At 31.7% G+C, this 230,686-nt stretch carries 221 protein-coding genes, 15 tRNA genes, 3 rRNA genes and 1 pseudogene (2 of these 240 only partly in view); 115 read left to right on the top strand and 125 right to left on the bottom strand.

All coding sequences use genetic code 11. From position 1 onward, the window contains the following. The 13 genes from H1R17_RS09265 to H1R17_RS09205 all read right to left on the bottom strand — a co-directional run. Window positions 1-1,291, bottom strand: the 5' portion of a protein-coding gene (locus H1R17_RS09265) for an OstA-like protein (protein WP_220458690.1). 371 nt of this gene lie to the left of the window's left edge; 1,291 of the gene's 1,662 nt are visible here — the first part of the coding sequence; it begins with the start codon at window positions 1,289-1,291; the stop codon falls past the left edge of the window. 92 nt (window positions 1,292-1,383) lie between these two features. Further along, complete coding sequence (locus H1R17_RS09260; RefSeq protein ID WP_163433019.1) at window positions 1,384-5,379, bottom strand: AAA domain-containing protein; 3,996 nt, start codon at window positions 5,377-5,379, stop codon at window positions 1,384-1,386. A 104-nt stretch (window positions 5,380-5,483) separates the two neighbouring features. After that, window positions 5,484-6,755, bottom strand: coding sequence for an adenylosuccinate synthase (locus H1R17_RS09255; RefSeq protein ID WP_163433020.1), 1,272 nt, complete (start codon window positions 6,753-6,755; stop codon window positions 5,484-5,486). A 28-nt stretch (window positions 6,756-6,783) separates the two neighbouring features. After that, window positions 6,784-7,236: a Fur family transcriptional regulator gene (locus tag H1R17_RS09250; protein WP_163433021.1), complete on the bottom strand. Its 453-nt coding sequence runs from the start codon at window positions 7,234-7,236 to the stop codon at window positions 6,784-6,786. A gap of 65 nt (window positions 7,237-7,301) precedes the next feature. Next, on the bottom strand, window positions 7,302-9,506 hold the full coding sequence (locus H1R17_RS09245; protein WP_163433022.1) for a bifunctional (p)ppGpp synthetase/guanosine-3',5'-bis(diphosphate) 3'-pyrophosphohydrolase: 2,205 nt from the start codon (window positions 9,504-9,506) through the stop codon (window positions 7,302-7,304). A 112-nt stretch (window positions 9,507-9,618) separates the two neighbouring features. Continuing rightward, the gene (locus H1R17_RS09240) at window positions 9,619-10,257 is read right to left on the bottom strand and encodes an outer membrane beta-barrel protein (RefSeq protein ID WP_163433023.1); all 639 of its coding nucleotides are present in this window, start codon (window positions 10,255-10,257) and stop codon (window positions 9,619-9,621) included. Window positions 10,258-10,307: 50 nt separating this feature from the next. Then, window positions 10,308-11,105, bottom strand: a complete 798-nt coding sequence (locus tag H1R17_RS09235; protein ID WP_163433024.1) for an RNA methyltransferase — start codon at window positions 11,103-11,105, stop codon at window positions 10,308-10,310. Then, window positions 11,106-12,428 carry a DUF58 domain-containing protein gene (locus H1R17_RS09230; RefSeq protein WP_163433025.1) on the bottom strand — a complete coding sequence of 441 codons (1,323 nt, stop codon included), beginning with the start codon at window positions 12,426-12,428 and terminating at the stop codon, window positions 11,106-11,108. It abuts the gene before it with no gap. A 6-nt stretch (window positions 12,429-12,434) separates the two neighbouring features. Further along, on the bottom strand, window positions 12,435-13,427 hold the full coding sequence (locus H1R17_RS09225) for a MoxR family ATPase (protein WP_163433026.1): 993 nt from the start codon (window positions 13,425-13,427) through the stop codon (window positions 12,435-12,437). After that, window positions 13,408-14,604 (bottom strand): DUF4350 domain-containing protein, encoded by a 1,197-nt coding sequence (locus tag H1R17_RS09220; protein WP_163433027.1) that lies wholly within the window; start codon window positions 14,602-14,604, stop codon window positions 13,408-13,410. The genes H1R17_RS09225 and H1R17_RS09220 overlap by 20 nt, the downstream gene beginning before the upstream one ends. Next, on the bottom strand, window positions 14,601-15,398 hold the full coding sequence (locus H1R17_RS09215; protein WP_163433028.1) for a hypothetical protein: 798 nt from the start codon (window positions 15,396-15,398) through the stop codon (window positions 14,601-14,603). Before H1R17_RS09215 ends, H1R17_RS09220 begins: the two co-directional genes overlap by 4 nt. Next, window positions 15,391-16,344 carry a hypothetical protein gene (locus H1R17_RS09210; RefSeq protein WP_163433029.1) on the bottom strand — a complete coding sequence of 318 codons (954 nt, stop codon included), beginning with the start codon at window positions 16,342-16,344 and terminating at the stop codon, window positions 15,391-15,393. Before H1R17_RS09210 ends, H1R17_RS09215 begins: the two co-directional genes overlap by 8 nt. 7 nt (window positions 16,345-16,351) lie before the next feature. After that, a complete protein-coding gene (locus H1R17_RS09205) occupies window positions 16,352-17,317 on the bottom strand; it encodes a stage II sporulation protein M (protein WP_163433030.1) in 966 nt (321 codons plus the stop codon). Window positions 17,318-17,336: 19 nt separating this feature from the next. Here H1R17_RS09205 and H1R17_RS09200 point away from each other — a divergent pair, with 19 nt between their 5' ends. Both H1R17_RS09200 and H1R17_RS09195 read left to right on the top strand, forming a co-directional pair. Then, a complete protein-coding gene (locus tag H1R17_RS09200; RefSeq protein WP_163433031.1) occupies window positions 17,337-18,077 on the top strand; it encodes an RDD family protein in 741 nt (246 codons plus the stop codon). Further along, entirely contained in the window at window positions 18,077-18,682 is a 606-nt protein-coding gene (locus H1R17_RS09195) for a trimeric intracellular cation channel family protein (protein WP_163433032.1), read from the top strand. Before H1R17_RS09200 ends, H1R17_RS09195 begins: the two co-directional genes overlap by 1 nt. Before the next feature lie 49 nt (window positions 18,683-18,731). On the opposite strand, the gene H1R17_RS09190 is transcribed toward H1R17_RS09195, so the two are convergent. The 4 genes from H1R17_RS09190 to secDF form a co-directional block, all read right to left on the bottom strand. After that, window positions 18,732-20,000 (bottom strand): pyridoxal phosphate-dependent aminotransferase family protein, encoded by a 1,269-nt coding sequence (locus H1R17_RS09190; RefSeq protein ID WP_163433033.1) that lies wholly within the window; start codon window positions 19,998-20,000, stop codon window positions 18,732-18,734. A gap of 103 nt (window positions 20,001-20,103) precedes the next feature. Continuing rightward, window positions 20,104-20,901 carry a hypothetical protein gene (locus H1R17_RS09185; protein WP_163433034.1) on the bottom strand — a complete coding sequence of 266 codons (798 nt, stop codon included), beginning with the start codon at window positions 20,899-20,901 and terminating at the stop codon, window positions 20,104-20,106. Between the two features lie 59 nt (window positions 20,902-20,960). Continuing rightward, window positions 20,961-23,366, bottom strand: a complete 2,406-nt coding sequence (locus tag H1R17_RS09180) for a thiamine pyrophosphate-dependent enzyme (RefSeq protein WP_163433035.1) — start codon at window positions 23,364-23,366, stop codon at window positions 20,961-20,963. A 174-nt stretch (window positions 23,367-23,540) separates the two neighbouring features. Continuing rightward, entirely contained in the window at window positions 23,541-26,537 is a 2,997-nt protein-coding gene (gene secDF / locus H1R17_RS09175) for a protein translocase subunit SecDF (protein WP_163433036.1), read from the bottom strand. A 251-nt stretch (window positions 26,538-26,788) separates the two neighbouring features. Here secDF and H1R17_RS09170 point away from each other — a divergent pair, with 251 nt between their 5' ends. Then, window positions 26,789-27,655, top strand: coding sequence for a hypothetical protein (locus tag H1R17_RS09170; RefSeq protein WP_163433037.1), 867 nt, complete (start codon window positions 26,789-26,791; stop codon window positions 27,653-27,655). 60 nt (window positions 27,656-27,715) lie between these two features. Here the strand turns inward: H1R17_RS09170 and gyrB are convergent, their stop codons facing one another. The 4 genes from gyrB to H1R17_RS09150 all read right to left on the bottom strand — a co-directional run bounded on the left by gyrB (window position 27,716) and on the right by H1R17_RS09150 (window position 35,049). Then, entirely contained in the window at window positions 27,716-29,656 is a 1,941-nt protein-coding gene (gyrB, locus tag H1R17_RS09165; protein WP_163433038.1) for a DNA topoisomerase (ATP-hydrolyzing) subunit B, read from the bottom strand. A 116-nt stretch (window positions 29,657-29,772) separates the two neighbouring features. Continuing rightward, window positions 29,773-30,219 carry a hypothetical protein gene (locus tag H1R17_RS09160; RefSeq protein ID WP_163433039.1) on the bottom strand — a complete coding sequence of 149 codons (447 nt, stop codon included), beginning with the start codon at window positions 30,217-30,219 and terminating at the stop codon, window positions 29,773-29,775. A gap of 56 nt (window positions 30,220-30,275) precedes the next feature. Continuing rightward, entirely contained in the window at window positions 30,276-32,033 is a 1,758-nt protein-coding gene (locus tag H1R17_RS09155) for a TonB-dependent receptor (protein ID WP_163433040.1), read from the bottom strand. 7 nt (window positions 32,034-32,040) lie between these two features. Further along, entirely contained in the window at window positions 32,041-35,049 is a 3,009-nt protein-coding gene (locus H1R17_RS09150) for a tetratricopeptide repeat protein (protein ID WP_163433041.1), read from the bottom strand. Between the two features lie 266 nt (window positions 35,050-35,315). Between H1R17_RS09150 and H1R17_RS09145 the strand changes: the two genes are divergently transcribed. The 5 genes and pseudogenes from H1R17_RS09145 (at window position 35,316) to H1R17_RS14260 (ending at window position 39,347) form a co-directional block, all read left to right on the top strand. Next, the gene (locus H1R17_RS09145) at window positions 35,316-36,821 is read left to right on the top strand and encodes a hypothetical protein (protein ID WP_163433042.1); all 1,506 of its coding nucleotides are present in this window, start codon (window positions 35,316-35,318) and stop codon (window positions 36,819-36,821) included. Window positions 36,822-36,865: 44 nt separating this feature from the next. Next, window positions 36,866-38,656: a cytochrome-c peroxidase gene (locus tag H1R17_RS09140; protein WP_220458691.1), complete on the top strand. Its 1,791-nt coding sequence runs from the start codon at window positions 36,866-36,868 to the stop codon at window positions 38,654-38,656. A 160-nt stretch (window positions 38,657-38,816) separates the two neighbouring features. Further along, window positions 38,817-39,032 carry a hypothetical protein gene (locus H1R17_RS14270; RefSeq protein ID WP_317164274.1) on the top strand — a complete coding sequence of 72 codons (216 nt, stop codon included), beginning with the start codon at window positions 38,817-38,819 and terminating at the stop codon, window positions 39,030-39,032. Between the two features lie 33 nt (window positions 39,033-39,065). Then, window positions 39,066-39,200: pseudogene (locus H1R17_RS14265) on the top strand (GNAT family N-acetyltransferase); the annotation flags it as partial. Window positions 39,201-39,215: 15 nt separating this feature from the next. Continuing rightward, entirely contained in the window at window positions 39,216-39,347 is a 132-nt protein-coding gene (locus tag H1R17_RS14260; protein WP_317164275.1) for a hypothetical protein, read from the top strand. 122 nt (window positions 39,348-39,469) lie between these two features. Here the strand turns inward: H1R17_RS14260 and rrf are convergent. The 5 genes from rrf to H1R17_RS09110 form a co-directional block, all read right to left on the bottom strand. Continuing rightward, a 5S ribosomal RNA gene (gene rrf, locus H1R17_RS09130) occupies window positions 39,470-39,581 on the bottom strand. 186 nt (window positions 39,582-39,767) lie between these two features. Next, window positions 39,768-42,648: ribosomal RNA gene (locus H1R17_RS09125) — 23S ribosomal RNA — on the bottom strand. 183 nt (window positions 42,649-42,831) lie between these two features. Beyond that, window positions 42,832-42,905 (bottom strand) — tRNA-Ala (locus H1R17_RS09120). 90 nt (window positions 42,906-42,995) lie between these two features. Continuing rightward, a tRNA-Ile gene (locus tag H1R17_RS09115) sits at window positions 42,996-43,069 on the bottom strand. 69 nt (window positions 43,070-43,138) lie between these two features. Beyond that, window positions 43,139-44,656 (bottom strand): 16S ribosomal RNA (locus tag H1R17_RS09110). The 16S, 23S and 5S rRNA genes sit together here with 2 tRNA genes alongside, the layout of an rRNA operon. Window positions 44,657-45,364: 708 nt before the next feature. Here H1R17_RS09110 and H1R17_RS09105 point away from each other — a divergent pair. Next, window positions 45,365-45,435, top strand: a tRNA-Trp gene (locus H1R17_RS09105). Window positions 45,436-45,471: 36 nt separating this feature from the next. Here the strand turns inward: H1R17_RS09105 and H1R17_RS09100 are convergent. The 6 genes from H1R17_RS09100 to H1R17_RS14210 form a co-directional block, all read right to left on the bottom strand. Further along, a complete protein-coding gene (locus H1R17_RS09100) occupies window positions 45,472-46,449 on the bottom strand; it encodes an outer membrane beta-barrel protein (protein ID WP_163432228.1) in 978 nt (325 codons plus the stop codon). A 114-nt stretch (window positions 46,450-46,563) separates the two neighbouring features. Continuing rightward, window positions 46,564-47,592, bottom strand: coding sequence for a hypothetical protein (locus tag H1R17_RS09095; RefSeq protein ID WP_163432229.1), 1,029 nt, complete (start codon window positions 47,590-47,592; stop codon window positions 46,564-46,566). Between the two features lie 9 nt (window positions 47,593-47,601). Further along, the gene (locus H1R17_RS09090) at window positions 47,602-48,228 is read right to left on the bottom strand and encodes a hypothetical protein (protein ID WP_163432230.1); all 627 of its coding nucleotides are present in this window, start codon (window positions 48,226-48,228) and stop codon (window positions 47,602-47,604) included. Between the two features lies 1 nt (window position 48,229). Beyond that, on the bottom strand, window positions 48,230-48,763 hold the full coding sequence (locus H1R17_RS09085) for an RNA polymerase sigma factor (protein WP_163432231.1): 534 nt from the start codon (window positions 48,761-48,763) through the stop codon (window positions 48,230-48,232). Between the two features lie 117 nt (window positions 48,764-48,880). Next, complete coding sequence (locus H1R17_RS09080) at window positions 48,881-49,783, bottom strand: MBL fold metallo-hydrolase (protein ID WP_163432232.1); 903 nt, start codon at window positions 49,781-49,783, stop codon at window positions 48,881-48,883. A 57-nt stretch (window positions 49,784-49,840) separates the two neighbouring features. After that, entirely contained in the window at window positions 49,841-49,966 is a 126-nt protein-coding gene (locus H1R17_RS14210; RefSeq protein ID WP_255489021.1) for a hypothetical protein, read from the bottom strand. 486 nt (window positions 49,967-50,452) lie between these two features. Between H1R17_RS14210 and H1R17_RS09075 the strand changes: the two genes are divergently transcribed. From H1R17_RS09075 to H1R17_RS09050, 6 genes are all read left to right on the top strand, one after another. After that, window positions 50,453-50,884, top strand: coding sequence for a hypothetical protein (locus H1R17_RS09075; RefSeq protein WP_163432233.1), 432 nt, complete (start codon window positions 50,453-50,455; stop codon window positions 50,882-50,884). 236 nt (window positions 50,885-51,120) lie between these two features. Continuing rightward, window positions 51,121-52,005, top strand: coding sequence for a 23S rRNA (adenine(1618)-N(6))-methyltransferase RlmF (gene rlmF, locus H1R17_RS09070; RefSeq protein ID WP_163432234.1), 885 nt, complete (start codon window positions 51,121-51,123; stop codon window positions 52,003-52,005). 89 nt (window positions 52,006-52,094) lie between these two features. Further along, window positions 52,095-54,014, top strand: coding sequence for a LysM peptidoglycan-binding domain-containing protein (locus H1R17_RS09065; protein ID WP_163432235.1), 1,920 nt, complete (start codon window positions 52,095-52,097; stop codon window positions 54,012-54,014). Between the two features lie 2 nt (window positions 54,015-54,016). Next, complete coding sequence (locus H1R17_RS09060; protein ID WP_163432417.1) at window positions 54,017-54,418, top strand: OsmC family protein; 402 nt, start codon at window positions 54,017-54,019, stop codon at window positions 54,416-54,418. Window positions 54,419-54,428: 10 nt separating this feature from the next. Next, a complete protein-coding gene (locus H1R17_RS09055; RefSeq protein WP_163432236.1) occupies window positions 54,429-54,854 on the top strand; it encodes a hypothetical protein in 426 nt (141 codons plus the stop codon). A 60-nt stretch (window positions 54,855-54,914) separates the two neighbouring features. Then, a complete protein-coding gene (locus H1R17_RS09050; protein ID WP_163432418.1) occupies window positions 54,915-55,145 on the top strand; it encodes a DUF3820 family protein in 231 nt (76 codons plus the stop codon). Here the strand turns inward: H1R17_RS09050 and H1R17_RS09045 are convergent, their stop codons facing one another. Then, on the bottom strand, window positions 55,146-55,565 hold the full coding sequence (locus H1R17_RS09045) for a hypothetical protein (RefSeq protein WP_163432237.1): 420 nt from the start codon (window positions 55,563-55,565) through the stop codon (window positions 55,146-55,148). It lies immediately after the preceding gene. Then, window positions 55,562-55,933 carry a PadR family transcriptional regulator gene (locus H1R17_RS09040; protein WP_163432238.1) on the bottom strand — a complete coding sequence of 124 codons (372 nt, stop codon included), beginning with the start codon at window positions 55,931-55,933 and terminating at the stop codon, window positions 55,562-55,564. Before H1R17_RS09040 ends, H1R17_RS09045 begins: the two co-directional genes overlap by 4 nt. 199 nt (window positions 55,934-56,132) lie before the next feature. Between H1R17_RS09040 and H1R17_RS09035 the strand changes: the two genes are divergently transcribed. From H1R17_RS09035 to mnmA, 4 genes are all read left to right on the top strand, one after another. Beyond that, on the top strand, window positions 56,133-57,749 hold the full coding sequence (locus tag H1R17_RS09035; protein ID WP_163432239.1) for a CTP synthase: 1,617 nt from the start codon (window positions 56,133-56,135) through the stop codon (window positions 57,747-57,749). A gap of 43 nt (window positions 57,750-57,792) precedes the next feature. After that, entirely contained in the window at window positions 57,793-59,673 is a 1,881-nt protein-coding gene (gene yidC, locus H1R17_RS09030) for a membrane protein insertase YidC (protein ID WP_163432240.1), read from the top strand. 93 nt (window positions 59,674-59,766) lie between these two features. Continuing rightward, window positions 59,767-60,399: a toxin-antitoxin system YwqK family antitoxin gene (locus H1R17_RS09025; protein ID WP_163432241.1), complete on the top strand. Its 633-nt coding sequence runs from the start codon at window positions 59,767-59,769 to the stop codon at window positions 60,397-60,399. A gap of 48 nt (window positions 60,400-60,447) precedes the next feature. Continuing rightward, window positions 60,448-61,641, top strand: a complete 1,194-nt coding sequence (gene mnmA, locus H1R17_RS09020; RefSeq protein WP_163432242.1) for a tRNA 2-thiouridine(34) synthase MnmA — start codon at window positions 60,448-60,450, stop codon at window positions 61,639-61,641. Between the two features lie 413 nt (window positions 61,642-62,054). Here the strand turns inward: mnmA and H1R17_RS09015 are convergent, their stop codons facing one another. The 3 genes from H1R17_RS09015 to H1R17_RS09005 are packed head-to-tail and all read right to left on the bottom strand — an operon-like array spanning window position 62,055 to window position 64,375. Then, window positions 62,055-62,477 carry a GNAT family N-acetyltransferase gene (locus H1R17_RS09015; RefSeq protein WP_163432243.1) on the bottom strand — a complete coding sequence of 141 codons (423 nt, stop codon included), beginning with the start codon at window positions 62,475-62,477 and terminating at the stop codon, window positions 62,055-62,057. A 6-nt stretch (window positions 62,478-62,483) separates the two neighbouring features. Then, window positions 62,484-63,128 (bottom strand): CatB-related O-acetyltransferase, encoded by a 645-nt coding sequence (locus H1R17_RS09010; protein ID WP_181729218.1) that lies wholly within the window; start codon window positions 63,126-63,128, stop codon window positions 62,484-62,486. A 35-nt stretch (window positions 63,129-63,163) separates the two neighbouring features. Then, a complete protein-coding gene (locus tag H1R17_RS09005; RefSeq protein WP_163432244.1) occupies window positions 63,164-64,375 on the bottom strand; it encodes an MFS transporter in 1,212 nt (403 codons plus the stop codon). A gap of 73 nt (window positions 64,376-64,448) precedes the next feature. On the opposite strand from H1R17_RS09005, the gene H1R17_RS09000 reads away from it, so the two are divergent. Then, entirely contained in the window at window positions 64,449-65,231 is a 783-nt protein-coding gene (locus H1R17_RS09000) for an AraC family transcriptional regulator (protein ID WP_163432245.1), read from the top strand. A gap of 94 nt (window positions 65,232-65,325) precedes the next feature. Next, window positions 65,326-66,213 carry a hypothetical protein gene (locus tag H1R17_RS08995; protein ID WP_255489020.1) on the top strand — a complete coding sequence of 296 codons (888 nt, stop codon included), beginning with the start codon at window positions 65,326-65,328 and terminating at the stop codon, window positions 66,211-66,213. A gap of 9 nt (window positions 66,214-66,222) precedes the next feature. Here the strand turns inward: H1R17_RS08995 and H1R17_RS08990 are convergent, their stop codons facing one another. Then, the gene (locus H1R17_RS08990; protein ID WP_163432247.1) at window positions 66,223-66,834 is read right to left on the bottom strand and encodes a DUF417 family protein; all 612 of its coding nucleotides are present in this window, start codon (window positions 66,832-66,834) and stop codon (window positions 66,223-66,225) included. A gap of 74 nt (window positions 66,835-66,908) precedes the next feature. Beyond that, complete coding sequence (locus tag H1R17_RS08985; RefSeq protein WP_163432248.1) at window positions 66,909-67,724, bottom strand: AraC family transcriptional regulator; 816 nt, start codon at window positions 67,722-67,724, stop codon at window positions 66,909-66,911. 157 nt (window positions 67,725-67,881) lie between these two features. On the opposite strand from H1R17_RS08985, the gene H1R17_RS08980 reads away from it, so the two are divergent. Both H1R17_RS08980 and H1R17_RS08975 read left to right on the top strand, forming a co-directional pair. Further along, on the top strand, window positions 67,882-68,292 hold the full coding sequence (locus H1R17_RS08980; RefSeq protein ID WP_163432249.1) for a hypothetical protein: 411 nt from the start codon (window positions 67,882-67,884) through the stop codon (window positions 68,290-68,292). 11 nt (window positions 68,293-68,303) lie between these two features. After that, the gene (locus tag H1R17_RS08975; RefSeq protein ID WP_163432250.1) at window positions 68,304-68,756 is read left to right on the top strand and encodes a GNAT family N-acetyltransferase; all 453 of its coding nucleotides are present in this window, start codon (window positions 68,304-68,306) and stop codon (window positions 68,754-68,756) included. A 75-nt stretch (window positions 68,757-68,831) separates the two neighbouring features. Here the strand turns inward: H1R17_RS08975 and H1R17_RS08970 are convergent, their stop codons facing one another. Continuing rightward, window positions 68,832-69,665: a hypothetical protein gene (locus tag H1R17_RS08970; RefSeq protein WP_240453353.1), complete on the bottom strand. Its 834-nt coding sequence runs from the start codon at window positions 69,663-69,665 to the stop codon at window positions 68,832-68,834. Window positions 69,666-69,714: 49 nt separating this feature from the next. Then, complete coding sequence (locus H1R17_RS08965) at window positions 69,715-70,377, bottom strand: DUF6304 family protein (protein ID WP_163432251.1); 663 nt, start codon at window positions 70,375-70,377, stop codon at window positions 69,715-69,717. Window positions 70,378-70,475: 98 nt separating this feature from the next. On the opposite strand from H1R17_RS08965, the gene H1R17_RS08960 reads away from it, so the two are divergent. After that, the gene (locus H1R17_RS08960) at window positions 70,476-71,177 is read left to right on the top strand and encodes a sterol desaturase family protein (protein ID WP_163432252.1); all 702 of its coding nucleotides are present in this window, start codon (window positions 70,476-70,478) and stop codon (window positions 71,175-71,177) included. A gap of 26 nt (window positions 71,178-71,203) precedes the next feature. Here H1R17_RS08960 and H1R17_RS08955 read toward each other — a convergent pair whose 3' ends face one another. The 7 genes from H1R17_RS08955 to H1R17_RS08925 form a co-directional block, all read right to left on the bottom strand. Beyond that, on the bottom strand, window positions 71,204-71,644 hold the full coding sequence (locus H1R17_RS08955; protein WP_163432253.1) for a carboxymuconolactone decarboxylase family protein: 441 nt from the start codon (window positions 71,642-71,644) through the stop codon (window positions 71,204-71,206). 108 nt (window positions 71,645-71,752) lie between these two features. Then, complete coding sequence (locus tag H1R17_RS08950; RefSeq protein WP_163432254.1) at window positions 71,753-74,845, bottom strand: efflux RND transporter permease subunit; 3,093 nt, start codon at window positions 74,843-74,845, stop codon at window positions 71,753-71,755. 3 nt (window positions 74,846-74,848) lie between these two features. Beyond that, entirely contained in the window at window positions 74,849-75,943 is a 1,095-nt protein-coding gene (locus H1R17_RS08945) for an efflux RND transporter periplasmic adaptor subunit (RefSeq protein WP_163432255.1), read from the bottom strand. Between the two features lies 1 nt (window position 75,944). Continuing rightward, window positions 75,945-77,195 carry a TolC family protein gene (locus H1R17_RS08940; protein WP_163432256.1) on the bottom strand — a complete coding sequence of 417 codons (1,251 nt, stop codon included), beginning with the start codon at window positions 77,193-77,195 and terminating at the stop codon, window positions 75,945-75,947. Window positions 77,196-77,267: 72 nt separating this feature from the next. Next, window positions 77,268-78,614: a sensor histidine kinase KdpD gene (locus H1R17_RS08935; protein ID WP_240453354.1), complete on the bottom strand. Its 1,347-nt coding sequence runs from the start codon at window positions 78,612-78,614 to the stop codon at window positions 77,268-77,270. Between the two features lies 1 nt (window position 78,615). Then, window positions 78,616-79,293, bottom strand: coding sequence for a response regulator transcription factor (locus H1R17_RS08930; protein ID WP_163432257.1), 678 nt, complete (start codon window positions 79,291-79,293; stop codon window positions 78,616-78,618). A gap of 233 nt (window positions 79,294-79,526) precedes the next feature. Next, the gene (locus H1R17_RS08925) at window positions 79,527-80,750 is read right to left on the bottom strand and encodes a porin (protein ID WP_163432258.1); all 1,224 of its coding nucleotides are present in this window, start codon (window positions 80,748-80,750) and stop codon (window positions 79,527-79,529) included. Between the two features lie 86 nt (window positions 80,751-80,836). Between H1R17_RS08925 and prmA the strand changes: the two genes are divergently transcribed. Both prmA and H1R17_RS08915 read left to right on the top strand, forming a co-directional pair. Then, window positions 80,837-81,679 carry a 50S ribosomal protein L11 methyltransferase gene (prmA, locus tag H1R17_RS08920; protein WP_163432259.1) on the top strand — a complete coding sequence of 281 codons (843 nt, stop codon included), beginning with the start codon at window positions 80,837-80,839 and terminating at the stop codon, window positions 81,677-81,679. Then, window positions 81,679-81,954 (top strand): ATP-dependent Clp protease adaptor ClpS, encoded by a 276-nt coding sequence (locus H1R17_RS08915; protein ID WP_163432260.1) that lies wholly within the window; start codon window positions 81,679-81,681, stop codon window positions 81,952-81,954. The genes prmA and H1R17_RS08915 overlap by 1 nt, the downstream gene beginning before the upstream one ends. Window positions 81,955-81,972: 18 nt before the next feature. On the opposite strand, the gene H1R17_RS08910 is transcribed toward H1R17_RS08915, so the two are convergent. After that, the gene (locus tag H1R17_RS08910) at window positions 81,973-82,818 is read right to left on the bottom strand and encodes an ATP cone domain-containing protein (protein ID WP_163432261.1); all 846 of its coding nucleotides are present in this window, start codon (window positions 82,816-82,818) and stop codon (window positions 81,973-81,975) included. Window positions 82,819-82,821: 3 nt separating this feature from the next. Continuing rightward, window positions 82,822-83,217 carry an acyl-CoA thioesterase gene (locus H1R17_RS08905; RefSeq protein WP_163432262.1) on the bottom strand — a complete coding sequence of 132 codons (396 nt, stop codon included), beginning with the start codon at window positions 83,215-83,217 and terminating at the stop codon, window positions 82,822-82,824. A 109-nt stretch (window positions 83,218-83,326) separates the two neighbouring features. Between H1R17_RS08905 and H1R17_RS08900 the strand changes: the two genes are divergently transcribed. Genes H1R17_RS08900 through H1R17_RS08890 form a run of 3 tightly spaced genes read left to right on the top strand, consistent with a single transcriptional unit; the run spans window position 83,327 to window position 85,133 of the window. After that, on the top strand, window positions 83,327-83,620 hold the full coding sequence (locus tag H1R17_RS08900) for a hypothetical protein (protein ID WP_163432263.1): 294 nt from the start codon (window positions 83,327-83,329) through the stop codon (window positions 83,618-83,620). Further along, the gene (locus H1R17_RS08895; RefSeq protein WP_163432264.1) at window positions 83,620-83,994 is read left to right on the top strand and encodes a hypothetical protein; all 375 of its coding nucleotides are present in this window, start codon (window positions 83,620-83,622) and stop codon (window positions 83,992-83,994) included. The genes H1R17_RS08900 and H1R17_RS08895 overlap by 1 nt, the downstream gene beginning before the upstream one ends. Beyond that, on the top strand, window positions 83,994-85,133 hold the full coding sequence (locus H1R17_RS08890; protein ID WP_163432265.1) for a glutathionylspermidine synthase family protein: 1,140 nt from the start codon (window positions 83,994-83,996) through the stop codon (window positions 85,131-85,133). Before H1R17_RS08895 ends, H1R17_RS08890 begins: the two co-directional genes overlap by 1 nt. Before the next feature lie 29 nt (window positions 85,134-85,162). On the opposite strand, the gene H1R17_RS08885 is transcribed toward H1R17_RS08890, so the two are convergent. From H1R17_RS08885 to ygiD, 3 genes are read right to left on the bottom strand one after another with little or no spacing between them, the layout of a single operon-like run. Next, window positions 85,163-86,002 carry a 1,4-dihydroxy-2-naphthoyl-CoA synthase gene (locus H1R17_RS08885; protein WP_163432266.1) on the bottom strand — a complete coding sequence of 280 codons (840 nt, stop codon included), beginning with the start codon at window positions 86,000-86,002 and terminating at the stop codon, window positions 85,163-85,165. 9 nt (window positions 86,003-86,011) lie between these two features. After that, window positions 86,012-86,698 carry a prolyl oligopeptidase family serine peptidase gene (locus tag H1R17_RS08880; protein WP_163432267.1) on the bottom strand — a complete coding sequence of 229 codons (687 nt, stop codon included), beginning with the start codon at window positions 86,696-86,698 and terminating at the stop codon, window positions 86,012-86,014. A 28-nt stretch (window positions 86,699-86,726) separates the two neighbouring features. Continuing rightward, window positions 86,727-87,551, bottom strand: a complete 825-nt coding sequence (ygiD, locus tag H1R17_RS08875) for a 4,5-DOPA dioxygenase extradiol (protein WP_163432268.1) — start codon at window positions 87,549-87,551, stop codon at window positions 86,727-86,729. 133 nt (window positions 87,552-87,684) lie between these two features. Between ygiD and H1R17_RS08870 the strand changes: the two genes are divergently transcribed. Continuing rightward, window positions 87,685-88,245 carry a hypothetical protein gene (locus H1R17_RS08870; protein WP_163432269.1) on the top strand — a complete coding sequence of 187 codons (561 nt, stop codon included), beginning with the start codon at window positions 87,685-87,687 and terminating at the stop codon, window positions 88,243-88,245. Between the two features lie 55 nt (window positions 88,246-88,300). Here the strand turns inward: H1R17_RS08870 and H1R17_RS08865 are convergent, their stop codons facing one another. Further along, window positions 88,301-89,311, bottom strand: a complete 1,011-nt coding sequence (locus tag H1R17_RS08865) for a TQO small subunit DoxD (protein ID WP_163432270.1) — start codon at window positions 89,309-89,311, stop codon at window positions 88,301-88,303. A 37-nt stretch (window positions 89,312-89,348) separates the two neighbouring features. Then, window positions 89,349-89,639, bottom strand: coding sequence for a hypothetical protein (locus tag H1R17_RS08860; RefSeq protein WP_163432271.1), 291 nt, complete (start codon window positions 89,637-89,639; stop codon window positions 89,349-89,351). 219 nt (window positions 89,640-89,858) lie between these two features. On the opposite strand from H1R17_RS08860, the gene H1R17_RS08855 reads away from it, so the two are divergent. After that, window positions 89,859-90,725: a pirin family protein gene (locus tag H1R17_RS08855; RefSeq protein ID WP_163432272.1), complete on the top strand. Its 867-nt coding sequence runs from the start codon at window positions 89,859-89,861 to the stop codon at window positions 90,723-90,725. Here the strand turns inward: H1R17_RS08855 and pdxH are convergent, their stop codons facing one another. Genes pdxH through pyrR form a run of 5 tightly spaced genes read right to left on the bottom strand, consistent with a single transcriptional unit; the run spans window position 90,726 to window position 94,160 of the window. Beyond that, on the bottom strand, window positions 90,726-91,370 hold the full coding sequence (gene pdxH / locus H1R17_RS08850; RefSeq protein WP_163432273.1) for a pyridoxamine 5'-phosphate oxidase: 645 nt from the start codon (window positions 91,368-91,370) through the stop codon (window positions 90,726-90,728). It lies immediately after the preceding gene. 6 nt (window positions 91,371-91,376) lie between these two features. Then, complete coding sequence (locus H1R17_RS08845) at window positions 91,377-92,285, bottom strand: ribonuclease Z (protein ID WP_163432274.1); 909 nt, start codon at window positions 92,283-92,285, stop codon at window positions 91,377-91,379. Between the two features lie 25 nt (window positions 92,286-92,310). Continuing rightward, complete coding sequence (locus H1R17_RS08840; protein ID WP_163432275.1) at window positions 92,311-92,637, bottom strand: ribonuclease Z; 327 nt, start codon at window positions 92,635-92,637, stop codon at window positions 92,311-92,313. Window positions 92,638-92,657: 20 nt separating this feature from the next. Continuing rightward, on the bottom strand, window positions 92,658-93,584 hold the full coding sequence (locus H1R17_RS08835; RefSeq protein WP_163432276.1) for an aspartate carbamoyltransferase catalytic subunit: 927 nt from the start codon (window positions 93,582-93,584) through the stop codon (window positions 92,658-92,660). A gap of 27 nt (window positions 93,585-93,611) precedes the next feature. After that, a complete protein-coding gene (gene pyrR / locus H1R17_RS08830; protein WP_163432277.1) occupies window positions 93,612-94,160 on the bottom strand; it encodes a bifunctional pyr operon transcriptional regulator/uracil phosphoribosyltransferase PyrR in 549 nt (182 codons plus the stop codon). A gap of 169 nt (window positions 94,161-94,329) precedes the next feature. Between pyrR and H1R17_RS08825 the strand changes: the two genes are divergently transcribed. Further along, entirely contained in the window at window positions 94,330-95,784 is a 1,455-nt protein-coding gene (locus H1R17_RS08825) for a sodium:alanine symporter family protein (RefSeq protein WP_163432278.1), read from the top strand. A 35-nt stretch (window positions 95,785-95,819) separates the two neighbouring features. On the opposite strand, the gene H1R17_RS08820 is transcribed toward H1R17_RS08825, so the two are convergent. From H1R17_RS08820 to aroB, 4 genes are all read right to left on the bottom strand, one after another. After that, window positions 95,820-96,275: a DNA primase gene (locus tag H1R17_RS08820; protein WP_163432279.1), complete on the bottom strand. Its 456-nt coding sequence runs from the start codon at window positions 96,273-96,275 to the stop codon at window positions 95,820-95,822. Between the two features lie 84 nt (window positions 96,276-96,359). Beyond that, on the bottom strand, window positions 96,360-97,334 hold the full coding sequence (locus tag H1R17_RS08815; protein ID WP_163432422.1) for a deoxyhypusine synthase family protein: 975 nt from the start codon (window positions 97,332-97,334) through the stop codon (window positions 96,360-96,362). A 22-nt stretch (window positions 97,335-97,356) separates the two neighbouring features. Next, on the bottom strand, window positions 97,357-98,763 hold the full coding sequence (locus H1R17_RS08810; RefSeq protein ID WP_163432280.1) for an arginine decarboxylase: 1,407 nt from the start codon (window positions 98,761-98,763) through the stop codon (window positions 97,357-97,359). A gap of 257 nt (window positions 98,764-99,020) precedes the next feature. Continuing rightward, the gene (aroB, locus tag H1R17_RS08805) at window positions 99,021-100,148 is read right to left on the bottom strand and encodes a 3-dehydroquinate synthase (protein WP_255489018.1); all 1,128 of its coding nucleotides are present in this window, start codon (window positions 100,146-100,148) and stop codon (window positions 99,021-99,023) included. Between the two features lie 14 nt (window positions 100,149-100,162). Here aroB and H1R17_RS08800 point away from each other — a divergent pair, with 14 nt between their 5' ends. Beyond that, a complete protein-coding gene (locus H1R17_RS08800) occupies window positions 100,163-101,335 on the top strand; it encodes a proline dehydrogenase family protein (protein ID WP_163432281.1) in 1,173 nt (390 codons plus the stop codon). Window positions 101,336-101,377: 42 nt separating this feature from the next. On the opposite strand, the gene H1R17_RS08795 is transcribed toward H1R17_RS08800, so the two are convergent. Further along, complete coding sequence (locus H1R17_RS08795) at window positions 101,378-101,713, bottom strand: YegP family protein (RefSeq protein ID WP_163432282.1); 336 nt, start codon at window positions 101,711-101,713, stop codon at window positions 101,378-101,380. Window positions 101,714-101,793: 80 nt separating this feature from the next. Continuing rightward, complete coding sequence (locus H1R17_RS08790; RefSeq protein ID WP_163432283.1) at window positions 101,794-104,427, bottom strand: valine--tRNA ligase; 2,634 nt, start codon at window positions 104,425-104,427, stop codon at window positions 101,794-101,796. 188 nt (window positions 104,428-104,615) lie between these two features. On the opposite strand from H1R17_RS08790, the gene H1R17_RS08785 reads away from it, so the two are divergent. Together H1R17_RS08785 and H1R17_RS08780 are read left to right on the top strand one after the other, a co-directional pair. After that, window positions 104,616-105,005 carry a DUF1573 domain-containing protein gene (locus H1R17_RS08785; RefSeq protein WP_163432284.1) on the top strand — a complete coding sequence of 130 codons (390 nt, stop codon included), beginning with the start codon at window positions 104,616-104,618 and terminating at the stop codon, window positions 105,003-105,005. A 249-nt stretch (window positions 105,006-105,254) separates the two neighbouring features. Then, window positions 105,255-107,477, top strand: a complete 2,223-nt coding sequence (locus H1R17_RS08780; RefSeq protein WP_163432424.1) for an NADP-dependent isocitrate dehydrogenase — start codon at window positions 105,255-105,257, stop codon at window positions 107,475-107,477. A gap of 91 nt (window positions 107,478-107,568) precedes the next feature. Here H1R17_RS08780 and H1R17_RS08775 read toward each other — a convergent pair whose 3' ends face one another. Further along, window positions 107,569-108,348: a hypothetical protein gene (locus tag H1R17_RS08775; RefSeq protein WP_163432285.1), complete on the bottom strand. Its 780-nt coding sequence runs from the start codon at window positions 108,346-108,348 to the stop codon at window positions 107,569-107,571. Window positions 108,349-108,454: 106 nt separating this feature from the next. Here H1R17_RS08775 and H1R17_RS08770 point away from each other — a divergent pair, with 106 nt between their 5' ends. From H1R17_RS08770 to H1R17_RS08740, 7 genes are all read left to right on the top strand, one after another. After that, window positions 108,455-109,522 (top strand): endonuclease, encoded by a 1,068-nt coding sequence (locus H1R17_RS08770; protein WP_163432286.1) that lies wholly within the window; start codon window positions 108,455-108,457, stop codon window positions 109,520-109,522. Between the two features lie 290 nt (window positions 109,523-109,812). Further along, the gene (gene metK / locus H1R17_RS08765) at window positions 109,813-111,099 is read left to right on the top strand and encodes a methionine adenosyltransferase (protein WP_163432287.1); all 1,287 of its coding nucleotides are present in this window, start codon (window positions 109,813-109,815) and stop codon (window positions 111,097-111,099) included. A 123-nt stretch (window positions 111,100-111,222) separates the two neighbouring features. Continuing rightward, window positions 111,223-112,596 carry a 30S ribosomal protein S6--L-glutamate ligase gene (rimK, locus tag H1R17_RS08760; RefSeq protein ID WP_163432288.1) on the top strand — a complete coding sequence of 458 codons (1,374 nt, stop codon included), beginning with the start codon at window positions 111,223-111,225 and terminating at the stop codon, window positions 112,594-112,596. A gap of 20 nt (window positions 112,597-112,616) precedes the next feature. Continuing rightward, complete coding sequence (locus H1R17_RS08755; protein ID WP_163432289.1) at window positions 112,617-113,303, top strand: SIMPL domain-containing protein; 687 nt, start codon at window positions 112,617-112,619, stop codon at window positions 113,301-113,303. A gap of 3 nt (window positions 113,304-113,306) precedes the next feature. Continuing rightward, a complete protein-coding gene (locus H1R17_RS08750) occupies window positions 113,307-114,491 on the top strand; it encodes an LETM1-related biofilm-associated protein (RefSeq protein WP_163432290.1) in 1,185 nt (394 codons plus the stop codon). A 53-nt stretch (window positions 114,492-114,544) separates the two neighbouring features. Then, window positions 114,545-116,494: a sensor histidine kinase gene (locus H1R17_RS08745; protein WP_163432291.1), complete on the top strand. Its 1,950-nt coding sequence runs from the start codon at window positions 114,545-114,547 to the stop codon at window positions 116,492-116,494. Between the two features lie 4 nt (window positions 116,495-116,498). Next, the gene (locus H1R17_RS08740) at window positions 116,499-118,319 is read left to right on the top strand and encodes a hypothetical protein (RefSeq protein ID WP_163432292.1); all 1,821 of its coding nucleotides are present in this window, start codon (window positions 116,499-116,501) and stop codon (window positions 118,317-118,319) included. 4 nt (window positions 118,320-118,323) lie between these two features. On the opposite strand, the gene H1R17_RS08735 is transcribed toward H1R17_RS08740, so the two are convergent. The 10 genes from H1R17_RS08735 to H1R17_RS08690 all read right to left on the bottom strand — a co-directional run bounded on the left by H1R17_RS08735 (window position 118,324) and on the right by H1R17_RS08690 (window position 128,970). Further along, complete coding sequence (locus H1R17_RS08735) at window positions 118,324-119,379, bottom strand: o-succinylbenzoate synthase (RefSeq protein WP_163432293.1); 1,056 nt, start codon at window positions 119,377-119,379, stop codon at window positions 118,324-118,326. 43 nt (window positions 119,380-119,422) lie between these two features. Continuing rightward, complete coding sequence (locus H1R17_RS08730) at window positions 119,423-120,100, bottom strand: metal-dependent hydrolase (RefSeq protein WP_163432294.1); 678 nt, start codon at window positions 120,098-120,100, stop codon at window positions 119,423-119,425. Next, the gene (locus H1R17_RS08725; protein WP_163432295.1) at window positions 120,097-121,011 is read right to left on the bottom strand and encodes a 1,4-dihydroxy-2-naphthoate polyprenyltransferase; all 915 of its coding nucleotides are present in this window, start codon (window positions 121,009-121,011) and stop codon (window positions 120,097-120,099) included. Before H1R17_RS08725 ends, H1R17_RS08730 begins: the two co-directional genes overlap by 4 nt. After that, window positions 120,995-121,792 carry an alpha/beta fold hydrolase gene (locus H1R17_RS08720; protein ID WP_163432296.1) on the bottom strand — a complete coding sequence of 266 codons (798 nt, stop codon included), beginning with the start codon at window positions 121,790-121,792 and terminating at the stop codon, window positions 120,995-120,997. Before H1R17_RS08720 ends, H1R17_RS08725 begins: the two co-directional genes overlap by 17 nt. After that, window positions 121,783-123,294 (bottom strand): PH domain-containing protein, encoded by a 1,512-nt coding sequence (locus tag H1R17_RS08715; RefSeq protein WP_163432297.1) that lies wholly within the window; start codon window positions 123,292-123,294, stop codon window positions 121,783-121,785. The genes H1R17_RS08720 and H1R17_RS08715 overlap by 10 nt, the downstream gene beginning before the upstream one ends. Then, complete coding sequence (locus H1R17_RS08710; RefSeq protein WP_163432298.1) at window positions 123,278-123,799, bottom strand: PH domain-containing protein; 522 nt, start codon at window positions 123,797-123,799, stop codon at window positions 123,278-123,280. The genes H1R17_RS08715 and H1R17_RS08710 overlap by 17 nt, the downstream gene beginning before the upstream one ends. 53 nt (window positions 123,800-123,852) lie before the next feature. After that, a complete protein-coding gene (locus tag H1R17_RS08705; protein ID WP_163432299.1) occupies window positions 123,853-124,995 on the bottom strand; it encodes a DEAD/DEAH box helicase in 1,143 nt (380 codons plus the stop codon). A gap of 120 nt (window positions 124,996-125,115) precedes the next feature. Continuing rightward, window positions 125,116-127,023, bottom strand: coding sequence for an acetate--CoA ligase (gene acs / locus H1R17_RS08700; RefSeq protein WP_163432300.1), 1,908 nt, complete (start codon window positions 127,021-127,023; stop codon window positions 125,116-125,118). A 65-nt stretch (window positions 127,024-127,088) separates the two neighbouring features. Beyond that, entirely contained in the window at window positions 127,089-128,027 is a 939-nt protein-coding gene (locus H1R17_RS08695) for a nitronate monooxygenase family protein (RefSeq protein ID WP_163432301.1), read from the bottom strand. 169 nt (window positions 128,028-128,196) lie between these two features. After that, a complete protein-coding gene (locus tag H1R17_RS08690; RefSeq protein WP_163432302.1) occupies window positions 128,197-128,970 on the bottom strand; it encodes a copper resistance protein NlpE N-terminal domain-containing protein in 774 nt (257 codons plus the stop codon). A 141-nt stretch (window positions 128,971-129,111) separates the two neighbouring features. Between H1R17_RS08690 and guaA the strand changes: the two genes are divergently transcribed. Next, complete coding sequence (guaA, locus tag H1R17_RS08685) at window positions 129,112-130,644, top strand: glutamine-hydrolyzing GMP synthase (protein ID WP_163432303.1); 1,533 nt, start codon at window positions 129,112-129,114, stop codon at window positions 130,642-130,644. Window positions 130,645-130,926: 282 nt separating this feature from the next. On the opposite strand, the gene H1R17_RS08680 is transcribed toward guaA, so the two are convergent. From H1R17_RS08680 to H1R17_RS08670, 3 genes are all read right to left on the bottom strand, one after another. After that, window positions 130,927-131,520, bottom strand: a complete 594-nt coding sequence (locus tag H1R17_RS08680; RefSeq protein WP_163432304.1) for a hypothetical protein — start codon at window positions 131,518-131,520, stop codon at window positions 130,927-130,929. 81 nt (window positions 131,521-131,601) lie between these two features. After that, the gene (locus H1R17_RS08675) at window positions 131,602-132,909 is read right to left on the bottom strand and encodes an MFS transporter (RefSeq protein ID WP_163432305.1); all 1,308 of its coding nucleotides are present in this window, start codon (window positions 132,907-132,909) and stop codon (window positions 131,602-131,604) included. Between the two features lie 65 nt (window positions 132,910-132,974). Continuing rightward, entirely contained in the window at window positions 132,975-133,781 is an 807-nt protein-coding gene (locus H1R17_RS08670) for a M48 family metallopeptidase (protein WP_163432306.1), read from the bottom strand. 80 nt (window positions 133,782-133,861) lie between these two features. Here H1R17_RS08670 and H1R17_RS08665 point away from each other — a divergent pair, with 80 nt between their 5' ends. After that, entirely contained in the window at window positions 133,862-134,716 is an 855-nt protein-coding gene (locus H1R17_RS08665) for an alpha/beta fold hydrolase (protein WP_163432307.1), read from the top strand. A 76-nt stretch (window positions 134,717-134,792) separates the two neighbouring features. Next, window positions 134,793-135,173, top strand: a complete 381-nt coding sequence (msrB, locus tag H1R17_RS08660; RefSeq protein WP_220185300.1) for a peptide-methionine (R)-S-oxide reductase MsrB — start codon at window positions 134,793-134,795, stop codon at window positions 135,171-135,173. On the opposite strand, the gene H1R17_RS08655 is transcribed toward msrB, so the two are convergent. Beyond that, window positions 135,170-135,898 (bottom strand): biotin--[acetyl-CoA-carboxylase] ligase, encoded by a 729-nt coding sequence (locus tag H1R17_RS08655; protein WP_163432309.1) that lies wholly within the window; start codon window positions 135,896-135,898, stop codon window positions 135,170-135,172. The two genes, msrB and H1R17_RS08655, sit on opposite strands and share 4 nt — an antisense overlap. Window positions 135,899-135,992: 94 nt before the next feature. Between H1R17_RS08655 and rsfS the strand changes: the two genes are divergently transcribed. The 7 genes from rsfS (at window position 135,993) to H1R17_RS08620 (ending at window position 141,521) form a co-directional block, all read left to right on the top strand. After that, complete coding sequence (gene rsfS / locus H1R17_RS08650) at window positions 135,993-136,373, top strand: ribosome silencing factor (RefSeq protein WP_163432310.1); 381 nt, start codon at window positions 135,993-135,995, stop codon at window positions 136,371-136,373. A gap of 6 nt (window positions 136,374-136,379) precedes the next feature. Further along, on the top strand, window positions 136,380-138,323 hold the full coding sequence (gene ftsH / locus H1R17_RS08645; RefSeq protein WP_163432311.1) for an ATP-dependent zinc metalloprotease FtsH: 1,944 nt from the start codon (window positions 136,380-136,382) through the stop codon (window positions 138,321-138,323). Window positions 138,324-138,432: 109 nt separating this feature from the next. Next, window positions 138,433-139,035 (top strand): LUD domain-containing protein, encoded by a 603-nt coding sequence (locus tag H1R17_RS08640; RefSeq protein ID WP_163432312.1) that lies wholly within the window; start codon window positions 138,433-138,435, stop codon window positions 139,033-139,035. 1 nt (window position 139,036) lies between these two features. After that, a complete protein-coding gene (locus tag H1R17_RS08635) occupies window positions 139,037-139,834 on the top strand; it encodes a phosphatidate cytidylyltransferase (RefSeq protein ID WP_163432313.1) in 798 nt (265 codons plus the stop codon). Continuing rightward, window positions 139,834-140,490, top strand: coding sequence for a phosphatidylserine decarboxylase family protein (locus tag H1R17_RS08630; RefSeq protein ID WP_163432314.1), 657 nt, complete (start codon window positions 139,834-139,836; stop codon window positions 140,488-140,490). Before H1R17_RS08635 ends, H1R17_RS08630 begins: the two co-directional genes overlap by 1 nt. Further along, window positions 140,491-140,751, top strand: a complete 261-nt coding sequence (locus tag H1R17_RS08625) for an acyl-CoA-binding protein (RefSeq protein WP_163432315.1) — start codon at window positions 140,491-140,493, stop codon at window positions 140,749-140,751. Between the two features lie 2 nt (window positions 140,752-140,753). Then, window positions 140,754-141,521 carry a superoxide dismutase gene (locus H1R17_RS08620; protein WP_240453355.1) on the top strand — a complete coding sequence of 256 codons (768 nt, stop codon included), beginning with the start codon at window positions 140,754-140,756 and terminating at the stop codon, window positions 141,519-141,521. Between the two features lie 29 nt (window positions 141,522-141,550). Here the strand turns inward: H1R17_RS08620 and fsa are convergent, their stop codons facing one another. Both fsa and H1R17_RS08610 read right to left on the bottom strand, forming a co-directional pair. Beyond that, window positions 141,551-142,207, bottom strand: coding sequence for a fructose-6-phosphate aldolase (gene fsa, locus H1R17_RS08615; RefSeq protein ID WP_163432316.1), 657 nt, complete (start codon window positions 142,205-142,207; stop codon window positions 141,551-141,553). Window positions 142,208-142,245: 38 nt separating this feature from the next. After that, window positions 142,246-143,052 (bottom strand): SDR family oxidoreductase, encoded by an 807-nt coding sequence (locus H1R17_RS08610; RefSeq protein ID WP_163432317.1) that lies wholly within the window; start codon window positions 143,050-143,052, stop codon window positions 142,246-142,248. 79 nt (window positions 143,053-143,131) lie between these two features. Between H1R17_RS08610 and H1R17_RS08605 the strand changes: the two genes are divergently transcribed. The 10 genes from H1R17_RS08605 to H1R17_RS08560 all read left to right on the top strand — a co-directional run bounded on the left by H1R17_RS08605 (window position 143,132) and on the right by H1R17_RS08560 (window position 153,996). Further along, on the top strand, window positions 143,132-144,148 hold the full coding sequence (locus tag H1R17_RS08605; protein ID WP_163432318.1) for a M28 family metallopeptidase: 1,017 nt from the start codon (window positions 143,132-143,134) through the stop codon (window positions 144,146-144,148). After that, window positions 144,148-144,609: a hypothetical protein gene (locus H1R17_RS08600; protein WP_163432319.1), complete on the top strand. Its 462-nt coding sequence runs from the start codon at window positions 144,148-144,150 to the stop codon at window positions 144,607-144,609. Before H1R17_RS08605 ends, H1R17_RS08600 begins: the two co-directional genes overlap by 1 nt. Before the next feature lie 69 nt (window positions 144,610-144,678). After that, entirely contained in the window at window positions 144,679-146,451 is a 1,773-nt protein-coding gene (locus H1R17_RS08595) for a long-chain fatty acid--CoA ligase (RefSeq protein WP_163432320.1), read from the top strand. Between the two features lie 66 nt (window positions 146,452-146,517). Next, window positions 146,518-147,183 carry a carboxypeptidase-like regulatory domain-containing protein gene (locus H1R17_RS08590; protein ID WP_163432321.1) on the top strand — a complete coding sequence of 222 codons (666 nt, stop codon included), beginning with the start codon at window positions 146,518-146,520 and terminating at the stop codon, window positions 147,181-147,183. 86 nt (window positions 147,184-147,269) lie between these two features. Continuing rightward, window positions 147,270-147,698 carry a MarR family winged helix-turn-helix transcriptional regulator gene (locus H1R17_RS08585; RefSeq protein WP_181729217.1) on the top strand — a complete coding sequence of 143 codons (429 nt, stop codon included), beginning with the start codon at window positions 147,270-147,272 and terminating at the stop codon, window positions 147,696-147,698. Window positions 147,699-147,721: 23 nt separating this feature from the next. Further along, window positions 147,722-150,112 carry a 3-hydroxyacyl-CoA dehydrogenase/enoyl-CoA hydratase family protein gene (locus H1R17_RS08580; RefSeq protein WP_163432323.1) on the top strand — a complete coding sequence of 797 codons (2,391 nt, stop codon included), beginning with the start codon at window positions 147,722-147,724 and terminating at the stop codon, window positions 150,110-150,112. A gap of 46 nt (window positions 150,113-150,158) precedes the next feature. Next, complete coding sequence (locus H1R17_RS08575) at window positions 150,159-150,518, top strand: four helix bundle protein (protein ID WP_163432324.1); 360 nt, start codon at window positions 150,159-150,161, stop codon at window positions 150,516-150,518. Between the two features lie 58 nt (window positions 150,519-150,576). Continuing rightward, complete coding sequence (locus H1R17_RS08570) at window positions 150,577-151,758, top strand: acetyl-CoA C-acyltransferase (protein ID WP_163432325.1); 1,182 nt, start codon at window positions 150,577-150,579, stop codon at window positions 151,756-151,758. 40 nt (window positions 151,759-151,798) lie between these two features. Further along, window positions 151,799-152,161, top strand: coding sequence for a four helix bundle protein (locus H1R17_RS08565; protein WP_181729216.1), 363 nt, complete (start codon window positions 151,799-151,801; stop codon window positions 152,159-152,161). A 38-nt stretch (window positions 152,162-152,199) separates the two neighbouring features. After that, entirely contained in the window at window positions 152,200-153,996 is a 1,797-nt protein-coding gene (locus tag H1R17_RS08560; RefSeq protein WP_163432326.1) for an acyl-CoA dehydrogenase family protein, read from the top strand. 58 nt (window positions 153,997-154,054) lie between these two features. Here the strand turns inward: H1R17_RS08560 and H1R17_RS08555 are convergent, their stop codons facing one another. Together H1R17_RS08555 and H1R17_RS08550 are read right to left on the bottom strand one after the other, a co-directional pair. Next, window positions 154,055-154,735, bottom strand: coding sequence for a hypothetical protein (locus tag H1R17_RS08555; protein WP_163432327.1), 681 nt, complete (start codon window positions 154,733-154,735; stop codon window positions 154,055-154,057). Between the two features lie 11 nt (window positions 154,736-154,746). Next, window positions 154,747-155,448: a hypothetical protein gene (locus H1R17_RS08550; protein WP_163432328.1), complete on the bottom strand. Its 702-nt coding sequence runs from the start codon at window positions 155,446-155,448 to the stop codon at window positions 154,747-154,749. Window positions 155,449-155,551: 103 nt separating this feature from the next. Here H1R17_RS08550 and H1R17_RS08545 point away from each other — a divergent pair, with 103 nt between their 5' ends. The 6 genes from H1R17_RS08545 to rlmH all read left to right on the top strand — a co-directional run bounded on the left by H1R17_RS08545 (window position 155,552) and on the right by rlmH (window position 162,157). Further along, the gene (locus H1R17_RS08545) at window positions 155,552-156,379 is read left to right on the top strand and encodes a hypothetical protein (RefSeq protein WP_163432329.1); all 828 of its coding nucleotides are present in this window, start codon (window positions 155,552-155,554) and stop codon (window positions 156,377-156,379) included. A 146-nt stretch (window positions 156,380-156,525) separates the two neighbouring features. Then, window positions 156,526-159,069 carry an ATP-dependent Clp protease ATP-binding subunit gene (locus H1R17_RS08540; RefSeq protein ID WP_163432330.1) on the top strand — a complete coding sequence of 848 codons (2,544 nt, stop codon included), beginning with the start codon at window positions 156,526-156,528 and terminating at the stop codon, window positions 159,067-159,069. A gap of 75 nt (window positions 159,070-159,144) precedes the next feature. After that, the gene (locus H1R17_RS08535; protein ID WP_163432331.1) at window positions 159,145-160,800 is read left to right on the top strand and encodes an AarF/ABC1/UbiB kinase family protein; all 1,656 of its coding nucleotides are present in this window, start codon (window positions 159,145-159,147) and stop codon (window positions 160,798-160,800) included. Between the two features lie 23 nt (window positions 160,801-160,823). Then, window positions 160,824-161,276 carry an SsrA-binding protein SmpB gene (smpB, locus tag H1R17_RS08530; RefSeq protein WP_163432332.1) on the top strand — a complete coding sequence of 151 codons (453 nt, stop codon included), beginning with the start codon at window positions 160,824-160,826 and terminating at the stop codon, window positions 161,274-161,276. A gap of 34 nt (window positions 161,277-161,310) precedes the next feature. Then, a complete protein-coding gene (locus H1R17_RS08525) occupies window positions 161,311-161,652 on the top strand; it encodes a tRNA-binding protein (RefSeq protein WP_163432333.1) in 342 nt (113 codons plus the stop codon). Window positions 161,653-161,683: 31 nt separating this feature from the next. Next, window positions 161,684-162,157, top strand: coding sequence for a 23S rRNA (pseudouridine(1915)-N(3))-methyltransferase RlmH (gene rlmH, locus H1R17_RS08520; protein ID WP_163432334.1), 474 nt, complete (start codon window positions 161,684-161,686; stop codon window positions 162,155-162,157). Here rlmH and H1R17_RS08515 read toward each other — a convergent pair. Further along, on the bottom strand, window positions 162,151-162,744 hold the full coding sequence (locus H1R17_RS08515; RefSeq protein ID WP_163432335.1) for a hypothetical protein: 594 nt from the start codon (window positions 162,742-162,744) through the stop codon (window positions 162,151-162,153). The genes rlmH and H1R17_RS08515 overlap by 7 nt on opposite strands. Then, window positions 162,734-163,564, bottom strand: coding sequence for a dihydropteroate synthase (gene folP, locus H1R17_RS08510; RefSeq protein ID WP_163432336.1), 831 nt, complete (start codon window positions 163,562-163,564; stop codon window positions 162,734-162,736). Before folP ends, H1R17_RS08515 begins: the two co-directional genes overlap by 11 nt. Before the next feature lie 86 nt (window positions 163,565-163,650). On the opposite strand from folP, the gene H1R17_RS08505 reads away from it, so the two are divergent. The 6 genes from H1R17_RS08505 to H1R17_RS08480 all read left to right on the top strand — a co-directional run bounded on the left by H1R17_RS08505 (window position 163,651) and on the right by H1R17_RS08480 (window position 168,266). Beyond that, complete coding sequence (locus tag H1R17_RS08505) at window positions 163,651-164,193, top strand: DUF1599 domain-containing protein (RefSeq protein WP_163432337.1); 543 nt, start codon at window positions 163,651-163,653, stop codon at window positions 164,191-164,193. 49 nt (window positions 164,194-164,242) lie between these two features. Beyond that, on the top strand, window positions 164,243-165,337 hold the full coding sequence (locus H1R17_RS08500) for a DoxX family protein (RefSeq protein ID WP_163432338.1): 1,095 nt from the start codon (window positions 164,243-164,245) through the stop codon (window positions 165,335-165,337). After that, window positions 165,337-166,413, top strand: coding sequence for an ABC transporter permease (locus H1R17_RS08495; RefSeq protein ID WP_163432339.1), 1,077 nt, complete (start codon window positions 165,337-165,339; stop codon window positions 166,411-166,413). Before H1R17_RS08500 ends, H1R17_RS08495 begins: the two co-directional genes overlap by 1 nt. 2 nt (window positions 166,414-166,415) lie before the next feature. Next, window positions 166,416-166,997, top strand: a complete 582-nt coding sequence (locus tag H1R17_RS08490) for a TlpA disulfide reductase family protein (RefSeq protein WP_163432340.1) — start codon at window positions 166,416-166,418, stop codon at window positions 166,995-166,997. Between the two features lie 2 nt (window positions 166,998-166,999). After that, complete coding sequence (gene tpiA / locus H1R17_RS08485; RefSeq protein WP_163432341.1) at window positions 167,000-167,749, top strand: triose-phosphate isomerase; 750 nt, start codon at window positions 167,000-167,002, stop codon at window positions 167,747-167,749. 73 nt (window positions 167,750-167,822) lie between these two features. Next, window positions 167,823-168,266: a hypothetical protein gene (locus H1R17_RS08480; protein ID WP_163432342.1), complete on the top strand. Its 444-nt coding sequence runs from the start codon at window positions 167,823-167,825 to the stop codon at window positions 168,264-168,266. 2 nt (window positions 168,267-168,268) lie between these two features. Here the strand turns inward: H1R17_RS08480 and H1R17_RS08475 are convergent, their stop codons facing one another. Genes H1R17_RS08475 through H1R17_RS08465 form a run of 3 tightly spaced genes read right to left on the bottom strand, consistent with a single transcriptional unit; the run spans window position 168,269 to window position 170,073 of the window. Next, the gene (locus H1R17_RS08475; protein WP_163432343.1) at window positions 168,269-168,565 is read right to left on the bottom strand and encodes a hypothetical protein; all 297 of its coding nucleotides are present in this window, start codon (window positions 168,563-168,565) and stop codon (window positions 168,269-168,271) included. 7 nt (window positions 168,566-168,572) lie between these two features. After that, window positions 168,573-169,394, bottom strand: coding sequence for a 1-acyl-sn-glycerol-3-phosphate acyltransferase (locus tag H1R17_RS08470; protein ID WP_163432344.1), 822 nt, complete (start codon window positions 169,392-169,394; stop codon window positions 168,573-168,575). A gap of 40 nt (window positions 169,395-169,434) precedes the next feature. After that, entirely contained in the window at window positions 169,435-170,073 is a 639-nt protein-coding gene (locus tag H1R17_RS08465; protein ID WP_163432345.1) for a CoA pyrophosphatase, read from the bottom strand. 33 nt (window positions 170,074-170,106) lie between these two features. Between H1R17_RS08465 and H1R17_RS08460 the strand changes: the two genes are divergently transcribed. From H1R17_RS08460 to H1R17_RS08450, 3 genes are read left to right on the top strand one after another with little or no spacing between them, the layout of a single operon-like run. Next, window positions 170,107-170,553 (top strand): DUF4268 domain-containing protein, encoded by a 447-nt coding sequence (locus H1R17_RS08460; RefSeq protein ID WP_163432346.1) that lies wholly within the window; start codon window positions 170,107-170,109, stop codon window positions 170,551-170,553. Window positions 170,554-170,605: 52 nt separating this feature from the next. Then, window positions 170,606-172,447, top strand: a complete 1,842-nt coding sequence (locus tag H1R17_RS08455) for a hypothetical protein (RefSeq protein WP_163432347.1) — start codon at window positions 170,606-170,608, stop codon at window positions 172,445-172,447. Window positions 172,448-172,459: 12 nt separating this feature from the next. Next, on the top strand, window positions 172,460-172,960 hold the full coding sequence (locus H1R17_RS08450) for a GNAT family N-acetyltransferase (protein WP_163432348.1): 501 nt from the start codon (window positions 172,460-172,462) through the stop codon (window positions 172,958-172,960). A 26-nt stretch (window positions 172,961-172,986) separates the two neighbouring features. Here H1R17_RS08450 and H1R17_RS08445 read toward each other — a convergent pair whose 3' ends face one another. Continuing rightward, window positions 172,987-174,156 (bottom strand): GlmU family protein, encoded by a 1,170-nt coding sequence (locus H1R17_RS08445; RefSeq protein WP_163432349.1) that lies wholly within the window; start codon window positions 174,154-174,156, stop codon window positions 172,987-172,989. A gap of 88 nt (window positions 174,157-174,244) precedes the next feature. On the opposite strand from H1R17_RS08445, the gene H1R17_RS08440 reads away from it, so the two are divergent. After that, window positions 174,245-174,628: a hypothetical protein gene (locus H1R17_RS08440; RefSeq protein ID WP_163432350.1), complete on the top strand. Its 384-nt coding sequence runs from the start codon at window positions 174,245-174,247 to the stop codon at window positions 174,626-174,628. Between the two features lie 50 nt (window positions 174,629-174,678). Here the strand turns inward: H1R17_RS08440 and H1R17_RS08435 are convergent, their stop codons facing one another. Continuing rightward, window positions 174,679-174,930 (bottom strand): type B 50S ribosomal protein L31, encoded by a 252-nt coding sequence (locus H1R17_RS08435; protein WP_163432351.1) that lies wholly within the window; start codon window positions 174,928-174,930, stop codon window positions 174,679-174,681. 234 nt (window positions 174,931-175,164) lie between these two features. On the opposite strand from H1R17_RS08435, the gene H1R17_RS08430 reads away from it, so the two are divergent. The 7 genes from H1R17_RS08430 (at window position 175,165) to H1R17_RS08400 (ending at window position 181,690) form a co-directional block, all read left to right on the top strand. Next, entirely contained in the window at window positions 175,165-175,713 is a 549-nt protein-coding gene (locus H1R17_RS08430) for a DUF4199 domain-containing protein (protein WP_163432352.1), read from the top strand. Continuing rightward, window positions 175,713-176,669 (top strand): glycosyltransferase family 2 protein, encoded by a 957-nt coding sequence (locus H1R17_RS08425; RefSeq protein WP_163432353.1) that lies wholly within the window; start codon window positions 175,713-175,715, stop codon window positions 176,667-176,669. The genes H1R17_RS08430 and H1R17_RS08425 overlap by 1 nt, the downstream gene beginning before the upstream one ends. A gap of 12 nt (window positions 176,670-176,681) precedes the next feature. After that, on the top strand, window positions 176,682-178,412 hold the full coding sequence (locus tag H1R17_RS08420) for a phospho-sugar mutase (RefSeq protein ID WP_163432354.1): 1,731 nt from the start codon (window positions 176,682-176,684) through the stop codon (window positions 178,410-178,412). Next, window positions 178,412-180,247 carry an ABC transporter ATP-binding protein gene (locus tag H1R17_RS08415; protein ID WP_163432355.1) on the top strand — a complete coding sequence of 612 codons (1,836 nt, stop codon included), beginning with the start codon at window positions 178,412-178,414 and terminating at the stop codon, window positions 180,245-180,247. The genes H1R17_RS08420 and H1R17_RS08415 overlap by 1 nt, the downstream gene beginning before the upstream one ends. A 121-nt stretch (window positions 180,248-180,368) precedes the next feature. Continuing rightward, on the top strand, window positions 180,369-180,923 hold the full coding sequence (locus H1R17_RS08410; RefSeq protein ID WP_163432356.1) for a DUF2975 domain-containing protein: 555 nt from the start codon (window positions 180,369-180,371) through the stop codon (window positions 180,921-180,923). 2 nt (window positions 180,924-180,925) lie between these two features. Then, complete coding sequence (locus H1R17_RS08405) at window positions 180,926-181,474, top strand: DUF2975 domain-containing protein (RefSeq protein ID WP_163432357.1); 549 nt, start codon at window positions 180,926-180,928, stop codon at window positions 181,472-181,474. Window positions 181,475-181,477: 3 nt separating this feature from the next. Next, the gene (locus H1R17_RS08400) at window positions 181,478-181,690 is read left to right on the top strand and encodes a helix-turn-helix transcriptional regulator (protein ID WP_163432358.1); all 213 of its coding nucleotides are present in this window, start codon (window positions 181,478-181,480) and stop codon (window positions 181,688-181,690) included. Window positions 181,691-182,074: 384 nt separating this feature from the next. Here H1R17_RS08400 and H1R17_RS08395 read toward each other — a convergent pair. From H1R17_RS08395 to H1R17_RS08370, 6 genes are all read right to left on the bottom strand, one after another. Beyond that, window positions 182,075-182,147, bottom strand: a tRNA-Lys gene (locus H1R17_RS08395). 15 nt (window positions 182,148-182,162) lie between these two features. After that, a tRNA-Leu gene (locus tag H1R17_RS08390) sits at window positions 182,163-182,245 on the bottom strand. 11 nt (window positions 182,246-182,256) lie between these two features. Beyond that, a tRNA-Lys gene (locus H1R17_RS08385) sits at window positions 182,257-182,329 on the bottom strand. Window positions 182,330-182,362: 33 nt separating this feature from the next. Beyond that, window positions 182,363-182,436, bottom strand: a tRNA-Arg gene (locus H1R17_RS08380). Between the two features lie 24 nt (window positions 182,437-182,460). Then, a tRNA-Pro gene (locus tag H1R17_RS08375) sits at window positions 182,461-182,535 on the bottom strand. An 18-nt stretch (window positions 182,536-182,553) separates the two neighbouring features. Next, window positions 182,554-182,637: transfer RNA gene (locus H1R17_RS08370), tRNA-Ser, on the bottom strand. Window positions 182,638-182,889: 252 nt separating this feature from the next. On the opposite strand from H1R17_RS08370, the gene H1R17_RS08365 reads away from it, so the two are divergent. From H1R17_RS08365 to pepT, 5 genes are all read left to right on the top strand, one after another. Beyond that, window positions 182,890-184,068 (top strand): thiolase family protein, encoded by a 1,179-nt coding sequence (locus H1R17_RS08365; protein ID WP_163432359.1) that lies wholly within the window; start codon window positions 182,890-182,892, stop codon window positions 184,066-184,068. Window positions 184,069-184,136: 68 nt separating this feature from the next. After that, window positions 184,137-184,895 (top strand): C40 family peptidase, encoded by a 759-nt coding sequence (locus tag H1R17_RS08360; protein ID WP_163432360.1) that lies wholly within the window; start codon window positions 184,137-184,139, stop codon window positions 184,893-184,895. Between the two features lie 54 nt (window positions 184,896-184,949). Further along, entirely contained in the window at window positions 184,950-186,299 is a 1,350-nt protein-coding gene (locus tag H1R17_RS08355; RefSeq protein WP_163432361.1) for a DEAD/DEAH box helicase, read from the top strand. A 28-nt stretch (window positions 186,300-186,327) separates the two neighbouring features. Further along, window positions 186,328-187,449 carry a DEAD/DEAH box helicase gene (locus H1R17_RS08350; RefSeq protein ID WP_163432362.1) on the top strand — a complete coding sequence of 374 codons (1,122 nt, stop codon included), beginning with the start codon at window positions 186,328-186,330 and terminating at the stop codon, window positions 187,447-187,449. 68 nt (window positions 187,450-187,517) lie between these two features. After that, entirely contained in the window at window positions 187,518-188,771 is a 1,254-nt protein-coding gene (pepT, locus tag H1R17_RS08345; protein ID WP_163432363.1) for a peptidase T, read from the top strand. Between the two features lie 24 nt (window positions 188,772-188,795). On the opposite strand, the gene H1R17_RS08340 is transcribed toward pepT, so the two are convergent. From H1R17_RS08340 to H1R17_RS08330, 3 genes are read right to left on the bottom strand one after another with little or no spacing between them, the layout of a single operon-like run. Continuing rightward, a complete protein-coding gene (locus tag H1R17_RS08340; RefSeq protein ID WP_163432364.1) occupies window positions 188,796-189,452 on the bottom strand; it encodes a DUF2461 domain-containing protein in 657 nt (218 codons plus the stop codon). Between the two features lie 48 nt (window positions 189,453-189,500). Beyond that, window positions 189,501-189,998 (bottom strand): metallophosphoesterase, encoded by a 498-nt coding sequence (locus tag H1R17_RS08335; RefSeq protein ID WP_163432365.1) that lies wholly within the window; start codon window positions 189,996-189,998, stop codon window positions 189,501-189,503. Then, window positions 189,995-191,272 carry a M64 family metallopeptidase gene (locus H1R17_RS08330; protein WP_163432366.1) on the bottom strand — a complete coding sequence of 426 codons (1,278 nt, stop codon included), beginning with the start codon at window positions 191,270-191,272 and terminating at the stop codon, window positions 189,995-189,997. The genes H1R17_RS08335 and H1R17_RS08330 overlap by 4 nt, the downstream gene beginning before the upstream one ends. Before the next feature lie 90 nt (window positions 191,273-191,362). Between H1R17_RS08330 and truA the strand changes: the two genes are divergently transcribed. From truA to H1R17_RS08300, 6 genes are all read left to right on the top strand, one after another. After that, window positions 191,363-192,109, top strand: a complete 747-nt coding sequence (truA, locus tag H1R17_RS08325; protein ID WP_163432367.1) for a tRNA pseudouridine(38-40) synthase TruA — start codon at window positions 191,363-191,365, stop codon at window positions 192,107-192,109. Further along, complete coding sequence (locus H1R17_RS08320; RefSeq protein ID WP_163432368.1) at window positions 192,096-193,850, top strand: ABC transporter ATP-binding protein; 1,755 nt, start codon at window positions 192,096-192,098, stop codon at window positions 193,848-193,850. Before truA ends, H1R17_RS08320 begins: the two co-directional genes overlap by 14 nt. A gap of 139 nt (window positions 193,851-193,989) precedes the next feature. Beyond that, window positions 193,990-195,381, top strand: a complete 1,392-nt coding sequence (gene lpdA / locus H1R17_RS08315; protein ID WP_163432369.1) for a dihydrolipoyl dehydrogenase — start codon at window positions 193,990-193,992, stop codon at window positions 195,379-195,381. An 83-nt stretch (window positions 195,382-195,464) separates the two neighbouring features. Then, entirely contained in the window at window positions 195,465-196,064 is a 600-nt protein-coding gene (locus tag H1R17_RS08310; protein WP_163432370.1) for a hypothetical protein, read from the top strand. A 186-nt stretch (window positions 196,065-196,250) separates the two neighbouring features. Then, window positions 196,251-196,718: a DUF5004 domain-containing protein gene (locus H1R17_RS08305; protein WP_163432371.1), complete on the top strand. Its 468-nt coding sequence runs from the start codon at window positions 196,251-196,253 to the stop codon at window positions 196,716-196,718. A gap of 65 nt (window positions 196,719-196,783) precedes the next feature. Further along, on the top strand, window positions 196,784-197,713 hold the full coding sequence (locus H1R17_RS08300; RefSeq protein WP_163432372.1) for an alpha/beta hydrolase: 930 nt from the start codon (window positions 196,784-196,786) through the stop codon (window positions 197,711-197,713). Here the strand turns inward: H1R17_RS08300 and msrA are convergent. Next, complete coding sequence (msrA, locus tag H1R17_RS08295) at window positions 197,710-198,345, bottom strand: peptide-methionine (S)-S-oxide reductase MsrA (protein ID WP_163432373.1); 636 nt, start codon at window positions 198,343-198,345, stop codon at window positions 197,710-197,712. The two genes, H1R17_RS08300 and msrA, sit on opposite strands and share 4 nt — an antisense overlap. 193 nt (window positions 198,346-198,538) lie before the next feature. Here msrA and H1R17_RS08290 point away from each other — a divergent pair, with 193 nt between their 5' ends. After that, a complete protein-coding gene (locus tag H1R17_RS08290; RefSeq protein ID WP_163432374.1) occupies window positions 198,539-199,306 on the top strand; it encodes a superoxide dismutase in 768 nt (255 codons plus the stop codon). A 12-nt stretch (window positions 199,307-199,318) separates the two neighbouring features. Here H1R17_RS08290 and H1R17_RS08285 read toward each other — a convergent pair whose 3' ends face one another. The 5 genes from H1R17_RS08285 to H1R17_RS08265 all read right to left on the bottom strand — a co-directional run bounded on the left by H1R17_RS08285 (window position 199,319) and on the right by H1R17_RS08265 (window position 203,775). Beyond that, window positions 199,319-199,786, bottom strand: a complete 468-nt coding sequence (locus H1R17_RS08285) for a DUF2238 domain-containing protein (protein WP_255489063.1) — start codon at window positions 199,784-199,786, stop codon at window positions 199,319-199,321. A gap of 201 nt (window positions 199,787-199,987) precedes the next feature. Continuing rightward, entirely contained in the window at window positions 199,988-200,665 is a 678-nt protein-coding gene (locus H1R17_RS08280; RefSeq protein ID WP_163432375.1) for a DUF2490 domain-containing protein, read from the bottom strand. A gap of 74 nt (window positions 200,666-200,739) precedes the next feature. After that, window positions 200,740-201,762 carry a heme A synthase gene (locus tag H1R17_RS08275; RefSeq protein WP_163432376.1) on the bottom strand — a complete coding sequence of 341 codons (1,023 nt, stop codon included), beginning with the start codon at window positions 201,760-201,762 and terminating at the stop codon, window positions 200,740-200,742. A 10-nt stretch (window positions 201,763-201,772) separates the two neighbouring features. Further along, the gene (locus tag H1R17_RS08270) at window positions 201,773-203,206 is read right to left on the bottom strand and encodes a CCA tRNA nucleotidyltransferase (RefSeq protein WP_163432377.1); all 1,434 of its coding nucleotides are present in this window, start codon (window positions 203,204-203,206) and stop codon (window positions 201,773-201,775) included. Next, window positions 203,206-203,775, bottom strand: coding sequence for an L-threonylcarbamoyladenylate synthase (locus tag H1R17_RS08265; RefSeq protein WP_163432378.1), 570 nt, complete (start codon window positions 203,773-203,775; stop codon window positions 203,206-203,208). Before H1R17_RS08265 ends, H1R17_RS08270 begins: the two co-directional genes overlap by 1 nt. 128 nt (window positions 203,776-203,903) lie before the next feature. Between H1R17_RS08265 and H1R17_RS08260 the strand changes: the two genes are divergently transcribed. From H1R17_RS08260 to H1R17_RS08240, 5 genes are all read left to right on the top strand, one after another. Beyond that, on the top strand, window positions 203,904-204,320 hold the full coding sequence (locus tag H1R17_RS08260) for a PaaI family thioesterase (protein WP_163432379.1): 417 nt from the start codon (window positions 203,904-203,906) through the stop codon (window positions 204,318-204,320). Continuing rightward, entirely contained in the window at window positions 204,317-205,375 is a 1,059-nt protein-coding gene (locus tag H1R17_RS08255) for a chorismate-binding protein (protein ID WP_163432380.1), read from the top strand. The genes H1R17_RS08260 and H1R17_RS08255 overlap by 4 nt, the downstream gene beginning before the upstream one ends. Beyond that, window positions 205,372-206,088: a bacillithiol biosynthesis deacetylase BshB1 gene (gene bshB1 / locus H1R17_RS08250; protein WP_163432381.1), complete on the top strand. Its 717-nt coding sequence runs from the start codon at window positions 205,372-205,374 to the stop codon at window positions 206,086-206,088. The genes H1R17_RS08255 and bshB1 overlap by 4 nt, the downstream gene beginning before the upstream one ends. 65 nt (window positions 206,089-206,153) lie before the next feature. Next, a tRNA-His gene (locus tag H1R17_RS08245) sits at window positions 206,154-206,229 on the top strand. 39 nt (window positions 206,230-206,268) lie between these two features. Further along, a tRNA-His gene (locus H1R17_RS08240) sits at window positions 206,269-206,344 on the top strand. 161 nt (window positions 206,345-206,505) lie between these two features. On the opposite strand, the gene typA is transcribed toward H1R17_RS08240, so the two are convergent. The 9 genes from typA to H1R17_RS08195 form a co-directional block, all read right to left on the bottom strand. After that, window positions 206,506-208,305 (bottom strand): translational GTPase TypA, encoded by a 1,800-nt coding sequence (gene typA, locus H1R17_RS08235; RefSeq protein WP_163432382.1) that lies wholly within the window; start codon window positions 208,303-208,305, stop codon window positions 206,506-206,508. Between the two features lie 96 nt (window positions 208,306-208,401). Continuing rightward, window positions 208,402-208,653 (bottom strand): 30S ribosomal protein S20, encoded by a 252-nt coding sequence (gene rpsT / locus H1R17_RS08230; protein WP_163432383.1) that lies wholly within the window; start codon window positions 208,651-208,653, stop codon window positions 208,402-208,404. Between the two features lie 151 nt (window positions 208,654-208,804). Next, window positions 208,805-208,876: transfer RNA gene (locus tag H1R17_RS08225), tRNA-Glu, on the bottom strand. A gap of 29 nt (window positions 208,877-208,905) precedes the next feature. Further along, window positions 208,906-208,977, bottom strand: a tRNA-Glu gene (locus H1R17_RS08220). 29 nt (window positions 208,978-209,006) lie between these two features. After that, window positions 209,007-209,078, bottom strand: a tRNA-Glu gene (locus tag H1R17_RS08215). 29 nt (window positions 209,079-209,107) lie between these two features. After that, a tRNA-Glu gene (locus H1R17_RS08210) sits at window positions 209,108-209,179 on the bottom strand. 242 nt (window positions 209,180-209,421) lie between these two features. Next, complete coding sequence (gene murA / locus H1R17_RS08205) at window positions 209,422-210,738, bottom strand: UDP-N-acetylglucosamine 1-carboxyvinyltransferase (RefSeq protein ID WP_163432384.1); 1,317 nt, start codon at window positions 210,736-210,738, stop codon at window positions 209,422-209,424. Beyond that, a complete protein-coding gene (locus H1R17_RS08200) occupies window positions 210,738-211,577 on the bottom strand; it encodes a DUF4290 domain-containing protein (RefSeq protein WP_163432385.1) in 840 nt (279 codons plus the stop codon). Before H1R17_RS08200 ends, murA begins: the two co-directional genes overlap by 1 nt. A gap of 12 nt (window positions 211,578-211,589) precedes the next feature. After that, a complete protein-coding gene (locus H1R17_RS08195; protein WP_163432386.1) occupies window positions 211,590-211,877 on the bottom strand; it encodes a DUF493 family protein in 288 nt (95 codons plus the stop codon). Between the two features lie 117 nt (window positions 211,878-211,994). Between H1R17_RS08195 and H1R17_RS08190 the strand changes: the two genes are divergently transcribed. The 5 genes from H1R17_RS08190 (at window position 211,995) to H1R17_RS08170 (ending at window position 216,459) form a co-directional block, all read left to right on the top strand. After that, the gene (locus H1R17_RS08190; protein ID WP_163432387.1) at window positions 211,995-212,528 is read left to right on the top strand and encodes an AAA family ATPase; all 534 of its coding nucleotides are present in this window, start codon (window positions 211,995-211,997) and stop codon (window positions 212,526-212,528) included. A 32-nt stretch (window positions 212,529-212,560) separates the two neighbouring features. Further along, window positions 212,561-214,453, top strand: coding sequence for an ATP-dependent DNA helicase RecQ (locus tag H1R17_RS08185; RefSeq protein ID WP_163432388.1), 1,893 nt, complete (start codon window positions 212,561-212,563; stop codon window positions 214,451-214,453). After that, window positions 214,453-215,397, top strand: a complete 945-nt coding sequence (gene fmt / locus H1R17_RS08180; protein ID WP_163432389.1) for a methionyl-tRNA formyltransferase — start codon at window positions 214,453-214,455, stop codon at window positions 215,395-215,397. The genes H1R17_RS08185 and fmt overlap by 1 nt, the downstream gene beginning before the upstream one ends. Window positions 215,398-215,513: 116 nt before the next feature. Next, the gene (locus tag H1R17_RS08175) at window positions 215,514-215,819 is read left to right on the top strand and encodes an HU family DNA-binding protein (protein WP_163432390.1); all 306 of its coding nucleotides are present in this window, start codon (window positions 215,514-215,516) and stop codon (window positions 215,817-215,819) included. Between the two features lie 79 nt (window positions 215,820-215,898). Continuing rightward, window positions 215,899-216,459, top strand: a complete 561-nt coding sequence (locus tag H1R17_RS08170) for a YqgE/AlgH family protein (protein ID WP_163432391.1) — start codon at window positions 215,899-215,901, stop codon at window positions 216,457-216,459. Here H1R17_RS08170 and H1R17_RS08165 read toward each other — a convergent pair. The 3 genes from H1R17_RS08165 to H1R17_RS08155 all read right to left on the bottom strand — a co-directional run bounded on the left by H1R17_RS08165 (window position 216,449) and on the right by H1R17_RS08155 (window position 218,335). Next, the gene (locus tag H1R17_RS08165) at window positions 216,449-217,285 is read right to left on the bottom strand and encodes an aminotransferase class IV (RefSeq protein WP_163432392.1); all 837 of its coding nucleotides are present in this window, start codon (window positions 217,283-217,285) and stop codon (window positions 216,449-216,451) included. The genes H1R17_RS08170 and H1R17_RS08165 overlap by 11 nt on opposite strands. A gap of 47 nt (window positions 217,286-217,332) precedes the next feature. Next, entirely contained in the window at window positions 217,333-217,719 is a 387-nt protein-coding gene (locus H1R17_RS08160) for an START-like domain-containing protein (RefSeq protein ID WP_163432393.1), read from the bottom strand. Window positions 217,720-217,840: 121 nt separating this feature from the next. Next, window positions 217,841-218,335 (bottom strand): hypothetical protein, encoded by a 495-nt coding sequence (locus tag H1R17_RS08155; RefSeq protein ID WP_163432394.1) that lies wholly within the window; start codon window positions 218,333-218,335, stop codon window positions 217,841-217,843. A gap of 144 nt (window positions 218,336-218,479) precedes the next feature. Here H1R17_RS08155 and H1R17_RS08150 point away from each other — a divergent pair, with 144 nt between their 5' ends. After that, the gene (locus H1R17_RS08150) at window positions 218,480-219,787 is read left to right on the top strand and encodes a DNA recombination protein RmuC (protein WP_163432395.1); all 1,308 of its coding nucleotides are present in this window, start codon (window positions 218,480-218,482) and stop codon (window positions 219,785-219,787) included. Between the two features lie 64 nt (window positions 219,788-219,851). Here H1R17_RS08150 and H1R17_RS08145 read toward each other — a convergent pair whose 3' ends face one another. Next, window positions 219,852-220,133 (bottom strand): GNAT family N-acetyltransferase, encoded by a 282-nt coding sequence (locus H1R17_RS08145; protein WP_163432396.1) that lies wholly within the window; start codon window positions 220,131-220,133, stop codon window positions 219,852-219,854. Between the two features lie 184 nt (window positions 220,134-220,317). On the opposite strand from H1R17_RS08145, the gene H1R17_RS08140 reads away from it, so the two are divergent. From H1R17_RS08140 to H1R17_RS08125, 4 genes are all read left to right on the top strand, one after another. Further along, window positions 220,318-220,971, top strand: a complete 654-nt coding sequence (locus tag H1R17_RS08140) for an alpha/beta hydrolase (RefSeq protein WP_163432397.1) — start codon at window positions 220,318-220,320, stop codon at window positions 220,969-220,971. Window positions 220,972-220,973: 2 nt separating this feature from the next. Further along, entirely contained in the window at window positions 220,974-221,876 is a 903-nt protein-coding gene (locus H1R17_RS08135) for a lytic transglycosylase domain-containing protein (RefSeq protein ID WP_163432398.1), read from the top strand. Between the two features lie 73 nt (window positions 221,877-221,949). Beyond that, window positions 221,950-222,465: a hypothetical protein gene (locus tag H1R17_RS08130; protein WP_163432399.1), complete on the top strand. Its 516-nt coding sequence runs from the start codon at window positions 221,950-221,952 to the stop codon at window positions 222,463-222,465. A gap of 99 nt (window positions 222,466-222,564) precedes the next feature. Beyond that, window positions 222,565-224,754, top strand: a complete 2,190-nt coding sequence (locus H1R17_RS08125) for a glutamine synthetase III (protein ID WP_163432400.1) — start codon at window positions 222,565-222,567, stop codon at window positions 224,752-224,754. A gap of 45 nt (window positions 224,755-224,799) precedes the next feature. Here the strand turns inward: H1R17_RS08125 and H1R17_RS08120 are convergent, their stop codons facing one another. Genes H1R17_RS08120 through H1R17_RS08110 form a run of 3 tightly spaced genes read right to left on the bottom strand, consistent with a single transcriptional unit; the run spans window position 224,800 to window position 226,264 of the window. Further along, the gene (locus H1R17_RS08120; protein WP_163432401.1) at window positions 224,800-225,297 is read right to left on the bottom strand and encodes a phosphoribosyltransferase domain-containing protein; all 498 of its coding nucleotides are present in this window, start codon (window positions 225,295-225,297) and stop codon (window positions 224,800-224,802) included. Window positions 225,298-225,300: 3 nt separating this feature from the next. Then, window positions 225,301-225,879 (bottom strand): methyltransferase domain-containing protein, encoded by a 579-nt coding sequence (locus H1R17_RS08115; protein WP_163432402.1) that lies wholly within the window; start codon window positions 225,877-225,879, stop codon window positions 225,301-225,303. Continuing rightward, window positions 225,866-226,264 (bottom strand): RNA-binding S4 domain-containing protein, encoded by a 399-nt coding sequence (locus H1R17_RS08110; RefSeq protein ID WP_163432403.1) that lies wholly within the window; start codon window positions 226,262-226,264, stop codon window positions 225,866-225,868. Before H1R17_RS08110 ends, H1R17_RS08115 begins: the two co-directional genes overlap by 14 nt. A gap of 77 nt (window positions 226,265-226,341) precedes the next feature. On the opposite strand from H1R17_RS08110, the gene H1R17_RS08105 reads away from it, so the two are divergent. The 3 genes from H1R17_RS08105 to H1R17_RS08095 are packed head-to-tail and all read left to right on the top strand — an operon-like array spanning window position 226,342 to window position 228,323. Continuing rightward, window positions 226,342-227,307, top strand: a complete 966-nt coding sequence (locus H1R17_RS08105) for an FKBP-type peptidyl-prolyl cis-trans isomerase (RefSeq protein ID WP_163432404.1) — start codon at window positions 226,342-226,344, stop codon at window positions 227,305-227,307. 43 nt (window positions 227,308-227,350) lie between these two features. Further along, the gene (locus H1R17_RS08100; protein ID WP_163432405.1) at window positions 227,351-227,701 is read left to right on the top strand and encodes a hypothetical protein; all 351 of its coding nucleotides are present in this window, start codon (window positions 227,351-227,353) and stop codon (window positions 227,699-227,701) included. 4 nt (window positions 227,702-227,705) lie between these two features. Beyond that, window positions 227,706-228,323, top strand: coding sequence for a GNAT family N-acetyltransferase (locus H1R17_RS08095; protein WP_163432406.1), 618 nt, complete (start codon window positions 227,706-227,708; stop codon window positions 228,321-228,323). A gap of 3 nt (window positions 228,324-228,326) precedes the next feature. On the opposite strand, the gene H1R17_RS08090 is transcribed toward H1R17_RS08095, so the two are convergent. Further along, entirely contained in the window at window positions 228,327-228,992 is a 666-nt protein-coding gene (locus H1R17_RS08090; protein WP_163432407.1) for an MgtC/SapB family protein, read from the bottom strand. Between the two features lie 70 nt (window positions 228,993-229,062). After that, window positions 229,063-230,686 carry the 3' portion of a M4 family metallopeptidase gene (locus H1R17_RS08085; RefSeq protein ID WP_163432408.1) on the bottom strand. It continues 383 nt past the right edge of the window, so the window shows 1,624 of its 2,007 coding nt (coding positions 384-2,007); the start codon falls outside the window, past its right edge; its stop codon occupies window positions 229,063-229,065.

Below are 230,686 nucleotides of genomic sequence, written 5' to 3'. Positions count from 1 at the left end.
AAACCATTTCAGCGTTTTGAACCAAATCAATTTGCTTTATTTTATCATCAACAAATTTTCCATATAAATTGATTCCTTTTGCCTGATTATACCCTGTACCCAAGGTATCGCGCTCTACCACAAAGGCATTGTTGAGGACTTTTAAGGAATCTAATTTTTCTGTTGTAACATTATTTATTAGGTGAATGATATCTCCAGTTAATTGACTTTCGCCTTTAAAAACAACAGGTGTTCCAATCAATTGCATTAAACCTGTTTTTTGATCGTAATGCAACGAATCGCCTTTGGCACTCATATCAGGTGTGCGCAATAAACGTGCATTTGGATATCCATAAATAACTCGCTGTTTATCTGGCCCTACAATATGAAGGTTTTTAGCATGATAATACGAAGTATCTTTTGGAGTATGGTATTCAATTAAAGGCTTTTTGGTCATGTAAATTGAATCGTTTCCTCTAAAAACCTCTGCAAAATGACTTGTAGCAATCATGTTGTTTATGGTATCGGTAACTTTTACATTGTTAATTCCTTTTGCATAGCCTTTCTTTTCATCATAATACATTTCATCGGCTTCAATACGCTTGTTATCATACAAAATAAACGATTTATCAATCATTTTTCCTTCGTTTAAACGCGTATCATAAAAACCGTTTTCAGTATAAATATGATTTCCTTTATTATCAATAGTTGACGGACCAAAGAGATATGCATGCCCTGAATCTTCGTAATAATCTAAATGGTTTGATTTGATGACCGTTTCAGGATTTGTAATAACTACTTGCGTTCTAAACTCGTATTTTAATTCATGCGAATAATATTTGCCCGCTTTAGATTTTAACGTATTTTGTTTGTTGGTAATAGTAGCGAAATTATCATAATAAGCAATTCCGGTATTTCTATCGTAATACACTTTTTCTGATTTTAAAGAAGAATCAGGCGATGTCATTACAACATTTCCAGAAGCATATGCAATTTTATCAACTCCATTGTATTCTGCATATTTACTAACCATTTGTAGCGTATCATCTTGAATTAACTTTACGTTTCCAAAAAGTTTTACATAATTTTCTTTTTCAAAAAAATAGGCTTTGTTACAATAAATATACATGCTGTCATGCTGCATTTGTACATTACCCGTTAAAATTTTTGCTCCCGGAACTTCAAATTCATTTATATCTGTAAACTCAGAAGCTAATAATTTAATTATTTTGCCCGATGGTTCTGGTGTTTGCGAACTTACTCCTGTTATGCAGAATAATATGAAAAATAGGTATAAAAATGTGGTTTTCAATCGAAAAATATTTTTTACAAAATTACGTAAATATACTGATAAGTTAACTAAACTTTTGTTAATCAAATTGTACCCTTTTTAAAGGTTTTACACTATTTTAAAATAGTGTTTTTGCTCAATATTTTATCTATTTCGCTGCTGAAATTTTTATTTTCTTGCCAAGAAAGATGACTCCAAATACGAATGTATTCATAACCTGCATTTTGTAATATTTTTGCTTTATGAAGATCTTCTAAATAGGCTAAATTTCCTTGATATTGCTTCTTAGTTAAACATTCAATTGCTATTGGCTTTTGATTTTTTGATTGAATTAAAATATCCAAAGTATATCCGCCAAAACTGTAATTTAAAGTAATGGTTTCTAAAGGATATTTTGCTTTTAAAAATTGATATACTTCTTTTCTAAAAGTATCGTTTTCTTGTTCAAGTGTTTCATTTTTCTTAGAGCCATAAAGATCTAATTCGTTTAAAATTTCTTGTCTGGTTTGCTCATTTTCATCGCTTACAGCTTTACAATAAGCTAAATAAGCATAAAATACAGCTCTACGATTATTGGCACCTTCTTGAGCTAAAGCTGTTTTATAAGAATTGTAATATTCTGAAGGAATAGAATTGCAAATGTAAATTTTCTCTTTGGCTCTGGTAATGATTACGTTTAACAATTTGTATCCTTTGGTATGATTAATGGGACCAAAACTTTGCAAGAATTTACCGTCTTTCTTTTTACCGTAAGTGGTTGATATAATGATGATATCACGTTCATCTCCTTGAATATTTTCTAAATTCTTCACAAACAAGCCCGCGTTTTCTAAAGCCGTAAGTTTTTCTTTAAAAGCGCTATTACCTTCTTCGCTTTGTTTTTGAATGATTTTTCTACGGATGTAATTGCGTTGTGTAATATTAAAGGTAGCAATACCAACCGATGGATACGTTCCATCTGATTTTGCTTCTATTTTTTCTAAAATTTCTACAACTTTATCGGCTTCTTCTTTATTAATATGCTCATCAAAAGTTCCGTTAACTTCATAAAATTCAATCGGTTTTTCATTGTTATTACTTGGTAACGGTTTTAAACGAGCATTGTAAAAGGCATGATTTGAAAAATCAATTAAATATGGATGTTTTGAACGATAATGAAAATCTAAGTGATTTTTATCAAATTGATATTCTAAAGCATAATCTAATAAAGATTCAATATTTAAAATAGCGTTTTTAAAGGTGATGATTTCCTCATCTTCTAAATCGTCTTCATCTTCAATATTTCCATCAAAAACTTTACTAAAATAATTTGAAGGCGGCATTTGATGCTCATCTCCCGCAATAATAATATTTTTACCTTTTAGCAAAGCGGGCAAATTATCTTCTAGTTTTAATTGCGAAGCCTCATCAAACACAACATTGTCAAAATAGTAGTTTTTACCTTCAAATAAATTACTGCAAACATCGGGAGTTGTTAAAATAATAGGGAAAAAAGTAGTAAACAAATCTGTATCCATCATTGCAATTTGTCTTAATGGCAATCTGTTATGTTGAGGACTTTTTCGTTTGTTGTACAAATTTGCAACTGTTATATCCTTATTATTTTGCTCAAATATTTTAACAGAGGTTTGTTGTGATACATCCCAATAATTTTGAATGAAGTTTTTTTGTAATACGCCAAAATCTTTCGTTTTTAGTTGTAATTCATTATAAGTAGCTTCATTGAAATTTGGAACATTTGCTGCTTTTTCTACTAATAATTCATAAAAATAAGCATACAAAAAAGTTGTTTGCCACTGATTATGTGAATACAATTTTGCAACACATTTCTTTTGGAATGATGAAAGTTTTTCATAAAAAGCATACCAATTGTAGCCTAAAAGCAAAGAATCATTACTTTGATTGGTTTCATGTTGTTGAAAAATATTTGAGAGGTAATTTTTAAAATCGTTTAAAGAATTACCAAAAGCACTGTCTTTTAAATAAGCATCTTGTTTTATTTGATTTTGTAAATTTCGAATATCGGCAACAATAGCATTTGATGTTTCATTAGTAATGTTTTTATCAAAGAAGTTTAAAAAATCAATTTGAGTAAAATCTGTTTTTATGTTTTCTTCAAAACTATTTTTTGTTGTTGCTATTTTTTCTTTATAAGCAATAATTTCCGTTTTGTTTTGCCATAAATTGTTTGAGATATTTAAGGTTTCAAAATGATTGTTAAGACTTATTTCTTTTAATTGTTGACCAATTTCTTTTAATCTTTTTTGATTTTGTAACGATTTTTTCTTGGAACCAGAAAATAAAGCCATCAATTTATAGAAAAATCCACTTGTTTTCTCTTCGTTAAACTCATCTGCGTTAGCACCAATTGTAGCTGTAATAACTTCGGTTTCGTTTATTAATTTAGTAGCTAAATCAAATTGTTGCGCAAATAATTCTCTCTTCTTGGTATAATAGTAGGTTTCATACAAACCAACATTTTTGTTGATATGCAACCATTTATCATGATAAACTGCAAAAACATCATTTACATGTTGTTGCAGCAATAAAGGATTGTCAGCTATTATTTGATCATTGTTGTAAATAAAATTGTTTTCAAAAGGTTGAAAGGTTTTATATAAATTCTCAGCTTGATTGAAAACATCTTTTATTTGCGAAAATTCTTCGTTTGTAAATTCAAAATGCAAGTCAGTTACATCTACTTTTTGGCTTGTTGTTCTAAAATGCAATACTTTTGCAACAACATCTGTATACAATAAATCATCAATAACTTTCGCGTTTAAAGCATTGTGGATACCATTTATCAATTCTTTTGAAACTTCTATTGAATCAATTGCTTGTTTTAAAATCTGTACATCAAATAAAGCATTTGTTTTCTTAAAATCGGTACTATCAATGGTATTTCTAACAGCATCAACAACCAACCGTCTGTCTAAAGAACTATCTTTAATAAGCATGCAATATTTACCCAAGCCCAATTTGTTTAAGGCATTGTAAAGCACTTCTAACGCCGTTTGTTTTTCACAAACTACTATGGTTTTTTGCTTGTTTTCTAACGCATTTAATAAAACGGCGGTTAAAGTTTGACTTTTTCCCGTTCCTGGCGGACCTTGAATAAGTATTTTTGACTGCGTTTTTAAGGTTTCTAAAACATTTTGCTGTGATGGATCTGTTTCTACAGATGTAATATTTTGAAAAGATTCATTTACAAAATCCTCATTTGTAAACGATTTTTTTAATGATTCATAATCGTTTATAATGTTTTGCTTTTGAACTTCGAACAAGGAAAAAAGTCCACATTTTTCAATAAAAGCATCACCACGATTTTCTAACTGAGTATTATAAGTTGCCTTGGTTTTTATAGGCAAAATGCGTTCGTAATTATTTAACAAGAAGTCAATGTTTTGATTTACTTTAAGTTGTGTTAAAATGTCAGTACAAATAGTATGTAATTCAGGTTTGTCGATTTTATCATCTTCTAACATTTCAGCTGAAATTGGCTTTAAAACAACACCAGAATCACTTTGTAAATGATTGATTAAAACCTCGTTTAAATAAATGGGATCATCTTCGGTTCTGGAAATTTCCCACGTGTTCATTTCGTTGGATTGTTTGATGTTTACTGACCAAATAAGGATAGGCGAGGCTGTAATTTGTCCATCATTCATATCTTTTCGAACTAAAATAGGAAAACCAAAGCCCAAAGTATTTACCCCTTTTTCAGATTTGATCACATCATTTTGAAAAATCAAATTATCAAAGCTTAAAGCAAGTTGTTGCAATTGTTTTTCTCTGTCTGAAAGAGTTTCACTACTTATAGTTGAAGTTGTGATCGACTCATTTTCGGTTATTTCAAAGTTTTCTTCATCATTTTTTACACTTGTAGATGAAGCGGTGTCATGAACAGAAAATTTAAAATTGAGTGTACGTTGCGTTAGTAAATCAAGTATAAAACGTTCGGGTAAACTTTGAAAAATAGTGGCTAATCGAGCAACATCAAATTTATAACGAGAACTACCCGGAATAGCGTTTAAATGCACGCCACGGCGGTTGCCAACTTTTAATTTATTTTGAAACGCTTCAAAAACTTCAGCATTAAAACTATTCATAACTTTTTTGTTAGATACGGGGTAAAAGTAACAGTTTAAATTAAAATAAAAAATCCTATAATCTTTCAATTACAGGATTTTTTATTGTTGCAAGAAGTAAAAAATTACTTCATTATTGTTTGCTTACGATCTGGACCAACAGAAACAACTTTAATTGGCACACCCACGTATTCTTCAATAAATGTAATGTATTCTTTTAATTCGGCAGGTAATGCATCATAAGATGTTAAACCCGTTAAATCTTGTTTCCAACCTTTTTTCTCAACAAAAACAGGTTGTACATTTTCTTCTTCAATATTGTAAGGTAAATGATCAATTTCTTGTCCTTTATAAGTATATGCAGTACATACTTTTAAAGTATCAAAACCTGATAAAACATCACCTTTCATCATGTAAAGTGCTGTAACACCGTTTACTTCAACAGCATATTTTAAAGCAACTAAATCTAACCAGCCACAACGACGTGCACGCCCCGTAACCGATCCAAATTCATTACCCACTTTTGCCATTGTTTGTCCTACTTCATCAAATAATTCGGTAGGGAATGGACCCGATCCAACACGTGTAGTATATGCTTTGAAAATACCAAAAACATCTTTTACTTTATTAGGCGCAACACCTAAACCTGTACAAGCACCTGCAGCAGTTGTGTTTGAAGATGTTACAAAAGGATACGTACCAAAATCGATATCTAATAATGAACCTTGAGCACCTTCTGCCAAAATTGATTTTCCTTCTTTTAAAGCATTGTTTAAATAGAATTCAGAATCAATAAAAGTTAATTTTTTTAATTCTTCAACAGCAGCAAAGAATTCAGCTTCCATTTCAGCTAAATCATATTGTAAATCTACATTGTAGAATTTAATCATATCAATATGTTTTTCAGCTAATGTATTGTAACGCTCTTTAAAATCGGCTAATTCAATATCACCCACACGCAAACCATTTCTACCAGTTTTATCCATATAAGTAGGACCAATACCTTTTAATGTAGAACCAATTTTTGCTTTACCTTTTGATGCTTCTGAAGCAGCATCTAGTAAACGGTGCGTTGGTAAAATTAAATGTGCTTTTCTTGAAATTAATAAACGTGATTGTACATCAATATCAAATTGTTGTAAACCTTCAATTTCTTTTTGAAAAACAACTGGATCTATAACAACCCCGTTACCAATAATGTTGATTGATTTTTTGTGGAAAATTCCTGAAGGAATAGTTCTTAAAACGTGTTTAATTCCATCAAATTCTAAAGTGTGTCCTGCGTTTGGACCACCTTGAAAACGCGCAATAATGTCGTATTTTGAAGTAAGAACATCTACAATTTTCCCTTTTCCTTCATCTCCCCATTGAAGACCAAGTAGCAAATCTACTGTCATAATGCTGTGTATGTTAGTCTGTTTTTAATTATTTAGTTGTGTCTTTGTTTTCTTTAGTACCGTAAAAATATAAAGAGTGATTGTTGATTTTAACACCAAAAATTTCTTCAATTGTTTGTTTTATGGTTTGAATTCTAGGATCGCAAAATTCAATTACTTCGCCAGTATCCGTTAAAATGATGTGATCGTGTTGTTTATCAAAATACGACTTTTCGTAATGCGATTGGTTTTGACCGAATTGATGACGACGTACCAAACCACATTCCAATAACAACTCAATCGTATTATAAAGCGTTGCTCTACTTACACGATAGTTCTTGTTTTTCATTTTAATGTAAAGCGATTCTATATCAAAATGCTCTTCGCTATCATATATTTCTTGAAGAATAGCGTAGCGCTCAGGTGTTTTTCTATGACCTTTTTCTTCTAAATATTTGATAAAAACATTTTTTACAATCTCTTGATTTTTATCTTCTTTCATGGTATTTTTTAACGACACAAATATAAATCTTTATTATTGATACTGAAAATTAAAAAGCATCTAAATTATGCAGCTCCAAAAACTCGGGTTATTTTTTCAACACCGTCTATAGATTGTATATTCTCAATTAATTTATTTAACACTTGATTATTGGGCACTATAACTGTAATTTGACCATTAAATATACCTGCGTTTGAACTTAAAGAAATACTTTGGATATTTACGGTCATTTGATTGGAAATCACTCTTGTAAGCTCGTTTGTTAAACCTAAACCATCAATTCCTTTAATAAGTAAAGTAGCATTGAATTCTTGTATTGAAGAGTCAATCCATTTTGCTGGTAAAATACGATAAGCGTAGTTTGATTGTAAACTAATTGCATTTGGACAATCAATTTTATGTACTTTAATGCCTTCATTAATGGTTACAAAACCAAAAACATTATCGCCTGGAATAGGGTTACAACATGATGCTAATTTATAATCTAGCTTTTCATCATCTTTACCAAAAACAAGTAAATCTAATTTGGTTTCTTGTTTTTGTTCAGGTGCATCTTTACGAATGGTTTTCTTAAAGAAATTTAAGAAAGCGTTGCTGTTTTTGTGGCTTGCAAAATCTTTTAATTGTTGATTTTCGATTTTTCCTGAACCTACACGATAAAATAATTCTTGACTTGTTTTTAGTTTAAAGAAATTTACTAGTTCATTAACTGTTTTTTCATCAAGTGTAATTTTTAAATGTTTTAGTTTACGCGTTAAAACTTCTTTTCCTTCGTCAGAAATTCGTTTAGTATCTTCATTTAAAACATTCTTAATTTTATTTTTAGCACGTGCAGTAGTTACATATTCTAACCAATGCGAGCTTGGTTTTTGATTTGCTGATGTAATAATTTCAACCTGATCGCCAGAATTTAATTCATAATTTAACGGAACCAACTTACCGTTTACTTTTGTACCACGCGTTTTTAAACCAATATCGGTATGAATACTAAAAGCAAAATCTAAAGCTGTTGCGCCTTTTGGCAACGATTTAATTTCACCTTTTGGGGTGAAAATATAAATTTCCTTAGCGTATAAATTCAGTTTAAAATCCTCAACAAAATCAACTGCATTAGATTCTTGACTTTCTAAAGTTTCTTTTAGTAAATTCAACCATTTATCCAAACTGTTTTCTTCGGTAACGCCTTGTTTGTATTTGTAATGGGCAGCGTATCCTTTCTCAGCAATTTCGTCCATACGTTCGCTTCGAATTTGTACTTCAACCCAACGACCTTTTGGTCCCATAACCGTTATGTGTAAAGCTTCATAACCTGTAGATTTTGGTGATGAAATCCAATCACGCAATCTACTTGGCGATGGACGGTAATGATCAGTTACTACAGAATAAATCTTCCAAGCCACAAATTTTTCATCATGAGTATCAGAATTGTAAATAATTCTAATAGCAAACTTGTCGTAAACTTGATCAAAAGTTACGCCTTGCGCTTTCATTTTTCTTACAATAGAATAAATTGATTTTGGTCGACCTTTTATTGCAAAATCAATATTTTCTTTATCAAGCGCTTCTTTTAAAACCGATGTAATGCTTTCAATATAAGCCGTTTGTTCTTCTTTACTTTCTTTTGTTTTGCTTAAAATATCATTATAAACATCTGGTTCAGTGTATTTTAAACCTAAATCTTCTAGTTTTGTTTTAATGTTGAACAAACCCAATCTATGTGCTAAAGGAGCATAAATGTATAAGGTTTCAGAGGCGATTTTTGCCTGTTTATACGGCGCCATGCTTTCCATAGTTTGCATATTATGCAATCTATCGGCAATTTTTATCAGAATTACACGCACATCATCATTCAACGTAAGTAACATTTTACGATAATTTTCAGCTTGTAGTGAGATATCTGGATCGGGTTCCATTCTAGAAATCTTTGTTAATCCTTCAACAATTTTAGCAATTTTAGGATTAAACATGCGCTCAATATCTTCAACTGTAATTTCAGTATCTTCTACAACATCATGCATTAAAGCAGCAGCAATAGAAGTTGGACCCAAACCAATTTCAGAAGCCACAATTTTAGCCACCGCAATAGGATGGAAAATATAAGCTTCGCCCGATTTTCTTCGTTGGTCTTTATGTGCTTCAACCGCCACATCAAAGGCTTTGCGTATTAATTTTTTATCTTCATCAGATAAAGTTTGGTAACTAATACTTAAAAGCTCTTTATATTCACGTGCTATTTCTTTGTTTTCTTTTTCTATTTCTTCTTGTGTCATATAATTGCCCTTGATTTTCTATCTAAATATAGTGAAAATCTTTATTTGTTAAGTGTTTTTCATAAAAAAAAGGAGCATTATTGCTCCTTTAAAATTATATGTTTAAAATATGTTAGAACATATAGAAAATACCTGCAGAATATTGTGCATGAGAACCAGGTCCGTTGGTTGAAATATTAGATCTTCCCATAGCTTCTACATTGATACCTAAACGACGGTAGATTTTATCATGATGATAACGAGAGCTTTTTGTAGCAGGAATATCGGCAATCCAAAAATTGATACCACCACCAGCACTTGCCATAGTTAAATCAACCTCGTTTAAACGTAAATGGCCAATACCTGCTTTAATGTAAGGATCTACAACTGGTAAGTTAAACAAACCGCCTAAACTATAAGCTAATGAACCGTTAAATGAAATAATAGTAATGTCTTCAGAAACAATATCGCCATTCATTACATCATCTTTCATCATTTCGTTCATTGAAAAATCAGCCTCAACCGATAAGTTTTTTGCAAACTCATAACCCAACATTACTTTTGCAGGAATACCACCAGAAATCATACTAGCGCTTGTTCCTTCAGGTAAATCAGAATGGTTAAAGTTAAAATCCATCATGTTATAACTAGCGCCTACTTTCCATTTGTAATCTTTAACATAACGCTCATATTTATGAATTACTTGCGATTGTGCTTGAACACCAACCAATAAGGCCAATCCTAAGAAAGCTTTTAATATAGTTTTTTTCATAAAGTCTTAAATTTTTTATAAATATAATTAAAATTTTTAATAAATAAACGTTAGCTCATTCTTTGTCGCTTTGCTTCAAAAATTAAAACCGCAGCGGCAACAGAAACATTCATTGAATCAATTTGCCCTTCCATGGGAATAATGATGTTGTTTTGAGACGATGTTCTCCAAATATTGGATAAACCTGTCGCTTCGGTACCCATAACAATTGCAGATCCTTGCGAAAAATCAACAGAAAAATACGGAACCGCTTCTTGCAAAATAGCACTGTATATTGCAATGTTGTTGGTTTTTAAATAGTTAATAATCTCTTGCGATGATGCCACAGCAACCTGATTGGTAAAAAGAGCCCCAACGCTAGAGCGCACAATATTAGGATTATACAAATCGGTTTTGGGATCGGCAATAAACAACGCATCAATTTTAGCAGCATCGGCAGTTCTTAAAATAGCGCCAATATTACCTGGTTTTTCTAACGATTCTAAAACAACAATTAACGGATTTTTAGGTAATTGGATGCTTTCTAAACTGTGATCTTTTGTTTGCGATATGGCAATTATACCTTCGGTACTTTCACGATAAGCAATTTTTTGATAAACTTCTTTCGAGATTTCTATCTTTTCCGTTGTATTTGGCGTATTCTCTAATAATGTTTTAATACGAAGATTGGTTAGAAAATCTGAACAAACCAAAAGTTGCTCTATTTTATAATCATTTTTTAAAGCAAATTCAATTTCTCGCACACCTTCAATCACAAATTGCTGCTCTTTTTTTCGAGCTTTGCTTTTTTCTTGTAATTGAACAATACTTTTAATAAATGGATTTTGTATGCTGGTAATTTGCTTCATTTAAATTATTTCTTGTTGTTTTATTTCTAAGTATTTGTTTAACAGATTAACAGATAAATCGGCAGGTTTTGTATACACCGTTTTAATTCCGTGTAATTGTAATTCTTGCAGAATTAGCTGTTTTTCATGCACAAATTTAGATGCAATTGTTTGAATATAGATATCTTTTGTTGACTTTATTTTTCTAGAATAAATATTATCTAACAAAGTATTTTCAAAAATAATGGTTAAGACCACATGCTTTTTTGCCAAAGCTCTTAAATAAGGTAACTGACGTTTTAAGGCATCTACGGTTTCAAAATTGGTGAAAAGAATTAACAAACTACGTTTTTGAATTTTCTTTAAACTGTTTGATAAAATATATTCATAGTTTGATTCTTTATAATCGGTACTACAATTGTAAAGTGCATCAATAATTCTACGTACTTGTAAAGGTTTGTTATCCGCTTTTATAAAAACATCGGTTTTCTTTTCAAAAATCCAAATACCAGCTTTGTCTTGCTTTTTTACGGAAATATTTGCCAACATAAGTGCCGCATTTATAGCATAATCTAATAAAGACATACCGTTGAAAGGCATTTTCATGGTTCTGCCTTTATCAATTAGTAAATACACATTTTGCGCTTTTTCTTCTTGATAATGATTTACCATTATATGTTGCTTTTTGGCTGTTGCTTTCCAATTAACATGTCGCAAATCATCGCCTAAAACATAGTCTTTAATTTGTTCAAATTCTGCAGATTGACCAATTTTTCGGGTTCGTTTTACGCCATTAGGCAATAAAGCAGTCTTAGAAGCTAACAATTCATACTTACGTAAATTTAAAAAACTAGGATACACCGCAACATTTTGATTAACAGTAAATTTGTATCGTTTATTTATAAATTTTGTGAAAATACTTACGTAAACATTTGCAGCACCAAATTCATAAACACCTCGTTGTTTTGGAGTTACATTATACAAAATTTGCTTTTTTGAATAACGATCAATAGTATCTTTTATAGCAAAAGATCTTTCTTGAAACTGAAAAGGCAACTCATCAATAATATTTAAATGACAAGAAAAAGCATAATGATTTTGTATGGTTAAAACAACTTCATTTGCATCGCCATTAGAAAATCGTTCGGGAAGTATTCGTTCTACATCAATCCCTTTTTTTAAATGAAAAAGCATGAAAAGTTCTGTGCCTACTAAGCCTACAAATACAAGTAACAATAGTAGCGCTACGTAATAAAAAAAAGGTACAAAAAAGCCCACAATAAAAGCTAACATTACCACAAGTAATGCCAAATAAAAACGTGTATTTAAATACAAAAGTTTCATTATAATTTATCGAGGAATTTCTACAGTATCTACAATTTGTTTAACAACATCTTTAATGGTGATACCTTCCATTTCACGTTCAGGTGCCAAAATTAAACGGTGATTTAAAACATAATAAGCCACATATTTAATATCATCTGGTGTAACAAAATCACGACCATTTATTAAAGCAAACGATTTACTTGCGTTTAAAATAGCAATGGAAGCACGTGGCGAAGCACCTAAATACAAGAAATTATGATTTCTGGTATTATTTACAATTTGCGCAATAAACTGAATTAAATTAGGTTCAACCATTACTTTTAATGCTAGTTGTTGAAATTCAATTAATTGAGATGCTGTAATTGCAGGGTTAATTAAACTAGTTTTTACAACATTTTCATTTGCTTGTTCTAAATTTAATAACTGAATTTCCTGCTCTAAAGTAGGATAATCAATGGTTATTTTCATTAAAAAACGATCTAATTGCGCTTCTGGTAAAGAGTAAGTTCCTTCTTGTTCAATAGGATTTTGAGTAGCCAAAACAATAAATGGTTTTTCCATTTGATAGGTGTTACCATCAATAGTAATTTGGCGCTCTTCCATCACTTCAAATAAAGCCGATTGCGTTTTAGCAGGCGCTCTATTAATTTCATCAATCAATACAAAATTTGAAAAAACAGGTCCTGATTTAAACTCAAATGCATTGGTTTGATTATTAAAAATAGAAGTTCCTAAAATATCCGAAGGCATTAAATCTGGAGTAAATTGGATGCGAGAAAACTGCGTTTGAATTGTTTTTGCAAGCAATTTTGCGGTTAATGTTTTTGCCAAACCAGGAACTCCTTCAATTAAAACATGTCCGTTTGAAAGTAACGAAACCAATAAAAGATCAATTAGTTCTTCCTGACCAACAATTACTTTTTGAAGCTCTGTTTTTATGCTTTGTATTTGCTCTTTTAAATCGTTTAAAGGAATACGACTGTTAAAAGATATTTCGTTATTTTCTAAATTTTCCATAGTTAATATTTAATTTTTCCATTAATTGGTTAAACTGTATTAATTGCTGTTGCGTATACGTTTGGTTGTTATTAAACGATTTTACAAAGTGTACAAATTCATCAATTTCATTAGTTAAAGCAACTGTTTTTTGTTGTAATCGTTCTTTAAAATCGTTATCTAAGTTTTGAGTTGGGATTTTCCAATCGTTTCGAATAAAATACAAGGCGTATTGAATTTGCTTGTTTAAAAGCTGTGTTATATCATTTTCTTGATAATACAAGTTACCAACCGTTTCAACATATTCAACTGTTGTGTTTTTAACAGGTTCAATAATTGGAACAATGCGTTGTTTGCGTTTTCCGTAAAAAATGATAAACAATAAAAGTCCAAAAATTAAAGTATACCACGCAAAACGCAAAGTTTGATGTTTAAAAAGTACTCTAAAAATAGATTGATCGTTATCACGCTCATTTGATTGGTAATGAGGATCAAACCAAATAACGTTTTTCTTTTGAATGATTGATGCAAAACCTTCTGTAAAACTACTTGATTGCTCTTTTTTATTCAACAAATAATAGTTGGTAAGCAAAATAGGAGTTGTATTTAAATAAATGGTTCCTTTTCCAAATTTAGTTGCCACAAAAGCTAATTCGTGATTCATTTTTGCTATTGCCAAATGATTTTCAGGTTTTTTAACCAAAAAAATGTTGCTGTAATTATCTTTAATAGTTAATGTATCTTGTGCTAAATTGTTGTTTACAAAATGAATTTTACTTTGAAGAACATTGTAAATTTTTAGTTGTAAAGTATCTAATACCAAACCATTTCCACTGTTAAAATATTCGTTTGATATAACAAGATCGGCACCGTTTTTTACTTTTTCAAGTACTTTTTTAGCTGACATTGGGTCAAAATAACGAGCGTTTTCAATTAATAGAAAAGTGGTTTGAGCATCGTTTATTTTTTTTCCATCTTCAAAAAACTCGTACGGACTTAAAGCCGTTTTTGTAATTTCTTGATTTTGTAATAATTGCGGCAATTCTTTATTAAAAACATACAAACCATAAGGATCTTTGTTTTGGGTATCAAAATTTTTGTCCCAATTAATAGGATTAGGAAAATATAATTGAACAAGCATTACAAATAATGCAGCCAATATAAAGTAAATGCCGTATTTTATATATTCGCTTTTCATGATTTTTTTTGAATTAGTTCAAGAAACTGCTGTTCAATTTTTAAAAAATCGCTAGCTGATATATCGTGATAGCCATACCAAACATTATCATATATGTAAGAAATGTATTGAAAAGATGTTTTATTGCTGGTATTGGTTAGCTCACTTACATATTTTTTTGTTGTTTTATTAGGTTCGTAATTAATTAAATTGTTTTGGGACCAATTTTTAAGCATCCACAAATAATAATAACGAATTGCTTTACGTAAATTGTTTTCTTCTTTTGCTGTTTGCGTTAAAGCTTCAAAATCAATTTTTTCAATATTTTCTTCGATGTATTTTTCATTAATTACAACTTCGGATTTTTTTGAAAACAACTTGATAAATCCTTTTTTGTTTAAATAATACAATAAAAATCCAAAGGCAATAATACCCAAGATAACCAAAACAATGTTTACAATTTCATCAATTACAAGGTTAGAATTAGATGTTTCAATGCTAAACCAATCAACAATTGCACGCCACCATTTACGAATAAGCGATAATAAACCACTTTCTTTTTTAACATCGTATTGAAATTCGGCATCCGAGTATTTTTGTTGAAAGTCTTTAGGAAGCGTTTTAAGAGTTATATTTTCAGAATGCAAGGGTACCAATGTACTGTTGATAGAATCTTGCACTACTTTTTCTTCTGTAAGTACATCGTCTTCAATAACCGTTTTAACAACTGGCTGCAAAGAATCTGTTGACGCATTATTTTGAGCCAACAAATTGATACTTAGAAAAGTAAAAAAAATGAAAATAAATTTATTCATGTTTACCAATTTCGTCAATTGATTGACGCATCGTGTTTTGTTCTAATTTTTCGCGTTCAGAATAGTAAACCAAACCAGTTTGAATTAACAATAAGTGATTAAGCAACATGCTAACTAATATTGAAAAGCAATACACAATAACCATTACAACTAAGAATATTGAAATATTTGAACTGTTCATACTTTGCGATGATTCAATTCCTTCCATACCTAAAACCATGGTAATCATCATAATCATATAAGGTATCATGGTTACCGCCATACTTAACACATAAACAATAATAAGCATGCATAAATTGGCACCAATAATGTTCCAAAAATTATTGGTAATGGTATAAAAAGCATATTTTAAAGCATCAAAAAAAGATTGATTTTTATTTAAATAATAATACAAGGTAAGTGAATACCAAGTGATAAAGGTTGGCATTAATAATATAAATATAAAAATACCAATGATAACAAAACTTAAAATAGCCGCTATTGAAAAAGCAACAATACCAATAATTGAAAAAACAATAACGCTTAACAAGCCAAATAGAAGTAAACGACCAAAATCATTCTTAACCAATGTTTTAATTGATTGTAGTTCAGGCATTTTGTTAGGGTTTTCACCAACCAATCGTAAATAGTATACAGGGTATGAGTAGTTTAATAAAGCTAAATACAAGGAAATAATTACTATGGCAATCATTCCTACAATAAGCAATACAACATTCTCTGTTACAAAAGCATTATCGTATGTTTCGGTTCCTGTAAAACCAACTGTGGTTATTAATACACGATAGTAAAAAGTACCTATTAAAGCCATTGAAACCATTAATAGTAGTAAAGCTACAAAGGCATGCTTTAAGTAGTTTTTAAAATAGTTTTTACCGTAATTTTTTAAAAATTGAAAAGTATCTGAAATAAATTCTCCAAAACCACGAATTTGAAATAACTGAAACATAAATAATTTATTTTTTAAGTGTTTTTTTATGCACCATTAAAGGATAAATAAAATAATAAAAGGTAATTAAACTTAAGGTACCAAAAATAATAATATAGTTTAAAACATTAGGCATTTCTTTAGCATAACGTGTTACATAACCTTCAATTAACCCAGCAAAAATGGTAAAAGGCATAGTACTAATAAATAATTTAAAGCTTTTTTTAAACCCTATTTTTAAAGATTGTAATCTAGTATATGTACCTGGAAACAAAATACTTGCTCCTAGAATAAATCCTGCACATACCTCAATTACAATAGCCATAATTTCCATAGATCCATGTAACCAAATGCCTCTTATACTTTCATTAAAAACACCTTTATCATAGAAAAAGTACTGAAAGCTTCCTAACATAATAGCATTTTGAAACATGATATAAAAAGTACCTAAACCTCCAAATATTCCATAAATATAACATCGTATTCCTACATACAAGTTGTTTAGTGTAATGCCAATAGCGCTTCCCCAGTTTGAACTTCCTTTATAAACTGCCATAGGATCTCCTTTAGCAATATTATCTAAAGTAGCATTTACATAGGCATCGCCTAAAATTAAACGGACAAAGCGGTCGTCATTTGCTGCTGAAATCACTCCAATACTTACAAAAACTAAAAAAAGAACTAAAGAAAAATACAGTACTTTTCTATATTCATAGGCTATATGGGGCACTTCGTAAAAAAAGAATTTACTAAGTACGTTTTTTTCATATTTATAATTGGTATAAACCTTTTGATGAACGGTACTTGCAAGGTTATTTAAATAAGTAGTAACATCACTTTTAGGGTAGTAGGTTTGTGAAAAAGCCAAATCATTACTTAGTTGAATATACATTTGCGACCAATCATCAGCAGAAATTTTATTTTTTACTGATAATTGTTGCTCAATATTTAACCATTTTTCTTTATTTTGTTTTATAAAGGCAATTTCTCTCATAAATGCTAAAATAAAAATAATGACCGAAATAACGATAGACACTGCGCAAAATGTTGCAATAAATTTTACAGCTGCTTCTTTAGGCGAAAGAATTCTTGCTTTTGCAATTGATATGGCTATAAAAATAGCCTATGTAATAGCAATATACTATTTTGTTTTTGATCTTTTAAATTTTGCTTCGTTTGCAGATTCTCTTGATTCTTGGGAAGGTGGTGTTGTAATGTTTTTGCTTTTTTCACCCATCATTTTCTATTCTCTTGTATTTGAAAGTTGGACAAACGGACAAACACCTGGAAAAAAAGTAATGAAAATTAGAGTTGTGAAATTAGAAGGATATCAAGCACGGTTTTCAGATTATTTTAGCAGATGGGTTTGCAGATTAATTGATATTAACATTTCTATGGGATTACCCGCTATGTTGTGTATTATTTTTTCGGATAAAGGGCAACGATTAGGAGATATTGTTACCGATGCAACAGTGATATCATTAAAATCAAAAGTAACTTTAAATCATCGTTTTTTAAACGATTTATCAAATGAATACATTGTTACATTTCCTACAGTTGTACGTTTATCTGATAATGATATGAATATTATTAAGAAAGCTTATAACACAGCTATTATGGAAAATGATCAAAGTATGATTAACCGTCTTGTTTTAAAAATTGAAGAGGTTACTACCATTAAAAATCAAGAACAAACGGCGCATCAATTTATTCAAACAATCATCAACGATTTTAATCATTTAACTAGTAAATAATGATTTTTTCTATATTAGGAATTTTAGGAACAGTTGCATTTGCCATTTCAGGAGCATTGGCAGGAATTGAAAAAAGATTGGATTTTTTTGGCGTTTTTATTATTGCTTTGGTTACATCAATAGGAGGAGGTACCTTACGCGATTTATTAATAGGAAATACACCCGTAGCGTGGCTTCAAAATTTAGAAACCTTTTATATTGTTATTTTAAGCACCATTGTTGCTATTGTTTTTAGACAAAAATTGGGTGTTTTTAGAACCTCTTTATTTTTGTTTGATACCATTGGTATCGGTATTTTTACTATAATTGGTATAGAAAAAGGACTATCTATTCATTTAAGTCCTATTGTTTGTATTATTCTGGGTACAACAGCGGCTTGTTTTGGTGGTGTAACTCGTGATATTTTATGTAACGAAATTCCTGTTATTTTTAGAAAAGAAATTTATGCAACCGCATGTTTAATAGGTGGAGTCATGTTTTTTATTTTAAAGTACTTTCATTTAAACGATGATTTTATTTACATTATTACTGCAGGCACCATTATAGCCATTCGTATTTTGGCTGTACGTTTTCATTGGTCTTTTCCTCCAATTGAAATGAAATAAAAAAGCACTCTTTTAAAGAGTGCTTTTTTTATATTTAAACTAGATTATTTTATTGTTGCGCTTCCATGTCAACTACATTAGCTTCGGCTACTTTTTTGTAAGTACCATCCACTAATTTTGTACGAATAGCCTCAAAAGAAGATAATGTTTGATCGATATCTTCAAAAGTATGAGATGCTGTAGGAATAACACGTAATAAAATGATTCCTTTAGGAATAACAGGATATACTACAATTGATAAAAAGATTCCGTAATTTTCACGTAAATCATTCACCATAATCATAGCTTCTGGAATAGATCCTTCTAAATATACCGGAGTTACACATGTGTTTGTATCACCAATATTGAAACCTCTATCTTTTAAACCATTTTGTAAACGATTTACATTTTCCCATAATTTATCTTTTAAACCTGGGTTATTACGTAACAACTCTAAACGTTTTAAAGCTCCTTTTACTAAAATCATTGGTAATGCTTTAGCAAACATTTGCGAACGTAAGTTGTATTTTAAGTAATCAATAATGTCTTTATCTGCAGCAATAAAAGCACCAATTGAAGCCATTGATTTAGCAAAAGTAGAAAAGTACACATCAATACCATCTTGAATGCCTTGCTCCTCACCTGCTCCTGCTCCTGTTTTACCTAAAGTACCAAAGCCATGTGCATCATCAACCAACAAGCGGAAATTGTATTTTTCTTTTAAAGCAACAATTTCTTTTAATTTTCCTTGTTGACCACGCATACCAAAAACACCTTCGGTAATAACTAAGATACCACCGTTTTGTTCTTCGGCCATTTTAGTAGCACGCTGTAAGTTTTTCTCTAAAGATTCAACATCGTTATGTTTGTAAGTAAAACGTTTTCCCATGTGTAAACGCACACCATCAATAATACAAGCGTGAGAATCTACATCGTAAACAATAACATCATTTTTAGTTACCAATGCATCAATTGTTGATACCATACCTTGGTAACCAAAGTTTAATAAGTATGCAGCCTCTTTATGTACAAAAGCAGCTAATTCATTTTGTAATTGTTCATGCCAATCTGTATGACCAGACATCATACGTGCACCCATTGGGTAAGCAGCACCAAACTCAGCAGCAGCGTCAGCATCAGCTTTCATTACTTCTGGGTGTGTAGCTAAACCTAAATAGTCGTTAATTGACCAGTTTAAAACTTCTTTTCCTTGAAATTGCATACGTGGTCCTAACTTTCCTTCTAATTTAGGAAATACGAAATAACCTTCTGCTTGTGAAGCCCATTTTCCTAACGGACCTTTATTATCATGAATTCTTTCAAATAAATCTTTAACCATTTTATTTGTCTTTTAAAAACCTTGCAAAGGTACTAATTTTTTACTAAAAATAATTTTATTTTACTGCAATTAAAAAAGGGATAATCTTTTAATTATTAATGAATTAAAATCTTAAATAATGTACTACCAATAATACATTCAATACTAAAGTAAGTAAAAAAAGACTAATGTATATAATACCTCCAAAACGTTTGTACTCATTGGCATCTTTTAAATTACCCATAATTGTTTTAAATCTAAAAACAAGGTTTAAAAAGGTAAAAACAAACAAGCCAAACAATAAATACAAAGCAAAATGAAACCATCTTGAATGTCTTAAAGCAAAAACATCGCTTCCGTAAAACGTTTTAATAGTATGATTTCTAGGATTTTCAAACAAATGAATTTCTTTCTTTTTCACCATATTATCTAATGATCTATTATGAATAAAAAGAAGTTCGTCTTTAAGAGTTTGTTCGTATCCTAAAGAAAAAGGGATGTACAAGCTATAATGACTTAGCGAGTCTTGAATCGTTTTTTGTGTTTGCTTACTATCTTTATAAGTAACTACAATTGGTGATGTAATGCTTGATATTTGCTGATCAATTTGTTTAACATGAAATGGTTGTGCTTGCACTGATACAATTTCTAAATCTTTCCATTTAGGATGCGAAATTTTAAACTCCCAATACCTAAAAACAGGCGAGAATGTATAAAAAAGAGACAATGCAAAAGTAATTACCACAAACAAATTGTAAAACTGATAATCGCTTTTTTTACGTTTATTAAAGAAAGCTCTATCTAAAATTACAATCATAAAACTTATGATAAAACCATATAAAAACAAGCGTACACTGTTTAACGCTATAATTATAATTAACAACACCAACAATGCTACTCGATATGGCGTGAGTTTCTTCATAACTAAAATTTAGCTAAAGATAAAGAAAAAGCATCTTATAAAGATGCTTTTCATTGATTTTAGTATAAACTAGGATATTTTGTTGGATTGGCTTCATGCATAATAGCATAAACCTTTTCATAAATATCTTCTGCTGATGGTTTTGAGAAATAATCACCATCTGTTCCATAAGCCGGACGGTGTGCTTTAGAAGCTAATGTTTCTGGTTTGCTATCTAAAAACTTGTATCCTTCTTGAACATCAACAATTTGCTGTAAAATATATGCCGATGCACCACCTGGCACATCCTCATCTACTACTAATAAACGATTTGTTTTTTGAAGTGATTTTACACAATCGTGATTTTTATCAAAAGGTAATAATGATTGTGCATCAATAATTTCAACATCAATACCTGTTTCCAATAAATCCTTAGCAGCTTGCTCTACAACACGTAAAGTAGAACCATATGATACAATGGTAATATCGTTACCTTGTTTTACTGTTTCTACAACGCCAATAGGTGTTTTAAATTCACCTAAATTAGTAGGCATTTTTTCTTTTAAACGATATCCATTCAAACATTCAATCACCAAAGCAGGCTCATCACCTTCTAACAATGTATTATAGAAACCTGCCGCTTTTGTCATGCTTCTAGGAACCAAAACATGCATACCGCGTACTGCGTTAATAATCATACCCATTGGCGATCCCGAATGCCAAATACCTTCTAAACGGTGTCCGCGTGTACGCACAATAAGCGGTGCTTTTTGTTTACCAACCGTACGGTATTGTAAGGTTGCTAAATCATCGCTCATAATTTGTATAGCGTACAATAAATAATCTAAATATTGAATTTCAGCAATAGGACGTAATCCGCGCATTGCCATACCAATACCTTGACCTAAAATGGTTGCCTCACGAATACCTGCATCAGAAATACGTGTTTCACCATATTTTTCCTGTAAACCTTCTAATCCTTGGTTAACATCACCAATATTACCAGAATCTTCTCCAAAAATTAATGCTTCAGGATATTTTTCAAAAATTTTATCAAAATTATCACGGATAACCAAACGAGCGTCTACTTCGGCAGCTACTTCATCGTAAACAGGAAGAACTTCTTGAATTCCATCTGCTTTGCTTGATGATTGCGACATTAAGTTAGAGCTGAATTTTGGTTGCACATCATTCGTGTAATTTTGAATCCATGATGCTAAAGTTGCCTGACCCGCTTCGCCCACAACCATACGTAATACTTTACGTGCTGTTATTAAACTATCTTTGCGAATAGGCTCTTTAATTGATTGTAAATCAGCAATCATTTTTTCAATAAATACTTTATTTGCTGATGAAGCAGCAACCGTATTTAACACAGCTATTAAAGATGCTCTTTCTTCCTTAATTGGGTTTAAGTAAGCCTCCCAAGCTGCTTTTTTACCTTCAAGTACTTGTTTTTTCAAGTCAGCATCTAATTGATCTAACTCTTCTGCAGTAGCAAAATTATTTTCTAAAACCCAAGTACGTAATTTAGTAAGACAGTCAAATTCACTTTCCCACTGTAAACGTTCTGCAGATTTATAACGCTCATGAGAACCAGAAGTTGAGTGACCTTGTGGTTGTGTTAATTCTTTAACGTGAATTAAAACCGGAACATGTTGCGTACGCGCAATAGATGCAGCTTTAGCATATGTATCAATTAACGAAGGATAATCCCATCCTTTTACTGTTAATATTTCATAACCGTTGGTATCTTCTTCTTTTTGAAAACCTTTTAAGATTTCAGAAATACTTTCTTTTGTTGTTTGATGACGTGCATGAACCGAAATTCCATACATATCATCCCAAACACTCATAACCATTGGCACTTGTAAAACACCTGCTGCATTAATGGTTTCAAAAAACAAACCTTCAGAAGTTGATGCATTACCAATAGTTCCCCAAGCTACTTCGTTTCCGCTTACAGAAAACTTACCTTCTTTATCTGCATTTGGAAATTCGCGATAAATCTTAGAAGCTTGTGCCAAACCTAATAAACGAGGCATTTGCCCTGCTGTAGGAGAAATATCTGAGCTTGAATTTTTTTGTTGGGTTAAGTTTTTCCAATGACCATTTTCATCTAAACTGTGCGTTGCAAAGTGCCCGCCCATTTGTCTTCCGCCTGACATTGGATCTTGATTAATATCTGCATGACCGTACAAACCAGCAAAAAACTGTTGAATATTTAATGCGCCAATTGCCATCATAAACGTTTGATCGCGGTAATAACCTGAACGAAAATCACCATTTTTAAAAGCTTTAGCCATTGCTAATTGCGGCACTTCTTTTCCATCGCCAAAAATACCGAATTTAGCTTTTCCTGTTAAAACTTCTCTACGACCTAACAAACTACATTCACGAGAAATGCGAGCTGTTATATAATCATTTAAAACTTCTTTTTTAAAATCTTCAAAAGTTAAAGCTTCCTTTGTAGCTGCTTGATTCATAATATATTGTAACTGTTTGAATTTTGTTGAATAATTTACGAATTTAAGCAATTAATAGATAAAAAACTAATTTATTTAAAAAACAAAACTAGAAAATCGTCTTTTTATTAGCGTATATGTAAAACACAAAAGTCACCCAAATGGGTGACTTTTGTAGTGTTTATATCAGAAATATTAAACTGTTTCGCTTGTATTTTCTGCTTCTTGACGTGCTTTTAAAGCTTCATCACGTTCACGTTGAGCTGAACCTTTAATTGTATCAACCAAAATTGGCGTTGAAATAAATAATGATGAGTAAGTACCTACACCAATACCTAATAACATTGCAAATACAAATCCACGGATTGATTCACCACCAAAGATAAACATGATTAACAATACAACAATAACGGTTGCCGATGTATTAAAAGTACGTGATAATGTAGTATTAATAGATTTATTTACTACTTCTTCAAACGATCCTTCTGTATCACCTTTAATGTAATCGCGTACGCGGTCAAATACAATTACGGTATCGTTTAACGAATATCCAATTACAGTTAACAAAGCAGCTACCAATGATTGATCAACTTCCATGTTGAAAGGCGCAAATGCGTAGAAGAATGAATAAACTCCTAATACAAAAATCACATCGTGTGCAACAGCTGCAACAGCCCCTAATGAATATTGCCATTTACGGAACGAAATTGCTAAGTAAACAAACACAATTAACAACGAACCACCAACTGCCCAATACGCATCTGTTTTAACATCTTTTGCTACTGTTGGTCCTACTTTTGATGCTTGAACAATACCAAAGCCATTAGCATCTGGATGTGTAAACTGCTCATAAGTTAAGTTTGTTTTAAAGAAAGGTTTTAAGTTTTTGTAAAGAATTTCATTTACTTCTTGGTCTACTTTTACACCTTCTTCTTCTACACGATATTTAGTTGTGATTTTTAATTTATCATCTTTACCAAATACTTTTGCTTCTACATTACTATCAAATTCTTGCGATAATTTATTAGATACTTCAGAAGCATCAACAACATTATCAAATTGAACTTGGAATGTTCTACCTCCTGTAAAATCGGTACCATAATTTAAGCCTTTTATTGATAAAGTTGCAAAACAAGCAATCATTACAATAGTAGTAAAAATGTATGCAATTTTCTTTTTACCTAAGAAATCAAAGTTCATGTTTGTAAACCAATTCTTAGTTAATTTAGTACTGAAAGATAATTTTGAATCTCTAGATTCTGCCATATCTACTAAAATTCTTGTAATTACAATTGAAGTAAATAATGATGTTGCAATACCAATTAATAATGTAGTTGCAAAACCTTTAATTGGTCCTGTACCAAAAATAAGTAATACAATACCTGTTAAAGCTGTTGTAACGTTAGCATCGGTAATAGCAGACATAGCACCATTCCATGAAAACGCATGTTTAATAGCTTCTTTAGAAGAGTGCCCTTCTCTAAGCGATTCCTTCGCTCGTTCATAAATAAGAATGTTGGAATCTACTGCTGTACCAATTGTTAAAACAATACCTGCAATACCCGCTAAAGTTAATACAGCACCAATACTTGCTAAAATACCAAACATAAACAACAAGTTTACAAGTAAAGCAATATTAGCAAACCAACCTGCTTTTCCGTAGAAGAAAACCATCCATCCTGCAATGATTAAAATACCAACTACAAAAGACATCATACCAGCATCAATTGCTGCTTGTCCTAATGATGGCCCTACTACTTCTGAAGAAACAATATCTGCAGACGCTGGTAATTTACCTGCTTTTAAGATATTAGCTAAATCTTTTGTTTCTTGTACTGTAAAATCACCAGAGATACTTGAACTACCGCCTGAAATTGGACCTGTAGTAACACCCGGAGCAGAGTATACAATATTATCTAAAACAATAGCAATATTTGATTGCTGATTGTATGCTTTCCCTGTTAAGGTTTCCCAATCTTTTGCTCCTTTAGCATTCATTTGCATAGAAACAACTGGTTTACCTGTAGTTTGATCGTAATCATCACGTGCTTCAGTAACAACAGCACCTGAAAGTGGAGCTACATTTTGAGCGTTACCTTTTAATGCATATAATTCTACAATGTTAGCACCTTTTTTAGCTTTACCCCAAGCAAATTTAACATGACGTAATTCACCACTTAATAAACTACGAACATGCGGATCTTTTAAGTAACCATTTATTTTAGCAGTATCTTTTGTAGCAAAAAAGCCTAAAATAGGAGAACCTTGAAAACCTTGCCCTTGCATTAAAGCAACAATAGGACCAACATCTTGCTTGGTTGCTTTTGCTGTAGAATCTTTAGCAACACCTGTTAATAATTTATCAACATCTGTTTTAGATTCTGCTTTAGCAACTGTATCTTTTTTAACCTCAGCAACAGGTTCATTCTTTTGATTCTTTAAAGCTTCGTTAGCTGCATATAAAAAGTTACCAACTTCTTCAAACTTATATGTTTCCCAGAACTCTAATTGCGCTGTAGATTGTAATAAGTTTTTAATACGATCGATATCTTTTGCTCCTGGTAATTCAACTAAAATTCTACCAGACTCACCTACCATTTGAATTGTTGGAGATACAACACCAAATTGGTCAATACGCTCACCAATAACTTTGTAAGCACTTTCAACAGATTCTTTTACCTTTTTGTTTAAAACATTCTTAACCTGATCATTGGTCATAGAAGCATTTACTTCTTGTAAATTTCTATTTGCAAAAATTTCAGATGAAGCCAATTTTACTTTACCAGCAGATAAACGATCAAATGATTCATAAAACGATTCTAAATACGTTTGATTACCATCGCGCTTTGTTTCAGCCTCAGCTAATGCCTGATTAAAAACTGCATTTCTAGAGTTATTAGACAATCCTTTTAAAATATCTTTTACAGATATCTGAAGCATTACGTTAACACCTCCTTCTAGATCTAAACCTTTTTGAACTTGTTTCGAACGAACTTCAGCAAAAGTTTGACCTAAATAAACCTTTTCGTTTGCAATTGAATCTAAATAACGAGCTTCTTTGGTTAAATCACCTTTAGCAAATTCCTTTGCTTTATTCTCGTAATGATTTGTTACAAACGTAAAGGACAATTGGTAAATACTTACCAACGCAAAAATAATCGCAATAAACTTAACGAGTCCTTTATTCTGCATTTTGAAAAAAATTAATAGTTTTTAAATGATGTTGTTTACTCATTTTTAAGATACTAATGAAGTTAAAAATTTATAAAACGGACAAATATATAACTTCACAAAAGATTTAACAATAAAAAAATCTTTTTCTTTTAACAGAGTTATCTACATAAATTTTGAATGAACACAGAACTCTATTTAAGTAAATGACTAAATTATCAGTATTTTTGACTATTATTTTAAGATTTATATTTCGCTTACAAATAGATATTATGAATATAGTGTATTTGGTTTTTGGAGATAATTTAGATAATTATCAACAAGTATATTTTTCTATATATACAGCATTTTTACATAAAACAAATGATGATAAAATTATAGTTATTGCAGAAAACACTTCATTATTCGATTTTTTTGGAGATAAAATAGAAGTAATATCAATAAATAGAGCTATAATTAAAGAATGGGAAGGAAAATATCAGTTTTTTTGGCGTGTAAAAATTAAAGCGTTAGAATTAATTGCTCAAAAATATCCATCCGATTCTATTTTGTATTTAGATGGTGATACTTTCTTTTATAACAGTATTGAAATATTAAAAAAAGGTTTGCTGCAAGGTGAAAATTATATGCATGTAAATGAAGGTAAATTATCTAAATTAACCACAAAGACAGAAAAATTGATGTGGAATCAAATGAAGAAAAAAACATATTCAGGTATTAAAATAGATGAAAATACTTGTATGTGGAATGCTGGTTTAATAGGTATTTCAAATAAACATTTGCAATGTTTAAAACTAACTTTGGATGTAAATGACGAATTATGTGCCAATAACGTAACCAGACGACTTATAGAACAATTTGCTTTTTCAATTTCTTTAAATAATTTTTCTAAGCTATTACCTTCAACAAATGTAGTGGGACATTATTGGGGAAATAAAGCAGAGTGGAATATATTAATCAGCAATTTTTTAAAAGAATGTTTTATGAAACAATACTCTTTTGAACAAATTATCTCTAAAGTTAAACAAATGGATTTAAAGCAATATCCTGTTTGGGTTAGAAGATCAAATACACAGAAAAGGTTAAAAAAAATTATAGATAATTGTTATAAAGATCTAAAGCCAAAATACATTGAATAATTACTTTCATGTTTAGTTAAAATAAAAACGTCCAAATATGTATTTGGACGTTTTTTATAATTAAGCATCGATTTTTGCGTAAACGGCATTTTTCTCAATGAATTCTCTTCGTGGTGGCACTTCATCACCCATTAACATAGAGAAAACTCTATCTGCTTCTGGCAAGCTATCAATGGTAATTTGACGTAATGTTCTATGCTCAGGATTCATGGTTGTTTCCCATAATTGTTCTGCATTCATTTCTCCTAAACCTTTATAACGTTGTACCGAAGCTCCTTGTCCCATTTGTTCCATTAATGACAAACGTTCTTCATCGTTCCAAGCATATTGTTTTTTAGTACCTTTTTTCACCATATATAAAGGTGGTGTGGCAATATAAACATATCCATTTTCAATTAAAGCACGCATATAACGGAACAAGAATGTAAGAATTAAAGTGGCAATGTGGCTACCATCAACATCGGCATCACACATAATAACTACTTTATGATAACGTAATTTAGTTAAATTTAATGCTTTACTATCTTCCTCTGTACCAACGGTTACTCCTAAAGCTGTGAAGATATTTCTAATTTCTTCGTTTTCAAAAACTTTGTGTCCCATTGCTTTTTCAACGTTCAAAATCTTTCCACGTAAAGGCATAATGGCTTGAAAGTTACGATCGCGACCTTGTTTAGCAGTTCCACCCGCCGAGTCTCCCTCGACAAAGAAAATCTCACATTTTTCAGGATCTTGTTCAGAACAATCTGACAATTTACCTGGCAAACCACCACCACTCATTACCGTTTTACGTTGCACCATTTCACGAGCCTTTTTAGCAGCATGACGCGCCTGAGCAGCTAAAATTACCTTTTGAATGATGATTTTAGCATCGTTTGGATTTTCTTCCAAATACGCCTCTAGCATATCTGCAACAGCTTGCGATACTGGAGAAACTACCTCACGGTTACCTAATTTGGTTTTGGTTTGTCCTTCAAACTGAGGTTCCATCACTTTAACTGAAACAATAGCGGTTAAACCTTCGCGGAAATCATCCCCAGCAATTTCAAATTTTAATTTATCTAACAATCCTGAAGCGTCGGCATATTTTTTCAACGTACGTGTTAACCCCATACGGAAACCTTGTAAATGCGTTCCTCCTTCGTGTGTGTTGATGTTATTTACGTACGAAAAAATATTCTCAGAATAACTATCGTTGTAAATTAAAGCTACTTCAACAGGAATTTCTCCTTTTTCATTTTCCATGCTGATAACGTGGCTAATAATAGGCACACGGTTACCATCTAAGAAACGGATGTATTCTTTTAAACCTTCTGTTGAATGGAAAACTTCATTCTTTGCTTGACCATTTTCATCTACAACACGTAAATCAGTCAAAGTAATGGTAATTCCTTTATTTAAGAACGATAATTCACGTAAACGAGACGCTAACGTATCATAAGAATACTCTAAAGTTTGTGTAAAAATACTAGCATCAGGTCTAAAAGTTACTTTGGTACCACTAATATTTGTTTCGCCAATTGGGCGTGCAGGATAAACTGGTTTACCACGCTCATATTCTTGTTCCCAAATTTTACCATCGCGGTGAACTTCTGCACGTAAATGATCTGATAATGCATTTACACACGATACACCTACCCCGTGTAAACCACCAGATACTTTGTAAGAATCTTTATCAAATTTACCACCTGCACCAATTTTAGTCATTACTACCTCTAACGCAGAAACACCTTCTTTTTTGTGCATATCTACAGGAATACCACGACCATTATCTTGTACAGAAATAGAATTATCTTGATTGATGATTACTTGAATAGAATCACAGTAACCAGCCAATGCCTCATCAATAGAGTTATCTACAACTTCGTATACCAAATGGTGTAAACCACGTACACCAACATCGCCAATATACATTGAAGGACGCATGCGCACATGCTCCATCCCTTCTAATGCCTGAATACTATCGGCAGAATACGAACTTTTCTTTACTTCTTCACTCATAATAATAATTAACCTAAATATTATCTTAAACTACAAATATACGAATTTTAACCGAAATTAGCTAGTTTAAACCGCTTTATTCCGTTTTAAGTTATTAACACTTTAGCGTTGAAAAACTAGAAAATTTGCTGAATTTGATAGGAAATTTTATTAAACACTATTTCATCTCCTTGTTTGCCATTTTGTAAAACTTGCATTAAAGGTGCTACAGGAGAAATGCAAATAACTGTTTGATTTTGAACTTTTAAAGCAGGAATTGCAACACTTACATAAAAAATTGCTTTGTCTGTTTTTATAACGGATCCTAGTGTTACTTTATCCATTTGTTTTACTTCGGGCAGTTTTTGTGCTTGTTGTAACATGTTAATCAATTCAGACAGCTTCACGTTTAATTTTTCCTGCTCTAAATGCATCATTGCCAAACCTGTTTCGTGCTTATCACCAGCAGAACTTTTAGCATCGTTTTGAGCATCAGTGGCTAAATCAGTAATATGTTTTTGAGTGATTTGTATTTGATTGGTTAAATAATCTACTGCCTTTTGTTTTACTTCTTTTCTGTTCATGAAATTAAAAAAAGCTCTAATTAAAGAGCTTTTATAAAATAGTTATTTATTTAAAACTAAAAATCGAACTTATACATTGCACCACCTAATACTTGAATGCCTTGTACTTGGTATTGGTTAAAGCGGTAATAGTTTTTATTTAACAAGTTGTTACCTTTTAAGAAAACAGTCCATTGAGCTGTTGGTCTAAAACCTACTGTTGCATTTAAATCAGTATAATCACCAATTTCTTTATCATCAAAAACGGTTGTAACTCCGTTTACAACTTTATCAGCAACATACTCAAAACGCTGTCCTACGTAAGCTACATTAACGTCTGCAAACCATTGCTTGTTAATATTGTATAAAATATTAGCACTTAATTTCCCTTGCGGTAAATGGTAGGCATTTTTATAAATTTCGCCACTGTAATTATTGTATTCTCCTGATAAACCAAGTTTAACTGTTTCACCAAAATCAAAACGTAGCTCACCAAAGAAATTTAAAGTATTTACTTTATCATACAACAAACCAAACGAGTTTCCGTATTGATATCCTTGTTTATTTTCTAAACTGATGTCATACGGATTGATGGTAAACATAGCCTTATCATCTTGCGTTTTATAACTTGCACGAATGTTGTAAGACATATTATGATACAATTTACCTTTTAATCCGGCATACAAATCAAACAACGTTTTGGTTGGTCTTAATTCTAATGTTGGTGCAATAAACGGATTTTCTTCGGCTAAATCAGCATATGAGTTTTGCGTTACACCACCAACTGCACCCGCATACGCTTGCACAATACCTGGAACTAAATCTACATTACCTTTTACTTGCGGATAAATAAACACCGAGTTATCTTCTACTCCTTTGTCTTTACCCATAATGTATGTTAAACCAGCACCAAGTTCTAATGAGTAATTGCTATCAAAAAATTTAATACTTGGGTTAACTGATAAATTTAAATAACTGTATTTATCTTGCACATTATCAATACCATTATTTGCAAACTGAGTGTTTAAATAATCGGCTTCAAAATTTACATGAACTGTTTGATTTGGCAATTCGATATTAAACTTTGGCGCAAATATGAATCGACTTTCTTTTGAACTGTAATCATCCCAGAAATTTTTGTAAGATATATCTACCTTTTCTAAAGCTCCAATATAACTTTCATAACCTGCTGATACATGAACATCGTTGTATTTTTGAAGCGGATCTACCAAATCAAAATTAAAATTAGACACGTAAAAATCTTCTGGTGTACCGTACCAGTTGTATTTAGATGTCATAGCACCAAACTGAGCATTCCATTGATTGTTTTCATTACGCTGACCAAAAGTAAAATCTAAATTTGATTTGCTGTAAGCATCATCTAATTTTACATCGCTAATTCCTCCACCAGAAGAAATGTGTTTCAACAAACCGCCAACGTACATGTTATTAGACCCAATTTGCTCTACGATACCCAACTCACCACGAATGGTATTGTAATTACCGTACCCAAACAAGGCGTAATTGCGGTAAAAATTAGCCAATGAATCATTATCTACTTTAGCAGCCTCTCCTTTTGCAGGAGCAAATGTAGATGCCACAGGAACTGAAAAAATAGTGTATTTAACTGCTTTTTTCTGATTGGTTTCTTCATCATCAACCAAAGGATTATCATTTATTTTAAAAGCATCATTTAAAGTAGCTTGATAATCTGATGTTACATTTACAACCTCGGTTCCTACCGTATCTTTCTTTTTATTCTTGTCTTCTTGTGCATTTGTTTGTTGCGCAAATAAAGCTGCAACTATTGTGATACTATATAAGTACTTTTTCATAACCAATTTATTTTACAGATGAATTACGTTTTGCCTCTTCTGATTTTATTTTTGCTAATTCGGCTTTAGCTTCTGTTACAACATCTGAAAAATCGGTTGCATTAGAAATTACGTTTTCTAAAACATAGGTAGCCTGATAACTATCTTTTAATTGATAGAAGTTTTTAGCCAATAAAACCAAACTTTTGGCATTGTAATATTTGTAGGCAGAATAGTCTTTTACTACTTTTTCGACTATTTTATTAGAAGCATCGTACTTTTTATCAACATGTTTAAAATAAGCATCGTAGTACAAAGCTTCGGCTTTTAATTCACCTGTTGCTAAGGTATTTAATTGTTCGTATAATTTACGTGCATTGGCAGTATCGCCATTTTTTATAGCAACGCGTGCGCTAATTGCAGTAGCATCTGCTTTAATGCGTTTATCAACTTTTGCATTTCCGTTTAAAGCGTTAGCATATTTAGCTGCTGTTGTAATATCATTAGCATCATAAGCTATTTTCATTAAATTGGCTTGTGCAAACAATTTATTAGCATCGTTACTAGCTTCGCCTTCTAACTGCGCTAAAACACGTTTTGCATTAGTTTGATCTTTCTCAGCTAAATACATATTAGACAAACGCATTAACGATTGTTCTGTATATTCAGACTTGCCTCGTTTTAATACATTTTCATAATTAGCTTTGGCTTCAGCAGTATTGTCTTTTGAAAAATAAATTTCAGCCAAATTAAAGTACGATTTTGTTGCATGCAAACCATTAGGATAATTGCTTACATATTCTTTTAATCCTTTAATAGCACTATCGTTATTATTTTGTGCCATTTGATTTTCTGCTGATGTATACACATCATTCTCTAATTCGGCAGTAGAAATATCAACAAAATCTAAGTTTTTAACCCATGCAACAAACTCAGCCGATTTACCTATTTCAATATAAGCTGCGCGTGCGTTTTGAACCGCTTCTATAGCATCTTGAGAACCAGGATAATCAGTTACAACCTTTTTAAAACGCTCAATACCTTTTTCTTCCTGATTATCATTTACATACACCAAACCTTGTCTTAAAATAGCTTTTGAAATTAAGTTTGATTGCGGATAATTGTTGATTAATTTATTGAATGATTCTAAAGCTTTACCCGATTGTTTTTCATTAGCATAAGTACTTCCTAATTCATAATATGCATCATCAACTAAATTTGACGATGGATATGCACTGATGAATTTTTGTAATTCGTCTACTTTTGTCGTGTTTTTATCAACAAAACCGTATGCTATTGCTTTTTGATAAGCCGCATAATCTTTATAAGCCGAATTAGATTTAAGTATAGAATTATACATTTCCATTGCTGGCCAGTATTGCTTGGTTACAAAATAACCATCGGCTAAACGTAAAGTAGCATCGGTTTTCTTTGCATCATCTTTAACAACGGTTAAAAAACTTTTGAAATGGGTATTGGCATTGCTGTAATTTTTTAATTTATAAGCAGCATATCCTAAATTGTATTCTACGTTTTTAAACTCGGGTGTATTTTGTGCCTGAGGTAATTGTTTAAAGGTTGTAAAAGTTTGATATGCGTCATTAAACTTATTCAAAGCATATTCACTTTCACCACGCCAATAAGTAGCTCTTGCCACAAATTTATTGTCTTGTCTTTCAGCAATTGATTTGTTAAACATACCGTTTGCTAAACTGTATTTGCCATCGTTAAAATATTCTAAACCGCGGTAAAATGTTACTTTTTGGTACGCTGGTTTGTTCAACGTTGTTTTGTTAGACTCTAAAACATCTAAAGCTGCTTGATAGTTTTTTGTAGAAATATAAGAATCAATCAACAAATCATTAAGCTCTTGTTTGTAAGGTGTTTCTGGATATTTCTCTAAGAAATCAGTAATAACGGCAGGTGTGCTTTTGTACGGATTTCCAATCTCATAACTAAGTTTAGCATAATTAGCAAAGGCATCTTCTTGAATCTTAGCAGAAAAATTCATTTCAGAAGCATTTTTAAACGCGTTTAATGCCTGCGTTTTTTGATTTAAATTCAAATAACTTTCTCCTAAATGATAATACGCGTTTTGTGCAACGGCATCTTTACCACCTATAATTTTATTGAATTCTGATACTGCTTTATCATATTGTTTTTGTTGGTAGTAAGAATATCCTAATTGATAAAAATCGGTATTACTCCATTTTCCCTCTTTTCCTTGATAAGCTAATAAATATGGTAAAGCTTTATCATATTGCTTTAAGTTAAAGTAACTTTCGCCAATAATTTTAGATAATTCTGATTTTTCTGCTTCAGACGATTTTGGCATTTGCGCTAAACCTTCTTCAATCGCTTTTTCAAAATTACCTCCTTTAAACTGCATATCGGCTTTGTAGTAGCCCATACGTTCTTGGTATTTATCAACCGATTCTACCTCAGAAAAGTATTCATTTGCTTGTTCGTAATCGTTATTTTCATACGATAAATATCCTAAATAATATTTTGCTTGATTACCATATGTTCCCTCTAAATCTACTTTTTGCAAGAACGTATTGGCTTTAGCAATATCCTTTTTAGAAAAATAAGCATATCCTTTTTGGAAATTATATCGGTCTTTATTTGCCGGACTTAAAATTTCTTCATTAATTTTTTCAGCATAAACTAATGATTGCTCATAATCGCCTTGTAAAAAGTAAAAATTACTAACATCTACGTATGCTTGCGATTGTTTTGCACTTGTAGGATAATCATAAATAAACTGATTGATTTTTTGTTCAGCACCCGCTTGCCCTAAACGTATAGCGCAATTAGCACTGTAATAAGCACTTTCTGCCTGAATTTCATCATGTGTATTTTTGATTTTTACTTTATCAAACAAAATTTGTGCAACTGCATATTGTTGTTCATTGTAAAGATTAACGGCATCGTAAAAATCTTTATTCTCTTGTGTATATATATGAGATTGTTGCGCTTGTACAGATAAAGATCCTAACAAAAACGATAAATATAGAAAATGATTGGATTTTCGCATTTCAACTATTTTTTTTGTGTACCAAATATATTAAATAATATACATTTTTATAACGCTTAATTTTATTAATAATTGTTATATAAAATATCTTTTTGCAAAAATAGCTTTTTTTAAAGCTTGTCTTTAACTAAAACTGCTTTTTACCGTAGTTTTAAATTAACGTAGTTAACTTTATGTTAAACAAAAAGTAGGCTTAACATAATATTTGCATAAACATTAGTATACAAGGTTGGTTTTATGTTTGTACCATACAAAATAAGCCAACAATGAAAAAAAATGTAACAACCAAAATTGCTTTATTTGCATTAACTGCGGCATTAATGACTTCTTGTCAGGATGATATTAATGAGCCAAAAGTAGATGATCAAACACCAACACCAGAAACACCACAACCTGCTATTGAATTAAAAAACCACTCAAACATTCCTGCCTTAGTGTATGGTATGCCTGGTTTTGATAAGTTAGAAATTTTCACGTTAATTTCATCATCAGATAAATTAGAACAATCTCCAAACTTTGTATTTGGTGCACAACCAGATGGTAGTGGTATTATGCGCAACCCTAATGGTGATGGTTACATTATGATTACCAACCATGAAATTTTACAATCGGTTTCACGTGTATATTTAGACAAAAACTTTAAACCAATTAAAGGAGAATATATTGTTGATGGAATTGGAGGTATGACGCGTTTATGCTCTGCAACATTAGTAGAACCAAAAGTACACGGTTTTGGTCCAGTATTTTTAACAGCAGGTGAATCGGGTGAAGAAAGTATGGTACACGCTATTGATCCAATGGGATTTGTTAACGATAGATCTCGTACAGACCGAGTTAAACCTGCATTAGGAAAAGCAAGTATGGAAAATGCTGTGCCACTACCTGCTGATGTATCTGGAAACGGAACCTATATTTTAATTGGTGAAGATCAAGGATATAGTACAAGTCACCAAAGTGCTGGGCAGTTAATTATGTACTACTCTCCTAATCGTGGCGATTTAGAAAATGGTAAATTATATGCTTTAAAACGCAAAGACAATACCCTTACAGAAGGTAGCATGACAAAAAACAACACTTACGATGTAGAATTTGTTGAAATACCTAATGCTAAAAACTTAACAGGTGCCGAAATTAATGCAGCCAACATTGCAAACAAAGCTTTACGCTTTTCTCGTGTTGAAGACGTTGATTACAGAAAAGGAAAAGGTAACGGAAACGAAATCTATTTTACAGCAACTGGTCAAGCTAGTGGTGGTGCACCTGTAGATGGCTATACTATGTGGGGACGCGTTTACAAATTAGCTTTAGATAAAAACAATATGTTTACTGGTAAATTAGAAATAATTGCTGAAGGAGATAGTAACCCAGGAAATGATTTAATTAACCCTGATAACTTATGTGTAACCGAAAACTATGTTTACATACAAGAAGATGGCGATTCTTACTACGCAGGTGCTAATCACGATTCATACATTTGGCAATATAGTATGGCTACTAAAAGCTACAAACCTTGGTTAAACATGAAACATAACCGTGGAAATACAGAATGGTCTCAAATGTTTGATCAATCAGGTAACTTAAACAAGTTTGGTTCTTGGGAGTATGGCGCAATGGTTGACGTATCTGACTTAGTTGGAATACCAGGAACTTTTGCTGTAAACATACATCCGCACACTTGGCAAAAACCTGAATTTGCAAACGCCGATGGGTCTGGAACCCAAACTAATAAAGAAGGCGGCCAAATTGTTTTAATTAAAAATGTACAACGTTAATAGCAAAACACTGGTTTTTACCAGTGTTTTCTTTATTTTATAAAATGAAATACTTTTCTTTCTTATTTATACTTTCCGTATTATTTACACAGTGTAAAGAAAACACCCAATATCAAAACAACACCACAGCAAAAGTCAAAGAGCATATTGTTTTAAATCTTCAAGATTTATCTAAAGAATTAAACCAATTTGAAGTTTTAATCAACAAAGGAAGTACGCCTAAACAATTACAAGATCAGTTTTTAAAATGCAGATTATTGTTTAAAAACACCGAATGGGCAACAGAATATTATCTACCAAAATCATCAAAATCATTAAATGGTCCGCCTTTAGATCAGTTAGATTTAGACGAAAATAAGTTTTTAGATGCTGAGGGATTTCAGGTACTTGAAGAATATTTATATCCTGAAGTAGCGATTAATGAAAAACAGGAAATGATCAAACAAATTCGTATCATTGATAATTTAATTCGCGCAGGAATAACCAATATAGAAGTATCAACTTTAACCGATTCTCAAATTTTTGATGCCTTACGTTTAGGTATGTATAAAATTACAACTTTAGGTATTACAGGTTTCGATACCCCTGTGAGCAATTTGCTTTTTCCAGAATCAAAAGAAGCCTTAAAAGGAATTCAAGATGTTTTAAATTTGTATAAATCATCATTTCAAGAACAAAAATCATTTATCAAAACCACCGATTTACTAAGCAAAGCGCAATTAAAGTTAGCTCAGAATCCTCAAAAAAACACGTTTGATTATTTAAGTTTCATAACAACTTATTTAGATCCTATTTCGGTTACCTTACACAGTTTACAAGTTGAAGCCAACATTCCTTTTGTAAAACGCATTAGTATGCTAAAACCCGAAGCAGCGTCGATTTTCGCGAAAGACGCTTTTGATTTAGACGCAGTAGCTCCAGATGTTAAATACCAATCGTCAACTGATAAAATTGCCTTAGGGAAAAAACTTTTTTACGATACCCAACTTTCTAAAAACAATGATAGAAGCTGTGCAAGTTGCCACAATCCTGAAAAAGCATTTACCGATGGTTTAAAAGTTGCTACAGATTTGGTAGGTAGTCCGTTATTACGCAACACGCCATCTTTAAACTATGCAGGTTTTTATCACGGTCAGTTTTGGGATATGCGTCAAATGGATATTGAATCATTAACCACCAGTGTCATTGAAAACAAAGACGAAATGCACGGCGATATGAAAACCATTATTGCTCTGGTTCAGAATGATGCTGCTTACTCAAAAAGCTTTAAATCGATATATGATACTAAAAAAGTAGAAGGTTGGCAGGTTCAAAATGCGTTAGCAAGCTATGTACGATCGTTAAGTACTTTTTCGTCAAAATTTGATGCGTACATGCAAGGTAACAAAAATGCATTAACAGCTGAAGAAAAGCAAGGGTTTAATGTTTTTGTAGGAAAAGGAAAATGTGCTACATGTCATTTCATCCCTTTATTTAATGGTACGGTTCCTCCCCGATTTTCATCATCAGAACAAGAAGTTTTAGGAATACCAAGCAATGCTGCCGTTACAAAATTAGACACCGATTTAGGGAGACAAATTTTTAATATGGATTTGCATCAACTTAAAAACTCGTTTAAAACAGTTACTGTTCGCAACATTGAAAAAACAGCTCCGTATATGCACAATGGTGTTTTTGCAACATTAGAAGAAGTAGTGACATTTTATAACAAAGGCGGTGGGGCCGGTTTTGGTTTAAAAGTAGATAACCAAACTTTACCCACTGATGCTTTAGACTTAACAGAAGCAGAACAAAAAGCACTCATTGCATTTATGAAAGCTTTAAATGATATTTAGTAGAAGTATATTATTAAAAAGTCTATCAAATATGATAGACTTTTTAATTGTATTTGCTATAATTACAACCAATATATGATGTGCTGATTTTTTACGCTAAATATTTACATTTATTTCTTAATTTTAGATGTAATAAAATTATCATATTATAATTCCATCTATGTACATAAGACAAGAAGAAGCAAAAGACCATCAAGAGGTATTCCAACTCATAGAAGATGCTTTTAAAGATGTAGAATACAGTGATCATAAAGAACAATTTCTAGTAGAAAGATTGCGTAAATCGGCTTCCTTTATTCCAGAATTGTCTTTAGTAGCTGTTATCAGTGATATTATTGTAGGATACATTTTGCTAACAAAAATAAAAATTGTGTAAAAAAAAGGTCAAGAAACACCATCATTAGCATTAGCTCCTGTTGCAGTTGCTCCAATACATCAAGGAAAAGGCATTGGCGAACTACTCATCCTAAAAGCGCATGAAATAGCGCGTTCATTACACTACAGATCGATTATTTTATTAGGTCATGAGAATTACTATCCTAGATTTGGATACAAAACAATGGAAAAATACAGAATAAATTTGCCTTTTGAGGCTCCAGCAGGCAACTGCATGCTTATTGAATTAACAACTAATTCTTTAAAAGATATTCAAGGAACAGTTGTCTATCCTGATGTCTTTTTTAATGACTGAATAAAGAATTAAATAGATGAGTATACAACTAGATCATTCAAAATCATCAATTCAACAGCAAAAAAACACCATTTAATTATCCAAAACAAAAAATCCCCATCATTACTGATGAGGATTCTAAAAAAAGGCGGTGACATACTCTCCCACATTAATATGCAGTACCATCTGCGCAATTGGGCTTAACTTCTCTGTTCGAGATGGGAAGAGGTGAGCCCCAACGCTATAACCACCCTAAGTTTTTGTTTAAGGTTTCACGTTTTTTTTTGTTTAAGGTTTGCAACCTTTAACTTTAAACTTGGAACTTTAAACGCAGCTTTGCTGCAATATTGTTAACATATTTTTGATACTATTCTGTAGCTATTTTAGTCTTAATACTTAATTCTAAAATCTTAATACTATAATTTATAAAGCAATCCCTAGAGCACATAAGCTTACGGGCTATTAGTATTACTTGACTATGACATTACTGCCTTTACATCTGTAACCTATCAACGTAGTCATCTTCTACGACCCTTTAAAGAAATCTCATCTTGTGGTGGGTTTCGCGCTTATATGCTTTCAGCGCTTATCCCTTCCCAACGTAGCTACTCAGCGATGCACCTGGCGGCACAACTGATACACCAGAGGTTAGTCCAATTCGGTCCTCTCGTACTAGAATCAGATCCACTCAAATTTCTAACGCCCACAGTAGATAGAGACCGAACTGTCTCACGACGTTCTGAACCCAGCTCGCGTGCCACTTTAATGGGCGAACAGCCCAACCCTTGGGACCTTCTCCAGCCCCAGGATGTGACGAGCCGACATCGAGGTGCCAAACCCCCCCGTCGATATGAGCTCTTGGGGGAGATCAGCCTGTTATCCCCGGCGTACCTTTTATCCTTTGAGCGATGGCCCTTCCATGCGGAACCACCGGATCACTATGCTCTACTTTCGTACCTGATCGACTTGTTGGTCTCTCAGTCAAGCTCCCTTTTGCCATTGCACTCTACGCACGGTTACCAAGCGTGCTGAGGGAACCTTTAGAAGCCTCCGTTACTCTTTTGGAGGCGACCACCCCAGTCAAACTACCCACCAAGCAATGTCCTCAACGTCGTCGAGTTAGATCTCAGATAAGCAAAGGGTGGTATTTCAACAATGACTAACCTACGCCTGGCGACGCAGGATCGAAGTCTCCCACCTATCCTACACATCACTTATCCAAGAACAATACTAAGCTATAGTAAAGGTGCACAGGGTCTTTTCGTCCCACTGCGGGTAATCGGCATCTTCACCGATACTACAATTTCACCGAGCTCATGGCTGAGACAGTGTCCAGATCGTTACACCATTCGTGCAGGTCGGAACTTACCCGACAAGGAATTTCGCTACCTTAGGACCGTTATAGTTACGGCCGCCGTTTACTGGGGCTTCAATTCAATGCTTCTCCGAAGATAACATCTCCTCTTAACCTTCCAGCACCGGGCAGGTGTCAGGCCCTATACTTCATCTTACGATTTGGCAGAGCCCTGTGTTTTTGATAAACAGTCGCCTGGACCTTTTCACTGCGGCCAGCATTGCTGCTGGCGACCTTTCTCCCGAAGTTACAGGTCTATTTTGCCTAATTCCTTAGCCATGAATCTCTCGAGCACCTGAGGATACTCTCCTCGACCACCTGTGTCGGTTTGCGGTACGGGTTGTAATAATCTAAGTTTAGAAGCTTTTCTTGACAGCCTTTAGGTACACTATCACTTTGCCCGAAGGCTCCGTGTACTATCGCATTTCTCCAAATCCTACGCATTTTACTATAAGATCTATAGGTACGTGCTTTAACGAACTATTCCGTCAGTTCGCGGTACTTTCACCACTGTGTCACTCCATCACAACTATTACAAGTACGGGAATATTAACCCGTTGGCCATCGACGTCCCCCTTCGGGTGTGCCTTAGGTCCCGACTAACCCACAGCTGATTAGCATAGCTGTGGAAACCTTGGTCTTACGGTGTGCGGGTTTCTCGCCCGCATTATCGTTACTTATGCCTACATTTTCTTTTCTAAACAGTCCAGCAATTCTCACAAATCACCTTCTACCCAGTTTAGAATGCTCCCCTACCACTTGTATATAATACAAATCCATAGCTTCGGTAGTATACTTATGCCCGATTATTATCCATGCTCGATCGCTCGACTAGTGAGCTGTTACGCACTCTTTAAATGAATGGCTGCTTCCAAGCCAACATCCTAGCTGTCGGGGCAATCAAACCGCGTTTGTTCAACTTAGCATACATTTGGGGACCTTAGCTGATGGTCTGGGTTCTTTCCCTCTCGGACATGGACCTTAGCACCCATGCCCTCACTACTAGTAATCATTTATTAGCATTCGGAGTTTGTCAGGAATTGGTAGGCGGTGAAGCCCCCGCATCCAATCAGTAGCTCTACCTCTAATAAACTATAATAGCGCTGCACCTAAATGCATTTCGGGGAGTACGAGCTATTTCCGAGTTTGATTGGCCTTTCACCCCTACCCACAGATCATCCCAAGACTTTTCAACGTCAACGGGTTCGGTCCTCCATTTGGTGTTACCCAAACTTCAACCTGTCCATGGGTAGATCACACGGTTTCGCGTCTACCATTACTGACTAATGCGCCCTATTCAGACTCGCTTTCGCTTCGGCTGCGTACCTGAAGTACTTAACCTTGCCAGCAACGGTAACTCGTAGGCTCATTATGCAAAAGGCACGCCGTCACCCAACGAATGGGCTCCGACCGCTTGTAGGCGTATGGTTTCAGGATCTTTTTCACTCCGTTATTCACGGTTCTTTTCACCTTTCCCTCACGGTACTGGTTCACTATCGGTCTCTCAGGAGTATTTAGCCTTAGCGGATGGTCCCGCCAGTTTCAATCAAGGTTTCACGTGCCCCGACCTACTCAGGATACCACTATGCATTACATTGCTTACCAATACGGGACTATCACCCTCTGCGGTTCATCTTTCCAGATGATTCTTATTCGCTTTGCATACAATGTCGTGGTCCTACAACCCCAAAATTGCCGTAACAACTTTGGTTTGGGCTATTCCGCGTTCGCTCGCCACTACTTACGGAATCACTTTTGTTTTCTTCTCCTCCGCCTACTTAGATGTTTCAGTTCAGCGGGTTTGCTCATCTATCGATGTGACATGTCTTCAACATGCCGGGTTGCCCCATTCGGATATCTACGGATCAATTCGTGTGTGCCAATCCCCGTAGCTTTTCGCAGCTTATCACGTCCTTCTTCGCCTCTGAGAGCCTAGGCATTCCCCATACGCCCTTATTTTGCTTATTGTGCTCTACTTTTTAATCTCAAAAGATTAAAAATGTGCTTTATATTATTTTACTATAATATTTTTCTACTTTTTAAATGTATCTCAATATGTCAATGAACTTTTCCTTTAGATAATAGAGTATAGATGATAGATAACAGACTAAGTCTATTTTCTCTTTTCTATTCTCTATCTTCTTAAGATAGTGGAGAATATCGGAGTCGAACCGATGACCTCCTGCGTGCAAGGCAGGCGCTCTAGCCAGCTGAGCTAATCCCCCGTGTTTTTAGCTTGCAGTTATCAGCCGTTAGCTTTCAGCGGATTGTTGATAACTCAACTTCTAAAATTTCCTTTTAAATAACTTAAATAGTAGTCCCGGGCAGACTCGAACTGCCGACCCCTACATTATCAGTGTAGTACTCTAACCAGCTGAGCTACGAGACTCTGTATTTTAATTATTCTTGTTTTTTGAACCAACAGTTAAAGAGTAAAAGATGCTTGAACCATCTCTAGAAAGGAGGTGTTCCAGCCGCACCTTCCGGTACGGCTACCTTGTTACGACTTAGCCCTAGTTACTAGTTTTACCCTAGGCAGCTCCTTGCGGTCACCGACTTCAGGTACCCCCAGCTTCCATGGCTTGACGGGCGGTGTGTACAAGGCCCGGGAACGTATTCACCGGATCATGGCTGATATCCGATTACTAGCGATTCCAGCTTCACGGAGTCGAGTTGCAGACTCCGATCCGAACTGTGACCGGCTTTATAGATTCGCTCCTTATCGCTAAGTGGCTGCTCTCTGTACCGGCCATTGTAGCACGTGTGTGGCCCAGGACGTAAGGGCCGTGATGATTTGACGTCATCCCCACCTTCCTCACAGTTTACACTGGCAGTCTTGCTAGAGTTCCCACCATTACGTGCTGGCAACTAACAACAGGGGTTGCGCTCGTTATAGGACTTAACCTGACACCTCACGGCACGAGCTGACGACAACCATGCAGCACCTTGTAATTTGTCCGAAGAAAAATCTGTTTCCAAATCTGTCAAACTACATTTAAGCCCTGGTAAGGTTCCTCGCGTATCATCGAATTAAACCACATGCTCCACCGCTTGTGCGGGCCCCCGTCAATTCCTTTGAGTTTCAGTCTTGCGACCGTACTCCCCAGGTGGGATACTTATCACTTTCGCTTAGCCACTCAAACCGAAGTCCAAACAGCTAGTATCCATCGTTTACGGCGTGGACTACCAGGGTATCTAATCCTGTTCGCTACCCACGCTTTCGTCCATCAGCGTCAATAAATTGTTAGTAACCTGCCTTCGCAATTGGTATTCCATGTAATATCTAAGCATTTCACCGCTACACTACATATTCTAGTTACTTCACAATCATTCAAGAATACCAGTATCAACGGCAATTTTTCAGTTAAGCTGAAAACTTTCACCGCTGACTTAATACCCCGCCTACGGACCCTTTAAACCCAATGATTCCGGATAACGCTTGGATCCTCCGTATTACCGCGGCTGCTGGCACGGAGTTAGCCGATCCTTATTCTTACAGTACCGTCAATAAGCTACACGTAACTCTTTTTCTTCCTGTACAAAAGCAGTTTACAATCCATAGGACCGTCATCCTGCACGCGGCATGGCTGGTTCAGAGTTGCCTCCATTGACCAATATTCCTCACTGCTGCCTCCCGTAGGAGTCTGGTCCGTGTCTCAGTACCAGTGTGGGGGATCTCCCTCTCAGGACCCCTACCCATCATCGTCTTGGTAAGCCGTTACCTTACCAACTAACTAATGGGACGCATGCTCATCTTATACCAATAAATCTTTATAATAAAATCGATGCCAATTCTATTAACCATAAGGTATTAATCCAAATTTCTCTGGGCTATCCCTTAGTATAAGGTAGATTGCATACGCGTTACGCACCCGTGCGCCGGTCTCAAAGCAGCAAGCTGCCTCTACCCCTCGACTTGCATGTGTTAGGCCTGCCGCTAGCGTTCATCCTGAGCCAGGATCAAACTCTTCATCGTATATTTTTTATATTTTTGATGTGTTGTTCAAGACCTCTTAGTTACCTAAAAGCTCTTACTCTTTATTCTCTGTTAATCCAATATGTCTATGAACGTATCTTCTTATTCTCTCGCCTTGTTTCTTAAAGCGGTTGCAAAAGTAGTAACTCTTTTTTAATCTCGCAAATTTTTTTTGAAAAAATTTTTAAACGATTTTTTTAACCTTAAAAAATTATGAACTTTTACAAAACTCCTTTCGGAATCGGATTGCAAAGCTACAACCTTTTTTATTTACAATCCAAATTTATTTTCTAAATTTTTATTGTGTTACCAAATCTTTAAATGAACGTTATTTCTGTAATGCGAGTGCAAAGATACCCCCTTTTATTTCCTTTTTCCTAATATTTTTTATCTTTTTTTTATCTTTTTTTTAAATAGCTTTTGCGCAAGGAGTTAGCGAGTGGGGTATCTAAATAATTATACTTTGAAATATAGAGTTGGAGGGAATATCTTTTTATTATGGTTTATTCGCCTTAAAGTTGAAAATTCAATTATTCATATAATAAGGTACTTTAGAACAAGTACTATATATATTACATAGTAAAAACAGAATATTTGATTAAATAATACTGAAAATCAAATTGTTAAAAATATATTACTTGAATTTCTTAAAAAAATTAGGATTTACGTGGGATTTGAAAGTATATTTGCAACCGAACAAAACAGCCTACGGGTGTAGTTCAAGGGTAGAATAGCGGTCTCCAAAACCGTTGATGGGGGTTCGAATCCCTCCACCCGTGCATAAAAAAACCAGCTTTAAAAGCTGGTTTTTTTATTTATAAGCCTAATTGTAAGCCTATACTCCAATAATTTTGATCTATTGCATTGTTTTTAAAGACTGGATTTAAATCGTACTTTATCACAATTTTAGCATGATCCTTACCAAAATAAGCCATTAAACCATATTGAAAATCGTTTACACCCCAATCTCCTTTTTGTTGTTCATAAATTTTATCATCTCCCACATCATATCGTAAGTGTTGTTTAGAATTAATATTGTATCCTAAATATCCACCTACCCCAAAATTATATCCTTCTGTTGTAACAAAACGTCGGTTAGCTTCATTGTATTTCTTTTCTGATGTTGAAAAATCAAACGAAACAGGAACGGTAATATATGTATTTCTTAAATAAGCATAATTTTTACGCAAATTTAAAGGAGCAGGTCTTGTAACAGTTCCATTTCCACTCATAGCAAAAAGTCTGTTCTGAGTTGTAGCCAAGCCATTGTATTTAAAACCTAAACCGTAACGAATACCCCATTTATTATTTGTTTTACTAAAAGGCGTACGCACTGCCACCCCCCACTCTACATAATTAGAACGTAAATATCCAAATTCTGAATTTGCAAAAGCACCATTGGTAGCAACATTACCAACACCTACTGCTAAATAAGGTGTGATTTTAGAATCGTATCGAACCACAGTATCCAATTGAACGCCCATTGCGTAATCAAAAGCATTCTCTTCTTTGCCCCAATTGTAATCGTAATTTACTGGCGACTCTTCTACTACTTCTACAACATTTTCTTGATCAGAGAATTTTGCAATAACCTTATATGCCTCTTTTTCTGAAACATTTCCTTCTTCAACTTGCTGATTTACTACTTCAATCTTATCTTTTAATGATAAGGTTTCACTTTCGTAAGCCGTTTTTAGAACCTGGTTATTACTAATAATAGATGTTGCATCAATTTCTTGAGCATTTACTGTAAAGCTCATTGCAACAAGTGCAAAGCAAAGTAATTTTTTCATAAATTGTTTTGTTTTTAATTGTCTAATAAGTACAACAAACGCAGCGTTTGTTACAAGCTATAAACAAACGCTGTGCCATTTTAACATTGTTTTGTGATATACATACCTAACAATCTACATTAAATTAAATACCAAACTTACATTTAATGTATTTTGATTAGCAAATGACTTTTTAAACACTTGATTTAAATTATAACTTACTTCAATATTTACAAATTTATATCCTAAATACCCACCAATACCGTAAGTGAAGTTATTTACATTGTATTTTGCTTGTGTATTTTCTCTGTATAGCTCACCATTTTTTTCATATTGTAAAGCTTTTGTCATTCCTGTGTATCCGATAAAACCACCAGCACCAACAAAGAATGATTGACGCGATTTTACGATAGTATTTCCAAATTCATCGGCTTTTCTTTTTGAAAAATCATATTCAATATAGTTTCCTAAACGAAATTCGCCCATTACTAGATTTGATTTTTTTGCAGGAAAACCAATATCTACCAAATTTGTGGTACCATTTACACTTTCTATGGTTTTATTATTATTTAACTTATATGTTTGATAATACATCTCTAAAGTAGAATTCCAATACACACGTGATAAATCTTTACCTAATCTTGTTTTTAAACCAAAGCCAGCGCCAAAACCTGTAACCGCACCATCTTTTTTGTAATAATCTTGGTCATTTTCTACCAACATAATATTTTTACTAAGGGCATATTTCACATAAAACAAAGATTTATTTTCAATTAACTGTTTTTGATACGCACTCATATCGCTACTAAAGTTAATATTGTATTCTATTTTATTATTAATCAGTGTTTTTATTTTATCTTCTTGCAGTTTGGTTGCATTTTCAATTTCCTTGGCATAAAATTCGGCTTTTTCTTTACGTAACACATCTGCTTCTGCACTAGTTAAGGTATTTGCCTCTACTTTTTTGTCAATTTCATTTAGTTCTTCCTTTAATAAGTCTTTATTTTTTTTAATGACAACATCAATATCGTATGATATATCATTCACTTTTCTGGTAAACTCATTTGCCGATTGCACCGGACGTTTATCAGTGAAAAATTCTTGAGCTTGCACGTTCATCATACAAAACATACAAAAAGCGGTGTTTAAAAATAGTTTTTTCATAAGGGTTATTTATTTATAATTTTCTACAACGGTATTTACTTCTTTTACTTTGCGCCAAAAGTTTTGACCTCCGGTGGCTGTGTTATCAATTTGACGCTCCATTTCGGCAACACGCAATAATTTATTAGGGTTTACATAAATTTCAACCTTGTTTTTTTCAACAACAGCTATGCTTTCTCTAGGTTTACTTTCAACTGCTTCCTTTATAGTAGGCACTGTTGTTTTTTCAACATATGTTTCTTGCGGTTCTTCATCTAAAACAATAGTACTTTTTTTCAACGGTTCTTTTTTATTGCTAGTAACAAGCGCTTCATTTACTTTTTTAGGCACCACATTTGTTTTATTGTTAGTTGCTGGTTGTTTTACCAAATTGTCAACCTTATCTACTTTTACATACTTTTCAACAGGTTGTTTATCTATAACAGTAGTATCCTTTGTATTAAAAAACGCCCAAACACCTATTAACAAAGCAACCGATGCCGCTATAGGCAACCAATAAACGGTTCGTTTTTGTTTTTTAGAAACTGGTTTTTCTTCATTTAAAAGATGTTCCATTCGTTCCCAAGCATTTTCAGAGGGTTTTATTTCACGCTCTTGAAAATAATCTTTTATATTTTTCTCAAAATCCTCCATCATTCTATCTTATTAATTCAATTTGTTGTTTAAGTAACTTTTTTGCGTAAGCCAACTGCGATTTTGATGTACCTACTGATATTTCTAACAATTCTGCTATTTCTTGGTGCTTATATCCTTCTATTACGCTTAAAACAAAAACATATTTACAGCCTTTTGGCAATGCATCTATTAATTTTTGATAATCATAACTGGCATCTTGCTTTACAGAATAGTCGGCTAAATCTTTTTGATGTGTATCTTCAATAAAAATCAACTGTTTTTTGGCTCTTAAGAACGATAAACATTCGCGAATCATGATTTTACGTATCCATCCTTCAAAACTTCCTTCGTTTTTATATTGATTGATGTTCTGAAAAACTTTCATAAACGCATGCAGCATCATATCTTCGGCATCGTGTACATCTTTAATGTACTGCCTGCAAATGCTTAACATTTTGGGCGAAAATTTTTCGAACAGTTGCTTTTGAGCCAATCTATCTTGGCTTACAACTTGTTCGATTAACTTTCGCTCGGAAAAATTGATAACTAAATTCAAATTTGAGTGCTTTATTATATAGACGCAAAAGAAGTTGAAAAGGTTGGAAAGAGAAATTATTTTTTTAAAAAAAATTACATTCAATAAAAAAAGCAACGAAGTTTCGTTGCTTTACCTTTAAATTCTTCCTTGTTCTTTAAGTTTCCAATAACGTAGTAAACCGTTTACCGACATCCAACTTGGATTGGCGTATTCATAGGTTTGAATTTCTTCAGTTGATAATCCTTTTAACTTAAAAGCATCGGCTGTATATTTCATGAATTTTGGAATAATTTCTGACACTGGTGTATGTGCATCATAAAAAGGTTTTATAAAATTTGCCCAATTATCTAATGCTTCTTCTAACTCATTAAGTAGTTCCGTAGGATTTTCATGTTTGGCAAAATGTGTTAAATACAAAGCCTTGGCATTGGTGTTGCGTAGTTTTTGCAACGATTGTTTCCACAACTCAATATTAATATCAGGCGGCGGACACGGAGGTACAACCGGACCATTCTCTATTTTACACCCCGCGACATCGCCCGTAAAAACCACATCGTTTAACTGATACGCGTTATGATGCACTGCATGCCCTGGCGTGTATATTACTTTAAACTGTACATCGCCAAAATCAATCACATCGCCATCGTTTGCCGCAATTAATAAGGTCTCATCAATAGGTTCCATAGTGCCCCAAAGCCTGTCCATATCATCGCCGTAAATTTGTGCAGCCGAATTCCATAATTTCTCAGGATTTGCCAAATGAGGTAATCCCATTTCATGTACATAAACCTTGGTTCCGTTTTTTGCAAACATCCAAGCCGCCCCCGCATGATCAAAATGTATGTGGGTAAGCAGCACCGCGTAAATATCAGTTACCTTATAACCTGCCTGAATAATACCTTTTTCTAATTGATGAAAGGTAGACGCTGGACCCGATTCAATTAATACAGGACCTTTTGCAGTTTTGATTAAAAAAGACCCTATGGATTCTTTTGTATTTTGAAAATTTAAATCGATTACTTGTATTTGGGCACTCATTATTATAGTTGATTTTTATTTTGGTTAAGTTACAAAAAAAGAGGTTTTCATGAAAGTTTACTCATAAACATTTGAAGTGATATCACTATCATGTCCTAAAAAAGGATATAAATTGATTTGTAATGTATGTTTATTTGTTAACGATGCTTTTAAAAAACCATTGTTACAAACAAAAAAAATCATTTTTCTACATTTATTTTTAATTATCGATACTTAAAAAGAATCATTTGCATATGCAAATCCTAAAAATGAACATTGAGAAATACAAAACCAACATTGGGAATTATAAAATGGATATCCAAAACTAAGATCTGAACATTGGAAATTACAAAATGGAATTCCAAATCTTAAAAATGAATGTCCAAAATTAAAAACTGGACATCGGAAAATAAAAAAACAATATTGGAAATTCTAAAATGGAATTCCAAAATCAAAAACTGAACATCGAGAAATAAAAAACCAACATTGAAAAAGACAAAACCAACATTGGAAATTACAAAAAAGGATATCCAAAACCTAGAAATGGACATAAATCAACAAAAGAACCACCTACTGTGTTCACTTTCTTAAATTCATCCTGAAGATTTTATATTGGTAAATCAAAAAATGAGTATCTTTCTTAAAAAAAGGATGTTGTTGTTTTAAACAGTAAACACAAGTTACAAAACTATGAGAATCAAAATTACCTTTTTCACTATTTTATGCAACTTACTTATAGGCAATGGTATTTTTTACATAGCCAACAGTGATTTTTATTTATTAATGATATGCATGTCAATATCATGCATTGTTATTTATAGTTTGTTTTTTCGTTTTTTCCGTTTTGAAAACTATAGTACCATTAAACTATTGGGTGTTTCTATTTTAAACTGTATGTGTATCCTTTTACTAGGTGTTTTACTAGCTGTGATTGGCACCATAATACAAGAAGGTTTTGCCGAAACACCTGGTACTAATGATATAAGTCAATTACTAGCAGCCAGCACTTTTATGGGATTAATGGGAAGTATTATTTTCTTTCCCGTAAACATTGTTTTAGGTGTATTTAATTTTGTTTTACTATTAATAGTACAAAAAATGCAAATATTAAAACATAACTAAACAAGAGTTTGTACGTTTTATAATTAGGAAAGATGTAGAAACAAAAAATCCTGCAGCAAAAGTACAGGATGTATTATTTATGATTTATTAGCTAATTGTCCGCAGGCGGCATCAATATCTTTTCAATTTACTTAATAATAATATTGACATATTCCGTTTTAATAATTTATTGATAAAAAGTTCTTATCTCAAATAACCGAATTTAGTAATTTTGTCAATCGAATGTTGAAAACTGAATGAAAGATTCAAAAAACAAATTACATCCTAAAAGTCACCACAATTCATTATACAATTTTAATGAGCTGATTATAGATGTTCCGGAATTGAAAAAGTTTATAATCAAAAATCCAGACGGAATTGATACAGTTAACTTTTCAAATCCTGAAGTAGTTTATTTATTGAATAAAGCACTTTTGTTACATTATTACGATTTGTCTTTTTGGGATATTCCTAAGGAAAATCTAATTCCTCCTGTTCCGGGTAGAGCTGATTATATTCATTATATAGCTGATTTACTTCGTGATACTTCAACTAATATCGAATCAAAAAAAATATTAGACATAGGTACAGGTGCCAGTTTAATTTATCCTATTATTGGTAGTGCGGTTTATAATTGGCATTTTATTGCTACTGATATCGAACCAAAATCTTTAGAAAATGCTGCGCTTATTATAGCTAATAATGACCGATTAAAGGAAAAAGTGACTTTAAGATTACAATTAAACAAAAAAAACATTTTAAAAGAAATTATTACAGAAACCGATTATTTTGATGCGATAATCTGTAATCCTCCTTTTTTTAAATCTGAAAAAGAAGCTGCCTTTCAAACACAACGAAAGATAAAAGGGTTAACAAAAAATAAAGCCCCAAAGGTTGTTCCTAATTTTTCGGGTTTGTATAATGAGCTATGGTGCAACGGAGGTGAATTATCGTTTTTATTAAATTACATACAAGAAAGTCAATTATTTAAAAATCAAGTAGGTTGGTTTACAAGTTTGGTTTCTAATGAAGATAACTTAAAAGTATGCTTTAAAGAATTAAAACGTTTAAAAGCGGTTTTTAGAACTATTGAGATGTCTCAAGGCAATAAAAAAAGCCGCATTTTGGTTTGGAAATTTTAACTAATTCCTCTTTTATAAATGTGTTTAGAAATAAAATATATTAAACTGTCGTTGTAAATACGACAGTTTTTGTTTTTATATTTGTTACTATGAAGAAAATAATTTTTACAATATCAGCTTTAATTTGTGCAGGATATTCATTTGCGCAAACAGCTACCAAAACACACGTGGTAGCTAAAGGTGAAAACATTACTCAAATTGCAAAAAAGTATAATACTACCAATAACATTCTGTTTTTGTTAAACCCTGAAGCTGTTGATGGTGTTAGTGAAAACCAAGTACTAAAAATTCCTACAACTTCAGAAATTCAACACCAGGTTATTGCAAAAGAAACTGTTTATGGTATTGCCAAGCAATATAATATTGCCATTGAAAAATTATATGATTTAAATCCAGGTTTAAAAGAAAATGGCTTAAAAGTTGGGCAATATTTAAATTTAACCAACACTTCTGTAAATAATACAAACGCTACAACTTCTAATACTACAAATAAAAATGCTTTAACAACCATGATTGTTGAAAAAGGCGAAACTATTTATGGTATTGCTGTTAAAAACAACACAACTGTTTCTACACTTTACGAGTTAAACCCTGGTTTGTTAGAAAATGGTTTAAAAGTGGGGCAACCTTTAAATGTACCTGTAAGTAAACAACAAGTTGTAGCTGTTGAGGAAGAAAAACCGCTTCCGCCAAGCAGTGTACAGTTTCAAAAAACAGCCAAAACAATTACAGTACAGCCTAAAGCAACTATTTATAGTATTGCCAAAGCAAATAATGTTACACAAGAACAATTATTGCAATGGAATACCGATTTAAAGAATGGTTTGAAAGAAGGAAGTGTGTTAATTGTTGGGTACGGAAATGATATAAATTCAGCAGTTGATACAACAACAAAACCTAGCGCTCCTAAATTAGAAGAAGTTAAAAAAGGAATTCATTTATCATTAGTTAATGATGGTTCTGCTAAAGATTTAGTTATGTTGTTGCCTTTTAATATTTCTAAGAATAATTTTCAAAACCCGTCCATCAATCAAACCATAAAAGAAGATGTTTTTTTAAACATGACATTGGATTTTTATTCGGGTGCTAAGTTGGCTATTGATGATTTAAAAAGTAAAAATTACAATTTAAATATAAAGTTTGTTGATTCTAAAGAAACCAATCGATCTTTAGATGTGAGTACTTTGAAAAACGACTTTAATTTTGATTCAACGGATGTAATTATTGGTCCGTTTTTTCAAAAAAATGTAGATGCCGTTTCAGAATCGTTCAAAAATCAGCAAACCATTATTGTTTCGCCATTGTCTACAGATAAAGGTAAACCATATCCACGCCAAGTTCACACCATGCCCAATAGCGATATTGTGAAAAAGGAAATGATGGAGTATTTGGTTTCTAAACAACAACGCATCGTTGCAATTACCGATGGTAAAAAAACGTCAGCTAGCTATTTTTCAACCAATTACCCAAATGTTAGTACCATAGCTATTGCAAATGATGAAAAAGTGAGTCCAACCATTTTAAAGAATTTGCTAGATGCAGATTTGGTTAACTATATTGTATTTGATGCCACTTCACTAACATCAAGTGTTGAACTGATTAATTTATTAAAAACATTAAAGAAAGATTATAAAATACAATTAGTATCGCTTGAAAAATTAGATGTTTTAGAATCGTCAGATGTTGATATCAATGATTTAATAACTTTAAAATACACATTTCCATCTGTAACCAACGATACTGATTCTAATAAAAAGCAGCAGTTTTCTAAAGATTACAAAAAAATATACGGCAAAAATCCAAGCAGATTTGCAACACGTGGTTATGATGTAACTTATGATGTAATTACGCGTATGTTTGAATCTGATGAAAATTCAAATATATTTGATTACGGTTCACAGCAAGTTGAAAATAAATTTGCCTATATAAATGAGAATGGAGGCGTTTACAACAATGCCGTTTACATTTTGTATTATGATAAAGATTTAACCATTAAAGAAGCAAAGTAATGATTACAAGTAAAGTTATATATAAAGGCGATTTAAGAACAGAATCAACTCATTTACAGTCAGGTAGCGTTATTGTAACCGATGCGCCAAAGGATAATCATGGTAAAGGTGAAGCTTTTTCGCCTACAGATATGGTAGCCAATTCATTAGCAACGTGCATGTTTAGTATTATGGGCATTAAAGCCAAACAAATGGATCTTGATATTTCAGAATCAACTGCTGATGTGACTAAAATTATGCAAGCTGAACCAAGAAAAATAAGCGAAATTATTGTTGCTATTGAAATGGTTGGCGTTGCTGATGATAAATCAAGAACAATTTTAGAACGTGCTGCCATGACATGCCCTGTGTTTTTAAGCTTGCATCCTGATATTAAAAAAACAGTGACTTTTAATTGGAAGTAATTTAAAAACGATGAAAAAAGGATTTGTACTATTTATTTTAATTTTAATAAGTAGTTTATCATTTGCTCAAGATAAAAAATTAGTAGGCACCTGGAAAGGAAATGATTCTCAGGGAACAGAAATTAAATTTATTTTTGATACCGAAGGATATATTACCATGTCATCAGATGGTCTTGAAGTTGGAGGAAAAAATTTTGATGTTAATGGTATTACTGTATCAATGAAGTACGAAACAGATTTATCCCAAACGCCTCATAAGCTAACTTACATTTTAACGGATTTGTCTGGTGCTTACCCAACTGTTACTATGAGTGGCGTTTATCAATACATTAATGCTAATAGTATAAAATTTAGAATAAATCCTAATTTAGGAGAAAGCTACGATAGCTTTGTAGATGAAGTAGATGAGGATACCTTTATTTTAAAAAGAGAATAATTATACTAAATATTTAAAGTAGTATTTTAAAATTTAAAAGGTGCATTTATGGCACAAAATATGGAAGATCAAAACAAACAATTATTAGAACTAGCATATACAAAAATGCCCTACGGAAAATTCCAAGGGCGTTTTTTAGTTGATATACCAGAGCCTTATTATGTTTGGTATAAAAATAAAGGCTTTCCTGCGGGTAAATTAGGCCAACAATTGGCTATGATGTACGAAATAAAGTTAAATGGATTAGAAGTTTTAATTCGAAATATTAAAAACAAATACCCAAAACCTTAGTTATTCAAATAAATCATCTTTATTTAAGCCGTTAATTGATTTTTTTTGTGCTTTTAGATAAAAATATAGGTGAAATAATAAAATAGGTATCCAGATTAAAATAGTTAAATAAACAACATTTATCTTTTCGTATTTTGATTCAAATCCAAAGGCAAACCAAAGTAATGATATTATATTATGTACTAAAAAAGTTGTAAAATGGAAGCGAAATCCTACATCGTAAATAGGTAAGTATTCACCATCTTTTTTGCCTAAATACCACCCAAAACTAAACATTAAGCCACCATATAGTATAGATGATGTTAGTATAATGATATAGTTTTGGTTTTCAATTCCGTATGATAAACAAAACCTGAAAATTATTGTAAGTAAGATTGCTGCTACAGCAAACTTAACTAATTGTGGGGTGATTGATTTCATAATGATGTGTTTAAAAGTTCTTTAATTTCTTCTCTATAAAATAAATTAATATTTCTTTGTACAAATTCATCAAAAAGCTGAAAACCTAAAAGGGTTAACTTATAATATTTACGTTCTGGACCTTTGTTTCCTTTTCTTGCCTCAAATTCTAAAACACCTATATGTTCAAATTTTCGTAGAATTCTATACAAACTTTGTTCTTCACAGCTCATTGTTCCATTAGATTTTTCAACAATAAACTGACGTATCTCGTCTACATACTTTGAACTTTCTTTTAATGAAAGGAAAATCCAAAGCGTTAATTGTCCTTTTTTGTATGTTTCTTCCCAAGAAAGTAGCAATTCATTAAGTACATCTTCATTTTTCATTATTAATTCTTTAGTATTAAACAATTAGTATAATACTAAATTAATACTTTTTTTTAAGTTGCAAAATATTTTACAGATTTTATTTTTAAAAATACTTTAGAGTGATTACTCAAAATGTATTTTTCTACTTTCAAAACCCAAATTATAATTGTAATTTTGCTCGGTTTAAAATACAACAACGCAACACAACAATATCATCATGAAACAATGTAAATATATTTTCGTAACAGGTGGTGTAACTTCATCACTTGGAAAAGGAATTATAGCAGCTTCTTTAGCAAAATTGCTACAAGCAAGAGGATACAGAACAACCATTCAAAAGTTTGATCCGTATATTAATGTGGATCCAGGAACGTTAAATCCGTATGAGCACGGAGAATGTTTTGTAACAAATGATGGTGCTGAAACCGATTTAGATTTAGGTCATTACGAGCGTTTTTTAAACGTTCCTACATCGCAAGCAAATAATGTAACAACAGGGCGCGTTTATTTATCGGTTATCGAAAAAGAACGTCGTGGTGAGTTTTTAGGAAAAACCGTTCAGGTAGTTCCTCATATCACCAATGAAATTAAAGAACGTATGCAGTTGTTGGGCAAATCGGGTGATTATGATATCGTAATTACAGAGATTGGTGGAACTGTAGGTGATATTGAATCGTTACCTTATATTGAGTCGGTTCGTCAGTTAGTTTGGGATTTAGGCGAAAACAATTCAGTAGTAGTTCATTTAACCTTAGTACCTTATTTAGCTGCTGCTGGTGAGCTAAAAACAAAGCCTACACAACACTCTGTTAAAACATTAATGGAAAGCGGTATTAAGGCTGATATTTTGGTTTGTAGAACAGAGCATGAATTATCTTCAGACATTCGCAGAAAATTAGCTGCATTTTGTAATGTTTCGCAAGAGTCTGTTATTCAGTCTATTGACGCTTCAACAATTTATGAAGTTCCAAATAATATGTTGGAAGAAGGTTTGGATATTGTTACCTTGAAAAAGTTAGATTTACCTGAAAAAGGGTTACCAGATTTAACAAAATGGAACGATTTCTTACACCGTTTAAAAAATCCAAAACATACAATAAATATTGGTTTAATTGGTAAGTATGTAGAATTGCAAGATTCGTACAAATCAATTTTAGAAGCTTTTGTTCACGCAGGTGCTTCAAACTATGCTAAAGTTAACGTGGTAAGTATTCATTCTGAATATTTAACTACTAAAAATGTAGCTGATAAAATGAAAACACTTGACGGTGTTTTGGTTGCTCCAGGATTTGGATCTCGTGGTATTGAAGGAAAAATTGATGCAATTCGTTATGCTCGTGAAAACAACATTCCGTTTATGGGGATTTGTTTGGGTATGCAAATGGCTGTTATTGAGTATGCTAGAAACGTTTTAAGATACGAAAATGCCAATTCAACAGAAATGAACGATAGTACACCACATCCGGTTATTACGTTTATGGAAGAGCAAAAAACAATTACCGATAAAGGTGGAACAATGCGTTTAGGCGGATGGGATTGCGAAATTAAAGAAGGTACCAAAGCTTATGATATTTACGAAAGTACTTTGATTAACGAGCGTCACCGTCACCGTTATGAGTTTAATAATTATTATACAGAGGCTTTTGAAAAATCAGGAATGGTGTTATCTGGTGTAAACCCAGAAACCAAGTTGGTTGAAATTATTGAATTACCAAATCATCCGTTTTTCGTAGCTGCACAGTACCACCCAGAGTACAAAAGTACTGTAGCAAACCCACATCCGTTATTTAAAGCTTTTGTTAAAGCTGCAGTAGATAAAAAGCTTAATGCGTAATAGTTATAGAGTTACGTTTTTTAAGAAGTTATAAATTTTCAAGATGGAAGAAAAAAAATTAGACAAGAGTAGCCTAATTGGAATGGCTTTAATTACAGGTTTATTAATCTGGATGATGTCTGGAAATATGTTTTCAGATAAAAAAGATGAAAAATCTGCCGAAAAACCAAAAACCGAAGTTGCTGCTTCTAATAATATTGAAAAATTAGCTGCTAATGCTGCTAATGATACAGTTGTAAATGAACAACTTAAAGCTGCTTTAGGTCCTTTTGCTTATGGTGCTGCTTTGCCAAGTGTTGCAAACGCTAAAGATATTGAAGTTTCTAATGGTGTTTTAACATTAGTTTTTTCAAATAAAGGTGGTTTTATTAAAGAAGCAACAGTTAATAATCAAAAACGTATTTCAAGCAAAAATGAAGATTTAGTTAAGATTATTAAAGATAATAACTCTAAACTTAATTTACAGTTTGTAACCAAAGATCGTAGAACTTTTGATACAAAAGATTTGTTGTTTGAACCAACTGTGTCAAAAGAAGGTGAAAATACGGTTGTTTCTATGAAGTTAAAAACTTCTGAAGCAGCTTACTTAGAATATCGTTATGTGTTAAAACCAAACGATTATATGTTAGACTTAAGTGTAAAAACGGTTGGTTTAAGCAATGTAATTGATGGTTCTAAACCAGCTGTTTTAGATTGGCAATTAAAAGCTACACGTAATGAGAAATCAATCACTTATGAGAATCGTTATGCTGAAGTTGTTTTTGAGTATGAAGATGGTAAAGATGATTATTTAAATCCTGCTAAAACTACTTCAGACGAGGTGAAGGATTTAACTTACGTAGCTTTTAAACAGCATTTATTTACATCGGTTTTATTAACTGATACAGCTATTAAAAGTGCAACGGTTTCTCAAGAAAATTTAGTGAAGGATGAAGATGATAATGCTGGTTTCTTAAAAGATTTTGAAGCTAAATTACCATTAGAATATAAAGGTGGTGAGTTAACGTATAATATGAATTTATACATGGGACCATCTGATTACAACATCTTAAAAAAATATGACAAAAATTTAGATGAAATTGTACCATTAGGTTGGGGTATTTTTGGTTGGTTAAACCGTATTGCCATTATTCCTTTGTTTACATTATTAACGCATTTAATTCCACACGGAATTGCAATTGTATTGTTTACAGTGGTAATTCGTTTAATAATGTCGCCAATTCAGTACAAATCGTACGTTTCTCAAGCAAAAATGAAAGTAATTCGTCCAGAAGTGAATGAATTAAACGAAAAGTATGCTAAAGATCCAATGAAAAAGCAACAAGAAACCATGAAGTTGTACAACAAAGCGGGGGTAAATCCAATGGCTGGTTGTATACCAATGTTAATTCAGTTGCCTGTTTTCTATGCGTTGTTTAGCTTTTTTCCATCAGCTTTCGATTTAAGACAAAAAGCATTCCTTTGGGCTGATGATTTATCATCATACGATAGCGTTTTTACGTTACCTTTCAAAATTCCTTTTTATGGAAATCACGTAGCTTTGTTCCCAATTTTGGCAGCTTTAGCAACTTTTGTTTATATGAAAATGACAACAGGCGATCAAGCAGCAATGACTCCGCAACAAGAAGGTATGCCTGATATGAGCAAAATTATGAAGGTAATGATTTACATTTCGCCACTTATGATGTTGTTCTTCTTTAATAATTACGCTTCTGGTTTATCATTGTATTACTTTATTTCGAATTTAATTACCATTGGTATTATGTATGTAATTAAGAACAAAATTGTTACAGAAGATAAGGTAAAAGCAATTATTGAAACCAATAAATCAAAAGACAAGCCTAAATCTAAATTCCAACAAAAAATGGATCAAATGATGGAGCAGGCTCAGCAACAACAAAAAATGAATCAAAACAAAAAGTAATTCATTTTAAATATTTACATTTAGCATCCTTTTAGAAGGATGCTTTTTTTTGGTCAAGTTTTTGATTACAGAATACTATTAATATTAATAATTATGAAAAAATATATCGTTACAGCATTTTTGTTTTTAACAACTATAACGGCAACTTTTGCACAAGATGTAAACAAAACAAACGCACAAGGCAATAAAGAAGGTAGTTGGATTGGGTATTATCCTAATTCTAAAATGGTAAAGTATGAAGGTACTTTTAAGAACGGAAAAGAAGTTGGTACTTTTAAATTTTATGCCGATGAACCTAACAAAAAGCTAATTGCTTCAAAAGAGTTTAAAGCGGATGGATCTGTTTATACTATTTATTATAACGGCAAAAAGAAAATGTCCGAAGGTATTTACATCAATAAATTAAAAGAAGGTGTTTGGAAAACCTATCATTTTGATGGTGTTCAGGTTATGGCAGATGAACCTTATAAGAATGATAAATTGAACGGAATTAAAAAGGTTTATTATCCTTCAGGAAAACTTTCTGAGGAAATTGAATACAAAAACGGAATTGCAGATGGAATTGCGTATCAATATGCTGAAAACGGAGTGAAAATTAAAGAAACCCAGAACAAAAATGGCATTTTAGACGGTAAAATCATTATTCGTGATGATACTGGAAAAATTACCGACGAAGCAAAATATGTTAACGGAAACTTAATTCTACCTAAAAAAGCTACTAAGTAAAAAACAACTCAAGCAATTGTTGTAAATTTGCATTTCAGATTTTACATCATGAAAAAAAGAGTAGTAGTAGGTCTTTCTGGAGGAGTTGATTCTAGCGTTGCTGCACAATTATTATTAGATCAAGGTTACGAAGTAATTGGGTTATTTATGAAAAATTGGCACGACGATTCTGTAACCATTTCCGATGAATGCCCTTGGCTAGAAGACAGTAACGATGCGTTACTTGTTGCCGAAAAATTAGGAATTCCATTTCAAACAGTCGATTTAAGCGAGCAATACAAAGAGCGTATTGTAGATTATATGTTTAAGGAGTATGAAAACGGTCGTACACCTAATCCTGACGTCTTGTGTAATCGCGAAATTAAATTCGATGTTTTTATGAAAATTGCATTAGAATTGGGTGCCGATTTTGTTGCTACAGGTCATTATTGTAGAAAAGCAGAAGAACAAATTGATGGAAAAACGGTTTATAAATTGTTAGCAGGTAAAGATCCTAACAAAGACCAATCGTATTTTTTATGTCAGCTATCACAAGAACAATTAGCAAAAGCATTATTTCCAATTGGCGAATATCTTAAGCCTGAAGTGCGAGAAATTGCAGCTAAACACAATTTAGTTACGGCAGAAAAAAAGGATTCACAAGGTTTATGTTTTATTGGTAAAGTTCGTTTGCCTGAGTTTTTACAACAGCAATTAAAGCCTAAAAAGGGTTTAGTGTATGAAATTGAAAATGACCATATTATTTTTCAACCAAAACCAGAAAAGGAAAACTTTTTAGAGCAGTTAATAAGTGAAAGTACAGCAATTCATTTTACACCAGAAATGGGTAAAAAAGTAGGTGAGCATAATGGAGCACATTATTTTACTATTGGTCAGCGTAAAGGTTTAAATATTGGGGGTACACAAGAACCATTGTTTATTATTGGTACCAATGTAAAAGAAAATACCATTTATACAGGGCAAGGAAGTCATCATTTAGGATTATTTGCCAAAACGTTATGGGTAAAACCAGAGGAAATACATTGGATAAGAGAAGATTTAAAACTACAAAACGGACAAGAAATGGAAGTTATGGCGCGTATTCGTTACCGTCAACCATTAGAAAAAGCTACTTTGTATAAAACAGAATTAGGTCTTTTTGTACGATTTGAAAATCCGCAGTCAGGTATAACCGAAGGTCAATTTGTATCGTGGCATCAAAACGAAGAGCTTTTAGGTTCTGGTGTTATATCAAAAATGTAAAAAATATTATAAAAGTTAACCAAGCACAATATGCTTGGTTTTTCTATTTTTGTATAAATCATAAAAGCTTCTAAAAAATAAGGTGTTTCTCCTCCATCTTTTGTTTAACAAGTTTTTTTGAGCTACCAACACCGACTTAGACAAAATGAATTTATTTCTTTAAGTGCATATCTTTGTAATTTATGAATAGAAAAGACATACGTTACATTATATAATTTAAAATTAAAGTTGTAGACTTAAGTAAAGCTAGAAAGAGAATTACAAATAATAAAAATGAGATTATTGGTTGGGTTAGTGACAACCCTTCCAAATATTGCTTTACTTGATGGAGAAGAAAAAGGTTTAAAAATATTAGGTAAAAGAATTGCTTAATTTATATAAGTTGCTAATAATAAAGTATGAGCTTGTAAAATTTACAAACTCATATGCAAAATAGGATATTCTTTTCCTTGTCCGTCAAGTTCAGAGCGGTTTAATACTCGAAAACCCATATGTTCATAAAAACCGACAGCTTGGCTATTTTGTTCGTTAACATCTACCTTTGTAACTTTACAATTAGCAATGCTGTATTCTAATAATTGTTTGCCGATTCCTTTTCCACGCACATCATTATGAATAAATAACATTTCAAGGCTTTCATTTGCAATCCCCATAAAACCAACTAATTTCCCATTTTCTTCAAAGCCAAATAAATCGACGTGCTCAAAATATAAGGGCATTTGTTCTTTATAAAATTCGAAATCTTCTTTTTTCAAAAAATCGTGAGTATTTAAGACTGCACTTTCCCAAATTGGTATTAAATCTTGATAATCTTTCGGTTCAATTTTTCTAATCATAAATCGTTAAGTATTTTTAATTTCGTACAACTGACTTTGTAGCACTAAGTTGTCAATGTTATCAGAACAAATGTAATCTTTCAGCTCATTAAACTTGACAACATCCCAATCGTATATTTTCAGTTTCAATAAGGTCTCAATCGATACTGTATCAAATCGTTTTTTAATTTCTTTAGCAGGATTTCCAGCAACCATAGTGTAAGGAGGAACATCTTTTGTTACAACAGCACCCGATGCAATAATAGCACCTTCACCAATTTTAATTCCAGGCATTATCATTGCTCGCATTCCAATCCAAACGCCATCGCTAATAATAGTATCGCTCTTACCTTGATAAGCTTCTGTAATTTTATCTTCAAAAGGATAAAGACTAAACCAATCGGTACGATGTGTGTTGTTGCCACCCATTAATATAACAGCTTCAGCTGCAATACAAACATAAGATCCGATGTATAATTGATCGATTTTCCAAGCTGGCTCCCAATTCTCCAAACTAAAAGCATCACCATACAAATAGCGGACAACACTTTCCTCAAATGTACCACTCCAAGCATTGCTGTAATAACTTGTTGTGCCTTTAATATGAATATTGGGATTGGTTACCGTTTGATGCAAATATTCTACAATAGACCAATGTTTTTGCTGTTTCATTATCTCAAAAATAAAATACAAAAGTACTCAAATATCTACTTATCTTCTATAAATCTGTCTTGAGAAGCTTTCCAACCAAAGAAAAACATAATAATGATGAGCAAGGCAATAAAGTAAAACGAAGTTTGCCAAGAGATATCCCAATCGTGTAATTTGCCAAAAATAGGAGGGCCAAAAGCTGCAATTAAGTACCCTATAGATTGAGCCATTCCAGAAATCTTAATGGCGTTAACGCTGGATTTTGTACGCAAGGAGAAAAATAAAATTGATAAACTAAAAGATAATCCGTTTGACAAACCCAATAAAATGGCTGTAGCATAAATGTAATCGGTTTTTAGCCAAGCAAACATCAACATACTCACAAACATCATAACACAAATAAAAAGCATCATCGGTTTTTGATTTTTCATTCGGTTAGCAATAATTGGACCTACAAATGTAATAGGAATCATTGCGATTTGAATGGTGAATAAAATCCATCCGGGTTGATTTCCAATCATTCCATAATCTCTTAAAACAGCTGGCAACCAAGAGATCAAACTATAATAAACAGCAGATTGCAAGCCCATAAAAACACTGATATTCCAAGCTTGTGCCGATTTAAAAATATTAAAATTACTTTTTTCAGCTTTTACCAAACTGTCACTTTTAGTAGAGTTTTTTTTGTTGAAAATCAATTCAATCAGCAAAACAAACAATCCTAAAATTGCAATAATCAACCAAATACCCAATGATCCTCGCCAGCCAAAGCCTGTCCATTCACCAATACTTACGCTATAACCCGACGCTAATGCAGCAGTAAGATTCATTGCAACAGCAAATATGCCTGTCATCAATCCTATATGTTTGGGGAAATTGGTTTTTATAAATCCTGGTGTAATCACATTACCAACGCAAATGCCCAATCCTATGAAAATTGATCCAACAAATAGTGTTTCTATGTTTCCAAAAACGCGAAGAAATAATCCAAAACTTAGAATAATCAACGCATACAAAAGCAATTGATTCATACTGAATTTTGTTGAAAAACGACTCACCAACACAGAACAACTAGCAAACATCAATAAGGGAATGGATGTTAAAAGACTGCCTTGTAAATGATCTAGTTGAAGCGAATTGCTGATTTCACTAAGTACGGGACCTACCGATGTAATTGGTGAACGAAGCGTACTTGATATCAAAATAACTATAAGAACATTAAGCGTTGCTAATAAATATACAGATGTATTATTTGTTTCAGTTTTCATGTAATAAATATTTGAAAACAAAATTACTAAGGGTATTTAATTTATATTTGTCATATTGTTAATCTAAAACGACATGTGTGTTATTGAAAATTCTACGTTAGTTGACGAAATTGAAAAACCTTATTTTGTTTGGTTTGAAGATAATTGGACGCACGAAGATGAATTACATTATCATAAAAAAGCGCAATTGGTTTATGTAGAAAGCGGTTTTCAATACCTTACGGTTAATGAAAAAATTTATTTATTGCCTCAAAATCACGCCGCTTGGATTCCATCAAATGCCATTCACAAAACGAATTCACATTCTGAAAAGATAAAATTGATGATTATATTCTTTGATGCACCTGAAGCTGAAGATTTTTATCATCAAGTACATATTTTCTCGGTTCCTCCCTTACTAAAAGAGATGATAAAATATGCAGAAAAGTGGTCGCAAAACAAAGAAGAGAATGAAGATGAACGTGTTTTTTTACATGCTTTATTAAATGAATTGCCTCAGCTAGTTGCTAATTCTTTGCAAATTTGTATGAGTCTGCCAAAAGATTTGCGACTAAAAAAAGCGGTAGATTATCTGAATTTGCATTATGCCGAAGATATGAAGATGGAAGAATTAAGTTATTCAGCCACTTTATCTTTACGTAGTTTAGAACGAATTTTTAAAAAAGAAACAGGTTTAACATTGAGTAGATACCAACAAATGCTGCGTATTATTAAAAGTTTAGAATTATTGAGTTCCAAAGAATGGACGATTTCTGAAATAGCTTTTAAAGTTGGTTATAAAAGTGTACAGGCATTTACCAATAGCTTTATGAATGTAATGCAATACAGGCCAAGTGATTTTTTGAGAAATAAATAGATTTAGGTCTAATTTCAAACCGTATTTTTTGAACAAATCAAAAACAGTTGATTATTTGTAGTGTAAAATCAATAGCTTAGCAGAAAATTTTTTTATGAAAAAATACACATCCAACCATAGCCTAAATAGTCATGTAAAAACATTTTGCTTCTTGATACTTAGTTTTTTCATTTCTAATTTAAGCAACGCGCAAGAAATCATTCCGTTTAAATTAACCAAATACAATTCAATTATTTTAGATGGTTTTGTGAATGAAAAGGATTCAGTTAAATTGATGTTTCAAATTGCGATGAAAGATGGAGCTCTATCCCCACAAAGAGTTAACAAAGCAGAAAGTGTTGTATTTAAAGATGATGTTAGCAACCAAAATGCTTTAAAAATTGGCAACCTCAATTGGGAGAATATAAAATTTTACGATAATGAACTTGCGGGACATGGAACTGATGGAAAAATAGGAACCGTACTTTTTAAAGGGAAAAGTTTTAAAATTGATTACGATTTAAATCAATTCGAAATTTACGATAATTTACCCGCTATTAACGATTATACAAAATTGCCGTTTACCCAAAATGAATACGGACAAATATTTATTACTTGTAAAAGTACGATAGGAAATGAAACCTATAGCGCCGATTTTTTATTGCAATCAGGATATTCAGGAGGATTGCTTTACAGTAACGCATTTACAGATAACAACAACTTAGATGCAAAGCTAAAAACTACAGGAGAAAGAACCTTAAAAAATGCTGCTAACCAAAGTATTACAACTAAGCAAGGTGTTTTACCCATTTTAGAAATTGGTTCAATTACTCTTAAAGATGTATCGGCAGGTTTTTTTATTGGATCTATTAAAAACCAAACCTTTAATTACCTTGGTGCAGATGTTTTGAAAAGATTTAATTGGATTTTTGATATGGAAAACCAAGTGGTGTACATAAAACCAAATAAGCATATTGAAGATCCTTATTTTGAAATCATGTAGTAAAAAATGTTATTTCTGTTTCTTTTTTAAATAAGTTGAAGCCGCATTTGACGCGATAATTAATCCACCAGCCATCATGATGATATCTTTAATTACTAATCGTCCAGCTACTGCTAAATAAGGGAAACCGTAGTTTGGCGTAGGATAATCGCCTCCTAAATTCGGTACAAATGTTTCAGGTGTAGTAATTAGAAACGAAAGTGTAACTATTGACATACAAAAGGTTAGCAATCCACCTAAAACTCCTATTTTTGGAAACCAAATGCCCAATAAAACCAAAATTCCTATTAAAACAATTACAATTCCCAATCCATAAGAAAACAAATAAGTTCCGTTTTCTTTATGCCAATCAATATGCTTTTGTACAACTTTGCCTTCTGGATTTTTATATAAAGTGTAAGCCACAACTTTCTTTCCTTCTTCGTTAACTTCTGTCTGGTTGGAGTGCTTGTAGAAAAAACTCATAAGTGGACTATTGCTTACAAAAGGAACAATACCATCGGCCTCATATTGAAACGCTTTAAGCCCTCCTATCCAAACCATTACTATAAAAATGGCAATATTTAAGAAATAAATAAACTTTTGCTGTGCTTTTGAAAGCAATCTAAATATTTGAATCATCCTGTTGTTTTTAAACATCAAATATCACAATTCAATTTCTATTGCAAAATGGCTTTTTTTGTTTGAAACATGTACTATTTTGCTACTATTGAAATTCCTACTTGTTCTCTATATTTTTTTGGCGATACCCCTACTTCTTTTTTAAAATATTTACTAAAATAAAATTCATCATCAAACCCTAATTCAAAAGCTATTTCGTTTATGTTTTTATATGTTAAATGCAATTGTTTTTTAGCTTCCAAAACCCATCGCTCTCGTATTAAAACAGTTGGAGGTTTGCCATAAAGTGCTTTTACTTTTTTACTCAAAGCTTCGTTGGAAACACTATAATGATTCGCATAAAAGGCAATTGATTTCTCTATTAAAAAGTGTTTTTCAATTAACTCTCTAAAAGAACTAAATTCATTGTATTGTTGCGAATTCGTTTGATGCAAGGTCAATTGTTTTTCTTTACTGCAAATAGCTAATATTACCTGAAGATACGCCTTCATTAATGCAATTTCATACGATTCTGTTTGGTTTTGTAGCTCTTTTATTTTGTAAAAAAGTCGCGCTATTTCATCAAACTGCTCCTCATTAAGAAGTATATATGGAGTATCGTAAATATTATTAAACAAAATACCGTTGCACGCCACCTCTTTTTTATGATATTCAATACAATAAAAATCGCCATGAAAAGAAAGAATTTGAACACTTTGTTCTGAATTATTTTTCATTTGAAAATATTGATAAGGGCTTAAAAAGACACAACTTTTTTGATCAATTTCATAATCGATCATATCAATAGAAAACTGCGCTTTGCTTTCAATTAATAAAACATAATAAAAAGGATTATTCAGTTCAAAAAGATTGTTGATGCAAAAGCTGTTGATTAAACTTTTTGTTTTCATGTAGATTGATGTAAAAAATCGGTTCTCTAAAATACAAAACATACTCTTTTCTGTTCAGAATAAATTCCTTTTTTATGTGCATATTTAATTAATTGATTTTATAGATAGATTGTTTAAATTTGAAGAAAGTTAGTTACATAATTAAGAACTGAGGCTGATGGCAAAAAATGAATTTAACAAGATTGTTGATAAAATGGTAGATAATGATTTGTTGGACAAATCGCTTAATCTAACCAATAACGAACTTGATTTTTTGCAGAAAAATCCAAGACTTCTTGCAAAACTTTCAGATACCAGTTTTATTAAGAAAAAATATATTTTTCGCTTGGCTGCTGTTAGTGTTTTTATGGTGGTAATTGCAAAAATTGCTGAATACACTGAAATGCTTTCTCATTACACCGTTTTGAATGATTTGCTTACCAATGTATTATTTTCTGTTGCAATGGAAATGCTTGGAGCTAGTATTATTGCTTATTTCTTAGAAATTACTTTAGAAAAGCGTGTACAGCAAAATCAAAAGATTGTTGAAAAAATTATGGAACGCATAAACCTAGAAAAAACTGTTTAAACTTATTTACCATGTTAAAAATAATTTCTGTTAGAAATACACCCGAATACAAAGAAAAAGCAATACAATATTTACAAGAAAGTTGGTCTGAAGTATTACCTATTATTTATGAAGATTGCATAACAAATTGTATAACTGCTAAGCAAGAATTGCCTCAATGGTATTTATTAGAAAAAAACGATGTGCTTATTGGTTGCGCTGGATTAATAACAAACGATTTTATTAGTAGAATGGATTTATATCCGTGGCTTTGCGCCCTTTTTATTGATGAAAAACACAGAGGCAACCATTACAGTAGCTTATTAATTGAAAAGGCAAAAGAAGACAGTAAACATTTTGGTTTCAAACATTTAAATCTTTGCACGGAACTTGTTGGTTTCTATGAAAAATATGGTTTTGAATATATTGGAAATGGTTATCATCCTTGGGAAGAAGAATCTAGAATTTATCAAATAAAGCTTTAAAGCAAACAAAAAACGCGCTTCTGTTTACAAATCTTTTGGAATTTCCTTTGAATAAAAATAAATTAAAATAGCTTATTACCAACCTGTTACCAGTAAGTTCTTTGCCGCTTTTATAGAACATTTTTGATACTTAGAATAAGCAGTAGCAGCTCGAGTTTGAATGGATGTGTTTGATTCTTTATCCAGATATCCGCTTAAAGCATCGTGCAGAATATAAGCTTCAGGCGCCATTAAGTTACTTGTCCATACCAATGGGTTAACTTTTGCATCTTCCAGATGTGGTCCAAAAAAGCGCTTGCTATAACAAGCTAATACAATAATATCGCGCTGTTTTTCATCAGTGTTTTTGAAATCATCTGTTAATTGAAAATCCATCAAACCATCATGACCTATGTAACTTAATAACTTTGCATTTCCTTTAATACCAATGGTTTTACCTTTAATTTGAATTGTATCCTTTTGTTGTCCGGAACTACTGTAAAGAAAATCAGAGGTCGCTTTTTTGATTTCTTTGCCATCATAAGCATCTGCAATTAAGTAGAAATTTTGGGTTTTGTGTTTAAAAACCAATCGTTCTAATACAAAATCATTTTGTTTGGAAGATTTCACTAATTTCCAATCTTTACTATTTTTAAAGTAGGTTTTTATACCATACATTGCCCCCCAATACAAATTGTTTGCAGGATCTTGACCATTACCTATTTTACTAGGCACAGGAACAATACCTTGATATTTATTATCGCAAAGTGCTACAAAAATATGAGCCGTTTGAATAGAAGTGTCGTAAACCAAAGTATCCTTTGAGGTATTTTGGTTGCTGTTTTCTTTTGATAATGCAGTTTCTGTTTTTGACTGACAATTGCAAAATATAAAAAGAAGTACAAAGCTGTATAAAATTGATTTTATCATTGTTGGTGTTTAATGAGTTAATTTATTAACGTTTTAGCTCAAGACATAATTACAAAACAGTTCCTCTATATCCAACTGATTTATCTCTGATTTCGTATTCAACACAACAATAAATCTCTTGCTGTTGCGAATCGTGTAGCTCTAAATTCATCATGTATTCATTTTTATTATGGACTTGTAAGTAAGCTTCTTTTTGGTTCTTAAAACATAAAACAGAGCTCATAAAACCTTGACCATAAACGGAATAATCAGCATAGAGACAGCCATAACAATTTTTAAAGCGATATTTACCGTTGAATTGACGTTGTATTTCATCAAAAATCAACTCCATGAAATCATGCTTTCCTTCATAATGCTCATCATCTATCTGAAATGAAACCGTTGCTTGTTCAAAATTATCTTTCAGCTCTAATTGTACATCCATAGTTACTTTAATTTCCTTTTTAGAAGACATATCAATCAAAATTTGAGGGATTTTTAAAGAAAGCTGATAATTTTTTAGTTCATTATAATTTTGACGATGGATAACAACACCAAAATCAATTAATTCCTGTTCTGTGAACTCATTTATGTTTTCTAATTCAAAGGAATCTAAGTCAGAACCACTGAATTTGAAAGCTCCAATTTGCATGTGAAACTCATCAAAATCATTGATAACTTCAACGTTATAACTTCCTGTTTTATTGGTGAATATTCCGAGGTATGTTGGCATAGCAAAAATTATAAAATTAATTAAGAAAACAATATTTTAACCTCTTGTTGTTCACTCTTTTTACACTTTGTTTCATTTGAAATGTGTACTTTTAATAAATGAATTGGATGTATTATTTAGAAAAAATATCTTGGTTAGAATCGCTATTATTGAGTTTGATCAGTAATGTGTTTTTATATCTTTTCTCGATTGGATTATACCTTTTCATTGATAAAACTTGTTCTAAAGATAAAATTCAAGAGAAAGATCACCCCTTTAGCAAATCTGATTTGTATTTAAGCTTTATAACCGTTTTTATAAATGCACTTGTAATGCTTATTGGTGTTTTTTTATGGAAATTTCAATTAATTCAACTAAACAATAATAAATCTATTATAACAATCATATTAGAAATAGTTATCATTACACTTGTAATGGATTTACTTATGTATTTTTTTCATTATCTGGCTCATATTCCTCTGATTTACAAAATAATTCATCAAAAACATCATGAACATATTAGTACAAACCAACTTAGCCTATTTGTATTACACCCTTTTGAAACTTTTGGTTTTGGGACACTCATGTTATTGGTTTTTATAACATATCCTTTCTCAATGATTTCGATTATTACCTATTTAATTTTAAACCTTATTTGGGGAACAATTGGACATTTAAATAGGGAATTCTTTCCAAATTGGGCTCAGAAAATATATATTGGCACATCTAAATTTCATAATCAACATCACCTAAATAATCAAAAAAACTTTGGCTTTTATACATCTATTTGGGATAGAATATTGGGTACGTACAAAAAGTAATTTTTAAACATACCCAATAACATATATTACTTCTCATGAAACATTTGTGTTGAAACAGCAATTCTGTTCCAAGCATTTATGGTAACAATTTGCATGATGATTTGAGCAATTTCATTATCATTAAAGTGTTTTTTAGCCTTTTCAAATGTTTCATCTGTCAACCCATGATTGGCAATTAAAGTAACCTCATCTGTCATTTTCAGGATTACTTTTTCTAAATCATCAAAAAGCGGCGATTCCCACCAAGCACTAATAGCAAAAATGCGTCTGTTTGTTTCTCCATTTTTCATTGCTTCTTCTGTATGCATGTCAATACAATAAGCGCAACCATTAATTTGAGAAGCCCTAATTTTGATTAACTCTTTCTGTTTTATAGTCAATATGGATGTTGAAAGGTATTTTTCTAAAGCAAACATTGCTTTGTAAGCATCGGGTTCTAAGTTTTGAATGTTTATTCTATTTTTCATTTTTTAAGGATAAAGTTTTTAATGAAGTTACTGATTTTTATTAAATCAAAATAAAAAAATCGAGATCAATTGACCTCGATTTTAGAACTAACACTTAACAAACAAAAATTATTTTTCTTCCTTTTTATATGCCCAATAAAAAACAGTGGGCAAAACGGTAAAAGAAAGTATCAAACAAATAATCAATCCACCTACAATCATAATGGCTAAAGGTCGTTGAATTTCTGATCCCATACCTGTTGAAAGGGCTGCAGGTAACAATCCCATAGATCCCATTAAAGCAATCATAACAACTGGGCGTATCCTTGTTTTTACACCATTGATGATAGCTTCTTTCAATTTCATCTTATGTTTTAAATTATCACTAATCACTCCAATTAATACAATTCCATCAATAGTAGCTACACCAAAAAGAATGATAAAACCAATACCGGCAGATATTCCAAAAATAGTTCCCGTTGCCCAAAGTGAGATAAATCCTCCAATAAAAGCAAAAGGTAAGGTTAATGCTGCAATGGCTGTGTCTTTAATGTTTCCAAAATTGGTGTACAGCAATAGTAAAATAAGCACTAATGAAACAGGTACCACTAACATTAATTGATTTGCTGCGCGTTCTTTGCTTTCAAACTCACCTGCCCATTCCATAAAATTCTCTTTTGGTAACTTAACATCCTGCGCAACCACTTTTTTAGCTTCTTGAATTGTGCTACCTAAATCACGACCTTCAATACTAAAACCAACCCCAATATATCGGCTGTTACCTTCACGATAAATAAATGCGGGACCTGTTTGGTACCCAATCTTAGCAATTTCTTGCAAAGGAACGTTTTGACCGTTACTGGTAGGTATCAAAATGTTTCCAATTTTATCAGGTGTATCACGATATGCTTCCTGAAAACGAAGAATAACATCAAATTGTCTATCGTTTTCATAAAACTTAGTAGCCGCTTGTCCTCCAATTGTCATCTCAATAACAGCCTGTACATCAGCAGTACTAATGCCGTATTTAGCCATCTTTGTATCGCTTAATTCAATCCTAAGCTCTGGTAATCCAATATTTTTGTAAACATTGATATCGGTTATACCGTTTACTTTTTCAATTGAGGTAGCTACTTTATTGGCGTATTTTTCTAAATCGTACAAATCATCACCAAAAATTTTGATCACCAAAGAACTCTTCACTCCTGCTACATATTCTTCTACATTGTCTTGTATGGGCTGAGAGAATCCAAAATTAATACCTGGGTATTTGCCTAATTTTTCTCTCATTTCTTGAATGATTTCATCTTTAGAAACACTTCTCTTCCACTCTGCCTCATCTTTCAATTGGATGTTAAATTCGATATTAAAAAATCCGGTTGGATCTGTTCCATCATTTGGTCGACCCGTTTGTGTTAAAATGAAATCGATTTCTTCGCAATCTTTTTGCAATAATTGCTTCATTTCTTTGGTTAATTTGGTTGATTCTTCCAAATTAATACTGTTGGGTAAGGTGGCGCGCACATAAATAGCGCCCTCGTTCAATTTTGGAAGGAATTCTGATCCGTAGTGCGAGAATTTAAACAAACAAAGAGCTAAAATGCCTAAAAAGATTCCTATTGTAGCTTTTTTATAACGAAACGCCGTTTCATACAATCCAAAAATAGTTTTTTGAAAAAAGCGTGTAACAAAGTTTTCTTTCTCTTCCATGTTTTTCTTAAACAGCAATTTACACATAGCAGGCACATAAGTTAAACTTAATATTAAAGAACCTAACAAGGCATAGCCTAATGTAAATGCTAAAGGCGAAAACATTTTACCCTCGACCTTTTGAAATGAAAAAATTGGTAATAACGCTACAATTAGAATGATTAAAGCAAAGAAAATATAAGAAGCTACACTGCCTGCACTTTTCTTAATAACGCCCATTTTGCTCATCTTAGCAAAGCGCTCTGCTCCTACTTTGTGCTGCATGGAGGCTAAGGCAACAAAGACGGTTTCTACAATAACTAAGGTTCCTTCTAACAACAGTCCAAAATCCAATGAGCCCATGGATATTAAATTGGCGGGCAAGCCTTGAATTTTGAGCATGATAATAGCAAATAAAAACGAAAGCGGAATAACAGATGCTACAATAAAGGTTGATTTCCAATTATATAAAAATATAAAAACGATTAAGGAAACCAGTAAAATACCTTCTACAATATTTTTAGAAACGGTATGTACAGTGTTATCAACCAATTTGGTACGATCAACAACAGTTTCAATTTTTACATGATCAGGTAAAGTTCTACTATTTAGCTCTTCAATTTTTACTTTAAGGTTTTCTATTACTTCTGATGGATTTTCGCCACGTAACATAATAACAATACCTTGAACCATATCATCATTTTCGTTATAACCAACTTGTCCTAATCTAGGTTTGTTTGAAATAACAACATCTGCTACATTTTTGATAAGGATTGGTGTAGAACCATTTAATTTAACGGTGATGTTACCGATATCTTCTATTTTATCTAGCAAACCTACTCCTCTTACAACATACGCTTGATCGCCTTGCTGAATAACATCTCCACCAACATTAATGTTTGATTTAGAAACTGCTTCATAAACATCCAAAGGCGATAAATCATAATTTTTTAATTCTGTTGGATTGATTTTAATTTCATACGTTTTTTCTTCTCCTCCAAAACTAACCACATCAGCTACTCCAGATACAGAAAGTAATTCGCGTTCTATCACCCAATCTTGAATTGCGGTTACTTCCTTAATAGGTAAATCGCTTTTTATAACGTAACGAAAAATTTCACCTGTAGCACCAGATGGCGGTTCAATATCGGCATCAGCGCCTTCTGGTAAATTAACGCCACTTAACTTATTAGATACGTATTGCTGTGCGTAAAAATCATCTACACCATCTTCAAACTGAACAGTTACAACCGATAATCCGAAAAGAGAAATGGAACGAATATTAGATTTATGCGGAATACTATTCATTACTTTAGAAACTGGTAATGTTACTAGTTTTTCCATTTCTTCGGCACTTCTTCCTGACCATTGCGTTATAATGCGGGCTCTTGTATTCGTTACATCAGGAAATGCTTCAATTGGCGTGTGTTTCAATGCATACAAACCTGCAAAAAGCAGTGCAAATGTTGCAAAAATTATAAATACGGTGTTTCGTAACGAAAAAGTCACGACTGTTTGTACTAACTTTTTCATTTGTTATTTATTTAGTTCGGCATATAAAAGCAAGGCATTAGAGGCAATTACTTTTTCGTTTTTCGTGAATTTTTCTTTCACAAATGTATTTTCTGTGTTTGCTGCAATTGGTGTTATTTTGCGCACCTCCATTGAACAATCGTCTTTATAAACCACGATGTATTCTTTATTATTCTCAAATATTTTTGCATTATTAGGAATAGCAAAAGCATTACCAATTACATTTTGTTTGTCTATAATAATATCGGCACTTAAACCTGGCATTAAATTAAGGTCTTGATTTTCTAACACAACTCTAGCTTTTATAACATGCTCATTATCATCAAAAACATTGTATATTTTATCAATTTTACCAGCATAAAGTCTGTCTGGAAAAGCAACCGTTTTCACTTTAACCGCATCACCTACTTTTACATGTTGTAAATTGTTCGCGTAAATATTGACCATAACCCACACCTGCTTTAAATTAGAAACAGAAAACAAAGCATCTTCCATATCACTAGAAACAGATTGCCCTGTACTGATATTTTTTTGAACGATGTAGCCATTTTTAGGTGCCAAAATTTGAAATGCGCCATTGCCAATTGCCTTGTACATAGACAAAGTAGCGTTTACTTTATCGACTTCTATTTGATTTGATTGCAACTGATGCTCTAATTCTGAAACTTCGGGTAAAGATGCCATACCATCTTGTAACAATTCTTTCTTAGCCTTTATTTGTTTTCGTAGTAAATCGATTTGATTTTGGTAGTTTCTTTTTTCTTGTACCAATCCTTGAACTTCGGTAGAATTTACAACGGCCAAGACTTGTCCTTGCTTTACATAATCGCCTAATTCAAAATGTACCTTGCTCACCACACCTTGCAACAAACTTTTAAAAGCAACCAAATCATTTTCATTGTATTCAACCTTTCCAGAAAGCGTTAATTGCTCATAAATAGGTTGTTCTTTCACTTCTGATATCAACGTTGTTTTCTTTAATTGCTCATTCAAACAAAAGCGTTTTTCTGTTGCTGCTTCTGTTTGATTTTCGTTTTTTGATTGACAACTAACTGCTAAAATTCCTATTGCAGTTAAAAAATATATTGTTTTTCTCATTCTATAAATCTTTACCTACGGTGTATTGTAGCTCTTCTAATGTTGTATTGTATGTTTCTTGCAGTTGAAAAAATGCTTGATTTGCCTGACGATATGCTTGTGTAAAATCGATAAACTCTAACAAAGTGATTTGTTTATTTTGTAAATGCTTTTTATAGTTTTCTAAGATTTGAAGCTGACCTTCAGTATCTTTTGACGGCCAATTATTTAAAGTTGTACTTAAACGATTTAACTGTTCATGCAAATTGACAACTGTTTGTTTCACCGAATGTTCCATAGAAAACAAAGTAGATTGTTGCTGTTTTACCATGGCATCAGAAGCTTTGATATTGCCTTTGTTGTTGTTAAAAATGGGCAAATCAACACTTACACCAAAACCAATAAAATCGCGCATAATGTTGCCGCCTCTATCATAATTCATTTGTAAAGTTAAATTGGGTGCGCGCTCTGCTTTTTCTAAAAGCAATTGACTTTCAGCTATTTTAATTTCATTTGCTTGACGTTTCACGCCTATATTTTGCAGACCAACATCGTTAAGAACATCTAAGGGTAATGAATGCTTCTGAATTTGATTCGTAGAAAACGCAATTTCATTAAGCTGTAAATTTGGCAAGTGTGTTAAGATGCGTAAACTATTTAAAGCTTCCCATTTTTCGTTTTCTAAAATAACTTGCTCTTTTTGTAAATCAACCAACTCAGTTTGCACTCTATAAAAATCAGCAGTAGCAATATTTTGCGCCTTGGCTTGTTTTTCATACTTTTCATTTAACTGCGAAAAAAGCGACAATGAATTTAATAACTGTACTTCTTCTTGCTTGATTCTGTTTAAACGATGGTAAGACAAACGCAACTCTTTTTTAAGCTCTCGCATTAACTCTTCGTATTCTAAAACAGCACTTTGCTTCTCTAAACGTTTAAGTGCTACTCTTTTTTTTCGCTTGCCTGCCGTTTCAATAACCTGCTCTAACTCAACAGATATTTGTTGATTTTTACCATAAGTACCAAATAAATAAGGTTGTTCTTCAACACGATATGTTTTCCAAAGATTGACTTCGGAAACAGACAAAGTAGGATTTTGCCATAATTTTTCTTGAACTATAAGCGCATCAGCCCTATCAATAGCATATTTAGATGCTATTAATTGGCTATTATTTACTAAAAAATGTGCTTCTAATTCTTGTAAATTAACGGTTTGCGCTTGTACCGATGCGCAAATACTGAGCACTAAAATGGGAATAAAAAAAGATTTCACTTCTAAAAATTTTACAATGTCAAAATTAGAAGTGTAAGATTAAGGTGGGTTTTAAAGTAGATTAGAATTAGATTAGAAATGCTTAAACTTTAGTTTAACAAGCGTTCCAACAGGTTTATTTGGAACAATTTGCAAATCGATCTGATGTAGTTTAAAAATGATATGCGCCATAGAAAGTCCAATTCCTTTGCCTTGATACTGTTTTGTATTTTGTCCTCGAAAGAAGTTCTGTTTAATATGTTCTAAATCATCTTCTAAAATGCCAATTCCTTGATCGGCAATATGTAACTGTAGCTTTCCATCTTCTTCAAACAAAGTAATCTTAACTAGCTTATTATCAGAATATTTAATAGCATTAAATAAAATATTGTTCAACGCCAATTCTAATAACTTTTCGTTACCCTGATAATTAAAAGTATGGATGTTTTGCACCTGAAAATCGACATCAATTTTTGCCTGATGGTACAATGTGGCATTTTCAATAACTTTCCAAACAATTTCATCAATCCGAATCATAGTTAGTTCAAAGCTTGTTTTTGCGCCCGAAAGTAACATCATTTGATCTAACGATTCTTGTAAATCATTTGTATATTGGTTTAACGCCAACAAGGTTTGTTCATACTCTTGGCTAGTGCGTTGTTTGTTTTTGGTAACTTCTAAAGTACCTATTAAAGCAGTAATGGGTGTACGAAGTTCGTGCGAAACATAATCAATAAAATTCTTTTGTATCGAAAAAGTCTGCGCAATTTGATCGATAAACTGATTGTAGGTTTTTATTAAATCATCCACCTCAGCATACGATTTTTTTAATTGCAAAGGTTCTTGAAAATTAGTAGTATTTCTCTTCTTTATTTGATTGATAATGTTGTTGATAGGTTGATAGGCAATGTATCCCAAAAACTGACTAAAAAAATAAATCAAAACCAAACTTGCAATAGAAACGATTGTTAGAATTTGTAACAACGAATTGAGTTGATCATTAAATTCTGTCTTTGATTCTCTGGTAACTACAACAAAATCACCTTGATTGTCTTTGTAAAAAATACCGTTATAAAAAAAGTCATTTGTAGCAAAACTACTAATCTTCTTTTGCTGTACATCGCTTAAAAAAACTGAAGAAATATTAATATCATGAGTCAACTTTCCGTTTACTTGTTTTCCATCAACACTATAAACAGCAATATTTTTTCTTGAGATATTTTTAGCCAATTGCGCTCTGATATCTTCATGCTCCATACTTGACAATTCGTCTTGATCTAAGTAAAAGATAGCTGCCAAAACCGATTTACTTTCTAACGATTTTAACTCTTTTCGTTCCATTGTATTGTAAAACGAAAAGTAGATAATAGCCGATATAACAACAATTACAACACTAAAAATGATTAAAGAATAAAGCGATAAACGATGTTTTAATTTCATATTACTCGTATTTAAACATATAGCCCACCCCTTTAATTGTGTAGATAAACTTAGAATTCAACTCGATTTTATTACGCAAATACGAAATATACACATCTACCACATTGGTATGATTATCAAATGTAATGCCCCAAACTGCATTTAAAATTTGAATTCGCGTTACTCCTTTTTCTTTATTTTCAACCAAATAAGAAAGTAATTTGAATTCGCGAGGAGAAAGTTCTATAGGTTCCTGAGCAATAAACACTTTATGCTGATCATAATCAATACGTAATGTTCCAAATTCAACAGCATTTTCAGGTTGTTCACGTTGTGAATAATTGTTTCTTCGAGTTAGCGCATTGATACGCGAAAGCAATTCATCAAAATGAAACGGTTTGGTAATGTAATCATCCGCACCAAAATCTAAAGCCGCCACTTTATCTTGTACCGCGCTTAAGGCACTCAACATTAAAATAGGTGCAAATACCTTTTTAAAACGCAGGGTTTGTACCAGTTGCATGCCGTCCATTTGAGGTAACATAATATCGCAAATAATAATATCCCAATGAATGGTGGTATAATGTTGAATTACATCTTCGGCAGATTTACACAATGTAACCAAATGATTGTTTTCTTCTAATCCTTTAATTAGAAAATCGCTTATTCTTTTATCGTCTTCAACAACTAATATTTGCATACCTAAAATGAAAACACAAAATTAAACATTTTAAATTACTGCTTATAAGTACTTTAAAATTCTAATGTGTTTTTAATATTTAAAAGAATACAATTGATAAAATTAATTTAATTATCTCTATTTTCAACATAACTTAAAACGCCTTTATTTTGTAATCTCAACTCATCTAAAAAATTAAAAAAGGATTAAAAAAATTTCTAATCCTTTTTTACTATGTTTAAAATACAAAAAATTTAAATTCCAATTTCTATTTGAAAACGTACATACCAATTATTTTTTTGCTTGCCTGAGTAATATTTTAAATCGTCATAAGTAACTTCGGCTTGTACTTTAAAAGCATGTTCCCAAATGTATTTAGTAACACCAAAACTATATTGTTTTTGATTAGGTACATTTAATCTATAAATAGCATCGTTTACATTTTGAGTAGAAAATCGACCTATTAATTCGTAATGAGACATAGGAAAAGTATAACTTACCTGATAATCCATACCTTCACCTGCAAATACATAACGTGTTTCTGGTAAACCTTCGCTATTTTTGCCTATTGTTAATGGGTTGTTGGTTGTACGATTCATGTAAGAAACCATACCTGCCCAACCGTTATATTTAGCAATTGCATCAATAAAAACCGATTGTAAATTACGCGTTTCATACAATTCATCACCTTGCTGACCACGAGCTGCATTGGCATCAAAATTTTTATGAAACACCCCAGAAACCATTAATTTAGGTTTTTCTTCACGCTGAATATCTCCTTCAAAATAATCACCTCCTTTTTTAAAAGTACCGAAAGGTAACACTTCTAATTTTCCGGTAAGCGCAACATTATTGTCTTTTCCACTCCAATTTCTACCATTTCCAGATGACACAGCTGTTTTTACGTTGTAAGAAAATTGGTCTTTATTTTGCTCGTAATAATTGGCTTGAAATCCAAAATCACGGTCAATATTAAATTGCGCATTATTTATAGAACGATCGGTTAATTGTAAAGACCCCGATGAATTTACACGCTGACGGTTTCCTGGTAATTTGGTTTGTCCAAATAAGAAACTCCAATGTTTGTTAGGATTATAACTTACCGCCGCATCGCGAATAATATTTAAATTTTTACCTTCTTCAATTTCACCCACATCACCTGGTGCAAATGATAATTGCAAAGCATATTGAAATTTTGGATTTCCTACATAACCATCAAAACGAAGGCGTAATCTACGAATTTGAGCATCGTAATTAGACTCTTTGTCTTCATAATCATAGTAAGTAACTCTGTTTTGCATTCTAAATCGAATGTTCAATTGAAACAAACTATCTGCCGATGTCATTCCTAATCCTTTACCATAACTATAATAAGGTAAAGCAGAAATTTTAAACTCTTCGATTTCTTTTTTATGATCTACTTGTGCAAAAGCAACCACATTCATTAAAACAGTTAACAAAAAAATAACCTTTTTCATACGTCAATTTAAAGATTTCTGCAAAAGTATGAGTAATTTTGTAGCGAATAGAAATGTAATATTAAATAAACGTTAAGGAATTGTAAATGGAATCTAAATACATAGCCTATCATTTTAGTGTAGCACCTAAAGAGCCAGGAACCGAAATACTATTAGCAGAATTAGGAGAGTTGGCTTTTGACAGTTTTGTTGAAACCGAAGAAGGATTATCAGCTTATATTCAAGAACATGAGCACACAGATGATATTTTAAACGATATCTATATTTTGCAAAATGATGAATTTACCATTTCTTACAAAATAGAAGAAATTGAGCAAATAAATTGGAACGAAGAATGGGAAAAAAACTTTGACCCTATTGATGTTGATGGAATTTGTTATGTGCGCGCTCCTTTCCACGAAAGTAAAAATGCAGAATACGAAATTGTTATAGAACCTAAAATGAGTTTTGGTACAGGTCACCATGAAACTACTTTTATGATGATGAAACATATTTTAAATATGGATGTTACTAATAAAGAAGTTTTAGATATGGGCTGTGGAACTGCTATTTTGGCTATTTTAGCTTTAATGAAAGGCGCAAAACATGCTGATGCTATTGACATTGACAATTGGTGTTATTTAAATTCTATTGAAAATGCAGAACGCAACAACATTATCAATATTTCGGTTTTTGAAGGAGATGCGGCTCTTTTAAACAATAAAATAGATACTTATGATCTTGTTATAGCTAACATTAACCGTAATATTTTGTTAAATGATATGGAAGCTTATGCCAAAACATTAAAACAAAACGGTACTATTTTATTTAGTGGTTTTTATACTGAAGATATTGCTGCAATAGAGCAAGAAGCTAATAAAAATCAATTATTTTTGGTAGATACATTAACCAGAAATAATTGGGCATCATTAAAATTTATAAAAAAGTAATGAGTACAAAAGAAAAAGTTTTAAAAGAAGTAAAAATTGAAGAATTACTTGGTAATGAAAATGTAATTGTTCTATTTAATGATGATGTAAATACTTTTGATCATGTTATAGATACTTTGGTTGCTGTTTGTAAACATGAACCTTTACAGGCAGAACAATGTGCTATGTTGGTACATTATAAAGGTAAATGTGATGTTAAAACAGGAGCATTAAAAGAACTAGTACCTATGTGCTCTGCATTATTAGATGCTGGTTTAAGTGCTGAGATTCAATAAAAAAATTGGGAAGAACAATTACAAGTTTTTCCCAATAATTTCTAAAGCTTCTTTTATAATTTCTTTTTTATGATTTTGGTCAAGATTTAAAGCGTTTAATACTGTAGGATTTTGAGCAAGTTGAGAAACCAAAATACACTCCTTGTCTAGTATTTCTTTTATATTTTCTTCGGGTAAACAAGTTAAACAAGTAATAGGATACAGAGCGTAATCATCAGTAATTTTCTTTAGACTATTATTCTCAGGATAATTCCAACTAATTAAATTAATATGATAGTAATTAGAAAAATTAATACTATCGCTAGTAAAAAAAGCATTAGTTATTAAGAAACCTTTTGTAGCAACAAAGTTATCATTGAAAAAGGAGAACTTTTTATCTTTTAAATCTTCAAAACGAGCTAAAAAGTACATGGGTGTAGTAACACTTATTTTAGCATCAATATCATTTCTAAATTTGCATTCACATATTAAAAAGTCTTTTTTATTAGTTGCTACAACATCTACTTCATGCGTAACTGTTGATTTTCCTTCTAAAGTTTGACCTGTTATTGCTTGATAACCTTGAGTTTCAAAAATTTTAGCTACCCATTTTTCAAAATAAAAACCGTCTGGACCAAGTTTTTGTAATGCTCTCTTTAAGCTATATTTCGCTGCAATTGATGATTTTATATTCTTTAAAGTAGCAAACGCTTTTTCATATAAATCTTTAGTTGGTATGCCATTATATAGACTTTTTTCTATTATGTTATACACCTTTTCAGCATCATCTTTATTAGCGCCTGAGTTTAATAATGATTTAATTAATCTTTCTTTTGAAAAGGAAGCAAAATCACCAGATTGTTTTTTTACTTGAAGATGCTCCATGTTTTATTTATTTTTTGATAATTTATCATGTACATATTCTACTTGAGTTTTTCCATGTGGTTTTGGAGTGCCTTCCGCATCTAAATTTACCATGGTAATTTTATCTACTGTAATAATTGTTTCATGAGTCATTTTATTGCGTACTTCACATTTCAATACCAATGAAGAATTACCAAATTTTACAACCTCTAAGCCAATCTCAATGATATCACCTTCTTTAGAAGCAGACATAAAGTTAATTTCAGACATAAATTTGGTAACTACATGAGGATTTTCTAATTGAACAATGCTATACAAAGCTGCTTCTTCATCAATCCAAGCTAATAGTTTACCTCCAAATAATGTTTTATTTGGATTTAAATCTTCAGGCTTTACCCATTTTCGTGTATGGAATTTCATAAAAATACTTTTTATTTTTAAAATTAGTAAAATATTATGAATAATTACTTTTTTGTTAAAGATGCAAAATGATAAAAAATTACCATCTTTGTAAATCAATGCATAAACAATGAAAAAGACATTTTTTTTCTTAGGTCTTATTATGTTATCAAGTTGTGGTAATACAAATAATGATCAAGCTTTAGAAAATTTAGATAAAAAATCATCTAGAGAAGTAACATTAACTACTGTAACCGAAGGTGATACCGTATACCATTTAACCAAGCAAACTATTTGGATCAATGGAGAAAAAATTGCTGATAAAGTTGACACACTAACTACTAAGTTGCAAGAAAACAGTTGGGGAGCTGATACTACTTCAATGAAATTAAATCAAATTCCAATTTACGTAACGGTTCAATAATGAAAAAACGATCATCTAAAGCAATACAATTATTTCTTATTTCATCTGTTTTGGCATCATGTAATAAACCAGTTGCTAAGCAAGAGAATCAGCCGCAACAAAAAGTATTTATGCGTGCCGATTCTACTGCACAATACACCAATGTAACGCAACAATACCATCAATCAAGTCATACAGGTGGTATGGGCAATACTTTGTTATGGTACATGGCATTTCGTCATTTAGGTGGTGGTATGGGCTATGCTAGTTCAGGCTTAAACCCAAATTCTGTTGTTGGTAAAAATACTGCAAAAGCAAATGCTTATTCAAAAACTACAACTCGTGGTGGTTTTGGCAAATCAGCATATAACTCTAATTCAAGAGTTTCTTCATAATGAAAATAAAACATCTTACTAAAGATCCAAATTGGATTAAGCGTGTTGAAGAAATTGGTTATGGATATCATACTGATGGAGAAAACCCGTATTGGGTAGATCATTATTATTATGCTATTTCAGAACAATTTGCAGATAAAATTTATCATGCTACTGAAGAACTTTGGGACATGTGTTTACAAGCGGTGGAACATGTAATTACGCATAAAAAATACGATTTGTTTCACATTCCAAATTTTATTCAACATCATATCGAAAAAAGTTGGGAAAATGATGTTCCAAGTATTTATGGTCGATTTGATTTTGCTTATGATTCAATAAAAGATCAGTTAAAAATGCTAGAATTCAATGCAGATACACCAACATCTTTATTTGAATGCGGCGTTGTGCAATGGTTCTGGAAAGAACATTTTTTTAAAAAGAGTAAAGATCAATTCAACAATGTTCATGATCAGTTAATTCAATCATGGAAAGATTTAAAACCTTATTTAAAAGGATCAATTCTTCATTTTACTTGCGTTAGAGAAAGTTTAGAGGATTTAACCAATGTTGAGTATTTACGCGATACTGCCATACAAGCTGGCATTAACACTAAGTTGTTATATATTGATGAAATTGGTTGGAACGGACAATGTTTTACAGATTTAGAAGAACAAGAAATTACATCTATTTTTAAGTTATATCCTTGGGAATGGATGGTGAACGAAGAATTTGGTTTTCATATAGTAAACGATGTTTTAGAAGCACAATGGGTTGAGCCTTCTTGGAAGATGATTTTATCTAACAAAGCTATTTTACCTATACTTTGGGAGTTGTATCCCAACCATCCGCTGTTATTAGAAAGCTATTTTAACAATCCTAAAAGCATGATTTCCTATGTTAAAAAGCCTTTATTATCAAGAGAAGGTGCAAACATTAGCATGGTTTATAATGATAGAACCATTTTTGAAACAGAAGGAGAATATGGTGCCGAAGGTTTTATATATCAAGAATTAGCACAATTGCATAAAGAAAGTTCAGGTTACAGTATTATAGGTAGTTGGATTATTGGTCAGCAACCTAGTGGAATTACTTTTAGAGAAAGTGATTATCCAATCACCACAGATAAAAGTAGGTTTATACCTCATATACTTGAATAAAAAATCGACCAATTGGTCGATTTTTTATTTTAAGGAATATACTTCTTTTCGAAATTTGGTTTGCGTTTTTCTAAAAAGGCATTTCTACCTTCAATAGCTTCATCACTCATATAAGCCAAACGAGTTGCTTCACCAGCGAAAACTTGCTGTCCTACCATTCCATCATCTGTTAAATTCATAGCAAATTTCAACATTTTGATAGAAATAGGCGACTTTTCTAATATTTCTTGTGCCCAATTATAAGCTGTTTCTTCTAATTCATCATGAGGAATAACGGCATTTACCATTCCCATTTCGTAGGCATCTTGCGCGGAATAATTTCTACCTAGAAAGAAAATCTCTCTCGCTTTTTTCTGACCTACCATTTTTGCTAAATAAGCAGAGCCATAACCGGCATCAAAGCTAGTAACATCTGCATCGGTTTGCTTAAAAATTGCATGCTCTTTACTTGCTAAAGTTAAATCGCAAACAACATGTAAAGAATGTCCGCCACCTACAGCCCAACCATTTACAACTGCAATAACAACCTTAGGTGTAAAACGAATTAAACGTTGTACTTCTAAAATATTCAATCGATGGTAACCATCATCACCTACATAACCTTGATATCCTCTTGCTCTTTGATCTCCTCCACTACAAAATGAATAAACGCCATCTTTAGGAGAAGGTCCTTCAGAGGATAATAAAATTACACCGATAGAAGTGTCTTCATGTGCATCTTGAAAAGCTCTTAATAATTCTGAAGTAGTTTTAGGTCTGAAAGCATTTCTTACTTCTGGTCTATTAAAAGCTATACGTGCAACGCCATTATACTTTTTGTACGTGATATCTTCAAAGTCAATGACTTTTTCCCATTTAATATTGCTCATTTTTAATCTTTATAATGAATTATTATTACTTTTTGTATGTTTTAACAGCCAATCGTATAGCTCTTGGTGGCGGTATAAATCCTCCACACTACCGTGATTTCCACCTTTAACAACTTCTAGTTCAATAGGTGCTTTTTTATTGCACTTTTTTACTGCTGATACTATCTTTTGTGATTCAGTTAGTGGAACTATAAAATCTTTATCGCCATGAATTACTTTAATAGGAACTTGTGCTAAATTACACGCATCACTTACATCTCCTCCTCCACAAATAGATATGGCAGCTGCAACTCTGTTAGGGTACTCACCTACATATTTCATTGTGCCGTACGATCCCAAACTCATTCCTGTAACATAAATTCTATCTTCATCAATCTTGTAAGTTTTAATCATATAAGCTACAATTTCATCTACTTTATCAGAATTCCAAGGTCCTGATGGTAATTGAGGCGCAACTAAATAAGCAGGAATATCTAATCCTTTTTCAACTCCTTTTAAAGCACCGTATCTTTTTACACGATCGATATTAGTACCTGATAAACTTTTTCCGTGCAAAAAAACAATGAGCGGCATTTTTTCTTTAATCTCTTTAGGTTCATTTAACCAAAATTGATAAGTTGTTTTATTAAGTACAGCTTTAGGCTGAGCCAAAGCATTCATTGAAATTAAAACTAAAATTACTTTAAAAAACCGCATTTTTTCTTTTTAAGCAAATATAATGTATTTATCCTAAACGGAAAGAAGTCATAGATAAGGATCCACCTACATATTCATCGTTAAAAATAGCAATATCGTCATTATTACTCATTAAAGCCAAGGCGTATAACATTGGATAATAATGATCTGGTGTAGGAATAGCTAGTTTTGCTGCCTCTCCAAAGTTTTCATAATAAATTAAATCTTTATGATCTTTAGAAAGGATTTTCTTTTTAAAATTTTCATTGAGTGACTTTGCCCAATCGTATCCAAATCCATAATTATCTAACTGTTTCCAATCAACCATTCGTAAATTATGAATCATATTTCCGCTGCCAATAATCAAAACTCCTCTTTTACGCAAACCAAATAACTCTTTTGCTAAATTGTAATGGTACTGTGCTGGTTGGTTATAATCGATACTTAACTGTAAAACGGGCACATTAGCTTCTGGAAACATATGACGCACTACCGACCATGTACCGTGATCTAAACCCCAATCATGATCTAAACCTACATTTGTTGATGTAATTAGTTTGGCTGTTTCTTCTGCTAAAAACGGACTACCCGGAGCTGGATATTGCACATTGAAAAGTTCTTGTGGAAACCCTCCAAAATCGTGAATTGTTTTAGGTTCAGACATAGCTGTAACATGGGTACCTTTTGTTAACCAATGAGCAGAAATAACTAAAACAGCACAGGGTAAATCAATCCTTTTTCCAATTTCTTGCCATTTAGTAGAGAAAATATTTTGCTCAATTCCGTTCATAGGTGATCCATGTCCCATAAAAAAAACAGGTTGCAGCTTTTCACGAATTTTAAAAGAATCGGTATAATTTTTTAAATCTTGCATTGCTTCAATTTTATTTCAAATTTCGTTACTTTTTTACTAAAAATACTTAATATAGATTAAATATCAACTATTATTAATTCACGCTTTTTTATACATTTGTGCAAGAACCTTTTTTAAGAATACATTTAATTAAATGACAAAAAACTTCTTTATTTTCATTGTACTATTTTTGTATTGCAAAGCAAATGCGCAACAATTTCTAAACAAAATTAATTTTGTTCAAGAAGATGTTCAACACTCTATAACTACTGAAAACACTTCGTTAGCGTTAAAGAAACTTCCTTTTTCTGTAATGTTTGAAAACACGTTTTACAACACTAAAAAAGAGTTGTTAAATGCTTTACAAGTTGCTGTTATTGATAATGTAAATGATTTACAAAATATTGAAGAAGAAATGCCTATTCACTTAATTCCTTATTTTGAAAACGGTAGTGGTTTTTCTGCAGATGAAAATGGATTATACTCTTCTGTTATTGTAAATAGTTATGGACATCATTATTTATTATATGAAAATGAAAATAACAAATCGATAGAATTTGTATCAAAAAAAGGAACTATTGGAACATTTAAATGGAATGTAAATCGTTTTTATATAAATGAAAAAGATTATCCAATTGAAAGAATACAAAATCAAACATTGTACTTTGTTTTTTTAACAGACTTTAATAGCAACAATATAATTGATACTGATTAATTACGTATTGTAAAAGTTAGTTTTAAGTAAAAAAGAGGTCTAAACGACCTCTTTTTTATTCCACTTTACTTTGCCATGAGGCACCACTAATATCAATTAAATTAATTGAAAGATTACTTTCTTTAGAAATAGATACATTGTCAACGTTTAAATGTATCTTTGCTTTAGCTCCCAAAGGTAAAATAAGACTATGCTTACCAGGTTTAATTTTAGCAACGTAGTAATTATCAATTTTGTTGGTATCAAAATTCGCTAAATGTTCTTGATTCCATGTTTTAACTACTTTTCCGTTTTCTAACAACTGAATAGCAATTAAAAATGATCCATAAACATCAGCACCTTCTATCCTCATTACATCAAATTCTATTTCTTTATTAAAACGTGCATTTGTAATTTCGAGTTTAGGTTTTACTGATTTATTATGTAATTTCCCATAAACACCACCATGAAAAAACTGGTTGGTAAATAAAGTCAATCCAAAAATAGCTAAGCCAATTAGCATTATATATTTTCTGTAATGCTCTAAGTTTAAGCTTCCAGAACCTAGCCATAAAAACCATTTTTTAGAGGTAAAGTTTTTGTTTTTTGAAATAAAATAATGGTCAAGTGAGAAATAACCACTACCCGATAAAAATAAAACAAATCCGCCTGCTACACCTAAAACACCTATTTGCCATTCATCTAAACAGGTAGTTCCTAACCAGCCCGATCCTAATAAGATACCAAGAGCCAGCTGAACAACGCCAATACTCACTAAACGTGTAAAAACGCCTAACATTAAAAGTAACCCCACAATTCCTTCTACAATTGTGAAAATAACCATAGCCCACCAAAGACTCTCTAGGTTGCTTACTAAATATTCAATTAAAGGTTTTATTCCTAAAGCATTGGGTAAAAAATGGTTGAATTTTTCACCAATATAACCTGCTTCGTTTTCAATAAGTTTATTTTCTAAAATTAATCGACGCCAAAATGCCGAAAAATAAGTCCACCCAACTACAATTCGTAAGGCAAAAGTTATCAAACCAAACACTTTATAGTTTGATTTTTCTGTATGTTGATTCATGATTTTTTGTTAAAAGTTATTAATTGTTTTGCATCACTTAGGATAATAAAACATCAACTTTTAATCGATTGTAAAGAATATAAAAAGGAGGTGCATTTGATTGATATACAACTACTTCTCGTTTTTCAATTAAATTAGACAAATAAGTATAATCTATTTTACTAGACAACCATTTTATTGAAAATAAGTCTTCTTTTTTCTGAGAACTTATATGCTCCTTACTTTGCGAAAATGTATAAAAACAACTACTTGATGCAGGTACAACTTTAGTTGCATTTAAAGATTTAGAAAACAAACTTCCTCCATCCTGAAAATACATATTTTTCACAGAACACGGCATTAGTGCAAAAACTATTAAAAGTAATTGGCACCAATTCTTAATCATGGAGCGTTTAAATATGTATTTCAAAATCATTTTTTAAAGATACCAATTAGAATTCAATTTTAAAAATAGAATAAGCCAATTAGTCATTAAATTACTTATTAATTTAGGTTAAGTAATACTCACTCAAAGTGTTGTAAATTTGCTATACAAAAATGTAAAATCATGAAAACTAAAAGTATAGAAACAATTTTTAACCCTGCTCCTGCTCATTTTGTTGGAGATGGTTTTAGAGTTCACAATTTTATTCCAGGCAAAATGTCTATGCAACGTATGGATCCATTTATTATGCTTGACTATAATTCAAAATTCACTTTTCCGCCAAGTAATACGCCTAAAGGAGTTGGCGTACACCCTCATAAAGGTTTTGAAACAGTTACAATTGCTTACAAAGGGCGAGTTGAACATGGTGACAGTAGTGGCGGTGGCGGCGTTATTGGCGAAGGTGATGTACAGTGGATGACAGCTGCTTCTGGAATTTTACACAAAGAGTTTCACGAAACGGAATGGAGTAAAACGGGTGGCGAATTTCAAATGGTGCAACTTTGGGTTAATTTACCAGCTAAAGATAAATTAAGCAATCCAAAATATCAGGCTATTACAAAAAATGATATCACTATTGTACCTTTAGAAAACAATGCGGGTACTGTGGAAGTTATTGCCGGAACGTATCAAAATGTTCAAGGTCCAGCTAGCACATTTACGCCTGTTCATATGATGAATGCTAAATTAAACAAAGATGGAGAAGCTAGTTTTGAATTTCCTTCAAACTATAATACATTACTTTTAATAGTTGAAGGATCAGTTAAAGTAAACAACGAAAAAGCTACTACAAATCAATTAGTTTTATTTAAAAATGAAGGCGAAGAGTTTAAAATAAAAGCAACTGAAGATGCTCTTGTTTTAGTATTAAGTGGCCAACCAATAAATGAACCAATTGCAGCTTATGGTCCATTTGTGATGAACACAGAACAAGAACTTATAGAAGCTTTTAATGATTTTAATGCGGGTAAATTTGGTGATTTAGCTTAATTAAGGCGCTAATCGTTCTATTTTCCAATCACCTGAAGGCAATAAAGTATAGCGCAACCTATCGTGCAAACGATTAGGTCTGCCTTGCCAAAACTCAATAGAAACAGGTTTTACTAAAATTCCTCCCCAATTTTCTGGGCGAGGAATTTCTTTTCCTTCCCATTCTTGTTCTAAATTTTGTAATGAATCTTCTAAAAACTGTCGATTTGGAATTACCTCACTTTGCGGAGAAACAATAGCACCTAATTGACTTCCTGTTGGACGCGAATGAAAATAACCTTCCGAGTAAGCACTTGATTGTTTTTCTGCCATTCCCTTTATTATTACTTGTCGTTCAATAGATGGCCAAAAAAAAGACAAACACACCTTTGGATTTTGTAAAAGTGCTTTTCCTTTTTCAGAATCGTAATTTGTTACAAATGTAAATCCGTTTTCATCGTATTTTTTTAATAGAACAATACGCGATTTTGGAAATCCATCTAAACCAATGGTTGAAACGGTCATGGCATTTACTTCATCCACTCCACCAAATTCCTCGGTTTCGTAAAACCATTTTTGAAATTGCATCATTGGATTTTCATCAATCATACTTTCTAACAATTCACTTTTGTTGTATGATTTCCTATAATTTCCTAAATCGTTCATAATTATCTAATTAAAATTAAATACTTTACCATCGTCCGCTAAAAAAACAGATGGAAAAATAGTTTGCGCCTCTTCTTTAAAAAGTTCAATATTAGCGTATCGTGTTGAATAATGACCTAAAATTAGTTTTTTTACATTTGCTTTTAAAGCAATAGTTGCGGCTTGTTTGGCAGATGAATGCCCAGTTGGAATGCACTTTTCAACATCTTGTTCTAAAAAAGTACTTTCGTGGTACAACACATCTACATTTTTAATAATGGAGATAATATCTTCGTTATACAAAGTATCCGAACAAAACGCATACGATTGCGTGGGTAGTGGATCAAAAGTAACGGTTTCATTCTTTATAATAGATCCATCTTCTGCTTTTAAATCACTTCCTTGTTTCAATTTATTAAAATAACAAACTTCAATTCCTTTTTCTTCGGCTGCGTTGATATCAATTCTACGTAAACCAGGTTTTTCCTGAAATAAGTAACCATTGGTATACACTCTGTGTTTTAAAGGAATGGTTGTAACCGATACTTTATCATCTTCAAAAATAACTTCTGATTCTTTTGATTCTAATTCGTGAAAATACAGTTCGTAGCTTGTGTACGATTTACTTAACTTAATTTGAAGTAAAATAATATCTTTTATACCTTTTGGACCGTAAATATGTAAATCGTTTTGACGATTAAGTAGTGAAAATGTAGAGATTAAACCAATTAATCCGAAAAAATGATCGCCGTGTAAATGAGAAATAAAAACGTGGTTTATTCTTGAAAACTTAATTTTGTGTTTGCGTAATTGCACTTGTGTACCCTCGCCGCAATCAATTAAAAACATTTGATTATTAAGTTCTAAAACTTGCGATGTTGGATTGGTAATGGTGCGTGGCGTAGCAGAGTAACAGCCTAAAATGTGTAATTTCATATTTAAATAATAAAAAAGAGATTTGTTAAAAACCCAAATCTCTTTCTATTTCTTCCATTTCTATAATGTCAAAACCTTCTTGCAAGGTTGGTACTACTATGATTTCTTCAGAAACTTCGTCAAAATCGATATCAGCAACAATTACAAAAGATTTTTTTTGTTTTTTTTGTAGAACAGCTAATGGTTCAAAAGAAATAATTTGTGAAGGTCGCAACGCTATTTCTTCCAAATCAATCAAAATGTTCTTATTTTTAAATAGGTTTGGTTGCTCAATAATTTTCTCTATAAATTCAGAAAAATCATCACTACTTTTTTTAAAAACAACCGTGTTATTTTTTTCTTTAACCTTCATTTTTTCTTTTAAATATAAAACTATTTTATTTTAGATGCAAGTAAATAAATAACAGCCATACGTACGGCAACACCGTTTTCAACCTGATCTAAAATGACTGATTGCTGAGAATCAGCTACATCTGATGTTATTTCTACACCGCGATTAATTGGTCCGGGGTGCATAATAATAATTTCTTTATTTAAAGAATCTAATAACGCTTTATCAACACCATATTGTTGTGCGTATTCACGTGTTGAAGGAAAATAATTTACATCTAAACGCTCATTTTGCACACGCAACATATTGGCAACATCGCACCACTCAAGGGCTTTACGCAAATTAGGTTCGTATTTTACACCTAAATCTGTAATGTATCTTGGTATTAACGTTTTTGGTCCGCAAACCATAACCTCAGCACCTTGCATTTGTAAAGCAAAAATGTTTGATAATGCCACGCGCGAGTGTAAAACATCGCCTACAATAACCACTTTTTTACCTGCAACTTCTCCTAAACGCTCACGTATTGAAAAACTATCTAAAAGCGCTTGTGTTGGATGCTCATGAGCGCCATCTCCTGCATTTACAATACTTGCCTTTACGTTTCTTGATAGAAAATGTGCTGCACCTGGGTTGCTATGACGCATAACAACCATATCAACTTTCATTGATAAAATGTTGTTTACAGTATCAATTAAAGTTTCGCCTTTTTTTACGGATGATTGAGCAGCTGAAAAGCTAATTACGTCTGCAGATAAACGTTTTTGAGCTAATTCAAACGATAATTTGGTACGAGTACTGTTTTCGAAAAATATATTAGCTATGGTTATATCACGTAACGAAGGAACTTTCTTTATTGGGCGGTTAATTACTTCTTTAAAATGATCAGCGGTTTCAAAAATTAAATCAATATCATTTTTGTTGATGTATTTTATTCCTAATAAATGGTTAACGCTTAATTCTTTCATTTTGAATTGGCTGTGTTATTATATAATTTAAGAAGGATTTGATATTAAATACACCTCGTCTTCGGTTGCATCAACATCTTTCCAGTGAACTTTTACTTTTTCATCGTTAAAGGCATCTACTTGTCTGCCACGATAATCGGGTTGTATAGGCAAATGACGACTAAATCTACGGTCAATCAAGACCAATAACTCTATTTCTTTAGGGCGACCAAATGATTGAACTGCCGTTAAAGCCGAACGAATACTACGACCTGTATACAAAACATCGTCTATAAAAACCACGTTTTTATCTTCCACTAAGAAGTCGATTTGTGTTTTATTAGCCTCTAAAGGTTTATCATTTCTTCTAAAATCGTCTCTAAAAAAAGTAATATCCAAGAAACCTAAATCAATATGTGGTATATTGTAATCGTTTGTTAAAATAGAAGAAATTCGCTCTGCTAAGAATTTACCTCTAGGCTGAATTCCTATTAGAACCGTATTAGAAAAATCGTTGTGCTTTTCAATTAACTGACACGCTAAACGATGTAAGATGATATTAACCTCTTTAGAAGTTAATAATATTTTTGAACTCATAGCGAAGTGTTGTTTGGTTGTAAAATTACAATATTATGACAAGTTATTATATAAAAAAGATACTTTTTTATTACAATACCGCTTTGGATAACTTTATTCTAAAATGACTTTATTTTTCAACATTTTAGTTTACTTTTAAAAAATAGTATTTCAAATTGTTAAAATATTTATGGATAAAACTTTAGAGTTTATCAACAGCATTGTTTGGTCTAATGCTTTGATTATATTATGCGCCATTACAGGTATTTATTTTACTATTAGAACAGGTTTTGTTCAGTTTAGATACATTAAACTAATGGTTCAACTTTTATTTACGGGTGAAAAATCAGAAAAAGGAATTTCTCCTTTTCAAGCGTTTTCTCTTGCTATTTCTGGTAGAGTTGGAACGGGAAATATTGTTGGTGTAGCTACAGCAATTGCTATGGGAGGTCCTGGAGCGGTATTTTGGATGTGGTTTATTGCTATTTTAGGAGCAGCATCGGCGTTTATAGAATCTACATTAGGACAAATTTACAAACAAGAAATTGATGGCGAATATCGTGGTGGACCTGCTTATTACATTGAAAAAGGTTTAGGAATAAAATGGTATGCCCTATTGTTTGCTTTTATTACCATTATAAGCTGTGGTTTGTTGTTGCCAGGTGTACAAAGTAACAGTATTGCATCTGCTATGAGTAATGCTTTTAATGTACCTATTAGTTATTTGGGTTCCATTCCTATTAACTATATGGGACTTATTGTTGTTTTTTTATTAGGATTAATCATTTTTGGCGGTGTTAAACGTTTAGGAAAAGCTTCTGAAATTATTGTGCCTTTTATGGCTGGAATATACATTTTAATGGCTTTAATAATTATTGGAATGAATTTTAAACAAATTCCAGCTGTTTTGGAATTGATTTTAACTTCTGCTTTTAATATGAATGCTACTTTTGGTGGTATTATGGGTAGTGCTATTGCTTGGGGAATTAAACGAGGCATTTATTCAAATGAAGCTGGTCAGGGTACAGCGCCACATGCTGCAGCTGCATCAGAAGTGAAACATCCAGCAGAACAAGGTTTGGTACAAGCTTTTTCAGTTTATATTGATACGCTTTTTGTATGTACTGCTACTGCTTTTATGATTTTGTTTACCAATCAATACAATGTTCTTGATGAAAAAAATGGAAGTTTAATTGTAGAACATATTAAAGGAGTTGATTATACTGGTTTTACACAAGCAGCGGTTGCACATCATTTTCCTTCTATTGGAAATGAATTTGTAGCAATAGCCTTATTTTTCTTTGCTTTCACTACCATTATGGCTTATTATTACTATGCAGAAACAAACATTGCTTATATTATTAGAGATAAAAATAAACGCATTGTTTATGTTTGGGCATTACGTGTTTTATTTTTATTTGCAACTTATTTTGGTACGATTAAAGAAGCCAAAACAGCTTGGGCAATTGGCGATTTAGGAGTTGGTTTAATGGCTTGGGTAAACATTATTGCCATTTTACTTTTAAGTAATGTTGCACTAAAAGTTTGGAATGATTACAAGAACAAACGCAAGGCAGGTATAAAAGATATTACTTTTAACGCGGATGAAGTAGGAATTAAAAACGCAGAATTCTGGAAAAAGTAAAAAAAAAAATCTCAAGCTATAGCTTGAGATTTTTTTTATCTATCATCGTCCTCGTCGTCTTCATCTTCATCATCATAGTCAGAATCGTCGTCTTCGTCCTCATCGTCATAGTCAGAATCATCGTCGTCATCCTCTTCTTCACTATCTTCCTCGTCATCAGATTTGGTAACCTTTTTCTTTTTTGAAGATTTCTTAGGCTTATCATCCTCTTGGTCTTCATCCATGTCTAAATCTTTAACGTTAATTGAATCTACTGATGTGATGTCTTCTTCATCTTCATCGTAATTTTCAATTCTGTCTTGTAATTTAGTACTTACCTTAACTAAGTAAATAGTATCGGTTGTTCTTACCTCTACAGCCTCAATTAACTCTCCTTTGGCATTAGTGAACTGAATGATGTCTGTATCATCATATCCATCAGGAAACTTTTCAACTAATAGAGTTAAAATTTCGTTTGTTAATTTCGCGTAATCAACAATTATTCTCTTCATTATTATTATGCTTGTATGATGTTTCAAAAATACTATAGCTAGTACGTATTTTGCAAATTAATCGAAACTTTTTTTTAGTTTTTTTTAATTACCTAAAATATAAGCAAATACTAATGGTGCAACTATAGTAGCATCACTTTCTATAATGAAAGAAGGTGTATCTACATCTAATTTACCCCATGTAATTTTCTCATTTGGCACCGCACCAGAGTAAGAACCATAAGATGTTGTTGAATCTGAAATTTGACAGAAATATGCCCAGAAAGGAACATCTGTCCACTCTAAATCTTGATACATCATTGGTACAACACAAATTGGGAAATCTCCAGAAATACCACCTGCAATTTGGAAGAAACCTACACCTCTACCGCCTGAATTTGCACGATACCATTCTGTTAAGTAAATCATATACTCAATTCCTGATTTTACTGTTGACGCTTTTAAATTTCCTTTAATTACGTTTGAAGCAAAGATGTTTCCTGTTGTAGAATCTTCCCATCCTGGACAAACAATTGGTAAATTTTTCTGAGCTGCTGCAACAATCCAAGAATCTTTAGGATCAATTTCATAGTATTGCTCTAAAACACCTGAATTTACTACTTGATATAAAAATTCGTGTGGTAAATAACGCTCGCCTTTAGCTTCAGCAGCATGCCAAACATCTTCTAAATGTTGTTGTAAACGGCGGAATGCTTCTTCTTCAGGAATACAAGTATCGGTTACACGGTTGTAATGCTGATCTAATAATTCACGCTCTTGTTCTGGAGTTAAATCTCTCCAATTTGGAATTCTTTTGTAGTGAGAATGTGCAACTAAATTCATTACATCTTCTTCTAAATTAGCTCCTGTACAAGAAATGAAATGTACTTTATCTTGACGAATCATTTCTGCTAAAGAAACACCTAATTCTGCAGTAGACATAGCACCTCCCATAGAAATTAACATTTTACCGCCTTCTAATAAATGCTTTTCATACCCTTTAGCTGCATCTACTAAAGCTGCTGCATTAAAATGTCTATAATTGTGCTCAATAAATTGAGAAATTGGTCCTTTCATAATTCTATTTCTTACTGTTATATTATTATTTTTTATCTTTTGAATATCCTAAAATCTTAAGTACATCATCCGAAGTTTGTTGTTCAGAGAACACTTCTGTTGCTAAAATTCCGTTTTCATCTCTATCAATTAAAATATGTTTTGGCTGCGGAATTAAACAGTGATGAATACCTCCCTGACCACTTATTTGCTCTTGATACGCCCCTGTGTTAAAGAAACCAATATACAACGGTTTTTCTTTATTGAATTTAGGCAAATAAATAGCGTTTAAGTTTTGCTCTGAATTGTAATAGTCATCAGAATCACACGTTAAACCTCCTAAAAATACTCGTTCATATGAATCGTTCCAACGATTTACCGCTAACATAACAAAACGTTTGTTAATTGCCCAAGTATCTGGCAACGTTGTAATGAAAGATGAATCAATCATGTTCCATTTTTCACGATCATTTTGTTGTTTTTGATACAATACTTTGTAAATAGCACCACCCGATTCACCCACTGTAAACGATCCAAATTCAGTAAAAATATTAGGCACATCAACATCTGCCTCTTCACAAGCCATTTTTATTTGATTGATGATTTCATCAACCATATATGCATAATCATAATCAAATGCTAACGAATTTTTAATAGGAAATCCACCACCGATATTTAAACTATCTAATGAAGGACATTCCTTTTTAAGGCTGGTGTACACTTTTAAACATTTGCTTAACTCATTCCAATAATACGAAGTATCACGGATACCTGTATTAATAAAGAAATGAAGCATTTTAACCTCTACATTTGTGTTTTCGGCTAAATTTTTTCTGTAAAAAGGAACAATATTTTTATATCCAATTCCTAAACGAGAAGTATAAAACTCAAATTTTGGTTCTTCCTCAGAAGCAATCCTAATTCCAATCTGGAATTTGCCCTTAATATTATTTTGAAGCAATTCTAATTCTTCATAATTATCAAGAACAGGAATTGTTTTTTTATGTCCGTTATTAATTAAACGTGCAATGTTTTCAATGTATTGATCGCGTTTAAATCCATTACAAACAACAAAGGTATTTTTATTGATTTTTCCTTTTGCCAATAAATGCTCAACAATGTTAATATCAAACGCAGAAGAAGTTTCAATGTGAATATCGTTTTTAAAAGCTTCATTCATAACATATTCAAAATGAGAGCTTTTTGTACAGTAACAGTAGTAATATTTACCCTCGTACTTATGTTTTTCTATTGCTTTATTAAACCAAGTTTTTGCTTTGTTAATGTTATTAGAAATTTGTGGAAGATAGGTAAACTTTAAAGGTGTGCCATATTGTTCTACCAATTTCATTAAATCGATATTATGGAACATTAGGTTGTCTTTATTTAAAGAAAACTCTTCTTGAGGAAAATAAAAAGTTTGATTTATTAGATCGAAATATTTAGTATTCATATAAATTGCTTAAAAATTAAAAAATGTTTTACAACGAATTATAAATTATTTTCAAACTCTAATATTTGCAAAAGCAATGGATAATTTATCACTGTAAATATTTGTAAACAAAACTACCCTGTACAATTGTCTTAAATGCAAAGGTAAGTTTAGTTTAACTATACGTTTGATTTTCAATACCAAAGGTAAATGTACCTTATTTATATTAGTAGTGCCTTTTTTGTTCACTTACAAACCTAATAATTGTTAATAGATATTTAACTTAAATATTCTTGAAAGGCTTTTTCAATTATTTCATTATCAACTAATTGATTAAATACACCTTCACCAATTTCGTTTAACAAAGTAAATTGAATAACTCCTTGTTCATTTTTCTTATCGTGTACTAATAACGATGTGCAAATTTCAATATCATTTTTGGTTAAAACAATACCTTCAAACATCAAATTTAAAGTTTCTTTTATTTCTAAGTATGAATTTTTTGTTAACAAACCTTTTTGGTATGAAATAAATGCTTCTAAAACCATTCCAACTGCAACAGCTTCACCATGTAAAAGAGGTTGCATAGTATTGCTTACCATGCTTTGAGTTTCTAAAACGTGCCCCAAAGTATGACCAAAATTTAATAATTTACGGACATTTTCTTCATGAGGATCTTGTAAAACAATTTCGTTTTTAATGGATACCGAATGATATATCAGTAATTCTAAATCTTCTACTGTCAATTCACTCATGTTTTTTAACTGATTCCAATAGCTTACATCAGCAATTAAACCATGCTTAAACATTTCTGCCAAACCAGAACGCATGTGATTTGACGGCAAAGTTTCTAAGAAATTCACATCAATAAGTACCATTTTTGGTTCGTAAAAACTACCAATCATGTTTTTTAAACCACCAAAATTAATAGCTGTTTTATTGCCTACCGATGCATCTACCATTGCCAACAAAGTTGTAGGAATATTTACAAAATCAATTCCGCGCTTATATGTTGCAGCAATAAATCCACCTAAATCGCACACAACTCCGCCTCCAACATTTAATAACAAAGCTTTTCTGTCAATTTGTAAATCAATTAAACTTTGCCAAATTTCGTTACAAGAATGAATTGTTTTGCTTTCTTCGCCGTGCTCAATTTCAATTATTTCAAAATCAACCGATATAGCAAGCCATTGTAAAACGATATTTAAGCAAAATTTTGAGGTATTATCGTCTACCAAAACAATAATTTTAGAGTACTTTTTTTCATTAATAAGCTGTGATAAAGCCTCATAAGAAGTATTGCCAAATAAAACCGGGTAGCTAGTAGATTGAATTTGCATTATATTGAAAAAATTTGATGTAAAAATAATGCATTTTTTATAACTATTGTATCTTTGCATCATTACTTTAAAGCCAAATGGAAAAAATATTTGACAATACAGCAGTTGCTTTTGCCCTTAAAAACAACACTGAATTAAACAAAGCTTATTATTTGTTTAAATTAATAAGCAGCAATACAATGGTTAAAGTGGGTACTTCATTAACAAATTTTGCCATTAATAGTAAATTACCAGTAAAGGGATTAATCAAATCAACTGTATTTGATCATTTTTGTGGTGGCGTAACTGAAGAAGATTGCTTACAAGTGGTAGATAAAATGTATACCAAAGGCGTTTCATCGGTATTGGATTATTCTGTTGAAGGAAAAGAAACCCAAGAACAGTTTGATCATGCTTTAGAAATGACGTTAAAAACAATTGAGTTTGCTAAAGAGCGTATTGCAATTCCGTTTGCTGTTTTTAAACCAACAGGTGTTGGTAGATTTTTCTTATTTGAAAAAAAAGGAGATAATTTACCTTTTACCGATGCTGAACAAACCGAATGGAACCGTATTGTAGAACGTTTTGACATTATTTGCAGAACAGCTTACGAAAAAGATGTTTTACTTTTGGTTGATGCTGAAGAAAGTTGGATGCAAGATGCAGCCGATGATTTGGTTTTGGAAATGATGCGCAAATACAATAAAGAAAAATGTATTGTTTTTAATACCGCTCAAACCTATCGTTGGGATCGTTTTGATTTTGTAAAAAATACACATGCAATTGGTCTAAGAGAAGGTTTTCATGTAGGATTTAAAGTTGTACGCGGTGCTTATATGGAAAAAGAACGTGCACGTGCAGAAGAAAAAGGATACCCATCGCCTATTTGCGCTACAAAAGCTCAAACCGATGCTACCTTTAATAAAACAGTAACTTACATGGTTGAAAATATTGACAATAAAATGGCTTTGTTTGCAGGAACTCACAATGAAGAAAGCAGCTATATGTTAATGGAATTGTTATCAAAAAACAATTTAGCTCATAATGATGTTCGTATTTGGTTTGGACAATTATACGGCATGAGTGATAATATTAGCTATAATCTAGCCCATCAAAATTACAATGTGGCAAAATATTTACCTTTTGGACCAGTTTACGATGTAGTGCCTTATTTAATACGTAGAGCAAATGAAAACACATCAGTTGCTGGACAAACCAATAGAGAATTAGACTTACTTAGTAAAGAATTAAAACGTAGAAGATCAAATTAAAAAAAAGCCTTCCAAATTTGGAGGGCTTTTTTATTGAGAATATTAACTTAAAGTTTCATCTACAATTTCAGCTTCAGGAGCATTTTTCATAACAGATTCAATTCCGTTTTGACACCCAGCAGCAGATTCGTACATTTGGCTAGTACCAATTATTTGTCCGTTTGTTGCTTTTAAGTTAAAATAAAACTTTCCGTTTTTAGCTTCTAAGCTTTCAAATCTTTTTTCTTCTTGACTATTTTTCTTAACAGACTCAATACCATTTGAGCATGCAGCTTTTGTTGTATAACCTTCGCTTGAAAGAATTACTTGACCATTTGATGCTTTCAAATTGAATTGAAATTCATCATTTTTTCTTGTAGAAATAATAAATTTTCCCATTGTTTTTTGTTTTAAATATACAAATTGTTTTTAAAACAAAAAAAGTCTTTTCAAATGAAAAGACTTTTTTTGTTAGTAATTTATTTCAAACCAGCTAATGATTGCTCAATAGTTGCTATTTTCGATAAAGCATCCGCTTCCTTTTTTCGCTCGTTTGCAATTACTTGCTCGGGCGCTCCGTTCACAAACTTCTCATTTGAAAGTTTTCCTTGAACCGATCGTAAGAAGCCTTGCAAGTATTTTAATTCTTCTTCTAGTTTCTGAATCTCCTCTTCCACATTCACAGAACCCGAAATTGGGATGAAATATTCGTTAGAATTTACGCGGTATGATAATGCTCCCGAAACTTGCTCAGAAACATATTCTAAACTCTCAATATTTCCAAGTTTCATAATTACCGAATCAAAAGTAATTGCCGCATTTTCTTTGTTCAACACTTTTAAATCGATGGTTTCTTTAAACGAAATATTTTTGTCTTTACGAATGGTACGAATACCCGAAATAACTTCAGAAGCAAAATCAAAATCGGTAATTAGTTGCTCATTATACGATTTTATTTCTGGCCAAACCGAAACGATCAAAGCATCTTCCGCAGAACGCTCTGCTATATGTTGCCAAATTTCTTCCGTTAAAAACGGCATATAAGGATGCAATAGTTTTAAGTTTGCCTCTAACATTTCGATAGCCGCTTTAAACGTAACGGCATCAATAGGTTGTTGATAACCAGGCTTGATCATTTCCAAAAACCAAGAACAGAAATCGTCCCAAACTAATTTATAAATAGCCATTAAAGCATCTGAAATTCTGTATTTTTCAAAATGATCTTCAATTTCAACTAATGTTTTTTGCAACTTCGCTTCATACCAAGCCACGGCAACTTTAGATGCTTCGGGCTGAGGAATAGCATCCGAAACTTCCCAACCTTTAATCAATCGGAAAGCATTCCAAATTTTGTTGGTAAATGACTTACCTTGGTTGCATAATTCTTCATCAAACAAAATATCATTACCTGCCGCAGCCGATAACAACAAACCGCAACGAACACCATCTGCTCCAAATTTTTCAATTAAATCTAACGGATCTGGTGAATTTCCTAACGATTTAGACATTTTTCTACGCTGTGCATCACGAACAATACCCGTTAAATACACATTGGTAAATGGTTTTTTATCAGCAAATTCGTATCCAGACATAATCATACGTGCCACCCAGAAAAATAAAATATCGGGTCCGGTAACCAAATCGTTGGTAGGATAGTAATATTTAAATTCTTCGTTTTCAGGGTTTACAACTCCATCAAAAACCGCCATTGGCCATAACCAAGACGAGAACCAAGTGTCCAACGCGTCTTTATCTTGCGTTAAATCTGCAACGGTTAAATTCGTATTTCCTGTTTTTGTTTTGGCTAATTCAACTGCTTTTTCAATCGTTTCAGCAACTACAAAATCTTCTTTTCCACTACCATAATAATAAGCAGGAATTTGATGCCCCCACCATAACTGACGCGAAATGTTCCAATCGCGAATGTTCTCCATCCAATGACGGTATGTATTGTTAAATCGGTTTGGATATAACTTAATTTCATCCGACTCTAAAACTGCTTTTATTGCAGGTTTTGCCAATTCTTCCATTTTAAGGAACCATTGATCGGATAATCGTGGTTCAATAACGGCTTTGGTACGTTCAGAAGTTCCTACATTATTTAAATGATTTTCTACTTTTTCTAAAGCACCAATTGTTTTTAATTCTTCTGTGATTTCATCACGAACTACAAATCTGTCTTTTCCTTTATAATGTAAACCTAAATCGTTTAAAGTAGCATCTTCATTAAAAATATCAATGATTTCTAAATTGTGACGCTCTCCTAAATCTTTATCATTTACATCGTGTGCAGGTGTAACTTTCAAACAACCTGTACCAAATTCCATATCCACATATTCGTCGAAAATAATCGGAATAACTCTGTTTGCAATAGGTACAATGGCGTTTTTACCACGCAAATGTGTGTAACGTTCGTCGTTTGGATTGATACAAATTGCGGTATCTCCTAAAATAGTTTCCGGACGCGTTGTTGCAATGGTCAGAAAATCATTTGTACCTTCAATTTGATATTTTAAATGATACAATTTTCCTTGACGCTCTTCGTAAATAACCTCTTCATCAGATAAAGTAGTTTTTGCTTCTGGATCCCAGTTTACCATTCGGTACCCACGATAAATCATTCCTTTATTGTATAAATCAACAAAAGATTTAATTACAGCCGCGTACATATCAGGATCTAACGTAAATTTGGTGCGTTCCCAATCACAAGAAGCACCTAATTTTTTAAGCTGATCTAGAATAGTTCCGCCGTATTTATCAGTCCATTCCCAAGCGTGTTTCAAAAATTCTTCACGCGTTAAATCTTCTTTATTAATTCCTTCAGCTTTTAATTTAGCTACAACTTTAGCTTCGGTTGCAATAGAAGCATGATCGGTTCCAGGCACCCAACAAGCGTTTAAACCTTTTAAACGTGCACGACGAATTAAGACATCCTGAATGGTATTATTCAACATATGCCCCATATGTAAGACACCTGTGACGTTTGGTGGTGGAATTACAATTGTATAAGGGGTTCTGTGATCAGGTGTTGAACGAAAATAATTATTTTTCATCCAGTAATCGTACCATTTAGCTTCAGCTTGTTTTGCATCAAATTGTGCTGGAATTATCATATATCTAGTAAATTAAATCTTAAAAATAGTCACAAAAATACAATAATCTTTACATCTATAAAAAGTTATAAAATAATAAATTTGGCACGAGTTTTGAAATCATCATAACAAAATGTAAAAAAAAACATAAATGTTTGGATTTCATTATAAACTAATTAAATTTACATAATTAAATAATTTAAAAAACAATGAAAAAAATTTTAGGAATAGTAGCGATGACATTGGTTGGAGCTGCTTCATACGCACAAACTGGTCCAAAAATTGAGTTTAAAGCTGAGAATAATACCATTGATTATGGTACAGTTGTTAAAGGAAAAGATAGTGGTGTAAGAACTTTTGAATTTACTAATACTGGTGATGAGCCTTTAGTAATTACAAATGTGCGTTCATCTTGTGGATGTACAGTACCTTCAAAACCAGAAGCTCCTATTTTACCAGGTAAATCGGATAAAATTGAAGTTAAGTACAACATGAATCCTGGAACCATTTCTAAGACTATTACAGTTGAATCTAATGCAAAAAACATTGATGGAGGAACTGTAGCGTTATACATTAAAGGAAAAGTAGTTGAAGAATAGTTAACTACATAATAAAACTAAAAACCACTTATTAACATAAGTGGTTTTTTTATATCCTTTTTTAATAATTTAGTTCAAAAATTATCATTTTAGCTGTTTTTTAGCTGTTTTATTTAAGTTTCGTTGTTTGTAGGTTTTGGTATTATTAAATTGGTAAATCTTTAAACTATAAACTTGTTATCCTTAAATATTTAGTCGCTATTTAGTATATTTGTATCAATAAATTAATGATCAAAATAAATCTTAATCATAATGTCAAAATCTAAGATTATCTACACATTAACAGATGAGGCGCCAATGTTGGCTACTTATTCTTTTTTACCAATTGTTAAAGCTTTTACTGCGCCAGCAGGTATTGAAATGGAAACTCGTGATATTTCATTAGCAGGAAGAATTTTAGCAAACTTTCCAGAATTTTTAAAGGAAGATCAAAAAATAGGTGATGCTTTAGCAGAATTAGGTCAGTTAGCAAACACACCTGAAGCAAACATCATTAAATTACCAAACATTTCAGCTTCTATTCCTCAATTAACAGAGGCTATTGCTGAATTACAAGCACATGGTTTTGCTGTACCAAACTATCCAGCAGATGCAGCTACAGAAGAAGATAAATCAATTAAAGCTAAATATGCTAAAATTTTAGGTTCTGCTGTAAATCCAGTATTACGTGAAGGAAACTCTGACCGTCGTGCTCCAAAAGCTGTTAAGAATTATGCTAAAAAACATCCACATTCAATGGGTGCTTGGTCTGCAGATTCTAAAACAAAAGTAGCTCATATGGAATCTGGTGATTTCTACGGAACTGAAAAATCGGTTACTATTGCTAATGATACTCAATACAAAATTGAATTCGTTGGAAATGACGGATCGGTTAAAGAATTAAAAGGATTAGCTCCTTTAAAAGCAGGCGAAGTTATTGATACATCGGTTATGAACTTAGCTGCTTTAAAAGCATTTGTTTCTCAAGTTAAAGAAGAAGCTAAAGCTGCAGGTGTTTTATTATCTGCACACTTAAAAGCTACCATGATGAAGGTTTCTGACCCTATTATTTTTGGTGCTATTGTTTCGGTTTACTTTGAAGATGTTTTTACAAAATTCACTACTTTATTTGCTGAATTAGGTATTAACCCTAACAACGGTTTAGGTGAATTATATGCTAAAATTGCAGGTAATGCTCAAGAAGCTGAAGTAAAAGCGGCTATTGATGCTGCTATTGCAAACGGACCAGCTTTGGCAATGGTAAATTCTGATAAAGGAATTACTAACTTACATGTTCCTTCAGACGTTATTGTTGATGCTTCTATGCCAGCAATGATTCGTACTTCAGGACAAATGTGGAACAAAGAAGGAAAACAACAAGATACTTTTGCTTTAATTCCAGACCGTAACTATGCAGGAATTTATACTGCTGTAATTGATGATTGTAAAGCAAATGGAGCTTACGATCCTACTACAATGGGTTCTGTACCAAACGTTGGTTTAATGGCTCAAAAGGCTGAAGAATATGGTTCTCACGATAAAACATTCCAAGCAGATGCAGCAGGTACCATTCGTGTAGTTGACGCTAACGGAACGGTTTATATGGAACAAGTTGTTGAAACGGGTGATATTTTCCGTATGTGTCAAACAAAAGATGCTCCTATTAAAGACTGGGTTAAATTAGCTGTTAACAGATCTCGCTTATCTTCTACTCCAGCCGTATTTTGGTTAGATGAAAACCGTGCGCACGATAGAGAAATTATTGCTAAAGTAAACAAATACTTACAAGAATTTGACACTACAGGTTTAGACATTCGTATTTTGGCTCCAATTGATGCTTGTAAATTTACCATTGAAAGAATTCGTAAAGGTGAAGATACTATTTCGGTTACAGGAAACGTTTTACGTGATTATTTAACCGATTTATTCCCTATTTTAGAAGTAGGTACATCTGCAAAAATGTTATCTATTGTTCCGTTAATGAATGGTGGCGGTTTATTTGAAACTGGTGCTGGTGGATCTGCTCCAAAACACATTGAACAATTTAAAGAAGAAGGATACTTACGTTGGGATTCTTTAGGTGAATTTTTAGCGTTACAAGCTTCTTTAGAACATGTGGCTCAAACTCAAGGAAACACAAAAGCTCAAGTGTTAGCAGACACTTTAGATGAAGCAAATGATAAATTTTTGGATACTGACAAATCACCTGGTAGAAAATTAGGAACAATTGACAACCGTGGTTCTCACTTTTATTTAGCTATGTACTGGGCTGAAGCTTTGGCAGCACAAACAAAAGATGCTGAATTAGCCGCAAAATTTGCTCCTATTGCAGAAGCAATGAAAGCTAACGAAGCTAAAATTAACGAAGAATTAATTGCTTCTCAAGGAAAGGCTCAAGAAATTAAAGGTTATTATCAACCAGATGCTACTTTAACTTCTGCAGCTATGCGCCCATCAGAGACATTAAATAATATTGTTGCTCAATTAGCATAATAACTTAATTAAAAAAATGCTCCTTAATATTAAGGAGCATTTTTTTTAAGAATTAATAATATTAACTTTAAATATCAAAAAGAATCTACATTTAATAATTAAGTACTTCAAAAATTTGAGTTAATACTAAATTTCTTCTTTTATCGTAATCTACTAACGTAGGACTTTCTAATGATTTTGTTGTTCTTAATGAAAAATAGATAGGTTTAGATTGCTTAAAATAAACCCCTACTGTCCAATCTATTTTTTGACCTAAATAACTTGTTGTACTAGTATGAATGGCTAAGTTTGAATCAATTTTTAATTGTTGCATTAGATATTGTTGATTTTTCTTTTCAAAAGGCAATTTACCTTCGCATAAATCTTTTAAAAATAAAATCATTGTATTTGGATTTGTATATCCTGTAAAATTCCAAAAAAAGTCTATTTCACTATTTTTAACATCCTTAAGAATTGAGCTACTTTTTATATTATTAGTATACAAATTATCTGGCAACCTGTATTTTAATTGATCAAAATACCAATCGTTTTGAAACTGCAAGGCTTCTGCCAAATTCATATCTTTATTCCACTCAGGCTTTCTTTTTTCAAAAAAAGAACGTTTTACACCATCCCACTGAATTTTTTCGTTACTATTTATACTGAAAACTTTTTCTTGTAATCCCGTTAATGCTTGCCATAAATGAAAATGAGAGGCAATTGGCGTGTTTAAAAATGGTTCAGATTCAGTACTAAAAATCCATTCATCTTTATTTTCGTTATAAATTACTATAGCTCCATCAATACTATTCGCTTTAAAATAATAATCTAAATAGCTTTGAGATTGTACCGAAAAAACATTTACAAATAGAAAAAGTAATATGTATTTCATTTTTCTTTTTTTTTTCAAAAATATAAAATCTAATTCTAACAATAAGTAAAGTTTATTTAAAACATTCAAACAGAAAGTATTTTGTAATTTTGCATTTTATTTTCACATGAAATTAGCTTACAAATTATTTTTCTTATTAACAGTTAGCATTGCAAATAGTCAGGTACCTAATTATTATCAATCGATTAACTTAAATGTACAAGGAGAAAGTTTAAAAAACCAACTTTCTAACCTTATTACTAGTACACATTCTACAGAACTTACTTATACACCAGATGTTTGGAATGTTTTAAAACAAGCCGATGTTGATCCTAACAATAATGATAAAGTTTTATTGCTTTATGGTTGGAATGATACGGATGCAACTAAAAACAACGACAAATCAAGAGATAAAAATGCAAGTTGCCATACATCAAATTGTGACAATAAATGGGTACGTGAACATGTTTTTCCTAGATCTAAAGGAACACCTAACTTAGAATTTGAAGGTCCTGGTTCAGATGCGCATCATTTACATGCTATTGATTATGATCGAAATTCTTTGAGAAGTAATTTTAAGTTTATTGCAAATCCAACTAGTTATATCACCTACTCTAGAATCATTCAACAAAACGGAACTGACTATTTTTACCCAGGAGATGAATGGAAAGGTGATGTTGCACGCATGATTATGTATATGTATGTAAGATATAATCTACGTTGTCAACCAATAAATGTTGGATATGGTTCTACCTCTTACTCTGTAAATGGAGATATGCCAAACATTTTTTTGCAGTGGAATGCTGAAGATCCTGTATCAACTCATGAAATAAACAGGAATGAGAAAATTTTTCAAGCGCAAGGAAACAGAAACCCTTTTATTGACAATCCTTATTTAGCTACATTAATTTGGAATGGTCCTGCTGCGGAAAATAAGTGGCAAAGTTTAAATACAGAGTCTCCTTACTTTGAAAACATTGCTGTTTATCCTACACAAACAGAAAGCCATCTTAACATTGCTGGTATTACTTTAGATACTCAGGCTACTTTTACTATTATTGATTTAACTGGTAGAATAATTCAACAAGGCATTTACAAAGAAAAAATTGATGTTAGCACCTTATCAAAAGGTATGTATTTTCTTGAGTTAAATATTCATGATACTCACAAAAGTTTTAAGTTTATAAAAAAATAATTTTTAAACATTTTATATTTTTTACTACAAGAACAACCTTAAAATCATTTACAAACTAAACATAACATCATTTTTGTTAGAAATAAACAAAATACAATATCGTTATAAATTAAAATTATCAAAATATAGTTTAATAATTGTAAGATAGTTGTACATTTGCATATCTAAAATCTGAGGAAAAATTTGACTGATTGCAACCTCATTAAAAAAATGCTAAAGCAGAAACTACTTTAGTATTATTACGTTGTTTGCAATTTGGTTTTCTTTTTTTTCTTAATATAAACTAAATTATGGCGTATTTTTTCACATCAGAATCGGTTAGTGAAGGACATCCTGATAAAATTGCAGATCAAATATCTGATGCATTAATAGATAATTTCATGGCTTTTGATGAAGATTCAAAGGTTGCATGTGAAACTTTGGTAACTACTGGGCAAGTAATTTTGGCAGGCGAAGTAAAATCTAAAACGTATTTAGATGTTCAACAAATTGCAAGAGATGTAATTAAAAAAATTGGATATACTAAAAGCGAGTATATGTTTGATGCTAATTCATGTGGTATTTTATCTGCCATTCATGAACAATCGGCAGATATTAATCAAGGAGTAGATAAATCAAACAAAGAAGAGCAAGGTGCCGGAGATCAAGGTATTATGTTTGGGTATGCAACTACTGAAACAGAAGATTACATGCCTTTAGCATTAGATTTATCGCATAAATTATTACAAGAATTAGCTGAATTACGTAGAGAAAACAACGAAATAACTTATTTACGTCCTGATGCAAAATCTCAAGTCACTTTAGAGTATGATGATAACAACAAGCCTACCCGTGTGGTTACCATTGTATTATCAACGCAACATGATGATTTTGTAAAGAACGAAAATGCATCACTTGAAGCTAAAAAAACGGCTGAAAAGCAAATGCAAGAACAAATTAAAAAGGATATTATTTCTATTTTAATTCCACGTTTATTACGTAAATATCCGCAATATCAGCCGTATTTTAATAATGACATTACCTACCACATAAACCCTACGGGTGTTTTTATTATTGGTGGTCCTCATGGAGATACAGGTTTAACTGGTAGAAAGATTATTGTTGATACTTATGGTGGTAAAGGCGCGCATGGTGGTGGTGCTTTTTCTGGTAAAGACCCAAGTAAAGTAGATCGTTCTGCTGCTTATGCAGCTCGTCATATTGCTAAAAATTTGGTTGCGGCAGGTGTTGCTGATGAGTTACTAGTACAAGTTTCATATGCAATTGGTATTGCAGAGCCTATGGGTGTTTTTGTAAAAACTTATGGAACCTCTAAAGTTTCAATGAGCGATGGCGAAATAGCTACTAAAATTCAAGAATTATTTGATTTAAGACCTTATTTTATTGAACAATCTTTAAAATTACGTCAGCCTATTTATAGTGAAACCGCTGCGTATGGACACATGGGACGTAAAAATGAAATTGTTACCAAAACTTTTAAAACACCAAATGGTGAAGAAAAAACCATGGATGTTGAATTATTTACTTGGGAAAAATTAAATCAGGTAGAAAAAATCAAAAAAGCTTTTCATATTTAAGAGTTTGTAAATATCACTATTTTAAGCTACTGTTAATTTTTTTAATAGTAGCTTTTATTTTTTTCAAAAGATACAAATTTGTCATTTTTTGTCTATATTAGTTTTAGGAAAAAGTATTCATTTATGACTGAAAAAGTTATTGTTGGTAGTGAAGAATGGTGTTCATTACCAGACCTTAAAGTTCCGGCTATTAAAGTACGTGTTGATTCAGGTGCAAAAACATCTGCTTTACATGCTGAGCAAATTATCACTTTTGAGAAAAATGGTGAGCAATGGGTAAAATTTATCATCCACCCTATTCAACGTAATACCAAAAGTAGTATTGCTTGTGAATCTAAAGTTATTGATAAACGAATTGTAAAAAGTTCAAGCGGTACTAGAGAAAGTAGATATGTTATTAATACAGAAATTTCTTTAGGCGAGCAATCTTGGAATATTGAGTTAACTTTAACCAATAGAGATTCTATGGGTTTTAGAATGTTGTTGGGTAGAGAAGCAATGATTGGTAAAATTATTGTTGATCCTGATGAGCATTTTAACTTAGGTATTGTTACTCCGGAAAAGTTAAAAGAATATTATTCCGAAGGGCACAGCGAGAAAAAAGGATTACGTATTGGTTTATTAGCAAGCAATCCTGATTTATATTCAAATAAACGAATTATTGAAGCAGGTGAGTTATTAGGTCATGAAATGCATTTTTTAAACATTAAGCATTGTTACATGAAGCTTGATGCACATCAACCTGAAATTCATTATAGAGGCGGACGCATTTTAAATGATTTTGATGCAATCATCCCTAGAATTAGACCAAGTATGACCTATTATGGTTGTTCTCTAATTCGTCATTTTGAATCGTTAAAAGTATTTAGTTTAAACAACGCAGCATCAATAACCCAGTCAAGAGATAAATTGTTCTCTTTACAAATGTTATTAAGTCATGGTGTAGATATTCCTACAACAGGTTTTGCTAATTCGCCTTTAGATACCAACGATTTAATAAATATGGTTGGTGGTTCTCCATTAATTGTAAAGTTATTAGAAGGTACACAAGGAAAAGGAGTGGTTTTAGCCGAAACTAAAAAAGCAGCAGAATCAGTTATTAATGCTTTCAAAAGTGTTGGTGCCAATATCTTGGTTCAAGAATTCATAAAAGAAGCAAACGGAAAAGATTTACGTTTATTTGTTGTTGACGGAAAAGTAGTTGCCGCTATGCAACGTGAAGCTTTGCCAGGAGAATTTAGAGCAAATATTCACTTAGGTGGTAAGGCATCTATTGTAAAAATTACTGCCGAAGAGAAAAAAATTGCAATAAAAGCAGCAAAAGCAATGAATTTAAAAGTTGCTGGTGTTGACATAATACGCTCATCTAAAGGACCTTTGCTTTTAGAAGTAAATTCTTCTCCTGGATTAGAAGGAATTGAAGGTGCAACTGGCAAGGATATTGCAGGGGAAATGATAAAAGCTATTGAAAAGAATTTTAAATGGCTTAACAAATAACAATTCTAATAAGAAAAAACATGAAAAAAATTTTTTATTTATTTACTGTCGTATTTTTATCATTTACAGCTATGGCACAAAACAACAACACAATTACACCTCAAGTTAATGTTAGCGGAGAAGGTTCAGTAAAAATCAAACCAGATTTTGCAATCATTACCATTGGTTCAGAAATTAAAGATGCGGATTCTGCCAAAGCAAAAAAACAAAATGATGCCATTATCTCAAAAATGATTCAAGTAATCAAAAAAAGTAATGTTGCTGAGAAAGATTATCAAACACAACGTGTAAATCTTTACAAAACAAGAGAATATCAAGAAAAAAAAGATTATTTTGTAGCAAATCAAACCATTACAGTTACACTTCGTAATTTAGATCAGTACGAAAAGTTAATGAGTGATTTGTTAGATGCGGGTGCAAATACTATAAACGGCGTTGAATTTAAATCTACGCAAACAGAAAAGTATGCAACTGAAATTAGAGGAAAAGCTGTTTTAGATGCTAAGAAAAAAGCGCAAGATTATGCAGGCGCTTTAAATCAAACTATTGGTAAAGCATTAATAATCAGCGATCAATCTGTAGTTAACAATCCTAGAGTTTACATGATGAAAACAGCTGAAGCTGATGCAAATGGAATGGGACAAACATTAGCTGCAGGCGAAATTGAAATATCAACAAACGTAAATGTTGTTTTTGAACTAAAATAATTTATGAACCCATCTAAAGAGTTATGGATTACTAAATTTTTTAAATTAAGTAATCCATCTTTTTTTATACATCAAACTGAAGAAACTTTTTACGAAAACATTCGTAATACAGGCTTTGTATACGGTTATATTACCAAAACAATGCAACCTAATTTTAATTCGTTTGATTTAACTTCAGAAGAATTAAGTAAAATTGTTTTACTTGAAGCGCTTTATGGCACGTTTATTTTAACCACGCAACAAACCGATATTCAACTATTTACAAAAACAGCTGAAGATTATTATAAAAAAATGAGTACGGCAAAAACCGATTCATATTTTTCGTTCATAAAATTTGATTCTAAGAAAGATTTTGCTTCTTTAGAGAAAATAATATCAGAAAGAACCAATCGTTCTTCCAATTATATCGATCGAACTTTTTCGCATCATTTATCAAATTTTTTGATATTTACAGATGTTTTGTGTTTTAAACGTTTTCTTTTAAAAGAAAATGAAATCATCAATTATTACAAATATTTAGAAGAAACACTTTCGCACTTAGTAATGATTAGTTTTCATCAAAAACAAAATGTTTCAAAGTATGATATTAAGCTACAAGAAGTTTTACAAAGGTCACTACAACATACCTCTTTAAAAGATTTTTCTACTCAATTAAAAGACCTAGATTTATCAAATATTAAAACTTTTTACGGTAAAGCATACTTGTATGATATTGCTTTAATGGTTTTATGGAACGATGAAAAAATTGATGCAAAGGAGTTTAAATACATCTTAAAATTACAATCTCTTTTAGGATTATCGAAAGATTACACAAAAAAATCATTACAAAACATGGTTGGTTTTATTCAAGTAAATCGAAAAGATATTCCTTATTTTCAATTTTCGCATCCTATTAAGAAATTATACAAAGGCACCCATCAATCTGTAGCCTTACTTATAAAAAGAAACAAAAAAAGCATAGTTAAAGAACTAGAAAACAACAAAATATTAATGCAATTAATTGCAAAATCAACCTTCAGTTCTTTATCAAGCAAAGAAAAAAAGCAATTAAAAAATCAGTTTATTGAATTAGGTAAAACGGTTCCTGCATTTGCTATTTTTTTAATTCCTGGTGGTAGTTTATTATTGCCGATTTTAATAAAATTATTACCCGAAATAATTCCAAATTCTTTTAACGAAAATAAATAAAACCTTTATTTTTTAACAACTTATTCCTAATTTAGCGCTTTAATTATCTAATTGTGTTTAAAAAATTAGTTTTTTTTTTAGCTCTTATATCATTGCTTTTTTACTCTTGTAAAAGAAATGATAATGTATACGCATTAATAAAAGAAAATAAGGAAAAAACAGCCCAAACAGATTTTACAAAATGGTCGTTAGATGAGCTTTATTTTGATTTACTAAATCAAATTTCGTTTGCCGAACCCGATTCACTTCTTTCCAAGAAACTAGATTTCTACGAAAAATCAGCAAAAAACCAAAAAGACACGTTACACATTTACAGATCAAATTATTTATTTATAACTTCAGATCCAACAATTGATCTTAGTGATAATCGATTTTCTCTGGTTTTAAAGTCGATTGAATATTTTAATGATAATAATTTAAAATACGATGCCTTTTATACCAATTACATAACAGCCGAGTATTATTTGGGGTTACAATACTACAAATTAGCTGAAAATTACATTTTCAACACTTTAGAAAACTTAGAATACAATGATCATGAATATGCTTACGAAAAATCGTTGGCTTCTATGACTGCATCAAATATTCTGTTTAAGCAGAAAAAAATTATAGAGTGTTATGATATGGTTATTACTTATGAAAGATATAATAAGCATTTTGATGAACAATTGTTTTCGCAAGAACGTATAAAACTTTTAAAAAGTTTGTATTACAACAATATGGCTGTAATTGGAAATTTGGTTGGAAAAATCGATTCAAAACAAGGGATTGATTATTTCCACAAATCTTTTAAACTACTTGAAAATCAAGACAATTACATACACAAAAGCAACACCGCTTTTAATATTTTTAAATATAAAGTTAAAAATAACGACGCTGATAGTATTGAGTTTTATTTAAATGAATTTGAAAAAATTAAAACCAATATTAACACAAGTCCTCAAATACAATTAAAATTTGCTGAAGTACCAACATATTATTTAAAAGTAAAAAAAGATACACTTGCAGCCAAAAAAATTCAAAAAGATCTATTAAAAGAGAATCAAACGATATACAAAAACATTTACTTAGAAAAGAAAATTTACGAACAATTAATAACAGAAACCGATTCGTTTTCAAACAATTTGTACCGCAACTACTTAAATGTTTTAGATTCAATTGAAAAAGAAAGTGATGACAAGTTTAAAACAAATCAAAAAATAGCCTTTAAAAGTAGAGAATTGATCTATGAAAACAACAAACTTAAACAAGAAACCTACTTAGTAGTAGGCTTAATCATAGGTATTTCAATCATTATTTTCTTTACAATTTTAAACATTATTCAAAAAAGTAATTTAAAAAAACTACAACTAAGAAACGATTATTTAGAGCAAGATGCTAAAGCTTTTGAAATAACATTAGATTATAAAAACAATATTGAAGAAAAATTAAGTAACAACAAAAAGCAAATGTTTATGGAGTTACACGATAATATTGTAAATAAGCTTTTTGGTGTACGTTTCTTGGTTCATAAGGATTTTATCAAGTCTGATAGTTTACAAAAGGCGCAAACAGCAATAGAAGAAGTTAAAAAAAGTCTTATTGAGATTTGTGATAATTATGACAACATCAATAATTTATTTGAGAAAGAATCGTTTGAAAAAATGCTTTCTGAACTTATTGTAAGCCAGCCAAATCATTTAATTTCTTTTACTTATAACTTTGACAAAACTATTGATTGGTCTAAATTAAACCCTAGAATTCGCTTTAATCTTTATCGTATCATTCAAGAATTATTGCAAAACATTCACAAACACTCTTTAGCCACAAAGGCAGATGTTACAATTATTAAAAAAGCATCCATCATAAAATTAGTTATTTCAGATAATGGAAAAGGGTATACTAAAAATACAAAAAATGGTATTGGCTTAACAAATATTAATGAGCGAATTAATGAAATTAAAGCTCATTTAGAAGTTCATTCAACCAAAGGTACCCAAGTAATTATTAGTCTTCATGTTTAGCAAAATGCAGATACAAAGAAACATAGCGCTTACTTTAATTTTGTTATCTGCTTTAGGATGCACAAAAGACAAAAAGCTCCAAAATACTCATTTTAAAGAAGATAGCATTGCTATGCGTAAAGAATATGATAGCATGTATTTTTTAAACAGTAGTAATTTAAAAAGTGTTTACAAACATTACGAAACATCAAAAGATAGCATAATAATTGGTTTAAATAATCAATTATATAGTGATTATTTGGTGCGTAATACAAAATATGATAGTGCTTATTATTATTTGAAATTAGCCGATGGTTTCTTTAAAAATGATACAACAAAACTGTTTTTAAATAGTTTTAAAAAGATATATCTTACAAATAGAATTGGTCTTTTAACACAAAGTGAAATTGAATTTGAAAAGAACATCAAGTTAAATATTAAAGATCAAAAACTTAAAAAACTATATCAATTAATTTTTTCATTACCTATACAAGAAGAAAAAGATTCAGCTTTATATAAAAAAAGTATAAATACTGTATTAAATTTTGATCAAAACACTCACAATAAATTAAAGAAATATCGTTTTCTAGAAAATTACGCTACCAATCAAACAAACAAATATTTACAAGAAAACAAAGAATTTACAAAGATATTAGAGCGTTCTTCAAAACGTTTAAAAGAATTGCAACAAGAAAACAAAACAAAAGAAGACCGTTTCTTTACTAATTTGTATTATGTTATTGTAGCCAAAACCTATTTAAATGATAACACTATACAGGATGATTTTAAACTGTTTGAAAAACATATAAAAGATGTATTTACCAAAGAAACTGAAGCTTTGTTTTATGTTCAAAAAGCAAGATATTTTGAAACCAAAAAAAATACAGACTCTGCCAATGTATACTATCTAAAAGCATTGGATATTAGTAAAAAAACGGGCAATTTTATATATGAACGTGATATTTTAAAGTCGTTATTGATTTCACAGAAAAAAGAATCAAAGGAAAACATGGCTAGTTTTATTAAAATAAACGATTCTTTACTTACCTATAAAAGTTATATAGATGATTTTATTTTCTCTACTAATTCAAAGTTTTTTGAGTTAAAATCAGAACAAAAAGCAATTAAAAAGAACAATTTTATAGCATTGTTTTTAGTTTTTGTTGTGTTTTTTTCAATTATTCTTTACTTTTTTATTATCAGAAACAAACAAAAGAACAAACTGGCAAAAAAACATCAAGAGTATTTAGATGAAAAAGCCAAAATGTATCGCTATCTTATTGATATTAAAGAACGTATGGATATTAACATACTAAAAGAAAACACCAATATTAAAACTTTAATATACACCAATACCATTGCAAAAATTGATGTAATTCTAGATCAGTTTTCTCAATCTGAAATTGATATTGAACAATTACAACAAAATATTAAAGAAGTTGAAGACGAATCGCGCAAAATATCGCACATTATTTCTTCAAGCGAATACAAAGCTGTTGATATTGAATACTTTTTAAACGATATTAAGAAACAATACATTGCATATTTAAATATTGAAGTGTTTATTGATGCCTCTATTGTTTTGAATGATTTAGGCTTTAAATCGTTACTAAGAATTCTACTTTTTTCACATAAACTGCTTAATAAAATTAAATACAAAGAAAACATCAACTGTTTTATATCTATTTACAAAAAAGATCAACTTAATTATTATAAAATATATTTAAATAAAGAAATTGAATTAGGATATGATTTAGTCACTTTTTTAAAAGATAGATCGTTAAATTATTCAATTGAAAAACAAACAGAAACAGGAATTATAATTGAAATTATATTTAATAAATAAACATTTATAAATGAATGTTTAACAACTGATTTTCATCCCATAAATCAGAATTCACATTACACCATAAATGTCCGTTTTTAACAACTAAAGGACAATTAAAATTATTAGTAAACAAACCACCCGTTCCCAAACCTTGAGGCATATTACTTTCTAAAGTAAAAGTCCATTGAGCAATTGCATTTAATCCAATATTACTTTCTAATGCAGATGTAATCCACCAACCGATGCCAAATTTATTGGCAATTTCAATCCATTCTGCTGAACCTTTAAATCCGCCTACCAAACTAGGCTTTAAAATGATGTATTGTGGTTTGATTTTTTGCAATAGATTTTCTTTATCACTGTAATTTACAACTCCAATTAATTCTTCATCTAAAGCAATGGGCAATGGCGCTTTTAAACACAAATCTGCCATACTGTCAGTTTGATTTTGTTTAATCGGTTGTTCAATACTATGTAATTTATATTCAGCAAGTTGTAACATTCTATCTAAAGCGTTAGTTTTATCGAAACCACCATTAGCATCCACCCTAATTTCGATAACTTCTTCAGGAAAATGTGCACGAATATGAGCCAGTAAAGCCAATTCTTGATCAAAATCTATAGCCCCAATTTTTAATTTTATACAGTTAAAACCTTGCGCTATTTTATCATCAATTTGTTGTTTCATAAATTCCGGATTACCCATCCAAACCAAACCGTTTATGGATATTGCTTTTTGACCATCAGTAAATCTGCTAGGAAACAAAATAAAAGGATCTGAACTTTCAACAGATAAAAACGCTTGTTCTATTCCAAATTGAATAGAAGGCCAATCGCGAAGCATTTCCCAAAGTACATCTTTTCCTAAATTAATATTATCACAAACCCATTGTAATTTGTCTGAATAATCCAATTTATCATCATGCGATAATCCTCTAAACAATCCGCACTCTCCTATTCCTTTCTTACCGTTATGTTCAATAATTAAAAAGTAGGTCTCTTTTTCTGTCATCATTCCTCTTGAAGTTCCAGACGGATTTTTAAACTGTAGAATATATTTTTTAAAATATGCTTTCATTACTGTAATTAATAAAAAAACTCTGACAAAGCAGAGTTTAGAATTATAGTTCTATTGAAGATCCAATCTCTAAAAGAATTAGTTCTTTATTTTTACTTTCAAATTTTTGTTTTGCCACTTCATGGTCAATTTTAATATACCCAAACGTATCAAAATGATACCCTAAAACCGTTTTTACGTTTAAAAATTCTGCGGCAATTGTTGCATCATCAACATCCATTGTAAAATTACTTCCTATAGGCAAAATAGCTAAATCTAAAGGGTTACGCATAGGAATTAACTTCATATCGTATGTTAAAGCGGTATCGCCAGCAATGTAAACATTCTTGTTTTCCGCTTCAATTACAAAACCACCTGGTTGCCCGCCGTTACTTCCATCGGGAAAACTGCTTGAATGTATAGCATTTACGTATTTTACTTTACCAAAATCAAATTCCCAAGTTCCACCATGGTTCATTGGATGTGTTTTAAAACCTTTAGCTTCGTAATACCCTGCAATTTCAGCGTTTGATACAATAATTGCTCCTGTATTTTTTGCTATGGTTTCTACATCTAAAATATGGTCGCCGTGTGCATGTGTAATTAAAATATAATCGGCTTTTAACGAATTTACATCAATATGTTTTGCTAATTCATTTGCACTAATAAACGGATCTACAATAAGTATTTTTCCGTTAACTTCAATTGCTAAAGAAGCGTGACCAAGGTATGTTATTTTCATAAATATGCGTTTAAAATTAATGCTATTGAGACTAATAAAGATAGGAAAAATGTACTTAACGACAAGCGTTTTAATTCTGGATCTAACAACCTGGGATTTGTTGTTTTTGTAACTACAGTCAGGTTTTTAAGCAAGGGAATAAATGTTATTACATAAATGTATTGATACCATTTTGAGAATGAATTCATTGCAAAAGTATTGATAAAGATTACAGCTATTAGAATTAAGAAAAAGTGATAATTCTTCGCTTTTTGAAATCCCATTTTTACTACCAATGTATTTTTTCCTACTGCAGTATCATTCTCTACATCGCGCATGTTGTTCATATTTAAAACCGCCATGCTTAACAAACCTATTGTAATTGCTGGAAAAATAACTTTATAATCCATTGTATGTCCGAACAAATAGTATGTTCCCAATGTGCTAACCAAACCAAAGAATATAAAGACAAAAACATCTCCGAACCCTTTATAACCATACGCTGAATTACCAACTGTATACTTAATTGCGGCACCTACACACGCAATTGCTAATACAAAATAAAGAATGGCTTGAAGAAAATTTTGGCTACCAAACGACAAATAAATAACGCCAATTGAAGAAATTAAAGACAAAACAGAAGTTATAATAATTGCCTTTTTCATTTGTTGAGCCGTAATTTCACCACTTTGTACTGCACGTTTGGGTCCTACTCTATTTTCATTATCGGTTCCTTTTACGGCATCACCATAATCGTTGGCATAATTTGACAAAACCTGAAAAAAAAGCGTTGTTAATACACACAAAACAATAATGCAATAGTAATTTTCTTGGGTATGATATTGTTGATAAGCTACTGCGCTTCCTACTAATATTCCCGATACAGATAAGGGCAATGTACGTAATCGTGCAGCTTTAATCCATTTTTTCATTTTCTACTATTTGATTTGCAAAAATAACAACTTTATCAAAAACCAAAGGTTTATTTTCTTTGTGTGCTGTATGACCTGCTTGTGGAACCAGTAATTTTTGAACCGATCCTTTGGCAACATCAAACGCATCTACTTGCTTCATTGTTCCAAACTCATCAAACTCACCTTGAATAACTAAAATAGGGACTTCAATTTTGGTAATAAAATGCTCAATATTCCAACTTTGATGTTGTTCTGAAAGCCACGTTTTTGTCCAAGCATAATACAAATCAAACACTTTATTTCCGTGGTATTTCTCTAAAACTCTTGCTATTTGAGTAGTTTCTAATGTTGTTTGGGCATCACGAACACCTTGTAACGTTTCTTTTTCAATTAAAACGTGAACTCCTTCTACAATTAATCCGCTAATTTTTTTTGGAAACATTCCTGCATAAATAGTTGCAACCGAAGCGCCATCGCTAAAGCCAAATAAAATAGGTTTGCTTATTTGCCAATGATTCATTAATTGATCTAAAATTTCAGCTTCTTGCTCTAAATAATTAATTGGTCGTTTTACCGTATAATTATCCGATTTACCGTAACCTCTTCTATCATAACTAATAACATTACATTGCAATGCTTTGGCTAAATCTTCAGGCCATTCACGCCATAAAACAGTACATCCTAAAGAATCGTGAAGCAAAACTAAGGTACTTTTAGGATTATTAACCATCCATTTTTTATAATAAATGGCTGTAGTGTTAATAATTATGTTATCTTCTATTGTCTGAATTACATCCACTTGTATTTATTTTTTTCGATTTGATACAGCCATTCGTTGGCTAATTTTTGAAGTGTTGGATAATGATAATAATTTAATGAAATGCTGCCACCAGCTGTAGACAACGTTACAGAGCCAAGCTGTCTTTTCTTTTGAAAAACACTTTGCGAAACCATAATTTGTTGCACTTTACTAACATCTAAATACGTTGTTGTTACATCCCAAATACCTTGTTTCAGAACAATAAAATCATTTTCTATATATAATTTCTTATTCTTATAACCAACAAACAAAAGCACAGCAATTGCTAAATACACCAACACAGGTGTTAGCAAATAATTGTATTGTTTTTGTATAAATAAGGCAATAAAAAACAACGAAAAAACAAAAGCCCAAGCAACTAACTTTAGATATAACGACCTAATATGAGGCTTTATAAACGTTTTATTTATATCTAAATCTTTACTATAAATAACCTTAAATAACTCATTTAATTCAAACCAATTAGCTCCAGGAACAATTAATCCTTTTTTCTTTTTATTGTTTTCATTACTTTCAACTTGCTTGATTTTTACCTCAAACAAATTCATTACTTTTTGAAAGTAATTTTGTTGAAATTGAAACAATTGTACTTTGTTTGATGGTACTGAAATAATATGAGAATCTGTTAAACCAAACGATACTAATAATTGATTGTTCTTTAATTGAATATGGTAATTGTAATACATTAATAAGGTTCTTACCAGATTGAACAAAACAACCACCACAATAATTACTAAAATTAAAACAATCCATAACAATCCTACATAATATTCTGAGGCTTTACTATAGATATCATCATAAATTGATTCTTCATTTTTATAGAAAATACTTTGTAATTGATCTGCAATTTGATATCCAAAGGCAATTAACAATCCAAAAGTTTGCAGATAATTTCTAGTTAAACCAATTTTTATTAAGCTTGATAAACCAATTTTTATGGTTTTGGTTTCAATTTCTTCTTCAGTAGCATGTAAAGGGGTTTCATTAACATCGTTTTCAAAAACAACACTTCTTTTCTGTGTTAATACATCTTTTAAAGTCAATGCTTTTTGAAAACTAATACCATTAATTTCAATTTCTGTAGTTGCGCTTCCAGCTGTATCAATGCTTACGTTATACAAACCTAAAATTTTATGCAAAAACTTTTGATTTAAATTAACCTCGTGAATTTTATCAAACTTTACAACTGTTTGTTCTTTATTTAACCAGCCTGTTTTAAGAATTAACTCGTCATTTTCGACTTGAAATTTAAAAAAACGATACTTGATAAATGCGCTAAACACACTAATTAATATTAAAAAAACGGGTAATAAGTAAACCCACCAATTTTTGCTACTAAAATCGCGGTTAATACCTAAAACAATTAAAATAGGGAAAAAACTTTTGCCAACAGTCCACATAGATTTAGCAACCGAAAGCCAAAATGCTTTAGGGTTTAATGAATTAGGTTGAGAAAAATCGAAATTATCCTTCTGATTCATTATCTAAAATTTCCATTCTATTTAAAACATAAACTTTCCATCGTTCAGCATCCTCCAAAGTAAGTCCGGGAATACTTACATCAACATTATCATTAGCTGCAGTATGTAATTTTAAGGTAGCTAAATTTAATTTCTTAGCAAACCAACCTTGCTTAACAATGATGTGTTGTATGCGAATATAAGGTATGATATGCACTGTTTTACTTATTAAACCTTTTTGAAACATAACATCGTGTTGCCTAAAAGCATACTTTTTGTTTTTATAAGCCAACAAAGAATAAACTACTATTAATGAAGTTATTACAAAAGGAATATAAAAAAATGTGTACACACCATCTTCGGCATCAAAAAGGAAAAATAATCCTATAGATAATGCCAAGCCAATGACAAAAACAATGGCGCTGTTTAAAAAAACTATTTTCTTATAATTAGCATGAAGCGTTTGTAACGCAACCTCTGCATATTTAGGAATATCATTAATTGAAACCGTTTGATTTTCAAACATAAACACTCTTTTATTGAAATTATTTAACTCTATAAAACTAATCAAAAATAATTTTAATATCCATGTAAATTGATATCTTCAACTCTTGTAAGTTCTATTTTTTTACCCATTTTCTTTTGAATGACTCTAAAATGTTGTAAATCGTCCTGCGTTAAAATGGTAATAGCTGTTCCCTTTTCATTGGCTCTACCCGTTCTACCAATTCTGTGAACAAAATCTAATGGAGATCTTGGCAATTCGTAATTAATGACAAAATCTAAATGATCAATATGAATACCTCGTCCAATTAAATCAGTCGCAACTAAAATGTCTACCTCGTTATCTTTAAAATCACGTAAATTTCCTGTTCTGGCTCCTTGCGATTTTTTACCGTGAATAGCAGTTGCCAAAATTTTATTTTTGGTTAATTTTTCAACTAAATTATCAACATTTCTGGTTGAAGAAGCAAAAATAAGCACTTTACTCATTTTTTGTTCTTTAATTAAATACCTTAAAAAAGGACCTTTTGAAGAAGCATCAACCAAATAAGCTATTTGTGTAATATTTTCTAGATTGACTTCTTCTTTTTGAATTTCAACTAAAGTAGGATTGATGGTTAATCGCTTCTTTATTTCTTCGACTTTTTCATTTAAGGTTGCCGAAAAAAGTAATGTTTGCTTATTTGCTGGTAACATTTTAAAAATTTGATTCATTTCATCATCAAATCCTAATTGAAACATTTTATCAGCTTCATCAACAACCAAATATTTAACTTTAGAAACGCTTAAAGCATTTTGATTAATTAAATCTAAAAGTCTTCCTGGTGTAGCAATAACTACTTCTGCACCATACAACGCCTTCATTTGCGGATTGATTGAAACACCACCATAAACAGCCATTGCTTTGATATCACGCTTTAAATTCTCGGTAAACACTTTAAAAACTTCTTCAATTTGAACAGCTAATTCACGTGTTGGCACCAAAACTAAGACTTGAACATTTCGATCTTTCTTAACTTCTTCGTTTTGTAATTTCTCTAAAATTGGCATTACAAAACTTGCAGTTTTTCCTGATCCTGTTTGAGCAATTCCCATTAAATCTTTTCCTGATAAAACAACAGGAATTGATTGTTCTTGAATAGGAAATGGTTTTAAAAAACCTAGTTTATTGACCGATTTTATGATATTGCGTGATAATCCAAGTGATTCAAAAGACATGTTCTATTTTTTTGTAAAGGTACGCTAATAAAAAATTTAACTTGATACTTTTATGCAATTAGAAACCCGATTGAATTTAATCAATCGGGTTTTTATACTAAAACTTTTATTATTCTTTATTTACAATCGATTTTCGATGATTTGTTGCACAACTTCTGGATTAATCATGGTAGAAGTATCGCCAAAATTATCTAACTGATTGGCAGCTATTGAACGAAGCAATCTTCTTAAAATTTTACCAGAGCGCGTTTTAGGTAAATCATCAACAAACTGAATTTTATCTAACTTACCTATTGGTCCGTAATGATCGGTAATTAATTGATTGATTTCTTTCTTTAAATTCTCTCGATCACGAGATACTCCCTCTTTTTTCAACGAAATATAAGCATAAAGCGCATTTCCTTTGATATTATGTGGAAAACCTACAACCGCCGACTCTGCTACTGCAGGATGCTGGTTTATAGCATCTTCTATAGGCGCCGTTCCTAAATTATGTCCTGATACAATTACAACATCATCTGCACGACCTGTAATTCTGTAATAACCAACTTCGTCTCGTAACGCATTATCGCCTGTAAAATACGTTCCAGGAAAATCAGTAAAATAAGTATCTACAAATCGTTTGTGATCGCCCCAAATGGTTCTAGCAATTGATGGCCAAGGAAACTTAACGCACAAACTACCCATTACTTGGTTGCCTGTAATTTCGTTGTTTTTTTCGTCCATTAAAACCGTTTGTATACCTGGCAATGGCAATGTTGCATACGTTGGTTTTGTAGGTGTTATGCAAGCCAATGGTGATATCATGATAGAACCCGTTTCTGTTTGCCACCAAGTATCAACAATTGGGCAACGTTTTTTACCTACAAAATCGTTAAACCAATGCCAAGCTTCTTCATTAATAGGCTCGCCTACCGATCCTAAGATACGCAATGACGATAAATCGTGACTGGTTACATACGAATAATCAAATGTCATTAAAGAACGAATAGCTGTTGGAGCGGTATAAAACTGCGTAACTTTGTATTTATCGATAATATCCCAAAAACGAGAAGGGTTTGGATACGTTGGTACACCTTCAAACATAACGGTTGTGGCACCATTTAATAAAGAACCATACAATATGTAAGAATGTCCTGTAATCCAACCTAAATCGGCAGTACACCAAAAAATATCATCGTCTTTATAATCAAAAACATTTTGAAAAGTATAGGCTGTTTGTATCATATAACCAGCCGTTGTATGTACCATTCCTTTAGGCTTACCTGTAGAACCCGATGTATACAAAATAAACAAAGGATCTTCAGAATCCATTATCTCTGCAATATTTGTTGCTTCGGCTTGTTCGTATAATTCATGATACCAAACATCTTTCTCTGTATTAAAAGCTACAGCTTCATTGGTACGTTTTACTACTAAAACCTTTTGAACAGTAGTATTGCCTTGCAAAGCTTTGTCTACAACTTCTTTAATTTTGATGCTTTTTTCGCCACGGAAACCTCCATCAGATGTTACAACAACTTTAGCTCCACAATCTTCTACTCTACTACGTACAGCTGCATCAGAAAATCCAGCAAAAATAACCGAGTGTATGGCACCAATACGGGCACAAGCCAACATAGTTACAGCTAATTCTGGTATCATGGGTAAATAAATACACACGCGATCACCTTTTTGTACTCCTAACGATTTAAGCATATTAGCGGTTTTTGCAACGCGCGTATACAAATCATTATACGTTATAATTTGAGCTTCTTCCTGCGGATTATTTGGTTCAAAAATAATAGCTGTTTTAGTACCACGTTTTGATAAATGACGATCGATACAATTTTTTGTAATGTTTAATTTGCCATCAACAAACCATTTAATATCTCCTTTAGACATATCAAATTCAAACACTTTATCCCAAGCTTGGTACCAAACAAAATTTTCTTCGGCTATTTTGCTCCAAAATTTTCTAGGCTCGCGTACTGCTTTTTTATAATGTTTGAAATATTGTTCTAAATCTGCAATTTTATAGTAGCTCATAAATTTAATTTTACTAAACGTTTTTAAATTTACTTAAATATCCTTTAACGATTGTAAAAAAATACTTAAAAATCAAAAGTTGTTTTAAGTGATTGATTGAAATCATTCATAATTTCGGTAACCACTTCATCAACAGATTGTATTTGATCAATTAAACCTACAATTTGACCAATTTCTAATTCGCCTTCAACTAAATCGCCTTCAAACATTCCCTTTTTTGCTCGTGCACGCCCTAATAATGTTATTAAATCTTCTTTAGTAGCACATTTTTCATAAGCACTTTGTACTTGATTAAAAAAGTCGTTTTTAATTAAACGTACAGGTGCCAACTCTTTCAATGTTAAATATGTATCGCCTTCTTGTGAAGCGACTAAAGTATCTTTAAAAGCTTGATGAGCAGAACTTTCAAACGTCATAGCAAAACGAGTTCCCATTTGTACACCATCGGCACCTAAAATCATAGCTGCATGCATAGCCTTACCTGTTGCAATACCACCTGCAGCAATTAATGGAATTTGAATTTGCTTTTTAACCATTGGTATTAAAGTTAAAGTGGTAGTTTCTTCACGACCGTTGTGTCCGCCTGCTTCAAAACCCTCTGCAACCACTGCATCTACCCCAGCCTCTTGCGCTTTTAAAGCAAATTTTGAAGAACTAACTACATGTACAACTGTAATACCACGTTCTTTTAACCAATTGGTCCACGTTTTAGGATTTCCTGCTGATGTAAAGACAATCTTAACACCTTCATCAACAATAATGTTCATAATTTCTTCCACGTTTGGATACAACATAGGAACATTCACGCCAAAAGGCTTATTGGTTGCTTTTTTACATTTCTGAATGTGTTCTCTTAAAACTTCTGGATACATAGAACCTGCGCCTATTAAACCTAAACCGCCTGCATTACTTACTGCCGATGCTAATTTATAACCACTGTTCCATATCATTCCGCCTTGAATAATTGGATATTTTATGTTGAATAAAAAAGTAATCCTGTTCATTTATATTTTTTTATGATTTATACAAAAATAGAAAAACCAAGTATATTGTGCTTGGTTAACTTTTATAAATAATATTTTTTTTACTTTCTACAAAAAAAAGTAGCCGAAGCTAATGTGGTTGTCATGGAAGCACAACAATAATCTAGTTTAAATATAAAAAAGCACTCTTTTAAAGAGTGCTTTTTAATTTTCTATAAGATCCTTCTAAAGGTAAAAATCGTAAACTATCATTACAATTAAACTTTATAGAGTCTTTACTAATATTTTCAAATAAAACATGTGCTTCTTTTTTGGTGAAAATAATGCGTAAATTACCTTTTTCCTTGTTTAAAGGAATATTTAAATGATGTCCTTTATCTAATACGGCATCCAATTTAGTAGTACAATTTGTTAAAGAATCTAATTTGTTATAATGGGTAAATTGTACATTAAAATGATCTTTCTTAGAATGGGTAATTTTTATTTTATTGTATAAATTTAAAGTATCTCCAGCAACATATTCACATTCAATGTTTTTAGATTTAAAAAGGGTTGATTTATGTAAAACATAATCTTTAGCTAATTCACCAGTTACTTCTTTTAAATCACTTCCAACACGTAAAATTTTATCAGTCCCTTTTATTTTGTAAAATAATTTTTCTCTATCAAAAGTTGCCTGAAATACAGAATCTTTTAATTTCCAAGTTCCAACTTTAGTAACCGGAAGTTCATTTTTGTCTTGATAGTAAATCGTTCTAGAAATAGTACTATCATTATAAATACGAATGCTAGTTTCAATACCAGGACAATCTGGGCACGGAATGATGCCTTCATATGTACTACTATAAATAGTGTCTAAAAGTGCTTGTTGTATTACAATTGGTGCATCATTTTTGTCTTTTTTAGAACAGCCAATAAACCCAACAATAGCAGTAGCCACAAGTAAATTATGAATACTTTTCATAGCAAAGAATGTTTATCTAAATATTAAAGTGTTTAACAAAAATAGTTCCATTTTTTAGGAAAGCAAAAAAAACATTAAAAAAAACGTTGCTATTTTTAAAAATGCTATATTTAATTTACTTTTGCATAAACAAACAGCACAATGACAAACGGAATTATCATTTTGGATTTTGGTTCGCAATACAATCAATTAATTGCGCGTAGAATTCGAGAATTTGGAGTTTACACAGAAATTATCCCTTACAATACTTCTATTGAAGCTATTAAAAAACATCAACCAAAAGGAATTATTTTATCAGGCGGTCCATCGTCTGTTTTTGGTAGTGAAGCTGCTTTAGTTGAAAAAGAATTGTTTGAATTAGGAATTCCTGTTTTAGGAATTTGTTACGGAATGCAATTAATTTCACATTTATTAGGTGGCGAAGTTAAAAAAGGTGAGAAAGGTGAATACGGCAAATCAGAGTTAACTATCTTATCTCAAAATAGTTTATTAGCAGGTATTCCTGAAAAATCTATTGTTTGGATGAGTCACTTTGATGAAGTAATGACGGCTCCAAAAGGATTTACAATTGCAGGAAAATCAAACATCGATATTGCTGCCATTTCTAATGAAAATGATAAGATATTTGCAGTTCAATTTCATCCAGAAGTTACCCATACAGAATTTGGTTCGCAAATATTAAACAACTTTGTTTTTAATATTTGTCAAGCCGAAAAGAACTGGGTTTTAAAAGATTTTATCGAAACAGAAATTGCTCGAATCAAAGAAGTAGTTGGTACTAAAAAAGTTATTTTAGGACTTTCAGGCGGTGTTGATTCTTCTGTTGCTGCTGTGTTAATTCACCGTGCAATTGGCGATCAGTTAACATGTATTTTTGTTGATACAGGTTTGCTACGTAAAGACGAAGGTAAAAAAGTAATGGAAAATTACGGCAAGCATTTTAATATGAACATTAAAATGGTTGATGCCTCTGAACGTTTCTTAACTAGTTTAAAAGGTATTGATGAGCCAGAAGCTAAACGTAAAGCAATTGGTCGTGATTTTGTGGCTGTTTTTGATGAAGAGTCTAAAAAGTTTGGCGATGCCTCTTTCTTAGCGCAAGGAACTATTTATCCTGATGTAATTGAATCGCAATCAGTAAAAGGACCTTCTGCAACAATCAAATCACATCACAATGTAGGTGGATTACCAGAAGATATGAAACTTCAATTATTAGAACCGTTACGTGAGTTGTTTAAAGACGAAGTACGTAAAGTTGGAGTTGAATTAGGAATTCCTCGTGAATTAGTTTACCGTCATCCATTTCCAGGACCAGGTTTAGGTATTCGTGTTTTAGGTGAAGTTGACGAAGAAAAAGTACGTATTTTACAAGAAGCCGATCAAATTTTTATTGACGAGCTTTATGCACACAATTTATACGACGAAGTTTCACAAGCTTTTGTGGTTTTATTACCAGTAAAATCGGTTGGTGTAATGGGCGACGAGCGTACGTATGAATATACAGCTGTTGTACGTTCTGCAAATACAATTGATTTTATGACAGCAACTTGGTCTAAATTACCTTATGAATTTTTAGAATTAGTTTCTAACCGAATCATTAATGAGGTAAAAGGTATTAATCGTGTTGCTTACGATATTAGCTCTAAACCACCAGCAACTATTGAGTGGGAATAATATATTAAAAGCCTTAATTTATTTTAAGGCTTTTTTAATTTTACAACGTAAACGAATGTTGAAAACTGAATGAAAGATTCAAAAAACAAATTACATCCTAAAAGTTACCATAATTCATTATACAATTTTAATGAGCTGATTAAGATGTTCTGGAATTGAAAAAACATATAACAAAAATGCGTATGTAAACCTTCAATCACGATCTTAATACATTCCTCTTTTTTCAAAAATAAACCCAAAAAAATATATTTTTTTGGGTTTATTTTTATGTTTTTATTAAAACTAATATTTTACATAATTAAAATTACCTTTTGTGGCTCTCTGAGGTTTTAATTCAGAATCAGGATCAGGAAATAAAATATATTCAAAATTACCATCAAAATATTTAGCTTTGTCATTTATAACCGAAATATTTGTATATCCAGCATTTTGATTTTCTTCCGCATTATCAGTAGAATAATACGTCCAAACTTTTTGTAAAACACCATCATCATCAGGAACCATTTCCATAATTGCTAAATCAGCCGAACTTAAGTTATTGCTTGGATTTTCTAAACTTAACCCTGTTGGAAAATTACCTAACGCTAAAGTACTACAGCTTATATGTAAATAACCAGGCTTATAACGTGTTTCAGGATTTGTTGTATCATCAACATTTAAAATTGACAAACGTGATTCAATAACAAATTGACCACTATCCCATAAAACTTTAACACTGTCTGCTACTATTGTTTGCTTATCATTCAATTCAAAACGCAAAATAGGTTTAGCTGTTAAAGTATCATCTTTTAACTTTTCATCAACAGCTTCTGTTTCACATGATGCAAATCCCATTGCTAAAACAACAGTTGCTACAATATATTTTAATCTTTTCATACGATTTTCAAAATGTTAAATTTATCCAAATATAAAATTATTTTTTTTACAGAGAAAATATTTACTAAAATATTCGTGATTTTAACTATTAACTTGCTTTTTCCTAGCTTTTATAAGAAGTACAATACCTATTACAAAGAATACAACTAAAAATAAAATTGAGTTTTGCATTTTACCTGTTACCTGCGCAATAACGCCATAAATTAACATTCCGATAACGATACCAATTTTCTCTGTAACATCATAAAAACTAAAAAACGATGTCGTATCTTTTGTTTCAGGTAATAATTTTGAATAAGTTGATCTTGATAATGACTGAATTCCGCCCATTACCAAACCTACCATTGCAGCTACTACATAAAACTCTACTGGTTTTACCACAAAATACGCACAGATACATATTAAAACCCAAGCAGCGTTTATACCTATTAAAGCTTTAAGATTCCCTATTTTTTTTGATAATTTAGATGTTAAAATAGCTCCTACAACAGCAATAATCTGAATTAATAAAATACTAACTATGAGTCCCATTTGGCGTTGATCATCGTCAACCCATTGCACTTCTTTTTCGCCAAAATAAGCAGCAATAATCATTACAGTTTGTACAGCCATACTGTAAACAAAAAATGCAGATAAGTAAGCCTTTAAAACGGGATACTGCTTAAGTTCTTGAAAAATTCTTTTTAATTCTCTAAATCCAGAGAAAAACAATGAACTTGTAATTTTGTTATCGTTTCTAAAATTAGGCAATCTTCTGTATGCAATTTGACTAAATCCTAACCACCAAATACCCACTAAAACAAATGAACATTTCATGGCTTCTAAAGGACTACTAAAACCAAACCATTCGCTTTTCATAATCATGGCTAAATTAATCAGTAATAAAACAACCGATCCTATATATCCTAAAGAATAGCCTTTTGCCGAAATACCGTCTTGCTGTTCTGGCAATGCAATATCTGGTAAATATGAATTATAAAACACTAAACTTCCCCAAAAACCAATAAGAGCCATCATATAAAATAACAAGCCTAGGTATAGATTATTTAAATCGAAAAAATAAAGCATCATACAAGAAACCGACCCAATAAAGCAAAAAAGTTTTAAAAAGAATTTCTTGTTTCCTAAATAATCGGCAATTCCTGAAAGTAAAGGCGATATGAAAGCAATAATTAAAAACCCTATAGCTGTTACATAACTTATAATGGATTCACTAGGCGTATCAATACCTAAAAAAGAGGTTGATGTTTTATTTTCTAATCGAAAAAGAGCTCCGTAGAACAAAGGAAAAATAGATGACGAAATAACCAGCGCGTAAACCGAGTTAGCCCAATCATAAAACGCCCAAGCATTCAGTACTTTTTTATCTCCTTTTACAAATGTTTTCATAATTTACTGCATAAAAAAAGTAGTCCCATAATAAGTAAAGGACTACCTTTTGTGTTTAAGTTATATTAGAATTTTTTTCCGAATTTTGCTGCCTCAGCTTTGGCTTCGGGAATTAATTTTTGAATATCGGCAATACGTGTTTTATCACTTGGGTGCGTACTTAACAATTCTGGCGTTTTACCACCACCTTGTGCAGACATACGTTCCCAAAAATTGATAGCAGTATCTGGGTTATATCCGGCAATTGCCATTAAAATCAAACCTAAACGATCGGCTTCTGATTCATCGCCTCTGCTATAAGATAACATAGCCAAATTAGATCCTACACCATAAGCTAAACCTAAAGCTTTTTGTAAATTTCCTGAACTACCCGATGTTAATTGTCCTAAACCTTCACCAACACCTGCTTGTATTAAAGCTTTATCCATACGTTTACGACTATGACTTAGCAAAGCATGTGCAACCTCGTGCCCCATTACAGTTGCTAAACCAGCTTCATCTTTTGTTACAGGCATAATTCCAGAATAAACAGCAATTTTTCCACCTGGCATACACCAAGCATTTATCTCTTTACTGTCGACCAATTTATACTCCCACTTATAATTAGCAATTTGGCTTCCAAATCCTCTCGATGTCATCCATTGCTCCGCAGCAGCTTTAATTTTAGCTCCTACTGTTTGCACTTTCTGGGCATCTGCTGTTCCAGAAATCACTTTATTTTCTTTTAAAAAAGTTGAATATTGTTGATAAGCAGCAGGTATAAGCTGTTCATTTTCATTGGTAAGTGCAATACCTTTCTTACCAGTTAACGGATTCGTTGCACATGCTATGGCTAATGCAGCGATACTACATAGAACAAATACTTTTTTCATAGATTTCTTTTCTTAATTTTTTATAAAAGTATAAAATATTCAATGAATACCTTTTAAATTTGTGTACAAAATTATAAAACATGGCACAAAAACAATCAAAAGTTTTAGAAGTTCCTAGTTACATTAGAAACACATCAAAAGTTTTATCAGCACTAAACAAAAAAATGGCTGCAGCATTTGCCTTAAAACTATTTGAAACACCTATAAAATATACATTACCAAAGCGCGAGCAGAAAATGTTTGAGGTTTCGCATAAATCAAAAATTACATTACCTATATGTAAAAAGGAAATTATTGTTTACGAAAACAATTTTGGACCTAAAAAAGTGCTTTTGGTACACGGATGGAATGGTAGGGGAACTCAGTTGGTCTCTATTGCCAAAATGTTTAAAGAATTAAACTACAATATTATTAGTTTTGATGCGCCTGGTCATGGAAGAAGCCCCAAAGCAACTACCAACATGAAAGATTTTATCGAGGCTATTTTTGAGTTAGATAAAAAATACAATGGTTTTGATGTTATTGTAGGGCATTCATTAGGTGGTATGAGTATTATTAATAGTTTGGGTAGAGGTTTAAAAACAACCAAGACTGTAACCATTGGCGCTGGTAATAAAACCAAAGATATTACCGACGATTTTTTACTAACCATTGGCATGAATGTTAAAATTAGTCCGTTATTAATTCAGCTTTTTGAACAAAAATACCAAGACAAAATGAGTAATTATGACGTAGACCAACAAGCCAAGAAAACGGAAACGCCTGTACTAGTTATTCATGATCAAAACGATAAGGATGTACCTTATACTGCAGCAATTGGAATTACAGATAATTTAAAAAACCATCAATTGTTTTTAACTAAAGGATTAGGACATAGAAAAATTTTAGGCGATGCAAAAGTTATCGAAACCATTAAAGAATTTATTCTTAATTAAACTATTTTGGATATTTTTGAGTTTACAATTATTAAGTTGTAAAGAGCAAACCGCTAACGCGCAAAACAATAAAGTTATGACTGATAAAGATTGGAAAGAAAAATTAAGCGACGAAGAATATTATATTTTAAGAGAAAAAGGAACCGAACGACCTTTTACAGGCAAATACAACGATTTTTTTGAAAAAGGATATTATGTTTGTGCCGCATGTGGTAATAAGTTATTTGAATCAACAACCAAATACAATTCTTCTTGTGGATGGCCTTCTTTTGATGAAGCTATAGAAGGTTCTGTAAAATACACCAAAGACACATCTCATGGAATGGTTCGTGTTGAAGTAACTTGCGCCAAATGTGACGGCCATTTAGGTCATGTTTTTGAAGATGGTCCTAAAGACACCACAGGCAATCGTTATTGTATGAATTCAATTTCTTTAAAATTTATACCCGAAAACTAATACAACAATTTTATTTCTTTCAAATTAAAACTTTTTAAATCGTCATTTTCTAATTGTACAACCAATTGACCTTGACGATTTACTTCTTTTATAATACCTACTATTTTAGTACCATTAGGTAATTCAAGTGTACTTACTACATCTTTTCTAAAAAGATGGTGATGATACTGATCCCACTCCAAATCAACAATGTTTGAAAAATCACTTAATGATGCCTTTATATTTTTTACAATTTCAGTAATTACATCTTCATGATTTAATTCTATATTATATTGATTAAAAACAGATGACGCATTTGGAAAACCATCAAAATTTGTTTGCATAGTATTTAAGCCAATTCCAACAATAGATTGTATAGAACCGTCAGTTTTTACATTATTTTCAATTAAAACACCTGCTATTTTTTTGTTGTATGACAAAATGTCGTTTGGCCATTTTACATAAATATTCGTTAAATTAAAATGTTGTAAAGCCTTAACTATACTATTTGCAATCATTACATTCAGCCCAAATAAAGTATTAATTTGTATAGCATCGTCTTTTAAAAAAATGCTAAATGTAAGATTTTTAGATGTTTCGGTTACCCAACTTGCCCCCATCTGTCCACGTCCTTGTGTTTGCTCTTTAGCCCATACTACAGTAAAAGGTGCTAATTCTTGAGAAACTGACAGTTGTTTTAGAAAATCGTTTGTTGAAGATGTGGCACTGAGTTTGATTAAATGCATTATATATATTATCTTTAAGAACTTTAGAACAAAAATAACACTTAACAAATTACAATTTAATAAATTTGCAATAATATAAGTACAAAATACATACATGAACGAAAACAAAAAAAAAAATGAAGCTTTATTAGCTTTAATTATCGAAGGAATAGAAAACGTAAAAGGAGAAAACATTACTATATTAGATTTAAGAGATATTGACAATACAGCTTGTGATTATTTTATCATTTGTGATGGAAACTCAAACACACAAGTAAACGCCATTGCAGGTTCTATACAAAGAACTGTATCTAAAGAAATGCATGACAAACCATGGCATGTAGAAGGTACAGAACAGGCAAATTGGGTTTTAATGGATTATATTAACATTGTTGTTCATGTTTTCCAAAAAGAAACTCGCGAATACTATAACATAGAAGATCTTTGGGGTGATGCTAAAATTACTCAAGTAACTTCTAACCAACCAATTCAGTAAAAAAACATGGCAAATCCAATTAATAGTAAGCCAAAATACAATTCTTGGCTGCTTTATGCAGGTATTATTTTTATCATTTTTGCAATATCGTTAACAACAGGTGGCGGTAGTTTTGGAGATGGAAAAACAATTGGCCTGTCTAAATTTTATGAATATCTTGAAAAAGGTGAAATAAGCAAAGTTGTTTTTAATAATTCTACAGCAAAAGTATATTTAACAGAAGATGCTTTAAAAACGGCTGAGCATCAAAAAAACAACAAACCTACTTTGTTAAGTTCTATGTCTAATACACCAGAATATACGGTAGATGTAGCTAATAAAGATTTGTTTGAAACAAAACTTAACCAAGCACGTGAGGCTGGTCAATTAAAAGAATTCGATTCTGAAAAAGAAAGCAACTGGGGTGGTATATTATTTTCATTATTACCAATTATCTTAATTCCGGTTGTTTGGATTTTCATGATGAGAAAAATGAGTGGCGGCGCTGGTGGCGGTGGCGGTGGTCAAATTTTTTCTATCGGAAAATCAAAAGCGCGTTTATTCGATGAAAAAAATGATACTCGTGTTACATTTAACGATGTTGCAGGTTTAGAAGGAGCTAAAGAAGAAATTCAAGAAATTGTAGAATTCTTAAAAAACCCAGAAAAATATACTTCCATTGGTGGTAAAATTCCGAAAGGAGCCTTGTTAGTTGGCCCTCCAGGAACAGGTAAAACATTACTTGCTAAAGCAGTTGCTGGTGAGGCACAAGTACCTTTCTTTTCTTTATCAGGATCTGATTTTGTTGAAATGTTTGTAGGTGTGGGTGCATCACGTGTACGTGATCTATTTAAACAAGCAAAAGAAAAATCGCCTGCTATTATCTTCATCGATGAAATTGATGCAATTGGTAGAGCACGTGGAAAATCAAACTTTTCTGGATCAAATGATGAACGTGAAAATACATTAAATCAATTATTAACAGAAATGGATGGTTTTGGTACCAATACAAACGTAATTGTATTAGCTGCTACCAACCGAGCTGAAATTTTAGATAAAGCTTTAATGCGTGCCGGACGTTTTGACAGACAAATTTATGTTGATTTGCCAGACGTTAATGAACGTAAAGCTATTTTCCAAGTTCATTTAAAGAAAATCAAAAAAGTAGATAATTTAGACATTGAATTCTTAGCAAAGCAAACACCAGGTTTTTCAGGTGCTGATATTGCAAATGTTTGTAACGAAGCAGCTTTAACTGCCGCACGTAAAAACAAGAAAGAAGTTGATAAGCAAGATTTCTTAGATGCTGTAGATCGTATTGTAGGTGGTTTAGAGAAGAAAAATAAAATTATAACACCAGAAGAAAAATATGCAATTGCTATTCATGAGGCTGGTCATGCAACCGTTTCTTGGTTAACAGAACACGCTGCACCTTTGGTTAAAGTAACTATTGTACCACGTGGTATGAGTTTGGGTGCTGCTTGGTATTTACCAGAAGAACGCCAAATTGTACGCACAGAACAAATGTTAGATGAAATGTGTGCTACTATGGGTGGTAGAGCTGCTGAGAAAGTAATTTTTGATAAAATATCAACAGGTGCTTTAAGCGATCTTGAAAAAGTGAACAAACAGGCACGTGCTATGGTTACTATCTATGGTTTAAACGATTCGTTAGGAAACATTACCTATTATGATTCATCGGGTCAAAGCGAATATAATTTCTCTAAGCCTTATTCTGAAGAAACAGCAAAATTAATTGACAAGGAAATATCAGAATTAATTGAAGGACAATACCAACGTGCTATTCAGTTATTAACCGATAATAAAGATAAATTAGTTCAACTAGCTGATTTACTTTGTGAAAAAGAAGTAATCTTTAGAGAAGATTTAGAAGATATCTTTGGTAAACGTCCGTTTGAAAAAGTACTTGAAATAGATGTTACAGCAGAAAATCAGACTGAAGCTATTTAGTATTAAATAGTTAGCTTTAAAATACAAAAACTTGATTTAACCTACAGTTAAATCAAGTTTTTTTTTATCTTTGAAATTAGAAAGCCCCTTATCTAGTTTTAAATAGAAAATGAATATATTTAAAAAAATTTTAAGCAGTTTTACTTCTTCTAGACAAAATAATGATCAAGAAGAAAGTAAATATCTGCCTGAAAAAGAAATACCTGTAGATGAGCAGTTCACTCATAACTTTAAAGTAAATGGGGGTAAATTTTTGTATTGCGAAAATGAAGAAGAGTTAGAAGAAAACTTTATAAGTATTCTTCAAGAAAATGATTGGTTTGAAGTAGAAGCTTTAACTTTTGAAAAAGACTTACAACATTATCTTATAGAAAATAAATTATCGTTTAAAAACCCATCAAATCCTATGTTTTTATTAACTAATTGCGAAGGATTAATTGCCCAAGATGGTTCCATATTATTTTCATCAAAACAATTATTACATTACAAAGCAAACGATTTACCTAAGAATATTGTTGTGATTGCCAAAGCAAGTCAAATTACCCGTTCTAAAAGCGATGGTTTACGTAATATTAAAATGAGGTATGCCAATGAAATACCTACCAATATTACCACTATGCAACATTTTAAGGATAGTTCTACAACAGACGATTTTTTACAATACGGCATACAAACAAAGAACTTTTATTTGATGCTTTTAGAAGATTTTTAAAATGAACGAAGTAGTTAAAAGAACCCTTTCTGGTATCATATATATTGCACTTTTAATTAGTGCAATTTTGTTTTCTAATACCACTTTTTTAATACTTTTTAGCTTTTTCTTGGTAATTGCTGTATACGAGTTTTGTAAACTGTTTAAAATTAATTTTACAGTAGGATACTTACTTGCTGCCATTGTTAGTTTAAGTTTTTATTTTTTAAACAATACTGCTTTAAATTACCTTTATTTAATTGTACTTCCGTTTAGTATTTATTTAATTATTGATTTATTTCAGAACAAACCCGTAAAGCAACAAACCACCCTTATTTCTAAAATAATTCATTTAGTTGGTTATGTAGTTTTGCCTTTCTTAATAATATCTCAGTTGCCTTTTAACAATTACATTTATACACCAGCTTTATTGGTAAGTATTTTTGTAATGATATGGTGTAACGACACTTTTGCTTATATTTGCGGTAAATTACTAGGAAAGCATAAATTATACGAAAAAATTTCTCCTAAAAAAACAATCGAAGGTTTCATAGGAGGTTTAGTATTTACACAAATTGCTGCAATTGTTATTTACAAGTTTACAACCATTCAATCATCGTTATTGTTTTGGATTTGTATTGCTTTTGCAATAAGTGTTTTAGGTACAATTGGCGACTTAGTAGAATCAAAATATAAAAGACAAGCAAATATAAAAGACAGCGGTGCCATTATGCCTGGTCATGGTGGAATTTTAGATCGATTAGATAGTATTTTATTTGCTGCACCATTTTTATTTTTAATTTATAAAATTGTAATGTAATGTTTCATAAAGAAGGCGCTAAAATAATTTTAATTTCAGTAATCATTGCTGTTTTGGTAATCATTGGAATTGAGTATGTGGGTATTCCCTACCCTTGGCTTATAAAAGTAATTCAATTACTAGCTTTGGTATTCTTAATTATTGTTTTACAATTTTTTAGAAATCCAAACAGATCTCTTGATAATATTGCAGATCATTTAATATTAGCTCCTGTTGATGGAAAAGTGGTTGTAATTGAAGAGGTTTATGAACCAGAATACTTTAAAGATAAACGTTTAATGGTGTCAATCTTCATGTCGCCTATTAATGTTCATGTAACGCGTTATGCTTTAAACGGAGTTGTTAATTACAGCAAATACCATCCTGGAAAATACCTAGTAGCTTGGCACCCTAAAGCAAGTGAAGAAAATGAAAGAACAACTGTTGTGATTGACAATCCTATTTACGGAGAAGTAATGTATCGTCAAATAGCAGGTGCATTAGCAAAACGTATTGTAAACTACGCTAAAGTTGGTCATCGTGTAAATCAAGGAGATGATGCTGGCTTTATTAAATTTGGTTCTCGTGTAGATTTGTACCTTCCGCTAGGTACCAATGTAAACGTTACTTTAAATCAAAAAGCAAAAGGAAACAAAACCGTAATTGCCAACAAGTAAATGACATCTTCTTTAGATCAATTATTTAATGAAGCCTATTTAAAAGCTTCAACAACCAAGCAAAAACTTCCGCCAGATGTTATGTTACGCATTTATGCTTATTACAAACAAGCAACTTTTGATGCAACGCATTACTTTGAATTTCAAGAGATTGATTTAGTTCGTGCCTTTAAATTTAATGCATGGAAACAAGTTAATCACTTAACACAAGACCAAGCCAAACAACTTTATATTGATCTTATCAATTCATTAAATTTATAGTTATGAAAAAAAGCATTGTATTAGCAACCTGTATTGCTTCATTAATGGCAATGTCATGTAAAGATAAAAATGAACAAATTGAAGTTCAAATTCCTAATGCAAGTTTCACAGATTCAATTCCTGCAAAAGGAGATCCTAAATCTGTGGTAGCTAATCAAGGTGCTTTTCAAATGAAAGGCTTAAGCTATGGTTATAATGATTTAGAGCCTTATATGGATGGTTTAACAATAGAAACGCATTATGGAAAACATCATGTGGGCTATTGTAATAAACTAAACGATGCTATTAAAGGTACACCTATGGAAACCATGTCTATAGAAGAAATTTTACGTGGTTTAGATGTTAAAAATTTTCCTTTAAGAAATAATGCCGGAGGTTATTATAATCACAATATTTTTTGGGAAATCTTAGGACCAAAAGCAGGTGGACGCCCTAAAGGAATTATAGCAGAATTAATTGATGCAAATTTTGGAAGCTTTGATGCTTTTAAAACACAGTTTTCTGATGTTGGTAAAAACTTATTTGGTTCAGGCTGGGTTTGGTTGGTATATATGAATGATGGAACTTTAAAAATTTCAACAACCATTAATCAAGACAATCCATTAATGCCAAATGCCGAAGTTAAAGGATACCCTTTACTAAATTTAGATGTTTGGGAACATGCTTATTATTTAAAATATAAAAACGAACGTGCTAAATATGTTGAAAACTACTGGCAAATTGTAGATTGGAGTAAAGTAGACTATCGTTTATCATTGATTAAAAAATAATAAAAAAAGGAACAAAATTGTTCCTTTTTTTACTTATTCCCCTTTGCGTAATCAGCTAAAAATTGTTCTAAACCTAAATCGGTTAACGGATGTTTTAACAATCCTAAAATTGAGCTTAACGGACCTGTCATTACATCGGCACCTATTTTAGCACAATTAACAATATGCATAGTATTACGAACCGAAGCTGCTAAAATTTGGGTTTCAAAAGCATAATTATCGTAAATCATTCTAATTTCATCAATTAAATTCAAACCGTCTGTTGAAATATCATCCAATCTACCAATAAAGGGCGATACATAGGTTGCACCTGCCTTTGCAGCCAATAAAGCTTGTCCGGCAGAAAAAACCAAGGTTACATTTGTTTTAATTCCTTTATCAGAGAAATACTTACAAGCCATAATTCCTTCTTTAGTCATCGGAATTTTAACTACTATTTGCTCGTTTAATTCAGCTAACTCTTCACCTTCTCTAATCATTCCTTCATAATCGGTAGCAATTACTTCAGCACTTACATCACCTTCAACAAGTTTACAAATATTTACATAATGTTTTAAAATATTGTCTTTTCCTGTAATGCCTTCTTTCGCCATTAGCGATGGGTTGGTTGTTACGCCGTCTAAAACGCCTAAAGCCTGCGCCTCTTTAATTTGATCAAGATTTGCTGTGTCTATAAAAAATTTCATATTTGTTTTTGTATTAAGTTCTTAAAGTTAGTAAGATATTACTTTATTTTATAATGATTCATCAACATTTTCTCATACATAGTATCAGGCAATATCTTTTTTAGAAAGATAGAAAATTTTTGCATAAACGCACCTACTTTGTAATGAACCTTTGGTTGATTGCTTTGAATAATTTTATCAATTGCTTTAGCCATTTCTATAGGATCGCCACCATCATTTACATGTTCATTTATAGTAGCTAATTGTTCACTGTATGTATTTTTATAAGGCGAATTCTCTATAACAGGTGCGTGAAAACGTCGAGCAGCTATATCAGTAGCAAAATCGCCTGGTGCTACATTGGTTACCTTAATATTAAAAGGCTTAACTTCCATTCTAATTGCTTCGGTAATCAATTCTAAAGCTCCTTTTGATGCCGAGTAAATACCTCTATAAGGCAAGCCCATATACCCCGCAATAGAAGTAATGTTAATAATAAGACCCGATTTTTGTGCACGCATTGCAGGTAAAACTGCCTTCATGGTTTCTATTGGTCCAAAAACATTGATGTGAAAATTGTTTTGAATTTCTTCTAACGGAATTTCTTCAATGGGTCCTGTAATACCAACACCTGCATTGTTAATCAATACATCAATTTTACCTTCTTTTGTAATGATCTCATTTACAGCAGTTTTAATTATTGTTGAATTTCGAACATCAATAGCAACTAAAGGAAAAGGTGTGTTTTTAATACTTTCCGGATTTCTGCTACTGCCGTAAACAATGTATCCTTTTTTCTGTAAATAAATTCCAACTGTTTTTCCTATGCCCGATGATCCTCCGGTTATCAACACAACTTTACTCATTACTAAATATTTTAAGCAAATATACAATAGCTATTTGTAAAAGTAGTATTTTTAAGGTGCTACAATCAAATTCAAAAAAATGAAACTAAGAAAGCAACTATATCTATTTTCCTTTTTATTATGTTTAGGAAGCATATCTGCGTCTGCACAAAAAAGTAAAGATCGTGTAAAAGAAATGATAGAAAATTTATCTAAAGATGAATTGATAAAGCATTTAACCATTATTGCAGGTGATGAAATGGAAGGTAGAAAAACAGGCGAAGCTGGACAAAAAATGGCAGCAAATTACCTTCGTAACTTTTATAAAAAGCTAGAAATTGAAGCCTTACCAGGTACAGACAACTATTTTCAGAAAGTACCCTCAGAAGCTATGAAGCGTATGTTTAGCCCGAAGTTAAACGATAGCGAAAATGTGGTGGCTTATATTAAAGGAAGTGAAAAACCTGATGAATACATTGTTATTTCGGCTCATTACGATCATGTGGGTGTTACTAACGGCGAAATATACAACGGCGCCGATGATAATGGCACGGGTACAACCGCCTTATTAGAAATGGCACGTATGTTGCAAATAGCTTATAAGAATGGTAACAAACCAAAACGATCAATTGTTTTTTTACACTGTACTGGTGAAGAGTATGGTTTACATGGTTCGCGTTATTTTGTAAATTCTAAAATAATTCCGTTAGAAAATATTGTTGCCGATTTAAACGTTGATATGATAGGAAGACGAGATTTTGTGTACGAAAAAAATAAAAAGGATTATATTTATTTAGTTGGTAGTGATAAACTAAGTACTGAATTGCACGATATTTCGGAAGCTATGAATAAGAAATACACCAATTTAACACTAGATTATACTTATAATGCAGAAAAACACCCCGAAATGATTTATTACAGATCAGATCATTACAACTTTGCAAAATTTAATATTCCTGTAATTTTTTATTATAGTGGTGAGCACGCAGATTATCATAAACCAACAGATACAGTTGATAAAATTGATTTTGACCAAATGCTAAAACGCACCCAGTTAATTTTTGTAACAGCTTGGGAATTAGCTAATAGAAACGAACGAATTAAATTAAAACAATAATGAAAAAAAATCTTTTTTCTTTTATATGTTTAGTATTTGTAACTCTTAGTTTTGCACAAACTAATGATACTGAAATTAAGCAAATACAAAACTATATTCAAACTACCTCACAAAGCGAATGGTTTGATCCAATTAACAATAGTGGTACTTTAGAAAATGGTATTTTATACGATTTAGCCTATTATATATTACCTAACAACGAAACTTTTTCTATAATTTACACTGTTTTTGATAAAACCACTTTACGCAAAGTATTTTATTTTAAAGAAAATAAAATCATAGCGTGCATTATTGAAGAAACCGATGCTAACAACGCTAATAAATTGCTGCGTTACGCCGATTATTTTTACAAAGACGGAACATTGATGAATCCTGAAGCTGAGAATAAAGATTTTCCATCAGTAGCAATTCATCAAGAAGGTTTAGATAAAAATAAACAAGCTCCTCAACTAAACAATTAAACAAATAGTTTGCATTTTTGTTAAAAAAACAATATTTTGCAATACCTTATCCCTTAAAACAACAAACCTATGTCTCAAATTGGTAGATTATTTGATATTCCTTATTACCAGCTTCAAAATTATCCTTTACAAAAGGCTTTTACAACAAAGTATCATGGTAATTGGCAATCAACAAGTACACAAGAATATATAGATCAGGCAAATTTTGTCTCAAAAGCCTTATTGGCTATGGGCATAAAAAAAGGCGATAAAATTGCATTGATTACATCTACCAATAGAACCGAATGGAACATTATGGATATTGGTATTTTGCAAACAGGTGCCGTTACAGTACCAATATATCCAACCATTTCAGAACACGATTACGAATACATTATTAAACATTCTGAAAGCTTGTATGTATTTGTATCAGACAATGAAGTGTTGAAAAAATTAGATGCTGTAAAATTTAATATTCCTAAATTAAGAGGTATTTATTCTTTTGATGAAATTCCAGGTTGTGCAAATTGGCAACAAGTGGTAACAGCGGGGAAAGAAGCTTTAAACCATCAAGAATTAGAAACAGCAAAAGCAAATGTACATCCTAACGATTTAGCTTCTATTATTTACACTTCAGGTACAACAGGTACGCCAAAAGGTGTTTTGTTAACACATGAAAACATCATTAGTAATGTTTTGGGGTCTGAAAATAGAGTTCCGTTTGAAAAAGGAAAATACACCGCTTTAAGTTTTTTACCATGTTGTCATATTTTTGAACGCATGATTTTATACCTATACCAATATTTAGGTGTATCTATTTATTTTGCCGAATCAATCGATAAAATTTCTGATAATTTACAAGAAGTCAAACCACAAGTTATGACGGTTGTACCTAGAGTATTAGAAAAAGTTTTCGATAAAATTTATGCAAAAGGATCTGAGCTTTCGGGTATTAAAAAAGGATTGTTCTTTTGGGCATTGCGCTTGGCAGAAAACTTTAAACCGTATAAAGCCAACGGAGCCTTTTATGAGTTTAAATTGAACATAGCACGCAAACTTATTTTCTCTAAATGGCAAGCCGCTTTGGGAGGTAATTTAGAATTATTGGTATCGGGTTCTGCCCCACTTTCACCTCGTTTAGCGCGTATTTTTGGTGGTGCTGATATTGCCGTTATGGAAGGTTATGGTTTAACCGAAACTTCTCCTGTAATTGCTGTAAACGATGCGCGAAATTTTGGCTGGAAAATTGGTTCGGTTGGAAGAGTATTGGATAATGTAACCGTGAAAATTGCCGAAGATGGTGAAATTCTTTGTCAAGGACCTTCTATTTCGCAAGGATATTTTAAAGACGATGAAAAAACCAAAGAAGCTTTTATCGATGGTTGGTTTCATACAGGCGATATTGGAATGGTTGATACAGATGGTTTTCTATTTATTACCGATCGTAAAAAGGAAATGTTTAAAACAAGTGGCGGTAAGTATGTAGCACCCCAAATGATTGAAAACGCTATGAAACAATCACGTTTTATAGAACAAATTATGGTAGTTGGTGAAGGACAAAAAATGCCTGCTGCTATTATTCAACCAAGCTTCGATTTTATTAAAGAATGGGCAAACCGCAACAAAGTAAATGTCGGTTTTACTTTAGAAGAAGTGGTAAATAACGAATTGGTTAAAGAGCGTATTCAAAAAGAAATTGAAACCATTAATCCGCAATTTGGTAAGTGGGAACAAATTAAAAAGTTTGCTTTAACCCCAAGCGTTTGGAGTATCGATTCGGGCGAGTTAACCCCAACCTTAAAACTAAAACGAAAAATTATTTTAGAAAAGTACAAAGAGTTGTATGATAAAATGTATTCATAGTTATTTGTGTTGAAAACAAGTTATCAATTAAATATTCAAGAACCTTGCAGTGAAAATTGGAATGCAATGCAACCTCAACATAGAGGTAAATTTTGTATGCAATGTTCTAAAGAAGTGATTGATTTTACAAAACGCAGTAATAAAGAAATTGTTGAGATTATTGAAAGTTCTAAAGGTAGTTTCTGTGGTAGATTGTCTACACATCAGCTAAATAAACCAATAGAAATTCCTTCTAAAAAAAATAACTTTAAAATAGTTAAAACATTAGCAGCTGTTTTTTTATTAGGATCAACGGGTAGTCTTTTCGCAATTCCTTTATCAGAAAAAACAAAAAGTGTTAGCGTTTCTAAAAGCAATACAAATTTCAAAAGACTCGATTTAAAACAAATCAAAACTGATACTTTAAAAAATACTATAACAGGGCAAGTTTTAACTGATTTTGAGGATTCTATTCCAGGTGTTGAAGTTTTTATTAAAGAGTTAAACTTAAAAACAAAAACTGATTCAGATGGAAATTTTTCCTTTACACTTTCTGAAGATATTTCAGAAGATTATATTACAATTTTAGTAGAGTATCTTGGTTTTGAAAAGTTGAGTGTTCGTGCTTACAAAATTGATTGGCATATTAAAAAAAATTTATACCTTAAAGAAGACGAACAATTAGCTTTTACAGGCGAAGTAGCAATTGAATATGTAAAAAAAAGATGGTGGCAATTCTGGAAAAGATTCTAAAAAATATTTTAACAAAAAAATAAATCTAAAATAGTATGCATGCATACTATTTTTTTATTATATTTGGTATAATAACTTATTTTGAGATGAAAAGCATCACAACCGATTCGGTTATAAAAGCAACTTGGCAAGCTATTGCACGTATGTATAATGAAGAAGCTTCAAAATATGGCGCAACTATGGCTTTGGGTTATGCTTTGTTAAATATTGATAAAGAAGGTACGCCTTCAACTGCTTTGGCACCACGCTTAGGTATGGAAGCTACTAGCCTAACGCGTACCCTTAAAACAATGGAAGAAAAAGGATTGATCTATAAAAAGAAAAATCCTACAGATGGCAGAGGCGTAAATATTTATCTAACGCCTTTAGGTGTAGAAAAAAGAGCCCTTTCTAAAGAAACGGTATTAAAGTTTAATGATAAACTTTTAGAAACCTTTTCGCAACAAGAAATAGCTACTTTTATAGGTATGTCAGAGAAAATTCAAGAGCTAATAGCTGCCAAAGAAATATATTAAGAACCATCAAACTTCATATAATAATGAAAAGAAGAATTAAAAAAGTAGTCGTTATCGGATCTGGTATTATGGGATCTGGTATTGCCTGCCATTTTGCCAATATTGGTGTAGAAGTATTGCTTTTGGATATTGTTCCAAATCAATTAAATGAAATCGAAGAGAAAAAAGGATTAACATTAGAAAGTAAAGCGGTGCGCAATCGTATTGTAAACGAAAATTTAGCGGCTGCTTTAAAATCGAGTCCCTCTCCTATCTACGATAAGAAATTTGCCGAAAGAATTACAACAGGTAACACAACCGATGATCTTTCTAAAATAAAAGATTACGATTGGATTATTGAAGTTGTTGTAGAGCGTTTGGATATTAAAAAAGCAGTGTATGAGCAAATTGAAAAATACCGCAAGCCAGGTACTTTAATTACGTCTAATACCTCTGGAATTCCAATTCACTTTATGAGCGAAGGCAGAAGCGAAGATTTTCAAGAGCATTTCTGCGGAACGCACTTCTTTAACCCAGTGCGTTATTTAAAATTGTTTGAAATCATTCCTGGTCCAAAAACAAAACCAGAAGTTTTAGACTTTTTAAACAATTACGGCGAACAGTTTTTGGGAAAAACTTCGGTTATAGCCAAAGATACACCTGCCTTTATTGGTAACCGCATTGGTATTTATGGTATTATGAGTATTTTTCATTTGGTAAAAGATTTAGATTTAACCATTGAAGAAGTTGATAAACTAACCGGGCCAGTAATTGGTCGTCCTAAATCGGCAACTTTCCGTACAGTTGATGTCGTTGGTTTAGATACCTTAGTGCACGTTGCCAATGGTTTGTATGAAAATTGTCCAAACGATGAAGCACATAATTTGTTTAAATTACCCGATTTCATTAATACCATGATGGAAAACAAATGGTTGGGTAGTAAAACAAAACAAGGTTTTTATAAAAAAGTAGATAAAGATATTTTATCACTCGATTTAAATACTTTAGAATACCGCGAAGCTAAAAAAGCATCTTTTCAAACCTTAGAGCTAACCAAAACCATTGAGAAAGTAATCGATCGTTTTAAAGTATTGGTTAAAGGTAAAGACAAAGCAGGCGATTTTTACCGTAAATCGTTTGCTGGTTTGTTTGCGTATGTATCAAACAGAATTCCAGAAATTACAGACGATTTGTATAAAATTGATGATGCCATGAAAGCAGGTTTTGGTTGGGAATTTGGTCCTTTCCAAATTTGGGATGCTATTGGTGTACAAGCTGGTTTAGATATGATCAATCAAGAAGGTGAAAAAGCTGCTGCTTGGGTTACCGATATGTTAGCATCGGGCAACAATTCTTTTTATACTGTAAAAGAAGGTACCACGTTTTATTACGACATTCCTTCAAAACAACAAAAGAAAATTCCAGGACAAGACGCCTTTATTATTTTAGACAATATACGCGCTAATAAAAAAGTTTGGGGCAATAGCGACAGTACTTTATTTGATTTAGGCGATGGCATCTTAAACTTAGAATTTCATTCAAAAATGAATTCATTAGGCGGCGGTGTTATCAATGGTATTAACAAATCAATAGAATTAGCCGAAAAAGAATTCAACGGTTTGGTTATTGGTAATCAAGGAGCTAATTTTTCAGTTGGTGCCAATTTAGGAATGATTTTTATGATGGCAGTTGAACAGGAATACGACGAGTTAAATTTTGCCATAAAATCGTTTCAAGATACCATGATGCGTTTACGTTATTCGGCAATTCCTGTTATTGCAGCTTCTCACGGTATGACCTTAGGTGGTGGTTGCGAATTAACCATGCACGCCGATAAAGCTGTTGTAGCTGCAGAAAGTTATATTGGTTTGGTAGAGTTTGGTGTTGGGGTTATTCCTGGTGGCGGTGGCTCTAAAGAAATGGCATTACGTGCTTCTGATTTATACAAGAAAAACGATGTAAAACTAAACATCTTGCAAGAATATTTCTTAAATGTAGGAACTGCAAAAGTATCTACATCGGCATACGAAGCTTATGATTTAGGTTACTTATTAAAAGGTAGAGATACCATTGTAGTAAACAAAGACCGCCAAATAGCCGAAGCTAAAAAACAAGCCCTTTTATTAGCCGAAGCAGGTTATACACAACCTGTACGCAGAAAAGATGTTTTAGCTTTAGGTAAGCAAGCCTTAGGTGCATTCTTAGTAGGAACTGATGGTATGATGGCAGGACATTACATCTCAGAACACGACCGTAAAATTGCTAATAAATTAGCGTATGTTATGGCAGGTGGCGACTTGTCTGAACCAACATTAGTTACAGAACAATACCTTTTAGATTTAGAACGTGAAGCCTTTCTTTCGTTGACAACCGAACGTAAAACATTAGAGCGTATTCAGTTTATGTTAACTAAAGGAAAACCATTGAGAAATTAGTATTAAGACGTTAGTATTAAGTACTAAGACAAAAATAGAACCGAATATGCACAATTTTGAGAAACTAAAAATTTGGCAAAAAGCAATGGATATTGCAATTAAAGTTTATGAGATTTCATTGATTTTACCAAATGATGAAAAGTTCAATTTAATTCATCAAATAAAAAAATGTGCAGTTTCTATACCTTCTAATATAACTGAAGGTGCAGGTAGAAATCACAATAAAGAGTTTATTCAGTTTTTAGGAATAGCAAATGGTTCTACTTTTGAATTAATAACACAGTTAATACTTGCAAAAAGATTAAAATTAATTGATGAAGAAACTATTCAGCCAATAATAAATCAATTAGTCGAGATCTCAAATATGAATTTTTCTTTTCAGAAAACCTTAAATACTAACCAATAATAATATCGATTGGAAAAAAGTCTTAATACTTAATACTCCAATCTTAATACTTTAACAAATGAAAACAGCATATATAGTAAAAGCATACAGAACAGCCGTTGGGAAAGCCCCTAAAGGTTTGTTTCGATTTAAAAGACCTGATGAGCTAGCTGCAGAAACCATTGAGTGGATGATGAATGAAGTACCGCAGTTAGACAAAACACGTATTGATGACGTAATGGTTGGTAACGCTATGCCCGAAGCTGAACAAGGTTTAAATATGGGTCGATTAATTTCTTTAATGGGCTTAAAAATTACCGATGTTCCTGGGGTTACCGTTAATCGTTATTGCGCATCGGGTATTGAAACCATTGGTATGGCAACAGCAAAAATTCAAAGCGGTATGGCCGATTGTATTATTGCAGGTGGCGCAGAATCAATGAGTTACATTCCTATGGGTGGTTTTAAACCTACACCCGACTATAAAGTAGCCAAAGAAGGTCACGAAGATTATTATTGGGGAATGGGCTTAACAGCAGAAGCAGTAGCTAAACAATTTAATGTTTCGCGTGAAGATCAAGACAAGTTTGCTTATGAGTCTCATCAAAAAGCAATTAAAGCACAAGCTGAAGGTAAATTCGATTCGCAAATTGTTCCTATTACCGTTGAAGAAACGTTTGTAAACGCTAATGGTAAAAAAGAAACCAAAAGTTATACAGTAACAAAAGACGAAGGTCCTAGAGCAGATACTTCTATTGAAGCATTAGCAAAATTACGACCTGTATTTGCTGCTGATGGTTCTGTAACTGCAGGAAATTCATCTCAAATGTCAGACGGTGCCGCTTTTGTTTTGGTGATGTCTGAAGAAATGGTCAAAGAATTAAATTTAGAGCCTATTGCCCGTTTAGTATCCTTTGCATCGGCAGGAGTTGAACCTCGTATTATGGGTATTGGTCCTGTAAAAGCTATTCCAAAAGCATTAAAACAAGCAGGTTTACAGCAAAAAGATATCGATTTAATTGAGTTAAACGAAGCATTTTCATCTCAATCATTAGCTGTAGTGCGTGAATTAGGACTAAATCCTGATATTGTAAACGTAAACGGAGGTGCCATTGCTTTAGGACATCCATTAGGTTGTACTGGGGCAAAATTAACCGTACAGTTATTAAACGAAATGAAGTTACGTGGTAATAAATACGGTATGGTTACCATGTGCGTTGGTACCGGACAAGGTTCTGCTGGAATATATGAATTACTTTAATTAAGAGGTATAGATAATAGAGGACAGAAAATAGATTGTTATGAGTATTGGGAAACGACATAATTATAAGAATTTAAAGATTTGGCAATTAGCATTAGAGATAGCTAATAATATTTCTGATATCTTATTAAATTTTCCTATGCACGAAAAATACAGCCTTAATTCACAAATTAGCCGTTGTTCTATTTCTATCCCATCGAATATTGCAGAAGGTTCTGCAAGAACAGATAAATCGTTTAGTCATTTTTTAGATGTTTCTTTAGGATCATCTTTTGAATTACTTACTCAATTACATATTACACAACATAGAAATTATATAAATCAAGAACTTTTTAATCAACTTGAAAATAAAATAGAAGAATTTCAACGCATGACAATGGCTTTTCAAAACAATTTGAAATAGTCTATCATCTATTTTCTTTTCTCTAAAAAACATAAACAATGGAAGATATCACTAGAGGCGGGCAATTTTTAGTTAAAGAAACTTTAGCTCAAAATATATTTACACCTGAAGATTTTAGCGAGGAGCAAAAAATGATGCGCGATTCTGTTAAAGAATTTGTCGACAGAGAATTATGGCCTAATAAAGAACGTTTTGAGAAAAAAGATTATGCCTTTACAGAAGAAACAATGCGTAAAGCGGGTGAGTTAGGCTTTTTAGGAGTAGCTGTTCCTGAGGCTTACGGAGGTTTAGGTATGGGCTTTGTTTCAACATTATTAACGTGCGATTATATTTCAGGGGCATCAGGTTCTTTTTCAACAGCTTTTGGGGCACATACTGGTATTGGTACTATGCCTATTACGTTGTATGGTAATGAAGAGCAAAAATTAAAATACGTTCCTAAATTGGCTTCTGGTGAATGGTTTGGATCGTATTGTTTAACAGAACCAGGTGCAGGATCTGATGCTAATTCAGGAAAAACCAAAGCCGAATTAACTGCTGATGGTACGCATTACAAAATTAATGGACAAAAAATGTGGATATCAAACGCAGGTTTTTGTCACGTAATGATTGTTTTTGCACGTATAGAAGACGATAAAAATATTACAGGATTTATTATTGATTATGATCCTGCAAACCCTAACGGAATTACGTTAGGCGAAGAAGAGCACAAATTAGGTATTAGAGCAAGCTCTACGCGTCAGGTATTTTTTAACGACACGTTAGTGCCTGTAGAAAATATGTTGGCGGGTCGTGGCGAAGGCTTTAAAATTGCTATGAATGCTTTAAACGTGGGGCGTATTAAATTAGCTGCTGCATGTTTAGATTCACAACGTCGCATTATTTCAAAAGCAGTAGAATATGCTAATGAACGTATTCAGTTTAAAACACCTATTGCAAATTTTGGAGCTATTCGTAAAAAAATTGCTGAAATGACAACAAGCATGTACGCAGGCGAATCGGCTAGTTACAGAGCTGCAGGCGATATTGAAAAACGTGTAAATGCTCGTTTGGCAGAAGGTAATTCGCACCAAGAAGCAGAATTAAAAGGTGTAGAAGAATTTGCTATTGAATGTTCTGTTTTAAAAGTGGCGGTTTCTGAAGATGCGCAAAGTTGTGCTGATGAAGGAATTCAAATTTTTGGTGGAATGGGCTTTTCTGAAGATACACCAATGGAAAGTGCTTGGAGAGATGCACGCATCACCCGTATTTATGAAGGTACCAACGAAATTAACCGTATGTTATCTGTGGGTATGTTGATTAAAAAGGCAATGAAAGGTCATGTTGATTTACTAGGTCCAGCAATGAAAGTGGGTGAAGAATTAATGGGTATTCCTGATTTTGATATGCCTGATTACTCAACATTATTTGCTGAAGAAAAAGCATTGATTGCAAAATTGAAAAAAGCCTTTTTAATGGTTGCAGGTTCTGCTGTACAAAAATATGGAACAGAGTTAGAAGAAAACCAGCAATTGTTAATGTGTGCATCGGATATGTTGATTGAAATTTACATGGCAGAATCTACTATTTTACGTACCGAAAAATTAGCGGCTACACAAGGCGAAACAAATGTAAAAGAGCAAATTGCAATGGCTAAATTGTATTTGTACAACGCCGTAGATATTATTTACACTAAAGGTAAAGAAGGTATTGTTTCGTACGCGCAAGAAGATGAACAACGTATGATGTTAATGGGCTTACGTAGATTTACAAAATACGATAACCAACCTAATGTTATTGAATTAAGAGAAACTATTGCTGCAAAGGTAATAGCCGAAAACAAATATTGTTTTTAATAGTTAGTTACGTTTATTTGTTAAAAAATCCGTTTCAGTTTTGAAACGGATTTTTTTATTAAAATTTAAAGAAGAATCGAACTTGAAAATTTACATTGGGTAAAACATCAGAGCCCTCTCTCTCATATCGATTACCAAAATTAAAAATATCCCAACCATTATTAGAGTTTTCACGTAAATTAACTGCTTCAGTAAATTCAACATCAACAATTTTAACCCCCAAACCAATTTTAGGTGCAACCCCTACACTCTTGTTTTCATTAAAATACACAAAAACACCATAATTAATATTAAACGTATTTTTTAGTCTAGCGTAGTTTACCCTATCATAATCATAATAAACTTCTCCACCATTCTGATTTTTATTTTCACCTTCAAAATAACCATCGTATAAAGTTTCTGTATGATTGATGTGCTGAAAATCTAACGACATAAAATGATGCACCCTCCAAGTTGGAGATAAAATATAGCCTACTTCAAAACGATATTGTATTTGTTCATAACCTTCAGACTTTTCATTCATCCTACCTAAGCCATCAAATAACGAATATCCTATTTCACCACCTAAAAAAATACGATCGTTTATATTTCGCATATAACCAAATGTAACCCTTGAAGGTTTTACAATCAATGGAGCTATATCAAAATAAATCATGTTTTTATTTTCTATTTGTTGCTCTTGTGCTTGTGCTTGAAAAAGAGACAAACACAATAAACTGGTAATCAATATTTTTTTCATGTTTTTTGGTTTTAGAAATGATAATATATTTTTACACTTAAATCTAAATTGGGTACTTTTCGGGTACTTTGCTCATAAACCGGACGGTAAAGTCCAAAATTATACGCTCCTGTTTTAAATTCGTCTTGAATTTCTTGTGAAGCTTCTTTCACTTTTACAACACCAACAGCATTTGTTAATTTTGTGTTTCTAAATTTGTAACCTACACTAAATTTGGGTATAATACCCCAACGCTCTTTAGCACCAAAAGGTATTAAAACACCATAACCTAAATTAAAAGTGTTTTGCATACGTTTGTAATTACCTTTCTCGTAAAACCAGGTGTCATAATTATTTATCAAGTTAATTTTACCTGTAAATTTACCATGGTATAATGTTTCTTTATGATAAATATATTGATATTCTAATGACAAAAAATGTTTTCCTTTAGAATTTGGTGTTAAGATTAGTTTTGTTTCAAACTTATATTCTCTAAAATAAAAATGAGTATTTTGTTCATCTCTTCCATCTCTATCAGTTTCATTAAATCCAAAGCCAGCACCCAAAATTAAATGCTTATTTAATTGTCTTTCATATCCAAAAGTATATCTTGTAATAGGAAGGGCACTAACTATATCAAACGTTACATAATTTTTTTTAAAAGGTAATTCTTGCGAAATTGCATTAGAATTAACAAATATTACAAAAAATATTTTTGTAAAGTCTCTTATCATATAACTCTTAAATTTATTTTTACTAAAATATTGATTTTTATTTAATATTATAAAAAAACATACCACCTTATGTATAACTTTTTTACATTTGAAAAAAAAATCTATGGAAAATCAAGAACAAAAAGATAGCACAGTTCAAAAAGACCCAAATCTTTCACAACCAGAAGCTTCAATAACACAGCCATACAACCAACAACCAAAGAAATCTAAAACTTGGTTGTACATATTAGTAGTATTTTTAGGAATTATCTTATTATGTGTAGGTGCCTATTTCTTTTTTGATTACAAAATTAAAGAGAAAAATTTACAAGAAAATGAGCAATATAGTGAAGAGCGTGCCAATGCTATTAACAATGTATTTTCGGTTGCACAGTATGATAATATTCCACAAAATTACCGTGAGTTTATCTACAATTTCTTAGAATACAATAACTTTTTAGATGGAACTTACTTCTTAACTAAAATTTCAGACAGAGCAAAATCGGTTTACGCATTTGGCGATTTTACAAGTGATGATAACGATGAAGATGATTTAGCAGTGTTATTTGAAAACAATGATTACAAAAGCAGCAAATTGGTTATTTTTAACCACAAAGGCGAAGGTTTGTATATTAATGATTATAACAATGAATTACCTGTTATTAATGCTTTTAAAGTAGGTTCTAAAATTTATATGAACGATACAAAGCTTGTACCTGCGCCATGTGGTGGTATAATTGTAAAGACCGATTATAATAAGTATGCTTTGGTTTACGATAAAAAGGCTAAAAAATTCAACTCATATTATCAATATTCAGACGAGGAAATCAAATCAATGAATGAAGAAGGTAGCTACTATGAAGAAGAAGGCGATCCAGGAGCAGAACCAATTGATGACACACCAGAAGAAGGTCGTTCCATCATTAACTCAATAAATGAAGATAGCAATTAAGCTATCTTTTTTTATACCTAAAATTTTTGTAGGATATTTAAAATTACTTTTCTACTTTAGATGTAGCACCTATCAAAACTGTCACACTTATTTTTGAGGTATGAATTTTGATATTGTTATTACAAATCCCTAAATATTTAATCAAAATGGACGACAATTTTTCACCAAGAGTAAAGGAAGTAATTACCTTTAGTAGAGATGAAGCTTTACGTTTAGGGCACGACTATATTGGTACAGAACACATAATGCTTGGCATTCTACGTGAAAGTCAAGGAGAAGCGATCACCATATTGCAAAACTTATCTATTGATTTAGATTTCTTGCGCAATCGATTTGAAGCATTGATTCCAGAAAATCCAAACAAGATGATAAATGCCGAAAAAAAGAACATTCATCTTACAAAACAAGCAGAAAACGCATTAAAACGTGCTTTTCTAGAAAAAAAATTATATAAAACCGAAGTTATTAACACAGGTCATATCCTTATGTCTATACTAAGAAATTCAGAAGATCCTTCTACTATTTTACTAAATCGTTGTAAAGTAGATTATGATAGTGCAAAAGAAGAATTTGTTAGTTTATTGTCTAATTCAGAATCGTTAAGTGAGCAACCACGTAACAGTTCTTTTGATGATGAAGACAGAGGTGACAATATGTCAGATAGTTTTAATAATCCATCAGCTCAAAACAAAGCAGGCAAAAAATCTAAAACACCCGTTTTGGATAATTTTGGTCGTGATTTAACTGAAATGGCTGAACAAGGAAAATTAGATCCTGTTGTAGGGCGTGAAAAAGAAATAGAACGTGTTTCACAAATTCTTTCGCGTCGTAAGAAAAACAATCCGTTGTTAATTGGTGAACCAGGTGTTGGTAAATCGGCAATTGCAGAAGGTTTGGCTTTAAGAATTATTCAGAAAAAAGTATCTAGAATTTTGTTTAACAAACGTGTAGTAACGTTAGATTTAGCAAGTTTAGTAGCAGGTACCAAATACCGTGGGCAATTTGAAGAACGCATGAAAGCGGTAATGAATGAATTAGAGAAAAACGATGATATCATTTTATTTATTGATGAAATTCATACCATTGTAGGTGCTGGTGGCGCAACAGGTTCTTTAGATGCCTCTAACATGTTTAAACCAGCATTGGCACGTGGTGAAATTCAATGTGTTGGTGCAACAACCTTAGATGAATACCGTCAGTACATCGAAAAAGATGGTGCGTTAGAACGTCGTTTTCAAAAAGTTATTGTAGAACCTACTTCGGTAGACGAAACTTTAATTATTCTAAACAACATCAAACCTAAATACGAAGATCATCATAATGTAATTTATACGCCAGAAGCTATAGAAGCTTGTGTAAAATTAACCAATCGTTATATGACCGATCGTTTTTTACCAGACAAGGCGATTGATGCGTTAGACGAGGCAGGTTCACGTGTACACATTACCAATATTGAAGTTCCCGAAGATATTTTAAAACTTGAAAAAGAATTAGAAGAAGTTCGTGAAAAGAAAAGTGATTCTGTTAAACGTCAGAAATACGAAGAAGCGGCAGCTTTACGTGATGATGAAAAGCGTATTGAAAAAGATTTAGCAGTTGCACAAGAACGTTGGGAAGAAGAATCTAAAAACAACAAAATTACAGTAACCGAAGAACATGTTGCTGATGTTGTTTCTATGATGACCGGTATTCCTGTTAATAAAATTGCGCAAGCAGAAAGCAAAAAATTAGCCAAATTACCAGATGCTATCAAAGGCAAAGTAATTGGTCAAGATGAGGCTGTTGCCAAAATTGCAAAATCAATTCAACGTAACCGTGCTGGGTTAAAAGATCCTAATAAACCTATTGGTTCGTTTATATTTTTAGGTCAAACAGGTGTTGGTAAAACACAATTAGCAAAAGTTATTGCTAAAGAAATTTTTGATTCTGAGGATGCTTTGATTCGAATTGATATGAGCGAATACATGGAGAAATTTGCTATTTCGCGTTTAGTAGGTGCACCTCCAGGATATGTTGGTTATGAAGAAGGTGGTCAATTAACCGAGAAAGTTCGTAGAAAACCGTATTCTGTTATTTTGTTAGATGAGGTTGAAAAAGCACATCCTGATGTCTTTAATATGCTATTACAAGTTTTAGATGATGGGCATTTAACGGATAGTTTAGGTAGAAAAATCGACTTTAGAAATACCATCATCATTATGACATCTAACGTAGGTGCACGTCAATTAAAAGATTTTGGTACAGGCGTTGGTTTTGGAACAAAATCAAAACAAGATCAGCAAGACGATTTAACAAAATCGGTTATTGAAAATGCTTTAAAGAAAGCCTTTGCACCAGAATTTTTGAATAGAATTGATGATGTTATTGTGTTTAACACGCTTGAAAAAGAAGACATTCACAAAATTATTCATATTGAAATTGAAAAATTATATCAACGCGTAAAAGCTTTAGGTTACAATTTAGAGTTAACATCAAAAGCACTTGATTTTATTGCTGATAAAGGTTTTGATAAACAATATGGTGCGCGTCCGTTAAAACGTGCTATTCAAAAATATGTGGAAGATTTATTAGCCGAAGAAATTATTAATGGTAATATTCATGAAAACGATGTTTTAGTTATGGATAAAGCCAAAGATAAAGATGAGTTAAAAGTAACCACTAAAAAAACAAATACTTCGATTAAAGAATAATTTAAAGTAAGTTTAAGAAAGTAGTAAGATAAATCTTGCTACTTTTTTTATATCTTTTAATCAAGCTAAGAAGTTATGAATCAAATCAAGAAAATAAAGCGTATTGGTAACGTACTCAGTATTTTATCTAAATACGGTTTTGATGATATTATTGCCCGCACAAGTGCAGAAAAGTTTTTACCCAAAGGTTTCGTTCGATCTAAACGAGGCGAAGAAATTTTTAAGTTAGGTGTTTACAAACGCGTACGCTTGGCTTTAGAAGAATTAGGACCTACATACGTAAAATTGGGTCAAATGTTTAGTAATCGTGAAGACATTTTACCTCCTGAAATGATTGCTGAATTAGCAGAATTACAAGACAATGTTCCACCAGAACCTTTAGATATCTATCAAAAAATTGCCGATGAGCTTTTAATTGATCCTAAAGAATATTTTGAATACATCAATCCAGAACCTATTGCCTCTGCCTCTATTTCGCAAGTATATGTGGGACGATTGATCAATGGTGAAAAAGTAGTTGTTAAAGTTAAAAGAGCAACTATTGATGAAATTATTCGATCAGATATTATGATCATGAAGGATTTAGCAAAAATTCTCGAAAAAAATTACGATACAGCGAGAAAAATGAGCCTTAATCAATTGATTAATTCTTTTGAAAACAATATGTATCGAGAATTATCGCTTACCAACGAATTTCATAATATTGAAAAGTTTCGAAAAAACTTTGAAAAGCGCAATCAGGTTTACGTACCAACCACTTACAAAGAACTATCTAACAACGCCATTTTAACTATGGAATTTATCGATGGTTTTAAAGTGAACAACAAAGAAAAAATCATCGAAATTGGTATGAAACCGCCAGAAGTTGCTCAATTAGGCATTGTTTTATTTATGAAAATGGTGTTAGAAGATGGTTTTTTTCATGCCGATCCTCATCCGGGTAATGTTTTCATTATGAACAACCAAAAGGTTTGCTTTATTGATTTTGGCTCTATGGGTCAAATAATGAAAAGCGATATGGAACTTTTAGAAGGCATTATAGAGAACTTCTTGTTACAAGATGCCAAGAAAATCATTCGCTTAATCAAACGTTTGGCAATAGAATATCATATAGAAGATGAGAAAAAGCTAGAACGTGATATTTACGATATTTTTCATATGCTAGAGCATACTGCTTTAAATGAAATCAACGTAAATGATATTGTAATGAAAGTGAAATCAATCATGGCAAGTAATCATGTTTTAATGCCCGAGTTTATTTATTTACTGATGCGTGGAATATCGATTATTGAAGGAATTGGTAAACAATTAGACCCCGAATTAAACGTAATGGAAAGCATGCGTCCGTATGCCAATGAGCTTGCTTTAAAAAAATACGGACCCAAACAAATTGCTCAAAAATCATTAAAGCATATAAAAATATTAGCTTCAAACTTGCAAAATTTACCAGATGATTTAACCGTTTTATTAGAAAAAATAAAGGATGATAAATTAAAAGTCAATTTTGAAGTAGAAGGTTTAGAAGATGTAAGGAAAACGCTACAAAATGCATCCAATCGTTTAACTTATGCTATCATTATTGCAGCATTATCTATAGGATCTTCCATCTTAATGATGGCAAAAATACCTCCTTTATTTTTTGGAAATTCTTTTTTAGGCTTATTAGGCTTTTTAATTTCAGGCATTTTGGGCATTGCCATTATATATTCTATTTGGAAAAAAGATAAATAACATAAGTTTTACTACATTTGTATATGCAAAAAAATGTAAACATATTAAACAAACGAGCTAAATTCGAATTTGAATTTATTGATAAATATACTGCTGGAATTGTATTAGCAGGAACCGAAATTAAATCGATTCGTTTAGGAAAAGCTTCAATAGCAGACAGTTTTTGTGAATTTCAAAATGGAGAATTATTCATGATTAATTCTCATGTTGAAGAATATTCGTTTGGTACTCATTACAATCACAAAGCTAAAAGTGAGCGTAAATTATTACTGAATAAAAAAGAATTAAAATCACTTCTAAAAGAAGTCCAAAATAAAGGTTTAACCATAGTACCGTTACGCCTATTTACCAATGAAAAAGGTTTAGCAAAAGTTGAAATTGCTTTAGCAAAAGGTAAAAAACTATACGATAAACGTGAAACAATCAAAGACCGCGATAATAAAATCAACTTAGATAGATTGAAAAAAGCGTATTAAATTTTTATATTATCTAATATACATAATTAACACTATGAAACCTGAAATTACTTGGAACGACTTTGAAAAAATAGATATTCGTGTAGGAACTATTATTGAAGCACAAATATTTGAAAAAGCTAAAAATCCTGCTTATAAACTTTGGATTGATTTTGGCGAAGAAATTGGTATTAAAAAAACATCAGCACAAATTACCATTTTATATGATTTAAACGAGTTGGTTGGAAAACAAGTTATTGCTATTGTAAATTTTCCTCCAAAACAAATTGCTGATTTCATGAGCGAATGTCTTGTAATGGGTGCTGTTGGCGAAAACAAAGAAGTTACTTTATTAACTACAAATAAAGCTGCTAAAAATGGTTTGCCTATTGGTTAAAACCAAAGTATTTTTGTAAAAACAAATTTCTATGAACATCAAACTTTTAGCAATTGGTAAAACCGATAATAAAAACTTACAAGCATTAATTGATGAATATACCAAGCGTTTAGGTTTTTATATTAAGTTTGATTTAGAAATTATTGCGGATATTAAAAACGTAAAAAACTTATCTGAGGCACAGCAAAAACAAAAAGAAGGCGAATTAATTCTGAGTAAACTTTCTGCAACTGATCATTTAGTTTTATTGGATGAAAACGGAAAAACATTTAGCAGTGTTGCCTTTGCCGATGAACTTCAAAAGAAAATGAATGCGGGTATTAAAACACTTGTTTTTGTAATTGGCGGACCGTATGGTTTTTCTGATGATGTTTATAAAAAAGCAAACGGAAAGATTTCTCTTTCCGCTATGACTTTTTCGCATCAAATGGTACGTTTATTTGTGATTGAGCAAATTTATAGAGGCTTTACTATTTTAAAGAATGAACCGTATCATCATCAATAAACATAAACCTCTCCATTAATATTTTTAGCAATTTGCTTTTTTTCTAATTCAATTAAAATATTAGCAAAAGTAGCTGTACTCATTTTTTTATCTAAGCTAAGTAAATACGTATGTACTGCATTTGAATTTGAAACACTTTTAGCTTCATCTATAGTACTTAAATGCAAACTTTGAACTCCTGCAGCTAATTCATACACAGGTGGTTCATCTGTAGCAATGCTTGTAAAAGGTATTTTTACATAGGCATTTTGTTTATGAACAGTATCACTGTAAACTAAATAAATATCTTTAGTGTCTTCATGCATACCACCGACTTTAAACTTTTTTTCGGTCAATTTTTGTAAAGATGGTGCAATATCTTCCAAAGTTAAATTTCTCTCAACCGAAAGTACCCAATGCGTATTGCCAATTAAACTGTTTTTTTTAAGTTCAACTTTGCCCTCATCGTTTTTTAAAATATAAGCAGGACTTACATCATTCAATTCGGCTACTACAGAATAATCAGATTGACTAATTTTCATTTCTTTTTGTTCGCAAGATGAAAATAGCAAAACGCTTAAAGCTGCTATAAAAAAATTAGTTTTCATAGGTTTTCATATATAGTTTTACACATTCTACCGCTTCTTTAACATCGTGCACACGCAATAAATGAGCTCCTTTTATTAAAGAAATGGTATTTAATACAGTGGTTCCGTTTAGGGCTTCTTGTGGTGTTGTTTGAAAATATTTATAAATCATTGATTTTCTTGAAAGTGCAGAAAGTACAGGAACATCTAAATTTTGCAGTAATTCTAACTTATGAAGCACTTCGTAATTTTGATCTAATGTTTTAGAAAAACCAAATCCAGGATCTATAATTACATCAACAATTCCATAGCTTTTTGCCTTTGCAATACGTTCCGAAAAATAATAAATCATATCGTGTATAACATCATCATAATCGGTAAATTGCTGCATATTTTGCGGCGTACCTTTCATATGCATCATAATATAAGGCACTTTAAATGCGCCAACAACTTGCATCATTTTGTCATCTAAAAAACCTGCTGATACATCGTTTATCATAGCAGCACCATTTTCTAACGCTTGCTTGGCAACTTCGGATCTAAAAGTATCAATCGATAAAATAATATCAGGAAAACGCGCAACCAAATGCTTAACAACCGGAATCATGCGCTCTAATTCTTCTTCCTCACTAACAAAAGGAGCATTAGGCTGGGTTGAATAGGCGCCTAAATCAATTATAGCAGCACCTTCTTGCAACATTTTTTCAACTTGTTCTTCCAGCTTATCAACAGCATTGTATTTTCCACCATCAAAAAAAGAATTGGGAGTAACATTTAAAATTCCCATTAGTTTTGGGCTAGAAAAATCAATCAGTTTTCCTTTACAATTAATAGATTTCATGATTTATTGGAATAAATGCGTGCTTTTATTTTTATTCTGCAAACAGATTGTTATTTTTGATAAAATTTATACAAAGATACTTGAATATGCTGACTACATCGGAACAATACGATAAAATTATTGCTATTTGCCGTCAATTATATAGTAACAAATTACAAGATTATGGCTGTGCGTGGCGTATTTTACGTTTACCATCGCTAACCGATCAAATTTATATTAAAGCGTGTCGCATTCGTTCGTTACAGGAAAATGAAGTGCGTAAAATTGATGAAGATGAGAGTTCTGAATTTATTGGTATTATCAATTACAGCATTATGGCTTTGATTCAGTTGGATAAAGGTATTGCAAGTCAGCCCGATTTATCAAACCAAGAAGCTGTTGATCTTTATGATAAACACATAGCGATTACTAAAGAATTGATGATGAATAAGAACCACGATTATGGCGAGGCTTGGCGTGATATGCGCATTTCATCGCATACTGATATTATTCTTCAAAAATTATTACGTGTAAAACAAATTGAAGATAATCAAGGAAAAACCATCGTTTCAGAAGGTTTAGATGCTAATTATCAAGATATGATTAACTATGCCGTTTTTGCATTAATTTTAATGGGTTTTGCTCAATAAATCCTTACAAAATAAATTATTAACCCTATTTTTAGAAACAATTTAAAAAATGGAAAACTTAAAAAAATATTTACCGTGGACAATCAGAATCATTATTTCGGTTTTATTCTTGATTTCTGCTGTTGCTAAATTATACCCAAGTCCATATTTCGCCATTTCTACTTTTGAAGTAAAACAATTATATCCGATGGGATTCTCAGAAGATGCAGCTGTATTTTTCTCAAGAATTTTGATAGGAATTGAATTAGCTTTGGGTATTTTATTACTTCAAAATAATTTTTTAAGACGCATTGTCATTCCTGCAACTATGTTAATGTTGGTTGTTTTTACGGTTCATTTAACAATAGATACCATTCAAACAGGAGGGAATTCTGGTAATTGTGGATGTTTTGGTAGCCTTTTACCAATGACACCTATTGAAGCAATTATTAAAAACGTATTTGCTATCATATTACTAATCATTTATTTATACATTGCTCCAAAAACTATTGATGAGAAAAGTAACTTTTGGGTATTAACAACCATTACTTTTGCTTCAATATTAGCATTGTTTATGATGGCGCCTATTCAACCGAAAGCAACAGAAGTGGTTGATGAAGAAATAGAAACGCCACTTGAAGTGAATGAAACTATAGAAACACCTGCTACAGAACCAATTACGGTTGCTCCTACAGAAACAACAGTTACTAATGAAACACCTGCTACAGAAGTAGCAAAAGAAGTAATTGATGAGCCAGCTCAGGTAAAATCGGGCTATGCGCAGTATTTTTCAAATATTGATCAAGGTAAAAAGATATTCGCTTTATTTGTACCGGGTTGCGAGCATTGTAGAGATGTAGCTAAGGAATTGACACAAATGAAGGCAAAGAATAAAAATTTCCCTCAAGTACAAGTAGTTTTCATGAACGAAGAACCTGAGAAAATTCCTGATTTCTTCTCTTTTGCAGGCGCAAATTATCCTTATAAAATTATTGAAGTAATTCCTTTCTGGAAATTGTTAGGAAACAATAAAGATACACCTGGAATCATTTATTTTTGGAATGGAAACAAAATGAAAGAATGGGACGGAATTAATGATAAAAAATTCGTTGGTTCTGAATTACAATCTATTTTAAAGAAAAAATACTCTGAAATTAAAAAATAGTGCTTTCGTATTTTTTAAATAAATTAGGCTATTCGTTTTTTACACTTTTTGGTGTAATCACTATTGTATTCATTTTATTCAACATTTTACCTGGCGATCCTGCTAGAATGATGTTAGATCAAAACGAAAACTCAGAACAATTGGCTTTAATCAAAAAAAAGTACGGCTTTGATCAACCTATTTTTAACCAGTATTTGTATTATTTAAACGATTTATCACCTATATCAATCCATCAAAACAACGAAAGTCATTATACTTTTTACACCAAAGAAAAATACGGTGGAACAGAACTTTTTAAAACCACAAACAATACCGTTGTTTTAAAAACACCTTATTTACGTGAAAGTTTTCAGAAAAATGGTAAAAAAGTAACCGATATTATTATGCACACATTGCCAAGTACGGTTTTGTTAGCTGTTGTATCTATCATTATTGCAGTAGTTATTGGCGTATTTTTAGGAATTTTATCGGCTTTATATGCCAATAGTTTTTTTGATCGATTTATTGCGTTTGTAAGTACCTTGGGTATGAGTGTACCATCGTTTTTTAGTGCCATATTGTTTGCTTGGATATTTGGGTATCTGCTACACAATTACACGCATTTAAACATGACTGGTAGTATGTACGAAGTTGATGATTTTGGCGAAGGAACTTATTTATCATTAAAAAATGCCATTTTACCTGCCATTGTTTTAGGAATACGTCCGTTGGGTGTGGTAATTCAATTAATGCGTAATTCTCTATTAGAAGTATTAAACCAAGAATACATACGTACAGCAAAGGCAAAAGGTTTATCAACCTATAAAATCATTACCAAGCACGCGTTAAAAAATGCGTTGAATCCTGTGGTAACAGCTATATCGGGTTGGTTTGCTTCTATGTTGGCTGGTGCGGTTTTTGTTGAATATATTTTTGGATGGAACGGTTTAGGTAAAGAAATAGTTGATGCTTTGAACAATTTAGATTTACCTGTAATTATGGGGTCGGTTATTGTTATTGCAACCACTTTTGTAATTATCACCATTTTAGTAGATATCATCTACGCCTATTTAGATCCACGAATAAAATTGAAATAGCTATGAAAAAAATTTTTGTTACCCTTTTTGCTTTGGGGTTTATTACCATAAGTTGCGATACTAAAAAAGTAGATGAAAAAATATCATCAGAAATTAAAGAATTAAAAGATACTTTAGATCTTAAAAAAGACACCGTTTATGTTCATAATGAACAATTTGCCGATGTTACCTTAAACAAACAGTTTGAAGATTTACAAGGAAATAAAATTACCTTTAAGGATTTAATTGCCAAACATAAAGGTACGCCTGTTCTTATTGATGTTTGGGCATCGTGGTGCCCTGATTGTATTAAAGGGTTTCCTGAATTAAAGAAAGTACAAGAAAAATATCCAAAAACATCGTTTGTATTTTTATCGTTAGATAAAACAACTGATAAATGGAAGGAATCTATTAAAAAATATGATTTAAAAGGAAATCATTACTATTTAAATGAAAAAATGAAGGATGAATTTGGTAAATCAATTGAATTAGATTGGATACCTCGTTATATTCTAGTAGACGCAGAAGGTAACATCGCCCTTAAAAAAGCAATTGTAGCAAACGATACCCTTTTATTAAAAACTTTAGACAAATTACAACCTTAATTATGAGACATAAAATAGTAGCTGGTAACTGGAAAATGCATAAAAATGCTCCTGAAACCACAACCTTTTTAAACGATTTGGTAAACAACATGCCAACAGGAAAAGAAGTTGAAGTAATGGTGGCTCCATCATTCACCAACTTAATGTTAGCATCTCAAATTTTAGAAGATATTAATATAACAGTAGCTGCGCAAACAATGCATCAAGCAGAAGGAGGTGCATTTACAGGAGAAATTTCTGCTGATATGTTAACAAGTATTGGTGTACAAACGGTTATTTTAGGACATTCTGAGCGCAGACTTTATTTTAAAGAAACACCTGCGGTTTTGGCAGATAAAGTTAACACAGCTTTACGTCATAAAATGCGTGTTATTTTTTGTGTAGGCGAAGAATTAAAAGATCGTCAAAGCAAGCAATTTCAGAATGTGGTGTATTATCAATTAAAAGATTCGTTGTTCCATCTTCCAAAAGAAGCTTGGGAAAATATCGTTATTGCTTATGAGCCTGTTTGGGCAATTGGTACGGGTGAAACTGCAACGCCAGAGCAAGCACAAGAAATGCATCAATTCATTCGTGAGCAAATTGCACATCAGTATGGTAATTTAGCAAACAACGTAACTATTTTATACGGTGGTAGTGTAAAACCAGACAATGCGCAAACTATTTTTGCACAACCCGATGTTGACGGAGGTTTAATTGGTGGCGCTGCCTTAAATGTTGCCGATTTTACAGCTATTATAAACGCTATTTAAAAAAAGTGTCTTGGTTTAAATAAAACCAAGACACTTTTTTCTAAACCAAATATTATTTTATCAAAAAATAAAGATGAAAAAGATAATTATAGTCGCTATTTTATTATTAGGTTTTAATGCTAATGCTCAAGACTTTTTAGTTGGTCCAACCATATCGTATCAATCGCAAGCAGGAAATCTTTTAAAAGTTGGTGGTTACTATTTACAACCAATGGCAGGAGATTCTTTTGGATTAAAACTAGAAGCTAATGCACAATTTGCCTATTTTAGAGATGCTTTTAGAGTGATCCCCGAAGGAAGTGTTACATTTTACCCTACTTTTGATAATTTAATTTTACCCTTTGTAGAAGGCGAATTAACACCCTATACGGTAACACCTAAAGTAGGTTTGACTTTTGCTACTATTATGGATATTGCGGTAGGTTATGGTTTTGATACTAAAATAAAAGAAGGCTTAAAACCTATTAAAGGATTTACTTTTTCGTTAGGATTTAATATTCCGTTAAATGCTTTTTAATACTACTTTTCAATATATCTTCCTATATTGTTACTTTGTAGATCTTTAATATGTAAAACTATATCACCAATTAAATAACGTTGCTCTATTTTAATTAATAAAGCGACAGGCTTTTGGTTTTGATAAATCGTGTCATTTTGCAAATAATAATCGTTAACACTAAAAGTAATAACATCATTCAAATGAAAACCTTCTGAATATTTAAAGGAACTATCATCATCTAAATAAATTATTTTATCATTACAAGAAATCATTGTAAATAAAATAATAGTTAATAAGTAAATAATCTTTTTATTCATTACTTTTTTAATAATCAAACGGAAAACGACGGTCTTTGTTTAATTTTTTATCGTTTTCAATAATTTCAGTAGGAATTACCTTTAAAAATGATGGATGTTGTTCTATAGCAAATTCTATTTTCTCAACAATTTCATCAATGGTTTCATTATCGTAATCAATTTGTAAAGGTTCTTTTATGGTAAACGTTTGTAAAATTCCTTTCTTTTTTAGCCACAACCCTTTTTTATCAAACGATCTACGAAATCCATCAATCACAATAGGCACCACAATAGGTTTGTGTTCTTTAATAATATGTGCCGTACCTTTACGTACAGGTTTAAACGATTTTGTAGTTCCTTGCGGAAACGTAATTACCCAACCATCTTGTAAGGCGCGTTTAATATTTTCGGTGTCATTTGGGTTTACAGCCTTTTTTTCAGCTTCAGAAACATCTTTTCCCTTTTGTCTCCAAGTACGCTCAACAGTAATGGCGCCTGTATAGCCCATAATTCTTGGTAAAATACCTGCCTCCATTGTTTCTTTGGCGCTTACATAATATAAATTCAACTTAGGATTCCAAATGTAAAATACATTATTTATGTTGTCAATTCTACCTTTTAAACTAGCATTAAATACATGAAACATAGCCACTACATCGGCAAAATATGTTTGATGGTTTGATATGAAAAGTACATTTGTATCTGGTAAGCCTTTAATGATTTCAGAACCATCAATTAACAACTCATTAAAACCATGGTAACGACGGTGGGTAATGAAGCCAAAAAGCCTAATTAACCATTTTTTAATAAAAATTATATGTCCAAAAGGATCTTTTTTAAACAACCCCATAGTTTTACTTTACTTAATTGACAAAAGTACAAATGAATTTCTAAAATACACTTTTCAATGTTTCTTTTATTTCACTTAAAATCATGGCCGTTGCGCCCCATACAATATGATCCTCAATAACAAAAGCGGGTACCATAATATCTTGCGCGTAAGAAGTAGTCATGCGTACATTTTGAACCAAATTATCGTTTAATAATTCAGTTATGGGTAATTCAATTATTGAATTAACTTCATCGGGTTGCAATACAAATTCGGGCGTTTTATTTGTAATTCCCATAAAAGAAGAAACAATAAAATTACTTGGCGGAATGTAAATATCGCTCCATTGTTTTATAACTGTAACTTTATTGGGGTTTACGCCAACTTCTTCGTGCGTTTCACGCAGCGCCGTTTCTTGCAAATCAATATCGGTAAGCTCTTGTTTACCACCAGGAAAAGCAATTTGCGAAGAATGCACACCCGGATAAGAAGAGCGAACAATTAATAAAACATGCGCTTTTTCATCTTTTGGATAGAACAAACTTAAAACAGCCGACGCTTTAGGATTATGTAAAGAATAATCGTAATTTTGAAGATATTGAACACGTTCTAAAGGTGCCATTTTTAAATGGGCATCTAAAGCAAACAAGGGCTGTGTAGAAATGGCATCTAGCTTATTTAAAAAATGTTCAAACTGCATAAAATAGTTGTAAAATACATATAAAGATACTTAATGTTTAGTAAAGAAGAAGCGCTTAAATTAAAAAAAGATTTTTGGATTGGCTTTGCAGATGCTTATCCTAGAAAATGGTTATTGCATAATACTAAAATTAAAGATGTTACTTTTAAATTCTTTGTTGATAATAAAACAGCACAAGTGGCTTTAGAAATTGAGCCAAAAGATGAAGAAAAACGTAAAATATATTTTGAAAAAGTAGAATCTTTAAAAACCATATTGCAAGAAGAGTTTTTACCTGATGCTATTTTTGAACGAAACTTTTTTTTACCAAACGGCAAATGCATCAGCAGAATTTGGATTGATATTGACCAAAAAGTAAGTGTAAATAATACAAATAGTTGGAATACTATTTATGATTTTTTTGCTGATAAAATGACTCAATTTGAGCTGTTTTTCTATGAATACGAAGATTATATAAGAGATTTAGAAATTAACACCTAAAGGCTTTACTTTTTAAAAAGTTTTAGTAATTTACCACAAAATTAGCTATAACTTGAAAAATTGCATTGTAGTTGTTATTCTTTTATTTTTTAGTTGTTGTATAAATACGTTTGCACAAGAAACAGACAGTATTTCTACAACACAACAACAAATGCAAAAAATTGAAGATTTTTCAAAAAAAGGAAAATTTACCAAACAAGTACATAAACTACTCTTTAGAAAAAAAGCATCTAATGTAAACACCAATGTACAGGCTATTAAACAGCCCGATTTGGTGTATAACTTTGAAAAATTTCAAGGAAAAATTATTCGGCATATTAAAATTGAAACCTATGATCCGTTTGGGTTTTCTATCTACGATTCTACTCGTGTTCCTAAAAAAAAGCTAGAAGTTATAGGTAACAAAATGCATTTAAAAACCAAGCAATTTACAGTACGTAGCTTGTTGCTTTTTAAAAAAAACCAACCTTTAGATTCTCTTAAATTAAAAGAAACCGAGCGTTTATTACGTACACAACGCTTTATAAGAAGAGTTTCTGTTAAACCAATTGCAGTTGAAAGCTCAACAGATTCTGTTGATGTGCAGATTAAAGTTTTAGATGCTTGGAGCTGGTATCCATCAGGCTCTATATCAACTTCTGGCGGTCGTTTAAATTTAACCAATCGCAATTTTGCAGGATTAGGTCATTACTTTTCCAATCAATATCGCACCCGATTTAAAGAAGGAAGAAATGCTTACCGCATGCAATATCAAATAAATAATATCATGCAAAGTTATGTAAATGCGGGTGTTTATTATAATATAGATTTAGCAGAGAATTACGTCAAACAAGCCTATGTAAATCGTACTTTTTATTCGCCTTTAACACGTTGGGCAGGTGGTGTAACTTTATACCAAACATCAACAAGAGATTCTGTTCCTAATAATGAAAACATTCGAAAACTACAAAGTTTTAAATCAAACGATTTTGATACTTGGTTAGGACATTCAACTCCTGTTTATTATCGATACAATAATTTACACAAAGTACAAACCAATTTAATTACATCGGCTCGATATTATTCAAGAAATTATGTAGAAAATCCAACAGGTGAATACGATCCTTACTTATTATACACTGATCAAAAAATGTATTTAGCAACTGTGGGGTTAGCATCTGTAAATTATGTGCAAGACAAATATATTTTTTACTATGACATGATTGAGGATATAGCCGTGGGAAAAACTTTTATGCTTACTGCAGGAACGCAACATAAAAACGGAATCAACAGAACGTATGTTGGCGCCCAATTTGCACTTGGAAAATATACTTCATCGGGCTATTTTGGTGGCGAAATTCAATGGGGTTCTTACATAAATAACAAACGTTTTGAAGAAGGCGTTTTTAGAGCAGAAGGATTGTATTTTTCTAAATTATATCATTTAGGAAGCTGGAAGTTCAGACACTTTTTTAACCCAGAAATTGTTATTGGACTGAACCGATGGGATTATGCTATGGATAAAATAACTTTAAATGGCGCTTACGGAATTGATGGTTTTGATAGTTATGAATTACGTGGAACCAAAAAGGTATTGTTTAATTTTCAATTACAATCTTATGCACCTAATGAGTTTTTAGGCTTTCGTTTTAGTCCATTTTTTAATGCTTCTATTGGTTTTATGGGCGATAATCACAATACTTTTGTAACCAAAGAAATGTACAGTAAAATAGGTTTAGGTGTAGTAATAAGTAACGATTATTTGGTTTTTAGTAAATTTCAATTATCACTTGCTTTTTATCCAAATATCCCAGGAAACGGTCGTAATATTTTTAAAACCAACAACTTAAGAAATACTAATTTTAATTTACAACAGTTTGATTATGGCAAACCAGAAGTTGTTCCTTATCAATAAATTTGTTTACTTATGAAATGTATTTTAGAAACCAATCGACTTATATTAAGGGAATTAAACATTACTGATGCTTCATCGTTTTATCAGTTGAATCTAAATCCAAAAAATATTCAATATACAGGCGATAAACCATTTGATTCTATTGAAGATGCAAAAATATTTCTTGAAAATTACAAAGATTATGTAGATAATGGTTACGGAAGATGGGCTTGCATTACAAAAGATACTAACACATTTATAGGTTGGTGTGGTTTAAAATATGATAAAAATCAAAACGAAACGGATATTGGCTTTCGCTTCTTTGAAGAATATTGGAATAAAGGCTTTGCAACTGAAAGCGCTACTGCTTGTTTAAATTATGGCTTTAACAAATTAGCTTTGAGTAGAATTGTTGGTAAAGCAATGGTAGAAAACAAAGCTTCAATTAAAGTCTTAGAAAAGATTGGACTTTCTTTTGAAAAAAACATTCTGATGGATGAAAAAGCAGCCGTTTTATATGCAATTAATAAATAAAAGCAATGTTTTCACATTGCTTTTATTTATTGCCATTCTTTTGTTTCATTAAAAACGTGCGTTAAAATATCTTCATCTAACTCAGAAAATTCAATATTTCTACGACTCATTACAATTTTTGCAGTTTCAAACGCTTTTTTAGGTAAATAGGCTTGTGTGCCTTGTGCACCACCCCAAGTAAAATTTGCAATGTAATTACGTGGAAAACCTGCTCCAAAAATATTAGCCGAAACTCCAACAACTGTACCTGTATTAAACATGGTATTAATTCCACATTTACTATGATCGCCCATCATTAACCCGCAAAATTGTAAACCAGTATTTACAAATCGTTCTGTTTCATAATCCCACAATTTAACTGCTTCGTAATTATTTTTCAAGTTAGAATTGTTAGAATCGGCTCCAATATTACACCATTCACCTAAAACTGCATTTCCTAAAAAACCATCATGTCCTTTGTTAGAATAAGCAAACAAAACAGAATTATTTATTTCGCCACCCACTCTACAATGAGGTCCAACTGTTGTAGCTCCGTAAATTTTTGTTGCCAATTTTACTTGCGCATGATCACACAAAGCAAAAGGACCTCTAATTACAGAACCTTCCATAATTTCACTATCTTTTCCTATATAAATAGGACCTGTAGTTGCATTTAAGGTACAAAAATTCAATACAGCACCTTCTTCAATAAAAATATTTTCTGCTCCAAGTACTTGAACTGTATTAGGAATAGACTGCGATCTACGATCTTGAGTAAGTAATTCAAAATCTTCTCGAATAGCCTGATCATTTTTTTGAAAAATATCCCAAGAATATTGTATTTGTAAGCAATCTTCATCAATCGCAATCAATTCATAATCATCAAAATCAATCTCATCTTGATCATCTGTTGCAAAAAAAGCAATAATTTCATCGTTTTTAACAATAGCTTGTTTAGGTTGTAAAAAACTAATCATTTCAACCAACACTTCATTAGGACAAAATGATGCATTAATCATTACGTTTTCCTCCATTTCAACCATAGGATACTTTTCAGACAAATATTCCTCTGTTACAGTAGTGGTGGTAACTCCTAAATACTTTTCCCATTTCTCACGTATTGTTAAAATTCCAACACGAATATCAGCAACAGGTCGTGTAAATGTAAATGGTAACAAAGCATTACGAACAGTACCATCGTATAAAATATAATTCATTTTGTAGTTTATGTTAAAGATTTAAAGGTACAAAGTTTGATTGAAAATTGTATTCTTAATTTAAAAAATAATATCTTTAAAAGAAAAAATGAAAAAGTTAGTATTTCTTTTTAGTGTAATTACCACATTTATATTGGTAGGTTGCAGTGGTTCTGATATGTATTTAGGTACGTGGAAAGCTACAGATAATCAAGGTAATAAATTTGACATAACCTTTGATAAGAATAAGTTTGATGTTAAAGATACCGCAGGTAAATTAACAACGTATAATTATTCTCAGAATGCTGTAAAAATTTCAAACGGAGTTAAATCTTACGGTATTAAGTTAGATGATGGTAGAACGTATCAAATTTTGTTTCCGGTTGTAGATAATACCAAAGTGGCTATTATTTCTTTAGAATCTGGTGAGCCTTTGTACACTATTTCTAGAGACAATTATATTACATACGATGAAATTTACAAATTACAATAAAAAAAGCCTCACAAATTGTGAGGCTTTTTTCTATTTTAAAACTCCAAAAACTATTTTTTGAATTTAGCGTATTTAGTTTTGAATTTATCGATACGTCCTGCAGTATCAATTAATTTAGATTTACCTGTATAGAATGGGTGAGATGTACGAGAAATCTCCATTTTATAAACTGGGTACTCTACTCCATCAACTTCAATTGTTTCTTTTGTTTCAACTGTTGATTTTGTGATGAATACGTCTTCGTTAGACATATCTTTAAACGCTACTAATCTGTAATTTTCTGGGTGAATACCTTTTTTCATGATAAATCTGTTTTAAATTAAATGGCTATTTTTTGCTCTGATGCTTTTATATTTCTAAAAGGTATAAACAAACCAATAGCTTTTTGTTTGTAAAAATTGTTTATTTTCAGATTGCAAATTTACTACATATTTTTAAATATCAAACATATCTTTCGTTTTTTTAAAAGCTAATATCAAATTTTTCTAAAAGCTAATTTTGTATATTTGTAAGATTTTATCAAAATACTAATTTATATGAACCCTATAAGTAAAAAAACAGGAATATCTTTTGGTCTTATTCTAGCCTTTTACTATTTACTTGCAAACGTTATTGTTTTTTTTGCTGATTATACCCTTTTTGCTAAACCTTATTTTGGTATTGTAAACATGATTGTTGTTTTAGTATTGGCTATTTCTTGTGTATGGATTACTAAAAAACGATTAGGCAATTTTATAACTTTTAAAGAAGGTTTTTCTGCTTTTTTCATCATGATAATTATTGGTTTTGTTACCAATATGCTGTTGCAATTTGTATTGTTTAATTTTGTTGATCCTGCTGCTAAAGAAGCTAACAATAAAATTATGATTGAAATGGCTCAAAACATAGCAAAAGAATTAAGCTTACCAAAGGAAGAATTAGAAAAACAAATGGAATTTATTCGCAATAATCCAGATGATAACTTTTCTTTTAGTTCATTAATTTTCTCATTGGCTCAAAGTTTATTAGGCGCATCAATTGCTGGCTTATTAATATCTTTAACTTTTAGAAATAAATCAGAATTTTCAACTCCAAAAACAACCTAATGAATCTATCGATTTTAATTCCTTTATTAAACGAGGCTGAATCATTACCTGAGTTACACACTTGGATTGAAAAAGTAATGCGTGAAAATAATTTTACGTATGAAGTTATTTTTATTGATGATGGAAGTACGGATGAATCGTGGAATGAAATTTTAAAATTACAAGTTGCTGATGTCAATGTAAAAGGGATTCGTTTTCAGAAAAATTACGGAAAATCGCAAGCTTTACACGCTGGTTTTGATATGGCGCAAGGTGATGTTGTTATTACCATGGATGCTGATTTACAAGACAGTCCTGATGAAATTCCTGAATTATATCAAATGATTACATCACAAAAGTTTGATTTAGTTTCGGGTTGGAAAAAGAAACGTTACGATGCCGTTTTTGCCAAAAATTTACCCTCAAAATTATTCAATTGGGCTGCGCGAAGAACATCGGGCGTTCAACTAAACGATTTTAATTGTGGCTTAAAAGCGTACAATAATAAAGTAGTAAAAAACATTGATGTTTATGGCGAAATGCATCGTTATATACCTGTTTTAGCAAAAAACGCTGGATTTTCTAAAATTGGCGAAAAAGTAGTACAACACCAAGCACGCAAATACGGAACTTCAAAATTTGGCATGAGTCGTTTTATTAATGGCTTTCTAGATTTAATAACCATTTGGTTTTTATCAAAATTTGGCAAACGTCCTATGCATTTATTTGGTGCTATGGGCGCTTTTATGTTTGTTATTGGATTTTGCAGCGCTTTGTTTATAGGCGTTTACAAAATATACAAATTATCGGTTGGCGAACCTGCTTTATTAGTCACTAAAAATCCTTGGTTTTACATTGCTTTAACAGCCATGATTTTAGGTACGCAACTATTTTTAGCTGGTTTCTTGGGCGAAATCATCCTGAGAACCAAAAACAACGAAGCTCGATACAAAATTGCTTCAAAACTTAACTCTTAATTAAAAAATATCATGGATATTCCTAAAAATATATTAGAAAAAGCAAATGCTTGGACACAAGCTCCTTTTGATACAGAAACGCAAGAAAAAGTTACCGATTTAGTATCCTCATCTCCTAAAGAATTAGAAGATGCTTTTTACAAAAATCTAGAATTTGGTACAGGCGGTATGCGTGGTATTATGGGCGTTGGTACTAACCGCATTAATAAATACACGTTAGGTAAAAACACACAAGGTTTATCGCAATACTTAAAAAAATCGTTTCCTAACGAAGAAATTAAAGTAGCTATTGCGTACGATTGCCGTCACAACAGTGATACGTTGGCAAAAGTAGTTGCCGATGTATTTTCTGCTAATGGAATTAAAGTGTTTTTGTTTGAAGAATTACGTCCTACACCAGAATTATCGTTTGCGGTACGTTATTTAAAATGTCATGCAGGAATTGTTTTAACGGCATCTCACAATCCACCAGAATACAACGGATACAAAGTATATTGGCAAGATGGCGGACAATTAGTACCACCACAAGACAAAGAAATCATTCAAGTAATTGACAGTTTGGATTATTCGGACATTTTGTTCGATTCTAATCCATCATTAATTGAGTACATCGGTGCGGAAATTGACGAAGTTTTTGTACAATCGGCTGTAGAAAATGCGAGTTTTAATATTCCGCAAGAAGCTAAAAATCAATTAAAAATTGTATACACTTCTTTACACGGAACATCTATTAAATCCATTCCGCAGGTTTTAGCAAAAGCAGGATATACCGATGTAAATATTGTAAAAGAGCAAGCTGAGCCTAATGGCGATTTTCCAACCGTAAAATCACCCAACCCAGAAGAACCGGCTGCTTTACAAATGGCTTTAGATTTAGCTAACGAAATTAATGCAGATATTGTTATTGGTACCGATCCCGATTCTGATCGTTTAGGTGTTGCGGTTCGTAACAAAGAAGGCGAAATGATTTTATTAAACGGAAATCAATCCATGATTGTCATGACAGCGTTTTTGTTAGAACAATGGAAACGTGCAGGAAAAATTAAAGATCGCAAACAATTTATTGGTTCAACCATTGTATCAACTCCTATGATGTTGGCTTTGGCAGAAGCGTATGATGTTGATTGTAAAGTAGGTTTAACAGGTTTTAAATGGATTGCGAAGTTTATTAAAGATTTCCCTGAACAAGAATTTATTGGCGGTGGCGAAGAAAGTTTTGGATTTATGGTAGGCGATGCCGTGCGTGATAAAGATGCTGTGGCTTCTACCCTATTGGTTTGCGAAATTGCGGCTATAGCAAAAGCTGCGGGTTCATCACTATACCAAGAATTATTGAATTTATATGTTGATTACGGCTATTACAAAGAACATTTAATTTCGATTACCAAAAAAGGGAAAGATGGTGCTGAGGAAATTGCAAACATGATGACCGAATTACGTAACAATCCGCTGAAAGAAATTGCTGGTGAACGCGTTGTTTTCATTGAAGATTATCAAAGTGCTGTGGCAACGAATTTATTTTCAAATGAAACAGAACCTTTGTATTTACCAAAATCAAATGTGTTGATTTACTATTTAGAAGATGGATCTAAAATCTGCGCGCGTCCAAGTGGTACCGAGCCAAAGATTAAATTCTATTTTAGTACCAATACCATGATAGAATCGGTTGATGAACTTAAAGATGCAGACGATTATTTACAGCAAAAAATCGACCAAATCATTAATGATATGAAATTAAACTAATGGACAATAATATAAAAAAAATACTGCCTTACGCTTTATTTTACAAGAAAAACATTGTCTGGAATGTTATTTTTAATGTACTATATGCGCTTTTTAGCACATTGGGTATGGTTATGATTATTCCTGTAATGAATGTATTATTTGGAGAAAAAGAAAAAGTTATCAAACTACCTACTTTTACAAATATTTGGGAACTTAAAGATTTTCTAAGTGATACTTTATACTATCATATTAATCATCTTACCGAGGTTAAAGGTGCTCAATATGCTTTATACCTCATTATTAGTATTATCATTATTATTTTCTTACTAAAGAACCTCTTTGGATTTTTAGGATTACAGCATTTAATGAAACTAAAAACGGGTGTTTTACGTGATTTTAGAGAAAAAATGTATGCAAAAATTGTTGATTTACCTGTATCATTTTATTCCGAAAAACGTAAAGGCGATGTTATGGCGCGCATGTTAGGTGATGTAAGCGAAGTACAAAATTCGTTTTTTGCTGTTTTAGAACTTATTGTAAAAGAACCTCTTACCATTATTTTAACACTTATTGCTATGTTTTCGATAAGTTGGGAACTTACTTTGTTTGTGTTTATTTTCATACCTATTTCAGGGTTGATTATTTCGCAAATTGGTAAATCGTTAAAATCTCAATCTACTCGTGCACAGCAAGAAAACGGTTATATGATTTCGGTTGTAGAAGAAACGTTATCAGGTTTAAAAGTAGTAAAAGGTTACAACGCAGAAGGTTATTTCAAAAGGATTTTTAATGAATCGGTTAATCGTTTATACATTCTTACAAATAAAATTGGTAAAAAAAACAACTTAGCATCGCCTATGTCTGAGTTCTTAGGTATTGCTACCATTGCCGTTTTATTAATTTACGGAGGAACATTAGTTCTTCAAGATGGTTCGTTAACAGGTGGCGCATTTATTGGTTATATTGGTATGGCATATAATATTTTAACACCTGCAAAGGCTATTTCTAAAGCATCTTATCAAGTTAAGAACGGATCTGCTGCTGCTGAACGTGTTTTTGAAATTCTAGAAACGCCAAACGTAATTCGTGATACAGATGAATCTCTTAAAATCACCTCTTTCAATGATAAAATTTCTTTAAAAGATATTACCTTTTCTTATGATGGAGAGCGAAATGTTTTAAAGAATTTTAACTTAGACATTCCTAAAGGAAAAACCGTTGCATTGGTTGGTCAGTCAGGTTCTGGTAAAAGTACTATTGCCAATTTATTAATGCGTTTTTACGATGTAGAAAATGGCACCATTGCAATTGATAGCACTAATATTAAAGACATTCAATTATTTTCTTTACGCAATCAATTAGGTTTGGTTACCCAAGATAGCATTATGTTTAATGGAAGTATTGCTGATAATGTTAGAATTGGAAAATTAAACGCAACCGATGATGAAGTTGTAGATGCTTTAAAAATTGCCAATGCTTACGAGTTTGTTCAAAATTTACCCGAAGGAATCAACACGAATATTGGTGATGCTGGAGGAAAATTATCAGGCGGACAAAAACAACGTATTTCTATTGCGCGTGCTGTATTAAAGAATCCGCCTATTATGGTTTTAGACGAAGCAACATCTGCCTTAGATACCGAAAGCGAACGTTTGGTACAAGACGCCCTTGAAAAAATGATGGCTAACCGTACATCGGTTGTTATTGCGCACCGTTTATCTACCATACAAAAAGCTGATGTTATTGTTGTAATGCATCGTGGTGAAATTGCCGAACAAGGTACACACGACGAACTAATTGCTAAAAACGGAACATACGCTAAATTAGTTTCTTTACAATCTTTTGAAAGTTAAGCAATTACACATATAATTTAAAAATCACTCATTATCGAGTGATTTTTTTTACATATTTAATTATTGTTTTTCGATAATTTATATATCTTTGTCGATATAAAATAATCAAATAACGATCTTTATGAGAACAATAACCTTTTTAAACATTGTCATACGTATCATCTTTGGCTTTTTAGTTCTACTTACAAGTTTTATAACTATTTCCTTTTTGCTGTATGCTTTTAATATTAATTTAGGATTTAATTTCCTTACTAGGTTTAGCTCCAATATAAATACACCTTTAAGTAATTTCTTAATCATCGTTATAGGAATTATGGTGCTTATTTATGCTGTAAGTTATATTTATGCTCTTTATCTTTTTAGAAAATGTTTGGATTTATTTATGGAAATGAAATTCTTTGAAAATACCATCATTAAAAACTTTAAAACAATTGGTTATATTTTTTTGATAGGATTTGTAGTTAATTGTTTATTTAAATATTTTGAAATCATCGAAAAAGCAAATCTGCAAAAATCAGTTCCTATTAACTTTAGTTTTACCAATTTATTTTTAAACCCTTTTAATGGTTTAATCATCAGCTTATTCTTTATTGTCTTAAGCAAAGTATTTCAATTGGCTAAACAACAGAAAGAAGAAAACATTACATTAAAACAAGAAAACGATTTAACCATTTAATTATGAAAACACTAAACATTCTAAGCTTCATTCTTTACATAATATTGCTTGCTTTTATCATTATGGTACCTGTACTCATTTGGATTGTAGGATATACAATAGCAAATATTGAAACAGAAATACCGAGTTATTTACTATTTAAACAAGAAGTTTTAACCACCAACAATCCATACCCCTTATTCATATCGCTTTTAATTTATGTTATTGTTTTTATTGCAAATGCTTACGCACTTTTACTTTTTTATAAAGTAATAAAACAGTTTAAGAAAAGTAAAATATTTGATGAAAAGGTTGTTATTTATCTAAAACAAATGGGGTACATCTTTGCTATTGGATATTTATTAATATATAGTTTAAAGCCAATTATAGATATGAAAAGTTTTACTTTTTTTAAAAATTCTTCCAATGGATTCGATACTTTTTTAGAATACCCAATAAATGGTTTTATTATAGGTTTATTTTTTTTAATTCTAAGTAAAGCATTTCAAATTGCGAAACAACAAAAAGAAGAAAACGTAGAACTAAAACAAGAAAACGATTTAACCATTTAGCGTATGCCCATAATAGTAAACCTTGATGTAATGTTAGCAAAACGCAAAATGCAATCGCAAGAGTTAGCCGATAAAATTGGCATTACCACCGTTAACCTTTCTATATTAAAAACAGGTAAAGCCAAAGCCATACGGTTCTCTACATTAGAAGCTATTTGTAAAGAGCTTAATTGCCAGCCAGGCGATATTTTAGAATTTATACCTGATAACGATTAACAAAACCTACCAAATGGTAGGTTTTGTTTTAAAAAAAAAATAAATAGATCTTTTCCTTTATAAACCAGTTGAGAAAAAGCTTGGACTTATTATTACAAGATTTAAGAACCTTCACATCAAATAAGATGATTTAATAAATTCATTAAAGTTTGTTTATTTTTAAAATCAATTAAATTAATAAGAATTACATTTATTCTCCTTCATTATAATAAAGATATTGTATTTCTCTACTAAATTTAAAAAGATATAGTATGAGATTTTAAAGTCTACACTTATATTAATTATGGTTGATTGAACACCAGTATCGCTTATCTTCCTAAAAAAACGAATTGAAAGTAAATAAAAAAGGGACAAATCTATCTTTTTTAGATTTGTCCCTAGAAGTGACCCGACTGGGGCTCGAACCCAGGACCCCAACATTAAAAGTGTTGTGCTCTACCAACTGAGCTATCGAGTCAATATTTTTTTAGTGTGACCGTGATCAGATTCGAACTGACACGTCTTATGGACACCACCCCCTCAAGATGGCGAGTCTACCAATTCCTCCACACGGCCATTAGCCTTTGTGACCCGACTGGGGCTCGAACCCAGGACCCCAACATTAAAAGTGTTGTGCTCTACCAACTGAGCTATCGAGTCTTAAACTTTTAAAAAGTTTATATTGGTAATTTGTGACCCAATCAGGATTCGAACCTGAGACCTACTGCTTAGAAGGCAGTTGCTCTATCCAGCTGAGCTATTGGGCCTAACCTAACATTTAAGTTATTTTGTCGGGGTGGCAGGATTCGAACCTGCGGCCTCCTGCTCCCAAAGCAGGCGCGATAACCGGGCTACGCTACACCCCGAAGGTTATCTTTTTTTTGCGGAGAGACAGGGACTCGAACCCTGGCGACAGTCACCCGTCGACAGATTAGCAATCTGCTCCGTTACCACTCCGGCACCTCTCCAGCAAAACCATATTTTCCTATGGTTAAGCGGTTGCAAATGTATAACGAGATTTATTAGTTTGCAAATATTTCTTGTCTTTTTTTGAAAAAAAATGCCCATAAATAAGCATTTCGCTAAAAATCAATAACATAAAACATACTTTAAATTTATATTTTCTTAACAATATTGAGGGAATATTTTCAATTCTAAAATTAAGTTGGAAAAAATAGATTCTTTTAGTAAATTCGCAGTATAACAAAACGATATCTTTTATGAATAAAAAAGTGGTTATTGTATCTGCAGCAAGAACTCCAATTGGTAGTTTTATGGGAGCGTTATCAACTGTTCCAGCTCCTAAATTAGGTGCAGCGGCAATTAAAGGTGCTTTAGAGAAAATCAATTTAGATCCAAATAAAGTTGAAGAAGTTTTAATGGGTAATGTAGTGCAAGCTGGTACAGGTCAGGCTCCTGCACGTCAAGCAGCATTACTTGCAGGTTTATCTAATGAAGTACCATGTACTACAGTTAATAAAGTATGTGCATCTGGAATGAAAGCTATTATGCAAGGTGCGCAAGCAATTGCAAATGGCGATGCTGATATTATTGTTGCTGGTGGTATGGAAAACATGAGTATGATTCCTCATTATGCTAACTTAAGAACAGGTGTTAAATTTGGTGGTACTGCTTTTGTTGATGGTATGCAAAGAGATGGTTTATCTGACGCATATGAAAACCAAGCAATGGGAGTTTACGCTGATGCTACTGCAACTGAATACAATATTTCTAGAGAACAACAAGACGAGTTTGCTATTAATTCATACAAAAAATCGGCTGCTGCATGGGACGCTGGTAAATTTGATAGTGAAATAGTTCCTGTTGCTGTTCCTCAACGTAAAGGTGATCCTATTATGGTTACCAAAGATGAGGAATATTCTAATGTAAAATTAGACAAAATTCCAGCTTTAAATCCAGCTTTTACTAAAGAAGGAACTGTTACTGCTGCTAATGCTTCAACTATTAATGATGGTGCTGCTGCTGTAGTTTTAATGAGCGAAGAAAAAGCAAACGAATTAGGTTTAAAACCGTTAGCTTATATTAAAGGTTTTGCTGATGCTGCACAAGAGCCAAAATGGTTTACAACTGCACCTGCAAAAGCGTTACCTAAAGCATTAAATAAAGCAGGTGTTTCTATTGCCGATGTTGATTTCTTTGAATTTAACGAAGCTTTCTCTGTGGTAGGTATTGCAAACACAAATATTTTAAATATTGATCCTGCAAAAGTAAACGTTAATGGTGGTGCTGTATCATTAGGTCATCCTCTAGGATGTTCTGGTGCACGTATTGTAGTAACATTATTAAATGTATTAGATCAAAACAATGCTAAAGTTGGTGCTGCTGCTATTTGTAATGGTGGTGGTGGTGCATCTGCTATTGTAATTGAAAAAATATAACAAAATAAATTACTTTTTATAAATGAGAAGGTATAAAACACCTTCTCATTTACTTTTAATACCTGAATATGTTTGCAATTTGTCATTTAGCTATTGTACCCTTACGTTTTGAACCTTCAGACAGAAGTGAAATGGTTTCGCAAGTTCTTTTTGGAGAAACTTTTACTATTTTAGAAAAGCGTGAAAAATGGTCAAAAATACAGTTAACAGCCGATGAATACGAGGGTTGGATAGACAACAAACAGTATACAGAAATTTCAGTAGATCAATTCAATCAAATAAAACAAAATCCAAAGTTTTATTGTGCCGATTTAATTGATTATGTAACTGGAACCAATACACTTTTACCAATATCATTAGGAAGCAATTTATCTTTTTTATCGCTTTCTGAAATCAACAAAGATCAACTAGTTTTTGAAGGAAAAGCCATTACAGGTACCCAACCCAAAACAAATTTATTGCAAACTGCTTTTTTGTATTTAAATGCTCCTTATTTGTGGGGTGGTAAAACGCCTTTTGGTATAGACTGCTCTGGTTTTACTCAAATGGTGTATCGTTTAAATGGTTATAGTATTCCTAGAGATGCATCGCAACAAGCAAGAATTGGTGAAGCCTTAAGTTTTATAGAAGAAAGTGAAGTAGGCGATTTGGCTTTTTTTGATAACGATGAAGGCAACATTGTACATGTAGGCATTATTATGGAAAACAACTACATCATACATGCTCATGGCAAGGTTAGAATTGATCGTTTGGATCATTTAGGTATTTTAAATATCGATTCTGGTCGTCATACACATAAATTACGTGTGATTAAAAAAATCATTTAACAGCAACTCTTCATTTGCTTACAGAATGCTTATCTTTGCCTAAAATATTTTTTTATGGCAACATTTGAGCAATTCAATCTACCTAAATCTTTACAAAAAGCAATAGACGAATTAGGTTTTGTACAACCAACTCCTATACAAGAAAAATCGTTTAACGTAATTCTTTCAGGTAAAGATATTATGGGAATTGCCCAAACAGGTACCGGAAAAACATTTGCCTATTTACTTCCTATTTTAAAACAATGGAAATTTCAAGAAACCGATGCGCCTAGAGTTGTTATTTTAGTACCAACGCGTGAATTAGTGGTTCAGGTTGTTGAAGAAGTTGAAAAACTAACCAAATACATGTCAATTCGTGTTTTAGGAATTTATGGTGGAGTTAATATCAATACCCAAAAAAAGTCGGTTTACGATGGCGTTGATATTGTAGTAGCAACACCTGGTAGGTTAATGGATTTGGCTTTAGACAATGTTTTAAGATTTGATAATTTACAAAAGTTGGTAATTGATGAATTTGACGAAATTTTAAATTTAGGATTTCGCATTCAACTAACTGCCATTCTTTCCATGATGAAAGAAAGAAAGCAAAATATTTTATTTTCGGCAACCATGACAGAGGAAGTGGATGAAATTCTTGAAGATTATTTTAATTTTCCCAAAGAAATTTCATTAGCTCCATCAGGTACTCCTCTTGAAAAAATAGAACAAAGTGCTTACGCAGTCCCAAATTTCTTAACTAAGTTAAACATCTTAAAAGAAATTTTAAATACCGATGAAACTGCAACACGAGTTTTACTTTTTGTAAACAACAAACGTTTAGCTGATTATGTGTTAGAACATTTAGAAGAAGAATTTCCTAACGAGTTTGGTGTAATTCATTCTAATAAAACCCAAAATTACCGTTTAAATACCATGGAATTGTTTCAAAATGGTGAATTGCGTGGTTTGGTAACTACAGATGTTATGGCTCGCGGGTTAGATATTACAGATATTACACACGTCTTTAACATGCAATTACCTGAAATTCCGGAGCAATATATTCATAGAATTGGTAGAACGGGTAGAGCTGATAAAGATGGAAAAGCAATTAGTTTTATTTCTCCTAAAGAAGAAGAAGAAGCACAATTAGAGATTGAAGAATTGATGAATTATGAAATTCCAATGCTTGCTATTCCTGAAACCGTTAAAATTGAAGAACAAAAGCTTGAGTTTGAGAAAGATCGTGTAAAATTAGCGACTAATAAACGTAAGATTGATGCAGAACGTGGCGAAGCTTTTCATGAGAAAAAAGAGAAGAATAAAAAGGTAAACTTGGGTGGTCCAGGAAAAAGAACACCTAGAAAATCAGCCCCAAGAAACCGTGCCGTAGAACGTAAACGCAACGAAAAACGTAAGAAAAAATAGTTTTTATTTCACCAAACAAGCATACATTTTGACTTTCAAAGATTTACAATTAATAGATCCGCTATTAAAAGCTATTGAAAAAGCTAATTACAAAGTTCCAACTTCCATCCAACAGCAAACTATTCCTTTAATCTTAAAAGGAAATGATGTTATGGGGTGTGCGCAAACTGGTACAGGTAAAACGGCTGCGTTTATATTACCAATTCTTCAAAATTTAAGTATTCGTAAAAAGCAATCTAAAAAACCTAGAGCCTTAGTTTTAACTCCAACAAGAGAATTAGCTTTGCAGATTAGCGATAATTTAAAAACGTACAGTATTTTTTTAAATAGCTCTTACGCTACTATTTTTGGTGGTGTTTCTGCAGTTCCTCAAATTGATAAATTAAAGAAAGGATGTGAAATTTTAGTAGCAACTCCTGGTAGATTAATAGATTTAACAAATCAAAAAATAATTGATCTTAGAGAAATTGAAATTTTGGTTTTAGATGAAGCCGATCAAATGTTGGATATGGGATTTGTAAACGATATCAAGAAAATTCTTAAAAACATTCCAACAAAAAGACAAACATTGTTTTTTTCTGCAACAATGCCTACAGAAATTAAGAAGTTTGCCAACAGTATTTTATACAACCCTAAAGAAGTTATTGCTAATAAAGTATCTTCAACTGTAGAAATTATTGAGCAAAAGGTTTGTTTTGTAGAAAAACCTAAAAAACCGCAAGCTTTGTTACATATTTTACAAAATATAGAACAAGATAAGTTCATTGTTTTTACAAGAACAAAATATGGTGCTGATAAATTGGTTAAATTCTTAAAAAAGAATGGTATTGATTCTGTTGCAATTCATGGGAATAAATCGCAAAACGCTAGACAAAATGCACTAGAAAATTTTAAAAATGATAAAATTAAAATTTTAATTGCAACAGATATTGCTGCCAGAGGTATTGATATTTCTGAATTGCCTTGTGTTATTAATTATGAATTACCAAATGTTGCAGAAACGTATGTACACAGAATTGGAAGAACTGGTAGAGCAGGCAAAGAAGGTATTGCTATTTCATTTTGTAGCACTGAAGAACAAACCGATTTAAAAAACATTCAAAAACTAATTGGATTTAAATTAAAAGAATTGAATATTGATCTTATTTAAGAATAAAATTTAACTCTTAAAGTTGTAAGATTTTAATAAATTTGTTAGATATAATTTTTACATAAAAAATGGAAAATAAACAGCATATTATTGATCGTTTTATTAGCTATGTAACAGTAGATACTGAATCAGATCCAAACTCAGAAACAACACCTTCTACAAAAAAGCAATGGGATTTAGCTAATAAATTAGTTGAAGAACTTAAAAAAATTGGTTTACAAGAAGTTACTATTGATGAAAATGCTTACATAATGGCAACTTTACCTAGTAATGTAGATCATGAAGTACCAACAATTGGTTTTGTTTCACATTTTGATACTTCTCCAGATTTCACAGGGGCAAATGTAAAGCCTCAAATTGTTGAAAATTACGATGGCGGTGATATCATGCTAAACAAAGAGCAAAATATTGTATTATCTCCAAGTTATTTTGATGATTTATTACAGTACAAAGGTCAAACATTAATTACTACTGACGGAACAACATTGCTTGGCGCTGATGATAAAGCAGGTATTTGTGAAATAGTTTCGGCAATGGAATATTTAATTCAACATCCCGAAATTAAACACGGTAAAATTAGAATTGGTTTTACGCCTGATGAAGAAATTGGACGTGGCGCGCATAAATTTGATGTTGAAAAATTTGGAGCTGATTGGGCATACACAATGGATGGAAGTCAAATTGGTGAGTTAGAATACGAGAACTTTAATGCAGCTGGAGTTAAATTGATTTTTAAAGGAAAAAGCGTACACCCAGGTTATGCAAAAGGAAAAATGATCAACTCTATGCTATTGGCAAACAAGTTTATCTCTAAATTACCTTTAAAAGAAGTTCCTGAAAAAACAACAGGTTACGAAGGCTTTTTTCATGTAAACGATATTTCTGGATCTATTGAAGAAACAGAGGTTCATTTAATTATTCGTGATCACGACATGAAGAAATTCAAAAAGCGTAAAAAAACAATTCGTGATTTAGTTTCAAAAATGAACAAAAAATACGCTGAAAAATTTGGCGATAAAATTGTTGAATGCGAAATCAAAGACCAATATTACAATATGAAAGAAAAGGTAGAACCTGTAATGTATATTGTAGATATTGCCGAACAAGCAATGAAAGAATTGGATATTAAACCAATCATTAAACCAATTCGTGGTGGTACCGATGGTTCTCAATTATCATATATGGGCTTACCTTGTCCGAATATTTTTGCTGGCGGTCATAATTTCCATGGAAAATACGAATATGTGCCTGTTGAAAGTATTTTAAAAGCAACACAAGTTATTGTAAAAATTGCTGAAATAACAGCAAATAGAAAATTCTAAAAAAAGAGGCAAATGCCTCTTTTTTTATATCTTTTCTCCATTTAAATTGGTTAACAAAACATCCGTTATATAATTAACAAAAGGTCTTGAAGCCTTAAAAACAGTAACTACTTTATCAGTAAAATCTTTACTTAAAACATCTTCATCAGATAATTTATGAATGAGTAAAAATTGTTTTTTCTTAATAAGATTAATACGTTCATGCTCTTTATTAAAACCTTTAGGTGCGGTTTTAACCTCCTCGCCTACTAAATCACCAAACGTTTTTTTTATTTCTTTTGATTGAAGTATTTGCTGCAACTCATCGTCAAGTTCAATTTCTTTGCGAATCCTTAATAAATCTTCTTTATTTGGTCCAAAAAAACCGACACCAATAAACGATTCGCCTGGTTGAATATGCAAGTAATATCCACCTCTATTATCTGGCTGTTGTCTACCAACATACATCGAAAAATGATTCTTATAAGGTGTTTTATCTGTTGAAAAACGGACATCTCTATAAATACGGTAAATTTTTAAAGGACTCAATTCATCACTACTACTTAGCTTTTTGTAAACCTCTTGAAAAGCAACATCAGCACTTTGTTTTGAATCTTCAAATATCGTTTTATTATCTTGAAACCATTCTCGGTTATTATTTTTCTCTAATTTTTTTAAAAAATCTAAAACTTTCTTTTCCATTTTTTATTTTAAAATTACTATTATTTTCGGAGTATTCAACAAATAATATCATCCTCTTTTCCCAAGTTCAATGACTTCTAAATTTTGAATTTTTCCTTGATTAATTTCAAATCGCAACATGGTTCGCATTTGATGAAACCCGTGTGTACCAGCAGCTCCAGGATTCATAGTTAAACAATTGTATTGTTTATCAAATTGCACTTTTAATATGTGCGAATGTCCGCAAATAAAAATATCTGGTTTAAATTCTAAAAAACCTTCCTTTATTCTTGTTGAATATTTACCTGGGTAACCACCAATGTGTGTCATCCAAATTTTCATTCCCTCACAATTAAATATATTGTTTAAAGGAAATTCGGTTCTTGCTTTTGCGTCATCAATGTTTCCATAAACAGCCTGTAAGGGTTTTATTTTTTTTAACGTATCGGTTACCTTTAAATCACCTATATCACCCGCATGCCAAACTTCGTCTGCCTGTTCTGCATAATGTACTATGCGATCATCTATATAACTGTGTGTGTCTGAAAGCAACAGAATTTTCTTCATTTTTTTACTTTCTTTTGTGTGTAAAACAAAATCATTTCTTCAATGGCATTGTTACAAACCGGACAAAAATCTTCGGTATTGTTAATTTTCATACGGCAAGTAAGCGTAGGTATATATAAACCATTGCCTTTTAAGCCTTCAAAAACGCCAATTTTAACCTCTTTACTTAATTCGTTTGGTGTAGGAACAACAGTGTTTTCATCGACTAAACTTTTCCATTTTGAAGAAAAATCAACCAAAGAAGTAATGTTTTTCTCCCAAGGCTCTGTATTTAAACTTGCTTTATTTTCAAAAACATCTTGCGCATAAAAATATTCATCGGCTAAACCCGCAAAACTATGACCAAATTCGTGTACCACAACAGGCGCAAACTCCTTATTTTTGGTTGTAGTTAAACTGTACGAATTTAAAATACCTCCGCCACCATAAAAATCGGTATTTGCTAAAATAATAATGTGTTGATACGGAATGCTTTCTAATTGATTATGAAGCAACTTTGTATGTAACGTTGTTAAATATCTGTTGGAATAAAAGGTATCAAAATTGGATTGCACAGCAGTATTTAACCAAATATTTTTAGACGGTATGCTTATGCCTGATTCTTTTGAAACGGTTTTAACAGCTACAATTTCAAAGGAATCTTGGTATTTATTAAAAATTTTGTGCTTAAATAGATTTTCTTTTGTTTTTTGAGCATATTCCATAAAAGCATCCATATCGCTTTCTGAATATCCTTCAGCAACTAATGCAATTTTTATAGGATTTTTAATTTTTGCTTTGTGAATTACCTCGTATTGATTGCTAATTTGTGTGCTTTTTCGAATTAAAACATCCGTTGGATCAATCAGTTGTTGTGCTAAAATCTTTTCTTCGTTTTTTGCATTGTAAAAAGAGACATCTATCCTAACCGATTTTTTAGGATATGGAATTAAAAACGTATTTTCAAAACTTTTAAACTGATATTTTGCCTGATCTAAAGTTAACCATTCTTGAAACAAACTACTAAATGGCAAAACATAAATAAGTTTGTTGGTAGCTTCGTCGTATACTTTAATTTGTCCGTTGCCTTGTATAGGTGTAACAGCCAAATTATCAACGCGTCCATGCCATTTATCTAACTGAATCATTTCATTTAAATAAATATTCTGCTGATTGGCATTTCCTCCAAAAATATAATCCAAACGAAGGGTTTTATCAATAAAAAAATCATTAAACTGTTGTGCATTGGCAAAAAAACCAACAACTAAAAAAAGGATACAATAAGTAAAGCGCATAAATTATGTTTTTACAAAAATATTTAGTTTTTTGTTAATACCATCATTAGCCGTAATTAAACTATCTTTGTAAGATTAAATTTTTTAGAATTGAGGTATTTTATTCAGTTTTCTTACAACGGAACAAATTATCACGGATGGCAGCTACAACCTAATGCAATAAGTGTTCAGGAGGTATTAACCAAAGCGTTAAACACACTTTTTAGAGATGATTTTGAATTGGTAGGCGCTGGCAGAACAGATGCGGGTGTACATGCACAATGTATGTATGCACATTTTGATACAAATGTTAATTTTAATTTTGAAGCAATGACTAAAAAATTAAATTCGTATTTGCCAGAGAACATTACCGTTTTTCGTTTTTTTAAAGTAGATGATGAAGCTCACGCCCGTTTTGATGCCACTTCTCGTTCTTATGAATACCATATACATACCTTTAAAAATAGTTTCTTAAAAGATTTAAGCTTTTATCATTTTAAAGCACTTGATGTTAACCGAATGAACGAAGCAGCAAAAATTTTATTAGAATACGAAGATTTTGAGTGTTTTAGTAAAACACATACCGATGTTTTTACTTTTAATTGTACCATTACAGAAGCTTTTTGGGAGCAAAAAAAGGATCGATTGGTTTTTCATATTTCGGCAAACCGTTTTTTACGAAATATGGTACGTGCCATAGTAGGTACACTTATTGATGTAGGTTTGCATAAAATATCAGTAGAAGATTTTAAAAAAATTATAGAAAGTAAAAATCGTGGCAAAGCAGGTTTTTCAGTACCCGCACATGGTTTGTATTTAACAAAAGTAGTATATCCTTATATTAATGAAAACAACTAAAACTTCAACCTTAAAAAAAGTAATGCATTATGCGCAACCTTACCAAGGCAAAATGTTTTGGGTTTTGGTTAGCGTAATTACATTGGCCATATTTGCTGCTTTAAGACCTTACATGGTTAAAAATGTAGTTGATGTTTATGTAGAAGCTAAAGATAATAAAGGCTTACTTACGTACATTATATTAATGGCGGTTGTACTTTTATTAGAAGTGTTTTCGCAATTCTTTTTTACCTACATAGCCAATTGGTTAGGACAAAACATCATTAAAGACATTCGTACAGAGCTTTTTAACAAAATAATGAAATTTAAACTGACTTATTTTGATAACGAACCTGTAGGAAGATTAATTACAAGAACAGTATCAGATATAGAAAACATTGCCAGCATTTTTAGTCAAGGTTTGTTCATGATTATTGGCGATGTACTTAAAATGGTGGTCGTTTTAGGTATTATGTTGTGGATGAACTGGAAACTTACAGTTATTGTACTAATTGCCATGCCCGTTTTATTATTTGCAACACGTATTTTTCAAAAACACATGAAAACAGCTTTTGAAGAAGTGCGTTTGCAAGTTGCCAATTTAAACACCTTTATTCAAGAGCGTTTAACCGGTATGAAAATTGTACAATTATTCAATAGAGAAAAGATTGAGTACGAAAATTTCAAAAAAATCAATCAAAAACACAACGATGCTTGGCAAAAAAATATTTTGTATAACTCTATTTTCTTTCCAATTGCCGATATTGTTTCTTCGGTAACCTTAGGTTGCGTTATTATTTACGGTGGATTTAGTATTGTTCACGGCGATAACATTACCACAACGGGAGATTTATTTGGATATACCATGATGATTTCGATGCTTTTTAACCCGTTGCGTCAAATTGCTGATAAATTCAATGTAATGCAAATGGGAATTGTAGCTGCTGATCGTGTTTTTGAAATTATTGATCGCGATGATTTAATACAAGAAGAAGGCAAAATAACAGCGCCTGTTTTTAAAGGAGCTATTGAATTTAGAAACGTAGCTTTTAGTTACAGCAACGGAAAACGAGTTTTAAACGAAATAAATCTTTCCATAAAACCTGGGCAAACAGTAGCAATTGTTGGTTCATCGGGAGCAGGAAAATCAACTATTATTAATTTATTGAGTCGCTTTTATGACATCGAATCAGGTGAAATTACGATTGACGGAATGAACATCAACGATTTCACTTTAAGCAGTCTGCGCAGACAAATTGCGGTGGTTTTACAAGATGTTTTCCTTTTTTCAGACTCTATTTTAAACAATATTATTTTAGATGCCGATAAACTTACTAAAGAAGAAGTAATTGCTGCTGCGAAAAAAATTGGTATTAATGATTTTATTGAAAAATTACCCGGCGGATACGATTACAATGTAAAAGAACGTGGTGTAATGCTTTCATCGGGTCAACGACAATTAATTGCGTTTTTACGTGCATATATGAGTCGACCAAGTATTTTGATTTTAGACGAGGCTACTTCATCTATCGATACTTATTCTGAAGAATTATTGCAAAATGCCGTTGAAATCATCACCAAAAATCAAACATCTATTATTATTGCACACAGATTAGCAACTATTGTAAATGCCGATTTAATTGTAGTTATGGATCAAGGAAATATTGTTGAAACGGGTACCCATCATCAATTATTAGCCAAAGAAAACGGTGCTTACAAAAGTTTGTACGAATCGCAATACGCAAGTGCATCCATCAATTAGCAAATTAATAATTTAAGCAGCTGTTTTTAACAAAATTTAATTATTAATAACCCATTCATAAGTTTTCATTAGCAAACTTTCAACAAACAAAATATTTGCTTATTTTAGTCAACTCAAAAATACAAGAAAATTAATTTTTATGAAATACGATATTATCATCTTAGGTAGCGGACCAGGAGGTTACGTTACAGCAATTAGAGCATCGCAATTAGGTTTTAAAGTTGCGGTTGTAGAAAAAGAAAATTTAGGTGGTATTTGTTTAAACTGGGGATGTATTCCTACAAAAGCATTGTTAAAATCGGCACAAGTTTTCGATTATTTAAAACATGCTGCTGATTACGGTTTAACTATTAATGGTGAAGTAGATAAAGATTTTAACGCTGTTATTGCTCGTTCTCGCGGTGTTGCCGATGGAATGAGTAAAGGGGTTCAATTCTTAATGAAGAAAAATAAAATTGAAGTTATTGATGGTTTTGGTAAAGTAAAACCAGGCAAAAAAGTAGATGTAACAGATAAAGATGGTAAAGTAACCGAAATTTCTGCAGATCATATTATTATTGCTACTGGTGCTCGTTCTCGTGAATTACCAAACTTACCGCAAGATGGTACAAAAGTAATTGGTTACCGCCAAGCAATGACGTTACCTACACAACCAAAAAAAATGATTGTAGTTGGTTCGGGCGCTATTGGTGTTGAGTTTGCACATTTCTACAACTCTATGGGAACTGATGTTACTATTGTAGAGTTTATGCCAAATATTGTTCCTGTTGAAGACGAAGATATCTCTAAACAAATGGAGCGTTCTTTGAAAAAATCGGGCATTAACATCATGACGAATTCTTCTGTTGAAAAAGTGGATACTTCAGGCGAAGGAGTTAAAGCTACCGTAAAAACAGCAAAAGGAGAAGAAATCATAGAAGCTGATGTTTTACTTTCTGCAGTTGGAATTAAATCAAACATCGAAAATATTGGTTTAGAAGAAACTGGTATTGCTACTGATAGAGACAAAATCTTAGTAAACAATTTTTACCAAACAAACATTCCAGGTTATTACGCAATTGGAGATGTAGTTCCAGGTCAGGCTTTGGCTCACGTTGCTTCGGCTGAAGGAATTTTATGTGTTGAAAAAATCGCAGGTTTACATGTTGAGCCTTTAGATTACGGAAACATTCCTGGTTGTACGTATGCAACTCCAGAAATTGCATCTGTTGGTATGACAGAGAAAAAAGCAAAAGAAGCAGGTTACGACATTAAAGTTGGTAAATTCCCGTTCTCAGCTTCAGGAAAAGCAAAAGCTGCTGGTACGCCAGACGGTTTTGTAAAAGTAATTTTTGATGCAAAATATGGCGAATGGTTAGGTTGCCATATGATTGGTGCTGGCGTTACCGATATGATTGCTGAAGCAGTTGTTGCCCGTAAATTAGAAACTACAGGTCACGAAATTTTAAAAGCAGTGCACCCACACCCTACTATGAGTGAAGCGGTTATGGAAGCTGTTGCAGCTGCTTACGATGAAGTGATTCACTTGTAACAATATTATTACATTATAACATAAACCTTAAAAGAATAATCTTTTTGAGGTTTTTTTGTATGTTTACTTTTTAAAATACACTTATGACTTTCCGTTTTTTAATTACTTTCTTTTTATTGATTTCGTTTATTAGCACTTCTGCTCAAGATGAAGAATCTCAATGTGTTAGAGTTGATAATTTCTCTATTGAACAACGCAATCAAAAATACCCTTTTAATAAAGCTACCAAAATTGTTTTTGCTTCATTTAAAGGAGATGAAAGCAAACTTCCAAAAAATAAAAGAAGTAAAGATTATGATGGAGAAAGAGCCCTGTATGTTGAAGGACAAATAATGCAGATCTATTTTGATATCCTTAAAAAAAGGCCATCAAAATTCAATCCAGATCATTTTGAAGAAAAAGTTGAATTATCCGAAAATCAAAAAAACGAATTAACTGATTTGATTTTTAATGTAGGTAATAATATATATGTTTCTGGCGCAAAATGTTATATGCCAAGAAATGCTATTTTATTTTTTGGTGATAATAATAAATTAATTGAGTTTGTAGAAATTTGTTTTGAATGCAATAACTACAGAACAAGCAATGAAAAAATTGATTTAAATAATAATTGCGGAGAAAAATTATACCTATTAAAAGAACAATTTTCTAAAGCAGGCATTCAATACGGTATTGTAAATTAGAAACTACAGGTCACGAAATTTTAAAAGCAGTGCACCCACACCCTACTATGAGTGAAGCTGTTATGGAAGCTGTTGCAGCTGCTAATGATGAAGTGATTCACTTGTAAAAGAAATAAAAAAAGTTAAAAACCACTCAAATGAGTGGTTTTTTTAGTATTTTTAATTAAATAATAAAATGATTTGACTATGAAAAAGATGTTTTTATTAGGTTTATTCTTAACTGTTTTGTTAGGTTTAAGCAGTTGTAGCAAAGATGATGATAAAGTTCCTCAAAATAATAATGAATTAATTGTAGGAAACTGGAAGGTTATGGTATTAGACACTCATGTTTACCAAAACAATACATTAATAACAGAAAATATAGGGTACCAAGCTCATGAACATGCTGATATGCTTCTTAATTTTAAAGCAGACAAAACGATGACCTACTATTTAAAAAATCTAGACGATTCTAATGCAGAGGTTATTAATCAAACAGGTGTTTACTCTATTAATGGTAATATACTTACTTTCACATTAAATAACGAAACTAAAGTTGTTAAAATAAACAATATTTCAAATTCAAATATGAAAGTACAATACGGACCTGAAGAGTTTGAAGAAAATGGCGAAAAATACACAAGAACAACTTATTTTTATTTGAATCGTCAGTAATCACATTAGTTGAATAAAAGGTTGTAATTACATTGATAAATACAACCTTTTTTAATTACCTACCTATGCGCCTTATTTTTCTTACATCAATTCTTTTTCTGTTTAATATAGTTGTCTTTGCCCAGGGCAATAATGATATTTATGATATAACCTACAAAATAGCTACAAATAACGATTCTGTTAAGTTAGATTTGTTTCAACCTACTAAAAAGCTTTATGAAAAAAATCCAGTTGTAGTTTTTATTCACGGAGGTGCTTGGGCAAAAGGTGATAAACATATAGAACATCTTTACTATATGCGTAGTTTGCGTGATACTTTAAGAAGTAAAGGCTATGCGGTTGCTACAATAAATTATCGTTTGGTTACTAAAACAATTAATATTGCAGATCAAGTAACCGATTGTAGAGATGCTTTGCAATGGATTAAAAACAATGCAACTACTTATAATTTAGATACGGATAATATTGGTTTATGTGGCGAGTCGGCAGGTGCACATTTGGCTTTGCTTTTAACTTATACCAATAAAAATAAAACCATTGAAGACGATGCTATAAAAATAAAATATGTTGTAGATAACTTTGGTCCTACCGATTTAAACAAGGTTTTAAAAACAAAAGCCAGCTTCGTTACCAAAGCACTATACAAATTGGTATTGCCAGAATTATATGATGTTCGTAAAAAATTAATTCATGCCATAACCACTTACCCTATTGATAGTAATAAAGAGCAAGCCATTGCTGTTGCTAAAGAATATTCACCTATACACAATTTATTACCTAACCAAAAAACGCCTTTGCTTATTTTACATGGAACAAGAGATTTTGTTGTACCTATTAAACAATCAAAAAAACTTAAAAAGGTATTCGAAGCTAATAACATAGAAACCTCTTTTGTTAAAGTAAAAAAAGGGAATCACGGTTTTAAAAATATTGATAGTACTAAAATTCAAGAACTTATTTCTAAAACTACCTTGTTTATACAAAAAAACACCTAATTATTGACCTTTGATGAGTCTACAGCTTTTTTAGCATATTCAAAAAGACTAGGATTGATGTGGCAATACCCTGATGGATTTTTATCTAAATAATCTTGATGGTAATTTTCAGCATCATAAAAATTTTCTAGTACAATTGCTTCTACTACAATGCTTTTTGGATAAAACTTTGCAAAACTTTGCAACTTTGTTTTAATAATAGCTTCGTCCTCTTTTTCAACATAATAAATACCCGTTCTGTATTGTGTACCTATATCATTTCCTTGTTGATTTAAACTCGTAGGATCAATTGTTTTAAAAAACAAATCAATTAAAAAAGCCAACGATACAACTTCAGGATTATATACCACTTTTACCGTTTCAGCAAAACCTGTTGTGCCTGTTGTAACCATTTGATATGTAGGGTTATCAACCAAGCCATTAGCATAGCCAACTTTAGTTGAAACAACTCCTTTTACTTGCTTAAAAAAATGTTCGGTTCCCCAAAAACATCCTCCTGCAAAATAAATTTCTTTATATTGATTCTCTCTAGTCATTTTCTTTAGTTTTGTTAATTTATTATTTGGAACTGCTGTAAAGAATAGCAAAACACCTCCAATTACAATAAAAACGGTCAAAAATATATACTTCATCTTCAAAACCTTTACTACCGCTTAATTTATTTATGTAAAATTAAAACAATGTTTTCTTTTTTAAATCACTCGTTTAAAAATGTTTAACATTAAGATACCATTTAGTACAAAATATCTATTCTAAAATTAATATAGAAAACAAGGAGAACCAAATATATTTTTTGTAATTTTAAAAAAAGCAAAATTATATATCATGAATAAAATTGTAATCACTTTAGGTTTAGCGCTTGTTCTATTTACAAGCTGTACTGAAAAAAAAGAAGTTAGTACAACAACAATAGAAAAAAAACAGACAGAAGAAGTAGCATCAAACACTTCTACAGCAGATCCTAAAACAGTTACGGCAGATCCAGGTACTTTTCAAATGAAAGGATTAAATTATGGTTACAACGATTTAGATCCTTACATGGATGGTGCAACCGTAGAAACACATTACAGCAAGCATCATTTAGGGTACTGCAACAAATTAAATACTGCTATTAAAGGTACACCTATGGAAAAAATGAGCATTGAAGACATCTTAAAAAATGTTGATTTAAAAAACGGAGCTTTAAGAAACAATGCAGGAGGCTACTACAACCACAATATTTTTTGGGAGATTATTGGTCCTAAAGCAGGCGGAAATCCTACAGGTAAAATTGCCGAATTAATCACTAGAGACTTTGGTAGTTTTGATGTTTTTAAAACACAATTTACCGATGCAGGTAAAAATTTATTTGGTTCAGGATGGGTTTGGCTAATTTCTGATGCAAGTGGAAAATTAAAAATTACAACATCGGTTAATCAAGACAATCCATTAATGCCAAATGCCGAAGTTAAAGGATTTCCTGTAATGAATTTAGATGTTTGGGAGCATGCTTATTATTTAAAATATAAAAATGAGCGACCTAAATATATTGATAGCTACTGGAATTTAATAGATTGGAATAAAGTTAATGAACGTTTAGCTACATTAAACTAAATAAAAAAGTGCCTATTTAAAGGCACTTTTTTTTATAAATATAATTGCTGCTAGCACACTACCAACAAATGCAAGCGCAATATCTTTTTGTGCGTCCCAAATATCACCTTGCGTTCCTAAGTAACTTTCACCATGTTCTTTAAAGAAAACATCGGCAACCAACCATTCTATCACTTCAAATCCTCCAGCTAAAGCTAAAATTAAAACAATTGGCAAGTAAAAGGCTAAATTTTTGGGATATTTAAAAACAGTAATAAAAAGCTCTTTTAAAGGAAAGTACAATAAAAATCCAAATGCAAAATGAACCATTCTATCGTACGGATTTCTTTTTAATTGCAGTGTTTCTTTGCACCAATAACCAAATAAATTATCAGCATAGGTATATTTTGAACCGTAAACATGCATTGCCAAAAATAGAAACATTAAAACATAACTTATCGCAGAAAATTTGTAGTATTTATAACTTACCAATAAAGCAATAACAGTTAAAAAATTAAGAATATTTTCTATTCACCAATTTGTATAATCAGTAGTTCCAATAAACGAATTTATCCATACAAACAAAAAAAGAAAAGCAGGAATAAAAAATGAATAAACAGGTTTGTTATATTTGTTTGTTTAAACAAATATAACAAACCTGTTTAATTCTTATCTTCTAACATAGGTACAAAACGTTAACTTTTATTTTATAGATAAACTATGATGTAAAGAAATCATTAGTTGTTGATAAGATTGTTTTTGTAACATTTGATTCATCCAGCCAATTTGCATGCTTACATCTTTGTTAAACTTGTAACCTGCGCCTAAGTACAATCTGTTTCTATCAAAAGCATTTTTACTTCTAGATGCCTTATCAAGATTCATAAAAACTTCATTGTAAGCTGTGGTATATATTGATTGATTTTTTTCTTCATTCTTATAAACAGGTATTTCAATTCCTAGTTGATAACGAATTCGAGATTTATAATCTTGGTTTTCAATAAAACGTTGCTCTAATCTAAAACGATGCTTCAATACAGAAGCGCCATAATTTTGTTGTGTTGATACATCTTGAAATATTCTGTTCTCATAATAAGGTAAATCAGGAGTATTGATATGTTCTGAATGTACATAAGCATAACCAAGAGCAACATTTAAGTTATTCATAACCTGATATTGAGCAGAAGTACGAACAACCAATTGGTTTAAATCAGATGCTAATTCGTGATTTCGATATTGTACATCATAATTGGCTTTCCACTTAGAATCTTTAAATGTTGTATTTCCAAAATACATGTACCATCCGCCTAAAGGAGGTGAATTAGCCCATAAATTAGTTGTTAAAAATAACGATATTAATACAAGAGTAATTTTTTTCATATGTTTATTAACTAATAATAGCTGCATTCTAAAAAAGAATACAGCTATTTTATGATGATTATATGTTGTAAGTTTTAACGATCATTCTTTTTCATTTCAAATAAAATACTAAACTGTAAACCAAACATTGTAGCTGCTAAAATCAAATGTGCTGCTTGTGTGCCAAAAGGAAAATGAATATAATACATTAAAATACCCGTAACTACCTCTACAATAAGTAACAATAAAACCCAGTTTATTTTTTTATTGCCTAAATTAAGACGTTTATTTCTTAAAAAAAGATAAAGATTTACAAAAAATATCACAAAAGAAAATGTTCTGTGTATATAAAAAGTAACATCAGGGTTTTGTAACCATAAAGATACATCAGTAATACCGCTTTGGGTTTGTTCATCAATAAATTGTCTTACTTGTGTTCCTAAGCCAATTTGTATTAAAGTAAAAATCATTGCAACCCATGAAAATACTTTAAATGGTGTATCATAATTGGTTGTGTAAACATCCTTTGTTTTGACTAAATGAATTAAATACAATAATGCTGCTACATTTAATAAGGCAGCAATCATATGGGTAGTTATTTTTATAGGATTTAATACCGAATAAACAACCGTTGCACCTAACCAAGCATTAAACATTAATAAAAACAATACAATACCAGACCATAGTACAATAGACTTTTTTGTTTTCCAATAGCTAAAAGACTTGAAAAATAAAACCAAACAAGCCAAACCAGCCAAAGCACCACATAATCTATTGATATATTCAACCCAAGTATGGTAAACGTTAAAAACAGCATAGTCGTGTTTGGTGTAAGCATCCCAATTGGTATTTTGATATACGTCTTTTGAAGTAAAATCTTTATTAGCTACCCACAATTTTTCGTCTTTAATAATTACTTGTCCTTTTTCATAGGCATGATTAGGCTCCCATAGTAACTCTTGTACGTTGGTTGGTGGTACATAATATCCAAAACATTTCGGCCAATCGGGGCATCCCATTCCAGATCCTGTCATACGCACGGTTGCACCTGCAATAATTACCAAGTAAATTAATACTAAAGTGATTTTTGCCCAACGAATAAATGATTTGTTTTCCATGTTTTATAATTTAGGATTTTACAGGCGATAAACCCAATGAAGCTGCTTTTTTAACCATAAAGTCATAAGCAGCGCTATATTCGTTAGGAATTTCACCTTCTAATATGGCTTCTTTTATAGCATCTTTTATTTGTCCGATTTCACGAGAAGGAGGTAAATTAAAAATTTCCATAACTTCTTCTCCTGTTATTGGAGGTTGAAAATTACGTACATGATCGCGCTCTTCAACTTCAACAATTTTAGTTCGAACAATTTTAAAGTTATTGTGGTATTTTTTAAATTTCTTTGCGTTTTTTGTTGTAATATCTGCTTCACATAATGTTAAAAGATTCTCTACATCTTCACCTGCATCAAATACCAAACGGCGCACAGCAGAATCAGTAACTTTATCTTCTGCAATTACAATTGGGCGCGAACTCATACTTACCATTTTTTGAACAAAACGCATCTTATGATTTAAAGGCATGTGTAAGCGTTGAAAAATACGTTTTACCATTTTTCCGCCTAAAAACTCGTGCCCGTGAAAAGTCCATCCATTTTTTTTGTGGAATTTTTTTGTAGGTGCTTTACCTATATCGTGTAACAAAGCAGACCATCGCAACCATAAATCATCGGTGTTTGGGCAAATATTATCAACTACTTCTAACGTATGATAAAAATTATTTTTATGTGTATGCCCTTCTACTTCTTCAACATTATTTAAAGCAGTTAATTCTGGTAGAATAATAGTTAACAAACCTGTTTTGTATAACAATAGAAAACCAATAGAAGGCTTTGAGGTTTCTAAAATTTTATTTAATTCTTCAACAATGCGTTCACCTGAAATAATTTTGATGCGTTCTGCATTTCTACTAATGGCTTCTAATGACTTTTCTTCAATTGTAAAATTTAATTGATTAGCAAATCGAATGGCACGCATCATACGCAACGGATCGTCAGAATAGGTAATGTCTGGATCAAGAGGTGTACGGATTAATTTATTTTCTAAATCAACCATTCCATCAAAAGGATCAACTAAATCACCAAAATTTTGTTCGTTTAACGAAAAAGCCATTGCGTTTATGGTAAAATCTCTTCGGTTTTGATCGTCTTGTAAAGTGCCGTCTTCAACCAACGGATTTCTACTTTCTTGGCGATACGATTCTTTACGTGCACCAACAAATTCAATATCCATATCATCAAAACGCAACATAGCTGTTCCGTAATTTTTAAAAACTTGAACTTTTGGATGATGCGGAATTAACTCAGACACTTTTAAAGCCAAATCAATACCACTACCAACAGCTACCACATCAATATCTTTTTTTGTGCCACGCTCTAAAATAAAATCTCTAACATAGCCACCAATTACATAAACTTCAACATTTAATAAGGCTGCAGCCTTAGAAATAATATCGAAAATAGGTAGGTGTAAAGCGTCTTTATAATTAGGAGATACAATCATTACTTTCTTAAAATGGTTACTTGTGAATCGGTTGTTAATTTGATAACCGTTGATGATTTTTTGGAAACTTTGGTTTGATCTAACTTTACTATATAATCAACTCCGTTAATGATTTCTTGATCTATTTCAGAAAACTGTGTTGGTGTAGGTGCGCCACTAATATTAGCCGATGTAGATACCAAAGGACGTTTCATACGCTCGATTAATTTGAATACGAAAGGAGTATTAACAATACGAATTCCCAATGAATTATCTTCTGAAATTAAATTTTTAGCTACATTTTGCGGATTATCTAATACCAAAGTAGTTGGTTTTTCAGAACAATCTAAAATATCAAATGCAACTTGCGGAATGTTACGAAACACTTGATACAGCAATCTATCGCCATTTACCAAACAAATCATGCTTTTACTTTCTGCACGTTTTTTTAATGCATATATTTTTTTTACAGCTTCTTCATTAGTAGCATCGCAACCCAATCCCCAAACGGTATCGGTTGGATATAAAATGATTCCGCCGTTTTTTATAACTTCGTAAGCCTCAAAAACTTCCTTATTTATATCTTCCATAAAAATTTTTAAAGTACACAAAATTACAAATTATATATGGAAAGCTGCTTGTTTTGTTTTCATAAAACTTGTAAATAATTAAGCTTTTATAGCAGGATATTTGGTAATTTTAGATCAAAATTAAAAATATGAGCAAAGCAGAAATTTTAGAACTGTGTAAAAATATGAGTAAAAATACATTAATGGAAACTTTAAATATTGAGTACATTGATGTTGGAGATGATTTTTTAACAGCCAAAATGCCCGTTAATAGTAAAGTACATCAACCAATGGGCTTGTTACACGGTGGCGCATCGGTGGCATTAGCAGAAAGTGTGGGTAGTGCTGCTTCTATGCTTTTTGTTGATTTAAAACAATTTGAAGTACGCGGTATTGAAATTTCGGCTAATCATTTAAGAAGTAAAAAAGAGGGGGAAGTTTTTGCTACCGCTAAAATCATTCATAAAGGAAGTCGTTTGCATTTGTGGGAAATTAAAATTACCGACGAAGAAGGAAAACTTATTTCGTTATGTAAATTGTCTAATATGATTTTACCAAAATTGTGATCAAAACATTTCTACAAAAAGCCTTAAAAGAACAATTGCCCTTTGTTTTGTACAGAAAACCGAATGAAACTTTAGTAAACGGTTGGTTTCAAAAAACAAATACATTAGATGTTAGTTCTGTATTAAATAAATCGTGTTTTGTATTTGCTCCTTTTGTTGGTGAGGATAAAGTAGTTTTTTATCCTGAAAATTGTGACTTGTTTCAAGAAGATTTTAGTACAGATGTTTCATTTTCATCGCAAGAAATAAAGTTAGAAAGCAAAACGGTTAATAAAGATTTTCATATACAATTGGTTCAAAAAGGAATTGATACAATAAATGAAGGTGTTATTCAAAAAATAGTATTGTCGCGCAAGGAAGAAGTTACAATTGATGCGCAACTTTATGAAACTTATTTTAATCGTTTTCTAAAAAAATATCCTACTGCATTTGTTTATTGGTGGTTTCATCCTAAAGTAGGAATGTGGATGGGTGCTACACCAGAACAATTGCTTAAAATAAACAATAATAAAGTACAAACAGTTGCTTTAGCAGGCACTATGGTAGCTGATAATAACGATCTAAATACGGCAACTTGGGGACTTAAAGAAATAGAAGAGCAAAATATAGTTACTCTTTTTATTGTCAATGGATTAAGTGGTTTATGTAAAGAAATACATCAATCAAAACCTTATACCTTTAAAGCAGGTACTTTATTACATATTAAAACAGATATTGAAGCTGAATTATTAGACGAAAGTTCTAAATATAAAGTGGTTGATGCTTTGCATCCTACTCCTGCATTGTGCGGTTTTCCAAAAGATGAAGCAAGAAAGTTTATAGTTGAAAATGAAGGCTATGCTAGAGAATATTATGGAGGTTATTTAGGAGAATGGCAAATAGATAATCTAGATTATGCAAATAAAACCGATCTGTTTGTAAATTTGCGTTGTATGAAGATTTCAAATAACAAAGCATTTTTGTTTTTGGGGGGCGGAGTGAATAAAGACAGTGATCCCGAAAGCGAGTATTATGAAACAGTAAACAAAAGTAAAACGGTAAAAAGTATTTTATGAAATTAGATATATTGGCTTTTGGCGCACATCCAGACGATGTTGAATTAGGATGCGGAGCAACAATAGCAAAAGAAATTTCGTTAGGAAAAAAAGTAGGAATCATTGATTTAACTCGTGGTGAATTAGGTACACGTGGTTCAGCTGAAATTAGAGATCAAGAGGCAGCAGCTGCAGCTAAAATATTAGGAGTTTCGGCTCGTGAAAACTTAGCTTTTAGAGATGGTTTTTTTACAAATGATGATAAGCATCAATTAGAAATCATCAAAATGATTCGTAAATACCAACCCGAAATAGTATTATGTAATGCTATTGATGACCGTCATATTGATCACGGTAAGGGAAGCAAGTTGGTTTCTGACGCTTGTTTTTTATCAGGTTTAAGAAGAATCGAAACTTCATTAGATGGAGTAAGTCAAGAAGCTTGGCGACCAAAATTAGTTTATCATTACATTCAGTGGAAAAATATTGAACCTGATTTTGTAGTAGATGTGTCTGATTTTATGCAACAAAAAATAGATGCTGTAATGGCATATAGTTCTCAGTTTTATGATCCAAATTCAAACGAACCTGTATCTCCAATAGCAACAAAGAACTTTACTGAGAGCATTGAATACCGCGCAAAAGACTTAGGTAGATTGGTTTTTGCGGATTATGCTGAAGGATTTACAGTTGAAAGATATGTGGCTGTCAATAGCTTAGGAGATTTGAAGTAAAAAAATAAAAAAAATGTTTGCGAAGCACTGAAATAGCTGTATATTTGCACTCGTTAATCAAACACGGTGATTGTAGCTCAGTTGGTTAGAGCGTCGGATTGTGGTTCCGAAGGTCGCGGGTTCGAGACCCGTCTTTCACCCAAAAGCTCAGAGTTGGCTTTTTAAATAAAACTCACAAACGGTGATTGTAGCTCAGTTGGTTAGAGCGTCGGATTGTGGTTCCGAAGGTCGCGGGTTCGAGACCCGTCTCTCACCCTTAACGGGTCATTTTCAAAATGACTCGTTTTTTTTATTGATACTTTTCTATAATTAGCATCACTCTTCTTAACAAAAAAACACTATCATTTTTGTTAAACGAAATTTTGAAAGTATTAAGTAATAAAAAATCCCGAAACTAAGTTTCGGGATTTTTTATGATTAATCGTTTTTGAAACGCTTTCTATCTGTTTCGTTCAAATAGATTTTACGTAAACGTAATGATTTTGGTGTTACCTCAACATACTCATCTTTTTGAATGTATTCTAACGCTTCTTCTAAAGAGAATTTAATAGCAGGAATAATTCTTGCTTTATCATCAGCTCCTGAAGAACGTACGTTTGATAATTTTTTCGTTTTAGTAACGTTAACAGTCATATCATCAGAACGTGTGTTCTCTCCAATAACCTGTCCTTCGTAAATATCCTCATTAGGATCAACAAAGAATTTACCACGATCTTGTAATTTATCAATAGAATAAGGAATTGCTTTACCGTTTTCCATAGAAATTAAAGAACCATTGTTACGTCCAGCAATTTCGCCTTTATATGGTTGATATTCTAAGAAACGGTGTGCCATAATTGCCTCACCAGCTGTAGCAGTTAATAATTGATTACGTAAACCAATAATACCACGCGATGGGATATTAAATTTAATAATCATACGCTCACCTTTTGGTTCCATTGATAACATTTCACCTTTACGTAAGGTTACAAATTCAACAGCACGCCCAGATAAGTTTTCAGGAATATCAATTGTTAATTCCTCAATTGGCTCACATTTCTTACCATCGATTTCTTTGATGATAACTTGTGGTTGACCAATTTGCAATTCATATCCTTCACGACGCATTGTTTCAATTAAAACAGACAAGTGAAGAACCCCACGACCAAAAACCATGAATTTATCAGCAGAATCAGTTTCATTAACACGTAATGCTAAGTTCTTTTCTAATTCTTTTGTTAAACGATCTTTAATATGACGAGATGTTACAAATTTACCCTCTTTACCAAAGAAAGGCGAATCGTTAATAGTAAATAACATACTCATAGTAGGCTCATCAATTGTGATGGTTTGTAATCCTTCAGGATTTTCGATATCAGCAATACAATCACCAATTTCAAAACCTTCTAAACCAACAACAGCACAAATATCTCCTGCTTTAACTTCTTCAACCTTCATACGGCCTAAACCTTCAAAAGTATAAAGTTCTTTAATTTTAGATTTTACAATACCACCTTCACGTTTAATTAAAGATACTTGCATACCTTCACGTAAAACACCACGGTGTAAACGACCAATTGCGATACGACCTGTGAATGAAGAGAAATCTAAAGAAGTAATTAACATTTGAGGTGTACCTACTTTTTGTTCAGCAGCTGGAATATGATCAATTACCATTTCTAACAATGCTTCCATTGAATCGGTTTGATTTTTCCAATCTGTAGACATCCAGTTATTTTTAGCGGAACCATAAACAGCAGGGAAATCTAATTGCCACTCTTCAGCACCTAATTCAAACATCAAGTCAAAAACTTTTTCGTGAACTTCGTCTGGGGTACAGTTTTCTTTATCAACTTTATTAATAACCACACATGGTTTTAAACCTAATTCAATTGCTTTTTGTAATACGAAACGCGTTTGAGGCATTGGTCCTTCAAAAGCATCTACAATTAATAAAACACCATCGGCCATATTTAAAACGCGTTCTACTTCTCCACCAAAATCCGCGTGCCCAGGAGTATCAATAATGTTAATTTTTGTTCCTTTATATTGTACTGAAACGTTTTTTGATACAATGGTAATACCACGTTCACGCTCAATATCGTTATTATCAAGTATTAAATCTCCTGTATTTTCGTTCTCTCTGAACAACTGACAGTGGTACATAATTTTGTCAACCATAGTAGTTTTACCGTGGTCAACGTGCGCAATAATTGCGATGTTTCTAATTTCTGACATAAAATATGGTTTCTTATATGTATAGATAACAGTAAAAACCACAAAAAGCCCTCGTTAAGGAGAGCTTAAGTGTTCTATTATCTAAACATTAACGAATTAAAGTGCGTTAACGTGTTTTGTTAATTTAGATTTTAAATTAGCTGCTTTGTTAGAGTGAATAATATTCTTTTTTGCTAACTTATCAATCATTGAGCTAACAACTACTAATTTTGCAGCAGCTTCTGTTTTCTCTTCAATCAAACGTAATGCTTTAATTGCGTTACGTGTTGTTTTGTGTTGATATTTGTTTAACACTCTCTTTTTTTCGTTGCTTCTAATTCTTTTTAAAGCTGACTTGTGATTTGCCATTTTTTAATCTTTTTAATTGTATAATTATTATAAAACTTTTAGTTAAAAAAGAAAAACCTCCCACAATTTATAAAATCACTTTGGTTTTAACTAATAAAATAAAGATTGAGACACTAACCCGTATTTTATAAAACTAATTTACAACTAATAGTAGCCCGTAAGGGAATCGAACCCTTCTTACCAGGATGAAAACCTGGCGTCCTAACCGATAGACGAACGGGCCATCGTTTTTTAGGTTTGATGGAAACCTTGTAGCCCGTAAGGGAATCGAACCCTTCTTACCAGGATGAAAACCTGGCGTCCTAACCGATAGACGAACGGGCCATCGCTTTTTAGGTTTGATGGAAACCTTGTAGCCCGTAAGGGAATCGAACCCTTCTTACCAGGATGAAAACCTGGCGTCCTAACCGATAGACGAACGGGCCATCGTTTTTTAGGTTTGATGGAAACCTTGTAGTCCGTAGGGGAATCGAACCCCTGTTACCAGGATGAAAACCTGGCGTCCTAACCCCTAGACGAACGGACCAAATGCTTTACTTAAGCGGTTGCAAAATTACATTTTTATTTTAATACTGCAAGGTATTTTTAAAAAAAATTAAACTCTATAAACACAAGAGTTCATTTGTTCTTTGCGAGTGCAAATATCTACATTAATTTTTAATTAGCAAACGAAATTTTTAATCCCTCGTAATAATTTTTGCACCAAAACTCATTTTCAAGAGGTTAAAAACAAAAAAAGAGTCTTTTTTTATAAGACTCTTTCTATTTTTATGATTCAACACGCTCAATTTTGGCTCCTAAAGCTCTTAAACGTTCATCAATATTTTCATATCCACGATCAATTTGATCAATATTTTGTATCACGCTGGTTCCTTTTGCAGATAAAGCAGCTATTAATAATGAAATACCAGCACGAATATCTGGAGATGACATTTTGGTTGCTTTTAATTGCGATTTAAAATCGTGACCTATAATTACGGCTCTGTGCGGATCACAAAGAATAATTTTAGCACCCATATCAATTAATTTATCTACGAAAAACAAACGCGATTCAAACATTTTTTGATGAATCAATACTTCTCCACGTGCTTGTGCCGCAACAACTAAGAAAATACTCAACAAATCAGGCGTTAAACCTGGCCAAGGCGCATCTGCAATAGTTAAAATAGAACCATCAATATCGTTTTTTATTTCATAACCATTGGTGTGCGCAGGAATGTAAATATCATCGTTTACTTTTTCAATAGTAATTCCTAATTTTCTAAAAGCCGATGGTATTAATCCTAAATTCTCCCAACTTACATTTTTAATAGTAATTTCACTTCTTGTCATAGCTGCAAGACCAATCCAAGAACCAATTTCAATCATATCAGGTAAAATAGTATGCTCACAACCATGTAAAACTTCAACTCCTTCAATAGTTAAAAGGTTTGATCCTACACCAGAAATTTTAGCGCCCATAGCATTTAACATTTTACAAAGCTGCTGTAAATAAGGCTCACAAGCTGCATTGTAAATAGTAGTGGTGCCTTTTGCCAAAACGGCTGCCATAACAATGTTAGCTGTACCTGTTACCGATGCTTCATCTAATAACATATAAGCACCTGTTAAACCGTTTGGAGCTTCAACACCATAAAAATATTCTTCGCGGTTGTATCTAAATTTAGCTCCCAAATTAATGAAACCTTCAAAGTGTGTATCTAAACGTCTACGACCAATTTTATCGCCACCTGGTTTAGGAATGTATCCTTTACCAAAACGCGCCAATAAAGGTCCAACAATCATAATAGAACCACGTAATGATTTTCCTTCTTCACGAAATTGCTCTGATTCTAAATAAGATAAATTAAGTTTGTTTGATTGAAACGTATAAGTATTACGATTAATTTTCTCTATTGCAACACCTAAATTACCCAACAAACATATTAATTTGTTTACATCAATAATATCGGGAATATTGGCTATTGTTACTTTTTCATCGGTAAGCAGAACTGCACATAAAATCTGTAATGCTTCATTTTTAGCACCTTGCGGTTGCACATCACCTTTTAATGGATGTCCGCCTTCTATTTTAAAAATTCCCATTAATTTGTTTTTCTATTTTGGTTTTTAGGTAAATTATTATTTCCGTTTCCGTTATTAGGATTATTATTGTTATTCTTTTTTACAAAACGCTTTTGATTGTTGTTTTGATTAGACGATGCATTGCTTTTTTGGCTATTGCCATTATTATTGGACGCATTGTTATTATTGCGATTTTGAAAAGAATTGTTTTTTTGTTGGTTATTGTTGTTAGGACGATTTTGAAACGAATTATTCTTATTAGTTGAATTTTGTTTCATTAAATTGTTTCTAGAGTTCAGTTCTTCATCCTTCTTTAACAAATTAATTTTTCCGTTTGATAATTCTAATAAATGATTAAAAATAACCTCATCATCAACCGTATCTTTATTCCAATTTAAATAACTTTTTTTCATATGGTTGGCAATAACCATAATTAAAGCATCTTTTTTCTCCCCTTCTTCCCAAGAAATAGCTTCGTGAATCATATCAACAATGTTGGTACCGTAAAAACGATATTTGTGATTGTTGGCAGGATAAGTAATTAAAATAGGTGCGTTTTTGTTTAAATCGGGATTTGGCTTAGGATAAGGCGAATCAACATCTAATTCAAAACGAGACATTTTAAAAAGCTGATCCCATAATTTATGTTGAAAATCAAGCACATCACGTAAATGTGGGTTAATAGTACCCATAATATCAATTACATTACGCGCCGCTTTATTACGCTCGTCTCTATCTTTAATTACAATAACTTGATCTATTAATTTTTGCAAATGCCTGCCATATTCAGGTATGACCAAATCTTTACGATCGGTGTTATATTCTAACTGACTAATAGCCTCGTGTGGTTTAAAATTCATAAATTTTGGTAATTATAAGGAAATAATTCCTTCTATAGTTGAAACCTCTTTGTATTTATCAATAATTGCATCTGCATCTTTCATTACAACATTTATTGAAATACTAGTAAAGTTTCCGTTTTTAGATTTTTTTGTGCTAATAATTGCTCCCAAATTGTTAAAAGTTTTCTCTACTTGGGCAACTTTAGCCTCATCAGCAGGTACAATAAATTTATATAAATACTCTGCAGGCCATACTTTAGTTGTGTTTTCTAGTTCGGTTTTTAAACGCGTATAAAATTCTTCTGATTTCTGATTCATAACTTAAAAAAATTAGTACAAATATACATTACAATTGCATAAATATACATATAATCGTTTGTTAATTAAAGCTTAGTTTTTGATATATTTTTTAAATTTGCATTTTGATTTTAAAAAGTGGATAAAAAAATAATTTTACTGATTGGTGGACCAGGTTCTGGTAAAACCACTGTTATAGAAGGTTTAGCAAATAAAGGATATACGTGTTACCCAGAAATATCTAGACAAGTTACTTTAGAAGCACAGAAAAGAGGCGTTGATCAGTTATTTTTAAAAGAACCATTATTATTTAGCGAATTACTTTTAGAAGGGCGCGTAAAACAATTTACCGATGCTATAAATGATGATAGCGCTTTGGTTTTTTTAGACCGTGGCATACCAGATGTTTTAGCATATATGCATTATATTGGCGACACCTACCCTACTGCTTTTGATGATGCTTGTAAAAAACACATTTACACCAAAATTTTTATTATGCCACCCTGGCAAGACATTTATGTAAGTGATAATGAGCGTTATGAAAACTTTGAACAAGCAAAACTAATACACAACCATTTAGTAGAAACGTATCAAAATTATGGGTACACTTTGTTTGAAGTACCTAAAGAAAACTTAGAAAATAGAATTCAATTTATTTTGAATAATATTTAATTTTTCTTTAAATTAGAACAAAAAACTACGTTTTGTTTGAGGCACAGCACATTTTAAAAAAATATTGGGGGCACGATGCTTTTAAACATCCTCAAGAGCAAATAATAGAATCGGTTTTACAAGGCAATGATACTTTAGCATTATTGCCTACAGGTGGCGGTAAAAGTATTTGTTTTCAAATTCCTGCTTTGCTAAACAATGGTATTTGTTTGGTAATATCGCCTTTAATTGCCTTAATTGAAGATCAGGTTAATCAGTTAAAAGACCGCAATATTAAAGCGCTTGCTATAACAGGAAACCTATCAGTTGATGAAATTTCTAACTTGTTTGATAATTGTTTGTATGGTAATTACAAATTTCTTTACCTAGCTCCAGAGCGATTAAAAAACGAATGGATTATTAGCAGATTAATACAACTTCCTATTAATTTAGTAGCTATTGACGAAGCACATTGTGTATCGCAATGGGGACACGATTTTAGACCAGCCTATTTGCAAATTGGTTCGTTAAAAGAATGGCTGCCTACTGTACCGTTCATTGCTTTAACAGCTTCTGCCAACAACCGCGTACAAGAAGATATTATTACACTTTGCCATTTAAATCAACCCAAAATATTAAAAAAATCATTTGTAAGAGATGAGCTTTATTACGGTGTTTATTTCAAACAAAACACAGAAGAAATTCTATATCAAATAGTTAAAAAAAACACAGCACCTGCCATTATTTATGTAAAGAGTAGAAAAGCGACTGTTGATGTAGCTAAAAATTTAAAATCGTACGGTTTATCTGCCGATTTTTTTCATGGTGGTTTAGATTACAAATCTAAGAAAGACAAGTTAAATGCTTGGATAAATGATGATACCACTATTATGGTTGCTACAAATGCTTTTGGAATGGGAATTGACAAACCCAATGTACGCAACGTAATTCATTTACATATACCAGATAATTTAGAAAGTTATTATCAAGAAGCAGGAAGAGCGGGTCGTGATGGTGAAAAAGCGTTTGCAACCTTATTACTAAATCAGCAAAGTATAAATGAAACAACTAATTTTCACGAGCAAAACATTTTAGATGTCGATTTTATCAAGCTAATTTACAAACGTTTTGTAAACCATCATCAAATTGCTTATGGCGAAGGTTTTAATGAAACCATACGCTTTAATTTTAAAGATTTTTGCGAAAAATACAATCTACCTGTAAGCAAAACCTTTCAAGCATTTGAATTTTTAGATCGTCAATCCATCATTTCGTTTCAGCAATCGTTTCAATACAAAAGCTATTTACATTTTATTATATCATCAGAAAGTGCTATTGCCTATTTTTCAAATCATTCTTTAGATGAAATTTTATTTTTAAGCATATTACACCATTATCAAGGAATACATGAAATAGAAACAGCAATTGATATTACAAAACTATCAAAGCACACTAAAATGCCCGAAACTAAAATTATAGAAACCATACAAAGTTGGGTATTACAAGGGGTATGTACTTTTTCTCAGGCTCCAAATGATACTACTGTTGTTCTTTATGAGGTACGTGAAGACGATATTACCATAAACAGAGTGGCTAAAAATTTAATACAACACAACGCTATAAAAAAGCAACAATTTAAAGCCATAATGCACTATGTTACCAACACGCAAACATGCAAAAACATCTTGCTTTTAAACTATTTTGATGAAAACTATAATAAAAACTGTGGTAAATGTTCTACTTGTATTCAAAACAAATCGCAGCAAGTTAACACGGTAAAAATTATCAAGGAAACCTTATTGCAACATCCTAAAAACCACACCTTATCACTTTTTAATTTAAAGGAACTTTATTTTGATAAAATTCCTTCTTTAACGCAGGCTTTACAAGAATTGATTGAAGAAAATCAATACCTTTACCAAAATGCAACTTATATAAGAATATAATGGAAAATTTACGAATCGTTTTTATGGGAACACCTGATTTTGCGGTGGGAATTTTAGACGCTCTTTATACAAATAACTACACAATTGCAGGAGTTATAACCGCACCTGATAAACCCGCAGGACGTGGTCAAAAATTAAATCAATCGGCTGTTAAATTATACGCTTTAGAAAAAAACTTAAAAGTATTACAGCCAACCAATTTAAAATCTGAAGAATTTTTAGAAGAATTAAAAGCACTTAACGCAAATTTACAAATAGTTGTAGCTTTTAGAATGTTACCTAAAGTAGTTTGGAACATGCCAATTTTAGGCACTTTTAACCTACACGCTTCTTTATTACCCGATTACAGAGGTGCTGCGCCAATAAACTGGGCTATTATTAACGGAGAAGAAAAAACAGGCGTTTCTACTTTTTTTATTGATGAAAAAATTGATACAGGTGCCATTATTCTTAAAAAAGAAACCAATATTGAACCTACCGAAACAGCCGGCGAATTACACGACCGTTTAATGGTTTTAGGCGCATCGACAGTTTTAGAGACCGTTAAAATGATTGAAAAGGGAACTGTTACAACACAAACACAACCTGCCGAAGAAACCAAAACTGCTTACAAATTAAACAAAGAAAATTGCAAAATCAACTTTAATCAAAACAGTAAAGCAGTTTACAATCATATTAGAGGTTTAAATCCGTACCCATCAGCATATACCATTGTAGTAGATAATGATATGGAATGGAATGTGAAAATTCATGATGTAACTTATATTATTGAAAAGCACGAATTAACACCAGGTAAATTCATCACCTCAAAAAAAGAAATTTCAATTGCTACAATCGATGGTTTTATTCAAATTAACTCGCTGCAATTTCCTGGAAAAAAGAAAATGAAAGCAAGCGAATTGTTAAATGGCATTCAATTTTCAGATAAAGCACACTGCATTTAACCATAAAAGGGGATTTTTATTGATATTTTTACACTTTTTATTAAAAAAAAGTTGCACAATTGAATTTAACTTTTAAATTTGTATATGTTAATGATTAACTCAATAAAAAAATTATTATGAACAAAACACAATTAGTTGACGCAATTGCAGAAGATGCAGGAATTACTAAAGCTGCTGCAAAATTAGCTTTAGAATCATTTTTAAAAAATGTTGAAGGTACTTTAAAAAAAGGTGATAAAGTTTCTTTAGTAGGATTTGGATCTTGGTCTGTTTCTGAAAGAGCTGAAAGAGAAGGTAGAAACCCTCAAACAGGAAAAGCTATTAAAATTGCTGCTAAAAAAGTAGTTAAATTTAAAGCTGGTGCTGATTTAGATGGTTCTGTAAACACACCTGTTAAAGCTGCAGCTAAAAAGAAAAAATAATTTTCTTTTTTATGATAATAAAACCACGCAAATGCGTGGTTTTTTTTATATTTTTTTTTACTTTTAATTAAAAAAAGTTATGAAACAGTTAAAACCATCAAAAGGAAAACTGTTAATATCAGATCCTTCTATATTAATAGACTCTGCTTTTAGTAGAAGCGTTTTATTATTAGCAGAACACAACCCAAAAGGCAGCATTGGTTTTATTCTTAATAGACCATTAGACATTTCTTTGCAAGATATTGTTCCTGATGCCTTTATTAATTTCAGAATTTATAGTGGCGGCCCAGTAGAACAAGACAATTTGTATTTTATACACACCATTCCTCTTTTAATTCCAAATAGTATTGAAATTAAAGACGGTATTTTTTGGGGAGGCGATTATGAAGTACTTTTTGATCTTTTAAAAGAAAACAAGGTAACACAAAAAGAAGTTCGTTTCTTTTTAGGATATTCAGGTTGGGAAGATGGTCAGTTAGATGAAGAAATTGAAAAAAACTCTTGGACTTGTGTAGAAAACCAATTTACCAATCATTTATTAGAAAAAACTCCTTCCAAATTATGGAAAGAGTTAATGATTGAGTTAGGAGATGAATTTATTATCTGGGCCAATGCACCAGAAGATCCTGTTATGAATTAAATCGAATTTGAGCGTTCAATTTTACTAAAAGCTTAGATGCAATTTCATTTGTAAAATCTTTTTTGCGGTATTTTGTAACCGATTGAATTCCTTGTATACAATTGGTTATGAAAATCTCATCGGCTTTTTGCAATTCAAAAGGTGAAATTGAACGTTCTTCAAAAGTATAAGAAGCATCCTTTACAATAATATCGATAAGTTTTTTTCTTAGAATACCATTAATGCAACCATCAGATACAGGTGGTGTAACAATTGTTTGATCTTTAACAACAAAAACATTTCCGTTAATAGCTTCAATAATATTTTTATCCTCATTAATCAACAAGCAATTTTCGTAACTATTTTCCTCAGCAAAAATACTAGCTGTAATATTTACCAAACGATTGGTTGTTTTTAGCGTATTTAGCAAATTTTTACTGATATGAAAATCTTTATAAATCTCAATTTCATATTTACCTTCAGAAATAGCATACATGTTTTGAGTGCTCTCTGCTGTAATTAAAAAACCAGTTGTGCGCTGCTTAGGTAAATACCTACCCGTTCCTGTTCTAAAAACGGTAAGCCTAACACGTGCATGACTTAAATTTAGATGATTGGTTAGTTTTAAAATTTCGTTTTCCATGAATTCTAAATTAAACTCCATAGGAATTTCCATTCTTAGAATACGCATAGAAGCCATAAGTCTAAAATAATGGTCTTCTGAAAAAAGAATTTTATTTTCGAATATTTTAAGTGTTTCAAAAACGGCATCGCCGTATAAAAAACCTCTATTTTTTTCAATATTTTCGTTTGAATGAGATACTAAGGTACCGTTGAAATTAATCATAAAAAAAGCTCTGAAAATTCAGAGCAAATATAAGGCTTTCCCATTAATTAAGCAGAACCTAAAATCTTTTTTAAGTCGGCAATTTGATTATCCCACAACTGTTGATGGTCTTTTAAATCATCTTCTTCAGCAAAATCGGTAACAACCAATGTTACATCTTTGGTAAGTTCATCTAGAACAATTTTTAATTCAAAATAGTATTCTGTATCCTTTTCATTTTCATCTAACCAACGAAATTTAATTTTTTCTTCGGTTTTATTAGCAACCAACTTCGCTTTCTCTTCACTTCCATCCCATATAAATGTAAAGATTTCACCTCTTGAATTTACATTATCAGCAAACCATTCAGTTAACCCAGAAGGGCTTGAAATATACTGAAACAGCAACTGTGGTGAAGCATTTATAGGGTATTCTTTGTCAAATTTTGTTTTCATAGTTTATTTTTTCGAAATATATAAAAAATAAAACGATTACCAAATTTTTTTGTTAAAATTAGTTTTCAAAATAAAAAGGTTGCTTAAATTAAGCAACCTTTTATTAACATATCATATATTATTAAAAAGTATAACGTGCAGTTACACCCCCATTAAAGTAAAATCCATTATAATAATCAAAACCTTCTACAACATGTATAGTTGGTCTTACATCTACTGAAAATGCAAAAGGAGCATTTTTAAGTTTAAAATCTACACCACCCGTAGGAAAGATACCTAAACTAAAACCAGAATAGTTATCATAATCAGAAAAACTATTTGAGGCTACTAAACCACCACCAACATACCATTTAAAACCATCAATATTTCCAATTGGAAAATGGTGTTGATAAGCACCCGATACTGAAACGCTCGTCCAATCATAATTATAATGTGAACTAGGTTTTATACCTAAATTAAATTCTAAAGCTCCTGGCTGGGTAATAAATGTTTTGTAAGAAGCACTTACTAAATCATAATAACCTGATCCTAAACGGATACCAATAGAGTTTTTATAGTCTTGGGCATATGTATTCAACCCCAACACTAATGCTGCTAATACTAATACTTTTTTCATAACATTAAGCTTTTATTTTTTAGCTAATTTACTAAGAATATATTACTTAACCATACCTAAATTTAGGTATTTACGAATCATTTATTTTTAAAATCGTCATTAATTGTCGCTGTGTTAAAGTATTTTTACTAAAAATCTCTATTTATGTCATCAATTTCATTTTTTATAATTATCATCATTTTGCTTTTAAGTATTGTAATTTATTATGTTATAAAGGTAAATACTACTAAAAAAGTATTAGATAACCTTCAACAACAATATAGTCAATTAATTTTAGAACGACAAGAAATTGCAACTCGGCTTGAATTATCATCTCAACTAAACATTGAATTGAAAAATAATTTAATCGTTTCAAATGATAAAAATGACGCTTTATTAAAAGAAAAATTACATTTAGATGGAAAAAATAATGCTTTAGAAGACAAATTGATATTTCAACAAAATGAATTAAAAAAGATGCATGAAAATACTACTTTACAGTTTGAAAATATTGCTCAGAAATTGTTAGAAGAAAAATCAAGCAAATTTACTCAAGTAAACCAACTAAATATTGAAGCTATTTTAAAACCTTTAAACGAAAATATTCATCAGTTTAAAAAGCAGGTAGAAGATACTTATGATAAAGAATCCAAAATTCGATTTTCGTTAGATGAACGTATAAAAGAACTGATGAATCAAACCACAAAAATTAGTACTGAAGCCAATAATTTGGCTAATGCATTAAAGAATAGTCATAAAAAACAAGGCGATTGGGGCGAAATGATTTTGGAAAGCATTTTACAAAAATCGGGCTTAATTAAGGATCGAGAATACAGAGTACAAAGCAATTTGGTTACCAATGAAGGAAAAAATTTGCGACCAGATATTATTGTTGATTTACCCAATAATAGATCAATTATCATTGACTCAAAAGTTTCTTTAAATGCTTATGAACAATTTTGCACGGTTGAAAATGCAGATGAACAAAAAATACATTTAGCAAATCATTTAAAAGCAATCCGTTTTCATATTGACGATTTAAGTGCTAAAGATTATCACAAACAAGTAAACGGTTTAGATTTCACAATGCTTTTTGTACCTATTGAACCCGCATATTTATTAGCAATGCAAAATGATACTAATTTATGGAATGATGCCTATAAAAAACGCATTTTATTAATAAGTCCAACTAATTTAATTGCCTGTTTAAAGCTTATTGTTGATTTATGGAATAGAGATAAGCAAGACAAATCGGCAGAAAAAATTGTTAAACAAGCCGAAAGAATGTACGATAAAATGGTCCTTTTTAGCAAAACATTTGACCAAGTTGGAAAACAAATAGAACAACTTCAGGATAATTACAACAAAGCGCAAAATCAATTAAAAGAAGGTAAAGGCAATGTATTAAATCAAACCAATCAATTATTAAAATTTGGGATTAGTCCTAAAAACATGCTTTCAACTGACAAATAATTAAAAAACGTGCTTTAAATTAAAGCACGTTTTTCGTTTTTATAGTTTTGGTTGTTGGTTTTATTTATATTTTGATACCTGCCGCTAATAATTCACGGTAACTTGGATTTTTCTTAAAGAAAGCTACAATAGCACTACTTACAGGTACAACTCTTAATCTCTTTTCTTCGGCTTTATCTAAAATACTTCTGATAAAATTATTAATTAACACCTCGTCATCGCAACCATTAGGATTTAACTTAGTTAAAAAAAGTTTGCGCTCTTGAATAGAATATTCAATAATTACAAATCGTTCGCCACATCTACATTCAAATTGTCTTAACAATTCGTTGTTTTTAAATTCCATAAATACAATTTTTTTCTACTTTTATAGTAAATTACCCAATTTTAAGAAATGACATCATTAATAAACAATAACAAAAAAAGCATTATTAAAAATTAAACCTTAATTTCTTAATTACATTAATTGCAAAATAAACAAATTATTTTCAATAATGCAAAAATATCTAGTAACCAATAGTTAGAGTCACGTGAAAAATATATATCTAATGCCTGGTATGGCTGCAAATTGTCAAATTTTTGAAAATATTAAATTAGACAAAGAAAAATACCAATTACATTTTATTGAATGGTTAGAGCCCGATAAAAAAGAAAGCTTAACTACTTACTGTACTAGATTACTCTCCATCATTAAACATGAAAACCCTATTTTGATAGGTGTATCTTTTGGTGGAATAATTGTTCAGGAATTAGCAAAATTGATTAAAGTTGAAAAAGTTATTATAATTTCAAGTGTAAAAAGTCCGTCTGAATTTCCTTCAAGAATATTTTGGGCAAGAAAATGGAGGTTGTATCATTTTTTTCCAACATCGTATGTAAATTTAATTGAGAACGTTACCAAAAAAGTAGTATATTCAAAAAAAATAAAACACCGTATTGATATGTATCAAAAGTACTTATCTGTTCGGTCAAAAAATTATTTAGATTGGGCTTTTAAAAATGTTATTATATGGGAAAATAAAAATCCTGTTGAAAACGTTTTTCATTTACATGGCACAAAAGATCATATTTTTCCTGCAAAAAAGGTAGAAAACGCCTACTTTTTAGAAAATGGAACTCACATTATGGTCTTAGTTAATGCCAAGTGGATCAACAAAAAATTAGAAGAAATTTTAGAAAAATAGCTATGAAAATTAATTATAGAAAAAGTATTTTCTTAATAGGAATTGTTAGTGCAAGTTCCTTGTTTTATCAATTTAAACCTATTAATTCTGAACCTGTAAAAGAAAACAGTTCAACAAATTATGCATTAAAAGACTTAGACTTTTGCGGAGAGCGTGTGCCCGTTGAAATTATTGATGTAAAAGAACGATTAGACCGTGAAATGGTCGTGAATATCAACTTACATTCTGCCACAACGCTTATTATTAAAAGAGCCAATAGGTATTTTTCGGACATTGAACCTATTTTGAAAAAAAATGGTATTCCTGATGATTTTAAGTACTTATGTGTAATTGAAAGTTCACTTACAAATGCTACATCAGCTGCTGGTGCTAAAGGCTTTTGGCAATTTATGCCCGAAACAGCAAAAGAATATAATTTAGAAGTTAGCAGTACTGTTGACGAACGTTACGATGTTATAAAAGCTACCGAAGCGGCTTGCTCTTACTTAAAAAAAGCTTATACTAAGTTTGGAAATTGGACATTAGTTGCAGCTGCTTATAACCGAGGAATGGCAGGAATTGAGCGTCAGCAAACAGCTCAAGGAGTGACCGATTATTATGATTTGTATTTGAATGAAGAAACTTCGCGCTATGTTTTTAGAATTTTAGCGTTAAAAGAAATCATGAAAAATTCAGACAAATATGGATTTGTTTTCTCTAAAGATGAACTTTACAAACCTGTTAAAACTAAAACAGTTCCTGTCTCTACAAATATTGATGATTTACAAAAATGGGCATTAGACCAAGGTATAAATTACAAGCTTTTAAAATTGTACAATCCGTGGCTTATTGATACATCCTTACTTGTATATACAGGAAAAACCTACAATATTCAAATTCCTACAGAGGGATTTAAAATAAAATAACAAATCTTGGCACGATATATGATATGTAACATAATATAAAAATAAATTTACAAACATTTTAAAATTACATATTATGAAAAAGATAGCTTTACTTGTATTTATGTTGGCAGGATTTGCAACATTACAAAGTTGTACAATTGATGAGTATTATGAGGATAATGGTACCTACTCTCAAGTTTTTGAATTACCAAATGAAACTTTAAGTAAGCAAGAAGATGCGTATACATTATCTGCTACTTGGGATTTTACAACACCTTTATATGATAGTGATAATGTTTTAGTGTACCGTTGGCAAGGAAACTCTTGGACATTAATTCCAGTATCTTATCCTTTAGGTGGTAGTGATATGGTAAAATACGATTACGACTTTACACGTTACGATGTGAAAGTTTATTTCTCTGCTAATTTCCCAGTGAACGAATTGTCTGATGCAGAGTATAATGAATTTGTATACCGTCAAACTTTTAGAGTTGTTGTAGTGCCAGGCGGATTTCAACAAAAAATGAATTATAGTGATTACAATGCCACTATAAAAGCGTTAGGTTTAGAAAACACCCCTGTTAAAACACTTCAGTTAAAGAAAAAATAATACTATTTTTACATACACCCCTAAATTTTTAGGGGTGTTTTTATTTTGAATTGATTTTTTATTTAATTTTGCTGTGTAAATCAATACAAAGAAAGTAATATGGCATCTTTTCGTTTTGAAGCTTTAAAAGCAGCAAGTAATCGTCCAATAGTTGAAGTGGCGGACTTAGGTAAAAAATCAGAAATTTTTGGTAGCAATGTTTTTAATGATAAAGCAATGCGCCAACATTTAACATCAGAAGCGTATAAAGCAGTACGTTCAGCAATTGATCATGGTGTAAAAATTGATCGTAAAATTGCAGATTATGTAGCTTTAGGTATGAAAGAATGGGCTATGAGCAAAGGTGTTACACATTATACACACTGGTTTCAGCCTTTAACGGGAACAACTGCTGAAAAGCACGATGCTTTCTTTGAAACTTCTTTTGATGGTGAAGATCCTGTTGAGAAATTTGGAGGAACAGCACTATCTCAACAAGAACCAGATGCTTCTTCTTTTCCAAATGGAGGTATTCGTAATACATTCGAAGCTCGTGGGTATTCTGCTTGGGATCCTACTTCGCCAGCTTTCATTTTTGGTACTACTTTATGTATTCCTACCGTTTTTGTTTCGTATACAGGTGAAGCTTTAGACAACAAAGCACCTTTGTTACGCGCATTGTCTGCTATTGATGAAGCGGCTACTGAAGTGGCTAAATTCTTCGACAAAAACGTAAAAAAAGTAACACCTACTTTAGGTTGGGAGCAAGAATATTTCTTAATTGATGATGCTTTAGCAGCATCACGTCCTGATATTTTACAAACAGGTAGAACATTATTAGGACACGTTTCTGCAAAAGGACAACAATTAGAAGATCATTATTTTGGATCGATTCCAACACGTGTTTTAAACTACATGCGCGATTTAGAAAATGAATGCATGTTGTTAGGAATTCCTGTAAAAACACGCCATAACGAAGTTGCTCCAAATCAATTTGAGTTAGCGCCTATTTTTGAGGAAACCAATTTAGCAGTAGATCATAACTCATTATTAATGGATGTAATGCAAAAAGTTGCAGAACGTCATCATTTCAAAGTATTATTTCACGAAAAACCATTTAAAGGCGTTAACGGTTCTGGTAAACACAACAACTGGTCGTTAGCAACAGATACAGGTGTTAATTTATTAGCTCCTGGAAAAACGCCAACAAGTAATTTACAATTTTTAACTTTCTTTATCAATACCATAAAAGCGGTTTCTGAATATGAAGAATTGTTAAGAGCTTCTATTGCATCAGCATCAAACGATCATCGTTTAGGAGCAAACGAAGCGCCACCAGCAATTATTTCTATTTTCATTGGGCAACAATTAACCAAAGTTTTAGAAGAATTAGAAGGTGTTTCTAACGGAAAATTATCGCCTGAAGAAAAAACCGATTTAAAATTAAACGTTGTTGGTAAAATTCCAGATGTTTTGTTAGATAATACCGATCGTAACCGTACATCGCCATTTGCTTTTACAGGTAATAAGTTTGAGTTCCGTGCAGTTGGTTCTACAGCTAACTGTGCTACATCAATGACTACGTTAAACACAATTGTTGCAAAACAATTAATCGATTTCAGAAAACAAGTGGATACTTTGGTTGAAAAAGATGGTTTAAAGAAAGATGAGGCTATTTTTAATGTGTTACGTGAGTACATTAAAGAAACCAAGCATATTTTGTTTGAAGGTGATGGATATAGCAAAGAATGGGAAGAAGAAGCTGCAAAACGCGGATTATCAAACCACAAAACAACTCCAGCTGCTTTAAAAGCTAAGGTTTCACAAAAAGCTTTTGATTTATTTAGTGAATTAAACGTGATGAATCATACAGAGGTTGAATCGCGTTACGAAATTGAATTAGAAGAATACTGCAAAAAAGTACAAATTGAAGGTCGTGTTTTAGGTGATATTGTTCGTAACCATATTATTCCTACTGCGTTTAGATATCAAAATTTATTGATTGAAAACATTAAAGGATTAAAAGAAATTTTTGGGAAAGATTTTGAACAATATGCTGCAGAACAAATCTTAATTTTAAAGAAGATTTCAATGCACGTAAACGAGTTAAACTCTAAAATTCACGCAATGCAAGATGCTCGTAAAGATGCTAATTCACAAACATCTGCTGAAGCTATGGCACATGCATATTGTAATAACGTAAAACCTTATTTTGATGAAATTCGTTACCATGCCGATAAATTAGAATTAATGGTTGATAATGAATTATGGACCTTAACTAAATACAGAGAGTTATTGTTTACAAGATAATATTAAGTACAAAAAAGCAATCTATTTCTAGATTGCTTTTTTTGTTTAACTTAAATAAGCATATTCTTCTGTTTCATTAAAAACAACTTGTATGTGTTCTAAACTTGATGTTGATAATGAAATTCCTTTAAAATCAGCCTTTACAGGAAATTTTTTATGATTTCTATCAATTAAAACCGCTGTTTTGAATTTTTTAAGTGGTACATCTAAAAAATACTTAACACCATAAATTAAAGTAGCGCCAGAATTCATAACATCATCAACTAAAATCAAAGATTTATCCTGATATTCTGAAGTTTGCAAATCGGTTTTTACCTCTAATAAAGGATTTTGCTTGTTTATTTCCACTCTACCTAAAATCACTTTCAAATCGGAAACTTTCATAACCTCATCGGCAATTTTCTGAGCAAAAACATATCCACTATTTGCAATTCCAGCAATTACAACTTCAGTTTCATCTACAAAAGTTTCATAAATTTGATACGCAATTCGCTTTACAATTTGGTCAATTTGGTGTTGATTTAAAATTATATTTTGTTTCATTTTTTACTTTTTTAAGATGATGAAATATTCGTTGTTCATTCTTGGTTTAATTGAATTGTAGCAAGGTTCTAAAGTTTTAATATCAAATGTATTTGAAAACAGTTTTTGATATTCTTCTTTGCTTCCTCCAAAAGGAGGACCTTGAGTTGTTAACGGAAATGAAAATAAAACACCTGCTAATTTTCCGTTTGGCTTTAATAAACTATCCATTTTTGCTGCATACAAAGGTCTTAATTCTGGTGAAAGTGCGCAAAAAAAAGTTTGTTCAATAATCAAATCAAAAGTGTCTTCAAAATTAAAAAAATCATCCTCAATTAACTGATCTGAAGGAAAATTGCAGTTTTGATTTTTAAAATTCTGCAAAGGCTCTTTAGAAATATCTAAACCGTACACATTTTTAAAACCATTATTAAACAAATAAGCCAATTCGTAACCATTACCAACACCCGGTACTAAAATTTTAATATCTTTATTAGTTAATTTATCAATATATGCTTTAATTGGTGTAGTTACAGCACCAGTATCCCACGGAATATCAGCTTCTTGGTATCTGCTAGACCAGTAATTTTTAGATAGTTTCATTGTTTTCTTCTTCTAAATTATCATCATCTAAATATCCTTCAATATCTCTTCGATCTTTTTTGGTAGGACGTCCTTCTCCTTTTGATCTATAATGTTCCTTAGCTAATTTCAATAGTTCTAAATGTTCAAAAGCTTCAGGTGGTGTTTCATCTTTACGATACATATCAACCAGCTTGGCCCCTAACCTACCCTGAGGAATATCTAAAATAGTGTATTGATAATTAATTTGATCTTTACGTACCGTAACTTTATCGCCGGCAAAAACATCTCTTGATGCCTTAGCTTGTTGATTATTTACAGATATTTGACCTTTTTTAACAGCTTCCGTAGCAATACTACGCGTTTTAAAAACCCTAATACACCATAAATACTTATCTATTCGCATGTTTATTTTATAAATTTGGGTTAATTATGAAACAAAAATAAAGGAAAATTGTATCTTGCGCCATTAATTTACGATAAATGAAAAGATTTTTAACATCAGCAATCGTTTTAGGTTGTTCACTGTTGGTAATCAACTGTAAAAAAAACGATGACAACGGTAAAGAAACTGTAATTCGTGATAGACAAGAGGTTTTTAATGACAACATTCAAAAAATTGAGGAGTTTTTAAAAACCAATAAAATGGAAGTTTTAGAAGATGGTGTTACTTTTGAAACAGTTGCTAATGAAGCTTCAAATTCTATTTGGAAACAAACCGAGTATGAATTGAAATCGATTACTTTAAAAAACGATACTTATAACTTATCTCAAAAAACAGGAAAGTACGAAAAAGAAGTTGATAATGTTGAATACAAAGTATATTATTTAATAATTAACGAAGGCGGTGGTGAAAAACCATATAAACATGACAATGTTTTTACTTCTTATGCAGGATATAATTTAGATAAAACATCATTTGATACTTTTCCTTTCGGATTTTGGTCAAGTTACCCAAGCTTAGGTGCTGCTACCGAAATTATTTCAGGTTACCGTCAAATCCTTCAACAAATAAACACTGCTAGTGGTGTTACAGATAATGGAGACGGAACATACACTTATGAAAATCCTGGTAGAGTTGTGGTATTTATTCCTTCTGGTTTAGCTTACTTTAACACTTCAAGAACAAATATTTCAGGTTATGCTCCTCTTATTTTTGATATTAAATCAATAGCTTTAAAAGAAGTTGATCATGATAATGATGGTATTTTAGACAAATACGAAGATGTGAATAACAATGGTAATTTATGGGATGATGATACAGATGGCGACGGAAAACCTAATTTTTTAGATTTAGATGATGATGGCGATGGATACACTACCAAAGAAGAAATTACCTACACCACACAAGAAAATGGAGAAACGGTAAAAAAACTATATCCTTTTGATGAAATACCAAATTGTCAAGGCGGATCCGTTAAAAAACATTTAGACAAAAATTGTCACTAACAAAAAAGCCTGTTTTATACAGGTTTTTTCATCTTTAATAATTATGAATTCAAAGAATATAGAAAATCTAATTAAAACCGATTTAGAAACATTCTTACATTATAAAAGTCTAAAAGGTAAAGTTACTGTTAACGATGCTATTGAAATTGCTGCTTATGTTGCAGCAAACTTTTTTAGAGTTATATTTGCAAAAAATAAAGAATTAAAACCTGAGGAGTTAAACGGTGTTTTTGGTATCATTAGTAATGTTTATAATGATTTGTTTGAAAATCAAATAACAAAAAATGATTACAAAAAAATAAGCACCCTTACTTTTGAGTTATTAAAAAATACTGATTTTGATCAACTCAGTACTTCATTTTTCAAAAACTTAATTCAAAACACTACCAATTAAATTAATGATAAACTTTAATTTCAACGAAGATTATATTTTAGAAAATGATGTTGTAAGGTTAGAACCTTTATCTGCCAAGCATTACGAAGAATTATTAGAGTACACTTTAAACGAACCTGAAATTTGGGAATATTCAATGGTTAAGTGTGATACACCTGATAACTTAAATAAATATATTGGCATTGCAATTCAAAAACGTATTGACGAAAAAGAGTACACTTTTGTAGTATTTGATAAAAGAAAAAACAAATATGTAGGTGCAACTCGTTATTGCGATATTTTTTTAGATAGTAATCGTTTGCAAATGGGCTATACTTGGTATGGTAAGCATCATCAAGGTTCTGGAGTAAATAAACATTGCAAATGGCTTTTGTTAGAGTTTGCTTTTGAACAAATGAACATGCAACGTGTTGAATTTAGAGCGTACACAGAAAATCTACGCAGTATAAATGCTTTATTAAGTATTGGTTGCACTATTGATGGTGTTTTAAGAAGCAACGCTTTATGCCCAAAAACAGGTCAAAGAAGAGATACTATGGTATTAAGTATTTTAGCAAATGAATGGAGCGAAACGGTAAAAGAAATGCTAAAAAACAAAATAAACAATCCTTTATTTAAATAAAATTTAAATTTTAAACCCAAGTATTGAAGGGTGATAAACTAAAAAACGTTCTAAATCATCTACTTTATTGGTAAATATTTTACATTCATAAGTTAAGATAATAAATTCACTATTTTCTTCTAGTTTGCGTAATTCAATTCTTTTTGAAAATGTTTTAATTTCGTCTTCAATTTTATATTTTTCTTCAAAATCCTTTTTTAAGATTTCTATTTGAAGATTTTTTAACATGACATGAGAAAGTAGTTTTTTATTAATAAATCCACCAAAATGAATAATAATTAAACAACTACCAAGGAATGTTAAAGCCATAAAAAACTCGCCAAAACCAATACTCATTCCAATAGCAGCAGCTACCCAAATAATACTTGCCGTTGTTAAACCATTAATTGAAATACCATCCTTAAAAATAACACCAGCACCTAAAAAACCAATTCCACTAACTACATAAGATGCAATACGTGTAGCATCTTCAGTTGATCCCATACCTATTTTATAAGAAAGTAATGTAAATAACGTACTTCCTAAACAAATTAAAGTGATTGTTCTAAGGCCTGCAGCTTTATCCTTTAACTCTCTCTCTGCTCCTAAAATCATCCCTACAATTAAAGAACAAATAGCCTTAATAAGGTCTAATATTTCCCAATGATCGTTTACTACCGAAAAATCCATATCATAATATATTAAAAAAAGGTTAGTAAAAACACTAACCTTTTAAAAACATAAATGTATTAAAAAATGATTATTTTATCATTAATTTATGAGAATATTGACCTAAGTTTGATTTGAATTTTAAAATATACATACCTGTTGCAAAATTTGCCACATTTAATGTAGTTCTATATTCTAAAGTTCTAGGTGCCATTACTTGCTTACCAGATAAATCATACATTTCAACTGTTGTAGCTTCCTCTAAACTTGACTCAATAGTAACTTCATCACCAGTTGCAGGGTTTGGATACACATTTAACTTAGTTTCCATTTCTACATTTTGATTAGATGCAGGTGCATTTCCAATACCAACAGCATACCATGCGTTCACAACTTGTTTCCATTCTTCAGAGTTAGCACCATATAAAGTTGCTGCCGCATTTTTACTCGCGTTATAAGCATCCATATAAGTTGCTGTAGAAGTTAAGCTAGTCAATGTTTTATAAGCAATTTTTTCGGCTTTCTGGATGGTTATTCCAACCACATCATATTTCTTTCCAATATCATTTGTTCCAGAACCACCAACACTTAATAAATAAAACCAAAAATTACCAACTCCACTATTTGTATGAACTCCACCATAATCATTTTGAGCATTTCCAGCTTGTCCAGGAGCTAAGGTTGGCACCCAATAAGTTCCTTTGTAGGTATCTGGTTGCTGTGAAGCAAGTGCTGAAGGGCCAGAATTAGGATTAGACATGCTTCTTAAATAATTAGGAGAAATAACATTAGTCATATTAATTAATCCCTCACCAATTGTCCAATTAGGATTTACATTAGCATAAAACTCAATAGCTGCACCAAACATATCAGCAAAAGATTCATTCAACGCTCCAGACTCATTTAGATATTTTAAATTCGCAGTTCTACTAATTATTAAATGAGAATACTCATGTCCGGCAACATCTAAACCAACCATAGGATTAAATACTTGCACCATTTGGCCTTGTACATTCGTCTTACCATCTCCATAAACCATACCTACAATCCCTTGTTGGTCAAAAGCTGCTGCATTTCCACCATCAAAATATTTACTCGGTGGATTATAGTAATTACGTATAATAGAGCCTTGTCCATCAAAACCATTTCTACTGTGAATGTTTTTATAATAATCGTATGTTTTACTCATTCCCCAATGTACTTCAACTGCAGGTTTGGTAGCTGCTCCAGTAAAATTTGCTGTTGAATTAGAATATTCAGTAATATTACCTGTCAATTCTCCAGTAGCTGTGTTTGCGCTACCATCCCAACCAGCACCGTTTCTAGTATGTATATTTCGAGCATTATCTTTTAAGCGAAAACCACCACTATAAGAATCTACAGTTATAGATTGATTTCCTCTGTAATAAGTTGCACTTGTTGATGGTGTATCAGCATGATATATTTTTTTATTAGCAAATAAAACCTTTCCTGTCTGAGCATCAACATAAACATCCTCTGCCTTTACAGGAGCCGACCCAAATAAGCTGATTACTTTTACTAATTTTACTTCAACAGCTTCGTTACCTTCAAATTTGAAAAAAGTAGTTTCAATTTTTCCTTCAGTAACATTTTCCTTAGTCCCAAAATGATCATAGGCTGCCTTTTTTACATCCTCATTAGACACCTTTTCACTGGTATTTAAATCTTTTGTATTTACTACTTGCCCACTAATA

Source organism: Flavobacterium sp. xlx-214 (genome assembly GCF_013874595.1).
GTDB lineage: Bacteria > Bacteroidota > Bacteroidia > Flavobacteriales > Flavobacteriaceae > Flavobacterium.
This window is presented reverse-complemented; position numbering and strand designations above follow the sequence as displayed.

What these genes read in the sequence shown, in the direction of transcription:
- H1R17_RS09245 (WP_163433022.1), bottom strand. Translation starts at nt 9,506, where the DNA reads ATGACACAAGAAGAAATAGAAAAAGAAAACAAAGAAATAGCACGTGAA.
- H1R17_RS08820 (WP_163432279.1), bottom strand. Translation starts at nt 96,275, where the DNA reads ATGAAGAGAATAATTGTTGATTACGCGAAATTAACAAACGAAATTTTA.
- secDF (WP_163433036.1), bottom strand. Translation starts at nt 26,537, where the DNA reads ATGCAGAATAAAGGACTCGTTAAGTTTATTGCGATTATTTTTGCGTTG.
- H1R17_RS08730 (WP_163432294.1), bottom strand. Translation starts at nt 120,100, where the DNA reads ATGAAAATAACATACCTTGGTCACGCTTCTTTAGCAATTGAAGTTAAC.
- bshB1 (WP_163432381.1), top strand. Translation starts at nt 205,372, where the DNA reads ATGAAATTAGATATATTGGCTTTTGGCGCACATCCAGACGATGTTGAA.
- H1R17_RS08135 (WP_163432398.1), top strand. Translation starts at nt 220,974, where the DNA reads ATGAAAATTAATTATAGAAAAAGTATTTTCTTAATAGGAATTGTTAGT.
- H1R17_RS09045 (WP_163432237.1), bottom strand. Translation starts at nt 55,565, where the DNA reads ATGAAATCAATCACCCCACAATTAGTTAAGTTTGCTGTAGCAGCAATC.
- guaA (WP_163432303.1), top strand. Translation starts at nt 129,112, where the DNA reads ATGACAAACGGAATTATCATTTTGGATTTTGGTTCGCAATACAATCAA.
- H1R17_RS08910 (WP_163432261.1), bottom strand. Translation starts at nt 82,818, where the DNA reads ATGGAGCATCTTCAAGTAAAAAAACAATCTGGTGATTTTGCTTCCTTT.
- H1R17_RS08260 (WP_163432379.1), top strand. Translation starts at nt 203,904, where the DNA reads ATGAGCAAAGCAGAAATTTTAGAACTGTGTAAAAATATGAGTAAAAAT.
- H1R17_RS08655 (WP_163432309.1), bottom strand. Translation starts at nt 135,898, where the DNA reads ATGCATTTAATCAAACTCAGTGCCACATCTTCAACAAACGATTTTCTA.
- H1R17_RS09230 (WP_163433025.1), bottom strand. Translation starts at nt 12,428, where the DNA reads ATGAAACTTTTGTATTTAAATACACGTTTTTATTTGGCATTACTTGTG.
- H1R17_RS08625 (WP_163432315.1), top strand. Translation starts at nt 140,491, where the DNA reads ATGACATCTTCTTTAGATCAATTATTTAATGAAGCCTATTTAAAAGCT.
- H1R17_RS08435 (WP_163432351.1), bottom strand. Translation starts at nt 174,930, where the DNA reads ATGAAAAAAGGTATTCACCCAGAAAATTACAGATTAGTAGCGTTTAAA.
- H1R17_RS08410 (WP_163432356.1), top strand. Translation starts at nt 180,369, where the DNA reads ATGAGAACAATAACCTTTTTAAACATTGTCATACGTATCATCTTTGGC.
- H1R17_RS08365 (WP_163432359.1), top strand. Translation starts at nt 182,890, where the DNA reads ATGAATAAAAAAGTGGTTATTGTATCTGCAGCAAGAACTCCAATTGGT.
- H1R17_RS08330 (WP_163432366.1), bottom strand. Translation starts at nt 191,272, where the DNA reads ATGCGCTTTACTTATTGTATCCTTTTTTTAGTTGTTGGTTTTTTTGCC.
- H1R17_RS08470 (WP_163432344.1), bottom strand. Translation starts at nt 169,394, where the DNA reads ATGGGGTTGTTTAAAAAAGATCCTTTTGGACATATAATTTTTATTAAA.
- ftsH (WP_163432311.1), top strand. Translation starts at nt 136,380, where the DNA reads ATGGCAAATCCAATTAATAGTAAGCCAAAATACAATTCTTGGCTGCTT.
- H1R17_RS08570 (WP_163432325.1), top strand. Translation starts at nt 150,577, where the DNA reads ATGAAAACAGCATATATAGTAAAAGCATACAGAACAGCCGTTGGGAAA.
- H1R17_RS09200 (WP_163433031.1), top strand. Translation starts at nt 17,337, where the DNA reads ATGACCGAAATAACGATAGACACTGCGCAAAATGTTGCAATAAATTTT.
- H1R17_RS08265 (WP_163432378.1), bottom strand. Translation starts at nt 203,775, where the DNA reads ATGGAAGATATAAATAAGGAAGTTTTTGAGGCTTACGAAGTTATAAAA.
- H1R17_RS08960 (WP_163432252.1), top strand. Translation starts at nt 70,476, where the DNA reads ATGAATTGGATGTATTATTTAGAAAAAATATCTTGGTTAGAATCGCTA.
- H1R17_RS09255 (WP_163433020.1), bottom strand. Translation starts at nt 6,755, where the DNA reads ATGACAGTAGATTTGCTACTTGGTCTTCAATGGGGAGATGAAGGAAAA.
- H1R17_RS08120 (WP_163432401.1), bottom strand. Translation starts at nt 225,297, where the DNA reads ATGAAACAAAATATAATTTTAAATCAACACCAAATTGACCAAATTGTA.
- H1R17_RS08575 (WP_163432324.1), top strand. Translation starts at nt 150,159, where the DNA reads ATGCACAATTTTGAGAAACTAAAAATTTGGCAAAAAGCAATGGATATT.
- H1R17_RS08945 (WP_163432255.1), bottom strand. Translation starts at nt 75,943, where the DNA reads ATGAGAAAAACAATATATTTTTTAACTGCAATAGGAATTTTAGCAGTT.
- acs (WP_163432300.1), bottom strand. Translation starts at nt 127,023, where the DNA reads ATGAGCTACTATAAAATTGCAGATTTAGAACAATATTTCAAACATTAT.
- H1R17_RS08360 (WP_163432360.1), top strand. Translation starts at nt 184,137, where the DNA reads ATGTTTGCAATTTGTCATTTAGCTATTGTACCCTTACGTTTTGAACCT.
- H1R17_RS08995 (WP_255489020.1), top strand. Translation starts at nt 65,326, where the DNA reads ATGAAAAAATACACATCCAACCATAGCCTAAATAGTCATGTAAAAACA.
- H1R17_RS08965 (WP_163432251.1), bottom strand. Translation starts at nt 70,377, where the DNA reads ATGCCAACATACCTCGGAATATTCACCAATAAAACAGGAAGTTATAAC.
- H1R17_RS08590 (WP_163432321.1), top strand. Translation starts at nt 146,518, where the DNA reads ATGCAACCTCAACATAGAGGTAAATTTTGTATGCAATGTTCTAAAGAA.
- H1R17_RS08775 (WP_163432285.1), bottom strand. Translation starts at nt 108,348, where the DNA reads ATGAAATACATATTACTTTTTCTATTTGTAAATGTTTTTTCGGTACAA.
- H1R17_RS09065 (WP_163432235.1), top strand. Translation starts at nt 52,095, where the DNA reads ATGAAGAAAATAATTTTTACAATATCAGCTTTAATTTGTGCAGGATAT.
- H1R17_RS08565 (WP_181729216.1), top strand. Translation starts at nt 151,799, where the DNA reads ATGAGTATTGGGAAACGACATAATTATAAGAATTTAAAGATTTGGCAA.
- H1R17_RS09210 (WP_163433029.1), bottom strand. Translation starts at nt 16,344, where the DNA reads ATGTTTCAGTTATTTCAAATTCGTGGTTTTGGAGAATTTATTTCAGAT.
- H1R17_RS08880 (WP_163432267.1), bottom strand. Translation starts at nt 86,698, where the DNA reads ATGCGGTTTTTTAAAGTAATTTTAGTTTTAATTTCAATGAATGCTTTG.
- H1R17_RS08915 (WP_163432260.1), top strand. Translation starts at nt 81,679, where the DNA reads ATGAGTACAAAAGAAAAAGTTTTAAAAGAAGTAAAAATTGAAGAATTA.
- H1R17_RS08755 (WP_163432289.1), top strand. Translation starts at nt 112,617, where the DNA reads ATGAAAAAAATTTTTTATTTATTTACTGTCGTATTTTTATCATTTACA.
- H1R17_RS09195 (WP_163433032.1), top strand. Translation starts at nt 18,077, where the DNA reads ATGATTTTTTCTATATTAGGAATTTTAGGAACAGTTGCATTTGCCATT.
- H1R17_RS08630 (WP_163432314.1), top strand. Translation starts at nt 139,834, where the DNA reads ATGTTTCATAAAGAAGGCGCTAAAATAATTTTAATTTCAGTAATCATT.
- H1R17_RS08715 (WP_163432297.1), bottom strand. Translation starts at nt 123,294, where the DNA reads ATGAATCAGAAGGATAATTTCGATTTTTCTCAACCTAATTCATTAAAC.
- H1R17_RS08665 (WP_163432307.1), top strand. Translation starts at nt 133,862, where the DNA reads ATGGCACAAAAACAATCAAAAGTTTTAGAAGTTCCTAGTTACATTAGA.
- H1R17_RS09235 (WP_163433024.1), bottom strand. Translation starts at nt 11,105, where the DNA reads ATGAAGCAAATTACCAGCATACAAAATCCATTTATTAAAAGTATTGTT.
- H1R17_RS08855 (WP_163432272.1), top strand. Translation starts at nt 89,859, where the DNA reads ATGAAAACTAAAAGTATAGAAACAATTTTTAACCCTGCTCCTGCTCAT.
- H1R17_RS08580 (WP_163432323.1), top strand. Translation starts at nt 147,722, where the DNA reads ATGAAAAGAAGAATTAAAAAAGTAGTCGTTATCGGATCTGGTATTATG.
- H1R17_RS08310 (WP_163432370.1), top strand. Translation starts at nt 195,465, where the DNA reads ATGACTTTCCGTTTTTTAATTACTTTCTTTTTATTGATTTCGTTTATT.
- H1R17_RS08870 (WP_163432269.1), top strand. Translation starts at nt 87,685, where the DNA reads ATGACAAAAAACTTCTTTATTTTCATTGTACTATTTTTGTATTGCAAA.
- H1R17_RS08095 (WP_163432406.1), top strand. Translation starts at nt 227,706, where the DNA reads ATGATAAACTTTAATTTCAACGAAGATTATATTTTAGAAAATGATGTT.
- H1R17_RS09080 (WP_163432232.1), bottom strand. Translation starts at nt 49,783, where the DNA reads ATGAGTGCCCAAATACAAGTAATCGATTTAAATTTTCAAAATACAAAA.
- H1R17_RS08115 (WP_163432402.1), bottom strand. Translation starts at nt 225,879, where the DNA reads ATGAAACTATCTAAAAATTACTGGTCTAGCAGATACCAAGAAGCTGAT.
- H1R17_RS08275 (WP_163432376.1), bottom strand. Translation starts at nt 201,762, where the DNA reads ATGGAAAACAAATCATTTATTCGTTGGGCAAAAATCACTTTAGTATTA.
- H1R17_RS08425 (WP_163432353.1), top strand. Translation starts at nt 175,713, where the DNA reads ATGAATCTATCGATTTTAATTCCTTTATTAAACGAGGCTGAATCATTA.
- H1R17_RS08290 (WP_163432374.1), top strand. Translation starts at nt 198,539, where the DNA reads ATGAATAAAATTGTAATCACTTTAGGTTTAGCGCTTGTTCTATTTACA.
- H1R17_RS08680 (WP_163432304.1), bottom strand. Translation starts at nt 131,520, where the DNA reads ATGAAAAGATTAAAATATATTGTAGCAACTGTTGTTTTAGCAATGGGA.
- H1R17_RS09250 (WP_163433021.1), bottom strand. Translation starts at nt 7,236, where the DNA reads ATGAAAGAAGATAAAAATCAAGAGATTGTAAAAAATGTTTTTATCAAA.
- H1R17_RS08335 (WP_163432365.1), bottom strand. Translation starts at nt 189,998, where the DNA reads ATGAAGAAAATTCTGTTGCTTTCAGACACACACAGTTATATAGATGAT.
- H1R17_RS08990 (WP_163432247.1), bottom strand. Translation starts at nt 66,834, where the DNA reads ATGATTCAAATATTTAGATTGCTTTCAAAAGCACAGCAAAAGTTTATT.
- H1R17_RS08640 (WP_163432312.1), top strand. Translation starts at nt 138,433, where the DNA reads ATGAATATATTTAAAAAAATTTTAAGCAGTTTTACTTCTTCTAGACAA.
- H1R17_RS08160 (WP_163432393.1), bottom strand. Translation starts at nt 217,719, where the DNA reads ATGAAAACAAAATTTGACAAAGAATACCCTATAAATGCTTCACCACAG.
- H1R17_RS09000 (WP_163432245.1), top strand. Translation starts at nt 64,449, where the DNA reads ATGTGTGTTATTGAAAATTCTACGTTAGTTGACGAAATTGAAAAACCT.
- H1R17_RS08950 (WP_163432254.1), bottom strand. Translation starts at nt 74,845, where the DNA reads ATGAAAAAGTTAGTACAAACAGTCGTGACTTTTTCGTTACGAAACACC.
- H1R17_RS09150 (WP_163433041.1), bottom strand. Translation starts at nt 35,049, where the DNA reads ATGCGAAAATCCAATCATTTTCTATATTTATCGTTTTTGTTAGGATCT.
- H1R17_RS08105 (WP_163432404.1), top strand. Translation starts at nt 226,342, where the DNA reads ATGAAAAGATTTTTAACATCAGCAATCGTTTTAGGTTGTTCACTGTTG.
- H1R17_RS08835 (WP_163432276.1), bottom strand. Translation starts at nt 93,584, where the DNA reads ATGAAAGAATTAAGCGTTAACCATTTATTAGGAATAAAATACATCAAC.
- H1R17_RS08840 (WP_163432275.1), bottom strand. Translation starts at nt 92,637, where the DNA reads ATGAAGGTTAAAGAAAAAAATAACACGGTTGTTTTTAAAAAAAGTAGT.
- H1R17_RS08890 (WP_163432265.1), top strand. Translation starts at nt 83,994, where the DNA reads ATGAAAATAAAACATCTTACTAAAGATCCAAATTGGATTAAGCGTGTT.
- H1R17_RS08430 (WP_163432352.1), top strand. Translation starts at nt 175,165, where the DNA reads ATGAACCCTATAAGTAAAAAAACAGGAATATCTTTTGGTCTTATTCTA.
- H1R17_RS09005 (WP_163432244.1), bottom strand. Translation starts at nt 64,375, where the DNA reads ATGAAAACTGAAACAAATAATACATCTGTATATTTATTAGCAACGCTT.
- H1R17_RS09075 (WP_163432233.1), top strand. Translation starts at nt 50,453, where the DNA reads ATGAGAATCAAAATTACCTTTTTCACTATTTTATGCAACTTACTTATA.
- gyrB (WP_163433038.1), bottom strand. Translation starts at nt 29,656, where the DNA reads ATGAGTGAAGAAGTAAAGAAAAGTTCGTATTCTGCCGATAGTATTCAG.
- H1R17_RS08975 (WP_163432250.1), top strand. Translation starts at nt 68,304, where the DNA reads ATGTTAAAAATAATTTCTGTTAGAAATACACCCGAATACAAAGAAAAA.
- H1R17_RS08810 (WP_163432280.1), bottom strand. Translation starts at nt 98,763, where the DNA reads ATGAATACTAAATATTTCGATCTAATAAATCAAACTTTTTATTTTCCT.
- H1R17_RS08710 (WP_163432298.1), bottom strand. Translation starts at nt 123,799, where the DNA reads ATGTTTGAAAATCAAACGGTTTCAATTAATGATATTCCTAAATATGCA.
- H1R17_RS08800 (WP_163432281.1), top strand. Translation starts at nt 100,163, where the DNA reads ATGGAAAAAATATTTGACAATACAGCAGTTGCTTTTGCCCTTAAAAAC.
- H1R17_RS09190 (WP_163433033.1), bottom strand. Translation starts at nt 20,000, where the DNA reads ATGGTTAAAGATTTATTTGAAAGAATTCATGATAATAAAGGTCCGTTA.
- H1R17_RS09025 (WP_163432241.1), top strand. Translation starts at nt 59,767, where the DNA reads ATGAAAAAATATATCGTTACAGCATTTTTGTTTTTAACAACTATAACG.
- H1R17_RS08930 (WP_163432257.1), bottom strand. Translation starts at nt 79,293, where the DNA reads ATGCAAATATTAGTTGTTGAAGACGATAAAAGAATAAGCGATTTTCTA.
- H1R17_RS08535 (WP_163432331.1), top strand. Translation starts at nt 159,145, where the DNA reads ATGAATCAAATCAAGAAAATAAAGCGTATTGGTAACGTACTCAGTATT.
- H1R17_RS09010 (WP_181729218.1), bottom strand. Translation starts at nt 63,128, where the DNA reads ATGAAACAGCAAAAACATTGGTCTATTGTAGAATATTTGCATCAAACG.
- H1R17_RS08130 (WP_163432399.1), top strand. Translation starts at nt 221,950, where the DNA reads ATGAAAAAGATAGCTTTACTTGTATTTATGTTGGCAGGATTTGCAACA.
- H1R17_RS08145 (WP_163432396.1), bottom strand. Translation starts at nt 220,133, where the DNA reads ATGGAATTTAAAAACAACGAATTGTTAAGACAATTTGAATGTAGATGT.
- H1R17_RS09215 (WP_163433028.1), bottom strand. Translation starts at nt 15,398, where the DNA reads ATGAATAAATTTATTTTCATTTTTTTTACTTTTCTAAGTATCAATTTG.
- H1R17_RS08970 (WP_240453353.1), bottom strand. Translation starts at nt 69,665, where the DNA reads ATGATAAAATCAATTTTATACAGCTTTGTACTTCTTTTTATATTTTGC.
- lpdA (WP_163432369.1), top strand. Translation starts at nt 193,990, where the DNA reads ATGAAATACGATATTATCATCTTAGGTAGCGGACCAGGAGGTTACGTT.
- H1R17_RS08900 (WP_163432263.1), top strand. Translation starts at nt 83,327, where the DNA reads ATGAAAAAGACATTTTTTTTCTTAGGTCTTATTATGTTATCAAGTTGT.
- H1R17_RS08600 (WP_163432319.1), top strand. Translation starts at nt 144,148, where the DNA reads ATGAAAAAAAATCTTTTTTCTTTTATATGTTTAGTATTTGTAACTCTT.
- H1R17_RS08195 (WP_163432386.1), bottom strand. Translation starts at nt 211,877, where the DNA reads ATGAATCAGAAATCAGAAGAATTTTATACGCGTTTAAAAACCGAACTA.
- H1R17_RS08200 (WP_163432385.1), bottom strand. Translation starts at nt 211,577, where the DNA reads ATGAATTTTAAACCACACGAGGCTATTAGTCAGTTAGAATATAACACC.
- H1R17_RS09015 (WP_163432243.1), bottom strand. Translation starts at nt 62,477, where the DNA reads ATGATTAGAAAAATTGAACCGAAAGATTATCAAGATTTAATACCAATT.
- H1R17_RS08110 (WP_163432403.1), bottom strand. Translation starts at nt 226,264, where the DNA reads ATGCGAATAGATAAGTATTTATGGTGTATTAGGGTTTTTAAAACGCGT.
- H1R17_RS09140 (WP_220458691.1), top strand. Translation starts at nt 36,866, where the DNA reads ATGAAATACTTTTCTTTCTTATTTATACTTTCCGTATTATTTACACAG.
- H1R17_RS08515 (WP_163432335.1), bottom strand. Translation starts at nt 162,744, where the DNA reads ATGAAAACTAATTTTTTTATAGCAGCTTTAAGCGTTTTGCTATTTTCA.
- H1R17_RS09050 (WP_163432418.1), top strand. Translation starts at nt 54,915, where the DNA reads ATGGAAGATCAAAACAAACAATTATTAGAACTAGCATATACAAAAATG.
- H1R17_RS08585 (WP_181729217.1), top strand. Translation starts at nt 147,270, where the DNA reads ATGAAAAGCATCACAACCGATTCGGTTATAAAAGCAACTTGGCAAGCT.
- H1R17_RS14260 (WP_317164275.1), top strand. Translation starts at nt 39,216, where the DNA reads ATGGAAAAATACAGAATAAATTTGCCTTTTGAGGCTCCAGCAGGCAAC.
- H1R17_RS09055 (WP_163432236.1), top strand. Translation starts at nt 54,429, where the DNA reads ATGAAAAAAGGATTTGTACTATTTATTTTAATTTTAATAAGTAGTTTA.
- H1R17_RS08605 (WP_163432318.1), top strand. Translation starts at nt 143,132, where the DNA reads ATGAAACTAAGAAAGCAACTATATCTATTTTCCTTTTTATTATGTTTA.
- H1R17_RS09040 (WP_163432238.1), bottom strand. Translation starts at nt 55,933, where the DNA reads ATGAAAAATGAAGATGTACTTAATGAATTGCTACTTTCTTGGGAAGAA.
- H1R17_RS08155 (WP_163432394.1), bottom strand. Translation starts at nt 218,335, where the DNA reads ATGAAAAAAGTATTAGTATTAGCAGCATTAGTGTTGGGGTTGAATACA.
- H1R17_RS08545 (WP_163432329.1), top strand. Translation starts at nt 155,552, where the DNA reads ATGGAAAATCAAGAACAAAAAGATAGCACAGTTCAAAAAGACCCAAAT.
- H1R17_RS09240 (WP_163433023.1), bottom strand. Translation starts at nt 10,257, where the DNA reads ATGAAAAAAACTATATTAAAAGCTTTCTTAGGATTGGCCTTATTGGTT.
- H1R17_RS08550 (WP_163432328.1), bottom strand. Translation starts at nt 155,448, where the DNA reads ATGATAAGAGACTTTACAAAAATATTTTTTGTAATATTTGTTAATTCT.
- H1R17_RS08955 (WP_163432253.1), bottom strand. Translation starts at nt 71,644, where the DNA reads ATGAAAAATAGAATAAACATTCAAAACTTAGAACCCGATGCTTACAAA.
- H1R17_RS08540 (WP_163432330.1), top strand. Translation starts at nt 156,526, where the DNA reads ATGGACGACAATTTTTCACCAAGAGTAAAGGAAGTAATTACCTTTAGT.
- H1R17_RS08595 (WP_163432320.1), top strand. Translation starts at nt 144,679, where the DNA reads ATGTCTCAAATTGGTAGATTATTTGATATTCCTTATTACCAGCTTCAA.
- pdxH (WP_163432273.1), bottom strand. Translation starts at nt 91,370, where the DNA reads ATGAACGATTTAGGAAATTATAGGAAATCATACAACAAAAGTGAATTG.
- H1R17_RS08405 (WP_163432357.1), top strand. Translation starts at nt 180,926, where the DNA reads ATGAAAACACTAAACATTCTAAGCTTCATTCTTTACATAATATTGCTT.
- H1R17_RS08690 (WP_163432302.1), bottom strand. Translation starts at nt 128,970, where the DNA reads ATGAAAAGTATTCATAATTTACTTGTGGCTACTGCTATTGTTGGGTTT.
- fsa (WP_163432316.1), bottom strand. Translation starts at nt 142,207, where the DNA reads ATGAAATTTTTTATAGACACAGCAAATCTTGATCAAATTAAAGAGGCG.
- aroB (WP_255489018.1), bottom strand. Translation starts at nt 100,148, where the DNA reads ATGATGCAAAGATACAATAGTTATAAAAAATGCATTATTTTTACATCA.
- H1R17_RS08705 (WP_163432299.1), bottom strand. Translation starts at nt 124,995, where the DNA reads ATGTCTTTTGAATCACTTGGATTATCACGCAATATCATAAAATCGGTC.
- rlmF (WP_163432234.1), top strand. Translation starts at nt 51,121, where the DNA reads ATGAAAGATTCAAAAAACAAATTACATCCTAAAAGTCACCACAATTCA.
- H1R17_RS09185 (WP_163433034.1), bottom strand. Translation starts at nt 20,901, where the DNA reads ATGAAGAAACTCACGCCATATCGAGTAGCATTGTTGGTGTTGTTAATT.
- H1R17_RS09100 (WP_163432228.1), bottom strand. Translation starts at nt 46,449, where the DNA reads ATGAAAAAATTACTTTGCTTTGCACTTGTTGCAATGAGCTTTACAGTA.
- tpiA (WP_163432341.1), top strand. Translation starts at nt 167,000, where the DNA reads ATGAGACATAAAATAGTAGCTGGTAACTGGAAAATGCATAAAAATGCT.
- H1R17_RS08270 (WP_163432377.1), bottom strand. Translation starts at nt 203,206, where the DNA reads ATGATTGTATCTCCTAATTATAAAGACGCTTTACACCTACCTATTTTC.
- H1R17_RS08170 (WP_163432391.1), top strand. Translation starts at nt 215,899, where the DNA reads ATGAAACAGTTAAAACCATCAAAAGGAAAACTGTTAATATCAGATCCT.
- H1R17_RS09220 (WP_163433027.1), bottom strand. Translation starts at nt 14,604, where the DNA reads ATGAAAAGCGAATATATAAAATACGGCATTTACTTTATATTGGCTGCA.
- H1R17_RS09180 (WP_163433035.1), bottom strand. Translation starts at nt 23,366, where the DNA reads ATGAATCAAGCAGCTACAAAGGAAGCTTTAACTTTTGAAGATTTTAAA.
- H1R17_RS09170 (WP_163433037.1), top strand. Translation starts at nt 26,789, where the DNA reads ATGAATATAGTGTATTTGGTTTTTGGAGATAATTTAGATAATTATCAA.
- smpB (WP_163432332.1), top strand. Translation starts at nt 160,824, where the DNA reads ATGCAAAAAAATGTAAACATATTAAACAAACGAGCTAAATTCGAATTT.
- H1R17_RS08300 (WP_163432372.1), top strand. Translation starts at nt 196,784, where the DNA reads ATGCGCCTTATTTTTCTTACATCAATTCTTTTTCTGTTTAATATAGTT.
- H1R17_RS09205 (WP_163433030.1), bottom strand. Translation starts at nt 17,317, where the DNA reads ATGAGAGAAATTGCCTTTATAAAACAAAATAAAGAAAAATGGTTAAAT.
- H1R17_RS08280 (WP_163432375.1), bottom strand. Translation starts at nt 200,665, where the DNA reads ATGAAAAAAATTACTCTTGTATTAATATCGTTATTTTTAACAACTAAT.
- H1R17_RS08445 (WP_163432349.1), bottom strand. Translation starts at nt 174,156, where the DNA reads ATGAATTATATTTTATACGATGGTACTGTTCGTAATGCTTTGTTACCA.
- H1R17_RS08985 (WP_163432248.1), bottom strand. Translation starts at nt 67,724, where the DNA reads ATGAAAACAAAAAGTTTAATCAACAGCTTTTGCATCAACAATCTTTTT.
- H1R17_RS08355 (WP_163432361.1), top strand. Translation starts at nt 184,950, where the DNA reads ATGGCAACATTTGAGCAATTCAATCTACCTAAATCTTTACAAAAAGCA.
- H1R17_RS08090 (WP_163432407.1), bottom strand. Translation starts at nt 228,992, where the DNA reads ATGGATTTTTCGGTAGTAAACGATCATTGGGAAATATTAGACCTTATT.
- H1R17_RS08825 (WP_163432278.1), top strand. Translation starts at nt 94,330, where the DNA reads ATGGATAAAACTTTAGAGTTTATCAACAGCATTGTTTGGTCTAATGCT.
- H1R17_RS09225 (WP_163433026.1), bottom strand. Translation starts at nt 13,427, where the DNA reads ATGGAAAATTTAGAAAATAACGAAATATCTTTTAACAGTCGTATTCCT.
- H1R17_RS14270 (WP_317164274.1), top strand. Translation starts at nt 38,817, where the DNA reads ATGTACATAAGACAAGAAGAAGCAAAAGACCATCAAGAGGTATTCCAA.
- H1R17_RS08475 (WP_163432343.1), bottom strand. Translation starts at nt 168,565, where the DNA reads ATGAATAAAAAGATTATTTACTTATTAACTATTATTTTATTTACAATG.
- murA (WP_163432384.1), bottom strand. Translation starts at nt 210,738, where the DNA reads ATGGGAATTTTTAAAATAGAAGGCGGACATCCATTAAAAGGTGATGTG.
- metK (WP_163432287.1), top strand. Translation starts at nt 109,813, where the DNA reads ATGGCGTATTTTTTCACATCAGAATCGGTTAGTGAAGGACATCCTGAT.
- H1R17_RS08490 (WP_163432340.1), top strand. Translation starts at nt 166,416, where the DNA reads ATGAAAAAAATTTTTGTTACCCTTTTTGCTTTGGGGTTTATTACCATA.
- H1R17_RS08845 (WP_163432274.1), bottom strand. Translation starts at nt 92,285, where the DNA reads ATGAAATTACACATTTTAGGCTGTTACTCTGCTACGCCACGCACCATT.
- typA (WP_163432382.1), bottom strand. Translation starts at nt 208,305, where the DNA reads ATGTCAGAAATTAGAAACATCGCAATTATTGCGCACGTTGACCACGGT.
- H1R17_RS08885 (WP_163432266.1), bottom strand. Translation starts at nt 86,002, where the DNA reads ATGAGCAATATTAAATGGGAAAAAGTCATTGACTTTGAAGATATCACG.
- H1R17_RS08750 (WP_163432290.1), top strand. Translation starts at nt 113,307, where the DNA reads ATGAACCCATCTAAAGAGTTATGGATTACTAAATTTTTTAAATTAAGT.
- H1R17_RS08465 (WP_163432345.1), bottom strand. Translation starts at nt 170,073, where the DNA reads ATGCAGTTTGAACATTTTTTAAATAAGCTAGATGCCATTTCTACACAG.
- H1R17_RS08175 (WP_163432390.1), top strand. Translation starts at nt 215,514, where the DNA reads ATGAACAAAACACAATTAGTTGACGCAATTGCAGAAGATGCAGGAATT.
- H1R17_RS09090 (WP_163432230.1), bottom strand. Translation starts at nt 48,228, where the DNA reads ATGATGGAGGATTTTGAGAAAAATATAAAAGATTATTTTCAAGAGCGT.
- prmA (WP_163432259.1), top strand. Translation starts at nt 80,837, where the DNA reads ATGGAATCTAAATACATAGCCTATCATTTTAGTGTAGCACCTAAAGAG.
- H1R17_RS08150 (WP_163432395.1), top strand. Translation starts at nt 218,480, where the DNA reads ATGTCATCAATTTCATTTTTTATAATTATCATCATTTTGCTTTTAAGT.
- pepT (WP_163432363.1), top strand. Translation starts at nt 187,518, where the DNA reads ATGGAAAATAAACAGCATATTATTGATCGTTTTATTAGCTATGTAACA.
- H1R17_RS08620 (WP_240453355.1), top strand. Translation starts at nt 140,754, where the DNA reads ATGAAAAAAAGCATTGTATTAGCAACCTGTATTGCTTCATTAATGGCA.
- H1R17_RS08305 (WP_163432371.1), top strand. Translation starts at nt 196,251, where the DNA reads ATGAAAAAGATGTTTTTATTAGGTTTATTCTTAACTGTTTTGTTAGGT.
- rimK (WP_163432288.1), top strand. Translation starts at nt 111,223, where the DNA reads ATGACTGAAAAAGTTATTGTTGGTAGTGAAGAATGGTGTTCATTACCA.
- H1R17_RS09260 (WP_163433019.1), bottom strand. Translation starts at nt 5,379, where the DNA reads ATGAATAGTTTTAATGCTGAAGTTTTTGAAGCGTTTCAAAATAAATTA.
- H1R17_RS08100 (WP_163432405.1), top strand. Translation starts at nt 227,351, where the DNA reads ATGAATTCAAAGAATATAGAAAATCTAATTAAAACCGATTTAGAAACA.
- folP (WP_163432336.1), bottom strand. Translation starts at nt 163,564, where the DNA reads ATGAAATCTATTAATTGTAAAGGAAAACTGATTGATTTTTCTAGCCCA.
- H1R17_RS08555 (WP_163432327.1), bottom strand. Translation starts at nt 154,735, where the DNA reads ATGAAAAAAATATTGATTACCAGTTTATTGTGTTTGTCTCTTTTTCAA.
- H1R17_RS08505 (WP_163432337.1), top strand. Translation starts at nt 163,651, where the DNA reads ATGCTGACTACATCGGAACAATACGATAAAATTATTGCTATTTGCCGT.
- fmt (WP_163432389.1), top strand. Translation starts at nt 214,453, where the DNA reads ATGGAAAATTTACGAATCGTTTTTATGGGAACACCTGATTTTGCGGTG.
- H1R17_RS08675 (WP_163432305.1), bottom strand. Translation starts at nt 132,909, where the DNA reads ATGAAAACATTTGTAAAAGGAGATAAAAAAGTACTGAATGCTTGGGCG.
- H1R17_RS09145 (WP_163433042.1), top strand. Translation starts at nt 35,316, where the DNA reads ATGAAAAAAAATGTAACAACCAAAATTGCTTTATTTGCATTAACTGCG.
- H1R17_RS08905 (WP_163432262.1), bottom strand. Translation starts at nt 83,217, where the DNA reads ATGAAATTCCATACACGAAAATGGGTAAAGCCTGAAGATTTAAATCCA.
- H1R17_RS08785 (WP_163432284.1), top strand. Translation starts at nt 104,616, where the DNA reads ATGAAAAAAATTTTAGGAATAGTAGCGATGACATTGGTTGGAGCTGCT.
- H1R17_RS08415 (WP_163432355.1), top strand. Translation starts at nt 178,412, where the DNA reads ATGGACAATAATATAAAAAAAATACTGCCTTACGCTTTATTTTACAAG.
- H1R17_RS09035 (WP_163432239.1), top strand. Translation starts at nt 56,133, where the DNA reads ATGAAACAATGTAAATATATTTTCGTAACAGGTGGTGTAACTTCATCA.
- H1R17_RS08400 (WP_163432358.1), top strand. Translation starts at nt 181,478, where the DNA reads ATGCCCATAATAGTAAACCTTGATGTAATGTTAGCAAAACGCAAAATG.
- H1R17_RS08670 (WP_163432306.1), bottom strand. Translation starts at nt 133,781, where the DNA reads ATGAAAAAAGTATTTGTTCTATGTAGTATCGCTGCATTAGCCATAGCA.
- H1R17_RS08420 (WP_163432354.1), top strand. Translation starts at nt 176,682, where the DNA reads ATGGATATTCCTAAAAATATATTAGAAAAAGCAAATGCTTGGACACAA.
- H1R17_RS08735 (WP_163432293.1), bottom strand. Translation starts at nt 119,379, where the DNA reads ATGAAAGCATATTTTAAAAAATATATTCTACAGTTTAAAAATCCGTCT.
- H1R17_RS09095 (WP_163432229.1), bottom strand. Translation starts at nt 47,592, where the DNA reads ATGAAAAAACTATTTTTAAACACCGCTTTTTGTATGTTTTGTATGATG.
- H1R17_RS08935 (WP_240453354.1), bottom strand. Translation starts at nt 78,614, where the DNA reads ATGAAATTAAAACATCGTTTATCGCTTTATTCTTTAATCATTTTTAGT.
- H1R17_RS08925 (WP_163432258.1), bottom strand. Translation starts at nt 80,750, where the DNA reads ATGAAAAAGGTTATTTTTTTGTTAACTGTTTTAATGAATGTGGTTGCT.
- H1R17_RS08500 (WP_163432338.1), top strand. Translation starts at nt 164,243, where the DNA reads ATGGAAAACTTAAAAAAATATTTACCGTGGACAATCAGAATCATTATT.
- rsfS (WP_163432310.1), top strand. Translation starts at nt 135,993, where the DNA reads ATGAACGAAAACAAAAAAAAAAATGAAGCTTTATTAGCTTTAATTATC.
- H1R17_RS08865 (WP_163432270.1), bottom strand. Translation starts at nt 89,311, where the DNA reads ATGAATCAACATACAGAAAAATCAAACTATAAAGTGTTTGGTTTGATA.
- rpsT (WP_163432383.1), bottom strand. Translation starts at nt 208,653, where the DNA reads ATGGCAAATCACAAGTCAGCTTTAAAAAGAATTAGAAGCAACGAAAAA.
- H1R17_RS08125 (WP_163432400.1), top strand. Translation starts at nt 222,565, where the DNA reads ATGGCATCTTTTCGTTTTGAAGCTTTAAAAGCAGCAAGTAATCGTCCA.
- H1R17_RS08635 (WP_163432313.1), top strand. Translation starts at nt 139,037, where the DNA reads ATGAACGAAGTAGTTAAAAGAACCCTTTCTGGTATCATATATATTGCA.
- H1R17_RS08440 (WP_163432350.1), top strand. Translation starts at nt 174,245, where the DNA reads ATGAAAAAGTTAGTATTTCTTTTTAGTGTAATTACCACATTTATATTG.
- H1R17_RS08460 (WP_163432346.1), top strand. Translation starts at nt 170,107, where the DNA reads ATGTTTAGTAAAGAAGAAGCGCTTAAATTAAAAAAAGATTTTTGGATT.
- H1R17_RS08320 (WP_163432368.1), top strand. Translation starts at nt 192,096, where the DNA reads ATGAAAACAACTAAAACTTCAACCTTAAAAAAAGTAATGCATTATGCG.
- rlmH (WP_163432334.1), top strand. Translation starts at nt 161,684, where the DNA reads ATGAACATCAAACTTTTAGCAATTGGTAAAACCGATAATAAAAACTTA.
- H1R17_RS08895 (WP_163432264.1), top strand. Translation starts at nt 83,620, where the DNA reads ATGAAAAAACGATCATCTAAAGCAATACAATTATTTCTTATTTCATCT.
- ygiD (WP_163432268.1), bottom strand. Translation starts at nt 87,551, where the DNA reads ATGCAAGATTTAAAAAATTATACCGATTCTTTTAAAATTCGTGAAAAG.
- msrA (WP_163432373.1), bottom strand. Translation starts at nt 198,345, where the DNA reads ATGAAGTATATATTTTTGACCGTTTTTATTGTAATTGGAGGTGTTTTG.
- mnmA (WP_163432242.1), top strand. Translation starts at nt 60,448, where the DNA reads ATGAAAAAAAGAGTAGTAGTAGGTCTTTCTGGAGGAGTTGATTCTAGC.
- H1R17_RS08980 (WP_163432249.1), top strand. Translation starts at nt 67,882, where the DNA reads ATGGCAAAAAATGAATTTAACAAGATTGTTGATAAAATGGTAGATAAT.
- H1R17_RS08165 (WP_163432392.1), bottom strand. Translation starts at nt 217,285, where the DNA reads ATGATTAATTTCAACGGTACCTTAGTATCTCATTCAAACGAAAATATT.
- yidC (WP_163432240.1), top strand. Translation starts at nt 57,793, where the DNA reads ATGGAAGAAAAAAAATTAGACAAGAGTAGCCTAATTGGAATGGCTTTA.
- H1R17_RS08695 (WP_163432301.1), bottom strand. Translation starts at nt 128,027, where the DNA reads ATGAACAGGATTACTTTTTTATTCAACATAAAATATCCAATTATTCAA.
- H1R17_RS08795 (WP_163432282.1), bottom strand. Translation starts at nt 101,713, where the DNA reads ATGGGAAAATTTATTATTTCTACAAGAAAAAATGATGAATTTCAATTC.
- H1R17_RS09160 (WP_163433039.1), bottom strand. Translation starts at nt 30,219, where the DNA reads ATGAACAGAAAAGAAGTAAAACAAAAGGCAGTAGATTATTTAACCAAT.
- msrB (WP_220185300.1), top strand. Translation starts at nt 134,793, where the DNA reads ATGACTGATAAAGATTGGAAAGAAAAATTAAGCGACGAAGAATATTAT.
- H1R17_RS08740 (WP_163432292.1), top strand. Translation starts at nt 116,499, where the DNA reads ATGCAGATACAAAGAAACATAGCGCTTACTTTAATTTTGTTATCTGCT.
- H1R17_RS08770 (WP_163432286.1), top strand. Translation starts at nt 108,455, where the DNA reads ATGAAATTAGCTTACAAATTATTTTTCTTATTAACAGTTAGCATTGCA.
- H1R17_RS08610 (WP_163432317.1), bottom strand. Translation starts at nt 143,052, where the DNA reads ATGAGTAAAGTTGTGTTGATAACCGGAGGATCATCGGGCATAGGAAAA.
- H1R17_RS14210 (WP_255489021.1), bottom strand. Translation starts at nt 49,966, where the DNA reads ATGATTTTTTTTGTTTGTAACAATGGTTTTTTAAAAGCATCGTTAACA.
- H1R17_RS08480 (WP_163432342.1), top strand. Translation starts at nt 167,823, where the DNA reads ATGAAAAAGATAATTATAGTCGCTATTTTATTATTAGGTTTTAATGCT.
- H1R17_RS08725 (WP_163432295.1), bottom strand. Translation starts at nt 121,011, where the DNA reads ATGAAAAAATGGATTAAAGCTGCACGATTACGTACATTGCCCTTATCT.
- H1R17_RS08450 (WP_163432348.1), top strand. Translation starts at nt 172,460, where the DNA reads ATGAAATGTATTTTAGAAACCAATCGACTTATATTAAGGGAATTAAAC.
- H1R17_RS08340 (WP_163432364.1), bottom strand. Translation starts at nt 189,452, where the DNA reads ATGGAAAAGAAAGTTTTAGATTTTTTAAAAAAATTAGAGAAAAATAAT.
- pyrR (WP_163432277.1), bottom strand. Translation starts at nt 94,160, where the DNA reads ATGAGTTCAAAAATATTATTAACTTCTAAAGAGGTTAATATCATCTTA.
- H1R17_RS08525 (WP_163432333.1), top strand. Translation starts at nt 161,311, where the DNA reads ATGAAACCTGAAATTACTTGGAACGACTTTGAAAAAATAGATATTCGT.
- H1R17_RS09155 (WP_163433040.1), bottom strand. Translation starts at nt 32,033, where the DNA reads ATGAAAAAGTACTTATATAGTATCACAATAGTTGCAGCTTTATTTGCG.
- H1R17_RS08560 (WP_163432326.1), top strand. Translation starts at nt 152,200, where the DNA reads ATGGAAGATATCACTAGAGGCGGGCAATTTTTAGTTAAAGAAACTTTA.
- H1R17_RS08790 (WP_163432283.1), bottom strand. Translation starts at nt 104,427, where the DNA reads ATGATAATTCCAGCACAATTTGATGCAAAACAAGCTGAAGCTAAATGG.